Genomic DNA, 189,031 nt, shown 5'->3' with positions numbered 1-189,031 from the left:
GACAGAAGCCACGACAGGCAATCTTGCAGGGGTTCTGGATTACATCGCGCCGCAGGGAAGCCAGCTGAGTCCGGCAATGCTGTTACCGTATGGCACCCAGACTAAAATCCGCGTCAGCCAGTGTGTGGGTGAACGCTATGCAATAGTCAAAGAGCCGGGGCCGCAGGAGACATTGTACCCGTGGAAGAGCGGAGTGGCCGGAAACACAATCCGGCAGATGAAGGAACGGGGAGTGAAGGCAGATGGTTCCCCTGTCACGCCGTTGCTGATGGCGCTGCATGATGCAACAGGGATAACGCATGAGCTGACGGGATGGACGAATGATGTCCTGGCGATGGCGAAGATATTTGGTGAAGAACGCGCTCTGGAGTTCTGCACCCAGAGTCTGATAAACGGAGTTAAGGAGATTGTTAACAAAAGCTCGGAACAGAATGTTGCAGCTCAACTTTCTGTATTACCCCAGGAAACATATATTTCCCCTCCTGCAATGGATTATTCTTATGATATGTATGTCCAGAATGAGAAATCTAGAGGTACAGATTCGAAGGATATACTAACTCGTGAAGAATTCGAAAAGCAGGTAAAAGGAAAACAAAACGAAGTTTATAAAAAAAAGCCAGGTAGCTAATGATTGGTCTAAATATGCCCGAATGATCAATCAGAATAAATGGGAGTCTTTTAATAAATGTTGTGCTGATCTAACACAAAAAATTGATGAACAGCTCGCTAAACTGATTAGTTATCGTTGTGAATGGTTACAGGCTTCTTTATTTATAACAATGCTACAGGATTTTTTCTCTAACGATCCTGTTGATAACGCGTACTATCGTGAAATAGCTGCCTTCGCGATGGCTGGTCTTGGTGAGTCGTCATCAGGTGTAAAATTGCTGGATGACTGGATAGACGCATATACTACGACAAGTGAAACGAATCTTGTCTGGAGAACACATTTTTATAATAATCCAGAGATCATGGCAGATGCGGAGTCATTATTGGCTAGCTTGCGTCAGTGTAGCATAGCGCCGGTTTCTGAAAATGATGTACTCTACTTTTTTGAGAAGAATAGCGCTAAACTTAATAAAATATTTAAAGGCTTTGAAAAAGCAACGAGTGAAATTTCAAAACCACTAGCTGGCAATGTCGTATTCTCGAAAAGAGTGCTGTATCAAATGGACCAGCACATGGCAACCGTAGGGGCCAGGTTTTTTTCCGTATCACGGATTGGACCTGTTCTCAACACCATGAATGACCTCATTGTTCGAACCCTTTTCTCGCTGTCTGCTGGAAAGTCAGAGTTAGAAACCAAAATATTGTTCAGTAAATATTTTGGCTGGGCCACGGAACGCAGGGCTTACATTACCGGCACTGTTTTTTACAGCCCGCAAAGAGCAATTCGGGCTGATCTTCTCCGGGGGGCGGGTAAGAAATATGCCGCACTTGAAAAATCTTATGCAGATTATCTAAGCCAGCCAGCGGGACATTCTGGTTATGCGGTGACCAGCATTAGAATTTTTGTTTTATTTTTCAATGTTGTTGAGTTGTATAACCAACTCGATAATTTTAAAAATGAACCTGCTAACTACGCGAAGGTAGTCAGCGCAATATCGGCAACGGCAAGCGGGATGATTGATATAGCAACCCCTGCAATGGAGGTTGTTCTTAAAGAAAAAAATAGTCTCCACTATATGAAAATGTTTGGCGCAGGATGCTCGCTGATAAGTGCAGGTATTTCTCTGGGGTTAGATATTTCCACATTATTGAACAAAGTTAGTTTACCGAATTCCAGTAAAAAATGGGCATTTACGGGTTTATATTCAATCAAGACACTTAGCGATGTTGCCATTATTGCTAAAGCGGAAGGAAAATTGATGTCGGTGCTGATTGAACGCTTTGGCTGGGATACTGCTAAAGGGGAATTAGTCGTATGGCTGGGGAGGGCAGCTGCGCCTCAATTAACAAAATTAGGCGTCGAATGGGTGGGACTGTTGGCCTCGTGGGAGGTGGCCCTGTTATTGATGGTCGCTGAATATATTTTGACGGAATATTATTCACGTGATGCCTTACAGTCGTGGATTGAGAATAGCTTGTTTGGTGATAATTGCTCGATTGATATCGACAGTTATTCGCCGGAAAAAATCAATATATTTATTGATGAGACCAGAAATTCACTGCAAGAAAGCTTACGTCAATTATCTTCAGGTAAAGAGCAACAACGTGGAAAACCAATAATTTACTGGCCATTTATTATCTATGATGAGCCGGAAGCCCCTGCTGTGGTTTAATTTTGGAGCAACAAAATACTATGACAGAAGATGACGAACTGTTTGCCGATATGCCCAGGGCCTATATCCGGGGTCTGGAGAAGGGTAAAGGGTATGTGAAAGAGAACTTTCTCCGGGAGCGCAGGGAATGGATAAAATTAAGACAAACCATTGCGCACTATGAATCGGACGGCAAGAAGAAGCATAAAAAACGGCTGGCAGAACTGTACCGTGAAGAAAAGCAGCTGGCAAAAGCGCTGGCTGATATGCCGCCGGACCCGGTACTGCCCCCGCCAGCCCCGCTGGTAAAGGTCAGTGGCGTGGTGACAAACTACCACCAGCGCTGCCTGACGCACTATTTTGACAGCAAAGCCTATCCGCAGACGTGGGAATATTTCAGCAGACAGGATGAGAATATGGCGTCTGCCGCGATGGTGCTGGCCTCGATGGGGTCAGCGGCAACAGCACAGGGCATGGTGGCGAGCAATGAAGACAGGGTTCCTGCTGCGGCGTGGTACGTTACGGGCGAAATCAATGGCCGGCAGTTTTCAGGGTGGCTGGGCGCGCCCTATTGCCGGGAAGGTGAGGAAGTGGAACTGATTGCCGCGCCGGTGGGAGAGGAGTACCTGGTATATGCCCTTGTCCGGCCACATGCACGCTCGCTGACCATGCCGCCGTGGTGTTACCAGGGAATACGACGGGCACGAATAGACGCGATGAAAGTCCCCATTTCGGTCGTTATTATTCTGGCTATTCTGCTGCTGATAGTGGGTTTGTATAAAGAAGATTGGATCCTTAGTGAAGGATTGATGCAAGTGATAACGATATTTTTGGTTACGGGGACCTTTCTGTATATCCTGCCCGCAATATGGACGATCTGGCGACGACATCCTTTTCCGAAAGAACAGCTGACGGAAGAGATATTGACTGTTGCTGGCTGGGATAATGTGACCAATATTGACCTTCTGAAACACGACAAGAAAAAGATAAAAGAATTTAAGAAACAAGGACGATCTATTCGATTACTTAAATCAGGATGGTGGTTTTATTACTATTAGACGAATTTTATTTGCGGGTTTAATTTTAAAGCTGATATTTATTGCCAGGTAGGATGTTATTATCTGATCTTTATCTGATTATATAGATGTGTTGGATAATCTTTTGTTTTTTTCAAAGAATTATATCTGAATGGTTATATTTTTATAGTGAGGATTTATGTTTCTAGGCTTAGTCAGACTCAATGATCCATTAAGTAGTGGTGGTAAAGTAATTTCAGTTTCGTCAACGATAATTGTCGATGGTTTAGGTGTCGCATTGCTTGGTGATACTGTTATATGTCCAATTCCATTTCATGGAGTAAATAAGATAATCCAGGGGTCTACAGAGTGGATCTCAGATGGAAAACCAGTAGCTGTGCATAAATGCATGTGTCAATGCGGTTGTTACGTCATCTCAACTCTTCCCTGTAGCGGGATTTGGTAAGTTAAAATGAGTTGGAATATCCCAGGTAAGAAGAAAACACAACCCGTGCCTTCTATAAGGTGGGGGCGTGATAGTGGTGTTTTTATCTTATTGCTAATAACTATTGTTCTGCTATTCACTCTGTTCTATTATATTACTCATAATAGTGATTTTCTTTATTATGCTTTTGCAATATCGCTAAGCGTTTTTTTAATATTCATTATATACTTAGGAATTAGGTTATTTCAACTCGGTGTATCCCTTGAAAAAAATGAAATGATATCAACGGAAAGTTCTAATATTGATTGTGAGTGGTCTGAATGGGCATCTGATTATATAAGTATTGTAGATTACAGCTATCTCTTTCCAGAAGAATCGCAGATACCTCATTTACTTGAAGTCAATGAGTTCAATGCCATTGGAGCCAGGGCGTTACATTTTCCAGAATCGATTAATTCTACTGTTTTATTCCATGAGTTATTGGCTCCCATGAGAGCTAGATTAATTGATATTACTTCTGAAAAAGGTCTAGTTATTAGCTTTATTGTTGGTCAGATGTCAGGGACTTCAGCATGGCAGTCTTTTTTATTGGCCTGGAAACGACTTGGGCTCTCTGATGATATAATTAAAAATAGTGAATTTATCTTGCATGATTATGTATTAAATATTAATGAATGGCTAAGTGTTACAGAGGATAAATTCAGATTAATTATTGTAGGGGAAAAATCAACGGAAATCAAAGATAATCACCATGGAACGGGTGATGGGATGTGTGCTTTTCTTTTTGCTCCGCCGATGTTAGTTAATCAGAATAATATTTTCGAGAAAGCAAGGTTGTATAGGTCTATCTCTACGAATGAAGGTGAACTGCTCAAAGACCTTAACGATCTTATTTTTTATCAGGCCAGGGTTGGGATAATAGACAATTTATTGATAGGCAAACATAGCGATAAAAAAGATGTGGCTAAGGTGGCAGTTCTTCTTAATGAGCATAATAACAACCTTGAGCAATATTATGCAGAGTTATATATCGGCATTCACGGAGAGTTTGATATATGGATGATGTTAATGTTCTCTTTGTTAAATGGACAAAACGTGAGTGCTGTTGATCTAATATTATCGAAATCGGATGAAAGAATTATATTGTCGAGGGTTAAAAAAATTAGAAATCAGGAATAGATATATGAAGAAGTCCACCTTGTTGCTGCTATTTGGTCGGTTATGTATTTTAGTTGTCGTTGGTTTGATATGCTATGTAGTTCTTTTTTACTACGGAGAGTATTTGGGGGTGAGGACCCAATCAACAAGGGTAATAGTCGTTACAACTGTTTTAATAGCACTATGTTATATTTTCAAATTATGGCAGCTGAATGCGCTGAAATCAGTGTTGATATCGTATGTTCCATTGTTAAAATATAAATCAATTGTTTATTCTTTTTTGCCATGGAAATCAGTTGATAAGACAAGTGTTGGGAATAATATAACTACCACATTGGATAGTAATACATTCATTAACTTCCATTCTACACTTAAAGGTAATTATGGTCGCCTCTGGCGCGCCAAAACGCGTATCCTGCTGGTGATGGGAGATGCCTCTCAGGTTGAGCAACTGGTACCTAAACTCACTACTCAGCGCTGGGTTGAAGGGGATGGCGTGGTGTTAATCTGGGGAGGTACGATCACTGAAGCGCCAGATGCCTCGTTGTTTGATGCGATACGCAAGCTGCATCGGCGTCCGCTGGATGGGATTGTATGGGTAACCCCAACTTTTCAGCACCAGGATACACTGGTTCAATCGGCACCTGTTGTCTCTTTAACCGCAGAACAAATAGATAATGCCGCCCGCCATCTTCAGGCTGTTTTTACCACGCTCCGCTGGCGAGTACCGTTATACCTTTGGTCGCTGTATGGCGCTCAATTCGTCCGGGATGACGTAACCTTGCACTCTGCGACGTGTTTGTTCCCTGCAGGATGCACCACGGCTTTATGTCGTTCGCAGTTGACCTCGCTGGCAATGCAGATGGCGGAGCAGGGCACGCAGCAGGTTACGCGCAATATCCGCGATAGCTTCTTACTAAAAATGGCTAACTTGCTGATGCCTAATGCAGAAGCCATCAGCGAATCGTTGTCCACTTTTTTCAGTCCGCATCGGTCTCTGCCGCTGGCGGCGGTCATCTTGAGCCAGTATGCGGAAAGTACCTCATCGCACGTTGCGCATGCCTGGATGCGTGATGATCGCTGGCGTGCGCTGCTTGATTCACTCCCTGCGTTACCTGCTGAACTTAAGGCACAGCGTACAGGCCGTTCAGGGATGCGTGTGTTGGCCGTGTGTACAGCCGGTTTGATGCTGCTATGGGGGGCGGGAATGGTGGTGTCTTTTCTGGCTAATCGCAATCTGATCGGCAAAAGTCTGGACCAGGCGAGCCTGGCAGGCGGTGTGGATAAACCGCTCGCCGAGCGTCTTACGGCGCTGTCTGCTCTGCAGCAAACGCCAGGTCAGCTTCGCTGGCGTCAGCAGAATGGGGTGCCGTGGTACTACCGCTTCGGCTTAAGCCAAAATGATGCTCTGTTGGATGCGCTATGGCCGCGTTATACACGTATCGCTATTCCACTCTTGCGTGATGAAGCCGCCCAACATCTTACTCAGGAATTAACGGCGTTAACCCGACTGGCTCCAGACAGCCCGCAGTTTGCCGCCCGGGCAAAGATCGCCTACAACCAGCTGAAAATGTATCTGATGCTTTCCCGGCCTGAACAGATGGAGGCGTCATTTTTTAGTCAGGCGCTGATGCAAGACTGGCCGGAGCGAGCGGGTATTTCGCGCGCATCATGGCAGGGCGTTGGGCCTGGGCTCTGGCAATTCTGGGGAGAAAACCTTCAGGCGCATCCCGAATGGAAAATAGCAACCGATAAAAATCTTATTAGTCAGGTGCGAGCGCTGTTAATTCGCCAGATGGGGATCCGCAATGGTGAAGCCGCCCTGTATCAGAAAATCATTGAACAGGTATCTCCACATTACACCGATCTTCGTCTGGAAGACATGACCGGCGATAGTCGGGCAGAGCACGTATTTTATACCCGGAATTCGGTTGCTGGTGTGTATACCCGCAAAGCCTGGGAAGAGGAGGTTTTGCCTGCCATAGAGAAAATCGTCAACAACCGTCGGGAAGAAATGGATCAGGTGCTGGGAGATGATACGCATTCTGCAAGCGACCCTCTCTCTCCACAGGCCTTAAAGGCGCGTCTTAGCGAGCGTTACTTCACGGATTTTGCCGACAACTGGCTGGATTTTCTCAACAGTATTCGCTGGAAGCGCACCCAGACGCTAAGTGATGCCATCGATCAACTCACGTTGATTGCAGATATCCGTCAGTCTCCTCTGGTTGCGTTAATGAATACGCTCGCCGTTCAAGGACGCACAGGGCTAACCGGTGAAGCGCTGTCGGACTCACTGGTGAAGTCGGCAAAGGATCTATTTAACACCAAAGAAAATCAAACCATTGACCAGCATGCGCGGGAAGAAGGCCCTATGGCGAGCACCTTCTCGCCAATCCTGGCCTTGATGGATGAACAATCGGCTGGACAGGATATCAGCCATCTGAGTCTGCAAACCTACCTGACCCGGGTAACGCAGGTCAGGCTAAAACTCCAGCAGATTACTAACGCTGCCGATCCGCAAGGCATGAGTCAGGCTCTGGCGCAAACGGTGTTTCAGGGTAAAACCGTCGATCTCACCACCACGCGTGACTATGGCAATCTGGTGGCTGCCAGTCTGGGGCAGGCATGGAGTGGATTTGGTCAAACGATGTTTGTTCAGCCGCTGGAGCAGTCATGGCAGCAGGTGTTGCAGCCAACCGCGGCGGGCCTGAATGCGCAATGGAAAGCGCTGATTGTGAATGACTGGAACAGCGCATTCGGCGGACGTTATCCGTTTCGCGATGTTGGCAGCGAGGCTTCTCTGCCGCTGCTGGCGCAATATCTGCGAAGCGATAATGGGCGAATCCCGCATTTTCTCGATAGTCATTTAAGCGGTGTGCTGCATAAACAAGGAAGTCACTGGGTTGCCGACACGGTGAATGCTCAGGGGCTGGAGTTTAATCCGGCGTTCATTGAGGCGATGGACCAGCTCAGTCAAATTGCGGATGTCGCATTTATTCGTGGAGATGCTGGGATGCGTTTTGAATTGCGTCCTGGAACGGCGCGCGATGTGATGCAGACTGACCTCGTGCTGGATGGACAGAAACTCACCTACGTTAATCAGATGCCAGCGTGGAAAAACGTTGTCTGGCCTGCTGATACTCAAGCGTCAGGGGCAACCCTAAGCTGGGTGAGCACGAATACGGGAACCCGAATCTACTCAGATAATCCTGGTACCTGGGGCTGGATAAGATTGCTTGAGAAAGCGGAGATAACCGATAACGCTGGCGTGAGCAGCGGTTTCAACCTGCGCTGGACTGCACAGGATGGATTGCCGCTGAACTATACCCTGCGAACGGAAGCCGGTGAAGGTCCCCTTGTATTACTCAAACTCCGTGATTTTGAACTACCAGAAGCAATTTTTGTTGTAAGCGACAAGATTTCCTCAGAGGAAGAAGAATGAGCGCTTTGAAACGTCTACTGGCCGCCAGCACGGCTTCGCCAGATGAACAACAGCAACTAATGGAACAGGCGCAAACGCAGACTGCGCTATGGCAAAACTGGTTATTGCCCATTTCAGCAGCCAACCCCGGTGGTGAAGATCCTGGCTATGACGATGATTTTCAGCGCATGCGAGAGGAGGTGAATAAACTTTCTGGCGCACAAACGGATCTCATCATTGAGCTTGCGGAAAAACTATTGATCACCACCTGTAAGGATGTCCGCGTTGTCACTTACTACACATGGGCACGTTTGCATCAGGATGGTGAGCCCGGCCTGGCGGATGGTCTGATTTTGCTGGCTGGCCTGATGCAACAATATGGCGATTCTCTCCATCCTTTAAGAGCCAACAGCCATAAGGCCGCTCTTGAATGGCTGGCAGGCGGGAGGATGCTGGATAGTCTGGCACGTTTTCCCGAAGTTTCACGACCTGACGCGCAACGGATTGCCGGTGCGCTGATGCTGCTGGAGCAGCAGTTTAGCCATCGAGAGGAAAGTATTCGTCCTGGGCTTGGGGGGCTGTATAGCGCGCTGGAGAACCGTCTGGTCCAATCTGGCGGGGCTCAGGCATTGGTGCCGCAAAATATCAGTGCTCAACCCAGTCGGCACAGCGCAGAAACCCCCGTCCTCAAAGGTATTGCCTCTGGCCGTGAGTTGCTGGAACAGGCTCGGGTGTTGGCGAAATACTTAAGCGATCAGCCGGATGGCTGGCTGGCGGCGCATCATTTGATGAAAAGCGTGCGGCTCGATACGGTCAGCCAGCTTCCACCGCCAGATGGCGCCGGACGTACGCGCCTGGTACCGCCCAAGGGTGATTATCGCGCGCAGCTCAAACGTCTGTATTTGCAGCAAAGTTGGACCGAACTGATTGAGTTAACGGACAGCTTATTTGTTGAGGGAGTGAATCATTTCTGGCTGGACGTGCAGTGGTATCTTCATCAGGCATTAACAAGGGCGGGATCGCCATGGGATAAAAATGCCGCGATTATCATCAGCGATCTGAAAATGCTGCTGCATCGGATGCCGGGACTGGAAACGCTGGCTTTTAACGATGGAACCCCTTTTGCTGACGATGTCACCCGTGAGTGGATAGCCCGTGATGTGCTGCAGGAAAGTGGCTGGCAGACTGAAAAAATCGCCGCGGCTAGTGCAGGAGCGGACGACGATATTCTGCTACTTGAAAGCGAAGCTCTGACGCTGGCGGATAGCGAAGGCGTTGAAGCCGCACTCGCCTGGGTTCAGGCACGTCCTGGTATTGTTTCACGTCGACAGCGTTGGTTGCGCCAGCTGTTGATGGCCCGTCTGACGGAACAATGTGGACGCAACGATCTCGCGCTGCATTTGCTTGGTGAATTGAATACCACAGCACACTCTCTCACTCTCAAACAATGGGAGCCTGAGCTGCTGTTTGAAGTTAAAGCTCGACGGCTGAAACTTCTGCGTTTAAAAGCCAACCGCAGTGAAAGCGATAAAGCGCGTCTGGCACCAGAGATGGACTCATTGTTGTCCTGTTTGGTCGCCATCGATCCCGCCAGAGCCGCCGTCTTGTGCGGCTAAAAAAAATAAGCGAACTGTAAAATGGAAGATTTAACTCTGCGTTATTATGACGCGGAAATGCGTTATTTAAGGGAAGCGGCAAAAGAGTTTGCGCAGGCGCATCCGGATCGTGCAGCGATGCTGGATCTGGATAAAGCCGGCATTCCCGATCCCTATGTGGAACGGTTATTTGAAGGTTTTGCATTTTCGATGGGGCGATTGCGCGCCAAAATAGACGATCATCTCCCTGAATTTACCGAAGGGTTGATGAGTCTGCTGTGGCCACATTATTTACGTACCATTCCCTCCTTAAGTATTGTCGAGCTTTTACCTGATATTGATGTGCTGAAAATGAGCGAGCGGATTAACGCGAGGTTTGGCATATTGTCACAGCCCGTTGGCCCTAAAAAAACGGTATGTCAGTATCGTACTACCCAGCCCGTTACGCTTAATCCGCTGTCTGTCGTGGCGGTGAATATTGATGCCGAACCTGATGGGCGCTCGGTCATCCGTATGCGAATAAAGTGCAATCCACAGATGGACTGGTCGCAAACCGATCTGACGCGTCTCAGCCTTTACCTCAGCGGTGACGCTCCGGTAACCCACGCGCTACACCTTGCTCTGACAAAGCGTCTGGCTTCTCTTTATTTGAGACTCCCCAACAGCGTAGAACGTATTCGACTGGAGGGTTTCTTTTCCCCGGGCGGATTTGCTGATGAAGACAGTTTGTGGCCAAAAGGCGATACGGCGTTTGGCGGCTGGCAATTATTGCTTGAGTATTTTACGTTCCGCGAAAAATTTATGTTTGTCCATCTTAATGGTCTGGAAAAAATATCGTTTCCTGAGGGTATAGACTGCTTTGAAATAGAAGCGGTACTGACTCAACAGTGGGATTCTGAGCTTCCTGTGGGGAGTGAAAACATTCGTCTTCATTGTGTTCCGGTTATTAATCTTTTCACTATCGAAGCCGATCCGCTGGTAGTTAATGGACTGGAAAGCGAATATTTGCTGCGTCCGCGAAGGTTGCAGGATGGACATACGGAAATTTATGCAGTCGATGCGGTTTCAGGATCACAGCGAACGCGTAACGCCGTTTATGCCCCTTTCACCAGTTTTCGCCACAAGGGAGGCATGATGCGCCGTAACGCACCCGAGCGTTATTACCATACGCGTGTCAGGCGCGGCGTATCCGGATTGTATGATACATGGCTGATCCTCGGGGGAGATGCCTGGGAGCGGGATCGCCTTGCTGAGTATGAAACCTTGTCTTTGAAAGTGACCGGAACAAACGGTCAGCTACCGCGGCGAGCTTTGCAAAGCACATTGCTCAATCGTTGTGAGCAGATCCTCCAGACACCGCTTGCCGTGCGCAATCTGTCTAAACCGACGCTACCTGCTTACCCTCCCGCTGAGGATCGTTTTCACTGGCGAGTGTTGAGTCACCTGGGATCCAGCTTTCTGAATATGATGGCCAGCGCTGAAGTGCTCAAAGGAACGTTGTCTCTCTATAACTGGCAGGATGATGAACTTAATTATCGTCGTCTGGATGCGATCATGGATGTTCAACAACATGAAATACAGCGCTTTGAAAAAGGATTTCTACTCCGTGGTGTGGACATCGAAGTAACGCTTGATGAAAACGGATTTACAGGCGAAGGCGATATTCATTTGTTTGGTGAAATGCTTAACCGCTTTTTTGCATTGTATGCGGATATACATTTGTTTAATCAGCTTACTTTAATCATACAGCCAGCAGGGAAAAGCTTGCGATGGAAAGAGAATCACAATCAGCGACTACCCGGTTGCTAACGAGCCTTGGTGAAAACCTGCCCCGTACCAATTTTTATCGTTTCTGTCAGTTGCTGGAACAGTGGAATCCGCAAGCGCCAAGTCCTGGAAGTCAACAAAGCCCACGCTTCGATACCATTCGTTTTCGTCCTCATCCGGGGATGGGGTTCCCGGCGGGCGAGCTAAAAAGTGCAGAATATGATCCGCAGCAACCCACACTTCCACCAACCGTTCGGGTTACTTTTATGGGGCTGTATGGCGTGGAATCACCGCTGCCGACAACCTATCAGGATGATATTGCCCAGCGTCAGGAAGGTGCGGACGTTGCCGCTGAGTTTCTGGATATTTTTAACCATCGCTTAATTACGCAGTTTTATCGAATCTGGCGTAAATACAGCTATCCAGCGACCTTTCGCTCAGGTGCGACAGATGAGACTTCACAATATTTGCTGGGGTTGACTGGGCTGGGAATTCAGGGGTGTGCCACACAAACAGATACCCCGGTATCGCGCTTTTTGGCGCTGTTGGGAATAATGAGAATGCCAACGCGTACTGCAGAAGGTATATCCGCGCTGGTTTCTTTATTATCACCAACAACAAATACCACCGTGACCCCTCATGATAAACGCTTAATCCTGCTGGATAAGGCGTTAAAAATGAGTGTGCGGCAACCCGTTAGCCTCCATTCTCGTCCGGTGATGGGACGTAGCATCGTAGATGTTAACAGTCAGGTGCTAATTACGCTTACAACGGACGTTCCTGATGAAGCTCGTGAATGGTTACCGGGTGGCCAGCTTTACCATGATTTTCTCGCGCTGATGCATGTGTATTTAGGTGCCAGAGTGAGTGCGAGACTGCAATTACGCATTCCTCGATCGGCACTTCCGGATGCTCATCTTACCAGTAATAAAAGCGAGCACGCAGTTCAGCTTGGCCGCACGGCTGTGATGCGCCTGGATAACCAGGAAGCTAAGAATCAATTTATAACAATTAAGCTTGGGCTTTGGCAGAGCCTTACTCAACATGTTCAACGGAGGGAAGCCGATGAGACTGGCGATTATCGCTATTAATTTTGCCGTAATAACTGGAATGGTCAGTTTAGTTACCGGGTGTGGTCTGACACAAAAAGTATCTGAAGGTACCGTGTCGTTAACGAAGTCGATTTTTTATAAGGAAATTAAAACCCTGCATTTGGATCTTTCCGCCAGAGAAGCCGCTAATAAAAATGCGCAGGGCATAGCGCTTTCGACGGTCGTGCGTATTTACCAACTCAAAGATCGAAAAGCATTTGACTCGGCTAATTATCAGTCCTTATTTGCGCAAGATAGTACGGTGGTGAAAGCAGATTTATTGGCTCAGAAAGATGTTCAGGTACGACCTGGTGAAAGCGTAACTGTCGATATTCCACTCGAAAACGAAGCGCAGTATGTTGCCGTGGCGGGAATGTTTATTTCTCCCGATCAGTCTGAAGATTCATGGCGCGTGGTCTTACGTCGTGAAGATCTCGATCCTGATAAGGCGCGAGTAATCGAATTAAATACCCAGACTTTGGCACTCATGGCGCAGGAGAGCGAGTAATGATCAAGCAGCCTTCTCTTTATGACATCTTACTGGGTAATTTTTCCGGTGGTTTCCCGTTGCATGCGATCAGCGAAAATACGCAGGTCATCATATCCGTCCTCGATAATATGCAGCGCATTTTGAATACTCGTGCCGGTAGCCTCAAACATTTACCCGATTATGGTCTGCCGGATATGACCAAAATCCTCCAGGGTATGCCAGGAACGGCACATCAGCTTATCAGCACGCTTTCTCAGGTTTTGTTGAAGTATGAACCGCGACTAAAAGGCATTCAGGTAACGATGCTGGAGCAGGAAACGCCGGGGCATTTGCGTTATTCCATTGATGCGGAACTTCATGATCTTGGCATTGTTCGCTATGGCACTGATTTTACCCCTGAGGGGCGGGTTCTTATTCGTCATCTTAAGAAGCAGGGGTGGCTTGAGAAGGGAGTGTACTGACATGGAAAAGAATCGCATCAGCACCGGCGGCGATCCGCGTGCTTTCACGGAGTTTGGGCTGTTACGCGATGAAATCAGCAAGCTGACTCACCCCGCACGCCCGGACGTTGACTGGCAAAAGGTGGAACAGTTAAGCCTGGCGCTGTTTCGTCATAACGGCGTCGAACTGCAAACACTGGGCTGGTATACCGTCGCCAGAGTTCGTAGCTCAGGTTTGGCTGGGCTCGCCGAAAGCGCGGAACTGCTGGAGGCATTACTGACGCATCACTGGAGCACAATATGGCCGCAGCAAACCCATGCGCGAATTGATGTGTTGGCATGGCTGTCAGCTCGTTTACAGCAAGAGTTACGTACACTAACGTTGTCATATGCGGATTTATCGATGGTGTATCGGGTTGAGCAGAGCCTGAAACATGTCTGTGAAGTGCTGCAACGTCTTGAGTTAAAAACGTTAAGTAAACTAGAGGCTGTCGTTACCTGGATGCATAACGCAGCTTTACGCCTGGAGAAGTCTGAAGCGGATTCGGGATCCACCGTTGTGATGATACCGGCTTCAGGTACGAATAATCACGTTGAGACGTCTTTGCCGCAGTTGGTCTTTGTGGTTAATGAGGCTTCGTCGCCCGATCAATCAAGCGCAGCGGAGTTTGCTACTCAAACCGTTCATGGCCCCCGGCGGATGTGGTTGGGATTCGCCATCGGTGTCATGGTTACGGCAGTGGTGAGTACAGGCGTTTTTCTTGGTATCAGCCCCATGTGGGCCGACAGATTTGAACTGGTTCAGCCATTGCCACGAGGGCTGACACCTGAACAATTGTCCACATTGAAACATTCCTCAGATTTGAAGGAGAAGAAACAGGAATTAATCGCCGCAACGCAAGGGCAATTGGACGTTTTACATCGCTTGTCACCTTTGTGGTCAAGAGAATATGCCGCATCATTAGCACAGCAGTTAGTCACCCTGTGGCCGGAAGAATCACAGACTACGGTATTCGCCAGCGGATTACAGAAACAGTTAAACACGGAAGCGTTGCCGGAAAGTGCTCTGCAAAACTGGCATCATGCCCAGCAGGGGCTGGAGGCGTTAACTGCACAGCTAAATTCGCTTGATGAACGCAAAGGTAAATATCTGACGGGTTCGGAGCTGAAATCGGCCATTTTCACTATCCGCCGCCAGCTTGACCAAACGCCGCCGACAGAAGAGTTATTGCGTCAAATCGATGAGGAATTAAAAAAGCAGGGAAGTGTATCACCCGCTTTGTATCAGCAGCTCGATATGCGGATTAATCAGCTGCTTAATCGCTATGCGCTGCTGAAACAAAATGGCATCCGAGGGCGATAGCACTGGAAAATTGCCAACCAAATACCATCAGATAAGTCAGACGGTTATATTAACTTAGTTAATGATCTTCGTTATAAAATCATGCGAAAGAGTCAGCGCTTTCGCTGATTCAGACGGATTGTATGCCTTATTAAAAGGATCGCAAAATCCGTGACGGCTGTTGAATATATGAAACGATACTAGTAAATACTTACTGAGTTTATGCTGAAGAAAGTAAGGGTCATAGGCTTCTTCATATTTCGCCTGGATCACCAGTGTTGGGCTGTTGGGCATGATATCAGTATAATCACGTATACGGCTTCCGTAGAAACTGATGATACCATCGCATTGTGTACTCTCCGAACAAAGCCATGCTAATGTTCCTCCAACACTGAATCCGACGATTATTATTTTTTTATAATGATCACGTATTCTTGTCAGTAAGTCGAAGATCATTGATGTATCGAATCCGCAGAACTTCATGAAATAATCGTATGCCTGACTATGTTGATCGTATGAGAAAGGTTCTTCGCGGTTTAAAAAGTTGGGGCAATATACATCAAGTCCGGAATTGTGCAGCTCTTTACATACTTGCTTGATATGATTATTCAATCCATAAATTTCATGTAAAACTATCACAGCATTTTCATTTTTAGATAATAAAGTAAACATCAACTGTCTCCAATAGCTTTTAACTATCTATTTTAATAATAAAGTTTGTCAAGGGTTATCACCGGGCGTAAATTTTACAACCTCCCTGAAAATCTCGTTACCAAGAATCTCAAGCTGATTCATTACCTCATCACTGGCCTGTTCCATTCTTTTTAACGCCAGGGACATATGCTCATGGTCACCTGAAACCGAATACTCGATAGCAAGAACGCCGGAATTGTGTAGCATCTGATGAGGGGCCTCCAGGTTTTTAAATCCCGTTAAATGAGCGAAGCATCTACCAGTATCTCCGTAATACCATTTCCCCAGTCTGCACTGGCTGTATGATGTCAACGTATCATCTAATTTATTCTCGGTAAGTTTTTTATATAGATCTATCTTCCAGATTACATGATCCATTTTAATTATACTTAGAAACAGTAAGTTTGATATGTAATCAATAATAGACTTCATTGTGGCCGATTTTTCAATCACATTCTTAATTGAAAAAACAACTTCGTTCATATGCTGAGTGATTTTTGTGATTATTGCTAGCTGTGCTTCAATGGAAATATCAACCGTAGAACCATTATTCTGGAGGGTTTCTGTTTGTAAACATATATGGTTAGTGCACGTTTTAACATTTTCAGCCAGTTGTCTAACTTCTTTAGAGATAACGCTAAATCCTCTTCCTGCCTCACCTACACGGGCAGCTTCAATCGCTGAATTTATTGCAATTAAATTTGTATGGTTGGCAATTTTCTGTATATCTTTAATTGCATCATTAATTTCAATCAGTGATAACTTAAGCTGAGTCATTTGTTTTTGAATTTCTGCTGATTCTTTACCTGCCTCATTGATCTCAATAACGAGTGATTCAAGGGAATGCATGGCTTTATTATTTTGTGCGTTTAACTCAGTTATTTTATCTTTTTCTGTGTTTAGTTGCTCATGAGTTAAAATTAACGATGTTCTTATCAGGTTCAGTGTTGATATGCCAGAAGTGAAATGATGGCAGATAATTTTATTGTAATTTTCTGTTTTTTGTTCAGCGACGGAGGGTTCTGCTTCGATGATGCAGGTAGAGGTGTCATAATTATTATTTCTTTTAGCTATCTTTGCGATAATTTTCCTGATCATCTTATCAATCCTTTTTCGATAATAGGTTTTAGAAAGAAATTGTTTTATATGTTTATCTCCCATGTTATAGATTTCGTCAATATATATTTTAGTTAGTGTTGTTTGATATATAATGGTTTCTTGATAATTGCTTGATTGAATTATCTAGCGGAAGTTAGCTTGCATTTTATTGGTTTTTTTGTAAGTGCGCGTGTTATTCTATTCAAATAAAGATTCAGCTTCAATTGAACACTATGGATAATGATATTTTAGTGTATTAAAATATCCATCTATTAGTTTAATATTTTGACTTAACCTAAACATTTCTTTGGTTTAACTTTGCAATCTGGTTATAAAAATGGATTGCATAAATTATGTTTAAATTAAAAAAGTGCAGTATGTGTTCAGATGTACCAACTTATATCGAATACACACATAAAGCCGAGTATGTGATAGCCGCCGGTTAAAATTCAACATTATTAATGTATTTGTAATCATAGTGGTACCCGGACGCGGACTAACGCCGCTGGCCCCGAAGGGGTGAGCCGCTGGCGGCGAATAATCGAACGGAGTTCGATGGAGAGTCCGTTACTCCAAAAGCAAAAAACCCGCCATAGGCGGGTTCTTCTAAATAGTGGTGCCCGGACTCGGAATCGAACCAAGGACACGGGGATTTTCAATCCCCTGCTCTACCGACTGAGCTATCCGGGCAACGAGGCGCATTAAACCCGATTCGCTTCGTTTCGTCAACGAAATTTCTTCAAATCAATGCAGACTGCACAATCTATCACCACATTGCTGCAATTGCACGCATTCTCAGGCAAAAAATGCCGTCCATGCGGCGGAAAGCGGCATTGCCAGCAGCAGGGCGGGCAGCATATTCACAACTGCAAACATCTTGATTCCACAAATACGTAAACCGGTTGCCAACAACAGCAGCCCACCTACGGCGCTGAAATCAGCCATCATAGCTGGCGTCGTCAGGGGCAAAATAAGTGCCGCGCAGGTGGCAAGTGTTAACTGGATTGCCAGCATCGGCACACAAATGGCAGATACCGCGATCCCCAGTGAACAGGCGAAGATGATGGCCGTGAAGAAATCCAAAAACGACTTCGCGATTAAAATATTTGGATCGCCGGTCATCCCTTCATGAATTGCCCCGAAGATCCCGGTACCACTGGCGCAAAATAGCACGATGATGGCCACATAGCTCTGGATGAAGGATTCGTGCGTGGTGTTGGCATCCGACCGGGTGAAAAGCTGCTGCGCTTTGGCAACCGCGGTATTGATCCCTTTTTCCAGATAACAGAACTCGCCAATTAATGCACCGACCAACGTAGCCAGAACCATCACCGGTAGGTTAGCGCATTTGATAACCAGCAAAATGCCAATCCCCAAAGAGCACAGTCCGAATATGGAGGTCATGGAGGCACGAATGCGTTCCGGTAAATGCTGGCTGAGTAGCGCGCCGAGAACACCGCCAAATAAAATGGCGCCAGCATTAATAAAGGGTCCAATTACCACGTTTGCTCCTGCATACCCATTATCGTCTTGATGCTAAAGGCAATTCACTGGGTAAAATATGTTTTCAGATTGCATTATTATGCCGCGATTGACAGACGAAATGCTTGTTTATCTGTGAGGTTCAGGCACCGGATTTTATCTTGCGCCTGAAAGTGAAAGGTGCCATGATTGCGCGAATTTTCTCCTGTCTGAATGGGGCTGCCTGGGATGATATTACTCCCCCTACATCGCCTTCAACATCGCCTTTTTGCGCGACGCTTGCCCCTTCCTGCGACTTACCTTTACGCTCCCACCATGCGGTGAGGGCAGCGCACGCTCACTGCAGGATAACAGTAAAATCAGAGGCTATCTGCTTTTACTGATGTCTGGCGGTCGGGGCTGGTAACCAGTTTGACCTGTCATTTCGTGGGCAAAGCAATGTGGCTTTGTCCGGGACTTTTGATTTTCCCGAAACGGGTTATTGCGCTTATGAAATCAATGAAAATTGCCGCCAGTGGAGAACTGGTTTCTCGTCTGTCCAGCCATCGTCAGGTGGTGTCGCTGGACAGTACTGATTTTACTGACGTTGCGGCAGTCGTCATTACCGTTGCGGATAGTCGCAGCGGGATCCTTGCTTTATTGAAACGCACCGGTTTTCATTTACCCGTGTTTCTGTTCGCAGAGTCGGATGTTGATCTGCCGGCGGGCGTGAATGCGGTCATACGCGGTCAGGCACAGGACTGGCTGGAGCTGGAGTCTGCTGCCTGTCAGTATGAAGAAGATTTACTGCCGCCGTTCTATGACACGTTGACTCAGTATGTCGAGATGGGGAACAGCACATTTGCCTGCCCGGGACATCAACACGGTGAGTTTTTTAAAAAGCATCCGGCTGGACGCCATTTCTACGAGTTCTTTGGCGAGAATCTGTTTCGCGCGGATATGTGCAATGCCGACGTTAAGCTTGGCGATCTGCTGATTCATGAAGGCTCGGCAAAACATGCGCAGAAATTTGCGGCGAAGGTTTTCCACGCGGATAAAACCTACTTTGTGCTGAATGGGACCTCTGCGGCCAATAAAGTGGTAACCAATGCGCTGCTGACGCGCGGCGATCTGGTGCTGTTTGACCGTAACAACCATAAGTCGAACCACCACGGTGCGCTGATCCAGGCGGGTGCAACGCCGGTGTATCTGGAAGCAGCGCGTAATCCGTTTGGTTTTATTGGCGGCATTGACGAACACTGCTTTGATGAGGGGTATCTGCGCCAGCAACTTCGCAAGGTTGCGCCGCAAAAGGCAGAACAACCGCGTCCGTTCCGTTTGGCGATCATTCAACTCGGTACCTATGACGGTACGATCTACAATGCCCGGCAGGTGATCGACAAGATCGGTCACCTGTGCGATTACATCCTGTTTGACTCCGCATGGGTCGGCTACGAACAATTTATCCCGATGATGGCCGATGGGTCACCGCTGCTGCTGGAGCTTGATGCCAACGATCCGGGGATTTTTGTCACCCAGTCGGTACACAAACAGCAGGCTGGATTCTCGCAAACCTCGCAGATCCACAAAAAGGATAACCATATTCGCGGTCAGGCGCGGTTCTGTCCGCATAAGCGTCTGAACAATGCATTTATGCTGCATGCTTCTACCAGTCCGTTTTACCCGCTGTTTGCGGCGCTGGACGTTAACGCCAAAATCCATGAAGGCGAGAGCGGTCGTCGGCTGTGGGCGGAGTGTGTGACGCTGGGCATTGAGGCCCGTAAAGCGATTATTGCCCACTGTAAGATGATTCAGCCGTTTATTCCTCCGGTAGTTGATGGTAAGCCGTGGGAAAGCTATCCGACGCAGGTGATTGCCAGTGAGCGCCGCTTCTTTAGCTTTGAACCGGGTGCTAAATGGCATGGTTTTTCCGGGTATGCGCGCGACCAGTATTTTGTCGACCCTTGCAAACTGCTGTTAACCACTCCGGGAATTGACGCACAAACCGGGCAATATACCGAGTTTGGTATTCCGGCGACGATTCTGGCGCATTACCTGCGTGAAAACGGCATCGTGCCGGAGAAATGCGACCTTAACTCGATTCTGTTCCTGCTGACCCCGGCAGAAAGCGCAGAGAAACTGGCACAACTGGTGGCGATGCTGGCGCAGTTTGAGCAGCATATTGAGGACGATACACCGCTGGCAGATGTGCTGCCCACCATCTTCAACAAGTATCCGGTACGCTATCGGGATTACACGCTGCGTGAGCTGTGCCAGGAGATGCACTCACTGTACGTCAGCTTTGATGTGAAAGATCTGCAAAAAGCGATGTTCCGTCAGGACAGTTTACCTGCCGTGGCGATGAACCCACAGGATGCGAACAGCGCTTTTATCCGCGGTGATGTTGAACTGGTACGTATTAGTGAAGCCGCTGGCCGCATTGCGGCGGAAGGTGCGCTGCCATATCCTCCGGGCGTGCTGTGTGTGGTACCGGGAGAAGTCTGGGGCGGGGCGGTGCAACGTTATTTCCTGGCGCTGGAAGAGGGCGTAAACCTGCTACCAGGCTTCTCGCCGGAGCTGCAAGGTGTTTACAGTGAAACGGATGCAGATGGTATTAAGCGTCTGTATGGGTATGTTGTGAAGTAAGCGCAAAAAAAGCGGGTTACCTTTTGGCAACCCGCTTTTCTCTGCGTAAACGTTAGTGCGCGATAGTCTGGGTTCCTGCTGGAACGCGTACGTGTTTGTATTTAAACAGCGCAACGAAGGCAAAAGCCAGAACCAGCGAGTAACCTGCGAAGATCAGCCACACGGTCTGCCAGTCGGTAATGCCGTTCAGCGTGTAGTATTCAACGACTTTACCGCTCACCAGCCCACCCAGAATACAACCGAAGCCGTTAGTCATCATCAGGAACATACCTTGTGCGCTGGCGCGGATTTCAGGGCGTACTTCTTTCTCCACGAACACGGAACCAGAGATGTTGAAGAAGTCGAAGGCGCAGCCGTAAACAATCATCGACAGAACCAGCAGCACGGTACCGAACGGCGTTGGATCGCCGTAGGCAAACAGGCCGAAGCGCAGCATCCACGCCACAATACTGATAAGCATCACGTTCTTAATACCGTAACGGCTTAAGAAGAACGGGATAGTCAGGATAAACAGCGTCTCGGAAATCTGTGAAATCGACATCATCACCGATGCGTGTTCCACGATAAAGCTACCGGAGAACAGCGGGTTGTTATCGAAGCTGTGCAGGAAGGTGTTACCAAACATATTGGTAATCTGCAGCTCTGCGCCCAGCATCATTGAGAAGATGAAGAAAATCGCCATACGTTTGTTTTTAAACAGCGCGAAAGCATCCAGACCGAGCATTGATGTCCAGCTCTGGTTTTTCTGCTGGTTGGCAACTGGAATATGCGGCAGCGTCAGGGTGAACAGTACCAGTACCAGGGACAATGTCGCACCGATATACAGCTGCATATGGCTCAGTTCAAAGCCGGAGAAGCTCACTGCCCACATCGCCAGAATAAAGCCGATGGTGCCCCAGATACGAATTGGCGGGAAGTCGGTAACGATATCCATCCCGGCAGATTGCAGGCGATAGTAGGAGATGGTGTTGATTAGCCCCAGTGTTGGCATATAGGCCAGGGAGTTAAGCAAGATCACAAAGAACATGGCCCCTGGCGTGGTGACTTCGGCTGCGGCAAACAGCGTTCCAGCACCGACCAGGTGGCAAAGGGCATAAACCCACTTCGCACTGATCCATTTATCGGCCACGATCCCTAACAGTGTTGGCATAAACACGGCGGCGATCCCCAGCGAGCTATACACCGCGCCAATGGATGCACCATCGAATTTAAGGGTGACAAACATATAGGAGCCGAGGGTAGTGAGCCAACTACCCCATAAGCAGAACTGCAGAAACGAGAGAACTTTCAGCTGCAGCTTAAGATTCATGTTAATTTCCTCACACCGTAATGCGGATGAATGTTTTAAAAGGCACATTTGCCGTGGCTATATGATGTGATTCTATCAATGAGAAGCACTCTTTTTTTGTTACCTGTGACAAATATTTGCAAACAATTTCTGATTGCAAAGCAAAAGAGTGATGGAGTTAACATTTTTGGTGCTTCAGGCCCCCGTTTTAGAGGGCTGAAGAGGGATACATTAGTGGCGTCGATATGATTTTTGTGCGGAATTGACCTTGTAAAGGTATCGGCGTGATTCAGCAGAGGGATGTCGGGTGGTCAGCGTTTGATAAACGTCACCTGGAGACATGCTGTTAATGATATTTGCAGCCTGAATTTTATCGTTCGAGAACACGCGTAGCACGCTGCCCGCGCCGCCGTTATACGCGGTGATTACCGCATAGCGACGTGAGGTCGGATTATCGATACCGCCCAAATAGACATTGTTGAGTATTGCCAGATAGGCTGTACCGGTATCAATGTTGCTGGCCGGGTCAAACAGGAAGCTACGGCTCGGCGTGCCTGAGCGCCCTTGCGAGCGGAACACATCTTTCCCTGCGCTGTGCTGTACCACCTGCATCAGTCCCAGCGCATCGGCATGGCTCACCGCATACGGGTTAAATGAGGATTCGGTTTGCATGATAGCCAGAATCAGCGACTCGTCGACGCCATACTTACGTGAAGCCTGACGCACCATACCGACGTATTTATGCGCGCGCTTATCAAGGTGGTTAGGCACCAGGTTGATCGTCACGCTATAGATGATACGCAGGCCATTGCTGCGGCTTTTAAGCCGTGTTTGCAGCAGGTAGTTGGCAAAGTTGGTGGCACGTCCCTCCCAACGAATGGGCTGGCCGGTATTATCGACCACCTGTCCGTACAGGAATGGTTCTTTGGAAATCTTAATGTCGTCGACATCGGAATAGAGGTCGATAGAACCCGGATCATCGCCCATCAGCAATGTCTTGATAATCGCCCGACGCAGGTGTCCGGCGGGATCTGTCCCGGCAATGGTCTCGACGGTTATCGTACCGTCATCAAAGTTGATATGGCTGCGGGTTTGATACTGATCGGTATACTTTACGTAGTCCTTAGGACCCGCAATCAGCACTTCCTTAAATCCCCACAAATTCTCAATATTATGGGCAAATTGCCCCATCAGAATATCAAAACCGTTGGTATCCTTGACCCAGGCTTCGTTATAGGAATCGCCTTTTTTGGTCGAACTGGAACAGGAGATGAGCAACGGCGCAATAACGGCAAGCGCGAGAAATTTTTTCATCATTCCGGGAGTGCGTGTTGTGTTTGTTGTTTGCAAGGACCAGATTAAATCGTAGGCCGGATAAGCGCAGCGCCATCCGGCAACGGTTCTTATGACTCTGGCGTATAGCCTTCAATATGCACATCCTTACCTTCAAACAGGAAGTTAATCATCTCCTGTTCCAGTAACTTACGGTGTTCGACGTTCATCATATTGAGTTTTTTCTCGTTAATCAGCATGGTCTGTTTATGCTGCCATTGCGCCCATGCTTCTTTAGAAATCTCGTTGTAAATGCGTTTTCCCAGATCGCCCGGGTACAGCTGAAAATCCTGGCCTTCTGCTTCGCGTTGCAGGAAAGTGCAAAAAATCGTTCTGCTCATAAAAAATCCTCTCTATCGTCCGGTACGTTAAACGTGTGTACCGGCACGTAATTGCTGTAACAAACGCTCCACGGGAGCCGCCAGTCCGACCGACGGCGGTTGCGCTAAGTTATACCAGAGCGCGTTGCCTTCATCCATGCATGAGCTGAATGAAGACACGGGAAGCCACATAGGCACAATATCTAAGTGGAAATGGCTAAAGGTATGGCGAAATGCATTAAGTTGGGTCAGATTATCTGCGTTAATTTGTCGTTGCGCCAGCCAGTTGCGCAGTCCATTTTCGTCGTCAAACTGCGGAAAACAGTATAAACCACCCCATAAGCCGCTGGGCGGTCGCTGTGCGAGCAGCACTTCGTCATCATGCTGCATCAGTAAAAAATAGCCCGTTCGTTCCGGTAACGTCTGTTTGGGCTTTTTACCGGGATACAGCGCCCAGCTTGCATTGGCGCTCGCCATACAGCCATTTTCCAACGGACACAGGGAACATTTAGGTTTTGAGCGCGTACAGACCATGGCGCCTAAATCCATCATCGCCTGATTAAAACGCTCAACACCCTGGGCCGGCGTAACTTGCTCGCTCAACTCCCACAGCTTCTTTTCGACCTCTTTTTTACCCGGCCAGCCGCTTACAGCATAACAGCGAGCCAGCACGCGTTTGACGTTACCGTCGAGAATCGGAAAATGCTGACCCAGAGAAAGAGAAAGAATCGCGCCTGCGGTTGAACGTCCGACGCCAGGCAGGGCGGCAACCTCCTCAAAGGTTTGCGGAAATATACCGCTATGCAGCGTCACAACCTGCTGCGCGGCTTTATGCAGATTGCGCGCACGGGCGTAATAACCCAGCCCGGTCCACAAATGCAGAACTTCATCCAGCGGCGCATGGGCTAAATCCGTTACCGTTGGGAAGCGCGCCATAAAGCGCTCAAAATAAGGGATAACGGTCGCAACCTGAGTTTGTTGCAGCATGACCTCAGAGAGCCATACTTTGTAAGGCGTCTTGTCAATTTGCCAGGGCAGCGTTTTCCGCCCGTATTTGTCGTACCAGCTCAAAACCTGAGCCGAAAATTGAGACGCTTGCATGATTACCGTTTCATTATTGCCGGGGGCAAGATTGCAGCACAGCGGCAACGGGGTGTAAACCGGAACTTTCCGCTGCTCACTTTCTTCCTTTACTTGCATCCGGCAACTAACTTTGGATAATGCCCGTTTTCAGAACTCAAACACAGCAGACTAAACTTTTATGAAGAACGACGTCATTTCACCGGAATTTGATGAAAACGGCCGCCCTCTGCGCCGGATTCGTAGTTTTGTTCGTCGCCAGGGGCGACTGACGAAAGGGCAGGAACACGCGCTGGAAAACTACTGGCCGGTGATGGGCGTTGAGTTCAGCGAAGAGCCTGTAGATTTTGTAGAACTGTTTGGTCGCGACGCGCCAGTCACGCTGGAAATCGGTTTTGGTATGGGAGCGTCGCTGGTAGCAATGGCGAAAGCGCGTCCGGAACAGAATTTCCTCGGCATTGAGGTTCACTCGCCGGGCGTTGGTGCGTGTCTGGCTTCAGCCCATGAAGAGGGTGTCGAGAACCTGCGCGTCATGTGCCATGATGCCGTTGAAGTCCTGCATAAAATGATTCCTGACAATTCTTTATCTATGGTTCAGCTGTTTTTCCCTGACCCGTGGCATAAAGCACGTCATAATAAACGCCGTATCGTTCAGGTATCGTTTGCTGAGCATATCTTAAGCAAGCTGAAGCTGGGCGGCGTGTTCCATATGGCAACCGACTGGGAAGCGTATGCGGAGCACATGCTTGAAGTAATGTCCTCGATTGACGGGTACAAAAACCAGTCAGAGAGTAACGATTATGTACCGCGCCCGGAATCGCGCCCGGTAACCAAATTTGAACAACGTGGTCATCGTCTTGGCCACGGCGTATGGGACTTAATGTTCGAGAGGGTGAAATAATGGCAAAGAACCGTAGCCGTCGTCTGCGTAAAAAAATGCACATCGACGAATTCCAGGAAATAGGATTTTCGGTTGCATGGCGTTTCCCGGAAGGTACATCTGGAGAGCAGGTCGATCAAATCGTTGATGACTTTATCAATGAAGTTATCGAACGGAACAAGCTGGCTTTTGACGGCAGCGGCTATCTGGCCTGGGAAGGTCTGATCTGTCTGCAGGAAATCGGCAAATGCACCGAAGAACACCAGGCAATCGTGCGTAAGTGGCTGGAAGAGCACAAACTCGAAGAAGTGCGTACCAGCGAACTTTTCGATATTTGGTGGGACTAAGTAGCACAGGGTCGGCAAATGCCGGCCCGATTTGTATTGAGGGAAAGATATGATGCGCAAAACGCTGCTGGCGGCAGTCCTAACGTTCACGGCGATGGCCGCACATGCAGATTACCAGTGCAGCGTCACCCCGCGTGACGATGTGATTTTGAGCCCACAAACGGTGCAGGTGAAGGGTGAAAACGGCGATCTGGTTATTACCCAGGCCGGTGATGTCACCTTTAATGGTAAGCAGTACAACCTAAACGCCGCACAGCGTGAGCAGGCCAAAGATTATCAGGCGGCGTTGCGTAGCAGCCTGCCGTGGATTGACGAAGGTGCCAGAGCGCGCGTAGAGAAAGGTCGCGTGGCGCTGGACAAAATCATCGCCAAAGAGGTCGGTGAAAGCAGCAACATGCGTGGTCGCTTAACCAAGCTGGATGCGCAATTGAAAGCGCAGATGAACCGCATCATTGAGCATCGAACTGATGGCCTGACTTTCCATTATAAGGCGATTGATCAGGTCCGCGCGGACGGACAACAGCTGGTCAATCAGGCGATGGGCGGCATTTTGCAGGACAGCATCAACGAGATGGGGGCGAAAGCCGTGCTCAAAGGCGGTGGTAATCCGCTGCAGGGCGTGCTCGGGAGTCTCGGTGGTTTGCAAACCTCCATTCAGAACGAATGGAAGAATCAGGAACAAGACTTCCAGCAGTTTGGCAAAGATGTTTGTGCCCGCGTCGTGACGCTGGAAAACGATCGTAAAACGCTGGTTAGCACTCTGAAATAATCTTCACCTCTTCTTAACGGCACAGAAACATTCTGTGCCGTTTTATTTTGTATATTTCTGTTTTTTTGATATCCATCTCTAAGAATGGCAATTTGGCGGAGATATAAATCTGGTTAATTGGATCTCGTCACATTATTCATCTGTAGGATAGACATAATGCTGCAAATTCAAGTAACTGGAGAAATAACATGGAGTTTTTCAAGAAGACGGCACTTGCTGCACTGGTTATGGGTTTCAGCGGCGCGGCGCTTGCACTGCCAAACATCACCATTTTAGCGACCGGTGGGACGATTGCCGGCGGCGGTGATTCCGCGACAAAATCTAACTACACGGCAGGCAAAGTTGGCGTAGAAAATCTGGTTGAGGCCGTACCTCAATTGAAAGATATCGCTGTCGTGAAAGGCGAGCAGGTGGTGAATATCGGCTCCCAGGATATGAATGACGAAGTCTGGTTAACGCTGGCGAAAAAGATTAATACCGAGTGTGATAAAACCGACGGCTTCGTGGTAACTCATGGTACGGATACCATGGAAGAAACTGCCTATTTCCTCGACCTGACCGTTAAGTGCAACAAGCCGGTGGTACTGGTCGGCGCAATGCGTCCGTCTACGGGTATGAGCGCTGATGGCCCATTCAACCTGTATAACGCGGTAGTCACTGCCGCAGACAAAGCCTCTGCCAACCGCGGAGTGCTGGTGGTGATGAACGACACCGTTATGGATGGTCGCGACGTGACTAAAACCAACACTACCGACGTTGCTACCTTCAAATCCGTTAACTACGGCCCGTTGGGTTATATCCATAACGGTAAAATCGACTACCAGCGTACGCCTGCGCGTAAGCACACCACGTCTACTCCGTTCGATGTGTCTAAGCTGACTGAACTGCCGAAAGTTGGGATTGTTTACAACTACGCTAACGCCTCCGATCTGCCGGCAAAAGCGCTGGTAGATGCGGGTTACGCCGGGATTGTCAGTGCGGGTGTAGGTAACGGTAACTTGTATAAAACCATTTTCGATACGCTGGCAACCGCCGCGCATAAAGGTACCGTTGTAGTGCGTTCATCCCGTGTACCAACCGGCTTCACCACGCAGGATGCTGAAATTGATGATGCGAAGTATGGATTTGTGGCTTCAGGTTCTCTGAACCCGCAAAAAGCACGTGTTCTGCTGCAGCTTGCGCTGACTCAAACCAAGGATCCTAAGCAGATCCAGGAAATGTTTAATCAGTATTAATCGATGAAGGTGGCTGCGCTTACCGTCCTAACCCTGTAGGCCGGATAAGCGCAGCGCCAGCAGGCAATTTGCCGGATGGCGGCTCAAGGCCTTATCCGGCCTACATTTTTACCGCATCATTCCGCCAGAAACAGCTCCAGCAGCGAATTCAAAAACAGCTTACCGTGTTGGGTAATCTGCCAGTATTCATCGCATTCACTCAGGTAGCCCTGGGCGATAGCCTCATCGATCTGTCGACGAATAACGTCTTCGGTAAGCCCGGTATATTGCGTGAACTCCGCGCGAGGCGCGGCTTCCAGTAGCCGGAAACGGTTCATAAAGAACTCGAACGGCTTATCGGCTTCGGCGACATCACGCTCGCTTTCGAGATAACGCCCTTGCATATACCCACGCGGATGCCGCGTTTTGGTGGTGCGCAGGATGCGTCCGTCAGGGAATGTGATCTTACCGTGTGCGCCGCAGCCAATGCCAAGATAGTCGCCAAAACGCCAGTAGTTAAGGTTGTGCTGACACTGATAACCCGGTTTGGCGTAGGCTGAGGTTTCGTACTGCTGATACCCTGCGGCGGTCAGCAACTGGTGGCCTTGCTCAAAAATATCCCACAGCGCATCATCGTCCGGTAAAACCGGCGGTCGGGAACCGAACAGCGTGTTGGGTTCGATGGTCAACTGATACCAGGAAAGATGCGGCGGGTTGAGCGCGATGGCCTGCTGTAAATCGCCCAGCGCCTCTTCCAGCGTCTGATCCGGTAAACCATGCATCAGGTCGAGGTTAAAGCTGCGTAGCCCCAGACCGCTCGCCAGGTGTGCTGCTCGTTTGGCTTCTTCCGGCCCGTGAATCCGTCCCAGACGTTCGAGTTTGGCGGAGCTAAAGCTCTGTACGCCAATCGAGATACGGTTGACGCCAGCGCGTTGATAATCCACAAAGCGATCGGCTTCCACCGTCCCGGGATTCGCCTCCATCGTGATTTCTGCATCTGCGGCCAGATTCAGCCGTGCTCGCACGCCGTCTAGCAGCGTTTGCATCGCCGGGCCAGAAAGCAGGCTCGGCGTACCTCCACCGATGAAAATCGTCTTTACTTCACGTCCCTGGGCGTGGGCCACCTCAGTATCCAGATCGCTCAGCAGATGCTGCACATAGTCGTCATGAGGGACTTCGCCCTTTAGTGCATGCGAGTTGAAGTCGCAGTACGGGCATTTCTGCACGCACCACGGGATGTGAATATAAAGACTTAGCGGCGGAAGCTTAACCATTACGCAGGGCATCCAGCAACAGCTTCAGCGCCTGTCCGCGGTGAGAAATCGCACTCTTTTCTTCACGGGTCAGTTCGGCGGCGGTTTTCCCTTCAGACGGCACAAAGAAGATCGGGTCGTAGCCAAAACCACCGTTTCCGGCAGGTTCACGGGTAATCACGCCCGGCCAGCTTCCGTGACACACAACAGGCGTTGGATCGTCTGCATGGCGCATATACACCAGCACACAATGGAACTGCGCCTGGCGTTTGTCATCAGGTACATCCTGCAGGGTGTGAAGCAGTTTTTCCAGGTTCTGCTGATCGGTCGCATCTTCGCCGGAATAGCGGGCTGAATAGATACCCGGCGCGCCGCCAAGGGCATTTACTGCCAGACCTGAGTCATCAGCAATGGCCGGTAAGCCAGTAATTTGCGCGGCATGACGCGCCTTCAGAATAGCGTTCTCAATAAACGTCAGTCCGGTCTCTTCTGCAGAATCAACACCCAGATCCGTTTGGGCAACAACATCAAGACCGAAATCACTCAGAAGAGAGGCGAGTTCACGCACTTTACCGGCATTGCCGGTCGCGAGGACAACTTTTTGCATGGGATACCTAATCAGTTAACGCCGCAATTTCGGGCGGGATCTGTTGCGGATGAATGATTTTAACCTGTTTGTGACGTCCAAGCTCGCCCTTCTCAATGACGACCTGGCTTTTTGCCACACGGAACTGTTTGCCGAGAAACTTCACCAGATGGCTATTGGCCTGGCCATCTACGGGTGGGGCGGTAATGGCGACTTTAACTTCGTCGCCATGTAAACCCACAATACTGTCACGGCTGGCTTTAGGCTGAATATAGAGCCGCAAAACCAGACCGTCGTCGCAGGATGTAACGGCACTCATAGCGCCATCCACAGCCCCGGCAGCAGCATGTTGCCTGTCGCCTGTAACACTTCCGCGATGCCCATGTTAATAACATAGAGCAGCAGAACCAGAATCATTGGGGAGAAATCGATCCCGCCCATGCCTGGAAGTATGCGACGGATAGGGCGCAGCAGCGGATCTGCCAGTTGAATCAGCACGTACTCTACAGGACTGCGGCCCTGGCTGACCCAGCTCATAATCGCCATCACAAGCAGCACCCAGAAAATCAGCAATCCGATAGTCTTCAGGACAATCAGTACGGCGGCGATCCAGATGATCGGCTGGAACGTGACCACCTTAAACAGCACGATTGCTTTGATAAAGCTGAGAACGAGCGCAACTAATGCCGATGCGCTGTCAATCGGCCCCATAGGGGGAATAATGCGGCGTAACGGCCCAATGATGGGCTGAGTGATTTTCACTATAAACTGCGAGAACGGGTTGTAAAAATCGCAGCGAGACCATTGCATCCACACGCGCAGTAGCAGCGCCATGGTATACAGCTCAATTACCGTTGAGAGCAGGAAGGTCAACGTATTCATGGTGTTCCTTAGTTTTCCTTATTTTTTAGTGTAATCACGAGCACCAAAAATGGCAGTGCCAATGCGCACCATCGTGCTACCCGCCGCGATGGCGGCATCCATATCATCAGACATTCCCAGTGAGAGTGTGTCGATGCCTGGGTAGCGTGTTTTCAACCCGGCAAATGCTACCGCCATTTGCTGTGCAACTTCAAACTGCCTTACATAATCTGACTCTGGAGCCGGAATTGCCATCAGGCCACGCAGGGTAATGCGCGGCAGTGCGGCGACTTCAGCGGCCAGTGCATCAAGCTCTGCCAGCGGAATGCCTGACTTACTGTTCTCATCGCTGATATTAATTTGAATCAGTACATTGAGCGGCGGCAGTTCCGCCGGGCGCTGTTCGCTCAGACGGGCAGCGATACGCAGACGGTCGATCGTATGGCACCAGTCAAAGTGCTCGGCGACCAGACGACTTTTGTTGGACTGCAGCGGGCCGATAAAGTGCCACTGCAGATCGTTGACGCCTTTTTCCTGGAAGTAGCGGATTTTATCCACCCCTTCCTGCACATAGTTTTCACCGAAGGCTCGCTGCCCTGCGGTAATGGCTTCTTCGATGGCGCTCGCAGGTTTGGTTTTACTGACTGCAAGCAGCGTAACTTCTTCTGAAGACCGCCCGCAACGCGTCGCGGCGGCTGAGATTTTGTCCCGGACATGTGCCAGGTTATGCGCGATATCGTTCATTTTCCGAGGATGTTCATATGAATATGGAAGAAATAGTGGCCCTTAGTGTAAAGCATAACGTGTCGGATCTACACCTGTGCAATGCATGGCCTGCGCGCTGGCGCATACGTGGAAAAGTCGAAATCGCACCATTTACTACGCCTGACGTGGAGAAGCTGCTGATGTGCTGGCTCAGTGAGCAACAACAGGTACAGTGGCGGGAACAGGGGCAGGTAGATTTTGCTATTGCGCTGGCAGGTTCCCGGCGGCTGCGCGCCAGTGCTTTTGCTCATCAACAGGGAACCTCGCTGGCGCTAAGATTGCTCCCGCTTGATTGCCCACGTTTAGACGATCTCCAGACCCCTGACGTCATACCTGAACTGCTGCGCAGTGAAAATGGGTTAATTCTGGTGACAGGCGCTACCGGTAGCGGTAAATCAACGACCCTGGCGGCGATGGTTGAGTACCTTAATCAGCAAGTTGCGGGGCACATTCTGACGCTGGAAGACCCGATTGAATATCGCTACACCAGCCAGCGTTGTCTTATTCAACAACGGGAGGTGGGCGTGCACTGCGCTTCTTTTGCCGCTGGTTTACGCGGCGCGCTGCGTGAAGATCCCGACGTCATTTTGCTGGGCGAGCTACGTGACGTGGAAACCATTCGTCTGGCGTTAACCGCAGCGGAAACTGGGCATCTGGTGCTGGCAACGTTACATACGCGAGGGGCGGCGCAGGCCATCGCGCGGCTGGTGGACACCTTTTCGGCAACAGAGAAAGAGCCGGTGCGTAACCAACTGGCAGACAGTCTGCGGGCGGTACTTTCGCAAAAGCTGGAGGAAGATAAACAGGGAGGGCGCGTGGCGCTATTTGAGCTGCTCGTCAACACGCCAGCCGTGGGCAATTTGATTCGTGAAGGGAAAACGCATCAGCTACCCGGCGTAATTCAAACCGGGCAGCAGACAGGTATGCAGACATTTTCACAAAGTCAGCAGCAGCGTCAGGCGCAGGGGCGGATTTAGTAGCCCTGCTCGAAATAGCTTTCGAGGATGACCACGGCAGAAGCGGAATCCACTTTGCCTTTATTCAACGCCCGATAACCGCCTTGTTCAAACAGGCCAGAGCGGGCTTCGACGGTGCTCAAGCGTTCATCGTGCAGCGTTACGGTTACGCCAAAGCGACCGTGAATACGGTTAGCGAACTTACGTGCGCGCGCGGTAAGAGGCTGTTCGGTGCCATCCATGTTGAGCGGCAGGCCTACGATAATTTCATCCGGCTGCCACTCTTTCAGCAAACGTTCAATCAAACTCCAGTCCGGCGTACCGTCCTGCGCTTTGATGGCGGGCAACGGTCTGGCCGTACCGGTAATGCGCTGACCAACAGCAACACCAATACTTTTCGTACCAAAATCAAAAGAGAGTAATGTTCCGCTCATCAGGCATGTCCCGCCACGCCAGGCATGGTCTGAATATCTATCCCGATAAGCTTCGCCGCATCGCGCCAGCGGTCGGCAATCGGCGTTTTGAATAGGATGTTGAGGTCTGCGGGGGCCGTGAGCCAGGCGTTATCCAGTAGCTCTTGTTCCAGTTGACCTTTTTCCCATGATGAATAACCCAGCGCAACCAGCACTTCGGACGGTTGCTCCTGCGTACCCAGGGTTTCTAGTACATCGCGGGAGGTAGTGATGATGGTGTTATCTGAGATGCGAATACTGGAGGCAAAGCGTGACGGTGGAGTGTGGAGAATAAATCCACGGTCTTCCGCCAGCGGGCCGCCGAGCATCACTGGTTTATCCAGACGAATGGCCGGATCGCGTTCTTCTGGGGTAATCTTCAGCTTTTCCAGAATCCCTTCAATCTGTAAGTTTTCCAGAGGCTTATTGACGATAATCCCCATTGCTCCGTTCTCATTATGTTCACAGATGTACACCACGGAACGGCGGAAAATCGGATCCTGGAGAGCAGGCATGGCAATCAGAAAGTGATGCTGTAAATTCATTGTCAGAGGTTCTGTTTCCTGGTTCAAAAAAGCAACAGAGCCCAGTATGTGGGCAAAGCTCGAAGATGTCACCCTCTGAAGATAGCATTGCCGGATGGCGGCTTCGCCTAATCCGGCCTGCGGGGTGTAATTTCAGGCCGGATAAGACGCGATGGCGTCGCTATCCGGCAACATATTTATTTCTGCAAACGCGCTTCAATGGCATCCATCAGCATACCGGTAATCGAAACCGGGAACTCCGCTTCAATTTCACGAATACAGGTTGGGCTGGTGACGTTAATTTCCGTCAGACGATCGCCAATGATATCCAGACCGACAAAAATCAAACCTTTCGCTTTCAGCGTTGGCCCAATGCGACGTGCAATTTCCCAGTCGCTGTCGGTCAATGGACGCGGCTCACCACGACCACCTGCGGCCAGGTTGCCACGGGTTTCGCCGCCCTGCGGAATACGCGCCAGGCAATAAGGAACGGGTTCGCCATCGACCACCAGGACGCGTTTATCGCCATCTTTAATTGCTGGCAGATAGTTCTGCGCCATGCAGTAGCGGGTACCGTGTTCGGTCAGCGTTTCAGCAATGACGCCAAGGTTCGGATCGCCTTCCTTCACACGGAAAATAGATGCGCCGCCCATGCCGTCCAGCGGTTTGAGAATGATGTCGCTGTGTTTTTGCCAGAAGGCTTTCAGCTGCGCTTTGTTACGCGTGACCAGCGTTTCCGGCGTCAGGTCGGCAAACCAGGCGGTGAACAGCTTTTCGTTGCAGTCGCGCAGGCTCTGCGGTTTGTTGACGATCAGCGTCCCTTTTTCTTCTGCACGTTCCAGAATATAGGTTGCGTAGATGAACTCGGTATCAAACGGCGGATCCTTACGCATCAGAATAACGTCCAGGTCTGCCAGCGGGAGATCCTGCTCGCTCTTGAACTCATACCATTTGTCGTAGTTCTGCTCTACGCTCAGGGTACGCGTATGGGCGCGGGCTTCACCGTTGATCAGATAAAGATCGGCCATCTCCATATAATGAATTTCGTAACCGCGACGTTGCGCTTCCAGCAGCATAGCGAAGCTGGAATCTTTCTTGATGTTGATGCTTGCGATGGGATCCATCACGATGCCGAGCTTGATCATTTTCTTCTCCGTTTATGCCTTAGCCCAGATCGCCAAAACGCACCTGTAGCGCAGTAATGGCGGTGAGCGCAGTTGTCTCAGTACGCAGAACGCGAGGTCCTAACAGAATATCAGTAAACTGATAACGTGCAGTCATGGCAATTTCATCTGCCGATAGCCCGCCTTCAGGGCCAATCAGCAAGCGGATGCGCTCCACCGGCAGCGGCAGCGTATTGATGCTGGCGCTGGCGCGCGGATGCAGGTTCAGTTTCAGACCTTCGTCCTGTTCCGCGCACCATGCTTCCAAATCCATTGCCGGGCGAATTTCAGGCACCCGGTTACGACCGCACTGTTCGCAGGCGGCAATGGCGATTTTCTGCCACTGCTGGAGCTTCTTGTTCAGGCGTTCACTGTCCAGTTTAACGCCGCAGCGCTCAGAAAAAAGTGGCGTAATGAGGCTTACACCCAGTTCGATCGATTTCTGGATAGTGAATTCCATTTTTTCGCCGCGCGACATCACCTGGCCCAGGTGGATATGCAACGGCGACTCACGATCGTCGAGTTCAGCGTTAAGTACCTTCACGTCCACGCTTTTTTTACTGGCGTGGGTGATTTCAGCGTCGAATACCTGATTGCTGCCATCAAACAGCTGTAGCGCCTGGCCAGGTCCCATACGCAGCACGCGACCGATATGGTTGGCTGCATCTTCACACAGTGAAATTTGGCTGCCGGAAGTGATTGGCTCAGGGTGATAAATGCGAGGAATGCGCATAGTTAAACATCCGCGTCATGGCCCTGGGCTGCGAAAGGCCAGGGCATGGTTAAAAATATTGACGCTAGTGTAGGTTAGCTCTTTTGCGCCTGGCAAGCGCGTTGCACATATGGGTTATGGTTCCCCTGTACCTTTGCAATGCGTTCGTCACGCTCACACTCCCAGTCGGTGACCGGATATTGCTTATTCCAGGCGTTAAAAAGCTGAGTTTGCTGGCGGGAGAGCGTTAGATCGTACTGGTCGCGCATGTAAAAATAGGTCCGCGCGATGGCACCACGAGCGCGGGCCGGCGGTTCGGCAACTTTCTCTTTGAAGTCGACCTTCATGGCGCATTGCCCATACTGACCCTCGCCACCGTTCCACTGGCTGTACATGAAGTTAGCGCGATCGCCATTTACCTCACCCACTGCAGGTTGCAGGTTATGCATGTCACTTTCCATCTTGCGGTAGACCGGATCTTTGGCGCAGTTTTTGCGTCCTCCGTCCTGCCAGCATTGGCGCTGATGACCAAATTGCCATGCGGGGACAACGTGCTCCCATTCAATTCGACTGGCGCGGTTTTCATTTTTTCGCACTTTATAGCCGCAGGATTCGAGGTCAACGACCCCTTTTTTGCCTTGCCAGTTAATTTTACAACCGCAGTAGAAATCGCCCGGCGCATCAGCGTTAACCTTGACGCCAGCTGCTTTTGCCTGAGAAAAACTGTTGATGCCTTCGGCTAAAACCGGGCCTGAAAACGCAGCGGCTAACAGGGCCGCAGCAAAAGAAAAATGACGGTACATCACAAACTCCGTGTCAAAACGAGCCCGCAACGTAGCGAAAGTTATTCCAGTATGCAATCAGTTAGATCAGAAAAGTTCCTGATAATTCTGAAGATTATTCTGCAACCAGCGGTTCGCCGCAGTGAACACAGCGATAGGTGGCCTCACCGCGCACAACGCGGTTATGGCGGCGGACGGTCAGTTGGTGCTCCTGACACTTACAGCGGTAAGTAAAGGTCTTGCGCTGCACCGATTGCAGTTCAAACTGATGCGTGCGTCGGGCCGGTACGCCCAGCACGCTTTCCATCATCCATTTCCACTCTTTTCCGTGTGGTGGCACGCGCCCAAAGTGCTTCCACACCAGTAAATGCGCCAGTTCGTGGGGTACCACTTCGTTAATGAACGCGTCGACGTTCTCCATCAGCAGGACGGGATTAAGCCTAATTTCATAGGTTTGTAGCCACGCGGTACCTGCGGCGGTGCCGCGCTGTTGGTAAACCAGTTTTGGCTCCGGGTATTGGCGTTCGAGCTTGAGATTAGCCTGAGCGAGTTTTTCCCGCAGGCTGCGCATAACGGCTTGCTGGATGGCGATAGGGAGACGGGAGGTTTTCATAACGCCAGAGGATAGTGCGACAGGGAAGGGACTGCAAGAGGAAGGCTTCCTCCGCTGGGGAGGAAGCCTTTGGTGATTAGTCGTGTGCGCCAATTTCGCGCAGTTTACGACCCTTCATCAGGTTACGTTCAATGTGTTCTAAAGAGACGTTTTTAGTTTCAGGGATCAGCCACAGAGTCAGGAAGATGAACAGTACGTTCAGGCCACCGTAGACCCAGAAAGTGTTGGCGCTGCCCAGCGAGTTCAGCATCGTCAGGAAAGTTGCGCCGACGATCATATTGGCAATCCAGTTGGTTGCGGTAGAGCAGGTGATGCCGAAATCGCGACCTTTCAGCGGCTGGATTTCAGAGCACAGTACCCAAATCAGCGGACCGGCGCTCATCGCAAAGCCAACGATAAACATCAGCAGCATCAGTACTGCGAAGTATTGTGCGGATGCCGAGTGAATACCCACGTGCATCATTGTTCCCAGCACGCCCATACCAACAGCCATGACGATAAAGCCGAGGATCAGCGTAGGCTTGCGGCCCCAACGGTCAACCAGACCAATGGCGATAAAGGTTGCCAGCACGTTAGTCAGACCGACGATAACAGTCCCCCACATCTGCTCGGTGGTGTTGGTGTAGCCCGCCAGCTCAAAGATTTTCGGTGCGTAATACATGATGACGTTCATCCCGGTGAACTGCTGCATCACCTGTAGCAGAACGCCAAGGAATACCGCGCGACGGAAGTTGCTGTTTTCTTTAAACAGCGCCCAGCCACTCTGCTTTACCTGCAGGCTTTCACGGATTTCATCCAGCTCGCGTTTGGCTTCTGCGCTGGTGTCACGCAGACGCAACAGGACGCGTTCGGCATCAACAAAACGACGTTTAGCTGCAAACCAACGTGGGCTGTCCGGCAGGAAGATAACGCCGACCAGAAGCAGCAGGGCAGGGATGATGATTACACCCAGCATCCAGCGCCATGCGCCGCTGTAGCTAAACGCTGTATCGGAAAGATACGCGCCTAAAATACCGATGGTGATCATCAACTGATACATAGAGATCATGCTGCCACGAATCTTTTCCGGGGCGATTTCAGACAGGTACAGCGGCGCGGTATAAGACGCAACCCCCACAGCCAGGCCGAGTAGTACGCGGGAAACCAGCAGGACTTCAACGTTTGGCGCCGCGGCGGAGAACAGTGAACCCGCAACAAACAAGATCGCGCCGATCATCAGGCTTTTTTTGCGTCCCAGTTTGAAGGAGAGCCAACCGCTGCCGACAGCACCGACAGCCGCACCAAACATCATGGAACTCACCACCCATTCCTGAGTGTGCGGGGTAATTTGAAACTCGTCGGTGATGAACGGTAAAGCACCGGCAATAACACCGATATCCAGGCCAAAAAGTAATCCAGCCAGGGCTGCCAGAAAGCAGACAAAAAATGTCATGGCTTTGTTGGAACGCCCCGTTTTTTTATTGTCAGGCATGATGCCCTCCGGTTGGGTAGCTAGTTTTGTTGATGTTAAGGGTAGGTGAGTACGGGGTAAAAAAATGCGAATCACATCACATTAGTGTAATCGCTTACACTATCATTTACGTGGGCTATTAGTTAATTCATTGAAAGTTAACATTATTTATTGTGATTAAATAATGTCATTCGCCTGGTTTTAAGACAATGATGAAAGGTAATGTAACAGTGATGCAAGTGTGCTGACTAAGAGATGTTAATTCAAGGTAGAGGGAAATATGGTGTGATGTAATCGCTTTCATTTTCATTTAAAACAATAGTGATCAGCGCGGTTTGGCGATGGATGTGGGAGGGGAGATAGGTATAAAAAAAGACCAGCGTGAGGCTGGTCTTCATAAGCGGCGTTAAGTCTGTTTTAAATTACTTCAGACCGGCAGCGTCGCGCAGCAACTGTGCTTTGTCGGTTTTTTCCCATGGGAAATGTTCGCGACCAAAGTGACCGTAAGCGGCGGTTTCTTTGTAAATCGGGTGCAGCAGATCCAGCATCTGAATCAGGCCATACGGGCGCAGATCGAAGAACTCACGCACCAGCAGGGTCAGCTGCTCTGAAGGCACTTTTTCAGTACCGAACGTTTCCACCATGATCGAGGTCGGTTCCGCCACGCCGATTGCGTAGGAAACCTGAATCTCGCAGCGGTCAGCCAGGCCTGCGGCAACGATGTTTTTCGCTACGTAACGGGCTGCATAGGCTGCGGAACGGTCAACTTTAGACGGATCTTTACCAGAGAATGCACCGCCGCCGTGACGCGCCATGCCGCCGTAGGTATCAACGATGATTTTACGACCGGTCAGACCACAGTCGCCCATCGGGCCGCCGATAACGAAACGACCAGTTGGGTTGATGAAGAATTTGGTCGAAGCGGTCAGCCATTCGGTCGGCAGTACCGGCTTGATGATCTCTTCCATAACGGCTTCTTGCAGCGATTTCTGGTCGATATCTTCAGAGTGCTGAGTAGACAGAACAACAGCATCAATACCGACGATTTTGCCGTCGTCATACTGGAAGGTTACCTGGCTTTTTGCATCCGGACGCAGCCAGGATAAGGTGCCGTTTTTACGCACTTCAGCCTGACGCTGCACCAGACGGTGAGCATAGGTAATAGGTGCTGGCATCAGCACGTCGGTTTCGTTGGTTGCATAACCAAACATCAGGCCCTGGTCGCCTGCGCCCTGTTCCAGCGGATCGGCACGGTCAACACCCTGGTTGATGTCCGGAGACTGTTTACCAATCGCGCTCAGTACCGCACAAGAGTTGGCGTCAAAGCCCATGTCGGAATGCACATAGCCAATTTCGCGAACCGTGTTACGGGTGATCTCTTCGATATCAACCCATGCGCTGGTGGTGATCTCACCGCCAACTAAAACCATTCCGGTCTTGACGTAGGTTTCGCAGGCAACGCGTGCTTTCGGATCCTGTTCAAGGATTGCATCCAGCACGGCATCAGAGATTTGGTCAGCGATTTTGTCAGGATGCCCTTCTGATACGGACTCGGACGTAAAAAGGTGTTTTGCCATATTTAATTTCACCTAAGGAGAATTTGGTTAGCTCAAACTGTCGAGTGGAATAGCCATGTGTAGAAGATTCTACCATGAGTCTGCAGATGGCGGACACTGGCAGTCTGAGTGTTAATCGGTATAGATGGATTAACATCTGGACGGCTATTTTAGGACAGTTCTTCGCCTGATTTCCAGCTTTTTTTGATTGAGGTCGCATTGTACTGAAAATGTAACTGGAAATTTTTCCTGACGGTGCTGGCAATGTGCATATTTATCTTTTGCATTTTCGTACTGTTGTCGGTATAAAACGCGGCGCGCGGCTCATATCCGTCATACTTCAAGTTGCATGTGCGTTGGCTCCTCGCTCGCCCCAGTCACTTACTCATGTAAGCTCCCTGGGACTCTCTGCGTTGCCGCCTTCCCACAACTCGAATTATTTAGGATAGACAAAAGCACACGACGTTTTCATCGTGTTGCCACTTCCAGCCGGGTTAACACTTTAGCTTTGGCTTGTGGGTTCGTTCCGTAAGGAGCAACCGTGGAGGTGATACGAGATAATGAACCGTTGTATTCTGCTGAATCTGTCGCACCGTCCTGGTGTACACATGTCCCCCGCAATCTGCATCTCTGCTTTGCATACCTGTCGATGTTATATACACAAAATCATTTATGCTGCGTCGAGGCGGCAAGTGAATGAGTTCCCTGAACGTACGAGTAGTACGTGACTGGGGCGAATGAGCGTAGCCAACAAAGAGGCTGCATGAAGGATGAAGTGTATACCCATCTCGGCGTATCTCAGGACTCAAGAGCCGGTAACGGTCACTAAGAACTGAACAAGGGCGCTCTTGGTAAACAAAAGTTTTCTCGTGGTTTCGCCGAACCGTCAGCATTAAGTTCGGTTACGTGTTTACATTGATATGAAAAAGAAACCGGTCGCACAGTCGGAGCGTCAGCACTATCTGCTGCAAATTCTGCCTGTATTTGGGTTGTTATCGCGTCTTCGGATTGCGATAGTAGTCAACTGTTTTACACTTGTTAATAAAATTTGAGGTTCGCTATGTCTGACGACATTTCTTTGGGTTCGCCTTCGTCAGCAGGCGAACACGGTGTACTACGCTCCATGCAGGAGGTTGCAATGAGTTCCCAGGAAGCCAGCAAGATGCTGCGTACTTACAATATTGCCTGGTGGGGTAATAACTACTATGACGTCAATGAACTGGGTCACATCAGCGTGTGCCCGGATCCGGACGTACCCGAAGCGCGCGTTGACCTTGCTGAGTTGGTGAAAGCCCGTGAAGCGCAGGGCCAGCGTTTGCCTGCATTGTTCTGCTTCCCGCAGATCCTGCAACACCGTCTGCGTTCGATTAACGCCGCGTTTAAACGCGCCCGTGAATCTTACGGTTACAACGGTGACTATTTCCTCGTTTACCCGATCAAGGTCAACCAGCACCGTCGCGTGATTGAATCTCTGATCCACTCCGGCGAACCGCTGGGGCTGGAAGCGGGTTCCAAAGCTGAACTGATGGCCGTTCTGGCCCATGCCGGAATGACCCGTAGCGTGATCGTGTGTAACGGTTATAAAGACCGCGAATATATCCGTCTGGCGCTGATTGGCGAGAAGATGGGCCATAAGGTCTATCTGGTCATCGAGAAGATGTCTGAAATCGCTATTGTGCTGGATGAAGCTGAACGCCTGAATGTTGTTCCGCGTCTGGGCGTGCGTGCGCGTCTGGCGTCGCAGGGTTCCGGCAAGTGGCAGTCCTCCGGCGGTGAAAAATCAAAATTCGGCCTGGCGGCAAACCAGGTGCTGCAGCTGGTAGAGATTCTGCGCGAACGCGGCCGTCTGGACAGCATTCAGTTGCTGCACTTCCATCTCGGCTCACAGATGGCGAACATTCGTGATATCGCCACCGGCGTACGTGAATCGGCGCGTTTCTACGTTGAGCTGCACAAACTTGGCGTCAACATCCAGTGCTTCGACGTGGGCGGTGGTCTGGGCGTGGATTACGAAGGTACCCGTTCGCAGTCTGACTGTTCCGTAAACTACGGTCTGAACGAATACGCCAACAACATCATCTGGGCTATTGGCGACGCCTGTGAAGAACACGGTCTGCCGCATCCGACGGTAATCACCGAATCCGGTCGTGCGGTTACCGCGCACCATACCGTGCTGGTATCTAACATTATCGGCGTTGAGCGTAGCGAAAACACAGAAGCAACGCCTCCGGCTGACGATGCGCCGCGTGCTCTGCAAAGCATGTGGGAAACCTGGCAAGAAATGCATGAACCGGGAACCCGTCGTTCGCTGCGTGAATGGCTGCACGACAGCCAGATGGATCTGCACGATATTCATGTTGGTTACTCTTCAGGCGCCTTTAGCCTGCAAGAGCGCGCGTGGGCTGAGCAGCTTTATCTGAACATGTGCCATGAAGTGCAGAAACAACTCGACCCGAGCAACCGCGCGCACCGTCCGATTATCGACGAGCTGCAGGAGCGTATGGCGGATAAGATTTACGTCAACTTCTCGCTGTTCCAGTCGATGCCGGATGCGTGGGGTATCGATCAGCTGTTCCCGGTAATGCCGCTGGAAGGGTTGAACCAGGTGCCTGAACGCCGTGCGGTGCTGTTGGATATCACCTGCGACTCTGATGGCGCGATCGATCACTACGTTGACGGTGATGGCATTGCGACCACTATGCCGATGCCGGAATACGACCCGGAGAACCCGCCGATGCTGGGCTTCTTTATGGTCGGCGCGTACCAGGAGATCCTCGGCAACATGCACAACCTGTTCGGTGATACCGAAGCGGTTGACGTGTTTGTCTTCCCTGACGGCAGCGTAGAAGTTGAGCTGTCCGACGAAGGGGATACCGTGGCGGATATGCTGCAGTACGTGCAGTTGGATCCGAACACCCTGCTGACGCAGTTCCGTGACCAGGTGAAGAACACCGATCTGGATACCGAGCTGCAGCAACAGTTCCTCGAAGAGTTTGAGGCCGGTCTGTACGGTTATACTTATCTGGAAGATGAGTAACGATAAATGCCCGCTGGCGCTGCGCTTACCGGGCCTACGAAAGTAGGCCGGATAAGGCGAAGCCGCCATCCGGCAGTCGGAATCCGCGGGGGCAGCATTTATGGCTCTCACTTGAATCCGTACAAAATAACGGCGATAATTTGCCGTAAATATGCAGTTACCAAATCAATCCCTTCCTCGTCGGGCTTAACGACGCGGAGGGGATTTTTTTTCATCGATTTTTAAAGAGGTCAGTACATGAGCACCTTAGGTCATCAATACGACAACTCCCTGGTTTCTAACGCCTTTGGTTTTTTACGTCTGCCGATGAACTTCATGCCATACGATAGCGACGCCGACTGGGTGATCACCGGCGTACCGTTTGATATGGCAACGTCTGGCCGCGCGGGCGGTCGTCATGGTCCGGCGGCAATCCGTCAGGTTTCCACTAACCTGGCGTGGGAGCACAACCGCTTCCCGTGGAACTTCGATATGCGCGAACGCCTGAACGTGGTGGACTGTGGCGATCTGGTTTACGCGTTCGGTGATGCCCGTGAAATGAGTGAAAAACTGCAGGCGCATGCTGAGAAGCTGCTTTCTGCCGGTAAGCGCATGCTCTCCTTTGGCGGCGACCACTTCGTCACGCTGCCGCTGCTGCGCGCGCACGCTAAACACTTTGGTAAAATGGCACTGGTGCACTTTGATGCCCACACCGACACCTACGCGAACGGCTGCGAATTCGACCATGGCACCATGTTCTACACGGCCCCGAACGAAGGGCTGATCGATCCGAATCACTCTGTGCAGATTGGTATTCGTACCGAATTCGACAAAGACAACGGCTTTACCGTGTTGGATGCCTGCCAGGTGAACGATCGCAGCGTAGATGACATCATCGCCCAGGTTAAGCAGATTGTCGGTGATATGCCGGTGTATCTGACCTTTGATATCGACTGCCTGGATCCAGCATTTGCGCCGGGTACCGGTACGCCAGTAATTGGCGGTCTGACTTCCGATCGCGCGATCAAGCTGGTACGTGGTCTGAAAGATCTGAACATCGTCGGGATGGACGTTGTTGAAGTGGCTCCGGCCTACGATCAGTCAGAGATCACCGCACTGGCGGCGGCTACGCTGGCTCTGGAAATGCTGTACATTCAGGCGGCGAAGAAAGGCGAATAAGTTGTTTTGCCGGATGGCGCTAACGCTTATCCGGCCTACAGGTAGTTGATGCTTGTAGGCCGGATAAGCGTTAGCGCCATCCGGCACGATTAACGGTTATTTGATCCCGTCTGCGCTCATGCGATCGCGAATATGTTGCGCACGTTCTGCGGATGCCGGGTGATCGTCAAACATTGAGCTTTGACGTCCAGCTTCCAGTTTGGCCAGTTTCTCAAAGCTGGTGGCTAAACCTGCCGGATTGATCCCACGTTTGCGCAACAAATCATACGAGTAATCATCCGCCTCGGATTCCTGACGCTGGGAGAACTGCGAGTTCACCAGTTTCTCGCCAAGATCGCCCAATTGCGACTGCGACAGGCTGCCGACAATACCGCCTGCGGAGGCCGCTGCTGCACGTACGGCGTTGGTACCTAGCGCAACCTGCATACCTTTTTTCACGTGACCCAGCGCGACGTGGCCCATTTCATGGCCGATCACCGCTTCGACTTCGTTGTCAGTCATCATATCCATCAGGCCGCTGTACACACGGATACAGCCGTTTGCCATGGCAAAGGCATTCACATCTTTCGCCATATAGACTTTGTAGTTCACCGGCTGGCCGTTAATGTTATCGCCAAGTGCGGCGGCGATTTTGCCAAGACGCGTTGCGTACTCGCTGCTGGCCGGGGCAATAGTAGCCTTGCTGTCCATATCTTTACAGGCCTGATCGCTCAGCGCTTTTACCTGAGCATCGCTCAGACTGTAGGCCTGAAAAGCCTCCGCGCCAGAAGAAAGCAGTCCGTTGGAGTCCATGTTCTGGCAGCCGGTCAATGCCGCAGCCATGCTCGTAGCAAGCAGTAAAGCGCGAATTTTCATTTTTTCTCTTCCGCACAAAGTCAGGATTATTCTAAAAATTACGTCGTTTGCAGGTGAACCGACGCTCGGCCTAAGTATAAAGAAAAGAACAATACGCGGGCGAGAAGATTGCGCAACTTGCGCGCATGATCCAGAGATTTCTGAAGCGGTAAAAGGATGCTCCATGTACATGACACGCGGCTTGGGTTACATTGTTGGCACTTTTTTCCGGCGTAGCCCAAAACGCGCTGTCGTCAAGTCGTTTAGGGCGTGGCCTTCATTATCCGATCTGGAGTCAAAATGTCCTCACGTAAAGAGCTTGCCAATGCTATTCGTGCGCTGAGCATGGACGCAGTACAGAAAGCCAAATCCGGTCACCCGGGTGCCCCGATGGGTATGGCTGACATTGCCGAAGTCCTGTGGCGTGATTTCCTGAACCACAACCCGACTAACCCGTCCTGGGCTGACCGCGACCGCTTCGTGCTGTCCAACGGTCACGGATCCATGCTGATTTATAGCCTGCTGCACCTCACCGGCTATGATCTGCCGATGTCCGAGCTGCAGAACTTCCGTCAGCTGCACTCCAAAACTCCGGGTCACCCGGAAGTGGGTTACACCGCGGGTGTTGAAACCACTACGGGTCCTTTGGGTCAGGGCATTGCGAATGCAGTGGGTATGGCTATCGCTGAAAAAACGCTGGCGGCGCAGTTTAACCGTCCAGGTCACGACATCGTTGACCACTTCACCTACGCTTTCATGGGTGACGGCTGCATGATGGAAGGTATCTCTCACGAGGTATGTTCCCTGGCTGGTACGCTGAAGCTGGGCAAACTGGTTGCGTTCTACGATGACAACGGCATCTCTATCGATGGCCACGTTGAAGGCTGGTTCACCGATGACACCGCGAAGCGTTTTGAAGCTTACGGCTGGCACGTGGTTCGTGGCGTTGATGGCCACGATGCTGACGCGATTAAGCGCGCAGTTGAAGAAGCACGCGCAGTGACTGACAAACCGTCCCTGCTGATGTGCAAAACCATCATCGGTTTCGGTTCCCCGAACAAAGCGGGTACTCATGACTCTCACGGTGCACCGCTGGGCGATGCAGAAATCGCACTGACCCGTGAACAGCTGGGCTGGAAATACGCGCCGTTCGAAATCCCGTCTGAAATCTACGCGCAGTGGGATGCGAAAGAAGCCGGTCAGGCAAAAGAAGCTGCATGGAACGAGAAGTTCGCTGCTTATGCGAAAGCCTTCCCGCAGGAAGCGGCTGAATTCACCCGTCGTATGAAAGGTGAAATGCCGTCTGACTTCGACGCAAAAGCGAACGAGTTCATTGCTAAGCTGCAGGCTAATCCGGCGAAAATTGCCAGCCGTAAAGCTTCTCAGAATGCGATTGAAGCCTTCGGTCCTCTGCTGCCTGAATTCCTCGGCGGCTCCGCTGACCTGGCACCGTCTAACCTGACGCTGTGGTCTGGTTCGAAAGCAATTAACGAAGATACTGCCGGTAACTACATCCATTACGGTGTGCGCGAATTCGGTATGACCGCTATCGCGAACGGTATCTCCCTGCACGGTGGTTTCCTGCCGTACACCTCCACCTTCCTGATGTTCGTGGAATATGCCCGTAATGCGGTGCGTATGGCTGCGCTGATGAAACAGCGTCAGGTAATGGTCTACACCCACGACTCCATCGGTCTGGGCGAAGACGGCCCGACTCACCAGCCGGTAGAGCAGGTTGCTTCTCTGCGTGTGACCCCGAACATGAGCACATGGCGTCCGTGTGACCAGGTTGAATCCGCCGTTGCGTGGAAATACGGCGTTGAGCGTCAGGACGGCCCGACCGCGCTGATCCTCTCCCGCCAGAACCTGGCACAGCAGGAGCGTACCGAAGAGCAGCTGGCAAACATCGCTCGCGGTGGTTACGTGCTGAAAGACTGCGACGGTCAACCGGAACTGATCTTCATCGCTACCGGTTCTGAAGTTGAGCTGGCTGTGGCTGCGTGGGACAAACTGACTGCCGAAGGCGTGAAGGCGCGCGTGGTTTCCATGCCGTCTACCGACGCGTTCGACAAGCAGGATGCCGCTTACCGCGAATCCGTGCTGCCGAAAGCTGTCTCTGCTCGTGTGGCAATTGAAGCGGGTATCGCCGACTACTGGTTCAAATACGTGGGCCTGAATGGCGCTATCGTCGGTATGACCACCTTCGGTGAGTCTGCTCCGGCAGAGCTGCTGTTTGAAGAGTTCGGCTTCACCGTAGACAACGTTGTCGCGAAAGCAAAAGAACTGCTGTAATTTCGATTACAGGTGAAAACGGGTCGCTCAGGCGGCCCGTTTTTTTTGCTTTTCAGGAACGCGCCGCGCGTTGCGCAATCGCATGGCGCAGTCTGCTATCCAGAGCGCCTGCGGCCATCGTTGAGGAGTTCCGGGACTCGCACCTTGCGCTGGTGATTAGATGTTGGTTAGGGGGCTTTCTGATTTAAATCAGGTTGTGTAACACGACAACGAAATAATTTTGTTACGGTTATTCGTCATTCTGGAATATGGAATAAATTTAGCGTTGAAGGGCGTTGAAATGTGACGCAAGTCAGATAATTGTGTTCTGTTGCTGGACAATCATTCCTTTTATTCCGCGTTTCGCTTATTCTAGCTGAAGCGTTTCAGTCGATTAAATGTTCGACAATTAACCAATTAGTCGCAGTTTGCGACAGGTAAGGTTTCCCTGAGCGATTTGCTGCATTACTCTGTCTGCCACATCGTTTCTGAGAAATCCTTGCAGGAGACCTATGACCGTACGCGTAGCGATTAATGGTTTCGGTCGCATCGGACGCAACGTGGTTCGTGCTTTGTATGAATCCGGGCGTCGGGCGGAAATCACCGTGGTGGCAATCAACGAACTTGCGGATGCTGCAGGCATGGCGCATTTGTTGAAATATGACACCAGCCATGGACGTTTTGCCTGGGATGTTCGTCAGGAACGTGACCAGCTCATCGTTGGCGATGACGCGATCCGCATTCTGCATGAGCGAACACTCGATGCGCTTCCATGGCGCGAACTGGGTGTCGACATCGTGCTGGATTGTACGGGGGTCTTCGGCAATCGCGAACACGGCGAGGCGCATATTGCCGCTGGTGCAAAAAAAGTGCTCTTTTCACATCCTGGTAGTCACGACATCGACGCAACCGTTGTGTATGGCGTTAATCAGGATCAGCTGCGCGCTGAGCACCGGATCGTTTCCAACGCTTCCTGCACCACGAATTGCATAATACCCGTCATTAAATTGCTGGATGATGCTTACGGCATTGAGTCTGGTACCGTCACCACGATCCACTCCGCGATGCACGATCAGCAGGTTATTGATGCTTATCATCCTGACCTGCGTCGCACGCGAGCGGCCAGCCAGTCGATTATTCCGGTTGATACCAAACTGGCGGCGGGCATCACGCGAATTTTCCCGCAGTTTAACGATCGTTTTGAAGCGATAGCGGTGCGTGTACCGACCATAAATGTGACGGCGATCGACTTAAGTGTGACGGTGAAAAAACCAGTAAAAGCCAGTGAAGTCAACCAGTTGCTGCAAAAAGCAGCACAAGGTGCATTTCATGGTATAGTTGACTATACGGAATTACCGTTGGTCTCTGTAGATTTTAACCACGACCCGCACAGCGCCATCGTTGATGGTACGCAAACGCGTGTGAGTGGCGCTCACCTGATCAAAACGCTGGTCTGGTGTGATAATGAATGGGGCTTTGCTAACCGTATGCTCGACACTACGTTAGCGATGGCTGCTATTGGTTTCAGGCTCGACGCTTGAGCGTCGACAAAACTTTATGAATCAACGAGAGGATTCACCATGTCTGTAATTAAGATGACCGATCTGGATCTGGCTGGTAAACGCGTTTTTATCCGTGCGGACCTGAACGTACCAGTTAAAGAAGGGAAAGTAACCAGCGATGCGCGTATCCGTGCTTCACTGCCAACCATCGAGCTGGCCCTGAAACAGGGTGCAAAAGTGATGGTAACTTCCCACCTGGGTCGTCCTACCGAAGGCGAGTACAACGAAGAATTCTCTCTGCTGCCGGTTGTTAACTACCTGAAAGACAAACTGTCTGCTCCGGTTCGCCTGGTAAAAGATTACCTGGACGGCGTTGAAGTCGCTGCCGGTGAACTGGTGGTTCTGGAAAACGTTCGCTTCAACAAAGGCGAGAAGAAAGACGACGAAGCACTGTCCAAAAAATATGCTGCGCTGTGCGACGTATTCGTAATGGACGCTTTCGGTACAGCTCACCGTGCACAGGCTTCTACTCACGGTATCGGTAAATTCGCTGATGTAGCTTGCGCAGGTCCTCTGCTGGCTGCTGAGCTGGATGCACTGGGTAAAGCGCTGAAAGAACCTGCTCGTCCGATGGTTGCTATCGTTGGCGGTTCTAAAGTTTCTACCAAACTGACCGTTCTGGATTCTCTGTCAAAAATCGCTGACCAGCTGATCGTTGGCGGTGGTATCGCAAACACCTTCGTTGCCGCTCAAGGCCACAACGTGGGTAAATCCCTGTACGAAGCTGACCTGGTTGAAGAAGCTAAGCGTCTGCTGACCACTTGCGACATCCCGGTCCCAACCGACGTTCGCGTAGCGACTGAATTCTCTGAAACTGCACCGGCTACTTTGAAGTCCGTTAGCGATGTGAAAGAAGACGAGCAGATCCTGGACATCGGCGACGCTTCTGCACAGCAGCTGGCTGACATCCTGAAGAATGCGAAAACCATTCTGTGGAATGGCCCGGTTGGCGTGTTCGAATTCCCGAACTTCCGCAAAGGTACTGAAATCGTTGCTAACGCTATCGCAGACAGCGAAGCATTCTCTATCGCAGGCGGCGGTGACACCCTGGCAGCAATCGACCTGTTCGGCATTGCTGACAAAATCTCCTACATCTCAACTGGCGGCGGCGCATTCCTCGAATTCGTGGAAGGCAAAGTACTGCCAGCAGTAGCGATGCTCGAAGAGCGCGCTAAAAAGTAAGAATTTAATGGGCAGGGAAACCTGCCCAATTATTAGCGTGCTATAGAGCGCGCGCCCTTTCCAAGGCCGAAGATACAGGACCCGCAACATGTCTAAAATTTTTGATTTCGTAAAACCAGGCGTAATCACTGGTGATGACGTACAGAAAGTTTTCCAGGTAGCTAAAGAAAACAATTTTGCTCTGCCAGCAGTTAACTGCGTTGGTACCGACTCCATCAACGCCGTTCTGGAAACCGCTGCAAAAGTTAAAGCGCCGGTAATCGTACAGTTCTCCAACGGTGGTGCTTCTTTCATCGCGGGTAAAGGCGTGAAGTCCGACGTTCCTCAGGGCGCTGCAATCCTGGGTGCTATCTCTGGCGCGCATCACGTTCACCAGATGGCTGAACACTACGGTGTTCCGGTTATTCTGCACACTGACCACTGCGCGAAGAAACTGCTGCCGTGGATCGACGGTCTGCTGGACGCGGGTGAAAAACACTTCGCAGCAACCGGTAAACCGCTGTTCTCTTCTCACATGATCGACCTGTCTGAAGAGTCTCTGGAAGAGAACATCGAAATCTGCTCCAAATACCTGGCGCGCATGTCCAAAATGGGCATGACCCTGGAAATCGAACTGGGTTGCACCGGTGGCGAAGAAGACGGCGTGGACAACAGCCACATGGACGCTTCCGCACTGTACACCCAGCCGGAAGACGTTGATTACGCATACACCGAGCTGAGCAAAATCAGCCCGCGTTTCACCATCGCCGCTTCCTTCGGTAACGTACACGGCGTTTACAAGCCGGGTAACGTCGTTCTGACCCCGACCATCCTGCGCGACTCTCAGGACTATGTTTCTAAGAAACATAACCTGCCGCACAACAGCCTGAACTTCGTCTTCCACGGCGGTTCCGGTTCTACTGCTCAGGAAATCAAAGACTCCGTAAGCTACGGCGTAGTGAAAATGAACATCGACACCGATACCCAATGGGCTACCTGGGAAGGCGTTCTGAACTACTACAAAGCAAACGAAGCTTACCTGCAGGGCCAGCTGGGCAACCCGAAAGGCGAAGATCAGCCGAACAAGAAATACTACGATCCGCGCGTATGGCTGCGTGCTGGTCAGGCAACCATGATCACCCGTCTGGAACAGGCTTTCAAAGAACTGAACGCGGTTGACGTTCTGTAATTTACGCCGTTCTACGTGACATGAGGCCCGCAAATGCGGGCCTTTTTTATTGCCATTTCAATGTACTGCTGGCTGTCGCTGTAGCCAGATAAGGCGTTGCCGCATCCGGAAAAAGATTACGGTGTTACGCAGGTGCCTTTCTCGCCAGCCAGAATCAGCGGGGCGTCTTTTAACGCGCCGATAAACGCAGTATTACCGGTCTGCTTAGCGAACTGGATAACAGCCGCTGCTTTTGGTCCCATTGCGCCGTCAGGTGAGGCAAAAGGCGACATTTCCTCTGCTGTTACGTGCCGCAATGCGCGTGCCTGCGGAGTTCCCCAATTTTCATAGACTGCATCGGCATCAGTCAGAATCAGCAGGTGATCGGCATTAATGGAGCTGGCCAGTACCGCCGCCGTCAGGTCTTTATCGATCACCGCTTCGGTGCCCTTATACCCGTCATCTTCGGCGACAACCGGAACGCCGCCACCGCCGCAGCAAATCACCGTGTGTCCTACTTCCATTAGCGCATGAATCGCTTGGCTGTCGATAATGTTCTGTGGCGTTGGTGAGGGAACGACCCGACGAATGTATTGTCCATCGGCCTTCATCGTCCAGCCGTAGCGAGCCTCCAGTTCCTCTTGTTGCTCCGGTTGGTAGACTGGGCCGATATACTTGCCTGGCGCAGAAAAGGCCTCATCCTGTGGGTTGACCTCTACACGCGTCATCAGCGTCGTAACGGGAACACTACCAGCGGAATTTGTGAGCGCCTCAGCTATTGCGATGCCAATCATCCCCTGGCTTTCGGCGACCAGAATGTCCAGCGGCCAGGCGGGGGATTCCAGGTATGCTGCATTTTGCAGTGCCAGTAGGCCCACCTGCGGCCCATTCCCGTGAACAATCACCAGTTGGTAATCCCGCGTCAGTGAAGTGACCATTTGGGAAAAAAGCTTAATGTTTCGTTGTTGGTTTTCTGCACTCAGAATTTCACCGCGCTGTAATAACGCATTGCCGCCTAGGGCAATAACCAGTTTCTTTTTCATTATGACCTCAATGTGAATAATATTTCGCGGTAAAAATATCGTGATTGTTTTTTTATAATGTGACTAACCCAACAATACCAGGAACCTAAAAAATCATTGGTTAATGTGCATGGCGCTTATTTAAATTGATTTAATAATGATTGTTAGATTTTTTTTAATAATGCTAGTGTCAATCACTAGGAATTTAAGACAATAGATTTTGTGTGACTTTGTTCAAAAGAAAAGATGATTTTGCCCGATAAGGTAGATTTAGTTTAAACCTCTTTCCTCATCTGTTGGGGAAGCTAATGTTCGGAGACAGTTTATGTCTGAATCATGTGAAGTGACTGAGGTCACAAAGAAAAAAGGAATGCCGGCCTGGTGGGTCACTATTTTTCTGTTCTGGCTAGGATGGATCTTCATGTATGCCGATCGGACAATATTGAACCCGGTGATGGGTGAATTGGAGAAAGAGTTTGGTTTGAGCGGAACGCAATTAGGTATTCTTAATTCTGTTTTCTATTTTTCTTATGCTTTATTACAGGTTCCGGCAGGAATTCTGGGTGATAAAATTGGTAAGAAAAAAGTGCTGGTGCCTGGCTTTATTCTGTTTGGTGTTTTCACTGCGGTAACTGGTTGGGCAAAAAGTTGGTACACGCTGCTATTTGCACGGGTGATAACCGGTGCAGGAGAGGGTACGTACTACGGACCACAATACGGCTTATCCTCTGAGCAAATCCCCAAAAAATACCGCTCATTGGGCAGTGCGATCATCAACAGTGGTATGGCCTTCGGTATTGCGCTGGGGCTGATGGCTTCAAGCTGGCTGGTCTATGAAAAGGGCTTCTCATGGCGCATGCCGTTTTATGCAATGGCTATCCCGTCAGTACTGGTTGGTGTCGCCATTTGGCTATTTGTGAAAGAGAAAAAGCGGGTCGCGGATGCCGATGGTAAACAGGTACAAAAAGGTAAATTTAGCGACCTCCTGAAGAACCGGAATTTAATTCTAACCTATATTATGGTGTTTTGTAGCCTGTTTGGGTTCTTCGTCATTCTTACATGGCTTCCTTATTATCTGCAAAGTGAGCGCGGTATTGCTGGTAGTGAAACCGGGTTTATTTCATCGCTGGTGGCCTGGATTTCAATTCCTGGGGCGCTGTTATTCTCAAGCCTGTCGGACAAATTGGGTAAACGTAAACCGTTAATCCTTTTCCTCGTGCCAGTAGCTATTATTAGTATGCTGTCAATTATTTGGATGCCGAATATGACAGGCGTAGTTATCGCTTTGTGTGTTTACGGTCTGGTAGGCAAATTAGCACTGGATCCGGTTCTCGTCGCGCTGGTGGCTGATAGCGTCGATGAAAATAATTACAGTACTGCTTTTGGTTTATTTAATTTTATCGGCATGAGTTCGTCCATTCTGGCACCGATTATTGCCGGTGCGGCACGCGATATAACCGGTAGTCTGGCATCCAGTTTCTATGTGTCCGCCATACTGTTGGGCATCGGACTAGTGGCAATGTTGTTTTTGAAAGAAAAACGTACTTGAGAGGTAGCGGTAATGATTTATGCCTTTATTAAAAAAGGAAGTTTTCAGGACTCCGTCAGCTTGATGATTATTTCTCGTAAATTAAGTGAGCACCCGGAGGTCGATCAAGTTTCTGTCATGATGGGAACACCAGCGAATAAAGCCATGCTGGATTCCACGGGTTTCTGGCACGACGATTTTGCCGATGCCACGCCAAACGATATTTGTGTTGCGGCACGAACCCATGAAGAGCAACCGGAGATCCTCGGATTAATCCGTGAGCAGTTGGAAAAAGAGCTGAGCGCCATCGCCACCTCGTCAGGTAGTTCGCAACAGCTGTTGAAAGCACGCCGCTGGGAAAGTGCCTGCCAGAAACTGCCGCAGGCTAATTTACTGCTGGTTTCTGTGGCCGGTGAATACGCCGCCTCGGTCGCCAGAGATGGGCTGTTAGCCGGTATGAACGTGATGATGTTTTCCGATAACGTGCCGCTGGAACAAGAAGTGGAACTGAAAATTCTGGCGCGTGAGCGCGGGCTGATCGTGATGGGGCCAGACTGCGGTACTGCGATGATTGCCGGCAGCCCACTGGCTTTTGCCAACGTTTTGCCAGAGGGGGGAATTGGGGTCATTGGCGCATCAGGTACCGGTATTCAGGAAATCACGTCGCAGATAGCTCTACATCAGCAGGGGATAAGCCATGCTATTGGTCTGGGCGGACGTGATCTGAGCGCGGAAGTCGGAGGGATTAGCGCGCTAACCGCGCTTGAAATGTTGGCCGCAGATGAAATAACACAAATCATTGCTTTTGTGTCAAAACCACCATCACCGCAGGTCAGAACCCGCATTATTGCTGCGATGCAGAAGGTCGGTAAACCAGTGGTAGCGCTTTTTCTTGGCAGCAAGCCGGAGCAACGCCGTGAAGGGAACGTCTGGCTGGCGAATTCGCTGTCGGATGCGGCGCAGTTGGCTGTTCTGCTGATGCGAGTGTCGCAGCAGCAGGTGCTTCAGCCGAAGGTCACCGGTAAAGGAATTTATGGTCTCTATGCCGGAGGTACCCTCGCCGCAGAGGCCGCAATGCTGCTCTCTGTAGGGATTGGCGTACCGGTTAGTGAAAGTCATGCCAATGGCGTCATGCTGGAGGCGAACGGGCATCGCATTGTTGACCTTGGCGACGACAGCTACACCCTGGGCAGACCGCACCCGATGATCGACCCAACGACGCGCAGCATTGAAATCGAAAAACTGGCTGCAATTCCTGATGTGGGCGTGCTGCTGCTTGATATCGTATTGGGCTTTGGCGCATGTGCCGACCCGGCAGGTGCTGTAGTTGATGCGGTTGAGCGGGTTCGCGACAACCGCGCCGAACCGCTGGTGACCATCGCGACCCTGACTGGTACGGACGCTGATCCGCAGGGGCGTAGCGATCAAATCGATATTTTGCGAGCAGCAGGCATCTCGGTGGTGGAAACATTGGAAGAGGCTGTTTTGCTCGCCATTAGCCTGACCCATTATCAGGATACTAGCGCCGTGCCTGACCACAATCCCTTGCTGGATGGCATCCACGTGATTAACGCAGGGCTGCGTAGCTTTGCGATAGATCTGCAAAGTAGCGGTACGCCGGTAGCGCATTATCAATGGGCTCCAATTGCCGGCGGTAACACCCATCTTGCCAGTTTACTCAAGCAGTTACATTAATTTCAGAGGTACCGATATGTATTCATCTATTGCACAGGCTAACGACGCTATTATTGAACGTATTAAATCTGCGCGCCCGCACTGGGTTGCCGTTTGTCCGGCCAAAGAGGCCGTTGCCGAACTCTCTTCCGGGCGTAAATTACTGCATGCCGGTCCGCCGATTGTTTGGGCTGATATGACTGGGCCGATGCGTGGTGCCTGTATTGGCGCATTGCTGTTTGAGGGTTGGGCAGTGACGGAAGAAGAGGCCATTCGACTGCTTGAGCAAGGTGAGGTGGAATTTATTCCTTGTCATCATGTGGGCGCAGTAGGGCCTATGGGCGGCATCACCTCCGCGAACATGCCGGTACTGGTTGTACGTGACATGGTGCATGGCAATCAGTCCTGCTGCAACCTGAACGAAGGGATTGGCAAAGTGATGCGCTTTGGCGCTTATGGTGACGATGTACAAACCCGGCTTCGTTGGATGCGCGATACCCTGGCTCCGGTGCTTCAGGAAGCATTATCCGGCATGGAAAACGGCATTGATCTGACAGCAATGATGGCCCAGGCAATCACGATGGGCGATGAGTTCCATCAGCGTAATATTGCTGCATCTTCTCTGTTGCTGCGCACGTTGTCGCCGGTTATTGCGGGACTGGATCGTCCGAAGGCGGAAATCATTGAGGTGCTGCAATTCCTGAGCGTAACCGATCAGTTCTTCCTCAACCTGGCGATGGCATACAGCAAAGCGGTTATGGATGCAGCTGCAGTGATTAAAGCCGGATCGGTGGTGACAGCAATGACCCGCAACGGTCGTGAGTTCGGAATTCGCGTCAGCGGTACAGGCGATCGTTGGTTCACCGCACCAGTGAACACGCCACAGGGACTCTTCTTTACGGGTTATAGCCAGACTGATGCTAATCCGGATATCGGTGACAGCGCGATAACCGAAACGTTGGGCATTGGCGGCGCTGCAATGATTGCCGCACCGGGTGTGACGCGTTTTGTTGGTGCGGGTGGTATGGGCGCGGCGCTGGAAACCTCTGAAGAGATGGCAGAAATTTATCTTGCGAATAACCCGCTATTCCAAATCCCATCATGGGATTTCAAGGGGGCGTGTCTGGGGCTTGATATCCGCCGTGTAGTAGAAACAGGGATTACGCCATTGATTAATACCGGTATTGCCCACCGTGAAGCAGGGATTGGTCAGGTTGGGGCTGGAACAGTACGTGCACCGCTGCTGTGCTTTGAAAAAGCGCTGGAGGCGCTGGCGGAAGAGCACCACATTACCGCATGATAAGGTGCCGGATGGTGACGAAATGCGTCTTATCCGGCCTGCAGGTGAATGCATTTTGTAGGCCGGATAAGGCGAGGCCTTCATCCGGCAAATCGGAGTATACCGATGATGATCATCAACGCGCTGGCTTGTGCCGGACTTGATCGACTTCCGGATGGTGAATGGACATTGCACAGTCGTTTCTCGCAAGCGATTAACTTTTGTCATCCTGAGGGTGGGCTGCTTACGCTATTTCGGTATGGTAAGGGTATGGGGCCAGCGGGAGTGTTGTTGAATACTAAGCAATTCTCCAGCTTTGCTCACATTTCTCGTATCTTCAAGCAAGGAAACATTTTGCGAGTGCAGAACATGATGGTTTGCTCTCGTCGAATTCTCGAACTACAACTGCAAGCTAACGCTTTGATCCCCGTAGATCTCTCATGTTATTCGCATCAAACCGGCTTATGCGGTGCGTTGAATCAACCGCCAGAAACTATGCCATATTATCAGGAAATCCTGGCGCAACTTGAATGCTGGCGCTTGGGCTCAGTGCCTGACTGGCGATGGCTTATTGGCCGGGGACCTGGATTAACACCCAGCGGCGATGATGTGCTGACGGGGATGATGGCAGTGTTGCATACCGGGGGGATTTTTACGCAACAGCCTTCTTTTTTACCCCCAGCGGATCAACTTGCGCAACTCACAACTTCGGTAAGCTGCAGTTATCTCAATAGTGCCAGAATTGGCTATTTCGCGACGCCAGTATTGAAGATTATGCGCAGCTTATCATTGGGACGAGATCCGCATTTTGCCGTGCGTAGATTGCTCGCTGTTGGACACACTTCTGGGGCGGATATCATGCTGGGCATAGCGATAGCACAGCGATGGTCACAAGCGGGCTATTCAAGGGGAAGGCATGCTCGATCAGGAAACAATACGTACATTTATTCGGGTCGCTGAGACGGGAAGTTTTTCCCGAGCAGCCTGCTCATTACACAAAACGCCAGCGGCGATCAGCTATCGTATTAAAACGCTGGAAGAGCAGGTTGGGACGCAGATATTTTTGCGCACCACGAGAACCGTTAGCCTGACGCTTGCCGGGCAACATCTGCTGGAGCACTGCCGACAGTGGCTTAATTGGTTAGATGTTATGCCAGATGAACTTCAACAAATTAACGCGGGTGTTGAACGGCAGGTGAACATTGTTATCAATAACTTGCTCTATCAACCGCAAACCGCGGCGGACCTACTGACCTGGCTGCATCAGCAGTTTCCTTTTACTCGTTTTCAAATTTCTCGTCAGGTTTACATGGGAGTATGGGATTCGCTGCTGTATGACGACTTTCAATTGGCAATAGGCGTAACCGGATCTGAATCGCTATCCAATAACATCTCCTTGCTCCCGCTGGGAGAAATTAACTGGAAATTTGTGGTGGCACAGAGTCACCCCCTAGCCAGCCATCCTGGATCAGCGTTATCTGACGATATGCTGCGTCGCTATCCGGCGATAAATATCGAAGATACCTCACGTACTCTTACCCGACGCGTTGCTTGGTTGCTCAGTGGGCAAAAAGAGATCAAGGTTCCTGATCTCAGCACCAAACTTGCCTGCCATTTGAGCGGTCTCGGCGTGGGTTTTTTACCTGAACGGTTATGTCGTCCATATGTTGAGTCTGGGGCATTAGTGGTTCTTGACGTTATGAATCCGCGCCAGCCTTCACCTCTTTCTATTGCCTGGAAGAATGCGGGAAGCGGTAAAGTGGTCAACGAAATTGCGGATGTGTTTAAACGGAAGAATCCTCTGGTTAGTGGCTTTCTTCGAATGGTGGATCACCCTACTGAGTATTGATTTTTTCTATATATAATGTTGGGTCATGTTGAAAAATGGAATATTCGATCGTTTTTGTTTACCTTTAAAAGGTCGTTTTCGTGAGAGTGATCTCATTTGCTATATATTTAATATGACCAAGGAATATTGAATGGAAGATTTGAATGTTGTCGACAGCATAAATGGTGCGGGCACCTGGCTGGTCCGCAATCAGGAGCTGCTGTTAAGCTATGCCGTCAACATCGTTGCGGCCATCGCCATTGTCATTATCGGTATGATTGTGGCGCGCATCGTATCAAACACCGTTAACCGCCTGATGGTGGCACGTAAAATTGATGCAACCGTTGCTGACTTCCTCTCCGCACTGGTGCGCTACGGTATTATCGCGTTCACGCTGATTGCCGCTCTGGGCCGCGTTGGGGTACAAACCGCTTCTGTGATTGCCGTTCTTGGTGCTGCAGGTTTAGCCGTTGGTCTGGCACTACAAGGTTCACTGTCCAACCTCGCCGCCGGCGTACTGTTGGTGATGTTCCGTCCGTTCCGCGCGGGTGAGTATGTAGACCTCGGCGGCGTAGCGGGAACCGTGCTTAACGTGCAGATTTTCTCCACCACTATGCGTACCGTAGACGGTAAGATTGTGGTGATCCCAAACGGTAAAATCATTGCCGGGAACATCATTAACTTCTCTCGTGAGCCAGTTCGTCGTAACGAATTTATCATCGGCGTGGCTTACGACTCCGATATCGATCAGGTGAAAAAAATCCTCACCGATATCATTCAGTCTGACGAGCGTATCCTTAAAGATCGTGAAATGACGGTGCGCCTGAATGAACTGGGTGCTTCCTCGATTAATTTCGTCGTACGCGTCTGGAGCAACAGCAGCGATCTGCAAAGCGTCTACTGGGACGTACTGGAACGTATTAAACGCGAGTTTGACGCCAACGGTATCAGCTTCCCGTACCCGCAGATGGATGTGAACTTCAAGCGTGTGAAAGAGCGCGCGGCAGAGTAATTGCGTGCCCGGTGGCGCTTTCGCTTACCGGGCCGACAAAAGCTGTAGGCCGGACAAGGCGTCAGCCGTTGTCCGGCATTTTCCCTCCGGTATTAATTCCTCTTATCCCTGATTAAAATTATCCATTTCCGCTAATGTTTTCCCCGCGCTATAGTCTGCTCCTAAGAGAAACAGTTCGGGATGATTAACGTGTTATCGTATTATTTTCAAGGGCTTGCACTAGGTGCAGCTATGATACTTCCGCTCGGTCCGCAAAACGCCTTCGTGATGAATCAGGGGATCCGTCGCCAGTATCACATCATGATTGCTTTACTCTGCGCTATCAGCGATTTAGTGCTGATTTGCGCGGGGATCTTTGGCGGTAGCGCCTTGCTGATGCAGTCGCTGTGGCTAATGGCGCTGGTCACCTGGGGTGGGGTGGCGTTTTTACTCTGGTACGGTTTCGGGGCGTTAAAAACGGCGATGAGCAGTAACCTGGAACTGGCCAGCGCCGAGGTGATGAAGCAGGGCCGCTGGAAAATCATCGCTACCATGCTGGCGGTGACTTGGCTCAACCCTCATGTTTACCTGGATACCTTTGTGGTGCTGGGGAGTCTGGGAGGGCAACTGGACGTTGAGCCGAAGCGCTGGTTTGCGCTGGGTACCGTCAGCGCTTCGTTTCTGTGGTTCTTCGGCCTGGCATTGCTGGCGGCCTGGCTGGCTCCGCGTCTGCGCACTGCTAAAGCACAGCGCATCATCAATACCCTGGTAGGATTGGTGATGTGGTTTATCGCTTTTCAGTTGGCAAAAGAAGGTGTTGCGCACGTTCATGCGTTGTTCAACTAAGTGTTGTCTGATGGACAACGCAGCGAGATCGGCTAAGCTTGCCTGCATGTGCCCTGAGTTTCGGGGTGATTAATGAAACATGGAGGAACGACCGTGAAGTTCAAAATAATGGCCCTGGCGGCATTAGTCGGATTCAGCGCACTATCGGTACAGGCAAATGAGCTGCCAAATGGACCGCACATCGTGACTTCCGGAACGGCAAGCGTGGATGCGACACCAGACATCGCTACTCTGGCGATTGAAGTGAACGTTGCTGCAAAGGATGCGGCTTCAGCGAAGAAGCAGGCCGATGAGCGCGTGGCGCAATATCTGTCCTTCCTTGAACAGAACCAGATAGCGAAGAAAGATATTAGCGCTGCAAACCTGCGCACCCAGCCGGACTACGACTACCAGAATGGTAAAAGCGTCCTTAAAGGCTATCGTGCGGTACGTACCGTTGAGGTCACGCTGCGTCAGCTGGACAAACTCAACGCGCTGCTCGATGGTGCACTGAAGGCCGGTCTGAATGAGATCCGTTCGGTATCGCTTGGCGTTGCCCAGCCAGATACTTACAAAGACAAAGCACGTAAAGCGGCAATTGATGATGCTATTCATCAGGCTGAGCAGTTGGCTGCGGGCTTTAACAGCAAACTGGGGCCCGTATACAGCGTGCGCTACCACGTTTCCAATTATCAACCGAGCCCGATGGTACGGATGATGAAAGCAGACGCGGCGCCTGCGACATCCGCTCAGGAAACCTACGAACAGCCGGTTATTCAGTTTGACGATCAGGTTGATGTGGTCTTCCAGATAGAGCCGACGGCGGGACAACCAGCAGCAACGCCAGCTAAAACCCAGTAATCATTGCAGACCCGGCTTTCCAGCCGGGTTTTTTCTGTGAGCAACTGTAAAAATGAGACCCCACATCCAGTCTTTTTTTTCGCCGTAATGAGGATAGGCCATAGCGATTTTTAAGGGGACGCTATGGATATTTTTATCTCGAAAAAGATGCGTAATTTCATTCTGCTGGCGCAAACCAATAACATCGCCAGAGCGGCAGAAAAAATACATATGACCGCATCGCCTTTCGGTAAAAGCATTGCCGCACTGGAAGATCAAATCGGCTATACGCTGTTTACCCGCAAAGATAACAACATCAGCCTGAATAAAGCCGGACAAGAGCTGTATCAGAAGCTGTTTCCCGTTTATCAGCGCCTCTCTGCCATCGATAACGAAATCCATAACGCCTCTCGCCGCTCGCGGGAAATCGTCATCGGTATCGACAATACCTACCCAACGATTATTTTTGACCAGTTGATTAGCCTTGGTGACAAGTATGACGGTGTGACAGCTCAGGCCGTTGAATTCAGCGAGAATGGGGTGATTGATAACCTGTTCGATCGCAAACTGGATTTTATTATCTCGCCGCAACACGTTTCTCCCCGCGTACAGGAACTGGAGAATCTGGCGATTAGCGAGCTGCCTCCTCTGCGTCTGGGTTTTCTCGTTTCCCGGCGCTACGAAGAAAAACAGCCACAGGATCTGCTGCGCGAGCTGCCATGGCTGCAAATGCGCTTCCAGAATCGCGCCAACTTTGAGGCGATGCTGGATGCATACATGCGGCCCTGCGGGATCAACCCGACGATTATCTACCGTCCGTACAGCTTTATGGCCAAAATTAGCGCCGTGGAGCGCGGACAGTTTTTGACGGTGATCCCTCATTTCGCCTGGCGGCTGGTGAACCCGTCGACGCTAAAGTATTTCGATGCACCCGGAAGTCCCATGTATATGCAGGAGTTTCTCTATTCGCTGAAAAATCATCGCTATACCGCCACCATGCTCGAGCATATTGCTGAGGATCGTGACGGTAGCGCAAATTAACCGAGCATCGATCCTGTTTCGAGAAGGTTGCGATGCAGATCGAACGCATGGCTGAGATCGTGATGGATATGTCCGCCGGGCGCTTTCTCCAGATAGCGGTGCAGGTAATCCCGGTAAAGAGGGTGTGCACAGTTATCGATAATCGTGTGCGCCCGCTGCATTGGAGATAACCCACGCAGATCGGCAATCCCTTGTTCGGTCACGATCACTTTAACGCTATGTTCGCTGTGGTCGACATGGCTGCACATCGGCACGATGGTGGAGATTTTCCCGCCTTTGGCAATCGACGGTGCCATAAAGATAGACAGGTAGGCGTTGCGCTCGAAATCCCCGCTGCCGCCAATGCCGTTCATCAGGTTCACCCCCGCAACGTGCGTGGAATTGGCATGGCCGTAGATATCAAACTCCAGACCGACGTTGAGCGCAATAACCCCCAGCCGTCGAATGATTTCCGGGTTATTGGAGATCTCCTGCGGACGCAGCACTATCCGGCTGGCGAAGAAGTCCATGTTGTCGTAAATCTTTTGTAGCGACGGGGCTGATATGGTCAGGCTGGAGGCGCTGGCTCCGGTTATCTTGCCCGTTTCCAGCAGATGCACCACCGATTCTTGCAACACCTCCGAATACATCATAAAAGGCGGAATATCCGGGCTTTCCCCCAGTCGCGCCATCACCGCGTTGTTGATATTGCCCACGCCGCTTTGTAAGGGCAGAAATTCCGCTGGAATGCGTTTGTGCGCCATTTCTGCCAGCAGGAAAGTGACTACGTTATCGGCAATTTGCTGGCTGACCGGATTGGTTTTATCCACCGCATTTCCGGCATCGGGCAGCTCGGTATCCACCACCGCAACCACTTTCTTCGGGTCTATCTGTACGCACTGGCTGCCCACGCGATCCATGGTATGAAATATGGGTACGCTGTTACGCCGCGGCGGCGCACCGGGTATTACGATGTCGGCAAACTCCGCCACGCGTGGATTATGGTAATGATTTAGCTCGATAATCACCTTTTTCGCCCGCAGCAGCCAGGTGGGTGCATTGCCAATACCGCTGGAAAGCCAAATCCGGCCATCTGGCGCGATGGCGGAGGCTTCAATGACGGCAACATCGATCTCACCAAAAAAGCCGTAATTAACCATTTGCGCCACTTCGCTCAAATGGAGATCGACAAACCTCACCTGGCCCTGATTAATTTTCTCGCGCAGGCCCGATGACGTTTGATAAGGCGCACGCCAGGAAACGGCATCCGCCGCGGATAGTACATCATCAGCGGCGGCACCAATTGATGCTCCGGTCAGCAGGCGGATCTGAAAAGGCTGTCCGTTTTGATGCTGTTCGCAGGCGCGTTGGGCAATTGCGGTGGGTAACGCTTTTGGCGAACCCGCGGGGGTAAAGCCGCTAAACGCCACCATATCATCGTGCTGGATAATTTCTGCCGCCTGTTCGGCGCTCATCCGTTTCATGGCCGTCTCCTTCCTCGGACGTGATTAATGGCCAACAAAGTTTGGTTTACGTTTTTCCATAAACGCGTTCATCCCTTCCTGATAATCCTCGCTGTCGTACACCGCGCGGCGCATGCCCTGAATACGCTCGAATTCGTCTGAGTTCATGGTGTGTGCTTCACCCAGCACGCGCAGTTCTTCTTTGATGACGGCGATGGCCAGCGGCGCTTTTTCCGAGATGTGGTGTGCCATTTGCAGAGTGAAATCTTCCAGTTCTTCGACGGGCACGACATGGTTAAGGATCCCGACCGCCATGGCGCGTTGAGCGGTAATAGGCGAAGCGGTAAAAATCAGCTCTTTAACGATGTGAAAACCAGCGTCGCGGGTCAGGTTGTGGATGCCCACCAGGTTATACGGTACGCCAAGGTTGACCGGGGTCATTGAGAAGGTGGACGTTTCAGCGGCGATGATGAGATCGGAACTCATGATCATTTCAAACGCGCCGCCCCAGACGCTGCCTTCGACCATGGAGATCACCGGTTTCGGATATTTTTGGATCATACGGGTGATCTGACGCAGCGGATCGTCATAGGAGAGCGGATCGCGACGTCCGGTCGGGAGTTCATGAATATCATGCCCGGCAGAGAACACTTTGGCCCCGCTCGGGGCGCGCAGAATGATGCAGCGAATGTCCGCACGATTGAGATCGCTCAGCGCCTGCATCAGATCGTCAATAAACACTTTACTCAGGGCATTGAGCTTGCGGGCGTAATTGAACTCAATAACCGCGACTTTCTGGATGATGACCACGTTGACGTATTGATAAGGCATAATGTTCTCTTTATTGAAAGTAATGATGCTGGATAAATTCGCTGATGTGCCGCAGGCCGGTGCGCGGCGAAAGATCATTGTTTTTGACGGCCTGTAGCGTCTGCTGGAAATAGCGGTCGAAATCAGTGCGGGCAAACAACAGATGCAGGGCTTCTTCTTCAGCCTGCTGGTGTAACCAGTCCACCGCCTGTTGCTGGCGAACTTTTTCCAGTCGACCGCTGGCGGTCAGGCACGTTTTAAAATCGGTTATCGCCTGCCAGACCTCCTCAATGCCGCGTTTTTCCAGGGCGCTACAGGTTAATACTCGCGGCTGCCATTCGTCATATTTGCGGCGCAGAATATGCAGGGCGGATTCGTACATATGGCGGGCGATGGCCACGCTGGTATGGTTATCACCGTCGTCCTTATTGATGACGACCAGATCCGCCATTTCCATCAGGCCTTTTTTGATGCCCTGTAAATCGTCGCCACCGCCAGCGATTTGCAGTGAGATAAAGCAATCCACCATGCCTGCGACTTCGGTTTCTGACTGCCCTACGCCGACGGTTTCTACAATCACCACGTCAAAGCCAGCCGCTTCGCACAGCAATATTAATTCGCGGGCGCGCTGGCTGGCACCGCCTAGATGACCGCTGGAAGGGACCGGGCGAATAAACGCAGATTCGGCGCGGGCCAGCTCCGTCATGCGGGTTTTATCGCCAAGAATGCTGCCGCCGCTGACCGGGCTGCTGGGATCGACGGCGATCACCGCTACCCGTAATCCGTGGCGGATAAGCAGCATGCCGAATGCTTCCAGGAAAGTGCTTTTGCCCGCGCCCGGCGTACCGGTGATCCCTAAGCGCAGGGCGTTACCGGTGAACGGCATAATCGCGTCCAGCAATTGCGTACTCAGCGGCTGGTGGCGCGGGTGGTTGCTTTCGACCAGCGTCATTGCCTGGGCGAGCGTAGCCCGTTCACCGAGTCGCAAGCGGCGGACAGTATCCTCAAGCGTGGCGGCGTTAATCATGATGCTGACTGATACGGGTTAACACATCGTGGACGCTGTCGAGCATTGGTGTGCCGGGGCCATAAATGGCTGCCACGCCATGTTCGTGCAGGAAAGCGTAATCCTGCGGCGGAATAACACCTCCTGCTACCACGCAGATATCTTCACGCCCCCATTTTTTGAGTGCGGTAACCAGTTCCGGGATCAGCGTTTTATGGCCGGCGGCCAGCGATGAGGCACCAATCACATGCACATCGTTTTCTACCGCCAGGCGGGCGATCTCTTCCGGTGTGGAGAACATCGGGCTGAGATCGACATCAAAGCCGAGATCGGAGTAGGCGCTGGCGATCACCTTCGCGCCGCGATCGTGGCCGTCCTGACCCATCTTGGCGATCAGAATACGCGGGCGGCGGCCATTTTCCGCGAGGAACTGTTCGGTTTGCGCAACGATGGCATCGAACTCATCGGCGGATTTATCTGACTGATGATAGCTTTGCGCAATCACTCCGGTGACACACTGGCTGGGAACCAGATAGCGATCAAAAGCGACTTCCAGCGCGTCGGAGATTTCACCGAGCGTGGCGCGAACGCGAGCGGCGTTGATGGCGGCGGCCAGCAGGTTTTCATTATGCTGTGCGGCGTGGGTCAGCGCGGATAGCGCGGCCTTGACGGCATCGTTGTCGCGGGTGGTGCGGATATGTTTCAGCGAGGCAATCTGCTCGTTGCGCACCTTCACGTTGTCGATCTCCAGTACCGACGTTTCATCTTCTTTATCCAGCTTGTACTTGTTGACGCCGACGATGACGCGTTTACCCTGGTCGATCAGCGACTGTTCGCGCGCGGAAGCTTCTTCGATCATCCGTTTAGGGAGCCCGGCTTCAATCGCTTTCGCCATGCCGCCTGCCTCATCAATCTGTTTGATGATCGTGCGTGCCTGCTTCACGATTTGATCGGTGAGTGACTCGACGTAATACGATCCGGCCAGCGGATCAACGGTGCGGCAGATCTCTGATTCTTCCTGAATGATGATTTGCGTATTACGCGCAATACGGGCGGAGAAATCGGTGGGCAGACCGAGCGCTTCATCAAAGGCGTTGGTATGCAGCGACTGGGTGCCGCCAAGCGTAGCGCCGAGTGCTTCAATAGTGGTTCGTACCACGTTGTTATATGGATCCTGCTCGGTCAGGCTCCAGCCAGACGTCTGGCAGTGGGTACGCAGAGCGAGAGACTTCGGGTTGGTCGCGCCAAAACTGCTGACCGCTTCGCTCCACAGATACCGCGCCGCGCGCAGCATGGCGACGTTCATAAACAGATCCATGCCAATGCCGAAGAAGAACGACAGGCGCGGGGCGAAGTCATCAATTTTCAGTCCGGCGGAGAGTGCGGCTTTGATGTATTCAATGCCGTCTGCCAGCGTAAACGCTACCTGCTGCACGCAGTTCGCTCCGGCTTCACCCATGTGATAGCCGCTGATACTGATGGTGTTAAAGCGCGGCATGTTGCCGGAGCACCAGGCGATGATGTCGGCGATAATGCGCATGGACGGTTTTGGTGGATAAATGTAGGTGTTGCGGCACAGGTACTCTTTCAGAATATCGTTCTGAATGGTCCCGGTGAGTTGTTCCGGCGCTACGCCTTGTTCTTCTGCCGCGACGATATAAAACGCCAGCACTGGCAGCACCGCGCCGTTCATGGTCATCGATACCGACATCTTATCCAGCGGGATCTGGTCGAACAGTACCTTCATATCTTCGACGGTATCGATCGCCACGCCCGCTTTGCCGACGTCACCTGATACGCGCGGGTTGTCAGAGTCATAGCCACGATGGGTGGCAAGGTCAAAGGCGACGGAAAGCCCTTTTTGCCCGGCTGCGAGGTTACGGCGGTAGAAGGCGTTGGACTCTTTGGCGGTAGAGAAACCGGCGTACTGACGAATGGTCCACGGCTGCGCGGTATACATGGTGGCGCGCGGGCCACGCACGTAAGGCGGCAGGCCGGGCAGGGTGCCCGTGACTTCCAGATTATCAAGGTCCGCTTCGGTATACAGCGGCTTGATAGCAATCCCTTCCCCCGTCTGTCTTTCCAGCGAGTCGACGGTTTTTTCCCGTCGACTGAGTTCTTTATTGGCGAGTGTTTTCCACTCCTGCACGTTTGCCATTTTTTGCTCCGTATTACGCAATAAGTTGAATCTTTGCGAATACGGTGTGCTTTTTCATTTGGCTTGTCGCCAGCAAAAAATAGCCAACAAGGCGTCGTTTTTTGCCGCGTGGTGTGCTTTATTTTGTGATGTATTTCAAAGACGTGGCGGGAATAGCATGAAAAGAGGGTAAAGGCTTATAGGCCGGATAAGACGTTACGCCCCCATCCGGCACTTAAGGTTATGAACGGTTTAATCCTGACGCAGTACGTTATGACCGTACGCAAGCAGCGCATCAGTGACGTTACGCATCATGCGGCTTTCTGGGGCAAAACGGTGCCAGTACAGCATCCGGCGCTGGAACAGGCCCGGCGTTAAGTCGATAAGCTCGCCGCTTGCCAGTTCTTTCTCAATCTGCAAGTGGGGGATCATGCAGCAGGTCGTTCCCTGACGCGCCAATTGAACAAAGGCTTCAGACGAGTTAACGATATGGCACGGCACGCTGCCCGGAGGCAGGTCGAAGTTTTGTTGCAGGAACGCCTGGTGCATATCATCAAGATGGTCAAACGCTACCGCTGGGGCTTTCAGCAGGGCAGCGCGGGTGACGCCGTTAGGGAAATAACGCTCGGCGAAAGGTTTAGAACCAACAAACAGGTAGTCCAGCGCCCCGAGTTTATCCACCAGGCAGCTTGGCAGCGCCTGATGTTGAATACTCACCGCACCAACCACTTCACCACGACGCAGACGTTCCTGCGTGCGGGTTTCATCCTCAACCTGCAGGTTCAGCCGAATCGGCGAATTTGCCAGTACCGGGGCCAGCGCCGGAAGTAACCAGGTCGCCAGACTGTCGGCGTTCACCGCCAGCGAGAGCAGCAGCGGCGTCGAACCGGTTTGTTCATCTCCCAGCCACTCGTCTTCCAGCAGTTCAACCTGACGCAAAAGCGCCAGTAGTTTCTGCCCCTGTTCGGTTGGGCGAGGCGGTACGGTACGCACCAGCAGCGGTTGTCCGAACATATTCTCAAGCTGTTTTATGCGCTGTGAAACTGCGGATTGTGTGATGCACAGCTTTTGCGCTGCACGCTCAAATCCTCGTTCACGAATAACCGCATCCAGTGCTTGTAGTGTTCTGTAGTCCGGACGTTTCATTGCTTTGACGCACTCCTGAAATTTTTGTTAGTCCTGCACTATGACACAATTTTTGATTGGTTACAGACCCTTTAACGCATGCTTCAGCATATCGGGTATCAATGCCAGCGCATTTTTTTCCGCGAGTGTTCGACCCGGGGTTGTTTTATCTACCCCTTCAGCGGGCAAAATATGGATATTGGTAATACCCAGCAAATTCAGCACTGATTGTAGATAGCTTTCCTGATGATCTAACGCCAGATGCTCAATATCTGAATAAATGCCGCCGCGTGTGGACACAATGAACGTCGGTTTGTCGGTCAGTAATCCAACTGCGCCTGTAGACGTGAAACGAAATGTCAGGCCAGCCTGGCAAACCTGATCTATCCAGCTTTTTAGGCCAGAGGAAACTGAGTGGTTGATCATCGGTGCGCCAATCACCAGGACATCACAGTCGTTCAACTCCTTAATCGAGTTTTTGATATCTGTCACTTCGCGCTGCGTTTGCGCATTCGGTGATATTAATTTCCCCGTAAGTGCTAAAAAAGTCTCTTCACGTAAATGGGGAGGCGGCATGCATCCTAGATCGCGGCTAATCACATTGGCTTTGGGGAAGCGTTGGCAGATAGCTGTTGTCAGCGCCTGGCTCAGTTTTCGTGAACTTGAGCTATGGATCATCGGGCTACTATCGATATGAAGAATATTCATTTTGTTCATCTCATTAAAAGCGTGAGATCAGTTTAACTGTTGTTTTAATGGTGATTAAATAGATGATATTGAACTTCATTGTTGTGATAAAAGAACAATTATGATCGACTGGAATGACTATTGGTATTTTGCATTGATTGCGCAAGAGGGCAGCTATAGTCGGGCGGCTGTGCGTGCGGGGGTGTCTAAGTCGGTGCTCAGCAGACGAATATCAGCATTAGAGGAGCGACTGGGCGTACGTCTTATCCAGCGAACAACCCGACGTTTGGCGCTGACGACTGTTGGGGAGCAATTTGCGCAGGAATGTCAGACGCTGGTCATTCAAAGTGAGCGGGCGCGGGCGGTGGTACAGGCGGTACAGGAATATCCGCAGGGGACATTGCGGATTAGCGCTCCGGTATTTATGGCGGAAACCTGGCTGGGTGAGTTTATTAGTGAATTTATTGCGCGTTGGCCGCAGACAATTTTGCAGCTTATTGCCGTTAATCGATCGGTAGATATGATTGCTGAAGGTATTGATATTGCATTGTCAGCCAGTTCTGAATCGCTACCTGATTCTTCGTTGCACTATAAAAAACTTGATACACAGTTCGATATTCTGGTCGCCAGCCCTCAATGGATTGCCCAATTTCCTAATTTAAAAAGCATCAGCGATCTGGAAGGGGTTCCGGCAATGGTGAGGCATGGTGGAGATCGGGCGCATCAGTGGCATTTAACTAATGACCGCCAGGAGATAATGCTGACGGTTTCTCCGCGTCTGCATTCTAATAATTTACGCGTTCTGTTGCAGGCGGCGACAGGAGGAAATGGCGTAGCATTGTTACCACTTTCTGCCTGTAAGGAGGAATTGAAGGCGGGGGCATTGGTGCAGCTTTTTCCTGAATGGCGTAGCCTGCCAAAGCAGATTTATGTGCTATTTCCTGGAAGCAGAGGAATGCCCGCCATTGCGCGCTATTTCATCGATGAGTTAACAACACGGCTTGCTGACAGGGGTTAATTACCGTTTTTTGTATATAATACGCCTGAATTCACACCACAGGCGAAACGATCATGACGCAGGATGAACTGAAAAAAGCAGTAGGATGGGCGGCACTTCAGTATGTACAGCCCGGCACCATTGTGGGCGTAGGTACAGGTTCAACAGCCGCACACTTTATTGATGCGCTGGGCACAATGAAAGGCCAGATTGAAGGTGCGGTATCCAGTTCGGACGCCTCGACCGAAAAACTCAAAAGTCTTGGCATCCACGTGTTCGATCTTAACGAAGTTGATAGTCTCGGCGTATACGTTGACGGCGCGGATGAAATTAACGGCCACATGCAGATGATCAAGGGCGGCGGCGCAGCGTTGACCCGTGAAAAAATCATTGCTTCCGTGGCGAAGAAATTTATCTGCATTGCCGACGCATCCAAAGAAGTGGATATTCTCGGTAACTTCCCGCTGCCGGTTGAAGTGATCCCAATGGCGCGCAGCGCTGTGGCTCGCCAGTTGGTGAAGCTGGGCGGTCGTCCTGAATACCGTCAGGGCGTAGTGACGGACAATGGCAACGTGATCCTTGATGTACACGGTCTGGAGATCCTCGACGCCATCGCGATGGAAAACGCCATCAATGCGATTCCGGGCGTGGTAACCGTCGGTCTGTTTGCTAACCGTGGTGCGGATGTCGCGCTGATCGGTACGCCAGACGGCGTGAAAACTATCGTAAAATGATCTGACGGGAGTGTCTTCTCCCGTTAAAAAAAATTTGGCAGGGCAAATTTGGTGACTTGTGTCACGTTTATAATATTGTCCTGCCGATCTCTCCAAAGAAAAAGTTATCGCCAGTATTTTCCTCTGACATTTCTCTCTGAATGACATTTCTTCAGCATGGCGACGCAAACGTTCATATTGCCGCAATATTTTTTTTTGATATGTTGAAGAGACGGATGAAAATCCCACACACAACACATCAGTTTGAACAAAAAAAGACAGGGTCGGGGAAATGGCAAAGGTATCACTGGAGAAAGATAAGATTAAATTTCTGCTGGTTGAAGGCGTGCATCAAAAAGCGCTCGAAAGCCTTCGTGCAGCAGGTTATACCAACATCGAGTTTCACAAAGGCGCTCTGGACACTGAACAACTGAAAGAGTCCATCCGTGATGCCCACTTCATTGGCCTGCGATCCCGTACCCATCTGACTGAAGATGTGATTGACGCCGCAGAGAAACTGGTCGCGATTGGCTGTTTCTGTATCGGCACCAACCAGGTTGATCTCAGCGCTGCAGCAAAGCGCGGGATCCCCGTGTTTAACGCACCATTCTCTAACACGCGTTCCGTTGCAGAACTGGTGATTGGCGAACTGCTGCTACTGCTACGCGGCGTACCCGAAGCGAACGCCAAAGCACACCGCGGCGTGTGGAATAAACTGGCTACCGGCTCGTTTGAAGCACGTGGCAAAAAACTGGGGATCATCGGCTACGGCCACATTGGTACTCAACTGGGTATTCTGGCTGAATCGCTGGGGATGCATGTTTATTTCTATGATATTGAAAATAAACTCCCGCTCGGCAACGCCACGCAGGTGCAGCATCTTTCCGACCTGCTCAATATGAGCGACGTGGTGAGTCTGCACGTACCTGAAAATGCCTCCACTAAAAACCTGATGGGTGCGCGTGAGATTTCGCTGATGAAACCGGGCGCGCTGCTAATTAACGCCGCACGCGGTACGGTTGTTGATATTCCTGCGCTGTGCGACGCGTTAGCGAGCAAGCACCTGGCAGGGGCAGCAATCGACGTATTCCCAACCGAGCCGGCAAGCAACAGCGATCCTTTCACTTCGCCGCTGTGTGATTTCGACAACGTGATCCTGACGCCGCACATTGGTGGTTCAACGCTGGAAGCACAGGAAAACATCGGTCTGGAAGTGGCTGGGAAACTGACCAAGTATTCCGACAACGGCTCTACGCTGTCTGCAGTTAACTTCCCGGAAGTTTCGCTGCCGCTGCACGGCGGTCGTCGTCTGATGCACATTCACGAAAACCGTCCGGGCGTACTGACTGCGCTGAACCAGATTTTTGCCGAGCAGGGCGTCAACATTGCCGCACAGTATCTGCAGACTTCCGCACAGGTAGGTTATGTGGTTATCGATATTGAAGCGGATGAAGATGTGGCAGAGAAAGCGCTGCTGGCGATGAAAGCCCTTCCGGGAACCATTCGCGCTCGTCTGCTGTACTGATTTCCTCTACATGGGCAGGCGGTTGACCTGCCCATTATTTCCTCTGATTTCCCGGCCTCAAAATCTCTTCCTGTAACGCATACATCCTATTTTCGAGCCTTGCCGCAATTGGTAACTAAAGGATGTGCTGCGTGTTGTACAGCAATAAAAGGAATTTACGCCAGGAGCGCAGCATAGCGCTGGAACGGGAAAGTCCCTGGCGAAGCAGGGGCTCTAAAAAGGAAAGGGACGATGATGAGATACGTCATCATGCTGCTGATCCTGTTAATTATCGCTTGGCCACTCCCAAATTTTGGACGGCGTCACCACCGCAGGCAGCGGGATATCCCATTCTTCGACAGGCAGCTTTTCCACTCGCTGACAATCGTGCGCGTAGCCTACGGGCTGGATCTTATGCTGCTGCCAGTTTTGTAGCGTTCGATCGTAAAATCCACCGCCCATACCCAGGCGCTGTCCGTCTTCATCAAACGCCACTAACGGCGTAATCAGTACATCCAGCTGTGAGAGCGGCAATACGTCACGGACATCAAGCCGTGGTTCCTGGATCTTTAAACGATTGGTTACCAGGTCGCTGTGCGGATGATAGTGCAGGAACAGCAGGTTGCCAGGGCTGAAGGGATGAAGAACCGGAAGATAGACGCGCTTGCCCGCTTGCCACAGCTGATCTATTAGCGGCTGGGTATCGAGTTCGCCATCGAACGAGAGGAATACCGCCACCGTATGAGCGAGTACAACAGGGGGAAAGCTGAGCATTCGGATCGCGGCTTGCTGACCGTATTGTCGTTGCTGTTCGGAGGTAAGCGCACGACGACGCTGCCGAATCAGTTGACGGATTTCTTGTCGGGATAAAGGGAGTTCAGAAAGTAATGTCATGGCTGTTGCCAGGTAGAAGGGAATCTCCGAGATGCCGCCGCAGGCTGTAACCCTTGAACCCTTGGTTCAAGGTGAATGCGTCGTCACAGTTTTAAGGCTTCTCGGACGGGCCGAGCATGCTCACCAACCGTGGAGCGCCACATTCTTGTGGTATGAAATATCGGCTCAGGGGACTGGCCCGCTTGCAAACATCTCAGAGAAATTTTGTCTTCACGGTCACTCTACCACAGTAAACCGAAAAGTGTTATTCAAAGTTTTGGCCCGTTTTTTCGGTTATGCGACCCTGATCAAGCAACGCCTGTTCGATGGTCTGTTGTAGCATCCGAATACGTTGTTCCATGCTCGCCGCGTACTCACGCGTCTTCGCTTTTTCCTGAGTTAATTCATAGCTGATGTTCAACGCGGCGATGAAAACCAACTGCTCAGTATTTGTGACTCTAGTGCGAACTTTCAGATCTTGCAATCGCTGATTGAGATCGTCCGCGGCCTGATTCAACGCATCCCTTTGTTCAGGCGGGCAATTCACTCGCAGTGAACGGCCAAATATTTGGATATCGACGGGTTGTGCAGACATGCCACCTTCCTGCTGATTGACTGCGCTGCCTTCGTCTCCAGACCGTGGGTCCGCGAAGGGGCGACACTATAGCTACCCTGGTATCAAGATACAAGCCCTTTTCTGGTCCACCAGGGTCCAAAGTGGTAGCATACCATGAATATTCCTCCCTTTGATGACGAATGCTTATGTCTATACAGAACGAAATGCCTGGTTACAACGAAGTTAGCCAGTTTTTGAACCAACAAGGGGCTGGATTAACCCCGGCCGAAATGCACGGCTTGATAAGCGGAATGATTTGCGGCGGAAACAACGACAGCTCATGGCAGCCGCTGCTGCATGACCTGACGAACGAAGGTCTGGCCTTTGGTCACGAGCTGGCTCAGGCGCTGCTGAAAATGCACTCTGCCACCAGTGATGCCCTCGAAGACGACGGCTTCCTTTTTCAGCTTTATCTGCCTGAAGGGGATGACGTCAGCGTGTTCGATCGCGCCGATGCGCTGGCGGGATGGGTAAACCACTTTTTACTGGGCCTTGGCGTCACGCAGCCGAAGCTCGACAAAGTGACCGGCGAAACCGGGGAAGCGATTGACGACCTGCGCAATATCGCTCAGTTGGGATATGACGAAGACGAAGATCAGGAAGAGCTGGAAATGTCGCTCGAAGAGATCATCGAATACGTGCGCGTAGCCGCCTTGCTGTGCCATGACACGTTTACGCGTCAGCAGCCGACCGCGCCGGAAGTCCGTAAACCGACTCTGCACTAAGAACGAAACGCAAAGGAGAGTGTGATGAGCGAGATATCTCAGCAAGAATTCCAGCGTCGTCGCCAGGCTTTACTGGCACAAATGCAGCCCGGCAGCGCCGCGCTGATTTTTGCCGCACCGGAAGCGACGCGTAGCGCGGACAGTGAATACCCCTACCGCCAAAGCAGTGATTTCTGGTACTTCACCGGTTTTAACGAGCCTGAAGCCGTGCTGGTGCTGATCAAAAGTGATGACACTCATAACCACAGCGTTTTGTTCAATCGGGTTCGCGATCTGACGGCGGAAATCTGGTTTGGCCGCCGTCTGGGCCAGGATGCTGCCCCGGCAAAACTTGGCGTTGACCGGGCGCTGGCCTTCAGTGAAATCAACCAACAGCTGTATTTGCTGCTCAATGGTCTGGACGCGGTATACCACGCTCAGGGCGAGTATGCCTGGGCCGACGAAATTGTATGCACGGCGCTGGATAAACTGCGCAAAGGCTCCAGACAAAATCTGCACGCGCCTGCCGCGATTATCGACTGGCGTCCAATGGTGCATGAGATGCGCCTGTTCAAATCACCGGAAGAAATTGCGGTCATGCGTCGTGCCGGAGAAATCACCGCGCTGGCGCATACCCGTGCGATGGAAAAATGCCGTCCGGGGATGTTTGAATACCAGTTAGAAGGGGAGATTCACCACGAATTTACCCGTCATGGCGCGCGTTATCCGTCCTATAACACGATTGTCGGCAGCGGTGAAAACGGCTGTATCCTGCATTACACCGAAAATGAAAGTGAAATGCGCGATGGCGATCTGGTGCTGATCGACGCTGGCTGTGAATATAAAGGCTATGCGGGCGACATTACGCGTACCTTTCCGGTGAACGGTAAATTTACCCCAGCACAGCGTGAAATCTACGATATCGTGCTGGAATCCTTAGAGACCAGCCTGCGTCTGTATCGTCCCGGAACGTCCATTCAGGAAGTCACTGGCGAAGTGGTGCGCATCATGATTATGGGCCTGGTGAAACTCGGTATTCTGCACGGTGATGTCGATCAGTTGATTACTGAAAATGCGCATCGCCCATTCTTTATGCATGGTCTAAGCCACTGGCTTGGGCTGGATGTGCACGACGTCGGCGTTTATGGTCAGGACCGCTCACGTATTCTTGAGCCGGGTATGGTACTCACCGTCGAGCCGGGACTGTATATCGCGCCGGACGCCGATGTACCGCCGGCTTATCGTGGTATCGGCATTCGTATTGAGGATGACATCCTCATCACCGAGGACGGCAATGAAAACCTGACCGCCAGCGTAGTGAAGAAAGCCGATGACATTGAAGCCTTAATGGCTGCGGCGCGACTGCAATGAGCGTAATTATCGTCGGTGGTGGTATGGTTGGCGCGACGCTGGCGCTGGCCATTTCTCAGCTCAGCCATGGGACTCTGCCGGTTCATCTGATAGAAGCGAGCGAACCTGAAACTGACCGCCATCCTGGGTTTGATGCCCGGGCGATCGCGCTGGCGGCAGGTACCTGCCAACAGTTGGCGCGAATTGGCGTATGGCAGGCGATTGCCGATTGCGCAACGGCCATTAAAACGGTTCACGTCAGCGATCGCGGCCATGCCGGATTTGTGACGCTGGATGCGCAGGAATACCGTATTTCGGCTCTGGGCCAGGTGGTAGAACTGCACGACGTCGGGCTGCGTCTGTTTGCGCTGCTGCGCAAAGCGCCGGGCGTCACATTGCACTGCCCCGACCGCGTAGCCAGCGTGTCGCGCACGCAGGAGCGCGTTGAAGTAACGCTGGAAAATGGTGAGATGATTTCCGGTCGCCTGCTGGTGGCTGCTGACGGCACGCGTTCCACACTGGCGACTGCCTGCGGTGTTGACTGGCTGCAACAGCCTTATGAGCAACTGGCGGTGATTGCCAACGTCACGACCTCGGTCCCGCACGACGGGCGAGCGTTTGAACGCTTCACGCAATATGGCCCGCTGGCAATGCTGCCGATGTCTGACGGTCGCTGCTCGCTGGTGTGGTGCCATCCACTGGAGCAGCGTGATGAGATCTTGGCCTGGTCCGACGAACAGTTTTGCCGTGAACTGCAAACCGCGTTTGGCTGGCGACTGGGACGTATTACCCAGGCTGGTAAACGCAGCGCTTATCCGCTTTCGTTAACTACGGCGCTGAAAGCGATTACCCATCGTACCGTGCTGGTTGGGAACGCAGCCCAGACGCTGCATCCTATTGCCGGACAAGGTTTTAACCTTGGTCTGCGTGACGTAATGAGCCTGGCTGAGACGTTGACGCAGGCGCAAAACAACGCGGAAGATATCGGTGATTATGCGGTGCTGGCACGCTATCAGCAGCGTCGCGAGCGCGATCGTGATACGACGATTGGTGTGACCAACAATTTAGTGTATTTGTTTGCTAATCGCTGGGCTCCGCTGGTTGTTGGGCGCAACGTCGGGCTGATGGCGATGGAATTATTCACCCCTGCGCGCGATGCGCTGGCGGAGCGGACCCTGGGTTGGGTTGCACGATAAATATGACCTGTAGGCCGGATAAGGCAACGCCGACATCCGGCAAGGGTCCCCGCAAAAATGTCTGATGGCGCTGCGCTTATCAGGCCTACGGATTACAGGTTTCGAGGTATAAACAGTGCAAAGTGTTGATGTAGCAATTGTTGGTGGCGGCATGGTGGGACTGGCGGTTGCCTGCGGCCTGCAGGGCAGTGGGTTGCGCGTTGCTGTATTAGAACAACATGTTCCGCAGCCATTGGCGGCGGATGCACCTCCTCAGCTTCGAGTATCGGCAATTAATGCAGCCAGCGAAAAACTGCTTACCCGTCTTGGCGTCTGGTCCGACATTGTTGCCCGTCGCGCTTGCTGCTACCACGGCATGGAAGTCTGGGACAAAGACAGCTTTGGACGCATTGCGTTTGATGACCAGAGCATGGGCTACAGCCATTTGGGCCACATCGTTGAAAACTCAGAAATCCATTATGCACTGTGGCAAAAGGCACAGCGTTCACCTGATATTACGCTGATGGCACCCGCTGAATTACAGCAGGTGGCCTGGGGCGAGAACGAGGCATTTCTGAGCCTGAAAGATGGCACAATGTTGACGGCGCGTCTGGTCGTCGGTGCTGATGGTGCTAACTCCTGGCTGCGCAACAAAGCAGATATTCCGCTCACCTTCTGGGATTATCGTCATCATGCGCTGGTGGCGACTATCCGTACGCAGGAAGCACACGGTGCGGTTGCGCGTCAGGCGTTCCACGGCGAGGGTATTCTGGCATTCCTGCCGCTCAGAGATCCACACCTGTGTTCTATCGTCTGGTCGCTCTCGCCGCAGGAAGCAGAACGTATGCAGCAGGCAAGCGTTGAAGAGTTTAATCAGGCGCTGAATATCGCCTTTGATAACCGTCTGGGACTGTGCAGCCTTGAAAGCGAACGTCAGGCGTTTCCGCTGACGGGACGCTATGCCCGCCAGTTCGCGGCCCATCGTCTGGCGCTGGTTGGGGATGCGGCGCATACCATCCACCCGTTGGCGGGTCAGGGGGTTAACCTTGGCTTTATGGATGCGGCGGAGCTGATCGATGAACTTAAGCGGCTACAGCGTCAGGGTAAAGATATTGGTCAGTATCTCTATTTACGCCGCTACGAACGCAGCCGTAAGCACAGCGCGGCGCTGATGCTGGCGGGGATGCAGGGTTTCCGTGAACTGTTTGCAGGCGAGAATCCGGCGAAAAAACTGCTACGCGATATTGGGCTGAAATTGGCCGATACCCTCCCGGGCGTAAAACCACAACTCATCCGCCAGGCGATGGGACTGAATGATCTTCCTGAGTGGTTACGTTAGTGTCCGTAAGGACAATCTTAAGAATTTGAGACCCGTCACACTTTCCTCTCCCGGCCTGCGCGCCGGGGTGCTTCTCTCATTTGAAATAATCTAATTCCACGCCTTTTTTCGCATTAGTTTTTCTAATATTACGTTTTTTTCATAACGCCATTTTTGACATTTTTTCCACATTTAATGTGGGTTAGTGCTGTAAGTTTGCGCTTATCTTTGTTTGTTATTCTGATTAATTACTATATGCATGGAGTTTTATTCTGTTGACGATCTGGCTGTTTTTCGCCATAAGCTAATGTGATGGTTAATTTTGACTTATGGTTTAGCGTCTATTTCGGTGGTAAGTTCAGGACAAAGAGAACGTTTGCGTCGTAGCCCCAGGAGCGGCTGCGGTGCTGGGTTTCGTGGCGAAAATTTCACCGCGAAAGAGTTGGTAGCCCCGCTTATTCAACGAGGAAAAGATGGCTCAACAGACTCCTTTGTACGAACAACACACGCTATGTGGCGCGCGCATGGTCGATTTCCATGGCTGGATGATGCCACTGCATTACGGTTCTCAGCTCGATGAACACCATGCTGTTCGCACCGATGCCGGTATGTTTGATGTGTCGCATATGACCATCGTCGACCTGCGCGGTAGCCGCACCCGGGAGTTCTTGCGTTATCTGTTGGCAAACGACGTCGCGAAGCTAACGAAGACGGGTAAAGCCCTCTACTCCGGGATGCTCAACGCTTCGGGCGGCGTGATAGATGACCTGATTGTCTACTACTTCACTGAAGATTTCTTCCGCCTCGTTGTAAACTCCGCCACCCGCGAAAAAGACCTCTCCTGGATTACCCAACACGCTGAACCTTACGCCATCGACATCACCGTTCGTGACGACCTGTCGCTAATTGCGGTGCAGGGTCCAAATGCGCAGGAAAAAGCAGCTACGTTGTTTACTGACGAGCAGCGTCATGCGGTTGAAGGCATGAAGCCGTTTTTCGGCGTTCAGGCGGGTGATTTGTTTATTGCAACCACCGGTTATACCGGCGAAGCAGGTTATGAAATTGCCATGCCGAATGAAAAAGCAGCAGATTTCTGGCGTGCGCTGGTACAGGCTGGTGTCAAACCTTGTGGTCTCGGCGCGCGCGACACCCTGCGTCTGGAAGCGGGTATGAACCTGTACGGCCAGGAGATGGACGAAGGTATTTCTCCGCTCGCGGCCAACATGGGCTGGACCATCGCGTGGGAACCGGCTGACCGCGACTTTATTGGTCGTGAAGCGCTGGAAATGCAGCGTGAGAAAGGCCACGAACAGCTGGTCGGACTGGTGATGACCGAGAAGGGCGTGCTGCGTAATGAACTGCCGGTACGTTTCACCGATGCTTCTGGCAACCAGCACGAAGGCATTATCACCAGTGGCACATTCTCCCCAACCCTGGGTTACAGCATCGCGTTGGCGCGTGTCCCTGCGGGTATCGGTGAGACCGCGATCGTACAGATCCGTAACCGTGAAATGCCGGTAAAAGTGACTAAACCTGTTTTTGTGCGTAACGGCAAAGCCGTCGCGTAATTCATCCTTTTTTGGAGATTGATTGATGAGCAACGTACCTGCAGAACTGAAATACAGCAAAGAACACGAATGGCTGCGCAAAGAAGCTGACGGCTCTTACACCGTGGGCATCACAGAACACGCTCAGGAGTTGTTAGGTGACATGGTTTTCGTTGACCTGCCAGAAGTTGGCGCCACCGTCAGCGCGGGCGATGATTGCGCCGTTGCGGAGTCCGTAAAAGCGGCATCCGATATCTATGCGCCAGTAGGCGGTGAGATTGTTGCGGTTAACGATGCGCTCAGCGACTCCCCGGAACTGGTCAACAGCGAACCGTATGCAGGCGGCTGGATTTTCAAAATCAAAGCCAGCGATGAAAGCGAAATTGAATCGCTGCTGGATGCGACCGCATACGAAGCATTGTTAGAAGACGAATAAATACGCTTCATTCTTCACGTTGCAGGTGTGTTGGCTTCCTCGCTCACCCCAGTCACTTACTTATGTAAGCTCCTGGGGATGCGCTGCGTCGCCGCGTTACTCGGCCCTTGGCCTCGCCCCTACGGGGCCAGCGCAAGCGCTGTTCAAACTGGCGTAGCCAGTTTGTCCTGCAACGCGAATTATTTTGCGTATTCAGGTAAGTAGAGACACCTACGATTCACTGCACGTTTCAGGAACCATCGCCCATGACACAGACGTTAAGCCAGCTTGAAAACAGCGGCGCTTTCATTGAACGCCACATCGGACCGGACGCCGCGCAGCAGCAAGAGATGCTGAATGCGGTTGGCGCCGAGTCGTTAAACGCGCTGATCGGCCAGATTGTGCCGAAAGACATTCAGCTCGCAACCCCGCCACAGGTGGGCGAGGCGGCGACCGAATACGCTGCGCTGGCTGAATTAAAAGCCATCGCCGGGCGTAACAAGCGCTTCACGTCCTACATTGGCATGGGCTACACCGCCGTGCAGTTGCCGCCGGTTATTCTGCGTAACATGCTGGAAAACCCAGGTTGGTACACCGCATATACGCCGTATCAGCCGGAAGTCTCTCAGGGGCGTCTGGAAGCTCTGCTGAACTTCCAACAGGTCACACTGGACCTGACGGGGCTGGATATGGCTTCCGCTTCTCTGCTGGATGAAGCCACTGCGGCGGCTGAAGCCATGGCGATGGCCAAACGCGTCAGCAAACTGAAAAATGCCAACCGTTTCTTTGTGGCGGCTGATGTTCATCCGCAAACGCTGGACGTGGTTCGCACCCGTGCAGAAACCTTTGGTTTTGACGTCATTGTTGATGATGCGGCGAAAGCGCTGGATCACCAGGATGTGTTTGGCGTGCTGTTGCAGCAGGTTGGCACCACCGGTGAAGTGCACGACTACAGCAAACTAATTGCTGAGCTGAAATCCCGTAAAGTTGTGGTTAGCGTTGCGGCCGACTTTATGGCGCTGGTACTGCTGACTGCTCCGGGCAAACAGGGCGCGGATATCGTTTTCGGCTCTGCGCAACGCTTCGGTGTACCGATGGGTTATGGTGGCCCACACGCGGCATTCTTCGCCGCTAAAGACGAATTCAAACGCTCCATGCCAGGCCGTATTATCGGCGTATCGAAAGATGCGGCGGGCAATACCGCACTGCGCATGGCGATGCAGACTCGCGAACAGCATATCCGCCGCGAGAAAGCGAACTCCAACATTTGTACCTCACAGGTTCTGCTGGCCAACATCGCCAGTTTGTATGCCGTTTATCATGGTCCGGTTGGCCTGAAACGTATCGCTAATCGCATCCATCGCCTGACTGATATTCTGGCGGCCGGTCTGCAGCAGAAAGGACTGAAGCTGCGTCATGCGCACTACTTCGACACTCTGTGTGTTGAAGTGACCGACAAAGCGGCTGTTCTGGCACGTGCTGAAGCGGCAGAAATCAACCTGCGTAGCGATATCCATAACGCGGTAGGTATTACGCTCGATGAAACCACCACCCGTGAAAACGTGGTGCAGTTGTTTAATGTTCTGCTGGGCGACAGTCACGGCCTGAATATCGATACGCTGGATAAAGACGTGGCGCTCGACAGCCGTTCCATTCAGGACAGCATGCTGCGTGACGATGCGATCCTCAGCCATCCGGTGTTTAATCGCTATCACAGCGAAACCGAGATGATGCGCTACATGCACTCGCTGGAGCGCAAAGATCTGGCACTGAACCAGGCGATGATCCCGCTGGGTTCTTGCACCATGAAGCTGAACGCCGCCGCCGAGATGATCCCTATCACCTGGCCGGAATTCGCTGAACTTCACCCGTTCTGCCCGCCAGAGCAGGCAGAAGGTTATCACCAGATGATCGGCCAGCTTTCCGAGTGGCTGGTAAAACTGACCGGTTATGACGCTGTCTGCATGCAGCCGAACTCCGGCGCACAGGGCGAGTATGCGGGTCTGCTGGCGATTCGTCACTATCACGAAAGCCGTAACGAAGGCCATCGCGATATCTGTCTGATCCCGGCTTCTGCCCACGGTACCAACCCGGCATCCGCACAGATGGCGGGGATGCAGGTTGTGGTTGTCGCTTGTGATAAGAACGGCAACATCGACCTGGACGATCTGCGAGCAAAAGCAGAACAACATGCTGCGAACCTCTCATGCATCATGGTGACCTATCCGTCTACTCACGGCGTGTATGAAGAAACGATCCGTGAAGTGTGCGACGTTGTACACCAGTTTGGCGGCCAGGTTTACCTTGATGGCGCGAACATGAACGCTCAGGTTGGGATCACCACGCCGGGCTTTATCGGCGCAGATGTCTCGCACCTCAACCTGCATAAAACATTCTGCATTCCGCACGGCGGCGGCGGCCCGGGTATGGGACCGATTGGCGTCAAATCACATCTGGCGCCGTTCGTACCGGGTCACAGCGTAGTGCAGATTGAAGGAATGCTCACCCGTCAGGGCGCAGTTTCTGCGGCGCCGTTCGGTAGCGCATCTATTCTGCCAATCAGCTGGATGTACATCCGTATGATGGGCGCAGAAGGTCTGAAGCAGGCAAGCCAGGTGGCGATCCTTAACGCTAACTATATTGCCAGCCGTCTGAAAGATGCTTATCCGGTACTGTATACCGGTCGCGATGGTCGCGTGGCGCATGAATGTATTCTCGACATTCGCCCACTGAAAGAAGAGACCGGCATCAGCGAACTGGATATTGCCAAGCGCCTGATCGATTACGGTTTCCATGCGCCGACCATGTCATTCCCGGTCGCGGGTACCCTGATGGTTGAACCGACTGAGTCTGAAAGCAAAGTGGAACTGGATCGCTTTATTAATGCGATGCTGGCAATCCGCGCTGAGATCGATCGCGTGAAAGCCGGTGAATGGTCACTGGAAGATAACCCGCTGGTTAACTCACCGCACACGCAAAACGAGCTGGTCGCGGAGTGGAATCACGGTTATAGCCGCGAAATCGCCGTCTTCCCGGCAGGTGTGGCGAACAAATACTGGCCAACCGTGAAACGCCTTGATGACGTTTACGGTGACCGTAACCTGTTCTGCTCCTGCGTGCCGATGAGCGAATATCAGTAACTTTTCCGCGCAGTAAAGCTTTTGTAGGCCGGGTAAGGCGAAGTCGCCTCCCGGCTTTTTCATATCTGGAGGTATCCATGGGAATCGCACTGGTTACTGGTGGCAGTCGCGGCATCGGGCGGGCAACCGCGCTGCAGTTAGCGCAAGAGGGTTACACGGTCGCGGTTAACTTTCATCACAATATCCGTGCGGCAACGGAGGTGGTGAATACCATTGCCGCTGCCGGGGGAAAGGCATTTGCTCTACGGGCTGATATCAGTGATGAAAGCCAGGTTATGGCGATGTTTGAATCCATTGACCGCGAAGGTGAACCACTGTCTGCGTTAGTGAATAATGCCGGGATTTTGTTTGAACAAAGCACGGTAGAAAGCCTAACTGCCGATCGAATTAACCGTGTGCTGGCGACCAATGTTACCGGCTATTTTCTGTGTTGTCGGGAAGCGGTTAAGCGCATGTCGTTTAAGCACGGAGGGCAAGGCGGGGCGATTGTGAATGTCTCTTCGGCGGCATCGCGGCTTGGTGCGCCATTCGAATATGTTGATTACGCGGCCTCAAAAGGCGCTGTAGACACGCTCACCACCGGCCTTGCGTTGGAGGTTGCGGCGCAAGGGATCCGCGTAAACTGCGTGCGACCTGGTCTTATCTACACTGAAATGCACGCATCCGGCGGCGAGCCGGGAAGGGTCGATCGCGTGAAATCGATGTTGCCTATGCAGCGCGGCGGACAGCCGGAGGAGGTCGCGCAGGCGATTACCTGGCTGCTGAGCGAGAAGGCGTCCTACGTAACGGGAAGCTTTCTGGAACTGGCTGGCGGGAAGTAGGATTTAATCGCCGGATGGCGCTACGCTTATCCGGCCTACGGGAATTTAATCTGTAGGCTGGATAAGGCGTTTAAGCCGCCATCCGGCAAAAAATCAAAGTTTCTCGCCGTTGCTGGCGATTACCTCTTTGTACCAGTTAAAACTTTTCTTGCGCGAGCGCGACATATCGCCGGTGCCGTCGTCGTGTTTGTTCACGTAGATAAAGCCGTAGCGTTTGCTGTACTGACCGGTGGTGAACGAAACGCAGTCGATGCACCCCCACGGCGTGTAGCCCATCAGATCTACGCCATCATAAGTTACCGCTTTCATCATCTCTTCAACGTGGGCGCGCAGATAGTCGATGCGATAGTCGTCGTTGATGCTGCCGTCTTCTTCCACTTTGTCGTAGGCACCAAATCCGTTTTCAACGATAAACAGCGGCTTCTGATAGCGCTCGTACAGTTCGCATAAGGCGTAACGCAGGCCGACCGGATCAATCTGCCAGCCCCAGTCGGAGGCTTTTACGTGTGGGTTCGGTACGCTGCCCTCAAAACCAGAAATGGCATCGCCGCTGCCGCCTTCCGCTTTTACTGCGTTGGTCATGTAGTAACTGAATCCGAGATAGTCACAAGTGCCTTCACGCAGGATTTGCTCATCGCCGGCTTCCATTCGGATGTTGAATTCGCGGCGTTCCCACTCGTTTAGTACATAGCTTGGGTAGTAGCCGCGCAGTTGAACGTCGGTGAAAACGTAGCGCTCACGCATCGATTCCTGCGCGAACATTACATCTTCAGGCTTACAGGAGAACGGGTACAGTGGCACCATCGCCAGCATGCAGCCGACTTTCATTTCCGGGTTGATGCGGCGTGCGGCTTTCACTGCCAGAGCACTGGCCACGAACTGGTGATGCAGCACCTGGTACATGGTTTCTTCTGGGTTTTCATGCTCGGTATACACCACGCCGGAGCAGCAATAACCAAACAGCGGTGCGCGCCAGTTGCGCTGGTTGTTGATCTCATTAAAGGTCATCCAGTATTTGACCTTGTGCTTGTAGCGCTCAAAAACGACTTCAGCAAATCGGACAAAGAAATCGACGACTTTACGATTTGTCCAGCTACCGTACTGTTGAACCAGGTGCAGCGGCATTTCAAAGTGGGAAAGGGTGATGACCGGTTCGATGTTGTACTTCAGCAGTTCATCGAACATGTCGTCGTAGAACTTTAGCCCTTCTTCATTCGGCTGGGTTTCGTCCCCTTTGGGGAAGATACGGGTCCAGGCGATTGAGGTACGGAAGCATTTGAAGCCCATCTCGGCAAACAGCTTGATGTCTTCTTTGTAATGACCGTAAAAATCGACAGCTTCATGGTTGGGGTAGTACTTACCGGGCTCAACTTCCTGAGTGATTTCTCGCGGAACGCCGTGTGCCCCTCCGGTCAGTACGTCGCAAATGCTGGGGCCTTTGCCACCTTTGTTCCAGCCGCCTTCAACCTGGTGCGCCGCAACCGCGCCGCCCCATAAAAAATCTTTTGGTAAGGTAAGTTTTTTCATCTGCGCTCAGTCTCAAATTAATACAATCTGATTTTGAGTCTAACAAAGGAAAGATAAATGTCACGATATAACAAAATAGCGCTAATGTGATTTGTTACATCCAAAAAACAGATTGTTTTTTTACGCTATTCTTTTCGCCAACTTGCGGCCGAGTGATTCCAGAATATAAATAACAGGGATCTGCGTGGTTATATCGTATACCCCGGCAATGCGCGTCTGTGGAACGTGCCAGGAGAGATTAAAGTCAGCCAATTTGGCCAGACGCGAATGTTCATGACTGGTGACAGACAGGACCTTACAGTTATGCAGGCTGAACTGGCTGGCAAAGCGCAGGATCTCTTCTGTTTCACCGGAAACGGAAAGCACGATCGCCAGCGCGTTTCTGGCCATATCATTCGTTACTGGGAAATAAGGGTCATCAATGTGATTACTGAATTTTCCGACGTTTGAGAAAAAACGTGCACCATATTTTGCTAAGGCTCCGGATGTTCCCGCTCCAACGAATATAATACGCTCAGAAGATAATATAATATCAACAGCCCGATCGAGCAGATTATCGAACTCATCGTTATTAACGCCTTTAAAGAAGCTGATAATTTCGCTGGCACCGAAATTAGCCTGTTGCGGTTCATTCTGCTCTAAATATAATTTGAAGCGCACGCGAAATTCTGAGTAACCTTCACACTTAAGCTTGCGGCAAAAGCGCAGTACGGTGGTAGTGGAAACACCCACGGCATCGGCCAGTTCGCGAATGGTCATGTACATGACTTTGTCACGGTTTTTGATGACATAGTTATAGACCAGCATCTCAAGATTGTTGAGACTGGCGATGGCAGCGTGGGAGAACATACTCACAATGGCAAAACTCACTCATCAGACTTCATCTACAGGGAATAATAACATGCAGCCAAATGACATCACTTTTTTTCAGCGTTTCCAGGATGACATACTGGCCGGACGCAAGACCATCACCATTCGTGACGAGTCCGAATCACACTTTAAAGCCGGGGACATTTTACGGGTTGGGCGCTTCGAAGATGACGGTTACTTCTGCACGATTGAGGTTGTTGCCACCTCAACCGTCACGCTGGATACGCTGACGGATAAACATGCCCAGCAGGAAAACATGACGCTTGAAGAACTTAAACATGTGATTGCCGAGATTTACCCGAATCAGACGCAATTTTATGTGATTGATTTTAAATGTCTTTGATTTTAATGGTACGCATGTTAGCTGAAATTTAAAAACTAACACCATGATTTTTATTGATAAATATTTATCTGGTAATTATTTTAGCTAACAGGTGTTCACTGGAACCATTCTCAGTTACGCTAGAGGAGCAATCACGATAGTGTTCGTTTCTCGGGAGTAAGTTATGGTTCAGAAGCCATTAATCGCGCAGGGATATTCGCTGGCAGAGGAAATAGCCAACAGCATCAGTCACGGTATCGGGCTGGTGTTTGGGATTGTCGGACTGGTGTTATTGCTGGTCCAGGCAGTGGATACCAATGCCAGCGCTATGGCGATCACCAGCTATAGCCTGTACGGCGGCAGCATGATCCTGCTGTTCCTCGCCTCAACTTTGTATCACGCGATCCCCCATCAGAGAGCGAAAGTCTGGCTGAAAAAATTCGACCACTGTGCGATTTATCTGCTGATTGCCGGGACCTATACGCCATTTCTGCTGGTGGGGCTTGATTCGCCGCTGGCACGTGGGCTGATGATTGTTATCTGGAGCCTGGCGCTGATCGGTATTTTATTCAAACTAACCATTGCGCACCGGTTTAAGGTTCTGTCACTGGTAACCTACCTGACGATGGGCTGGCTTTCGCTGATTGTTGTGTATCAACTGGCGGTTAAGTTGGCGGCGGGAGGCGTGACGTTGCTGGCTGTTGGCGGTGTGGTGTATTCGCTGGGCGTAATTTTCTACGTCTGTAAGCGTATTCCTTACAACCATGCGATCTGGCACGGCTTTGTGCTGGGCGGCAGCGTTTGCCACTTCCTGGCGATCTATCTGTATGTGGGATAACACGCATAGATTCAGTGTAATCCCTGGGGCGGCGTAAACGCCTCGCCCGGGCTGTATTTTGTAGACCGGACAAGGCAACGCCGCAATCCGGCGACTTGTGCCGAATTGCGAGATGGCGCTGCGCTTATCAGGCCTACTAATTACTCTTCTTCTAACGAATATGGCAGCGGTACGATATGCAGCGTTTTTGCGTCGTCACGAACGCGGAACACGCTGTCGGCCTCCATGTCGTTATTCATCACAACCTGCACCAGTACCTGACCATCGGCCAGTTGTACTGCGGCAAGTACGGTACCGGTACGACGCCAGTTCTCGCCCATTTTTAATTCAAGGTCTTCGCCAGCTTCCGGTACTCGACCGGCGGCGCCCGCTAAAGTCCACATGGCGCGTTTATTGGCTCCACGGAATTTTGCACGAGCAACCATTTCCTGACCGGTGTAGCAGCCTTTTTTAAAGCTGATCCCGCCCAGAGCCTGCAGATTGGTAGCCTGTGGAATAAACTGTGCACTGTTGGCTGTATCAATAACGGGGATACCCGCTTCGATATCCAGCGCCAGCCACTGCTGGCTGTTATTTAACTCAGCTTCGCCACGCAGCTTTTCAACCAAGGTTTCTGCTGTGGTGGCATCAACGATCAGCAGAAAACGTTCGGCAGGGTGTTCGAACCACAATACCGTGGAGGCACCTTCGGTAATGACCTGCTTATCACTGTTCGGTAATTCGCTAAAGAGATTGGCCAGCGCCGCGCGTGCCTGGAATCCCGCTACGCCCAGCAGGACGCGCTCGTCGTCTGGGGCGATCACCACCTTCGAGAAGACCGCGTATTTTTTCAGTTCGGTAAGCTGCGCATCGCGCAGGCTACGGCGCTCAAGCCATGCAAAACCGTCGCCGTGGCGGAACAGGCGCAGGTTGCTCCACATTTTACCTTTGGCATCACAATGAGCTGCAAGAACGTGCTGATGCTCGGCCATCTGGCTGACATCCGCCGTGACCTGACCCTGAATATACTTCTCACTGTCGACACCGGTGATGGTGGCGAGCGCCCAGTCATCGAGCGTCATTAGCGTCAGAGGTAAACGCGTTGACGCAAAAGGCTGGCGAGGAGGAAAAGATGTAAAAGCCATAATAATGTCCTGATTTGCTTAACGCTGTGATAATGACTAATGGTAAAAGAGCTATGGCCCATTGCAAGCGGTTTAAACAGGCTATTTGTGCCATATATTGCGCTTTGCGAGGAGACATCCAAAAATGGTGAATCCTTTGGCTTAATAAGGTTTTATTTAGCGAGCGAGCTTCAGTTTACTGATATTCCCGTAAAAGAGCGGGAAAAACACGTTACAATAGCGGGATACTTCGTTTTCGCGAGACAGGGAGAAGAACATGGATATTAACAACAAAGCACGTATTCATTGGGCATGCCGCCGCGGTATGCGCGAGCTGGACATCTCGATCATGCCGTTTTTCGAACATGAATATGACAGCTTAAGTGACGAAGAAAAACGTATCTTTATCCGTCTGCTAGAATGTGATGATCCAGATTTATTTAACTGGTTGATGAATCATGGGAAACCAGCTGATGCAGAGCTGGAGCAGATGGTGCGACTTATCCAGACACGGAATCGGGAACGTGGTCCAGTGGCAATCTGATTTACGCGTATCATGGCGCGCGCAGTGGCTTTCACTGCTAATTCATGGACTGGTCGCGGTGTTTATTTTATTGATGCCCTGGCCATTGAGCTACACCCCATTATGGCTGGTTTTGCTCTCTCTGGTGGTGTTCGATAGCGTTCGCAGTCAGCGTCGAATCAACGCCTGTCAGGGTGAGATTCGGCTGTTGATGGATGGCCGTCTGCGCTGGCAAGGGCAAGAGTGGTCTATCGTTAGCGCCCCCTGGATGGTTAAAACTGGCATGATGCTGCGTTTGCGTTCTGATGCCGGAAAACGTCAACATTTGTGGCTGGCAGCAGACAGTATGGATGATGCAGAGTGGCGGGATTTACGGCGGTTGATGCTGCAAAAGGCGAAGCAAGGGTAACGCATGACACATGCCTTATGGCGTGCAGCTTGAAGGCCTACAGTTAGGTGCATCATACAGGCCGGATAAGGCATTTACACCGTCATCCGGCAAACCGGTTATCAGGACCAGTGCTCGGCCATTTCCCCAAGAATTTGCTCGCACCAGGCCTGAATGCGTTCATCGCTGAGATCGTACTGGTTCGTCTCATCCAGCGCCAGGCCAACAAACAGTTGTCCATCAGCAATGACGGGTTTATCGCTGGTGAATTCGTAGCCTTCGGTGGGCCAGTAGCCGACAAACTTTACACCTTTGGTGATCAGTTTATCGTGCAGCATACCCAGCGCATCCAGGAACCATTCGCCGTATCCCAACTGATCGCCCATACCGTAAAGCGCGACAATCTTGCCTTCCAGGTTGAGGTCGTCCAGTTGCTCCCAGACCGCTTCCCAGTCCTCCTGAATTTCACCGAAATCCCAGGTTGGAATACCCAAAATGAGCACGTCATACTGCTCCATTAGAGTCGGGGAATCGTCTTTGAGGTTGTGTAGTGTCACCAGTTCGGGACCCAGGATATCGCGGATTTTCTCTGCTGCCATTTCGGTGTAGCAGGTGCTGGAACCGTAAAAAAGACCCATGTTCATGACGTAAACATCTCAATTCTGCTGTAGCGTTGCGGGTAGTGTAACAGAATCGCCGCATTCTCGGCACAATGAGGCATAATGCATCAAAAATGAGAGTGGAATAAGGGGCGCGAGTGGAACAGGATCTGGCGCGCATCGAGCAGTTTCTTGATGCCCTGTGGCTGGAACGAAATCTGGCGGAAAACACATTAAGTGCGTATCGTCGCGATTTGACCATGCTTGTGGAATGGTTACATCACCGCGGCGCTTCGCTTGCGACCGCGCAAAGTGATGATCTGCAAGCCCTGCTGGCTGAGCGGATGGATGGGGGTTATAAAGCCACCAGTTCCGCACGTTTGCTCAGTGCGACGCGACGTTTTTTTCAGCATCTGTATCGCGAAAAATATCGCGAAGATGACCCCAGCGCCTCGCTTGCATCACCTAAACTTCCGCAGCGCCTGCCTAAAGATCTCAGCGAAGCGCAGGTTGAGCGGCTGCTACAAGCGCCGCTTATTGAGCAACCGCTGGAGCTACGCGACAAAGCCATGCTGGAAGTGCTGTATGCAACGGGCCTGCGCGTGTCTGAACTGGTAGGGCTGACGATGAGTGACGTCAGCCTGCGTCAGGGCGTGGTACGGGTGATTGGTAAAGGTAACAAAGAGCGCCTTGTTCCGTTGGGTGAGGAGGCAGTGTACTGGCTGGAGACATACCTGGAGCATGGGCGTCCATGGTTGCTCAACGGCGTATCGATTGATGTGCTGTTTCCCAGTCAGCGGGCGCAACAGATGACCCGTCAGACCTTTTGGCATCGTATCAAACACTATGCTGTGTTGGCGGGAATCGACAGCGAAAAGCTGTCACCGCATGTCCTGCGGCACGCGTTTGCCACGCATCTGCTCAACCATGGCGCAGACCTGCGCGTGGTGCAGATGCTACTGGGGCATAGCGATCTCTCGACAACGCAAATTTATACTCATGTCGCAACGGAGCGCTTGCGGCAACTACATCAACAGCATCACCCGCGAGCGTGAGTGCTGACAGGATAGGATAGGCTATGAAAAAACGTTTTATGATGTTCACCCTGCTGGCGACGGCGTTTTCCGGCATGGTACATGCAGACGACGCGGCAATTCGCCAGTCATTAACAAAGCTGGGTGTGCAGAGCACCGAGATTCAACCAGCTCCGGTTGCGGGCATGAAAACCGTACTGACCAATAGCGGCGTGCTGTACGTTACCGAAGATGGTAAACATATTATTCAGGGACCGATGTACGACGTGAGCGGCGCAAGTCCGGTAAATGTCACCAACCAGTTGCTAATGAAGCATCTGAACGCGCTGGAAAAAGAGATGATCATCTACAAAGCGCCGCAGGAAAAACACGTCATTACCGTTTTCACCGACATCACTTGTGGTTACTGCCACAAGCTGCATGAAGAGATGAAAGATTACAATGCGTTGGGGATCACCGTACGTTATCTTGCCTTCCCACGTCAGGGGCTGGACAGCCAGGCTGAGCAGGACATGAAGTCTATCTGGTGTGCGAAGGACAAAAACAAAGCCTTTGACGACGCGATGACTGGCAAGGACGTAAAACCGGCGACCTGTGATGTGGATATCGCTAACCACTATGCGCTGGGCGTACAGTTTGGCGTCAGCGGTACACCGGCGATTGTGCTGAGCAATGGCTATGTCGTACCTGGTTATCAGGGCCCGAAAGAGATGAAAGAATTCCTCGACGCACATGCAAAACAGACCAGCGGTAAATAATTCGCGTGAAACAACAGATACAACTTCGTCGGCGTGAAGCCGACGAGACCGTCGAGCTACCTGCAGACTTGCCGCCACTGCTGCGCCGTTTATACGCCAGTCGCGGCGTGCGTAGCGCGCAGGAACTTGAGCGTAGCGTGAAAGGAATGCTGCCGTGGCAGCATTTAAACGGTGTCGAAAAGGCGGTTGAGATCCTCTACAACGCCTTTCGTGCGGGAACTCGCATCATCGTTGTCGGCGATTTCGATGCTGACGGCGCGACCAGCACGGCACTAAGCATCCTGGCGATGCGCGCGTTGGGCTGCAGTAACGTTGACTACCTGGTGCCCAATCGTTTTGAAGACGGCTATGGCTTAAGCCCGGAAGTCGTTGATCAGGCCCATGCCCGGGGCGCGCAGCTGATTGTCACAGTAGACAACGGCATCTCGTCTCACGCGGGTGTCGAACATGCCAGAACGTTGGGGATTCCGGTCGTTGTGACCGATCACCACCTGCCAGGGGATACGCTGCCGGGTGCTGAAGCGATCATCAATCCTAACCTGCACGACTGTGAGTTTCCGTCGAAATCGCTGGCAGGCGTTGGTGTAGCCTTCTATCTGATGCTGGCGCTGCGTACTTTCCTGCGTGATAAAGGCTGGTTTGATGAACGAGGCATTGCTCCACCGAACCTGGCGGATTTGCTCGATCTGGTTGCACTTGGCACGGTGGCTGACGTGGTTCCGCTGGATGCCAACAACCGCATTCTGACGTGGCAAGGCTTAAGCCGTATCCGCGCCGGAAAGTGTCGCCCTGGTATTAAAGCGCTGCTGGAGATTTCCAATCGCGACCCCCTCAAATTGGCTGCCAGTGATTTAGGTTTTGCCCTGGGACCAAGGTTGAATGCGGCGGGGCGTCTGGACGATATGTCCGTTGGCGTAGCGCTGTTGCTGTGCGACAACATTGGTGAAGCGCGCGTGCTGGCCAATGAGCTGGACGCACTCAACCAGACGCGCAAAGAGATCGAGCAGGGTATGCAGGCCGAAGCACTGACCCTGTGTGAAAAGCTGGAGCGCAGTAGCGATACGCTACCGGGCGGTCTGGCGATGTATCATCCCGAGTGGCACCAGGGCGTGGTGGGGATTCTGGCATCGCGTATTAAAGAGCGCTTCCATCGCCCGGTGATAGCGTTTGCCCCGGCAGGTGACGGTACGCTAAAAGGCTCCGGACGTTCGATTCAGGGGCTGCACATGCGCGATGCGCTGGAGCGCCTGGACACCCTTCATCCGGGCATGATCCTCAAGTTTGGCGGTCACGCCATGGCGGCGGGGTTATCGCTTGAAGAGGCGCAGTTTGAGCGTTTCCAGCAGCGTTTTGGCGAACTGGTAACCGAGTGGCTGGATCCCGCCTTACTGCAAGGTGAAGTGGTGTCGGATGGCCCACTGAGCGCAGCGGAGATGACCATGGAGGTCGCACAAATGCTGCGCGATGCCGGACCGTGGGGGCAAATGTTCCCGGAACCGCTGTTTGACGGGCATTTCCGTTTGCTGCAGCAGCGTCTGGTCGGTGAGCGTCATCTGAAGGTAATGGTCGAGCCTGTAGGCGGTGGTCCACTGCTGGACGGCATTGCGTTTAACGTCGATACCACCTGCTGGCCGGACAACGGCGTGCGCGAAGTTCAACTTGCCTACAAACTGGATATTAATGAGTTTCGCGGCAACCGTAGTTTGCAGATTATAATCGACAATATCTGGCCACTTTAGCGTCACTAATCGCTATAAAAAAGGGCGTGGATTAGTTACAATCCCGCTCTTATCACCGCATTTTGACTAGTCCAATAAAAGAAATCAGACAATGTTTGAAATTAATCCGGTAAATAACCGCATTCAGGACCTCACGGAGCGCTCTGACGTTCTTAGGGGGTATCTTTGACTATGATGCCAAGAAAGAGCGTCTGGAAGAAGTAAACGCCGAGCTGGAACAGCCGGACGTATGGAACGAACCCGAACGCGCGCAGGCGCTGGGTAAAGAGCGTTCTTCTCTTGAGGCCATCGTCGATACGCTCGATCAGATGAGTCAGGGCCTGGAAGATGTCTCCGGCCTGCTGGAGCTGGCTGTAGAAGCCGACGACGAAGAAACCTTTAACGAAGCCGTAGCAGAACTCGATACGCTGGAAGATAAGCTGGCCCAGCTGGAATTCCGTCGTATGTTCTCCGGTGAATATGACAGCGCAGATTGCTATCTCGATATTCAGGCTGGTTCTGGCGGTACAGAAGCGCAGGACTGGGCAAGCATGCTGATGCGTATGTATCTGCGTTGGGCTGAAGCGCGCGGCTTTAAGACTGAAATTATTGAAGAATCTGAAGGTGAAGTGGCGGGTATTAAATCCGTGACCATCAGAATTGCTGGCGAATATGCATACGGTTGGCTGCGTACTGAAACCGGCGTACACCGTCTGGTTCGTAAGAGTCCGTTTGACTCCGGCGGACGTCGCCATACGTCGTTCAGTTCTGCGTTTGTTTATCCGGAAGTTGATGATGATATTGATATCGATATCAACCCGGCGGACCTGCGTATTGACGTTTACCGTGCCTCCGGTGCGGGTGGTCAGCACGTTAACCGTACGGAATCTGCGGTGCGTATTACCCACATCCCGACAGGGATTGTGACGCAGTGTCAGAACGACCGTTCCCAGCACAAGAACAAAGACCAGGCCATGAAGCAGATGAAAGCGAAGCTTTATGAACTGGAAATGCAGAAGAAGAATGCCGAGAAACAGGCGATGGAAGACACCAAGTCAGATATCGGCTGGGGTAGCCAGATTCGTTCTTATGTCCTTGATGACTCCCGCATCAAAGATCTGCGTACCGGGGTTGAAACCCGTAACACGCAGGCGGTGCTGGATGGCAGCCTGGATCAATTTATCGAAGCAAGTTTGAAAGCAGGGTTATGAGGAACCAACATGTCTGAACAACACGTACAGGGCGCTGACGCGGTAGCCGACCTTAACAATGAACTGAAAACGCGCCGTGAGAAGCTGGCGAGCCTGCGTGAGCAGGGGATCCCGTTCCCGAACGATTTCCGTCGCGATCATACCTCAGACCAACTGCATGCTGACTTCGACGCAAAAGAAAACGAAGAGCTGGAAGCGCTGAACATTGAGGTATCCGTTGCTGGCCGTATGATGACCCGTCGTATTATGGGTAAAGCATCATTCGTTACGCTGCAGGACGTTGGCGGCCGTATTCAGCTGTACGTAGCTCGCGACGACCTGCCGGAAGGCGTCTACAACGAGCAGTTCAAGAAATGGGATCTGGGCGATATCCTCGGCGCGAAAGGTAAGTTGTTCAAGACCAAGACCGGTGAGTTGTCTATCCACTGCACCGAACTGCGTCTGCTGACCAAAGCGCTGCGTCCGCTGCCGGACAAATTCCACGGTCTGCAGGATCAGGAAGCGCGCTATCGTCAACGTTACCTGGATCTCATCTCTAACGATGAATCCCGCAATACCTTTAAAGTGCGTTCACAGATTATGGCTGGCATCCGTCAGTTCATGGTTGCTCGTGGTTTTATGGAAGTAGAAACCCCGATGATGCAGGTGATCCCAGGCGGTGCGGCAGCGCGTCCGTTTATCACTCATCATAACGCGCTGGATCTGGACATGTACCTGCGTATCGCGCCGGAACTGTACCTCAAGCGTCTGGTGGTTGGCGGCTTCGAACGCGTATTCGAAATTAACCGTAACTTCCGTAACGAAGGCATCTCTGTTCGCCATAACCCAGAGTTCACCATGATGGAACTCTACATGGCTTATGCGGATTACAAAGATCTGATCGAACTGACCGAATCACTGTTCCGTACGCTGGCGCAGAACGTTCTGGGAACGACTGAAGTGCCTTACGGTGAAGAAGTCTTCGACTTCGGTAAGCCGTTCGAAAAACTGACCATGCGTGAAGCGATTCAGAAATACCGTCCGGAAACCAACATGGCCGATCTGGATAACTTCGACTCTGCAAAAGCGATTGCTGAATCTATCGGCATCAAAGTTGAGAAGAGCTGGGGTCTGGGTCGTATCGTGACCGAGATCTTTGAAGAAGTTGCTGAAGCGCACCTGATTCAACCGACCTTCATTACCGAGTACCCGGCAGAAGTTTCTCCGCTGGCGCGTCGTAATGACGAAAACCCGGAAATCACCGATCGCTTCGAATTCTTCATCGGCGGACGTGAAATCGGTAACGGTTTCAGCGAGCTGAACGATGCAGAAGATCAGGCTCAGCGTTTCCAGGATCAGGTTAACGCCAAAGATGCGGGTGATGACGAAGCAATGTTCTACGACGAAGACTACGTTACCGCTCTGGAACACGGTCTGCCGCCGACTGCGGGTTTGGGCATTGGTATTGACCGTATGGTTATGCTGTTCACCAACAGCCACACCATCCGCGACGTGATCCTGTTCCCGGCGATGCGCCCGGTTAAGTAAGATGTAAAATGCCGGATGGCGGCTGACGCCTTATCCGGCCTACGATTCGTTATGTAGGCCAGACAAGCGTATCGCCATCAGGCAATTATTTGTTGGCAGTAATTCCGCAACAGCGCACGCGCTTCTTTGTCTGCAACCTGCATTACCATCCACGGGCTAAAAGCCCACGGCGCCGCGTCAATCCCGCTTAAGACATCCTCAAGATTGCTCCACTGGCAATCCATCACTTCATCTGGGTTTAGCTGTAGCTCACTGACGATATGTGCGGCATAAACCGGGCATACTTCGTTTTCCACAATTCCACTTGGGTCCGTGGCGCGATAACGAAAGTCAGCGTATACGGGGCTGAGTGCGTCAATGTCTGCACCCAGTTCGAAGCGAGCCCGGCGGACAATAGCGGCTTCGTTGGTTTCACCCAACTGCGGGTGACCGCAGACAGAGTTGGTCCAGACGCCTGGCCAGGCTTTTTTGTGCAGCGAGCGGCGGGTGACCAGCAGTTGGCCCTGCTCGTTAAATATCCAGCACGAGAAAGCGGAATGAAGGGGTGTTGTGGCGGTATGCGCCGCATACTTTTCCAGCGTTCCGCAGGGTTGGTCCTGCTCATTCAATAAAATGACATGTTCCTGTCGCATAGCGTCCACCATCAATCTTAAGCACCCATATTATATGCTTAATTAAGTCAGATTAATTAACAGAGGGTGTGAAATGCCAGAGCAGACGGTTCGTTGCGCGATATGATTTGGCATCCGGTTTCTGGCTGCTATGATAAAGCGTCTGAAAATGTTGCGAGGTATTGTTTTGAGTGCAGGACGCCTGAAGAAAAATGGCCTGGGTATCGTGATGTTGCTGTGTGTCGGTCTGCTGTTAGCAGGGTGTTCCGGGAGCAAATCGTCTGATACAGGAAGTTATTCCGGCTCCGTGTATACCGTGAAGCGGGGAGATACGCTATACCGTATTTCGCGCGCTACCGGGACCAGCGTGAAAGAGATTGCCCGCCTGAATAATATTTCACCGCCCTATACCATTGAAGTTGGGCAAAAGCTGAAGGTCAGCGGCGGCGCGAAAACCAGTTCTGGATCTGGCAAAACAACCAAGAAATCCTCAACCAAAACGGCGGCGGTCAGACCATCTTCTTCTGTGCCGCAGTCGTCCTGGCCGCCAGTAGGGCAACGTTGCTGGCAGTGGCCTGCCAGCGGTAAGGTGATCCTGCCTTATTCAACCGCGGACGGCGGCAATAAGGGCATTGATATCTCTGCTGCGCGCGGCACACCGATTTATGCCGCCGGCGCCGGGAAGGTGGTTTACGTCGGTAATCAGCTGCGGGGCTATGGTAATCTCATCATGATTAAGCACAGTGAGGACTACATCACTGCGTATGCGCATAATGACACCATGCTGGTGAACAACGGTCAAAACGTGAAGGCCGGTCAGAAGATCGCGACGATGGGCAGCTCGGATGCGACTACGGTGCGCCTGCATTTCCAAATCCGCTACCGGGCGACGGCTATCGATCCGCTGCGTTATTTGCCGCCACAGGGGAGTAAGCCAAAATGCTGACGGTGAATTAATCGCCAGTCAGTCGGTTAGTCCCTTGCCAAGAAGAGCGTAAGGTTTATAATCCCTTACGCACTTCAATGCGGGCGTAGTTCAATGGTAGAACGAGAGCTTCCCAAGCTCTATACGAGGGTTCGATTCCCTTCGCCCGCTCCAAAACTCTCTCCCTGTAGTTATTCTTTATAAATGTTAAATAGCGACACCGGAATCCGGTGGCAGCGTGCTGTTACCTTCACCCAGATTACGTTGTAGCAATACCGTGTCGAGCCATAGCCCATGTTTGAAGCCAATGTTATTCAGTGTGCCGATTTCCGTAAATCCGGCTTGTTGATGGACTTTTAACGATCCCTGATTATTGCTGTCGCCGACGATGGCAATCAGTTGCCGATAGCCCTGCGCTTCAGCCCAGCTAATCACATGACGCAGTAATGCTTTTCCTACACCCTGACGCTGAGCCGTTGGAGCAATATAAATCGAATCCTCAAGGGTATAGCGGTAGGCATAGCGCTCGCGGTAGCGGGTGAGGTAGCAATACCCGATGACCTTATCTTCCTGCAGAGCGACGACCCACGGCAGCCCGAGGCTGCGGATTTTTTCCAGACGAGCAAGCATCTCGTGTGCATCTGGCGGGTCGGATTCAAAGCTGCCGGTACCGTGAAGAACATGATGAGCATAGATATCGCGTATGGCGGGGATGTGCTTTTCTTCTGCGTTAACGATTTTCATTGACCAGCTCCCATTGGCGTCTTTGCCCAGATTACCTGAAAGACTGAGGGGAAGGTAAGTGCAAAAAGTTATGCTTCTATCAGTTGCTTGCAATGCAAATAGGCTTGCATATTGTAAGGTGAAATAATTGCTTGTGGTTGATGTTGTCAATAATACGCAAGGTTGGTAAATACATTAACGCGTAGAGTAATACACAATTATTCGTGCACATCTTCGAACGTGTATCCAAATACCAATTATGGTAGGTTTCGAAAATTGATGAATAAAGTTGTTTTATTTCAATGTGTTGTTGCTGTATCTAATTCCTCCTGCGCCTGTACCTTTATTTTCATTTCATTGGCCCTGTTTGAACCCCAAAAATTAAGTTATATTTTGTTGTTAGCAGAGAGCCTATTATCAGATTTTTCTCTATTCCCCTCTCAAAATAGTTACCATGCAAACAGTTGCGCGGTGTAGCTATGCTGACCAGCAATAGTAAGCATCGTCACATGATGTCACCGGGCAAACTTTGTTTAAATCCAGAATTCAATCCCAAGAGTATTAGGATTATTTAGTCTAAAATACTTTTTTGCCTAAGACTTTTCTTATTACGTAGCCACGAACTACATGGAGTGATAAAATTCCCGAGTTTATGCCTCCTGTCCAACGATTAGAGGGCGCGGTGAGGGTAGTCAATAAGACGAAAGAATTAATTGCTTCATAACCCTATTACGAAATAAGCGGCAGTGCATCTTACATGGTCGACAATCGTCAAGGATTTACCTTAACTTATTGAAAACGCTTATTTTTACTCTGATGTAAGATATAAGGGCAGATATGTTCAGTATGCGTCGACATGCCAACTTCATTAAACGTTTTAAGTCTGTAAGCTGTTTATTTACAGCAAGCATTCTTTTCCCTATGCAAATCTCTGCTGCGGTATCAGATTATGATGCTTTGGTTATTGAGGCGCGGGGGGGGAATAGTGCGCCGCTATTGCGCTACCTTGAGGATCAGGGAAAGAAAAGTGCGCTAACGCCAAATCAGGTTGCCGACTGGCTGCAAGTTTCTGGTTGGGTTGAGAACAACGATAAAACAACAATTGAAATCTGGCAGCGGTATCGTGGGCAGATGGATGTGCCTGCGCGGGGCAAAGTCGCCGCAGCACGTGCGTATCGTAACCAGAAAAACTGGAATGATTCATTGGCGGTGTGGGAAAGCGTTTTACAGGAAGAACCTGATAACGTGGATGTACGCACCGGCTGGATAATGACGTTGGCGGATGCGCGCTACAATCAGCAAGCCCTTACTGAAGCGAATAAATGGGCGCAGGCTCATCCGGGCGCAGATTCCGACGCACTGCTTGCCTACGTATATCATTCTCAGGGGAAAAACTGGGATGCACTGTTGGTTGCCAGCCAGGCGGATGACGTCGATCCAGGCAACAAAAATGCAAAATCCACGCTGCTGTCTGCGCTGTCGGCGAACCGTGTTTCCGGACCCGCTTTAAATATGTCGGAGGTCGTTCCCACGGCTGATCCGGTGAAGCGCCGCCTTGAGCTTGATGCGGCAGCTGAAATGGTCCGATCCTCTTATACGTCCGCACGTAATGAAGAAGAACGTTTTATCGTAGCGGATAAAGCGCTGGCCCGTTATGACCAGTTGCTGGCGGCCTGGAAAGATGAGTCGTCTGCGCAGAATGATGTCCGCCGGGCGAGAATTGACCGTATGGGTGCCCTGTTGGTGCGTAAGCGTACTGCCGAAGTAATCGAGGAATATGAGTCCCTTTCTGCGAGCGGCGAAGTACCAAACTATGCAAAACGCTGGGTGGCATCAGCATGGTTAAGCGAACGTCAGCCGGAAAAAACCGAAGCGATGCTGGCGAGCATCTACTACCCGAATGGACCTATCCCGGTCACGCCGCTCAGTCCTGAGGATCAACAAGATCTGTTCTACGCGCACATTGATAATGAAAACTTCGATGCTGCGAAAAAACAAGTCGATGATCTGATCAAAGAGAGTCCGTATCTGCGGCGTATCTATGGCTCGCCAACGCCGCAGCCTAACGATAACTGGCTGCTCGGACAGTCGCTGCTGACGCAATATCATATCGCTGCTAATGAACTGCCGGAGGCGGAAAAGCTTGCAGAGCATCTGGCACGAACTGGCTCCGGTAACCAGGGACTGCGCATTTCCTATGCCTCTGTGCTTGAAGCGCGTGGATTGCCGCATGCGGCGGAGAAAGAGCTTAAGCTGGCGGAAGTAATTGAGCCAAGCAACCTGGAGTTGGAGCGCCAGCAGGCTTACGTTGCGCTGGATCTCCAGGAATGGAAGCAGGCCGATGAACTGACGGATGACGTTATTGCCCGTAGTCCGGATGATGAAGCGACGCTGCGCCTCGCGCGTATTCGCGATGTCCACAAAATGTCGGAAGTGCGCATTAGCGGTACGCAGGGGATCTCGTCCGATAGCCCGGTCAGCGGTAAGAATGACTTTAACATCAACACGGCTATTTACAGTCCGCCGATTAATGACAACTGGCGACTGTTTACCGGATTCAACTTCGCTACCGGTGAATTTGAGGAAGGGAAGGGCATCAGCCGCGATCTGGCGGCGGGTGCAGAATGGACTTCCCGTGATTACTGGGCGGAAATGGAAGTGTCTGGCCGAAATTATGGCGATGGTCAGAAGATTGGTGGGCGTCTATCCGGCTGGCATGACTTCAATGACAACTGGCGCGTTGGTGGTTCGGCTGAGCGCCTCTCTCGCAACACCCCGTTGCGCGCGCTGCGTAGTGGTGTGTATGCCAACGGCGGCGATATGTTCGTTCGCTGGTATCAAAACGAACGACGTGAATATCAACTGTCGTTTGCCGCATCACATTTCTCGGACGGTAACGATCGCATCGAATACGGAGTCAGCGGAAAAGAGCGCATGTGGACCACGCCTCGCTTCACGCTGGACTTTACGCCGGGCATTGGCGGGAGCACCAACACCAAAGAAAATGTTCCGTATTACAACCCGAAGAGTGATTTTTCGGTTGTCCCTGGCCTGAGCGCAGAGCAGGTTCTTTACCGCCACTATGATACCGTCTGGACGCAGCAAGGTCTGGCAGGCGTAGGTGGCTACTGGCAGCAAGGTGAAGATGCAGGCGCTATCGTCCAGGTGGGATACGGACAACGGCTTAAATGGAACAACGTCGTAGATGGCGGGGTGATGCTGATTTGGGATAAACGCCCCTATGACGGTAAACGTGAGCGGAATATCTCCCTCGCTTTCGATTTAAATGTCAGGTTTTAAGGATTGTTCATGCTGAAAAGATGCCTGTGGCTTAGCGCATTAATCGCTGGCTGGTTGATGATTACCGCGTGCAGCAGCGCGCACAATACAACGCCTCGCTATGTTCCTCCCGGGGAGAGAACACCGCTGACGGCGGATCATCAGTGGCCGAAAAATAGTTTCCTGGTGCTGGGTTATCACGATGTTGAAGATGGTGCTGCCGATCAGCGTTACCTCTCTGTACGTACCAGCGCGTTGAGCGACCAAATGGCCTGGCTGCGTGATAATGGCTATCAGCCGATCAGCGTGCAGCAAATTCTGGACGCCCATGACGGTAAAATTGTACTGCCGGAAAAAGCGGTATTACTCACCTTTGACGACGGGTATAGCAGTTTTTATACCCGCGTCTGGCCATTGCTGAAAGCCTACAACTGGCCTGCGCTCTGGGCGCCAGTAGGCAGTTGGGTCGATGCGCCAGCCAACAAAAAAGTCGATTTTGGCGGCTTAATGACCGCGCGCGACAAATTCGCCACATGGAAGATGGTCGAAGAAATGGGCAAGTCGCCGTTGGTGGAAGTCGGTGCGCACACCTGGAACTCGCACTTTGGCGCTGAGGCCAACCCGCAGGGGAGTAAAGAGCCTGCTGTAGCGAACCGCCTGTATGATAAGAAAACCGGCACTTATGAAACGGACGAACAGTACACGCGACGTATAAACACGGATATCTCTCTGATCACTAACAAGATCAAAGCGGTGACCGGGAAATCGCCGCGCGCGTGGGTATGGCCTTACGGCGCAGCCAACGGCACGACGCTAAACCTGGCCAAAGAGCATGGCTATAAGATGGCCTTTACGCTTAATGAAGGGTTGGCGAATGCCGCGTTTCTGGATGATATTCCGCGCGTGCTGATCTCTGATAACCCATCCCTTAAGCGTTTTGCCAGTCAGGTCGCTCAGGTCCGTGAACCACAGACGATGCGCGTGATGCATGTCGATCTGGATTATGTGTATGACAAAGACCCTGCTCAGCAGAAGCGAAACATCGATAAGCTGATCCAGCGTGTTTATGACATGCGCATTTCTCATGTTTTCCTGCAGGCGTACGCCGATCCGCAGGGCGACGGGAATATTCGCGAGGTCTATTTCCCCAACCGCTGGCTGCCGATGCGTGCCGATCTCTTTAACTATATCTCCTGGCAATTACAAACGCGGGCAGGGGTGACGGTGTATGCCTGGATGCCGGTTCTGGCTTTCGATCTCGACGCGTCGATTCCACGCGTAACTGCATGGGATCCGAAAACGGGACGTACTGCAATCAATCACGAGAACTATGTTCGTCTCTCTCCCTGGGACAGCGAAGCGCGTAAACGCATCACTGAAATCTATGAAGACCTGGCGAAGCACGCCAGCTTCAAAGGTATTTTGTTCCATGACGATGCTTTCCTGACGGACTTTGAAGATGCGTCGCCGGAGGCGTTAGCTGCCTACCGTGCAGCAGGGCTTCCGGGCAGTATCGAGCAAATACGTAATAATCCTCAGGCGTTTGAGCGCTGGACTCGCCTGAAAAGTAAGATGCTGATCGACTTCACCAAACAACTGACCCGGTCGGTGCGTAATATTCGCGGTCCACAGGTGCAAACTGCGCGCAATATTTACGCCATGCCGGTACTGGAGCCTGAAAGCGAAGCCTGGTTTGCACAAAACCTGAATGATTTCCTCAATACCTATGACTGGACGGCGCCGATGGCGATGCCATTCATGGAACAGATCCCGGCCAATGATGCCAACGCATGGCTTGACCGACTGGTGAATGCCGTTGCACAAACCCCTGGGGCGCTGGATAAAACCGTGTTTGAACTGCAGGCACGAGACTGGCGTAAATCCGGGGATCAGGCTGAAATCAGCGGAAAACAAATAGCCGAATGGATGCGCCAGCTGAAATTAAGCGGTGCAGGTAACTACGGCTATTATCCGGATGATTTCATCAGCGACAAACCTGAGATGTCAGAGATTCGCTCGACGTTCTCCTCATACTGGTATCCGCAAAAATGACCGATCGCATTATTGCTTTCCTGATACTTTGCCTGATGTTCAGCCTGCCGTTTGGGGTGGCTGTCATCTTTACAGGTGAAGTGATGTTGAACTTCGTCTTCTTCTGGCCTTTGTTCATGTCTGGCTTATGGATAAGCGGCGGGGTCTATTTCTGGTTTTACCGTGAACGTCACTGGAAATGGGGAGATGACACGCCACCACCGACATTGCAGGGGAATCCACTGGTTTCCATTCTGATCCCCTGTTTTAACGAAGGGATCAACGCGCGTGAAACCATTGAGGCCGCGCTGGCACAGCGATATAAGAATATCGAAGTGATTGCCATCAACGATGGTTCAACGGATGACACCCACGACGTGCTGGAACAACTGGCAGTGGAATACCCCAGCCTGCGGGTGATTCATCTGGCTGAAAACCAGGGTAAAGCGCTGGCGCTCAAGACCGGTGCAGCCGCGGCGCGCAGCGATTATCTGGTGTGTATTGATGGCGATGCGTTACTGGAGCGCGATGCCGTCGCTTATATGGTGGCTCCGCTGATCCAGTTCCCACGCGTTGGTGCAGTGACGGGGAACCCGCGTATTCGAACCCGCTCTACGTTAATCGGTCGTGTGCAGGTCGGTGAGTTCACTTCCATTATCGGCTTGATTAAGCGCACTCAGCGAGTCTATGGGCAGATCTTTAGTGTCTCAGGTGTGGTTGCGGCGTTTCGTCGTCGCGCGCTGGCCGAGGTCGGTTACTGGAGCCCGGACATGATCACCGAAGATATCGATATCAGTTGGAAGCTGCAATTGCGCCACTGGTCGGTATTCTTTGAGCCGCGCGCACTGTGCTGGATCTTAATGCCTGAAACGTTAAGAGGGCTGTGGAAGCAGCGTCTGCGCTGGGCCCAGGGTGGTGCGGAGGTGTTTATCGTTAACATGCGTCGCCTGTGGTCGTGGGAGTTCCGCCGCATGTGGCCGCTGTTTCTTGAGTTCTGTTTTTCTACCGCATGGGCATTTGCTTATGCGATCAGTATTGTGCTGTTCCTGTTAGGGCTGATGATCCCGATGCCGGACTCGCTGTATGTACAACATCTGTTCCCACCGGCCTTTACCGGGCTTATCCTCGGTGTGGTGTGCTTGCTGCAGTTTGCGGTGAGCCTGATGATTGAACGACGCTATGAAAAAAATATTGGCGCTTCGTTGTTCTGGATTATCTGGTTCCCGGTGGTGTACTGGATGCTAAGCCTGTTCACCACTCTGGTGTCATTCCCGAAAGTGATGCTCAAACGCAAACGCGGCAGAGCGCGTTGGGTGAGCCCTGACCGTGGTATTGGGAGGATCGAATCATGAACCAGCCACTGATCTTCACGGAGCGGCGTCTGCTGCCGCGCATCATCGATGTGTTGTTGACGGCCATCGCATGGGTTGGATTTATCTATTTGATCTATAAAGGGCTGATCACAGCCCTGGCGCATTCACCGTATATGGGTGTGCGGCCCTTTTTCACCACGCTGGATACGGTCACGTTTTATATCCTTGTTGCCCTGGTCAACGGCCTGGTGCTGATTGGCTGGGCGAAGTACAACCAGTTTCGTTTTCGGGTGGAACGCCGCAGTCGCAGACCCGGGCTTGAGGATCATGAGCTGGCAGAAAGTTTGCGTATTACCCGGGAGCTGGTTACGGAACTGAACAAGGCGAGGGTGTTGACGGTCCACCATCATGAGAATGGCGAAATCAGTCATATCGATGTGGACAGGGATATTGCCGATAACCGCCTCCCGCCGCCGACGCCTGCGATGCTGGAGTATTTGCCACCAGAGCCGCAGCCGTCGATACAGAAAAAGCCTGAATGATATTTCTGCTTTCAGCCGCTTCCTTCAGCCTCGCATAGGTCTATGATTAGACCCAGACAATAAAAAATGCGAGGCAATGTCGTGGATAAGGAACTACTGGATGCAGGTTACCGGGCCTATACCGGCGAGAAGATTGACGTCTACTTCAACACGGCGATATGTCAGCATTCGGGCAATTGCGTGCGGGGAAGCGCGAAGCTGTTTAACCTGAAACGTAAACCGTGGATCATCCCGGACGAAGTAGATGTCGAAACGGTCATCAAGGTCATCGATACCTGTCCGAGCGGTGCGCTGAAATATCGCCAGAAATAAGTGAGGGAACCATGGAAATTCTTGCAGGCCACAACAAGTTTTATGTCAATGATGCTGAGGGCAACCAGGTTGCCGAGATTGTCTTCGTGCCGACGGGCGAGCATCTGAGCATCATTGAACATACCGATGTCGATCCCAGCCTGAAAGGTCAGGGCGTCGGCAAACTGCTGGTGGCTAAAGTGGTAGAGAAGATGCGCGCCGAAAACCGCAAAGTTATTCCGCTGTGCCCGTTTGCCAAACATGAATTTGATAAAACCCGCGAGTACGACGATATCCGCGCCTGATTATCTTATGTGCACCGGAAGGTAAAACAGCCATCCGGTGCATCACGCCCGATGCAGCAAATCCTGATAAATCCCCGTCAGTATCCCTTGTGGGCCAAACTCCTTTTTAATCCACTGAGTGACTCGACCGGTTGCCGAATGCTGGGTTGCCAACAGCATTCGTGAATCCTGACGCGGGTTGTGGATCTGTCGTGTCACCAGCAACGACTTTTCCATCGCCTCGCGCACCATATAGTCTGGCAGAAAACCGATACCCTCCCCCAGGATCTGGCACTGGCACTTGGTATTAAAATCGGGAACCAGAATCGACTCTTGTCCGTGTAACAGCCAGCCGACCTTTTTGTTGATGGTGTGTGCGGTGTCTTCCACCATGATGTTCGGGTACAGACGCAGCTGGCTCTCAGAAATGGGTTCAGGCATAAACGCCAGCGGATGATCCGGGGCAATCGCAAACGACCAACGGATCGCGCCGATCTCGGTGTAATCAATTCCGCCGCCGTCCAGTAACGTATCGGGCGCGCCAATGGCAATATTGGCGAGGTTGTTGATGATCGAATCCCAGACGCCGTTATACACCTCGGTGGTGACGGTTATCTGGCAGGTTGGAAACTGTTTCTTCAGTACTTGCAGCAGCCGCGCCGTATGTTGAGGGGTATACAGCAGCTGGTTAATGCAGATGCGTACCCGGGCTTCAATTCCCTGAGCGATGGTATCAATGCTGCGCTTGATGGCGTGGAAATCATTGAGCAGGTCGGTCGCCTTGCGAAACAGGTAGCGCCCGGACTCGGTCAGCTCAATGCTACGAGTACTGCGGGTAAACAGCACCACGTCGAGACCCATTTCCATGCGCTTAATGGTGTAACTAATTGCCGATGTGGTTAAGCCAAGCTCCTCCGCCGCCTTGCTGAAACTGCTATAGCGAGCAGCCATCGTAAATGCCAGTAGGTTTTCCTCGGTAAATATTGAATTCATCTTTCTCCCCTCCGGCGACAATGCGCATCTGCAACACGATGATTGTTGAATGTATTTGTAATCCTTATACAGAGCAATCAGTTTTGAACAGAATTTAACACTAGTTTTACATTTGATTTGAAGGCAATCACACTTCTGTATTTTAATTGCAGGCCGCTATCCGTGCAGCATACCGCCTGATTTCCCGGACTACTGATTAATGGCTAAAAGGGCCCCAGCTATAAGGGAAAGATTGCACTACAGCACGTTTTGTTCTCATTGTTAAAATTGATTCAATAATCGATGCGCTAACGATGAATGAAATTTAAGCGGATGTTATTCTCTGCACTCTGTTGCTATTCTCAGGTTATTGGATATTTAAAAAGTCTAAAAAACTGCAGGAGAGCGATTATGTCAGAGAAAGAACTCATTACTGAATTTCTGCTGGCGGCAGAACAAGGCAATGCCGATGGATTAAAATCCTGCCTGGCAAAAAATGTGGATATTAATGCCACTAACCGCCAGGGGCGTACTGCCATTATTATTGCCAGCCTGAATAAACATTATGACTGTGTTTCTTTATTGATTGCAGAGGGTGCCGATATTAATAAACAAGATCAAACTTGTTTTAACCCCTTCCTGATTAGCTGCCTGACGAATGATTTAACGCTGTTGCGTACGGTATTACCGGCTAACCCCGACCTCAATTGCCTGAGCCGTTTTGGCGGTGTCGGTATTACGCCAGCCAGCGAAAAAGGCCATGTCGAGATCGTGCGTGAGCTGCTGCTGCGTACCGATATCAATGTCAACCATACTAATTTTGTTGGCTGGACGCCGCTCCTGGAAGCCATTGTGCTGAATGACGGCGGTGCGAAGCAGCAGGAGATCGTTAAGCTGTTGCTCGACCATGGCGCAAACCCGCACATGACGGATAAATACGGTAAAACCCCGCTGGAACTGGCGCGAGAGAAAGGGCACCACGAAATTGCCGAGCTGCTGATTGCGGCCGGAGCCTGACACAGGAGCGCCATTATCGCTACGCCATCACGGCGATGCGTACGGGCGCTAACCGCAGACAGCGCGTTTCTCACTTTCCGGGGAACGGGACGGGTTGAACAGGTTTTTTCCCACGCGGTAAACCTGTTGATACCCGAACAGCAGCGGCTGCTGACGTTACTGAGTGAAGATTGTGATAACGCACCTAACAGCTGTCGGGTGGCGCTGACGCATTGTGAAGACCTGTTTCACCCCGGTGAGCTGGTCAGTTTTAGCGGGTCGGGAATAGTTGTTGGCAATGATAAATGGATAGAAACCGCCGGTTGCCTGCTGTGGCGAATACCACGGTGGACATCTGATGCAGCAAGCCTTGCCGCAGTCGGCTGGCAGCATTGGGAAGAGGTTATCCGCCAACAGCTAAGAAGCGACGACACATTATTTCTGTACCAGGGTGACAATCTGTTTTATCAGGAAATCACCCGTCAATTACTCAACCGCCGACAAACATTACTGACGGCGTTGCGTACAGGAGAAAATATCACTACGGCGGTCAGCCATTTAATTGGTCTGGGGATGGGGCTGACGCCCTCATCGGATGATTATTTAGTAGGCTTAAGCACCATTTTATTTATTCCAGGACATCCGCTGAGGAAATATCGAGACGATTTTTTAGCAGCATTACAATGTGCCGGAAATAATACAACGCTACTCAGCAAAATAACGCTAGAGGAAGCATTTAACCAGCGTTATCGGGAAAACGTCGGACGGCTGCTGAACCAATTTATTACTGAGCAACAACCCGTTTCTACGCAATATATTACTGACATTAAAAATATCGGCTCAAGTTCTGGCTGCGACATGCTGTATGGCATGGCGGATGCCTGCGCCCTGAGCCACAGGTCCGGAGGGAATTATGTCAATCAGGATAGTTGTTAAAAAGAACACGTATTTTGATTCTGTCTCACTGATGTCTATCTCCACGCGCGCAAATAAGCTCGATGGCGTTGAGCAGGCGTTTGTGGCTATGGCGACAGAGATGAATAAGGGCGTGCTGAAGAATCTCGGCCTGCTGACGCCTGAGCTGGAAGAGGCGAAAAGTGGCGATCTGATGATTGTCATTAAAGGCGCGAGCGACGAAGCAAACGCGCAAACGCTGGTGGCTATCGATGAACTGTTTACGCATAAAGAGCAGGGTGGTCAGCACGAAGCGCGCTATGCCACGCTTGCCAGCGCGAAGAAGCATGTTCCTGACAGCAATCTGGCGGTGATCTCGGTCAACGGCCTGTTTGCCGCGCGTGAAGCGCGTCAGGCGCTGCAAAATAACCTCAATGTGATGCTGTTCTCTGACAACGTCTCTCTTGAGGACGAGCTGGCGCTTAAGCAGCTGGCGCATGAAAAAGGGCTGTTGATGATGGGACCAGATTGCGGAACCGCCATCATTAACGGCGCGGCGCTGTGTTTTGGCAATGCGGTGCGTCGCGGCAACATCGGAATTATTGGTGCCTCCGGTACCGGTAGCCAGGAACTGAGCGTACGCATTCACGAGTTTGGCGGCGGGATTTCCCAGCTGATTGGCACCGGTGGACGCGATCTGAGCGAAAAGATTGGCGGCCTGATGATGCTTGACGCGATTGGCATGCTGGAGGCCGATCCGCAAACTGAGATCATCGCACTGATTTCCAAACCCCCTGCGCCAGCGGTGGCGCGCAAGGTGCTGGAACGTGCGCGCGCCTGTCATAAGCCCGTGGTGGTGTGTTTCCTTGGACGTGAAGCCGCGTCTGCGGATGAAAAAGGCCTGCAGTTTGCCCGCGGCACTAAAGAGGCGGCGTTGAAAGCGGTACTGCTGACCGGTGTGAAAAAAGAGAGTCTGGATCTGCATCCGCTCAACTGGCCGCTGATTGAAGAGGTTCGCGCCCGTCTGACCCCGCAACAAAAGTATATCCGTGGCTTGTTCTGCGGTGGCACGTTGTGCGATGAGGCGATGTTTGCTGCCATGGAAAAACATGCCGAAGTTTACAGCAACATTCATCCGGATCCGGCGTTCCGCCTGAAAGATCTCAACCGCAGCGTGGCGCATACCTTCCTCGATTTCGGTGATGACGATTTTACCAACGGCAAACCGCACCCGATGATCGATCCCACCAACCGCATTAGTCGTCTGTTGCAGGAAGCGCGCGATCCTGAAGTTGGCGTGATCGTGATGGACTTCGTCCTTGGATTTGGATCGCATGAAGATCCGGTTGGCGTAATGCTCGATGCGATCGTTGAAGCCAAAGCGATCGCCGCCGCAGACGGTCGTCCGCTTGAGATCCTCGGCTATGTGCTCGGAACCGATCTTGATACGCCGTCGCTGGAAAAACAGTGTCAGATGCTGACCGACGCCGGGGTTATCTGGGCGAGCAGTAGCACCAACACCGGATTGCTGGCGCGTGAATTTATCTGTAAAGGGGAGGAAGCCTGATGAGCCAGACACTGTTTAACCAGCCGCTGAATGTGATTAACGTCGGTATCGCAATGTTCAGCGATGACCTGAAAAAGCAGAACGTACCGGTGACCCAGCTCGACTGGACGCCGCCGGGCCAGGGCAACATGCAGGTGGTAGCGGCACTGGACGACATTGCTGATTCACCGCTGGCAGACAAAATCGTGGCCGCTAACCAGCAAGCGCTGGAACGCATTATCCAGTCACATCCGGTGCTGATTGGCTATGACCAGGCGATCAACGTCGTGCCGGGTATGACCCGTAACACCATCCTGCACGCCGGACCGCCAATCCGCTGGGAAAAAATGTGTGGCGCAATGAAGGGGGCGGTAACCGGGGCGCTGGTATTTGAAGGGCTGGCGAAAGATCTGGATGAAGCCGCCGAACTGGCCGCTTCGGGTGAAATCATCTTCTCTCCGTGCCACGAGCATGACTGTGTCGGCTCGATGGCGGGCGTGACGTCCGCATCGATGTTTATGCACATCGTCGAGAACAAAACCTATGGCAACCGCGCATATACCAATATGAGCGAGCAGATGGCGAAGATCCTGCGTATGGGCGCGAACGATCAGAGCGTTATCGATCGTCTGAACTGGATGCGCGATGTGCTGGGACCGATGCTGCGCGACGCCATGAAACTGGCGGGTGAAATCGACCTGCGCCTGATGCTGGCGCAGGCGCTGCACATGGGCGATGAGTGCCATAACCGCAACAACGCCGGGACGGCGCTGCTGATTCAGGCGCTGACGCCGTGGATTATTCAGACCGGCTATCCGGTTGAGCAGCAGCGTGAGGTGTTTGAGTTCGTTCTCAGTAGTGATTACTTCTCCGGACCGACCTGGATGGCGATGTGTAAAGCCGCCATGGACGCTGCGCACGGCATTGAATACAGCACCGTGGTGACGACGATGGCGCGTAACGGCGTTGAGTTCGGCCTGCGCATCAGCGGCTTGCCGGGTCAGTGGTTTACCGGTCCGGCGCAGCAGGTGATTGGCCCGATGTTTGCGGGCTACAAGCCGGAAGATTCCGGCCGTGATATTGGCGACAGCGCGATTACCGAAACCTACGGCATTGGCGGTTTCGCTATGGCGACGGCGCCGGCCATTGTGGCACTGGTGGGCGGTACGGTCGAAGAGGCCGTTGATTTCTCTCGCCAGATGCGAGAAATCACTCTCGGCGAAAACCCCAACGTCACCATTCCACTGCTTGGTTTTATGGGCGTACCAACTGCTATCGATATTACGCGCGTAGGCAGCACTGGCATTCTGCCGGTGATCAACACCGCCATTGCGCATAAAGATGCGGGGATCGGCATGATCGGCGCCGGAATCGTTCACCCGCCGTTCGCCTGTTTTGAAAAGGCGATCCTCAACTGGCGCGACCGCTACTGCCAATAACAATAACCGGGGCTAACGCGGTTAGCCCCACAGTAGCGAAGCGAAAAACGTTGCTTACCTGCAGGGCTGGGCGATCTCCGCGATCGCAAACGATGCTTAACCTGTTAAGGATATTCCATGAACAGCATAAAACTAGAATGGAAACGTGGTGACTGGGCGGCCTACTTTGGGCTGATGACCAACAACCTGACTAACCTGCTGACAATGATGGGGCTGCTCATTTTTGTCGTCGGGATCCCTACCGAAATTGTCTATGGTCGCATTGCGCCTGCCTTTGGTCTGGCGGTGCTGGTGGCCAGCGTCTGCTACGCCTGGTTTGGTCTGCAGATGGCAAAGCACACCGGGCGTAAAGACGTGACGGCGCTGCCGTCCGGACCGAGCGCACCGTCAATCTTTACCGTAACTTTTCTGGTGCTGATGCCGGTTTATCAGCAAACCAAAGATGCCAACTTCGCGATCCAGATAGCCCTGGTGTGGTGCTTTGTCGAAGCGTTGATCCTGGTCGGCGGCTCCTTCCTGGGCGAGACCATCCGCAAGATGATCCCGCGTACGGTACTGCTTTCTTGCTTGTCCGGCCTGGGGTTGTTGCTGCTGGCGATGAACCCGATGCTGCAGGCATTTGAAGCGCCGACGGTTTCTTTCATCGTCTTGTTGCTGATCTTCATTAACTGGTTCGGTAAGAAGCCGATTTTTGCTCGTATTCCTACCGGTTTGCTGTTGCTGATTGCCGGTACGGCCCTGGCGTGGATCTCCGGTTTACAAAGCCCGGAGGCCATTAAAGCGTCGATGTCTTCCTTTGGCTTCAACCCACCGGAAATTCATGTCGACAGCTTCCTGCAAGGTTTGCCGCACGCGCTGCCGTATCTGGCTTCTGCGGTTCCTCTGGGTCTGGCGAACTACATTTTTGACCTTGAGAACATTGAAAGTGCGCACGCGGCTGGCGATGAGTACAACACCCGTAAGGTCATGATGGCGAACGGTTTTGCCTCCATGCTCGGCTGCATGCTGGGTAACCCGTTCCCGGTGACAGTGTATGTCGGGCATGCGGGCTGGAAAGCGATGGGTGCCAGCATCGGTTATACCCTCGCTTCAGGCATCACCATGTTCCTGGTGCCGCTGTTTGGGCTGGGGGCGTTTATGCTCGCCATTATTCCGATGACCGCGATAGTGCCGATTCTGGTGTTTATCGGCGTGGTGACCGCCAACCAGGTGGTGCGAGAAACGCCCAAAGTCGAGGTTCCCGTCATCTTCATCTGTCTGTTCCCGTGGATCGCCAACTGGGCGTTGACCATCGTCAACAGCGTAATGGGCGCCGCCGGAACATCCGCGGGGAAACTGGGTAGCGACTTGCTGCACAGCAAAGGTGTCTATTACGACGGCCTGGTGCATCTGGGAAGCGGCGCGCCGCTGGCCAGCATGCTGTGGGGCTGCGTCGCTATCTTCGCCATTATGAATAAGCCGCTGCGCGGGGCGATTGCCGCAGCCTTTGGCGCGCTGTTATCGCTGTTTGGCGTGATTCACTCCCCGGCGGTTGGCTTTGCGGAAGGCAGCTCGATGATGTTTGTTGTGGCCTACCTGATGATGAGCGGCATGTTTGTCCTCAAGCATGTTCTTGATAGCCGTGAAGCGGTGACTGCGCCTGAGCAGGAACCGACGAAAACGACCTGAATCGCCTGCAAGCGGAAGATAACACTATGAAAGAACTTGTGGTCGTTGCCATTGGCGGCAACAGCATTATCAAAGATAACGCCAGCCAGTCGATTGAACACCAGGCTGAAGCGGTGAAAGCGGTAGCGGATACGGTGCTGGAGATGCTGGCATCGGACTACAACATTGTGCTGACGCACGGTAACGGGCCACAGGTGGGGCTGGATCTGCGGCGTGCGGAAATCGCGCACGAGCGTGAAGGGTTGCCACTCACCCCGCTGGCAAACTGCGTTGCCGATACGCAGGGCGGTATTGGTTATCTGATCCAACAGGCGCTGAATAACCGTCTGGCGCGGCGCGGTGAGCAAAAGGCAGTTACGGTGGTCACGCAGGTGGAGGTCGACAAAAATGATCCGGGCTTCGCTAATCCGACCAAGCCCATTGGGGCGTTCTTTAGCGAAGCGCAGCGTGATGAACTGCAGCGGGTCAATCCGGGCTGGCGCTTTGTTGAGGATTCGGGGCGCGGCTACCGTCGGGTAGTCGCCTCTCCACAACCGAAGCGCATTGTCGAGGCGGAGGCGATCAAAACGCTGACCCAGCAAGGCTTTGTGGTGATTGGCGCGGGCGGCGGCGGGATCCCGGTGGTGCGTAGCGATCAAGGGGATTACCAGAGCGTGGACGCGGTGATTGATAAAGATCTCTCCACGGCGCTACTGGCGCAGGAGATCCGCGCTGACATTCTGGTGATCACCACTGGCGTCGAGCAGGTCTGTATTCATTTTGGCAAACCCAACCAGCAGGCGCTGGATACGGTGGATGTCACAACGATGACCCGTTACATGCAGGAGGGACATTTCCCGCCTGGCAGCATGTTACCCAAGATCGTTGCCAGTCTGGCGTTCCTGGAGCGTGGCGGTAAACGAGTGATCATCACCACGCCGGAATGCCTGCCTGCAGCACTGCGCGGTGAAACGGGCACCCATATTGTCCATTCCTGAGAGGAGACGTGAATGAAGGAAAGTAACAGCCGCCGTGAATTTTTAAGCCAGAGCGGAAAAATGATGACCGCTGCCGCGCTGTTTGGCGCGGTCGCTCCGGTCGCGTATGCTGCTAACCCTGTCGGGAACACCTGCGGGTCGAAGAGCACAATGACGATTAATGATAAGCACTATTACCTGGATAACGTCCTGCTGGAAGCGGGTTTTGATTACGAAAACTCGGTGGTGGTGCACACCCGCACCGCGCTGCAAACCGTTGAAATCCAAGACGGAAAAATCGTTGCGCTGCGCGAGAATAAGCAGCATCCGGATGCGACGCTGCCGCACTACGATGCGGGTGGAAAGCTGATGCTGCCCGCCATGCGCGACATGCACATTCATCTGGATAAAACCTTTTACGGCGGTCCCTGGCGTTCGCTGAACCGTCCGGCTGGCACCACTATTCAGGATATGATCCGCCTGGAACAAAAGCTGCTGCCTGAACTCCAGCCTTATACGCAGGAGCGCGCGGAAAAGCTGATCGATCTGCTGCAATCAAAAGGCACCTCGATCGCCCGCAGCCACTGCAACATAGAACCGGTTTCCGGGCTGAAAAACCTCGAAAACCTGCAGGCGGTGCTGGCGCGTCGTCAACCGGGTTTTGCCTGTGAAATCGTGGCATTTCCGCAGCATGGCCTGCTGTTATCAAAATCTGAACCGCTGATGCGTGAAGCGATGCAGGCGGGGGCGCATTACGTCGGCGGTCTGGATCCAACCAGCGTCGACGGGGCGATGGAAAAATCCCTCAACACCATGTTCCAGATTGCGTTGGACTACGATAAAGGCGTGGATATCCACCTGCATGAAACCAGTCCGGCAGGCGTGGCGGCAGTGAATTACATGGTGGAAACGGTGGAGAAAACGCCGCAGTTGAAGGGCAAACTGACCATCAGCCACGCGTTTGCGCTGGCGACGCTGAACGAACAGCAGGTGGATGCGCTGGCGAGCCGCATGGCGGCGCAGCAGATTACCATTGCTTCGACGGTGCCGATCGGTACCTTGCACATGCCGCTCAAGCCGCTGCGAGACAAAGGCGTGGAAGTGATTACCGGAACCGACAGCGTGATTGACCATTGGTCGCCGTACGGACTGGGCGACATGCTGGAGAAGGCGAATCTGTACGCGCAGCTCTATATTCGCCCTAACGAACTGAACCTGTCGCGGGCGTTGTTCCTTGCTACCGGTGATGTGCTGCCGCTTAACGATAAAGGCGAGCGCGTCTGGCCGAAAGCGCAGGATGAAGCCAGCTTTGTGCTGGTGGATGCCTCCTGTTCGGCGGAAGCCGTCGCGCGAATTTCCCCACGCACCGCGACCTTCCATAAAGGGCAACTGGTGTGGGGGAATGTCGTCGAAAGCTAGCCTGGTTTTACGCGCAGCGGCAATTGCTGCTGCGCTCTCTTAGTGTTAACCGACGATCCCCATATAGCCGTGGATCCCCATATACAACCCCACCATCGCAATGAGCACACTGGAAAAATAGGGGGCTTTGCGTGCCAGCGTGTTAAATCCACTCCAGCGTTTGGCCGCCTGCTGCACGCTGATTGCCGCTCCCACGCCGACCGTTACCAGCGTCAGCGCCAGCCCGAGGCTAAAGCACAGCACCATGGTGGCGCCCAACGTGAAGGCTTTGAGCTGGATGCAAATTAGTAGCACCGTAATGGCTGCGGGGCACGGGATCAGCCCGCCGGTCAGGCCAAACAGCAAAATTTGCCCGTTGGTGACCTCTTTGCCCGCAAAGCGGCGCTGAATATCGGTGGCATGCGCCTGTTCGTGGGCATCCTGATACTCTTTCGAGCCTTCGGTGAGTCCTGCCAGTGCGGCATGGTCGTGATTATGCTCGTGCTCGTGGTCGTGATGCGTCTGGGCCAGCCAGTTCTGCTCTCCCTGCCAGGTTCGCCAGAACATCCAGAATGCGGTCCCGAGAATAATTATCGCCGAGACAAATTGCAGCCAGGGCTCAACGGCCTGGGCGGTAAACGCTTTGCTGATATACATGCCACCGAGCGCAATCAACCAAACTACGGCGGTATGCGATAGCGTTGCTGCCAACCCCAGCATCACCGCCTGTTTGATGGTCCCCTTAATAGCAATAATAAAGGCCGCCATCATCGTCTTGGAATGCCCCGGCTCCAGGCCGTGTAACACACCCAATAGAATCGCACTGGGAATGAAAAACCAGGCGTTGCCTTGCTGAAGAAGCGTCGAAAACTCACCCATGAGAATGATTCTTAGTTGGTTAATTTTGCTTGATTCTACTCCCCCCCAGTATCAAATACTACCCCCCAGTAGAATGTCGATGGTATTGTCCCTACAGCCAGACGTTAAAAAGGTAAAGTTATGTCACATACGATCCGCGACAAACAAAAGCTGAAAGCCCGAACCAGCAAGATTCAGGGGCAAGTAGCGGCGTTGAAAACCATGCTGGATGAACCGCATGAATGCGCGGCGGTATTGCAGCAAATAGCGGCGATCCGCGGGGCGGTAAATGGATTAATGCGTGAAGTGATTAAAGGTCATCTGACCGAGCACATTGTGCATCAGGGCGATGAAATTAAGCGCGAAGAAGATTTGGATGTGGTTCTGAAGGTACTGGATTCGTACATCAAATAAGCCAGTTTAACGGCTCATCCACCACCTACTGGAATGAGCCGTTAAACAACACGTTCTAGCCAAAAAACATCACAGATACGCACAGCAGACCGACAATCAGAGTGATCAGATTACCCACTGAACGGTACGGCTTCAGCGCCGGGATCAAATAGGTAGACAATGTCGGCATGATAAACAGAATCATGGCAATCAGCGGGCCGCTTATCGCGTAAATCATTGAAATGGCATTAGGATTAATGCAGCAGATGATAAACGTGATAGCCGAGACCAGCATGATGGACAGAGCGCGATTAAAGGCCCGGCTTTTCTTCACGCCCACCTGATGCAACGATGTTTTTACTACCTCTGTTGCCCCTTCAATCACGCCAAAGTAGGTGCCGAGGAACGATTTTGACATTGCGACGACGGCAACGATGATCCCGGAAATCGACAGCCATGCCGGCGCGTTTGGCATCATCGACAGCGCGGACAGAATGGTCACGCCTTCATTTTTCGCGTCTTCGATATAGTTTGTCGGAATCGAAAGCAAACAGCTGAAGACGAAAAACAGTACGCTCAGGCAGATGATGACGTAGGCTACCTTCATGATTTTTTTGCATTTACCCATGGCCTGCTCGCCGTATTTCTCTCGTCTGTCGATGGCGAACGTAGAGATAATTGGCGTATGGCTAAAAGCGAAAACCATCACGGGAATAGATATCCAAACCTGATGAAGCGTGTGCTGATCGAAAGACATCTGGCCGGTGAGTAGCGTTGGCTGCCAGCTTCCGGTCAGGTAAAGCGAAAGGAACAAAAAGTACGCGATGAGCGGGAACACCAAAAAGCCCATGACCCGAATGGTGGCTTGTCGGCCCATCAGAAAAATCAGGTTCAGCACCAGCACCACGCCAAAACTGACCAGCATGCGGATCCGCAGATCGATAGCGATATGTTTTGCCAGCTGTTCAGTGAGTGAATTGGTTATCGCTACGGCGTAGATCAGCACCACCACAAAGAAGGCAATAAAATAGAGGGTGGTGATCAGGCTGCCAATCTTCTTGCCGTAGTAGTGCGTAACCGCGCCAGTGATCCCTTCACCAGCCGACGTTTTTGAGGACAGGATAAACTGGCACAGCGCCTTGTGCGGCCAGTAAGTTAAAGGCCAGGCGACGAGAGCGGTGATAAACAGTACCACCGCGCCTGCAGAACCCAGCTGTATGGGGAGGAATAGGGTCCCTGCGCCGACGGCAGTCCCATATAGTGCGAAGCTCCAGAGAGTCTCTTCTTTTGACCAAAATTTCGACATTATTTGAACGTATCAACTATAAAATAAACAAAAAGAAGCGCAATTTACCACAAATGGCAGGGGCTGGGGGAGGTGTGAACAAGCGGGCGAGTGAATGGGACAATAGCCGGAACCGAGAAGATTCCGACTATTATTTTAATTATCAGGCAGTAACGCGCTGCTGGCGGCGCTTCATAACGCGCTCGCGTAATGTGTCATAAGCCCAGTTATAGAACATGGTGTACGGCAGGAAGAACAGGAAGAAACCTATTTCCAGTGTGAATGCCTGAAGCAGACTAACGTTCAGCACATACGCCACGATGCTCACCCCGATCACAATAAAACCGCTCTCGAAGCCTAAGGCGTGAAATGCTCGCACTTTCGCCGTACGTTTTACCAGGTGCGACGGCCACAGGCGATCAAACAGGGCGTTATAAATGATATTCCAGATCATCGCCGTGGTGGCGAGAAGAATGGTCAGTCCGCCCATTTCCAGTACCGAACGCTGCATCAACCATGCGGTGGTTGGTGCGAGGATCGCGGTGGCAATGCCTTCAAAGCAGACGGCATGAAAAATACGCTCCACTAACGAGCGACGTTGGACTGTATCGTGTTGCATAACCTAAAACCTTCATTGATGCCCGGATAACGGAATGGTGGCAATTTTATCGTTTTATATGATATCTAAAAGATAGTATCCATCGATAAAGTAGATAGTTCATGCGTTATTCTCCTGAAGCATTAACGGCATTTGTGGAGACCGTTTCCTGCGGTTCATTTTCTGCGGCGGCCCGGCGGCTGCGCAAAAGCCAGTCCACTATCAGTACGGCCATTGCGCATCTGGAAGCCGATCTTGGTTTTGCGCTGTTTGACCGCTCATCCCGCCAGCCGACGCTGACCGAAGAAGGTAAGCGGGTGCTGGGCTATGTGCAGGCAATTTTGACGGCCAGCGAACGCCTGGATGAAGCGGCGATCTCGCTGTCGGGTGAAACGGAAGCGCGTCTGACCTTCGTGCTTTCGGACACGCTGCATCCAGATGTGCTGGAAGAGTTGATGGTGCAGTTTGATCGCAAGTTTCCCCATACCGAGTTTGAATGCCTGATTGGCGAAGATGAGGACGTGATCGATCTGCTACAAAAAGGACGTGCGCAGGTGGGATTGATCGAAGCGCGTGAGGATTACCCGACCGACATGGGCGTTACGCGTCTGCCGATGCAAACCTGGATGGGATTATACGTGGCGGCATCGCATCCGCTCGCGGCTCAAGAAAAACTGCAGTGGGAGCAGCTACACACCTGGCGCGAGCTGCGTTTGAATACCTATCTGGAAAGCGGTACCAACGTGGCGCGCGGCCCTGTCTGGTCGGCTCCTAACTACCTGTTATTGCTAAGTATGGCGGTGCAGGGATTCGGCTGGTGTGCGCTCCCCTGTGCGCTGGTAGAAGAGTTTGCGGCAGAAAAACCGCTGGTGCAATTAAAGATGCCTGGTTGGCCAAAGGCTATCTCTATCGATCTGTTGTGGAATAAGAAATCACCGCCTGGCGTGGCAGGAAGCTGGCTGCGCGACCATTTACAGCAGAGTGGCGTTCAGATGACCAATAAGTGATATGAATTTCCTTTGTGATAAAAATCACCGTTTTTAAACAACCTTGATAACTCTTTTTAACAATCATCTACTATTGCGGTGTTATTTTGCGCTGAGGTAGTGATGAAAGAGGTTGTGATCGTCGGGGCATTAAGGACACCGATTGGCTGCTTCCAGGGGACGCTGGCGCGCCACTCTGCCGTTGAGTTAGGCAGCATGGTGGTCAAGGCGTTACTGGAACGCACGGGCGTGGACGTTCACGCTGTGGATGAAGTGATCCTCGGACAGGTGCTTACCGCAGGTGCCGGGCAGAACCCGGCGCGTCAGTCAGCCATCAATGGTGGGCTACCCAATACCGTTTCCGCCATCACCATTAACGATGTCTGTGGCTCGGGCCTGAAAGCGCTGCATCTGGCGACCCAGGCTATCCAGTGTGGCGAAGCCGACATTGTGATTGCGGGTGGGCAGGAGAATATGAGCCGTGCACCGCATGTCCTTACCGATAGCCGCACCGGCGCACAGCTGGGTAACAGCCAGCTGGTCGACAGCCTGGTACATGACGGTCTGTGGGATGCCTTCAACGATTATCACATGGGTGTTACCGCGGAAAACCTGGCGCGAGAATACGGCATCAGCCGCGAATTGCAGGATGCCTACGCGCTGCACTCGCAGCACAAAGCGCGGATGGCAATTGATGCCGGACGCTTTAAAGATGAAATCGTGCCGGTGGTAACACAGCGTAATGGGCAATCGTTCGTGGTGGATACCGACGAACAACCGCGCACCGATGCCAGCGCCGAAGGGCTGGCGCGTCTGGATCCTACCTTTGACCGGCTCGGTTCGGTCACCGCTGGTAACGCGTCATCCATCAACGACGGCGCCGCCGCCGTGATGATGATGAGCGAGGCCAAGGCGCAAGAGCTGAACCTACCGGTACTCGCCCGTATTCGCGCCTTTGCCAGCGTCGGGGTAGATCCCGCGCTCATGGGGATTGCGCCAGTGTATGCAACACGTCGCTGCCTTGAGCGTGTGGGCTGGCAACTGGCTGATGTTGATCTTATCGAAGCTAATGAGGCCTTCGCCGCGCAGGCATTATCCGTTGGGAAAATGCTGGAGTGGGACGAACGGCGGGTGAATGTGAACGGCGGGGCTATTGCGCTCGGCCATCCGATTGGCGCATCTGGCTGTCGTATTCTGGTTTCGCTGGTACATGAAATGGTGAAACGCCGGGCGCATAAGGGCCTGGCAACGCTGTGTATTGGTGGTGGTCAGGGGGTGGCGCTCGCTATTGAACGAGACTAATTTTCCTTCGATTTCTCTGCTTAAACGCCTTTCCTGATGACTTTCTCCTGCATCTATAAAAAAGCCCTCCAGCAGGAGGGCAAGGCCAGTTACAGAAACATACACTCTAAACCCTGCCAACATATCAAAACGTTGTTTCATTTCATGTGATTGATAGCGCACTTTGTTAGAAAAGGTGTGTGAATGACGTATGAGCCTGGCTGTGTTTTCAATATCTTATCCCTGCTACTAATGATCTACTCTTTTGTGTTTTTATCTATCTAATTGTTTTAAATAATTTTATTGAAACCATTTTTGCGATTTATTTGCGCTAGCGTGATCGCACTTACACTTTTGATAATAAGATCCGGAAAAAGTGAAACATCGTTTTAGTTATAATTGAAAACACATTCAGGGAGGGATATCATGAGCGCATAAGATAAAACGGAACAGCGTTTTGCTATTCGTTTAAGCATTCACGGTCAATTTATCACTGGAGGTAAATGTGGACGTAAGACAAAGCATCCATAGTGCGCATGCGAAAACCCTGGACACTCAGGGGCTGCGTAATGAGTTTTTGGTCGAAGAAGTGTTTGTCGCAGATGAATACACCATGGTCTACAGCCACATCGACCGCATCATTGTTGGCGGCATTATGCCAGTGGCCAAAACCGTCTCTGTGGGTGGCGAAGTCGGCAAACAGCTGGGCGTAACCTATTTCCTCGAACGTCGTGAGCTGGGCGTGATCAACATCGGCGGCCCGGGCACGATTACCGTTGACGGCCAGTGCTATGAAATTGGTCATCGCGACGCGCTGTACGTCGGAAAAGGGGCAAAAGAAGTGGTATTCGCCAGTATTGATGCGGCGAAACCGGCGAAGTTTTACTACAACTGCGCGCCGGCACACACCACTTACCCAACTAAGAAAGTCACGCCTGCCGACGTTGCGCCAGTGACATTGGGCGATAACATCACCAGCAACCGTCGCACCATCAACAAATACTTTGTGCCAGATGTTCTGGAGACCTGCCAGTTGAGCATGGGTCTGACTGAACTGGCACCGGGTAACCTGTGGAACACCATGCCGTGTCATACCCATGAACGTCGTATGGAAGTCTATTTCTACTTCAATATGGAAGAAGATACCTGCGTCTTCCACATGATGGGTCAGCCTCAGGAAACGCGTCATATTGTGATGCACAACGAGCAGGCGGTGATTTCGCCAAGCTGGTCTATTCACTCCGGCGTCGGCACAAAAGCTTATACGTTCATTTGGGGCATGGTCGGCGAAAACCAGGTCTTTGATGATATGGACCATGTTGCAGTCAAAGATCTGCGCTAGTTGCGGGCGACAGCCGTGCCTGCTGCGGCGGGCATTATAAAAATTAAGGATTTACAATGATTTTGAATGCATTCTCTCTTGAAGGTAAAGTCGCTGTTGTGACCGGTTGTGACACAGGTTTGGGTCAGGGTATGGCGCTGGGTCTGGCTGAAGCGGGCTGCGATATCGTCGGTATCAACATTGTTGAACCGACAGAAACCATCGAACGCGTGACCGCACTGGGCCGTCGTTTTTTAAGCCTGACCGCCGATCTGCGTCAAATCGACGGTATTCCGGCGCTGCTGGAGCGCGCAGTGGCAGAATTCGGCCATATCGATATTCTGGTCAACAACGCGGGTCTTATCCGTCGTGACGATGCGATCGACTTCAGCGAAAAAGACTGGGACGACGTGATGAACCTGAACATTAAGAGCGTGTTCTTTATGTCTCAGGCCGCGGCGAAACACTTTATTGCTCAGGGTAACGGCGGCAAAATTATCAACATCGCCTCTATGCTTTCCTTCCAGGGCGGGATCCGCGTGCCGTCTTACACCGCGTCTAAAAGCGGCGTAATGGGTGTTACCCGTCTGATGGCGAACGAGTGGGCAAAACATAACATTAACGTCAACGCGATTGCACCGGGTTACATGGCGACGAACAATACTCAACAGCTGCGTGCTGATGAGCAACGTAGCACAGAAATCCTCGATCGTATCCCGGCGGGTCGTTGGGGGCTGCCGAGCGACCTGATGGGGCCAGTCGTGTTCCTGGCGTCCAGCGCATCTGACTATATCAACGGCTATACCGTTGCGGTAGACGGTGGCTGGCTGGCACGTTAATTCGCTTTCCAGAACCGTTAAACCCTGCCATCTGGCGGGGTTTTTTTTTACTTTTAATCATTAAAATCCATATTGTGGTTATAAATTATTCCATATTAAATTTCATATCTATAAGTTTATTGTTTTTAATATTCTTTAATATCAATGAATTAAATTTAATTGAGTGATTATTGGTAAATTTTAAAATTGGAATATCCATCACATAACCATGTGGTGTAGCTATTTAATCCATGTTTTTGCCGTTTCCCGCCTGACGCTTCCTGCAAGGGATCCCTTACTTTCAATGGCATGGTTACTCTGTATCTGGCAGGAAAAAATGGTCTCAATAAATAATGATGCTGCTTTAGCGCCGCGCCCAGTGCGCGATACGCGACGTATGAATATGTTTGTCTCTATCTCTGCGGCCGTCGCAGGGTTGTTATTCGGCCTGGATATTGGCGTGATTGCCGGCGCGTTGCCTTTCATCACCGATCACTTTGTGTTGACCAGCCGTCTGCAGGAATGGGTGGTAAGCAGCATGATGCTGGGTGCGGCAATTGGCGCGCTGTTTAACGGTTGGCTGTCATTCCGCCTGGGGCGCAAATACAGCCTGATGGCGGGCGCGATCCTTTTCGTCGTCGGATCTCTGGGCTCGGCGTTTGCCTCCAGCGTAGAAATGCTCATTTTTGCCCGCGTGGTGCTGGGCGTTGCGGTGGGGATCGCGTCTTACACCGCACCGCTCTATCTCTCCGAAATGGCCAGCGAAAACGTGCGTGGCAAGATGATCAGTATGTATCAGCTGATGGTGACGCTGGGCATCGTTCTGGCTTTTTTGTCCGATACCGCGTTCAGCTACAGCGGTAACTGGCGCGCTATGCTGGGCGTGCTGGCGCTTCCGGCTGTATTGCTGATTGTTCTGGTTGTTTTCTTGCCCAACAGCCCGCGCTGGCTGGCGGAAAAAGGTCGCCACATCGAAGCTGAAGAAGTACTGCGCATGCTGCGTGATACCTCAGAAAAGGCCCGCGATGAGCTGAACGAAATCCGTGAAAGCCTGAAGCTGAAGCAGGGCGGTTGGGCGCTGTTTAAAATTAACCGTAACGTGCGTCGCGCGGTTTTTCTTGGGATGTTGCTGCAGGCGATGCAACAGTTCACCGGGATGAACATCATCATGTACTACGCGCCGCGCATTTTTAAAATGGCGGGTTTTACCACCACAGAGCAGCAGATGATTGCCACGCTGGTGGTTGGCTTAACGTTTATGTTCGCCACCTTTATTGCCGTCTTCACGGTCGACAAAGCAGGACGTAAACCGGCGCTGAAAATTGGTTTCAGCGTAATGGCCATCGGGACACTGGTGCTTGGTTATTGTCTGATGCAGTTTGATAACGGCACGGCTTCCAGTGGACTATCCTGGCTGTCAGTTGGCATGACGATGATGTGTATTGCAGGCTATGCGATGAGCGCCGCGCCGGTAGTGTGGATCCTGTGTTCGGAAATTCAGCCGCTGAAATGCCGTGATTTTGGTATTACCTGTTCCACCACCACCAACTGGGTGTCGAACATGATCATTGGCGCAACGTTCCTGACGCTGCTCGACAGCATTGGCGCCGCCGGTACGTTCTGGCTTTATACCGCGCTGAACGTTGTGTTTATCGGTATTACGTTCTGGCTGATTCCAGAAACCAAAAACGTCACGCTGGAGCATATCGAACGTAAGCTGATGGCAGGCGAGAAGTTAAGAGATATTGGGGTGTAAGTGAGCATGAAAGCCCGATAGAACAATCAATTATCGGGCTTTTACTGCTGTTGATTTCAAGATGGAGCCACCTGTCTGGTGAGGAGGTCCCTGGCAGACAGGCCTGTTATCTTTAGTATAATTTCCTGACTAATACCATTCGCCAACATCATTTGGGCAATGCGTAGCGCTTCTTTTTGTTTGGCTTCCTGTTGCAATACTTCCGCGATAGTCATCAGACTTTCCTTTTGCTGTGGTACCCGATGAGCAACCTCACGGATAAATTTATCAACGTGAGGCGTATTTCCAAACTGCATCATGTAATTAAATAGCGTTTTGAGCTGGCTGTCATTAGCGTATCCTGTAGCCAGCAACGAGGCCAGGCGTTCCACCAACCCCATTAAATCACGTTTACGGATATGTTTTTGCATCAATTCCAGCAAGGCTATACGGCGATGCTGCATAATTTCGTCATCGGGAATAACGGTGATATCTACCAGCGGAAACGTTGCTGAGTAAAGCTGCCGTGCCAACGTGGGATTGTCAAACTCATCCAGCCAGCAGAGAGAAAAAGGATAGGGGCTGAGAACACCATGATAAAACAGCATCGGTATCACCAGAGGTAATGTTTTATGCCCAGCATCCAGATGGCGTTGCATTGCAGACATGGCATAACGCATCAGGCGAAATGCCATATGAGCATCTGGCGAACTCTGGTGCTCAATAACAACATAGATATACCCATCACCTTCATTTGTTTTTAATGACCACAGCACATCGGAGTAGCAGGCTCGCAAGCTATCTTCAATAAAACTGTTTGATTCCAGTTTTAGTGTTTGCAGGTCGCATAACTCCCGTAAGGTTGCTGGAAGATAGATATCCAGAAAATCTCTTGCGGTATCGGGATGGTACAAGAACTGTTTAAAGACTGCGTCATGTGGGGTGGATGTTGTCATTTTTGTCATGGCGATCCGTCACCGTTAATTAAGATAACGTGACTGTAATCGCCCACATGGCGAGGCGCATCGAGTAATTAACGCTTATGCGAACAAGTATCGAAGGAAAATACCCCAGCTTGTAACTTATTCATTTTTAGGGAACTGAGTACGCATTTTAGCGTATTCTCAACCCATTGAATTGCAAGGTTTGAGAACAGATACCTTACCCGTGCAGAAAATCTTCGCGAATTGGGGTAAAGGTATCCAGCAGCGTTCCCTGTTTTAAGCAGACGCAGCCATGCATAATGTTGGGCTGTTTATACAGGGTATCGCCCGCCCTAACGATATGTTTCTCTTCGCCGATGGTAAATTCAAACTCACCGGACAACACGTAAGTCAGCTGTTCGTGCGGATGATTGTGCATCGGGCCGATTGCGCCTTGCTCGAAGTTCACCTCAACCGCCATCATGTTACCGTCGTGAGCAAAAATGCGCCGGGTAACGCCATTGCCCAGATCGTCAAGCGTGGTCTCTTTATGAAAAATAAACATCCGGCCTTCCTGTAATTAATTAAAACAATGTTTCATTAAACCTATATCAGAAAATTAAAAAAAGAAATGCACGCCAACAGATGTGGAAAGTTGATCACATCTTTGGTTCACTGGATAGACAACAACGAGTCAGGGGAAATGATGAAAACGATCGGTCTGTTAGGCGGTATGAGCTGGGAATCTACCATTCCTTATTATCGACTCATTAATGAAGGCGTAAAACAGCGTCTGGGCGGTCTGCATTCTGCGCAGATTCTGTTGCACAGCGTGGATTTTCACGAGATTGAAGCCTGTCAGTCAAGCGGTGACTGGCAGCGAGCCGGTGAGATCCTCGCACAGGCCGCCGCAGGGCTACAGCGAGCCGGAGCGCAAGGGATTGTACTGTGTACCAACACCATGCACAAAGTTGCTGAGGCGATTGAAAGCGCCTGTGATGTGCCGTTTCTGCATATTGCCGACGCGACGGGGCGGGCGATACAAAAGCAGCAGATGAACAACGTGGCGCTTCTGGGTACGCGCTACACCATGGAGCAGGATTTTTACCGTGGGCGTTTACAGACTGAATTCGGCATTAGCACGCTTATTCCTGAAGCTGATGATCGGCAGAAAATAAACCAGATTATTTTCGACGAGCTGTGCCTCGGTGAGTTCAGCGAGGCTTCCCGCGATTATTACCTGGGCGTTATCGATCAGTTGGCGAAACAGGGCGCGCAAGGGGTGATCTTTGGCTGTACCGAGATTGGTTTGCTGGTTCCCACTGAACTAAGCCCACTACCGGTTTTCGACACCGCGGCAATCCATGCGCAAGATGCGGTGGCGTTTATGCTTTCGGCTGAGGGTGTAAAATAGCCTCCAGCGGGTCAATAAGCCTCGGTAGATGGGCCTGCAGATGCGCCGTAAAAGCATCCACAAGCGCTGAAGCGGGGCGATGAAGTGGGTGAATCAGGCTGACCGTAAACGGTACTGAAATACTGAAGCGGCGGATAACGACTCCGCTGCTGGCGTAATCCAGCGCGGTCAGTGGGTTCACCACCGAGATCCCAACGCCCGCCCGCACCATTGCACAAATTGAAGCGGCGCTATGGGTTTCAATCACCATGCGACGCTTCACCTGGTGCTCATTAAACAGGGTATCCAGTAGCTGACGGTAACTGTCGGTCCGTGACAGGCTGATGTAGTTTTCTCCCTGAAAATCCTGCGGCGTTAACACCGCTTTCTTAGTCAGCGGATGCCCCTGCGGCAGCACGCACACTTCATCCAGCGCCAGCAATTCGGTGCGTTTCGTTCCGGCAGGCGTATGCAGCGTTTCCGTTAACCCCAGATCGTGGCGCTGCGCCGATAGCCACTCTTCCAGCAGCGGTGACTCCTGCGGCACTATCTGAATATTGACCTGTGGATAGCGTGCGAGGAATGGCTGCAGCAGCGGCGGTAAAAAGGACTGTGAGAATACCGGCAGGCAAACAATCGACAATTCGCCCTGGCGAAACTCGCGCAGGCTTTCGGCGGCGCTCACAATTCTGTCCAGGCCGTACCACGAACGTTGCACCTCTTCAAACAGACGTAACCCTTGCACGGTGGGGTGCAGTCGGCCACGTGTGCGTTCAAACAGCGTTAATCCCAGTACTTTCTCGAATCGGGCCAGTTCCCGACTGACGGTGGGCTGCGAGGTATGTAGCATGCGCGCGGCTTCCGTCAGATTACCTGCCGTCATGATGGCGTGAAAAATTTCGATGTGTCGCAGGTTAACGGCGGGCATGGGCAATCCTCGAATGAATTAATCCATATCATTTTTGCATAGACTCACGATAAAACGATATTTTTTATTCTTTTCGGGCTGTGGCGTAATCATAAAAAAGCCAATACCGGAGCACACCATGCCACGCCCACTCAATAGCACAGATACTGACCTGACCGCCGACAACCTGCTGCGCCTGCCTGCCGAATTCGGCTGCCCGGTGTGGGTTTATGATGCGCAGATTATCCGCGCGCAGATTGCCAAACTGAGTCAGTTTGACGTGGTGCGTTTCGCCCAGAAGGCGTGTTCGAATATTCATATTTTGCGCCTGATGCGCGAGCAGGGTGTGAAGGTAGATTCCGTCTCGCTTGGCGAAATTGAACGTGCGCTGGCGGCAGGTTTTGTGCCGGGTAAAGATGAAATCGTCTTTACCGCCGATATGATTGATGAAGCAACGCTCGCGCGGGTGCATGAATTGCGCATTCCGGTAAATGCCGGGTCGGTGGATATGCTGGAGCAACTGGGCCAGGTCTCGCCGGGCCATCGTGTGTGGCTACGCGTAAACCCTGGTTTTGGGCATGGGCACAGTCAGAAAACCAATACCGGCGGCGAAAACAGCAAGCACGGGATCTGGTATAGCGATCTTCCCGCGGCGTTGGAGGTGATTCAGCGCTATAAGCTGAAGCTGGTGGGGATTCATATGCATATCGGTTCCGGTGTGGACTACGCGCATCTGGAGCAGGTGTGCGGTGCGATGGTGCGCCAGGTGGTTGAATTTGGACAGGATCTGGAGGCGATCTCCGCGGGTGGTGGTTTATCAATCCCATATCGCGAAGGCGAAGAGGCGATCGATACCGATCACTACTTTGGATTGTGGAACGCTGCGCGTGAGCAGATTGCTAAACACCTGGGTCACCCGGTCGCACTTGAAATAGAGCCTGGTCGTTTTCTGGTCGCGGAAGCTGGCGTGTTAGTGGCGCAGGTGCGTAGCGTAAAAGAGATGGGCAGCCGTCACTTTGTGCTGATCGATGCGGGCTTCAACGATCTGATGCGCCCGGCGATGTACGGCAGCTATCACCATATCTCCGCGCTGGCGGGGGATGGTCGCTCTCTGGAACAAACCCCGCAACGGGAAACCGTAGTGGCCGGGCCGCTGTGCGAATCTGGTGACGTGTTTACCCAGCAGGAAGGCGGAAATGTGGAAACCCGTCTGTTGCCTGCGGTGGTGCCGGGCGATTATCTGGTGCTGCATGATACCGGGGCGTACGGCGCGTCAATGTCGTCAAACTACAATAGCCGCCCGCTGCTGCCGGAGGTTTTGTTTGATAACGGGGTGGCACGACTGATTCGCCGTCGCCAGACCATTGATGAGCTGCTGGCGCTGGAACTTATCTGAGGGAATGCCCGATAGTGCTGCGCTTATCGGGCCTATGGGGATGTAGGCCGGATAAGGCGCTTGCGCCGCCATCCGGCACGTTATTTGTAATACGGCCCCGTCGTCACCGAGTCACGTAATACCAGTTTGCCGGTAAACGGTGGGATTGGCTCGACGCTTTCGCCGTTGGCCAGCCGGATAGCCTGGTCGATTGCCGTGGTTATCATGGTATCAATCGGTAGATAAACGGTAGACAGCCCCGGCTCCAGCCATTTGGCGCTGGGCGCATCATCAAAACCAAACAGTGAGACGTCCGTTGGGATCCTCAGCCCGGCCTGATGTAACGCTTTTGATGCGCCTAATGCCATGTCATCGTTACAGGCGAACAGGGCGCTAAATTTCACCCCTTCTTCCAGCAGTTCACGGCAGGCTTCATAGCCTCGCGTCATCGTGGAGTCGCCGTATTTGACCTTGTTGGAATCCCAGGGAATACCGTTTTTTTCCAGCGCCTTACGATACCCCATCAGGCGAGATTTACCGGTAGGCGTATGGCCTGGCACAGTGATACAAGCAATATCGCTATGGCCCTGGGAGATCAGATAATTGACCGCCTGATAGGCTGCGTCTTCCTGTTCAAAGAAAATTGCGCGATCGCGGGCCTGGCTGACATCACGGTTGATGACCAGCAAGGGCATAGCAATGCTGGTCATCAACGACATAATCGCCTTTTCACTCATATAGCGGGTATAGAGAATAATGGCGTCGCACTGTCTGTCCGCCAGCATTTGCACGGCTTCCTGCTCACGCTCTGGTGTGTCGTGTCCGTCAGTGACGATCAACTGCTTGCCGTGAGATTCCGTCTGGCGTGAAGCCTGTTGCAGCAGGCGGCCAAAGTAAAAACCATCAAATGTGGAAACCACCAGACCAATGCTGTTGCTGGTGCGGTTTGCCAAAGAACGCGCTAAAAAATTAGGCCGATAATCAAGTGCCTGCATGGCCTTAAACACTTTCTGGCGCGTGCTCTCTTTTACCTGACCCGTGCCATTCAGTACGCGCGAAACGGTCGCTTTTGAGACGCCTGCGTGTCGTGAAACGTCCAACATCGTAGTCATAACGCTATCCTGGTTAATCGTTTGACGATGAATTCCCCGGCTCTGTCAGCGTCGAAACGGAATGGCGACGCACCAGAGTTGGGTTAAAAACGTGGGTAATTTCAGGCACGGGGCGCTTCTCCGCCAGCGCGAGCGCCAGTTCGGCAGCCTGGGTTGCCATCGTCACGATCGGGTAGCGCACCGTGGTCAGACGCGGGCGCACGTAGCGGGAAACCAGCACATCATCAAAACCAATCAGCGAGATTTCACCCGGTACATCAATGCCGTTATCATTTAATACGCCCATGGCACCAGCCGCCATTGAGTCGTTGTAACAGGCTACCGCAGTGAAGTTTTTGCCACGGCCAAGTAACTCGGTCATGGCCTGTTCACCGCCGCTTTCATCCGGTTCACCAAACGTTACCAGGCGATCGCTGACCGGTATATTGCTCTCTGCCAGCGCGTCGTAATAGCCTTGCAGACGATCTTCCGCATCTGAAATCGTGTGATTGGAGCACAGATAGCCAATGCGTGTATGGCCCTGCTGAATGAGGTGTCGGGTCGCGAGCCATGCGCCGAAACGGTCATCAAGGGCAACGCAGCGTTGTTCGAATCCTGGCAAAATTCGGTTAATTAATACCATGCCGGGGATTTGCTTCATTAGTGATGCCAGCTCAGCATCCGGGATAATTTTTGCGTGGACAACAAGGGCTGCGCAGCGGTGGCGAATGAGCTGTTCAATCGCCTGTCGTTCCTTCTGTTCGTTATGGTAGCCGTTACCAATCAGTAAAAAATTACCGGTGTTATAGGCCACCTGCTCGACAGCTTTAACCATTGCCCCAAAAAATGGATCGGACACATCACCTACCACCAGACCGATGGTTTCAGTGGATTGTTGTGCCAGCGCACGCGCATTGGCGTTGGGGTGGTAGCTGAGTGATTCCATTGCACTTGTTACGGCCAGGCGCGATGCTTCGCTGGCTTTAGGGGAATCATTAATCACTCGAGAAACGGTGGCGACTGATACACCAGCTAGTCGGGCTACATCCTTTATGGTCGCCATGATAGTACCTGTTGTGGGTAAACGCTTACATTCCGTCAGTGTTACGGAAAATGGCTGGCTGTTCAAGCAGATTGCCCGTCATAACGTCGCAAATGTGAGCGCACACGAGCGAAGTAAGACAGAAAATAGAAAATGCTAATTTTTGCTTACACTTTGCGATGTGCTGTTGCGATTGTTCGCTGGTGAGGGAACTGAGCAGATTGCTAGAGTTGAGATCCCAGAGGTATTGATAGGTGAAATCAACTTTCGGGTTGATCACTAGAATTACACCAGCCTGCGCAGATGCGCAGGTTTTTTTTTACCTTCAGCCTATCTGTAACAGTAACCGATAATTTACACAACTCGTTGCATTTGGGTTCATTCCTTTGCGTTTTCGCACTGGCGTATCTGGCTGCTGACGACCACAATCAAGATCCCAGAGGTATTGATTGGTGAGATTATTCGGTACGCACTTCGTACCTGTCTCTTGCACCAACCTGCGCGGATGCGCAGGTTTTTTTTCGGATTGTATTTACCAGTTACCTGTCGCGCCCATTCCCCAACTCGTATACTCTCCCACCATTGATGTTTATATAATTAATGGCACAGGGAGTTGAGATGCTATTTGGCTTTTTTCGTAATCTGTTTCGCGTGCTTTTCCGCATTCGCGTCACGGGCGATGTCAGCGCGCTACAGGGAGAACGCGTTCTAATCACTCCCAACCATGTCTCATTTATAGACGGCATTTTGTTGGCGCTATTTTTACCGATTCGTCCCGTCTTCGCTGTTTACACCTCGATCAGCCAGCAATGGTATATGCGCTGGCTAACTCCGCTGATTGATTTCGTACCGTTAGATCCAACCAAACCGATGTCGATTAAACATCTGGTTCGTCTGGTCGAACAGGGCCGTCCGGTGGTTATTTTCCCGGAAGGACGTATTTCGACCACTGGTTCGTTGATGAAAATTTATGACGGCGCGGGGTTTGTTGCCGCTAAGTCGGGGGCGACGGTCGTTCCTGTCCGCATTGAGGGCGCAGAGCTTTCCCATTTTAGCCGCCTGAAAGGTTTGGTTAAACAGCGATTCTTCCCGCGCATCCGCTTACACATCCTACCGCCGACTCAACTGCCGATGCCGGAAGCACCGCGTGCTCGCGATCGCCGCAAAATTGCCGGAGAGATGCTGCATCAAATTATGATGGAAGCACGCATGGCGGTTCGTCCGCGTGAAACGCTATACGAGTCGCTGCTGGCGGCGAAATACCGTTTTGGCGCGGGCAAAAACTGCATTGAAGATGTCAACTTTACCCCTGACAGCTACCGCAAACTGCTGACAAAGACGCTCTTTGTGGCCCGTATTCTGGAAAAATACAGCGTCGAAGGTGAAAAAATCGGCCTGATGCTGCCAAACGCGGGGATCAGCGCAGCGGTCATTTTTGGCGCCATTGCGCGTCGACGCATTCCGGCCATGATGAACTACACCGCGGGCGTGAAAGGATTAACCAGCGCCATTACTGCGTCTGAAATTAAAACGATCTTCACTTCCCGACAGTTTCTCGATAAAGGCAAACTTTGGCATTTACCGGAACAGCTCACCCAGGTGCGCTGGGTTTATCTGGAAGACTTAAAAGCTGATGTGACCTTTAGCGATAAGCTGTGGATTTTCTCACATCTGCTGGCACCGCATCTGGCGCAGGTGAAGCAGCAGCCGGAAGACGCTGCGGTGATCCTCTTTACTTCCGGTTCAGAAGGCCATCCGAAAGGTGTGGTTCACAGCCATAAAAGCATTCTGGCGAACGTTGAGCAGATCAAAACGATTGCCGATTTCACCGCCGATGACCGTTTTATGTCGGCGCTGCCGCTGTTCCACTCCTTTGGCCTGACGGTGGGATTATTCACGCCGCTACTGACTGGCGCAGAAGTGTTTCTTTATCCCAGCCCGCTGCATTACCGCATTGTTCCAGAGCTGGTATACGACCGGAACTGCACCGTGTTGTTTGGTACCTCAACGTTCCTCGGCAACTACGCGCGTTTCGCGCATCCGTACGATTTCCACCGCCTGCGCTATGTGGTGGCGGGAGCGGAAAAACTACAGGACACCACAAAACAGCTGTGGCAGGAGAAATTTGGCCTGCGCGTTCTTGAAGGCTATGGGGTGACGGAATGTGCGCCGGTTGTGTCGATTAACGTACCAATGGCGGCAAAATCGGGAACAGTAGGGCGCATCTTGCCTGGTATGGATGCCCGACTGTTGGCCGTTCCGGGAATTGAGGACGGTGGGCGTTTACAGCTGAAAGGCCCTAATATTATGAGCGGCTATTTGCGCGTTGAAAAACCTGGCGTGCTGGAAGTGCCGACGGCAGAGAATGCGCAAGGTGAGATTGAGCGCGGCTGGTATGACACCGGAGACATCGTGCGCTTTGATGAAAACGGCTTCGTACAGATTCAGGGGCGCGCCAAGCGTTTTGCTAAAATTGCCGGAGAGATGGTGTCGCTGGAAATGGTTGAGCAACTGGCGCTGGCGGTATCAGCAGACAAAATGCACGCTACGGCGATTAAGAGTGACGCCAGCAAAGGTGAGGCGCTGGTGCTGTTCACCACCGATAGCGAACTCACGCGTGAAAAACTACAGCAGTATGCGCGGGCGCACGGCGTACCTGAACTCGCCGTACCGCGTGATATTCGCCACCTGAAGCAACTCCCCTTACTCGGCAGCGGTAAGCCGGATTTTGTTACGCTGAAAAGCTGGGTCGATGAGCCGGAAAAACATCATGAGTGAGTCAGTGCACACTAACACTTCAATCTGGTCCAAAGGGATGATGTCCGTTATCGCCGCGCAGTTTTTGTCAGCGTTTGGCGATAACGCGTTGCTGTTTGCTACGCTGGCGTTGCTGAAGGAGCAATTTTATCCGGACTGGAGCCAGCCAATCCTGCAAATGGTGTTTGTGGGCGCTTACATTCTGTTTGCACCCTTTGTTGGACAGGTGGCGGATAGCTTTGCCAAAGGCCGAGTGATGATGTTCGCGAACGCTCTGAAACTGCTGGGTGCGGCGAGTATTTGCTTCGGCATTAATCCGTTTCTCGGGTATACGCTGGTGGGGATCGGCGCGGCGGCGTATTCGCCGGCCAAGTATGGCATTCTCGGTGAACTGACTACCGGCGACAAACTGGTGAAGGCCAACGGCCTGATGGAAGCTTCCACCATTGCCGCGATTTTGCTCGGATCTGTCGCCGGCGGCGTTCTGGCCGACTGGCACGTGATTGCCGCGCTTTCTGCCTGTGCACTGGCCTATGCTGGCGCGGTGGTGGCTAACCTGTATATCCCGAAACTGGCCGCGGCTCGCCCAGGCCAGTCCTGGCATCTGGGAAAAATGACTCGCAGTTTCTTCTGTGCCGCCTCCTCGCTGTGGCGCAACGGTGAAACACGCTTCTCGTTGGTGGGAACCAGCCTTTTTTGGGGCGCGGGCGTCACGCTGCGTTTTCTGCTGGTGCTGTGGGTTCCGGTGGCGCTCGGCATCACCGATAACGCCACGCCGACCTACCTCAATGCCATGGTAGCAATCGGGATTGTGGTCGGTGCGGGTGCGGCCGCGAAGCTGGTAACGCTGGAAACCGTGTCGCGCTGTATGCCTGCGGGGATCCTGATTGGTGTTGTGGTGCTGATTTTCTCTCTTCAACATTCGCTGCTTCCGGCCTATGCGTTGCTGATGCTTATCGGCGTGTCGGGTGGCTTCTTTGTGGTGCCGCTGAATGCGTTGCTGCAGGAACGGGGTAAGAAAAGTGTCGGCGCAGGTAATGCGATAGCGGTACAAAACCTGGGTGAAAACAGCGCGATGCTGTTGATGCTGGGGATTTACTCACTGGCGGTGCTGGTGGGGATCTCGGCGGTAGCGATTGGTATTGGATTTGGTGCACTGTTTGCGCTGGCGATTGCGGCGCTGTGGATTTGGCAGCGCCGCCATTAGTCTGTTAAATGCTGTTGTCGTATCAGGCCTACAGGGAACGCTGTCTGTAGGCCTGATAATCGCAGCGCCATCAGGCGCTAACTGTTACGGTGCAGGATAGGTATACACCTGATGCACCGCTTCAATCTCTGCCAGTACTTCTTCGCTCAACTCCAGATGCAGACTTTCAACGTTGGTTTTTAGCTGCTCCATCGTCGTGGCGCCCAGCAAAGTGCTGGCGACAAACGGCTGACGACGCACGAATGCCAGCGCCATTTGCGCGGGATCCAGATTATGGCGTTTCGCGATATCCACATAGGCCGCAACGGCTTTCTGCGTCTGCTCGCCGCTGTAGCGCGTGAAACGGCTAAACAACGTATTGCGTGCACCGGCAGGTTTCGCGCCGTTCAGGTATTTACCGGTTAACGTACCGAAGCCCAGGCAAGAGTAGGCCAGCAGCTCAACGCCTTCATACTGGCTCACTTCAGCCAGTCCAACCTCAAAGCTGCGGTTCAGCAGGCTATAGGGGTTCTGGATGGTGGCGATGCGCGGCAGATCGTGTTTGTCTGCCAGGTGCAGATAGCGCATCACGCCAAACGCAGTTTCATTGGATACGCCGATATAGCGAATTTTCCCGGCGCGCTGAAACTCTGCCAGCGCGTCCAGCGTATCGAGAAGGGAAACGACCGGCGCGGAGTCTGTCCAGCTGTAGCCTAACTTACCAAAACAGTTGGTCGGGCGCTGCGGCCAGTGAACCTGATACAGATCCAGATAATCAGTTTGCAGTCTTTTCAGGCTGTCGTGCAGCGCTTCACGGATATTTTTACGATCCAGCGCCTGATTCGGGCGGATACCGCTGTCATTGTTGCGTGATGGACCGCTGACCTTAGAAGCAACGATCAGCTTTTCGCGGCTGCCGTGTTTGGCGAGCCAGTTACCTACGTAGGTTTCGGTGAGCCCCTGGGTTTCAGGACGCGGCGGTACCGGATACATCTCGGCAACGTCGATCAAATTAATGCCCTGTGCTACGGCATAATCGAGCTGTGCATGTGCGTCGGCTTCGCTGTTTTGTTCACCAAACGTCATTGTGCCCAGCCCCAGTGTACTGACTTCCAGCGAGCTGTGGGGTATACGGTGATATTGCATAGCCGTTTCCTTTTTATAATCACGACATAAGGATTATAAAAATGGCTGAGGGAAGCGAAAAAGGGAAGTAAAATTGTTAAGGCCAGCGCGCTGCTGACCTCAACCATCAGCGTTCAATGATTTGAGACACATCATCGCGGTTAATCTGCATCGCATTGCCTTGCTGGTCGTGATAGCTCACCAGACCGGTATCATCGTCAATTTCTGGTTTTCCATCGGTCAGGATCATTCGACCATCTTTTGTCGCCATTACATAATCGCTGCTGCATCCGGAAACGGCAAAAGCCAGTCCTACGGCGGAAATCAAAACTGCCCATTTTTTCATCTGCTTATCCTCACATGGCCTGCATCTGACAATAGTTTAGTAATAACGCGAAGTTGTGCAGGGTAAAAGCAGTAAAATCTTAAACTGTGAGAAGGGGGAGGTGTGGCTGGCATTCGCTCCCCTTGCGGGGAGCGATGGATTTCATCAGAGCGGATTTTTTTTATTACGCCACAGGTTCAGGGTCTCTACCGCGATAGAGAAGAACATAGCGAAATAGATATATCCTTTCGGAACGTGGACGTCGAAACTTTCCAGAATCAGCGTAAAACCGACCAGAATCAGAAACGAGAGCGCCAGCATTTTTACCGAAGGGTGGCGATCGACAAACTCACCAATCGGGCGAGCAGCGAACATCATCACGCCTACGGCAATCACTACTGCCGCCATCATGATAAACAGATGATCGGACAAACCAACCGCAGTAATCACGGAATCCAGGCTGAAGATAATGTCTAACAACATGATCTGCACAATCGCGCCCAGGAAAGAAGAAACACGGGTTTTTAACCCCTCTTCCTCACCTTCAATGGATTCGTGGATCTCTTTACTGGCTTTCCAGATCAGGAACAATCCCCCCAGCAGAAGGATCAGGTCGCGTGCTGATATCGCCTCGCCAAACAACTCGAATAGCGGGTTTGTCAGCCGCGTTACCCAGGCGATAGAAGCCAGCAGTGCCAGACGCATGATCATCGCCGCCGCCAGCCCAATACGTCGGGCATGATTGCGTTGCGCTGTCGGGAGTTTGGCTACAACCAGAGAAAGGAAAATAATATTGTCGATCCCAAGAACGATCTCCAGCAGCGTCAGCGTACCGAGCGCAAGCCAGGCGTTAGGATCGGTTATCCATGCAAATAACATCGAACAAAGTCCTGCCAAAAAAAAGAAGCGGTAATTATAGGCCCGTAACGCGGCGGGTGAAAGGCCGGACGGTGCCTATTGCGCCAGGAACAAGAAATGTCGCTCAAGCAATGCGCGGGTGAAGTTCTTTTTCAGGTAAAAGCCACGTGGCAGGGTCAGGATGGGCTCGCCGTTGGCGCCAATGGCCTCGGTAAGCGCGCGGGCGTTGGCGGCTTTAGGACGCAGTTGCAGTACTTCCCCATGGCGAGCGGTGATCCGTTCGACGTGGCCTAACACAATCATGTCCATTAACTCTTCCCAGTCCAGACGCAATTGCCGGTCTTCTTCTTCATTCGGGCTCCACAGCAGGGGAGAGCCGACGCGGCGCTCAGCCAGCGGGATGCTGCGTTCACCTTCTACCGGGATCCACAGAACACGTTTGAGTTTGTGCCGTACATGGCTGGTTTCCCAGGTGACGCCAGTATTACCGGTTAACGGTGCCACGCACACAAAGGTGGTTTCCAGCGGTCTGCCAAGACTGTCCACAGGGATCGTTTTCAGCTCCACGCCCAGCGCCGCAAAATCCTGCTCTGGTTTACTGCCCGCGCTGGCACCGAGCCAGATTTCCAGTAGTACGCCAATCCAGCCTTTATCGCGCTTAAGATCCTTCGGCGTAACGATTCCTGCCATTGCCGCTAATTCTCCTAACGCGTAGCCCGAAAGCTGCCGTGCCTGGCTCAGCAACTGGGCTTCAGATTCAGGGGGAGAAAGCAACGGACGGAGTTCTGGCATCGGGTTAACCCTTAGGTGAAAAAATGAGCAATGATTTTATACCGTGTGGACAGAGTTTATCTTTTTCCACATGCTTTATTCAATTATATGATTTATATTGGTTTTTAGATTCACGTTCGCAGAGTTGCGCAACAGCGAAGCGGGTTTTCCAATTCTGGTCACTGACAATGAACAGGATCTTACACCATGTTATCCACAGAAAGATGGGATAACTGTGAAAAACCCCCACTACTGTTTCAATTTACAGCCTTGACGTGCGACGAAAATCGAGTTTTCACACAAATTGTGCCTAACTTATTGGCATAATCTGTGGATAAAACCAACGCTGGTCGATCTTTCATCAGCGTGAAGATCGTATGCGTGATGTACATCACGTTTCAGTGTGTTTATCTGCGTGGAACGGTTTTAACTTTATGAATGTATAAGACTATTTTTGATATGTGACGAATGTCTTATTCGGACTGTTCTGGGTTTTCCCATAGTAATTCCGTACTTCTTCACAACTATATCCACAGAAAAGGTGAATAAAATCGCCTTGCTTGCCCTTCTTCTGTTTATAACTCGGCCTTTAACTGTGAGTTATTCAATTGTTATTAGAATATCGCACCCTTAACAGAGTGGTTTACCGCCCCTCAGGAGTGTGAAACAATCGTTTGTATATAAGGTTTATGTTGAGGTAGTCCGGTGATTGATGACGATGGCTACCGCCCGAATGTAGGGATAGTAATTTGTAACCGCCAGGGGCAGGTCATGTGGGCCCGGCGATTTGGTCAGCACTCCTGGCAATTCCCACAAGGTGGGATCAACGCAGGAGAGACAGCAGAGCAGGCGATGTACCGGGAACTCTTTGAAGAAGTGGGTCTCAGTCGTAAAGATGTGCGGATCCTTGCTTCTACTCGTAACTGGTTGCGTTACAAGTTACCGAAACGTTTGGTGCGTTGGGACACGAAGCCGGTTTGTATCGGCCAGAAACAAAAATGGTTTCTTCTGCAATTGGTCAGCAGCGATGCTGAAATCAATATGCAAACCAGCAGTACACCTGAGTTCGACGGCTGGCGCTGGGTGAGTTACTGGTATCCGGTTCGACAGGTGGTGTCATTTAAACGCGATGTCTATCGCAGGGTGATGAAAGAATTCGCAAGTGTTGTCATGGCGCTTCAGGAGAGCACTCCTAAGCCGCAAAGCGCACCTGCGTACAGACGTAAAAGAGGTTAAGCTACGCAAATTATGCTCACCCGCCTGCGCGAAATAGTCGAAAAGGTGGCCAGTGCTCCGCGTCTGAATGAAGCGCTGAATATACTGGTTACCGACATCTGTCTTGCGATGGATACTGAGGTCTGTTCGGTTTATCTGGCCGATCACGATCGACGTTGTTATTACCTCATGGCGACCCGGGGACTGAAAAAACCGCGTGGTCGCACTGTCGCACTCGCGTTTGATGAAGGTATCGTTGGCCTGGTTGGCAGGCTGGCGGAACCTATCAACCTTGCCGATGCGCAAAAACATCCCAGCTTTAAATACATTCCTTCGGTAAAAGAAGAGCGTTTTCGTGCATTCTTAGGCGTACCGATCATTCAGCGTCGCCAGCTTTTAGGCGTGCTGGTGGTGCAGCAACGTGAATTGCGTCAGTACGATGAAAGTGAAGAGTCTTTTCTTGTCACGCTCGCCACGCAAATGGCGGCCATACTTTCGCAGTCGCAGCTAAACGCGCTGTTCGGTCAATACCGTCAAACGCGCATCCGTGCGCTGCCTGCCGCGCCCGGTGTGGCAATAGCCGAAGGCTGGCAGGATGCGACGCTGCCGCTGATGGAGCAGGTCTACCAGGCTTCAACGCTGGATCCTGTGCTTGAACGCGAGCGATTGACCGGAGCGCTGGAAGAGGCGGCGAACGAATTCCGCCGCTACAGCAAGCGTTTTACCGCTGGGGCGCAGAAAGAAACGGCGGCGATCTTTGATCTTTACTCGCACTTGCTTTCCGATACCCGTCTGCGCCGCGAACTGTTTGCGGAAGTGGATAACGGTTCGGTGGCCGAGTGGGCGGTTAAAACGATCATCGAAAAGTTTGCCGAACAGTTCGCCGCGCTGAGCGATAACTACCTCAAAGAGCGGGCCGGAGATTTACGCGCGCTCGGCCAGCGTCTGCTGTTCCACCTTGACGACTCTATCCAGGGGCCGAATGCCTGGCCGGAACGTTTCGTGCTGGTGGCGGATGAACTTTCGGCGACCACGCTAGCGGAGCTTCCTCAGGACCGGTTAGTCGGCGTAGTTGTCCGGGACGGCGCAGCCAACTCTCATGCGGCAATTATGGTTCGTGCGCTGGGTATCCCTACCGTTATGGGGGCCGATATCCAGCCGTCGGTGCTGCATCGCCGTACGCTGGTGGTGGACGGTTATCGTGGTGAACTGCTGGTCGATCCGGAACCGGTATTGATCCAGGAATACCAGCGTCTTATCAGTGAAGAAATTGAGCTGAGCCGCCTGGCGGAAGACGACGTCAACCAACCAGCACAGTTGAAAAGCGGCGAGCGCGTGAAGGTGATGCTCAATGCGGGTCTCAGCCCGGAACATGAAGAAAAACTGGGTAGCAGGATCGACGGTATTGGCCTGTATCGCACTGAAATTCCGTTTATGCTGCAAAGCGGTTTTCCTTCGGAAGAAGAACAGGTTGCGCAGTATCAGGGTATGCTGCAAATGTTTAACGACAAGCCGGTGACTCTGCGTACGCTGGATGTCGGTGCCGACAAACAACTGCCCTACATGCCGATCAGTGAAGAGAACCCATGCCTTGGCTGGCGAGGGATCCGCATAACGCTCGATCAGCCGGAGATCTTTTTGATCCAGGTCCGCGCTATGCTGCGTGCGAATGCGGCAACTGGCAACCTCAGCATTTTGCTGCCGATGGTAACCAGCATCGATGAAGTGGACGAAGCGCGACGTTTGATTGAACGCGCCGGACGCGAAGTGGAAGAGATGATCGGTTACGCGATCCCGAAACCGCGCATAGGCATCATGCTGGAAGTTCCGTCGATGGTGTTCATGCTGCCGCATCTGACAAACCGGATAGACTTTATCTCGGTCGGAACCAACGACCTTACCCAGTACATACTGGCCGTCGATCGTAACAACACACGGGTAGCCAGCATTTATGACAGTCTGCATCCGGGGATGTTACGTGCGCTGGCGATGATTGCGCAGGAAGCCGAAAGAAGCGGTATCGATTTGCGCTTATGCGGTGAAATGGCGGGCGACCCGATGTGCGTAGCCATTCTGATCGGTCTCGGCTTCCGCCATTTGTCTATGAACGGTCGTTCCGTGGCACGCGTTAAATATCTGCTGCGCCATATCGATTTTGATGAGGCGCAAACGCTGGCGCAGCGCAGCCTGGAAGCGCAGATGGCGGCAGAAGTACGCCATCAGGTAGCGGCCTTTATGGAGCGCCGCGGCATGGGTGGTTTGATTCGCGGGGGATTGTAGGGCTGATAAGCGTAGCGCCATCAGGCATTACGGGGGATAGAGATTACCTATACAGATCTTTTACATCTTCCCGGCATCCGCTTCTAACCCCTTGTGCTATCATTCGCACCTTTGGAGCGCCTGCATTATGCAGGCGCGCTTATCAATTGCTGTCTGACTTCAGCGAAATAACAAGAACTTGTGGTGACAGATGACCAGTAGCTATCTGCATTTTCCGGATTTCGATCCGGTCATTTTCTCAATCGGACCCGTCGCGCTTCACTGGTACGGCTTGATGTATTTGGTGGGGTTTATTTTCGCGATGTGGCTGGCGACGCGCCGCGCGAATCGTCCGGGTAGTGGCTGGACCAAAAATGAAGTAGAAAACTTACTGTATGCGGGCTTCCTCGGGGTTTTCCTCGGAGGGCGTATTGGTTACGTACTGTTCTATAACTTCCCGTTATTCCTCGATAATCCCTTGTATCTGTTCCGCGTCTGGGACGGCGGGATGTCGTTCCACGGTGGACTTATCGGTGTGATCCTGGTGATGATTATCTTCGCCAAACGCACCAAGCGTTCGTTCTTCCAGGTTTCTGATTTCATTGCCCCGCTGATTCCGTTTGGCCTGGGTGCAGGACGTCTGGGCAACTTTATCAATGGTGAGCTGTGGGGACGCGTTGACCCGAACTTCAAGTACGCCATGCTGTTCCCGGGCTCCCGTACCGAAGATATTTTACTGCTGCAAACTAACCCGCAATGGCAGTCTATTTTTGATACCTACGGCTCGCTGCCACGCCACGCTTCACAGCTTTATGAGATGGCGCTGGAAGGCGTTGTGCTGTTTATCATTCTGAACCTGTACATTCGCAAACCGCGCCCGATGGGTTCGGTATCCGGTCTGTTCCTGATTGGCTATGGTGCGTTTCGTATTATCGTTGAATTCTTCCGCCAGCCGGATGCGCAGTTTACCGGCACCTGGGTACAGTACATCAGCATGGGGCAGATCCTCTCTATCCCGATGATTGTCGCAGGCATTATTATGATGGTTTGGGCGTACCGCCGCAGCCCACAGCAACACGTTTCCTGAGGAACCATGAAACAGTATTTAGAACTGATGCAAAAAGTGCTGGATGAAGGCACACAGAAAAACGACCGTACCGGAACCGGAACGCTTTCCATTTTTGGTCATCAGATGCGTTTTAATCTGCAGGAAGGGTTCCCGCTGGTTACGACTAAACGCTGCCATTTACGCTCGATCATTCATGAGCTGCTGTGGTTCTTGCAGGGCGATACTAACGTTGCCTACCTGCATGAAAACAACGTCTCAATCTGGGACGAATGGGCGGATGAAAACGGTAATTTAGGCCCGGTTTATGGCAAACAATGGCGCGCGTGGCCTACGCCAGACGGTCGCCATATTGACCAGATCACCACCGTGCTAAACCAGCTGAAAAATGACCCTGACTCTCGCCGCATCATCGTTTCTGCATGGAACGTCGGTGAGCTGGATAAAATGGCGCTGGCACCTTGCCATGCGTTCTTCCAGTTCTACGTGGCGGATGGCAAGCTCTCCTGCCAGCTGTATCAACGTTCGTGCGATGTGTTCCTCGGCCTGCCGTTTAATATTGCCAGCTACGCTTTGCTGGTACACATGATGGCGCAGCAGTGCGATCTGGAAGTGGGTGATTTTGTCTGGACCGGCGGTGACACGCACCTGTACAGCAATCATATGGATCAAACGCATCTGCAGCTTAGCCGTGAACCTCGCGCGTTGCCGAAACTGGTTATCAAACGTAAGCCTGAATCAATCTTTGACTATCGCTTCGAAGACTTCGAAATTGAAGGCTACGATCCGCACCCGGGTATTAAAGCGCCGGTCGCTATCTAACCTGTTTCATGCTGTCACAACCGACGCCCATGTGCGTCGGTTTTTTTTGTCTCAAATCGCGTTCTTCGGCGTGGATTCCTGAATTATTGCAACAGCCTGTAACGCACTAAATATTCCCCGTAGCTCGCCGTAGAAACCGAATTTCCCGCTCGTTATTCATTTTCCTCACGCCATACTGGCGACATGAAAAAACAACAAGGTTACACGCTTCTCGAAACCCTGATTGCGATGCTGATCGTCGCGGCGCTTGGCGCATTGGGGTTGTACGGTTGGCAGCGCTGGCAGCAACAACAGCGGCTGTGGCAGACCGCCTGCCAGGTGCGGGACTACCTGCTGCAACTGCGTGAAGATGCTAACTGGCGTAACCGCGATCACGTGATAAGCGTGATTCGGGATGGCGCATCATGGTGCTTTGTCAGCTCTGCAGCTTCGCAAACCTCGTGTCGACCCGTTTCGTCTTTGGTTTTTACACCGCCCTGGGACGGCGTTGAAATGGCTGAGATAACACCTTCACTGGCTTTTTTTGGACTGCGCAATACGGCATGGGCCGGACATATACGCCTGAAAAATACGGCAGGGGAATGGCGTGTGGTGGTGTCTGGCTGGGGGCGAATCAGGCTTTGCGAGCGCGACGAGGCCAGATTATGTCAGTAAACGAACGGGGATTTTCACTGCTGGAGGTGCTCATTGCTATGGCGATTAGCAGTATTTTACTGCTTAGCTCAGCACGATTTTTACCGGCGCTACAGCGAGAGATTCTGCATAACACGCGCCAGCTAGTACTGGAAGATGAGCTCTGGCAGCGGGTCTACACCGTGGCGAAGCATCTTCAGCGGGCAGGGTATTGCCGGGGAAACTGTGTCGGAGAGGGACTGGTGATATCGGCGAAGGGCGACTGTGTCATTGCACGCTGGGATGCCAACAGCAACGGCGTTTGGGAGGGGAACCCCGCGAAAGAGGCTGATGCTATCGGGTTTCGTTTACAGGACAAGGTGCTGGAGACTCTGCGGGGAGCAACAGGCTGCGATGGAAAAGGGTGGGAGAAAATGACCGATCCGGCCACGATGCAGATTGAGGCATTCCAGGTTGAACGGCTGAATTTCAGCGGATATTCCCCGCTTCTTACGCTGCGTTTGCGTGGAGTGAGCAATGACGAACCACAAAAAGTTGTTGAAGCGGTCTACAGCGTTACGGGATTCAACCTGTGAACCGTGAGCGAGGCGTATCTTCTCTGGCAATGGTCCTGTTGCTGCTGGTGCTCGGAAGTCTGCTGCTGCAAGGCGTTAGCAGACAGGAGGCTAGTTTTGCTGCGCGAGTGGTCACACAAAGTCAGGCGCTGCAGCGTCAGGCGGTAGTGCAATCCGCGATGGAATGGGGGCGTATGCAGCCCTGGCGTTTACAACCTACCGTACAGTGTCGGCGTGATCCCACGCAGGATGCCGCGGTTTGCCTGCGCCTGCTTACCAATAATGTCGTGCTGCTTATTGCCCACTATGAAGGGGTATCGTTATGGCGCCAGGGGACGGTTAGTGATGGCAACATAGAATTCTCGGCGCATGGCTGGAGCGATTTTTGTCCGCTAAAGGAGCAGACGTTATGCCAGATCCCCTGAACAGACAACGTGGCTTTAGTCTGCCGGAAGTGATGCTGGCAATGGTACTGATGGTAATGATTGTGACCGCGTTGTCGGGATACCAGCGGGCGTTGATGAACAGCTTTATCATCAGAAACCAGTATCAGCAACTCTGGCGCTATGCCTGGCAGCAAACCCAGCTGTACCCGTTTTCATCACCTGTGAACTGGCAGGTTAACCGAATGCAGACAACGAGAGCGGGATGTGTCAGCATCAACGTTATAATTTCTTCACCCCTCGGCAGGCAGGGTCAGATGACGCGTCTGCATTGCCCGAATCGTCAGTAGTCAGGAGTCGCTATGTTAAGGGTCTACCACTCCAACCGTCTGGATGTGCTGGAAGCGTTAATGGAATTTATCGTTGAGCGCGAGCGGCTGGACGACCCCTTTGAGCCTGAGATGATCCTGGTTCAAAGTACCGGTATGGCGCAGTGGCTACAAATGACTCTTGCACAGAAGTTTAGTATTGCCGCCAATATCGATTTTCCGCTGCCAGCGAGTTTTATCTGGGATATGTTTGTGCGCGTGCTGCCGGATATCCCGAAAGAGAGTGCGTTCAGCAAACAGAGCATGAGCTGGAAGTTGATGACGCTGTTGCCGCAATTGCTGGATGGTGATGACTTCACATTGCTGCGCCACTATCTGACGGACGACACCGATAAACGTAAGCTTTTTCAGCTTTCCTCGCGCGCGGCTGACCTTTTCGACCAGTATTTAGTCTACCGCCCTGACTGGTTGACCCAGTGGGAAGCGGGGCGGCTGGTTGAGGGACTCGGCGAGTCTCAGGCCTGGCAGGCACCGTTGTGGAAAGCTCTGGTGGAATACACCGCGGAATTGGGCCAGCCGCGCTGGCATCGTGCCAATTTATATCAACGATTTATTCAGACGTTGGAAAACGCGTCCGAGTGTCCGCAGGGACTGCCTTCTCGCGTCTTTATTTGTGGGATTTCTGCGCTGCCGCCGGTTTATTTGCAGGCATTGCAGGCGCTGGGTAAGCACATTGATATTCATCTGCTGTTTACCAACCCTTGTCGCTACTACTGGGGGGATATTAAAGATCCTGCCTGGCTGGCGAAGCTGATGGCGCGTCAGCGTCGGCACAGCTTTGAAGAACGCCACCTGCCGCTGTTTCGTGATAACCAGAAAGCCGAAGGATTATTTAACAGCGATGGCGAACAGGATGTGGGCAACCCGATGCTGGCCTCGTGGGGCAAGCTGGGGCGTGATTACATTTATCTGCTTTCGGAGCTGGAAAATAGTCAGGAACTGGATGCGTTTGTCGATATTACGCCTGACAACCTTTTGCATAATATTCAATCAGATATTCTGGAGCTTGAAAGTCATGCTGTGGCGGGCGTTACGCTGGAAGAATATTCCCGTAGTGACAATAAACGCCGGCTTGAGCTGAACGACACCAGCGTGACTTTCCATGTCTGCCATAGCCCGCAGCGCGAGGTGGAAATTCTTCATGACCGCCTGTTGGCCATGCTGGAAGCGGACCCAACGCTGACGCCGCGCGATATTATCGTGATGGTGGCGGACATCGACAGCTACAGCCCATTCATTCAGTCGGTCTTTGGCAGTGCGCCAGCCGAGCGTTACTTACCTTATGCGATTTCCGACCGTCGTGCGCGCCAGTCTCATCCCGTCTTACAGGCTTTTATTAGTCTGCTGTCTCTACCGGATAGCCGTTTTGTCTCCGAGGATGTCCTGGCGTTACTGGATGTCCCCGTGCTGGCGGCGCGTTTCAACATTGATGAAGAAGGGCTGCGCTATCTTCGCTTATGGGTCAATGAATCCGGGATTCGTTGGGGAATTGACGACGATAATGTGCGTGAACTGGAACTTCCGCCAACAGGTCAGCATACCTGGCAATTTGGTTTAACGCGTATGCTGCTCGGCTACGCGATGGAAAGCGCGCAGGGCGAGTGGCAATCGGTGTTGCCTTACGATGAGTCCAGCGGTTTGATTGCCGAACTGGTAGGGCATCTGGCTTCGTTGCTGATGCAGCTTAATCTCTGGCGTAGAGGGTTAGCGCAGGAACGTCCGTTGGAAGAGTGGCTACCCGTTTGTCGGGAAATGCTTAATGATTTTTTCCTGCCGGACGCGGACACCGAAGCGGCGATGACGCTGATCGAACAGCAGTGGCAGGCTATTATCACTGAAGGTTTAGGGGCCGAGTACGGCGATGCTATACCGCTCTCTCTGTTACGTGATGAGCTGGCCCAGCGCCTTGACCAGGAACGCATCAGCCAGCGCTTCCTGGCGGGTCCCGTTAACATTTGTACGCTGATGCCGATGCGCTCCATTCCGTTCAAAGTGGTGTGCCTGCTGGGTATGAACGATGGGGTTTATCCACGACAGCTTGCGCCGCTAGGCTTTGATTTAATGAGCCAAAAACCGATGCGGGGCGATCGCAGTCGTCGCGATGATGACCGCTATCTGTTCCTCGAAGCATTAATTTCGGCACAGCAGACGCTCTACATCAGCTACATTGGCCGATCTATTCAGGATAACAGCGAGCGCTTCCCGTCGGTGCTGGTCCAGGAACTGATGGACTACATTGGGCAAAGCCACTACCTGCCGGGCGATGAATCGTTGACCTGCGATCAAAGCGAGGCAAGGGTAAAAGCGCACATAACCCGTTTGCATACCCGTATGCCCTTTGATGCACAAAACTATTTGCCGGGTGAACAGCAAAGCTATGCCCGGGAATGGCTGCCTGCGGCGAGTCTGTCAGGAAAAGCGCACACGGATTTTGTGCAGCCTCTTCCTTTTGAAATGCCAGAAACGCTAACGCTGGAAACGCTGCAGCGATTTTGGGCACATCCGGTACGCGCCTTTTTCCAGATGCGTTTGAGGGTCAACTTCCGCTCTGAAGAGAGCGAGATCCCGGATACGGAACCTTTCACTCTTGAAGGGTTAACCCGCTACCAGCTTAATCAGCAATTGCTTAATACGCTGGTTGAAGAGAACGATGCTGAACGACTGTTCCGCCGTTTTCGTGCGGCGGGCGCGCTACCCTATGGGCCGTTTGGCGAAATTCTGTGGGATACGCAGCGTCAGGAGATGCAGTCGCTGGCTGAACGCATTATCGCCTGTCGTCAGCCCTGTCAGAGCATGGAAATCGATCTTAACTGTAACGGCGTGCAAATCACCGGTTGGCTGCCGCAGGTGCAAGAGGACGGTTTGTTGCGCTGGCGCCCATCTTTGATAAGCATTGCGCAGGGTGTGCAACTTTGGCTGGAACATCTTGTCTATTGTGCCAGCGGCGGTATGGGAGAGAGCAGGTTGTTCCTGCGTAAAGACGGGGAATGGCGTTTTCCGCCGCTGGATGCAGAACAGGCGTTGCTGTACCTGTCGCAACTCATTGAGGGGTATCGGGAAGGCATGTCGTCACCGTTGCTGGTATTGCCCGAAAGCGGCGGTGCATGGATAAAAACCTGTTATGACGCCGCAAATGATGCCATGTTAGATGACGATGCAACGTTGCAAAAAGCGCGCAGTAAGTTTCTGCAAGCCTATGAAGGCAACATGATGGTACGTGGCGAAGGTGATGATATCTGGTATCAGCGTCTTTGGCGTCAACTGGATACTGATACGCTTGAGGCTATTGTTTTACAGTCTCAGCGCTACCTGTTACCGATTTTTCGCTTTAATCAGTCATGATGATTGTATAAAAATTGCGCAATTCGATGGCTTCCACTATGATGCGCATTCTGTCACGGACTGATTCTTACAAAGAGAAGATGCTGGCTCGTTCAGCACATAGTCTTGCCCTGTTCAGATCATGTATTTATGCGTGGTTTGTAGTGAGCAGGTGAATACGTTAATGATGAGGTTTGTGAATGCCCCGCAGCACCTGGTTCAGCGCATTACTGTTGTTCGTCGCCCTTTGGGTTCCCGTAAGTCAGGCAGATACCGGTTGGCAGCCTTTAGCTGAAACCATCCGTAAAAGTGATAAAGACACCCGTCAGTATCAGGCTGTGCGCCTTGATAACGGCATGGTTGTGCTGCTGGTATCCGATCCTCAGGCCGTGAAATCCCTTTCTGCACTGGTAGTCCCTGTGGGCTCGCTGGAAGATCCGGACGATCATCAGGGGCTGGCGCACTATCTGGAACACATGTGTCTGATGGGGTCGAAAAAATACCCACAGCCGGACAGCCTGGCTGAATTCCTGAAAATGCACGGCGGTAGCCACAATGCCAGCACTGCGCCTTATCGTACGGCCTTCTATCTTGAAGTCGAAAACGACGCGCTGGTGGGGGCGGTGGATCGCCTGGCGGATGCTATTGCCGATCCATTACTGGATAAAAAATATGCCGACCGCGAGCGTAACGCGGTTAACTCCGAGCTGACGCTGGCGCGTACCCGAGACGGGATGCGTATGGCGCAGGTGAGCGCTGAGACTATCAACCCGGCGCACCCTGGCTCGCGTTTTTCTGGCGGGAATCTTGAGACATTAAGCGACAAACCGGGCAACCCGGTGCTGCAGGCATTACAAAAATTTCATGAAAAGTACTACTCTGCGAACCTGATGAAGGCGGTGGTTTATAGCAATAAACCGCTGCCTGAGCTGGCGCGGATAGCGGCTGACACCTTTGGGCGCGTACCGAACAGAAATATCGCAAAGCCTGAGATTACCGTACCGGTCGTCACTGACGCACAAAAGGGCATCATCATCCACTATGTTCCGGCAATGCCGCGTAAAGTATTGCGTGTCGAGTTTCGTATTGATAACAACAGCGCGCAGTTCCGCAGTAAAACCGATGAACTGGTGACCTACCTGATTGGCAATCGTAGCCCGGGCACGTTGTCTGACTGGCTGCAAAAGCAGGGTCTGGTTGAAGGTATTCGTGCGGACTCCGATCCGGTGGTCAACGGGAACAGTGGCGTGTTAGCCATTTCCGCGACGTTAACCGACAAGGGGCTGGCGAACCGCGATGAAGTTGTCGCGGCAATCTTTAGCTACCTCAATTTGTTACGCGAGAAAGGCGTCGATAAACGCTATTTTGACGAGCTGGCTCACGTGCTGGATCTCGATTTCCGTTATCCCTCCATCACCCGTGATATGGACTACGTGGAATGGCTGGCTGATACCATGATCCGCGTTCCTGTCGAACATACGCTGGACGCAGTGAATATTGCCGACCAGTACGATGCGAAAGCCGTTGAGCAACGTCTGGCAATGATGACGCCGCAGAATGCGCGTATCTGGTATATCAGCGCGAAAGAGCCGCATAATAAAACCGCTTATTTTGTCGATGCGCCTTACCAGGTGGATAAAATAAGCGATAAAATCTTTGCCGACTGGCAGCAAAAAGCGCAGGGCATTGCGCTGTCGTTACCGGAGTTGAACCCCTATATTCCGGATGATTTCACGCTGATTAAAACGGATAAAAAATACGCTCACCCGGAGCTGATTGTTGATGAGCCGGATTTACGCGTGGTGTATGCCCCGAGCCAGTATTTTGCCAGTGAGCCGAAGGCTGACGTCAGCGTGATCCTGCGTAACCCGAAAGCCATGGACAGCGCCCGCAACCAGGTCTTATTCGCTCTTAACGATTACCTGGCGGGGATTGCGCTCGATCAGTTAAGTAACCAGGCATCGGTAGGTGGAATTGGTTTCTCTACCAACGCTAACAATGGCTTGATGCTTAACGCTAACGGTTACACCCAACGTCTGCCGCAGCTTTTTCAGGCGCTGCTGAGCGGCTATTTCAGCTACACCTCAACGGATGAACAACTGGAACAGGCGAAATCCTGGTATGCCCAGATGATGGATTCCGCAGAGAAGGGGAAGGCCTACGATCAGGCGATTATGCCGGTGCAGATGCTTTCTCAGGTGCCGTACTTCTCACGTGATGAGCGTCGTCAGCTGCTGCCTTCCATCACCCTGAAAGAGGTGATGACCTACCGCGACGCCTTAAAAACCGGTGCGCGACCTGAATTCCTGGTCATTGGCAATATGAGCGAAGCTCAGACGACGAGCATGGCGCGGGATATCCAAAAACAGCTTGGTGCGAACGGGTCACAATGGTGTCGCAACAAAGATGTGGTTGTGGACAAGAAGCAGTCCGTCATCTTTGAAAAAGCAGGCAGCAGTACGGATTCAGCGCTGGCGGCGGTATTTGTGCCAACCGGATACGATGAATACGCCAGTTCAGCCTACAGCGCTATGTTAGGTCAGATTGTTCAGCCGTGGTTCTACAATCAGCTGCGTACTGAAGAACAGTTAGGCTACGCCGTATTTGCTTTCCCGATGAGCGTTGGCCGTCAGTGGGGAATGGGGTTCCTGCTGCAAAGCAGTGATAAGCAGCCGTCTTACCTCTGGGAGCGTTATAAAGCGTTCTTCCCGACGGCGGAAGCGAAGCTGCGGGCGATGAAACCTGAAGAGTTCGCGCAAATTCAGCAGGCGATTATTGCGCAAATGCTGCAGGCGCCGCAAACGCTGGGGGCAGAAGCCTCACAGTTAAGCAAAGATTTTGATCGCGGCAATATGCGCTTCGATTCACGTGATAAAATAGTGGCTCAGATTAAACTGCTGACGCCGCAAAAACTTGCCGACTTCTTCCATCAGGCGGTGGTTGAGCCGCAAGGCATGGCGATATTGTCACAGGTTTCCGGTAGTCAGAATGGGAAAGCAGAATATGTGCACCCGGAAGGCTGGAAAGTGTGGCAGACCGTCAGCGCGTTGCAGCAAACCTTACCCCTGATGAGTGATAAGAATGAATGATGCCGCTGAGTCCCTTGATCCACTGCGCTTGCCCCTGACGGGCGAGCGTCTGATTGAAGCCTCTGCGGGCACCGGTAAAACCTTTACCATCGCCGCCCTGTATTTACGTTTACTGCTTGGACTGGGCGGCTCTGCCGCCTTTCCTCGTCCTCTGACCGTCGAAGAACTGCTGGTGGTCACCTTCACCGAGGCGGCTACCGAAGAGTTGCGCGGTCGAATTCGTAGCAATATTCATGAACTGCGAATTGCCTGCCTGCGCGAAACCACCGACAACCCGCTATATGCCCGTTTGTTAGATGAAATTGCCGATAAAAAACAGGCCGCTCAGTGGCTGCTATTGGCTGAAAGGCAGATGGATGAAGCGGCGGTGTTTACCATCCACGGCTTTTGTCAGCGTATGCTCAGTCTCAACGCCTTTGAGTCAGGCATGCTGTTCGAACAGCAGCTGATAGAAGATGAATCGCTGCTGCGCTATCAGGCCTGCGCTGATTTCTGGCGTCGGCACTGCTACCCGCTGCCCCGCGACATTGCGCAGGTGGTTTTTGAAACGTGGAAAGGACCGCAGGCGCTGCTGAGAGATATCGATCGCTATCTGCAGGGGGAAGCGCCGGTTATCAAGGCCCCACCGTCTGATGACGAAACGCTGGCCTCCCGGCATGAACAAATTCTCGCACGCATTAACCAGATCAAGCAGCAATGGCGTGATTCTGTTGATGAGCTGGATGGCCTGATGGAAGCCTCCGGAATTGATCGGCGCAAATTTAATCGCGGTAATCAGGGTAAGTGGATCGAAAAGATCAGCGCCTGGGCGCAGGAAGAAACCCAAAGTTATCAGCTTCCTGACGCTCTGGAGAAATTCTCACAGCGTTTTCTGGAAGAGCGAACCAAAGCGGGCGGGATAACTCCTCAGCACCCACTGTTTGTCGCTATTGATGAACTGCTTAGCGAACCGTTAACTCTCCGCGATCTGGTGATCACCCGGGCGCTGGCGGAGATCCGTGCGGCAGTTGCCGAGGAAAAACGTCGCCGCGGCGAGCTGGGTTTTGACGATATGCTCAGCCGTCTGGATGCCGCATTGCGCAGTGAAAGCGGCGATGCGCTGGCGACGGCTATTCGTACCCGTTTTCCGGTCGCCATGATTGATGAATTCCAGGATACCGATCCGCAGCAGTACCGTATTTTTCGTCGGATCTGGCAGCATCAGCCGGATACCGCACTGCTGCTGATTGGCGATCCGAAACAGGCGATTTACGCGTTTCGCGGCGCGGATATCTTCACCTATATGAAGGCGCGCAGCGAAGTCAGCGCACACTATACGCTCGATACCAACTGGCGTTCGGCCCCCGGCATGGTCAATAGCGTGAATACGCTTTTCAGCCAGATGGACGACGCCTTTATGTTCCGCGAGATTCCCTTCAGTCCAGTGAAATCCGCAGAAAAAAACCAGCCGTTACGGTTTGTTTTGCACGGTGAAACGCAGCCAGCTATGAGTATGTGGCTGATGGAAGGAGAAAGTTGCGGCGTAGGCGATTATCAGAGCTACATGGCGCAGGTGTGCGCCACGCAAATTCGCGACTGGCTTAAGGCCGGGCATTCTGGCGCTGCGCAACTGGTCAGTGGTAAAACGTCCAGTCCGGTACGCGCGTCGGACATTAGCGTATTGGTTCGTAGCCGCCAGGAGGCGGCGCTGGTCCGTGATGCACTGACGCAACTGGCCATTCCCTCTGTCTACCTCTCCAACCGTGACAGCGTATTTGAAACGCTGGAAGCACAGGAGTTGCTGTGGGTGCTGCAGGCGGTGATGACGCCGGAGCGTGAGAACACGCTGCGTAGCGCGCTGGCGACCTCAATGATGGGGTTGAATGCGCGGGATCTTGAAGCGTTAAATAACGACGAAAATGCCTGGGATGCGGTGGTCGAAGAGTTCGACGGTTATCGTCAGATCTGGCATAAACGCGGCGTGATGCCGATGCTGCGTGCGCTGATGACAGCTCGCCAGATTGCGGAGAACCTGCTGGCGACGGCGGGAGGCGAACGTCGACTGACCGACATTTTACATATCAGCGAACTGTTGCAGGAAGCGGGCTCGCAGCTGGAAAGCGAGCATGCGCTGGTGCGCTGGTTGTCCCAGCATATTCTTGAACCCGACAGCAACGCGTCCAGCCAGCAGCTCAGGCTGGAAAGCGACAAGCATCTGGTCAAAATCGTCACTATCCATAAATCGAAAGGGCTGGAATATCCGCTGGTCTGGCTGCCGTTTATCACCAATTTCCGCGTCCAGGATCAGGCTTTCTATCACGATCGCAGCTCTTTTGAAGCGGTGCTGGATCTCAGCGATGCCGAGGAGAGCGTTGAGCTTGCCGAAGCAGAGCGTCTGGCGGAAGACCTGCGTTTGCTGTATGTCGCGCTAACCCGTTCGGTATGGCACTGCAGCCTTGGCGTTGCGCCGTTGGTACGACGTCGGGGCGATAAAAAAGGGGATACCGATGTGCATCAGAGCGCCCTTGGTCGCCTGTTGCAAAAAGGCGAGCCGATGGATGCCGTGGGTCTGCGTAGCGCGATTGAAGCGCTTTGCAGCAACGATATTGCTTGCCAGACTCCCGCACAGCCTGACGGTGAACCCTGGCAGGTTGCGCAGGCTGTTAGCAGCGAACTGAGTGCGAAAATACTGCAGCGTAAGCCCGGCGATAGCTGGCGCGTGACCAGTTATTCCGGTCTGCAACAGCGTGGACAGGGTATCGCGCAGGATCTGATCCCTCGACTGGATATCGATGCCGCAGGCGTCGGTGAGGTTATTGAAGAATCAGGACTTACACCGCATCAGTTCCCGCGTGGCGCTTCGCCGGGTACGTTCTTGCATAGCCTGTTTGAAGATCTCGATTTTACTAAATCGGTGGATCCGCGCTGGGTCGAGGAGCAACTGGCGTTGGGTGGTTATGACGCGCACTGGACGCCGGTTTTGACCGAATGGCTGGACGCCATTTTGCGAGCACCTCTCAACGAGACGGGCGTGAGTTTGAGCCAGCTTTCCGCGCGTGAAAAACAGGTGGAGATGGAGTTTTATCTGCCGATTTCGCAGCCGTTGATGGCCAACCAACTTGATGCGTTAATTCGCCAATACGATCCGCTCTCGGCGGGGTGCCCTGCGTTGGACTTTATGCAGGTGCGCGGCATGCTGAAAGGCTTTATTGACCTGGTATTCCGCCACCAGGGACGTTATTACCTGCTCGATTACAAATCGAACTGGCTGGGTGAAGACAGCTCAGCCTATACGCAGCAGGCGATGGCCTCTGCCATGCAGGCGCATCGCTATGACCTTCAATACCAACTTTATACCCTGGCGCTGCATCGCTACTTACGCCATCGCATTGCTGATTATGATTATGAACGCCATTTTGGCGGCGTTATCTATCTCTTCCTGCGCGGCGTTGACAGTGAAAATCCGCAGCAGGGAATTTACGCGACCCGACCTGACGGAGAGTTGATTGCGTTGATGGACGAGATGTTTGCCGGTGCGGTGCAGGAGACGATGTTATGACAATCCAGAAACGATTTCTGGAGGCTGTTGAGCAAAAACAACTCCGGCCTCTGGATGCCCAGTTCGCGCTGGCGGTTGCCGGAAGTGACAACCCAGCCGTTGCGCTGGCAGCGGCGTTGCTCAGTCGTGAAGCGGGAGAAGGGCACGTCTGCTTACCGCTTTCACGGTTATCCCTGAGTGAAGACGCGCACCCTCTGTTAAGCGCCTGGCTTGCTGAAGCGGGCGAGCCTGAAGACTGGGCGGAATGTCTGTTGGCTTCCAGTGCGGTAAGTCGTGGCGAGCAACCTACGCCGCTGGTGCTGTACGGCGATCGCCTGTATCTGAACCGGATGTGGCATAACGAACGTACGGTAGCTCGCTTTTTTAGTGAAGTGAACCACGCCATTGAAGTGGATGAACAACGGCTGACCCACACGCTGGCATCGCTGTTCCCATCCTCTGAAGGGGTTAACTGGCAAAAAGTGGCCGCTGCTGTCGCGCTGACCCGCCGGATATCGGTGATCTCCGGCGGACCGGGGACGGGAAAAACGACAACGGTCGCAAGGCTGCTGGCGGCGTTGATTCAAATGGCAGACGGTGAGCGCTGCCGTATTCGTCTGGCTGCGCCAACGGGAAAAGCGGCTGCGCGCCTGACCGCCTCATTGGGAGCGGCGCTACGAGAGCTACCGCTAACCGACGAGCAAAAGAAACGCATCCCCGATGACGCCAGTACACTGCATCGATTATTAGGCGCTCAGCCTGGCAGTCAGCGTCTGCGTCACCACGCGGGAAACCCGCTGCATCTGGATGTGCTGGTGGTGGATGAAGCCTCGATGATCGATTTGCCTATGATGTCGCGCCTTATTGATGCGCTGCCGCCGCACGGACGGGTGATTTTTCTGGGCGATCGCGACCAGCTCGCTTCCGTCGAAGCGGGGGCGGTGCTGGGGGATATCTGTGCTTTCGTCGGTGACGGGTTTACCCCGGAACGCGCCCGCCAGCTCAGTCGCCTGACCGGAAGCGCTATTCCTGCCGGTTCGGGAAATCAGGCGGCTGCTCTGCGCGACAGTCTGTGCCTGCTGCAAAAGAGCTACCGTTTCGGCAGCGATTCCGGAATCGGCCAGTTGGCCGCTGCGATTAATTGCGGCGATAAATCTGCGATAAAAACGATTTTCCAGCAGGGATTTAGCGACATCGAAAAACGCACGCTACACAGCAGCGAGGATTACGCCGCGATGCTGGATGAGGCGCTGGCGGGTTATGGGCATTACCTGGATTTGCTGCGCGAGGGCGCAGAGCCGGGAGCTGTCATTCAGGCCTTCAATGAGTATCAACTGCTATGCGCCCTGCGGGAAGGTCCGTTTGGCGTTAGTGGTTTGAATGAACGCATTGAGCAGGTGATGGCGCAAAAACGTAAAATACATCGTTCGACGCATAGCCGCTGGTATGAGGGAAGGCCGGTGATGATCGCGCGCAATGACAGTTCGCTGGGATTATTTAACGGTGATATCGGCATTGCCCTCGACCGTGGACAGGGCCTGAGGGTGTGGTTTGCGCTGCCGGATGGTTCTATCAAATCAGTGCAGCCCAGCCGCTTGCCTGAACATGAAACCACCTGGGCGATGACGGTGCACAAATCGCAGGGATCTGAGTTTGACCACGCGGCGTTGATTTTACCCAGCCAGCATTCACCCGTGGTTACCCGCGAGCTGGTCTATACGGCCGTTACCCGCGCGCGTCGTCGTCTGTCGCTGTACGCCGATGAGCGGATATTGAGCCGCGCCATTGCCACCCGCACCGAACGTCGCAGCGGACTGTCAGCATTATTTAATGACGGCATGATATAGATGTAGGCCGGATAAGGCAGTTATGCCGCATCCGGCAACCACTCCTATGCCAAATCCGCCATCAGTACTTTTGACCGCCGCTGATAGTTATACATCTCTTTCTTGCTTTCCGGCAGCAGGTCGATATCCACCGGCGTGAAGCCGCGCTCCTGGAACCAGTGGATGCTGCGTGTGGTTAACACAAACAGCTTGCTCAACCCCATTTGCCGGGCCTGCGCGGCGATCCGTTCCAGCAACACTTCCCCGCGCGACGAGCTACGGTAGTCCGGATGCACTGCTACGCACGCCATTTCGCCAATTCTCTCTTCCGGGAAAGGGTACAGAGCGGCACAGGCGATGGTCAGGTTATCACGTTGAATAATCGTGAATTTGTCGATCTCCATTTCCAACTGCTCGCGCGAGCGGCGGACCAGAATACCTTGCTGTTCCAGCGGGCGGATAAGCTCCAGAATCCCGCCGATATCGTTAATGGTAGCGCGACGGATCTGCTCGGCGCTTTCCATCACGATCTGCGTACCGATCCCGTCGCGGGAGAACAGTTCTTGCAGCAATGCACCATCTTCCTGATAGCTGATCAGATGGCAGCGGCGTACGCCACTGCGACAGGCTTTCACTGCTCCGCGCAGGAAGCGCACCGTGCCGGAGCTGTAATCGCCTTTCTCTTCCTGCAACTCAACGCGAGCCTGAGCTTCGTTAGGAAACAGCTCGGAAATAATATCGCCGTCATCGTTGGTGACACCCTGAGACGAGCAGAAGCCGATCATTTTCTCTGCCTTTAGTTTGATAGCCAACTGCGTGGCGACCTCTTCTGACGTCAGATTAAAGCTCTCACCGGTGACGGAAACGGCGACCGGGCCCATCAGCACAATCGCGCCGCTATCTAACTGGCGGTGAATGGCATCTTCATCGATGCGACGAATACGTCCGCTATGGCAGTAATCTACGCCGTCATCAACGCCCAGCGGCTGGGAGATAATAAAATTGCCACTGACCACATTGATGTGTGCACCCTGCAATGGCGTATTATTCAGGCTCATCGACAAGCGGGCGGTAATATCAAGCTGAAGTAATCCCGCAGCCTGTTTGACCAGCTCCAGCGTTTTAGCGTCGGTAACGCGCGTATTTTTGTGGTACACCGGCTCATGATGATGCGCCGCAAGATTGGCATCAATCTGCGGTCGTGCGCCATAGACCACAACCAGGCGGATGCCGAGGCTATGAAGAAGACCAATGTCATTGACGATACTGGAAAAGTTTTCATGCTCGATGGCTTCGCCGCCCAGCATAATGACAAACGTTTTTCCCCGATGGGTATTGATATAGGGAACAGAATGGCGGAATCCCTGTACCAGTTCGGTTCTACGCTCCTTCACCACGGCACACCCTCATTGCATGATTATTCGTAATTTGTGTATTTTTATTCTGTTTTTGCGCTATGCGCAAGCGTAATTTTTACCCATGCCGAAGATTTTTCTCAGTAATGCCGTGAATATAAAAAGAATGTTTACCCTTTTATTGATGACAGATTATGCGTCATTCGCTAAAGTTTCCGGTCAATTCGGACGTTTTACGTATTACCTCTAAAAAGATTTCTTTTGCTCGGGAGAAGCATGTCGGGATCCAATTCAGCAATCAGTCGCCGCCGTTTATTGAAAGGTGCGGGTGCTATGTGGCTTTTGAGCGTCAGCCAGGTGGGTCTGGCGGCCGTGAGTCAGGTCGTTGCCGTACGTATCTGGCCTGCGTCCAGCTACACTCGCGTCACGGTAGAATCTAACCGTCTGCTGAAATACAAACAGTTTGCCCTGAGTAATCCTGAGCGTGTGGTTGTGGATATTGAAGACGTTAATTTGAACTCGGTGCTCAAGGGCATTGGGACGCAGATTCGTCCTGACGATCCGTATATTAAGTCTGCGCGCGTTGGCCAGTTTGATCCAAAGACCGTGCGGATGGTGTTCGAGCTGAAACAGAATGTGAAGCCGCAACTTTTCGCGCTGGCTCCGGTGGCAGGCTTTAAAGAACGTCTGGTGATGGATCTCTATCCCGCGAATGCCCAGGACGTTCAGGACCCGCTGCTGGCATTGCTGGAAGATTACAACAAGGGCGATCTGGATAAACAGGTGCCACCTGCACAAAGCGGCCCACAGCCGGGTAAAGCGGGGCGCGATCGTCCCATTGTCATTATGCTGGATCCGGGCCACGGCGGAGAAGACTCCGGTGCGGTGGGGAAATACAAGACGCGTGAAAAAGATGTGGTACTGCAGATTGCCCGCCGCCTGCGAGCCCTCATAGAGAAAGAGGGCAACATGAAGGTCTTTATGACACGAAATGAAGATATCTTCATTCCGCTTAAAGTCCGCGTGGCGAAAGCGCAGAAGCAGCGTGCTGACCTGTTTGTCTCTATTCACGCCGATGCCTTTACCAGTCGACAACCCAGCGGTTCGTCGGTGTTTGCGCTCTCGACCAAAGGCGCGACCAGTACCGCCGCGAAATATCTGGCGCAGACCCAGAACGCCTCGGATCTCATTGGTGGCGTCAGTAAGAGCGGTGACCGCTACGTCGACCACACCATGTTCGATATGGTGCAGTCGCTGACCATCGCCGACAGCCTGAAGTTTGGTAAAGCGGTATTGAGTAAGCTTGGTAAAATCAACAATCTGCATAAGAACCAGGTTGAACAGGCCGGGTTTGCGGTACTAAAAGCGCCGGATATCCCGTCCATTCTGGTCGAAACGGCATTTATCAGTAACGTTGAGGAAGAGCGCAAACTCAAAACGGCGACCTTCCAGCAGGAAGTTGCAGAGTCGATTCTGGCAGGGATTAAAGCCTACTTTGCCGATGGGGCAACGCTGGCGAGAAGGGGATAACAAAAAAGCGCTGAAAAGCGCTTTTTTTACGGACTGCAGATACAAAAAAAACACCCGTCAGGGTGTTCATAATATTGGTTGCGGGGGCCGGATTTGAACCGACGACCTTCGGGTTATGAGCCCGACGAGCTACCAGGCTGCTCCACCCCGCGTCCGTCTTTTTGCTTCGTTGCAAAAATTTCACATCAGATTTTAATTGGTTGCGGGGGCCGGATTTGAACCGACGACCTTCGGGTTATGAGCCCGACGAGCTACCAGGCTGCTCCACCCCGCGTCCGTCATTACTCTTCCATCGAGTAACGTTACTGCTTCTGATTTTAATTGGTTGCGGGGGCCAGATTTGAACTGACGACCTTCGGGTTATGAGCCCGACGAGCTACCAGGCTGCTCCACCCCGCGTCCGTGGATGCGCACTATACTCTGCTCGCATTTTCATGCAACCCTTTTTTCACCTTGATCACGTTTTTAGGGTGAAAATGAACAAAAACAACGCATTCTGGATTATTTTTTGCTCAAAATTTGCGTTCGGGTATGTATACGCATTTCATTAGGTACGGGGGTTTGTTATCTTCGTCTCGCATTCAGGCAATATAAGACGAGAACAATGAAAGGACGTTGGGCAAAATATCTTCTGGCGGGAGCAGTAGTCGCGATGCTCGCCGCGTGTTCCTCAAAACCCACCGATCGTGGGCAGCAGTATAAAGACGGGAAATTTACCCAGCCTTTCTCACTGGTGAACCAGCCTGATGCGGTTGGCGCACCAATTAATGCCGGTGATTTCGCCGAGCAGGTTAATCAGATTCGCAGCGCTTCGCCACGTTTGTACGGTAACCAGAGCAACGTCTACAACGCTATCCAGCAATGGTTACGGGCGGGCGGTGATACGCGCAGCATGCGCCAGTTTGGTATTGATGCCTGGCAAATGGAAGGGGCGGACAACTACGGTAACGTCCAGTTTACCGGCTACTACACACCGGTTATCCAGGCGCGCCATACGCGCCAGGGCGAGTTTCAGTATCCTATCTATCGCATGCCGCCAAAACGTGGGCGCTTACCATCTCGTGCCGAGATCTACGCGGGCGCGCTAAGCGACAATTATATTCTGGCATACAGCAACTCCCTGATGGATAACTTCATTATGGATGTTCAGGGCAGTGGTTACATCGATTTTGGCGATGGCAGCCCGCTCAACTTCTTTAGCTATTCTGGGAAAAACGGCCACGCCTATCGCAGTATCGGTAAAGTGCTTATCGACCGTGGCGAAGTGAAAAAAGAAGATATGTCGATGCAGGCTATCCGCCATTGGGGTGAAACGCACAGCGAAGCCGAAGTGCGTGAGCTGCTGGAGCAGAACCCATCGTTTGTCTTCTTTAAACCGCAATCTTTTGCTCCGGTAAAAGGGGCCAGCGCGGTGCCGCTGATTGGCCGCGCATCCGTAGCTTCTGACCGCAGTATCATTCCTGCGGGCACAACGTTACTGGCGGAAGTCCCGTTACTGGACAATAACGGTAAGTTTACCGGCCAGTACGAACTGCGTCTGATGGTGGCGTTAGATGTGGGTGGGGCTATTAAAGGGCAACACTTCGATATCTATCAGGGCATTGGCGCTGACGCCGGACACCGTGCCGGGTGGTATAATCACTACGGTCGCGTATGGGTACTAAAAACAGCGCCGGGTGCGGGTAACGTGTTCAGCGGTTAATTGCCGGATGGCGCTATCGCTTGTCAAGCCTGCATTATTGAGTAGGCCTGATAAGGCGTAGCCGACATCAGGCAGTCAGACTGCTCGGTATTAATGAATTTGAGGTTCTATGTCTGTGGTTATTAGCGATGCCTGGCGCCAACGTTTTGGCGGTACGGCACGTCTGTATGGCGAAAATGCGTTGCAGTTGTTTGCTCAATCGCACGTTTGCGTGGTCGGGATTGGCGGAGTAGGGTCATGGGCGGCGGAAGCGCTGGCGCGAACCGGCATTGGCGCCATCACGCTTATCGATATGGATGATGTGTGCGTCACCAATACAAACCGCCAGATCCATGCGCTGCGTGATAACGTCGGCCAGGCAAAAGCTGAAGTGATGGCGGAGCGTATCCGACAGATTAACCCGGAGTGTCGGGTGAATGTGGTCGATGATTTTGTTACGCCAGATAACGTTGCTGAATATATGAATGCGGGATTTACGTATGTTATCGATGCGATTGATAGCGTGCGTCCAAAAGCGGCACTCATCGCGTATTGTCGGCGTAACAAAATTCCGCTGGTGACCACCGGTGGTGCGGGCGGACAGATCGATCCTACGCAAATTCAGGTCGTTGATTTGGCAAAAACCATCCAGGATCCGCTGGCGGCCAAGCTACGTGAGCGGCTGAAAAGCGATTTTGGCGTGGTGAAAAACAGCAAAGGCAAGCTGGGCGTGGACTGCGTGTTCTCGACCGAAGCGCTGGTTTACCCGCAGGCGGATGGCTCGGTATGTGCGATGAAAGCGACGGCGGAAGGGCCGAAGCGTATGGATTGTGCGTCCGGATTTGGTGCGGCCACTATGGTGACTGCCACCTTTGGCTTTGTTGCCGTCTCCCATGCGCTGAAGAAGATGATGGCGAAAGCGGCGCGTCAGGCCTGATTGTGTCGGATGGCGCTATGCTTATCCGACCTACGGTTCGTGCAGTATTGTAGGCCGGATAAGACGCATCAGCGCCGTCATCCGGCTTTCTGAGCAGCCTCAAGAATAGCTTCGTTAAGAGCATGCAGGCCCTGGCTACGCGAGGCGCTGAGCTGCGCGCGTAAACCCAGTTCGTCAAATAACGCCATCGGCGAACGCGCCAGTAACTCGGCTGCCGTTTTACCTTCGACCGCGGTGAGTAATACCGCCAACAGCCCGCGTACTATTCGACCTTCGCTGTCACCGAAGAAATGCAGAGTGCCATTCTCATGAAAAGTATGCCCCAGCCAGACGCGGTTTTCGCAGCCCGAAATTTCTTTGGCCTGCGCCTTTAGCACATCCGGGAGCGCCGGCAACTGCTTACCCAGCAGAATCAGCTGGCGATATTTATCTTCCCACTGAGTAAGCGGGAGAAAGGTATTGCGTAACGTCTCTTCGGTTACGGTTGTGCCAAACGGGTGTCCGGCGAACAGAGGGCTTGTCATTAATCCACCAATATTTCCAGCGCGCGGTCGACGGCTGCGACCAACGCATCCACATCGCTTTGCGTATTATAAGGGGCAAATGAGGCGCGTAGTGTTCCGGATACGCCCAGTTCCGCCAGCAGCGGTTGTGCGCAGTGTTGTCCCGCGCGTAGCGCAATGCCATATTCGGCCAGCAGAGTGACCATATCGCTGTGATGAACACCCGCGAAATCAAAGGCTAACAGACTGGAGTCCTGGCAGCGGAAGGAACGAAAGCCAGGGCGTTTCGCCAGGGCATCTTCTGCCAGCGTCGCCAGACCCCGGCTCCAGTTTTCGGCCTGCGCAACGTCGACTTCCGCCAGCCATTCGAGCGCCGCGCTTAGCCCGATAACGCCAGCAACGTTAGGCGTACCGGCTTCCAGCTTCCATGGTGCGGGCTGGGTGGTGAAACCGTCAAAACTGACTTCGCTAATCATCTTACCGCCCCCAAGCCAGGGAGACATTGCTTCCAGCAGTTCCGGTTTACCGTACAGCACGCCAATGCCGGTGGGGCCATACAGCTTATGGCCAGAGAACGCATAGAAATCAATATCCAACTGCTGTACATCGGCAGGGTAATGCACAATTCCCTGGGCGCCATCAACCATCACCACCATGCCAGCCGTATGGGCGAGCGTAATAGCGCGGGCCAGATCCGGGCAGCCACCGGTGACGTTCGACATCTGCCCGAGCGCCAGAATGCGGCTGCGCGGGGTAATGAGTTGTGTGAGGCGCTCAACGTCTGGCAATAAATGGGGGTTGAGTGGGAGTTTGACGACCTTAGCCCCCGTTTGCTCCGCCACCATCAGCCAGGGAACGAGGTTGGCGTGATGTTCCGCTGCGCTAACGATAATCTCATCACCCGGTTGAAGGCGTGGACGTGCATAGCTTTGGGCAACCATGTTGATCGCTTCCGTTGTGCCGCGAGTCCAGACGATGGTTTTGTCATCCGACGCATTAATCAGGTGTGCGACTTTTTCCCGCGCGGCTTCATAGCGAGCGGTCAGGCGCTGGGCTTCGGCAAACTGGCTGCGGTGGACGTTTCCGGCGCTCAGGCTATAAAACTGGTGGGTAGCCTCGATCACCGCCTGCGGCTTCAGTGCTGTAGCAGCGCTGTCGAGATAGACGCCAGCATCGTTGAGTGCGGGAAATTGTGCGCGAAACTGCGCAGGGTTAAAAGCGTTCATGGTATTCCTCAGTTCAGTAAACCGATCGTGGCGCAAAAAGGGCATTGATACAAGGGTTGTGCTAACCATCGGAATACTCTGGATATCCTGGCAAAGCCCGCTCAGTGTCTTATGCTAAATAGCGTTAGGCGAACAATTTTGCCTGTTACGGAGTATGTTTTTAATAGCATAAATCGCTTTAAGGAGAAGAAGATGAAAAAGACTGCCGCCATAATTTCTGCCTGTATGCTGACTTTTGCCCTGAGCGCCTGTTCTGGTTCGAATTACGTGATGCACACCAATGATGGTCGATCAATCGTAGCTGATGGTAAGCCACAGACCGATAATGAGACGGGGATGATTTCGTATAAAGACGCTAATGGCAACAAACAGCAGATTAACCGTACTGACGTGAAAGAGATGGTAGAACTGGAGAAATAATAGCCGGTCGGCCATCGACAAAACGTGGACAAAAAAAAGCACCGCAATTTGGCGGTGCTACATTAATCACTATGGACAGACAGGGTAAATGTACAGGAAGTGAAAAAGGGTAGCTTTGCTACCATGGTCTGAATCGCAGACCAATTGCAAACACAACAACACAACATCACAACCGTAAGCCAAAAGCCCACCAGAACACGCATTCCGATAAAACTTTTCGTTCCGGCTTCAGGAAGTGCCGCCACTATAGGTATTTGCTGGTAGAACCTCAACGGACAATTTATAATGGCTCAGATAAAAAAAACTAATAGGTTACAGCCTGTTAGCTAATTGTTAAATTCATTTAACATCAAAGCCTAAAAGTCATGTCAAAACGATTACCACCCTTAAATGCGTTGCGTGTTTTTGATGCTGCAGCGCGTCATTTGAGCTTTACTCGCGCAGCAGAAGAGCTTTTTGTGACGCAGGCCGCAGTAAGTCACCAAATCAAGTCACTTGAGGATTTTTTGGGGCTAAAACTGTTTCGTCGACGCAATCGATCTTTGCTGTTAACGGAAGAAGGTCAAAGCTACTTTCTCGACATTAAAGAGATTTTTTCGCAATTAACTGATGCGACGCGTAAACTTCAGGCACGCAGTGCAAAAGGTGCGCTTACCGTTAGTTTATTGCCCAGTTTTGCGATCCAATGGCTGGTGCCCAGACTCTCTAGCTTTAACTCAGCTTATCCGGGAATCGATGTCAGGATCCAGGCGGTGGACCGTCAGGAAGACAAACTGGCTGATGATGTTGATGTGGCGATTTTCTACGGACGCGGCAACTGGCCGGGTCTGCGCGTGGAAAAATTGTACGCAGAATATTTATTGCCGGTCTGCTCTCCGCTGTTGCTTACCGGTGATAAACCGCTAAAGACACCGGACGACCTGGCAAAACACACTTTATTGCACGATGCTTCACGACGAGACTGGCAAGCCTATACGCGCCAGCTTGGCCTGAATCATATCAACGTACAGCAAGGACCTATCTTCAGCCATAGCGCCATGGTGCTACAGGCTGCAATCCATGGACAGGGGATCGCACTGGCTAACAACGTCATGGCGCAGTCCGAAATTGAAGCCGGACGCCTGGTCTGTCCGTTTAACGATGTTCTGGTCAGCAAAAACGCATTTTATCTGGTTTGTCATGACAGTCAGGCAGAACTGGGTAAAATAGCCGCCTTCCGTCAGTGGATTCTGGCGAAAGCGGCCACGGAACAAGAAAAATTCCGCTTTCGTTATGAACAATAATTTACGTAGGGTATTCAAATGACCAGCCGTTTTATGCTGATTTTTGCCGCCGTAAGTGGCTTTATCTTTGTGGCGTTGGGCGCCTTTGGGGCACATGTTCTGAGTAAAACCCTCGGTGTTGTTGAAATGGGGTGGATCCAGACCGGCCTTGAGTATCAGGCGTTTCATACGCTGGCTATCTTTGGCCTGGCCGTCGCGATGCAACGGCGCATTAGTATTTGGTTTTACTGGAGTAGCGTGTTTCTGGCATTAGGTACAGTGCTGTTTAGCGGCAGCCTGTATTGTCTCGCGCTCTCTCATTTACGCCTGTGGGCGTTTGTTACCCCTGTCGGCGGCTTCAGCTTCCTCGTAGGCTGGGCGCTGATGTTAGTGGGCGCTATTCGATTGAAACGTAAGGGCGTTAGCCATGAATAAGGTTGTATTGTTGTGTCGCCCAGGTTTTGAAAAAGAGTGCGCCGCAGAGATTACGGATAAAGCAGGACGCCGGGAAATCTTCGGTTTTGCCCGCGTGAAAGACAATGCGGGTTACGTCATCTTCGAATGCTATCAGCAGGATGATGCTGAAAAGTTAGTGAAAGAGTTGCCGTTTAGTTCGCTGATTTTTGCCCGTCAAATGTTTGTGGTGGGCGAGCTGCTGCAATACTTACCGCCGGAAGATCGCATTACGCCGATCGTTGGCATGTTGCAGGGCGTGGTGGAAAAGGGTGGCGATCTACGAGTAGAAGTTGCCGACACCAATGAAAGCAAAGAGCTGGTTAAATTTTGCCGTAAATTTACCGTACCGTTGCGTGCAGCGCTGCGCGAAGCGGGCGTACTGGCAAAATATGAAACGCCAAAGCGTCCGGTGGTTCACGTCTTCTTTATCGCCCCTGGCTGTTGTTATACCGGCTATTCCTGGCCTGACAATAACTCACCGTTTTACATGGGGATTCCGCGTCTGAAGTTTCCAGCCGATGCGCCGAGCCGTTCAACGCTCAAGCTGGAAGAAGCGCTGCACGTGTTTATCCCTGCCGATGAATGGGATGAGCGTCTGGCGAACGGAATGTATGCGGTGGATTTAGGGGCCTGCCCGGGCGGATGGACCTATCAGCTGGTTAAACGCAACATGTGGGTTTACTCCGTGGATAACGGTCCGATGGCGCAAAGCCTGATGGATACCGGACAGGTCACCTGGCTGCGCGAAGACGGATTTAAGTACCGTCCGAATCGCAACAATATTTCGTGGATGGTCTGCGATATGGTGGAGAAGCCGGCGAAGGTTGCCGCGCTGATGGCACAATGGCTGGTCAACGGCTGGTGTCGTGAGACGATCTTCAACCTCAAGCTGCCGATGAAAAAACGCTACGAAGAGGTATCGCAGAACCTGGCTTACATTCAGACTCAGCTTGATGAACACGGCGTAAACGCCCAGATTCAGGCGCGTCAGTTGTATCATGACCGTGAAGAAGTAACTGTTCACGTGCGTCGTCTGTGGGCTGCCGTCGGTGGTCGTCGCGACGAGCGATAAGGCTACAATCCAGGCCGGATGGCGGCGTAATCGCCCTATTCAGCCTGGATTGCTTCAATCAGCTGTGTATCTGAAACAATATGCGTCACATCATCCAGATGCCCAATTCTGGCCTCTCCCGAACGATTAAATTTACTTTTATCGATCAGCAATAAAGATTGCGATGCTCGCTTAAGCAGAATGGATTTGAAGTCTGCGTTGGTTGCATTTGAGTCCCAGAGCGCGCCGTCGCTGTCGATCCCTTCGCAGGAAAAAATAAACAGGTCAATCTCGAGTGGTTTTAGCTGCGAGATAAGCGAGGGATTAACGTAGCAACCGTATTTGCGCTCGAGGCGACCGCCAGAGCTGATAAGCTGAATGTGTTCACGTTTAGCCAATTCCTGGCAGATGGGCTGGCTGTTGGTAAAAACGTGAATGTTGATGTCCGGTAACTGTCGCGCCAGATACCAGCAGGTAGAGCTGGCGTCTAAGGCAATCACCATACCTTCTTCAATCCATGCCAACGCTTCCCTGGCGATATCCGCTTTGTGTGCATAGTGGCTTTTGAGTCGAATATGAAATGGGTCACCGCTGTCCTGATTTTCCCGGTGAATAACTTTGGCCCGACCGTGGTTGCGTAATACTTTTCCCTGGGCCTGTAACTCGCTGAGATCGCGGCGGATGGTCTCTTTGCTGACGTTAAGCTGCAAAGCCAGGGCTTCGGTTGTCAGGCTTTTGTGGTTAGTAAGCAGATCTACGATTGCCTGCTGGCGCGCCGCTTTCATGTTCTGATCCTCATCTTATGATGAATGCCCGTACCTGACGGGCATTCTGACCAGAGATTACGGCGTTACCCCTTTTTTTAAAAGAATATTCCCGTACTTTGCCCGCTCTCCTGTGATAACGATCGCAAACGCCTTTTGTGCTCGCTCGTAAAAGGCGTAGCGGTCAATACGCGTGATATCGGGGCATGGGGTTTGCAATGAAAGCGCCTGACGATAGCGAGTCTCAACGTCAGGATCGAGAGTGTCGCCTTCAACCGCGGCCATCATCACCAGCGGTGGGGCGTAGCTGTCCAGTTCAAATAGCGGAATAAGCGCCCGCAGCAGATCGCTGACCAGCAGACCGTCAGCGCGGATTACCTGCGGTCCCATGCTGTTGGCCGGGAAGTGGGCATCGGAAAAGATAATCTCATCGCCGTGTCCCATTTCGGCCAGCACTTTAAGTAAGTCGGGGGAAATTAAGGGAGATATCGTTTTAAGCATGTTACTCGACTCCTGTGAGTTCGGATTCGGTTTGCGGATAGAAGTAACGGTACTGATAGCGCACCTGTTCGCGTGCCTGCTGCGGGGAGGTAAATTCCCCGATGCCTGACCAGGCAAACATTGCCGCACCCGCCACGGTGGTTTCGGCATCATCCAGCACTTTGACAGGGATCCCGAGCACGTTTGCTTTGATTTGGTTCCACAAGATGTTGCGGCTGCCCCCGCCAACTAATAGCAGTTCAGTGGCCTGGAAATGGCCGATTTTTTCCAGCGTTTGCAGATTCCGCTGCAGCTGTTCTGTCAGTCCTTCCAGCGCGGCGCGATAAAAGTGCCCACGAGTCGTATTGAGGGTAACCCCTTGCCAGCCCGCATTCTGACAGGCCAGCAGGTCGCAGTGCATCTTCACCCCTTCGGCACCAGCGGGAATATCCCGAGCTTCATCAATCAACGTTTGCCAGGGCGTGTCGGCGGTCCATAAAAGCTTACGAACCCATTCAAGCACGCCGGAAGCCAGCCACTGCATACCGGGATTGTTAAGCCCTGGCTGGCTATCCAGCTCACAGGTGGAGCCCGCATAATGGCTGAGCAGGGAGGTATTTACCTGCGCACTGCGCACCATCAGAATTTCCCATGTGCCGGAAGAGAGTACCGGTTCATCCTGTTGGGCTCCTGCGCCAAATAGCGCAAATTGTGTGTCGTGTCCGGCAGAGATGACCGGAATACCCTCTGGAAGTCCGAGCTGGCTGGCGGCCTCGCGTTGCAGTACTCCAATTTGTTCGCCTGCTTCAACCAGGCGCGGAAACAGGCGACGCGGTATGCCTGTTGCCTGCAAAATGTCCTGGCTGAAATCACGTTGCTGGATATCCAGCATCTGGCTGGTTCCCGCCATGGTGATGTCAGTTGTGAACTCGCCGGTTAAACGTTGGTTGATAAGCGACGAGATAAACAGCCAGGCGTGCGCCTGTTCCAGTAATTGCGGGTGGTTCTCTTTCAGCCACACCAGTTTGTACAGCGTATTGAAGCTAAACGCGCCAACGCCGGAGATTTCCTGCAGTTGCTGCGGTGACATGTAGTGATGGATATTCTCCATTACCGCTGCGGTACGTGGGCATTTCCAGCTGATCACCGGATACAGTTGTTTGCCGTTCTTATCTACTAATGCGCCGTCCACGCCGAAGGTGGTGACGGCGATCCCGCGAATTTGGCAGGTGGCCAGTTGTGAGGAAAGCCGCTGACAGCAGTCGGCAAAGCGTTGCAGAATGGCCTCCAGCGACCATTGGTGCCAGGCACTGTTTTCTGCGGCGATGTCACTGGCATTCGGGGTCGCTGCGCGGGCGACAATCTTTCCCTGTCGGTCAACGGCAATGGCCCGAACGTTGGTCGCGCCACAGTCGAGAACCAGAATAACCTCTTGTTTCATAATTGCTCCTGGGAGATTACCTGTTGCCGGATGGCGGCTTCGCCTTATCCGGCCTACAAAACCGTGTGCTTCGTAGGCCGCGCCGCCATCAGGCAATCGCTCGATGTTTAACGCTTATACAGCGGACCGTAGTTCTGGCAAGCGCGGTAATCCTGACCTTCCGTATCCATACCGTGGGCGGCCCAGGAGGAAGGACGATAAATTTTCTCGTCTTCCACGTTGTGCATGCACACCGGGATACGCAGCATGGCGGCCAGAGTGATGAAGTCCGCACCTACGTGACCAATCGTCAGCACCCCGTGGTTAGCGCCCCAGTTAGCCATGACGGAATAGACATCGCTGAACGGGCCTTTACCGGTTAAACGCGGGGCAAACCAGGTGGTCGGCCATGTGGAGTTGGTACGTGCATCAAGCTGGTCGTGCATATCTTTCGGCAATTCCACGCTCCAGCCTTCCGCGATTTGCAGCACCGGTCCCAACCCTTTGATGATGTTGATACGGCTCATGGTGAACGGCACACCGCCTTCAGTCAGGAAGCGAGATGAGTAACCGCCCCCGCGGAAGTATTCGTGAATAGCCGGGCACCATTCGGTTGCCGCCAGGCATTCATCCGCCTCTTTCTGCGAGATTTCCCAGTGCGGTTTCATGGTCGGTTTACCTTCGCTGTCGCGCTGTTTGCAGGAACCGTCCAGTGCCGCAGAACCGGAGTTAATCAGGTGAATGATGCCGTGCTCAGCAAGGCCGGTCAGTGGTTTCCCCGTGACGCGTTCAACCGCCTCTGGCGACCAGTAGGTGCGCACATCGGCAAAGACCTGAGCCGTGCCGGTGAGTTGATGGCCGAACAGCATCGCCACGCCGTTCAGGCTGTCGTTTTCGGTCGCGACAACGAACGGTTCACGAACGCCATTCCAGTCAAAGGAGCTGTTGAGCAACGCTTCGGCGGTATCGCCATTTGGGTATTGATCGGTCCAGTGACGCTGGCCCTGGAAGCCTGCGGCGATCGCGTTATAGCCCAGGGATTCTTCGACCAGACCTTTGTCTGCCAGCTTTTTGTTACCCTGCATCATGTCGCGAATGCACATGGCCATCAGCAGGCTTTCTTTCAGCACTGCGCGGCTTTGTTCTGCGTTACGCTTATATTGCTGCGCGTTCTGATCTTCGCCGTAGCGGAAGTTTTTGTCCGCCCACGCCAGCGCCATTTCCAGCTCGGTTTCATCATAGATTTTCTGGTCAATGCGACGACGCAGCTCGGTCATATCAACTGCCTGCACCTTCATACCCAGCCAGGATTCAAAGAAGTTATGGTCGACGATAGAACCGGCGATGCCCATTGATACACCGCCGACAGACAGGTAGCTTTTACCTTTCATACTGGCGACCGCTAAGCCTGCACGGGCAAAGCGCAGCAGTTTCTCTTCAACATCGGCAGGGATAGATGTGTCGTCTGCATCCTGTACGTCATGACCATAGATGGAGAAGGCAGGAAGTCCTTTTTGGCTGTGAGCTGCCAGCGCGGCGGCCAGGTAAACCGCCCCCGGACGTTCCGTGCCGTTGAAGCCCCAGATCGCTTTCGGGCGCATCGGATCCATGTCGATGGTTTCACTGCCGTAGCACCAACATGGGGTAACGGTAATCGTCACGCCAACGTTCTGGCTGCTGAATTTTTCTTCACAGGCCGCGGATTCCGCCATGCCGGCGATACAGGTATCGGCAATCACACATTCGATTTGTGCGCCGCAGGCATGACGAAGTTTTTCAGTGATAAGCGCTGCGGTAGCTTTAGCCATATTCATGGTTTGCTCTTCGAGCGACTCACGTACACCCATACGACGTCCGTCAATAACCGGGCGAATACCAATTTTTGGTAAGCTGATTTTTTTCATCACAGATTCCTCACGTTATTCGGATAAATATTCAGTTGGCTGCCGTTTGTGAACGGAAGCGGGCAAAAATAAAGATGATGGCGAAGCAAAGCGCCGGGACCAGTTCAGCTGTCGGGATATTGCCAGCGGCATCGCTGACAAAGCCCATCACCGGGGTCACAATGCCGCCGCCAATGATGGTCATGACGATAAAAGACGAGCCGTATTTGGTGTCTTGTCCCAGATTTTTGATCCCCAGAGAAAAAATGGTTGGGTACTGAATCGACATAAATGCACTGCACAACGTCAGGGCCAGCAGGCCGATCTGACCACCGGTGAAGGCGGAAATCAGGCACAGGATCATGGCAAGCAGGGCATATGCGGCCAGTACTTTATGTGGCGCAAAGCGACTGATAAGCCAGGTGCCGGAGAAACGACCGATAAAGAAGCACACCATGGTGCCGGTCAGGTAGTTGGCGGCGAAACCTGGCGTCATGCCTGGGATCTCTTCGATTGCGTAGCGAATCAGGTAGCTCCAGCAGGCAGTTTGTGCACCGACGTAGCAGAACTGCGCCAGTACCGCCCAACGCCAGTGGCGAATGCGCACCAGGCGGGAAAGGGACGCGGAGAATGAACTCTGAGCGTTGTCACTGTGGTCGTCACTTTGCAGGGTCGGAAACTTGGTAAACATGATCAGCAGGGCGACCAGCAAAACGACCGCGACGATGATCATATAAGGGGTTTGAACCGATAACACCAGGCTGTGCTTGTAGGCGCTTAGCTGTTCTGGCGCCATCTTATCGAGTACTTCTTGAGATTGATGTGGCACATTAGACAAAATAAGACTTTGCCCAAAAACAACCGCAATAATGGCACCGAATGAGTTAAAAGTTTGCGCGAGATTTAATCGGAAGTGACCACCGCTTTCCGGGCCCAGTACGGTTACAAAAGGGTTGGCAGCCGTTTCCAGACAACCTAAGCCCGCCGCAATAATAAACAGGCCAATCAGGAATAAGGTGTAATTCATTACCTCAGCCGCTGGCCAGAATAATGCTGCACCGATAGCATATAAGAATAATCCGGTAATAATGCCTGCTTTATAACTTAGTTTTTTCATCAGGATCCCAGCTGGGATTGGAATGACGAAATAACCAAAATAAAAAGCAGATTGAATCAGACCAGCCTGAAAGTTTGTTAATGTAAAAGCTTGCTGAAATTGTGGTAATAAAATGTCATTAAGATTATTGGCAACGGCCCAAAGAAAAAACAGTGAACAGAGTAACGCGAAGGGAATGACATAATTTTTTGTCTGCCCCCGCTCTACCGCATGAAAACTTTGTGCTTGTATTGATGTGTTTCCCATAGCATCCTCATCAGTTCATAAGCATGTTCAACAGCTTAAGAGTACGATTGGTGATTTTTACCAACCTGCTAATCCAGGTGAGTTCCAGTAATCTGCCAGATAAAATTGGCCTTCATGAATGAACTCATGAATTCATTTTCAAATAAAAACCGGCCATTAATATGATGGTGGTCACATTTGTGCTCAGGGCGTGGGTTTATGTGATTATCATCACTTTAATTTCTTTAAAATAATGACCGTTTGAGAAAAATAAATTAAAAAGCCACAGAGATAATGCCCGAATTAATTAGTTAAGTGGAAAACGGGCAATGGTAACAATTTATTCGCAAATGACCGTTTTACAATGGTTTTATTAAGAACGGACATTTTGCAATTGCAATATTATGCCTGCATGTTTTTATTCAGCGTTATTAGTTGATGAACATCACAAAATCCAGTGCTAAAAATTCCCTTCTCTTTATTCAGCATGATGATAGTTAGCAAATACCCGCTTAAATCAACAGAGCGTCGAGGTATTAGCAATGTTCTGTTGTCGCATTTTGACTCACTGAGAGAGGTAAGTAATGGAACGAAATACGCTGGCACGGCAGATTATCAATACCTGCCTGGAAATGACCCGTCTGGGGTTGAATCAGGGGACTGCGGGTAATGTAAGTGTGCGTTACCAGGACGGGATGTTAATTACCCCGACGGGTATTCCCTATGACAAACTCACCGAATCCCACATTGTGTACATCAATGCTGAGGGGCAGCACGAAGAAGGGAAATTACCTTCCAGCGAGTGGCGGTTCCATATGGCCGCTTATCAGACGCGTCCCGATGCTCAGGCGGTGGTTCATAATCATGCCGTGCATTGTACTGCTGTTTCTATTCTCAATCGGCCAATCCCGGCAATCCATTACATGATTGCGGCGGCTGGCGGTAACTCAATTCCCTGTGCGCCATATGCGACGTTTGGCACGCGTGAGCTTTCCGAGCACGTTGCAGTCGCGCTGAAAAACCGAAAAGCAACGCTGTTGCAGCATCATGGGCTGATCGCTTGCGAAGAAAATCTGGAAAAAGCCCTGTGGTTAGCGCATGAAGTGGAAGTGCTGGCGCAGCTTTATCTCAGCACGCTGGCGATTACCGATCCGGTTCCGGTACTGGACGATGAGGCTATCGCTATTGTGCTGGAAAAATTCAAAACATATGGATTGCGTATTGAAGAATAGGAGATAAAACGATGGCGAACAGAATGATTCTGAACGAAACGGCATGGTTTGGTCGGGGAGCTGTTGGCGCATTAACCGATGAAGTTATTCGTCGCGGGTATCGCAAGGCGTTGATTGTGACCGATAAAAATCTGGTGCAGTGCGGCGTTGTTGAGAAGGTGACTTCCCGAATGGATGCTGCAGGTCTGGCATGGGAAATCTATTCAGGCGTTATTCCTAATCCAACCATTGCGGTAGTGCAGGAAGGATTGAGTGTCTTTCAGCAAAGTGGCGCAGACTATCTGATAGCCATTGGCGGAGGCTCCCCGCAGGATACCTGTAAAGCGATTGGCATTATCAACAATAACCCGGAGTTTGCGGATGTACGCAGCCTTGAAGGGTTATCGCCGACACGCTTCCCGAGCGTGCCGGTTATGGCTATCCCAACCACCGCGGGAACAGCGGCGGAAGTGACCATTAACTACGTGATCACTGACGAAGAGAATCGGCGTAAGTTTGTTTGTGTCGATCCACATGATATCCCACAGGTGGCGTTCATCGATGCAGACATGATGGACGGCATGCCTGCTGCATTAAAAGCGGCTACTGGCGTAGATGCACTGACTCATGCCATTGAAGGTTACATCACTCGGGCGGCGTGGGCGCTTACCGATGCGCTGCACATTAAAGCCATTGAAATTATTGCCGGGTCATTACGCGGTTCTGTTGCGGGCGACAGCCAGGCGGGTGAAGCGATGGCCCTGGGCCAGTACGTTGCCGGGATGGGTTTCTCCAACGTAGGTCTGGGATTAGTGCATGGCATGGCACACCCGTTAGGCGCGTTCTACAACACGCCGCACGGCGTCGCGAATGCCATTTTACTGCCGCACGTGATGCACTATAACGCCGAATTCACCGGGGAAAAATTCCGTGATATCGCCCGGGTAATGGGGGTTAAGGTTGAAGGACTGACGCTGGCAGAAGCACGCAAAGCGGCGGTGGATGCCGTCTTCGCCCTTAATCGCGATGTAGGGATCCCACTGCATTTACGCGATGTGGGCGTCCGTAAAGAAGATATTCCTGCGCTGGCACAAGCCGCATTTGACGATGTTTGTACCGGGGGAAATCCGCGTGAAGCGAGCCTTGGGGATATCGTTGAGCTGTACCATACCGCCTGGTAATCACCTGGCGTTTATCTGGCCTACAGGGTTGTACGATAAGTAGGCCGGATAAGCGCAGCGCCATCCGGAAATAAGACTACCGTGCCAGCCGTAGCTGCTGTAAGTTTCCGTCGATATGTAAGTCCGTTTGCAGCCGCGCGATATCGCGGCACAAAAACGCCATCTCCCGATGTTCTTCGAGTTTCTTACGCCATTTCTCCGGTACGTCATCCAGGTGTTCATACAGCGCTTCTAGCGTTGGAAACTGCGCCAGCAGTTGTGTGGCGCTTTTAGGACCAATACCGGCAACCCCCGGTATTTTAGAACTGCTGATCCCGGCCAGTCCCCAGTAATCAGGCAGCTGTTGCGGCAGTACGCCGAACTCTTTCTCGATAAACGGCGCATCCAGCCAGCGTTTCTGGAAATAATCGCGAATACGCAGCGTTGGGGAGAGTAGCTGACAGTAGCCCTTATCGGTTGAGACGATAGTCGCCTGATGCCCTGCCTGGCTCACTTTCACCGCCAGAGTGGCGGCTAAATCATCGGCTTCATTCCCGCTGGAGACCCAGCAGCAGACACCGCGCTGTTCAAAAGCAGCGCGTAAGGCGGGCATTTCTTGGTATAAATCGTCAGGCATCGGCGGGCGACCTGCTTTGTAGTCAGGCAACCGTTGGTGACGCCAGCCGCTGTTGCGCGCTTCGTCATCAAATACCGCCACGGCGTGCGTGGGCTGACTGTGCACAATTAGCTGATCGAGCGCGTGCTGGCACGTCTCCACGCAGGGGGAGCCCTGTACGGCGTGAATACGGCGAATGAGATTCAGTGCATCAACAATGAGCAGGTGGACGGCCACGGTGTTCTCCCTAACAAATCAGTCTGTAGGGTAACATTCACGACGAGTGGAGGCGAGCATGCGAAATAGCGCTATTCGTAGGCCTGATAAGTGAAGCGCCATCAGGCAATAAAAGCCGGATGCGGCGAGCGCCTTATCCGGCCTACAGATACGAAAATGTGCTGAGAATTAATCGCAGGTGACAATCTTCATCGCCAGACCACCACGAGAGGTTTCGCGGTATTTGGCGTTCATGTCTTTACCGGTTTCGTACATGGTCTCGATAACTTTATCGAGGCACACGCGCGGTTCACTGGTACGGCGTAACGCCATACGTGCAGCGTTCACCGCTTTAACCGAAGCAATGGCGTTACGCTCAATGCACGGTACCTGAACCTGGCCAGCAACCGGATCGCAGGTCAGACCCAGGTTGTGTTCCATACCGATTTCTGCCGCGATGCACACCTGCATTGGGCTACCGCCCAGCAGTTCCGCCAGACCAGCCGCTGCCATGGAGCAGGCGACGCCAACTTCACCCTGACAGCCGACTTCGGCACCAGAGATAGAGGCGTTCATCTTGTATAGCGAACCAATAGCACTCGCGACCAGCATGTAGCGCGCCAGTGAGTTAGCGTTCACTTCACGGATAAACTTGTCGTAATACGCCAGTACGGCAGGAACAATCCCGCATGCACCGTTGGTTGGTGCAGTCACCACGCGTCCACCGGCTGCGTTTTCTTCGTTCACGGCCAGCGCGAACATGTTGATCCAGTCAACAACCGCCATCGGGTCGGTGGTGGTTTTGTCGCTGCTGACCAGCATACGACGCAGCGCAGCAGCACGACGCGGAACGCGCAGTTTGCCCGGCAATACGCCTTCGGTGGTGATACCGCGCTCAATCCCGCTACGCATCACTTCCCAGACGTTAGCAAAGTGCTGTTCCAGCTCTTCTTTGCTGTGCAGCGCCAGTTCGTTTTGCATCATCAGACCGGAAAGTGACAGACCGGTTTCCTGGCAATGACGTTGCAAATCAGCTGCGGATTTATACGGATATGGCACGTTTACCGGAGAGTTGTTCGGTAAACCAAAATGTTCTTCATCAACGATGAACCCACCGCCAATGGAATAGTAAGTCTGGCTGTAAATGGCTTTTTCGCCCGCCAGTGCGGTAATTCGCATCCCGTTTTCGTGGAGGGACAGATTGTCCGCATGGAAATTCATGCACTTGTCGACCGGGAACTCGACCTCATGTTGACCGTCTGCCAGCAGCAAACGCCCATGAGTATTCACATCCTGGATAAAGGACGGGATGGCATCAATGTCTACGGTATCCGGCAGATTACCCGCCAGGCCCATAATAATCGCGATGTCGGTATGGTGACCTTTTCCCGTCAAAGACAAAGAGCCATAGACATCAACCACTACGCGGGTTACGTCAGTGAGAATTCCGCGTGCAATCAGGTCATCCGTGAATTGTTTGCCTGCTTTCATCGGGCCAACAGTGTGGGAGCTGGAAGGGCCAATGCCGATTTTGAAAATATCGAATACGCTAATCATGAGGCGTCCATTGTGTATCGAGATGCGCCGCCCCGAAGAGCGGCGCAGGGGAATTAACTGAACAGAGAGTAGAAAATAGCGGAGATAGCGATCAGGCCCATAATCACAACGAAGACGTTGCTGATATGGCCGCTGTACTTACGCATTGCCGGTACTTTCTGAATGGCATACATCGGCATCAGGAACAGAATCATCGCGATGATTGGGCCACCCAGGGTCTCAATCATGCCGAGGATGCTTGGGTTCAGCGTCGCCACAATCCAGGTGGTTACCAGCATGAACAGCGCAGTGATTTTGTTCAGTTTATTGATTTCGATGGATTTGCCTTTGCCGCGCAGAGACTTAATCACCATACCATTGAAGCCTTCACGTGCGCCCAGGTAGTGGCCCAGGAAGGATTTGGTGATAGCGATAATCGCGATGATCGGTGCCATCCAGGCAATAATCGGCGCGTTAAAGTGGTTCGCCAGGTAAGACAGAATCGAGATGTTCTGCTCTTTCGCTGCTGCCAGGTCTGCCGGAGTCAGGCTGAATACGCAGCTGAAGACGAAGAACATAACGGTCAGTACCATCATGATGTGAGCGAATGCCAGAATCTTGGAGCATTTTTTCTCTGCTTCATCACCGTACTCTTCACGCTTCGCCACGGCGAAGGAGGAGATGATCGGGGAGTGGTTGAAGGAGAACACCATTACCGGAATTGCCAGCCACAGGGTCAACAACAGGCCGTTGCCGGTGGTTGCCGCAGAGTCAAAAGACAGGGTTTCCAGAATCGCACCGCTCCACTGAGGGATCAGGTACAGCGCCAGCAGCATCAGAGCCGCAACGAACGGGAATACCAGGATGCTCATCGCTTTAACGATCATCTGCTCACCGAAGCGCACGATGGTCATCATGCCGACAATCAGGATCAGAGACAGGATTGCGCGCGGCGGCGGCGTAATCGCCAGCTGGTGGGTCAGGAAGCTTTCAACCGTGTTGGTGATTGCTACGCTGTAAACCAACAGAATCGGGTAGATAGCGAAGAAGTAGAGCAGGGTAATCAGTTTACCCGCGCCAACGCCAAAGTGTTCTTCTACAACTTCGGTGATGTCTTCACCCGGATTTTTACCGGACAGCACAAAGCGAGTCAGACCGCGGTGTGCAAAGAAGGTCATTGGGAAGGCAAGGATTGCCATGATGATCAGCGGGATCAGACCGCCTACGCCTGCGTTAATCGGCAGGAACAATACACCCGCCCCAATCGCCGTGCCGTAAAGGCCCAGCATCCACATGGTGTCTGTCTTGCGCCATGCGCTGCGGGTCTGGCCCGTAACGATAGTGCTGGTTTGAGTGTTTTCCATCTATTTCTCCTGGAGGAAGCTTAAAAAGTCGGGTTTTGGGTCAATCCAATGAGAAAGTACCCGACTGTAAATCGAAATTCGTTGAGCGATTTTTATATAATTTTTCGCCGTAATAATTTTCGGGCGGAAAGATACATTTTAGTAATGAATGTATCAGTGATCGGGATCCCAAATGCAATAATCCACCTTTTATGTGGATAAATTTGGGCCATTAATCTGTTAAAAAATAGTCAAAGCGAATTTACGGGCGCGAAGGCTAACATTAACGACATATCTCATGAAAGCGAAGGCGCGAAGATAGGCGTGTTCAGCTGTAAAAACTGTTGTTTTTAGATGATTTCGGCGACTAATAATAATTTACTAAGATAAATCACGGTTGGTTTCTCAAGGTAATCGTTTGCGTGGCGCGCTGTTTTTAATGAATCATCACTGGTATTTATATGATTGTCAGAGCTATGTGACTGGTATCACTAAAAAAAGCCGGGAGGCAAATGCGCCAAACCCGGCTTTGATATGGACAAAACTGTCACCGCAATAGCATTTGCTGGCGGCTGTTGGAGGTTAGGCGCAGATCTCGTAGCAAGGGATATACGCAGAGCCTGGTAACTTCATACGATGTTGTGCAACAAAGCCCTGCAGGAGATCGTCCATGCGGCGCATCATTTCACGATCACCGTGGATTTTGTACGGGCCAAACTCTTCAATAGCGCGGATGCCAACTTCTTTCACGTTACCTGCCACAATACCGGAGAATGCACGACGTAAATCGGCCGCCAATACTTCAACGGGTTGATCCGGGTACAGCTTCAGGTTGGCCATGTTTTCATGGGACGGTTCGAACGGCATCTGCAGATCGGGCGCGATACGAATCGACCAGTTAAAGCTGTAAGCATCTCCTGTGTCGCGACGGTTTTCTTTCACCAGCGGCATCGCTTTTTTCATCAGACGCGCCACTTCTGCCGCATCGTCAATGATAATGCGATAGTGGCGACGCGCATCTTCCCCCAGCGTGTGCACGATAAATTCGTCCAGCACGCGGAAGTAATCCGCACTCTCTTTTGGTCCGGTCAGGATCAGCGGCAGCACTTGATCTTTGTTTGCCGGATTCATCAGAATCCCGAGCAGATACAGCAGTTCTTCTGCTGTCCCCACGCCGCCCGGGAAGATGATAATACCGTGGGCAATACGCACGAACGCTTCCAGACGTTTTTCAATGTCCGGCATGATGATCAGTTCGTTGACCAGCGGGTTAGGCGGTTCAGCGGCGATGATTGACGGTTCGGTCATGCCAATAAAGCGGCTGTCTTTGTATCGCTGCTGGGCGTGGCCGACCGCAGCGCCTTTCATTGGCGCTTCCATGGCTCCTGGGCCGCAGCCGGTGCAGATGTTCAGCTCACGCAGGCCCAGTTGAGTGCCGACGCGACGGGCATACAGGTACTCATTTTCGTTAATTGAGTGACCGCCCCAGCAGACAACCATGTTCGGTGCTTCACCGACATGTAGCGCCCGGGCATTTCGCAGAATTGAGAATACGAGGTTGGTAATATGCACCGAGCTTTCGAGAGCCAGATGCTGAAAACGACCAGCGTTATGAATCTGGCCATTGACGAACAGAATGTCGCGCAGCACGGCAAACAGGTTAGCCTGTAGCGCACGGATAATGCGTCCGTCAACAAACGCATCTTCAGGTGGGTTGATCAGTTCCAGCTTCACGCCCCGTTCGCGGCGCAGTACGTTAATATCGAAACTTTCAAAGCGTGACAGCAGTTCTTTGCTGTTGTCGGTCAAACTGCCGGAGTTCAGAACGGCAAGCGAACAGTTACGAAACAGTTGATACAGGTCGCTGCTGGCCGTGCGTTTAAGCATATCGACTTCCAGCTGCGACAACATGTCCATTGAGCCAAGCGGGCTAATATGTGTAATCAAGTAAACTCCTTATGGGACGCAACACGTCATTCCCTATTGATTACAATAGCCCTGGCTTATGACCTTTCACAACCTTGCGCGCGGAATCCGGCACGCAAAATTGAGAAAAAAGATTACTGACGTACCAGGCGACCCGTTGCCGGAGTGAAATCGGTGTTGGTGCGCCATGGGTTAATGTCCAGACCACCACGTCGCGTGTAGCGTGCGTAGACGCTCAGTTTCTCCGGCTGACAGAAACGCAGAATGTCATTGAAAATGCGCTCCACGCACTGCTCGTGAAATTCATTATGGTGGCGGAAGGAGACCAGATAACGCAGCAGCTTCTCCCTGTCGATTTTCCGTCCGCGATACTGAATTTGTATGGAGCCCCAGTCGGGCTGATGAGTAATCAGACAGTTGGATTTCAGTAGATGGCTGACCAGTGTCTCTTCCACTGCCTTTTCACCGCTCACGGCATTTTCCAGATACGCAGTGCTGAACTGGTAGTTGTCGATGACGATATCCTGATTGTCGATACAGGTCCCATTAAAGTGAGCTATCGGCTGCCCTTCCAGTTCGTCAAGGCGGTACAGCGCTACGCTGACATCGCCCTGAGCGCAGGCGCGAAGATCGTTTTCCAGTGTCTGGCGTACCGCATCCCAGGAATCAAAACGCGTCTGGTTAAAACTGTTCAGGTAAAGCTTAAAGCTTTTTGATTCAATCAGATTTACGCTGGTGTAATCCAGTTCCACGTGACCGACCGCGACCTGCGGTAAGCCGTTGGCATTCAGCCACGACAGTTCATACAGCGTCCAGATATCCGCACCGTGAAAAGGCAGGTTATCGGCCTTTAAATCCAGCGGGTCGCGATTCAGGCTGCGCGGAACGCCCTGCAACAGACTTGCATCGTAATTGTCTCGGTAATCCGTTGATTTACCGAGAGTCAGGCAGTTAAGCGCCTGATGATTTTCATAAGAGGACATGTTTCACCGTCATAAACCAGATACACTATGCGACAAGTGTATCCTGGCTTTTGTAAAGAGAGAAATCAGTGGACGAATTGACAGCGCAGGCGTTGAAAGCCTTTACGACGCGTTATTGCGACGCATGGCATGAAAAAAACAACAGTTGGCCGCTCAGCGAAGAGCCTTATGGCGTACCTTCTCCGTGCATCATTTCTTCCACAGACGATGCCGTATTTTGGCAGCCTCAACCTTTTGTCGGCGAAAATAACCTCAATGCGGTTGAACGGGCCTTTGATATTGTGGTACAACCCGCTGTTCACGCTTTTTACACCACCCAGTTTGCTGGCGATATGCACGCGCAGTTTGCGGATGAAAAGCTGACGCTGCTGCAAACCTGGAGTGAAGATGACTTCAGGCGCGTTCAGGAAAACCTGATTGGTCATCTGGTTACGCAAAAGCGACTTAAGCTTTCGCCTACGCTTTTTATTGCCACACAAGATAATGAGCTTGACGTCATTTCGGTGTGCAATCTGTCCGGTGAAGTGTGCAAAGAAACGCTGGGCACCCGTAAACGAACGGTGCTGGCGGCCTCACTTGCGGAATTCCTCACTCAACTTAAGCCAGTTCTGTAATCCAGTTTGCCCTGAATCTTGTGAGAGATCTCTTACAAGCCCTGTAGGACATTGCCAGGTGATAAGTAAAGACTTAATGAATTGATAAAATAATAATTTATTATTATTCAACTGGTTAGTGTTTTATTGTCAACTTTCATACGAAAATAATCGTAAGAGTAAGCCTGTAAGCATCTTGTAAGACAAAGCGAAACAGGCGATTCTATATCTGTCGACAAGGAGTCGCACAACGAAGAGAACATCAGGATGATGGCTCTTCGCCAGGACACACCAGGACGGTGTTGCAAGGACAGGCTTCAGGACGAAGCAAAGAGGAAGACGCTGGATGCGTTAAAGGACACCTCCAGGATGGAGAATGAGAGCCGGTCAGGATGTTCGGCGGGTCTGGATGGCCAGGATACTTCAGGATGAAGTTTTCACATCGGGGTGATGTGAGCAGGATGCAAAAGTTCAGGATGAACACGGTCGCAAGACCACAGGAAAAGTTGTCACGGATGAGCAGGGAGCACTAAAAGTAGCTGGAATGCTGCGAAACGAACCGGGAGCACTGTTTTTACAGTGCTCCCTTTTTTTATTTCCCTCCACTAGTGCTATTCTTCGCGCCAGATTTTTTCATCATTGAGGTTAATTTCATGACGACTCATGACCGTGTGCGCCAGCAGTTGCACGCACTTGAAGCGCTACTGCGTGAACATCATCACTGGCGGATGGATGAGCCAGCAGAGCATCTGTTTACCAGTACGCAGCCTTTTTGTATGGATACCATGGAGCCCGTCGAGTGGCTGCAGTGGGTGTTGATTCCCCGCATGCATACGTTGATTGATAACGCGCAGCCGCTTCCGCAGGCATTTGCCGTCGCTCCGTATTATGAAATGGCGCTGGCAGCCGATCACCCGCAACGCGACATTCTCCTGGCGGCGTTGCAGGAGCTGGATGCGCTGTTTACAAGTGATAACGCCTGATGCTGGAAATTCTTTATCAGGACGAATGGCTGGTCGCCGTCAATAAACCTTCGGGCTGGTTGGTTCACCGCAGTTGGCTCGACCGGGATGAGAAAGTGGTGGTGATGCAAACGGTGCGCGACCAAATTGGTCAGCACGTATTTACCGCCCATCGACTCGACAGGCCAACCTCCGGCGTGCTGCTGATGGGACTGTCCAGCGAAGCCGGACGTTTGTTGTCCCAGCAGTTTGAACATCATCAAATTCAGAAACGCTATCATGCGATTGTGCGTGGCTGGCTGATGGATGATGCCGTGCTGGATTACCCGCTGGTCGAAGAGCTGGATAAGATTGCCGATAAGTTTGCCCGCGATGATAAAGGCCCGCAGCCTGCTGTCACCCATTATCGTGGCCTGGCAACGGTAGAAATGCCGGTAGCGACCGGGCGTTATCCAACTACCCGTTACGGGCTGGTGGAGCTGGACCCTAAAACCGGTCGCAAGCACCAGCTCAGACGCCATCTGGCGCACTTGCGCCATCCGATTATCGGCGACAGTAAGCATGGTGATTTGCGGCAAAATCGCAGCGCCGCAGAGCATTTTGGTTGTCAGCGATTGATGCTGCATGCCAGCCAGCTTGCGCTGACCCATCCTTTCACCGGCGAACCGCTGGTTATTCGCGCCGGGCTGGATGACGTCTGGATGCAGGCGCTATCACAGTTTAGCTGGCGTGGACTTCTCCCTGAGAATGAAAGGGTTGAGTTCAGCGGGCTGTCAGGTCAGGATGAGCAGATAGATTCTTAAGTCCCAGGAGATTACGGTTATGGCGGAAATTGGAATTTTTGTCGGCACGATGTACGGAAACGCGCTGCTGGTTGCCGAAGAGGCCGAAGCTATTTTGACGGCGCAGGGTCATAAAGCTACGGTGTTCGAAGATCCGGAGCTTAGCGACTGGCAGGCATATCAGGATAAATATGTGCTGGTAGTGACCTCAACGACCGGGCAGGGCGATCTGCCGGACAGCATCGTGCCGCTGTTTCAAGGGATTAAAGATAATCTCGGTTTCCAGCCAAATCTGCATTACGGTGTTATTGCGCTGGGCGACAGTAGCTACGTTAATTTCTGCAATGGCGGCAAACAGTTCGATGCTTTGTTGCAGGAACAAAGCGCCCACCGGGTAGGGGAAATGCTGCTGATTGATGCCAGCGAGCATCCTGAACCGGAAAGTGAATCCAATCCCTGGGTAGAAAACTGGGGAACTTTGCTTAAATAATCTCTCGCCCGGCGGCGATTTGCTTGCACGGGCCTGTAACAAATGATGGACATGGAGAGACCAATCTGATTATCAATAAGGAAAATTTTCTTTAATTTATCTGTATTATAAATACAATCGCATAGTTTTATTTCTAACCCGAATTTATACAAATTAAATTCGGGTTTTTTATTATTTATGATAGCAAAAGTACAAACAAGTAACCCAGTTATCATGCTTTAATAAAAACAGGCTTAAAAAACTGGGTTTTGTGAATGAATTAATGAGATGAATAAATGAGATAAAATGATAATAACGGAAATTATTAAACTAAGGAGGGGAACTTGTTTACTTTGTATAACACTCGGGATTTTAGCCAAAGTGCCAGATTAGAGGACTTTGAAAAAATAGTGTCACCTAAAGAAGGTCTTAGGCTAGCAAGGGTATATTATGAACTTGATAATAAAAATCAGCGCTCAGCTATAGTTGGTCTACCACAGAGGAAATGGAATGTAAACCAATATTCTTCCGTTGCGTATGAAAGCCCCACCAATGGTAGATCTAATCCCATTTATGATGAGATACAACACAAATTATACGTGGGCTGGATAATAGCGATTGATTGTGGTGAGCATTGGTCCTGGGACAGAAATCCTTTTTATTTTGATGAGGACGGAGAGTTAGTTTATGAACCATTTATGCCCGATGTATTCGACAGCATCTTCGAAGAGAGCGTAAGGAGAGCTTATCAGGAAACTCTCGACAGAGAACAGGGGAGAAAAACCAGGCCTACTCGAAAGATTGAGTATGGCGCACCAGGTTATATTGCACCCACACTAAAACCTCTTACCGTAGTACCAGGGCCTTCATGTCCGGTTGAAGAGGATAAACCGCCCCGCGAACCTGTAGATGCGGGATTTTGTGTACTGCCCTATGAGGCCACACCGTCATCTTTCGAATCCAGGTTTTTTATTAATCCTCCGGATGGTACACGTGAGTTATACCACAAGCTCAATCCAGATATAAAAAAACAACCGGGTTCAATTCTGCTTGTAGTTGATCCTGAAATGCAAGATCAGCAACAGATTGAAACATTGCAAAAAGCGCGTGATAGAATTGATAAAGCGCTTGCACCATTAACACTGCCAGAAGCCCGAGTGTTACACGAAAACAGAGCTTCCGTAGATATTTTTTCTTCACAATTATACAGCGATGCTTTAGGACAAAGCGGGGATATCCTGGGTTATATAAAGGATGCCGGTGGGGGGTATTATGAAGAAATAAATAAAACACTCAATGAAATACAGGAGCTTTATAAGAAAACATATAGTGGTAATTCTTGTCGTATTTCTGGAGAGGAGTTTTTTGGTCAAGGAGAACGGCTATTTAAAAAATTAGACGGTATTTTGAATAAATTCTCAAAAGAACAGCTAAATTTAAAACAATATGAAGATATAAAGCAGGTATTAGGTTTATCAACCAAATCGATTATGCATAAGTGGGATCAAACAGGAGTAAAAGATATTGAGGGGTATGCAAGCTATATAGAAACATCAGCGAAACTGATAAAAATAATGAGAACAACAGGCTATATAGGTGTTGGTCTTGATTTTGCGAGTTATACCACTAACGTTTATGAGGCTTGCGCAAAAGGACGTGAAAGCGAATGTAGAAAGGCAGCGATAACGGAGTACAGTAAATTCGGCCTCAAACAAACAGCAAGTTTTGCTGGCGGAGCTGCCGGGGGAATTATGGGGAGAGCCGCTTGTACATGGGTTCTGGGATTGATTACATCAGAAGCTGGAGGTATTGGCGCAAGTGTATGTCTGGTAAGTGGCATTGCTTCAAGTATTGCAGGAAGTAAATATTCGGAAAAAGTGGGTGAGAAACTAGGTGATAGGTTTGGTGGATTAGTGAATGACGATCTTGATAATCCAGAATTTAAACGATATGACCCAGATTCATTTAATGAAGCAGCAGGTGTCTTAATATATGAAAAAGTTTTTAACAGATAATCTAGATGTCATTAATATGAGCCTTGGCATAATGCTGGTTATTATAACGTTGATCTTAATACTTATGTCTTATGTAATAAATGATGAGAAGTATA

General features: G+C 52.1%; 166 protein-coding genes, 5 tRNA genes, 1 other RNA gene and 2 pseudogenes. 107 read left to right on the top strand and 67 right to left on the bottom strand.

The features are described from left to right. From BZK41_RS27565 to BZK41_RS15225, 12 genes and pseudogenes are all read left to right on the top strand, one after another. Positions 1–628 (top strand): annotated as a pseudogene (locus BZK41_RS27565) (hypothetical protein); the annotation flags it as partial. Between the two features lie 22 nt (positions 629–650). Further along, the gene (locus tag BZK41_RS15275; protein ID WP_253193767.1) at positions 651–2,282 is read left to right on the top strand and encodes a T6SS effector BTH_I2691 family protein; all 1,632 of its coding nucleotides are present in this window, start codon (positions 651–653) and stop codon (positions 2,280–2,282) included. A 20-nt stretch (positions 2,283–2,302) separates the two neighbouring features. Beyond that, entirely contained in the window at positions 2,303–3,319 is a 1,017-nt protein-coding gene (locus tag BZK41_RS15270; RefSeq protein ID WP_079938688.1) for a putative type VI secretion system effector, read from the top strand. A 157-nt stretch (positions 3,320–3,476) separates the two neighbouring features. Further along, a complete protein-coding gene (locus BZK41_RS15265) occupies positions 3,477–3,743 on the top strand; it encodes a PAAR domain-containing protein (protein ID WP_079938687.1) in 267 nt (88 codons plus the stop codon). 6 nt (positions 3,744–3,749) lie between these two features. Then, positions 3,750–4,901, top strand: coding sequence for a hypothetical protein (locus BZK41_RS15260; RefSeq protein ID WP_079938686.1), 1,152 nt, complete (start codon positions 3,750–3,752; stop codon positions 4,899–4,901). A 313-nt stretch (positions 4,902–5,214) separates the two neighbouring features. Further along, positions 5,215–8,322: an ImcF-related family protein gene (locus tag BZK41_RS15255; RefSeq protein ID WP_253193766.1), complete on the top strand. Its 3,108-nt coding sequence runs from the start codon at positions 5,215–5,217 to the stop codon at positions 8,320–8,322. Then, entirely contained in the window at positions 8,319–9,917 is a 1,599-nt protein-coding gene (gene tssA / locus BZK41_RS15250) for a type VI secretion system protein TssA (protein WP_079938684.1), read from the top strand. The genes BZK41_RS15255 and tssA overlap by 4 nt, the downstream gene beginning before the upstream one ends. A gap of 21 nt (positions 9,918–9,938) precedes the next feature. Then, the gene (gene tssF / locus BZK41_RS15245; protein ID WP_079938683.1) at positions 9,939–11,705 is read left to right on the top strand and encodes a type VI secretion system baseplate subunit TssF; all 1,767 of its coding nucleotides are present in this window, start codon (positions 9,939–9,941) and stop codon (positions 11,703–11,705) included. Next, positions 11,666–12,754, top strand: a complete 1,089-nt coding sequence (tssG, locus tag BZK41_RS15240; RefSeq protein ID WP_079938682.1) for a type VI secretion system baseplate subunit TssG — start codon at positions 11,666–11,668, stop codon at positions 12,752–12,754. Before tssF ends, tssG begins: the two co-directional genes overlap by 40 nt. Beyond that, entirely contained in the window at positions 12,729–13,262 is a 534-nt protein-coding gene (gene tssJ, locus BZK41_RS15235; protein ID WP_079938681.1) for a type VI secretion system lipoprotein TssJ, read from the top strand. The genes tssG and tssJ overlap by 26 nt, the downstream gene beginning before the upstream one ends. Then, positions 13,262–13,705: a type VI secretion system baseplate subunit TssE gene (gene tssE, locus BZK41_RS15230; protein WP_079938680.1), complete on the top strand. Its 444-nt coding sequence runs from the start codon at positions 13,262–13,264 to the stop codon at positions 13,703–13,705. Before tssJ ends, tssE begins: the two co-directional genes overlap by 1 nt. Before the next feature lies 1 nt (position 13,706). Then, a complete protein-coding gene (locus BZK41_RS15225) occupies positions 13,707–15,047 on the top strand; it encodes a VasL domain-containing protein (RefSeq protein ID WP_079938679.1) in 1,341 nt (446 codons plus the stop codon). A gap of 54 nt (positions 15,048–15,101) precedes the next feature. Here BZK41_RS15225 and BZK41_RS15220 read toward each other — a convergent pair whose 3' ends face one another. The 4 genes from BZK41_RS15220 to BZK41_RS15205 form a co-directional block, all read right to left on the bottom strand. Beyond that, positions 15,102–15,698 (bottom strand): dienelactone hydrolase family protein, encoded by a 597-nt coding sequence (locus BZK41_RS15220; protein WP_079938678.1) that lies wholly within the window; start codon positions 15,696–15,698, stop codon positions 15,102–15,104. Between the two features lie 48 nt (positions 15,699–15,746). Continuing rightward, positions 15,747–16,880 carry a methyl-accepting chemotaxis protein gene (locus BZK41_RS15215; RefSeq protein ID WP_253193765.1) on the bottom strand — a complete coding sequence of 378 codons (1,134 nt, stop codon included), beginning with the start codon at positions 16,878–16,880 and terminating at the stop codon, positions 15,747–15,749. A gap of 551 nt (positions 16,881–17,431) precedes the next feature. Next, positions 17,432–17,507 (bottom strand) — tRNA-Phe (locus tag BZK41_RS15210). A gap of 105 nt (positions 17,508–17,612) precedes the next feature. Next, positions 17,613–18,320, bottom strand: coding sequence for a DUF554 domain-containing protein (locus tag BZK41_RS15205; RefSeq protein WP_003825390.1), 708 nt, complete (start codon positions 18,318–18,320; stop codon positions 17,613–17,615). A gap of 468 nt (positions 18,321–18,788) precedes the next feature. Here BZK41_RS15205 and BZK41_RS15200 point away from each other — a divergent pair, with 468 nt between their 5' ends. Then, a complete protein-coding gene (locus tag BZK41_RS15200; RefSeq protein ID WP_079938693.1) occupies positions 18,789–20,924 on the top strand; it encodes an ornithine decarboxylase in 2,136 nt (711 codons plus the stop codon). A gap of 52 nt (positions 20,925–20,976) precedes the next feature. On the opposite strand, the gene BZK41_RS15195 is transcribed toward BZK41_RS15200, so the two are convergent. From BZK41_RS15195 to mutY, 4 genes are all read right to left on the bottom strand, one after another. Further along, positions 20,977–22,233, bottom strand: a complete 1,257-nt coding sequence (locus BZK41_RS15195) for a nucleoside permease (RefSeq protein ID WP_079938676.1) — start codon at positions 22,231–22,233, stop codon at positions 20,977–20,979. A gap of 210 nt (positions 22,234–22,443) precedes the next feature. Next, positions 22,444–23,529 (bottom strand): membrane-bound lytic murein transglycosylase MltC, encoded by a 1,086-nt coding sequence (gene mltC / locus BZK41_RS15190; RefSeq protein ID WP_139762614.1) that lies wholly within the window; start codon positions 23,527–23,529, stop codon positions 22,444–22,446. 86 nt (positions 23,530–23,615) lie between these two features. Continuing rightward, complete coding sequence (locus BZK41_RS15185; RefSeq protein WP_003027126.1) at positions 23,616–23,885, bottom strand: oxidative damage protection protein; 270 nt, start codon at positions 23,883–23,885, stop codon at positions 23,616–23,618. Positions 23,886–23,912: 27 nt separating this feature from the next. Beyond that, the gene (mutY, locus tag BZK41_RS15180; protein WP_139762613.1) at positions 23,913–24,965 is read right to left on the bottom strand and encodes an A/G-specific adenine glycosylase; all 1,053 of its coding nucleotides are present in this window, start codon (positions 24,963–24,965) and stop codon (positions 23,913–23,915) included. Positions 24,966–25,125: 160 nt separating this feature from the next. Here mutY and trmB point away from each other — a divergent pair, with 160 nt between their 5' ends. The 4 genes from trmB (at position 25,126) to ansB (ending at position 28,175) form a co-directional block, all read left to right on the top strand. After that, positions 25,126–25,845: a tRNA (guanosine(46)-N7)-methyltransferase TrmB gene (gene trmB, locus BZK41_RS15175; protein WP_079938673.1), complete on the top strand. Its 720-nt coding sequence runs from the start codon at positions 25,126–25,128 to the stop codon at positions 25,843–25,845. Beyond that, entirely contained in the window at positions 25,845–26,171 is a 327-nt protein-coding gene (locus tag BZK41_RS15170; RefSeq protein ID WP_079938672.1) for a YggL family protein, read from the top strand. The genes trmB and BZK41_RS15170 overlap by 1 nt, the downstream gene beginning before the upstream one ends. A 49-nt stretch (positions 26,172–26,220) precedes the next feature. Then, positions 26,221–26,940, top strand: a complete 720-nt coding sequence (locus BZK41_RS15165; RefSeq protein ID WP_079938671.1) for a DUF2884 domain-containing protein — start codon at positions 26,221–26,223, stop codon at positions 26,938–26,940. A 188-nt stretch (positions 26,941–27,128) separates the two neighbouring features. Next, positions 27,129–28,175 carry an L-asparaginase 2 gene (ansB, locus tag BZK41_RS15160; RefSeq protein WP_079938670.1) on the top strand — a complete coding sequence of 349 codons (1,047 nt, stop codon included), beginning with the start codon at positions 27,129–27,131 and terminating at the stop codon, positions 28,173–28,175. Positions 28,176–28,291: 116 nt separating this feature from the next. On the opposite strand, the gene hemW is transcribed toward ansB, so the two are convergent. The 5 genes from hemW to BZK41_RS15135 are packed head-to-tail and all read right to left on the bottom strand — an operon-like array spanning position 28,292 to position 31,598. Beyond that, the gene (gene hemW, locus BZK41_RS15155) at positions 28,292–29,428 is read right to left on the bottom strand and encodes a radical SAM family heme chaperone HemW (RefSeq protein WP_079938669.1); all 1,137 of its coding nucleotides are present in this window, start codon (positions 29,426–29,428) and stop codon (positions 28,292–28,294) included. Beyond that, complete coding sequence (locus BZK41_RS15150) at positions 29,421–30,014, bottom strand: XTP/dITP diphosphatase (RefSeq protein WP_079938668.1); 594 nt, start codon at positions 30,012–30,014, stop codon at positions 29,421–29,423. Before BZK41_RS15150 ends, hemW begins: the two co-directional genes overlap by 8 nt. A 7-nt stretch (positions 30,015–30,021) precedes the next feature. Further along, entirely contained in the window at positions 30,022–30,312 is a 291-nt protein-coding gene (gene yggU / locus BZK41_RS15145) for a DUF167 family protein YggU (protein ID WP_049015279.1), read from the bottom strand. Beyond that, complete coding sequence (locus BZK41_RS15140; RefSeq protein WP_003825417.1) at positions 30,309–30,875, bottom strand: YggT family protein; 567 nt, start codon at positions 30,873–30,875, stop codon at positions 30,309–30,311. Before BZK41_RS15140 ends, yggU begins: the two co-directional genes overlap by 4 nt. Positions 30,876–30,893: 18 nt before the next feature. Then, positions 30,894–31,598, bottom strand: coding sequence for a YggS family pyridoxal phosphate-dependent enzyme (locus tag BZK41_RS15135; RefSeq protein ID WP_057067562.1), 705 nt, complete (start codon positions 31,596–31,598; stop codon positions 30,894–30,896). A gap of 17 nt (positions 31,599–31,615) precedes the next feature. Between BZK41_RS15135 and BZK41_RS15130 the strand changes: the two genes are divergently transcribed. Beyond that, on the top strand, positions 31,616–32,596 hold the full coding sequence (locus tag BZK41_RS15130; RefSeq protein WP_079938667.1) for a type IV pilus twitching motility protein PilT: 981 nt from the start codon (positions 31,616–31,618) through the stop codon (positions 32,594–32,596). Here the strand turns inward: BZK41_RS15130 and ruvX are convergent. From ruvX to metK, 8 genes are all read right to left on the bottom strand, one after another. Beyond that, positions 32,593–33,009, bottom strand: a complete 417-nt coding sequence (ruvX, locus tag BZK41_RS15125; RefSeq protein ID WP_008785771.1) for a Holliday junction resolvase RuvX — start codon at positions 33,007–33,009, stop codon at positions 32,593–32,595. The genes BZK41_RS15130 and ruvX overlap by 4 nt on opposite strands. Then, positions 33,009–33,572 carry a YqgE/AlgH family protein gene (locus BZK41_RS15120; protein WP_003027086.1) on the bottom strand — a complete coding sequence of 188 codons (564 nt, stop codon included), beginning with the start codon at positions 33,570–33,572 and terminating at the stop codon, positions 33,009–33,011. Before BZK41_RS15120 ends, ruvX begins: the two co-directional genes overlap by 1 nt. A gap of 176 nt (positions 33,573–33,748) precedes the next feature. Beyond that, the gene (gshB, locus tag BZK41_RS15115; RefSeq protein WP_003027083.1) at positions 33,749–34,696 is read right to left on the bottom strand and encodes a glutathione synthase; all 948 of its coding nucleotides are present in this window, start codon (positions 34,694–34,696) and stop codon (positions 33,749–33,751) included. A 19-nt stretch (positions 34,697–34,715) separates the two neighbouring features. Further along, positions 34,716–35,447 carry a 16S rRNA (uracil(1498)-N(3))-methyltransferase gene (rsmE, locus tag BZK41_RS15110; protein WP_008785768.1) on the bottom strand — a complete coding sequence of 244 codons (732 nt, stop codon included), beginning with the start codon at positions 35,445–35,447 and terminating at the stop codon, positions 34,716–34,718. A 74-nt stretch (positions 35,448–35,521) separates the two neighbouring features. After that, positions 35,522–36,229 carry a deoxyribonuclease I gene (gene endA, locus BZK41_RS15105; protein WP_008785767.1) on the bottom strand — a complete coding sequence of 236 codons (708 nt, stop codon included), beginning with the start codon at positions 36,227–36,229 and terminating at the stop codon, positions 35,522–35,524. Positions 36,230–36,323: 94 nt separating this feature from the next. Beyond that, positions 36,324–36,821 carry a SprT family zinc-dependent metalloprotease gene (locus BZK41_RS15100; RefSeq protein ID WP_003825440.1) on the bottom strand — a complete coding sequence of 166 codons (498 nt, stop codon included), beginning with the start codon at positions 36,819–36,821 and terminating at the stop codon, positions 36,324–36,326. A 76-nt stretch (positions 36,822–36,897) separates the two neighbouring features. Continuing rightward, entirely contained in the window at positions 36,898–38,292 is a 1,395-nt protein-coding gene (galP, locus tag BZK41_RS15095; protein WP_008785766.1) for a galactose/proton symporter, read from the bottom strand. A 401-nt stretch (positions 38,293–38,693) separates the two neighbouring features. Then, positions 38,694–39,848: a methionine adenosyltransferase gene (metK, locus tag BZK41_RS15090; protein WP_020996311.1), complete on the bottom strand. Its 1,155-nt coding sequence runs from the start codon at positions 39,846–39,848 to the stop codon at positions 38,694–38,696. A gap of 539 nt (positions 39,849–40,387) precedes the next feature. On the opposite strand from metK, the pseudogene BZK41_RS27705 reads away from it, so the two are divergent. From BZK41_RS27705 to speB, 4 genes and pseudogenes are all read left to right on the top strand, one after another. Further along, positions 40,388–40,489: pseudogene (locus tag BZK41_RS27705) on the top strand (hypothetical protein); the annotation flags it as partial. 258 nt (positions 40,490–40,747) lie between these two features. Continuing rightward, positions 40,748–40,879 carry an acid stress response protein YqgB gene (gene yqgB / locus BZK41_RS15080; RefSeq protein WP_003027062.1) on the top strand — a complete coding sequence of 44 codons (132 nt, stop codon included), beginning with the start codon at positions 40,748–40,750 and terminating at the stop codon, positions 40,877–40,879. A gap of 8 nt (positions 40,880–40,887) precedes the next feature. After that, the gene (gene speA / locus BZK41_RS15075) at positions 40,888–42,864 is read left to right on the top strand and encodes a biosynthetic arginine decarboxylase (RefSeq protein WP_079938666.1); all 1,977 of its coding nucleotides are present in this window, start codon (positions 40,888–40,890) and stop codon (positions 42,862–42,864) included. Positions 42,865–43,101: 237 nt separating this feature from the next. After that, a complete protein-coding gene (gene speB / locus BZK41_RS15065; protein WP_003027056.1) occupies positions 43,102–44,022 on the top strand; it encodes an agmatinase in 921 nt (306 codons plus the stop codon). Between the two features lie 96 nt (positions 44,023–44,118). Here speB and BZK41_RS15060 read toward each other — a convergent pair whose 3' ends face one another. Continuing rightward, positions 44,119–44,877, bottom strand: a complete 759-nt coding sequence (locus BZK41_RS15060) for a M48 family metallopeptidase (RefSeq protein WP_003825452.1) — start codon at positions 44,875–44,877, stop codon at positions 44,119–44,121. 279 nt (positions 44,878–45,156) lie between these two features. On the opposite strand from BZK41_RS15060, the gene tkt reads away from it, so the two are divergent. The 4 genes from tkt (at position 45,157) to fbaA (ending at position 51,039) form a co-directional block, all read left to right on the top strand. Then, positions 45,157–47,148, top strand: a complete 1,992-nt coding sequence (tkt, locus tag BZK41_RS15055) for a transketolase (RefSeq protein ID WP_079938664.1) — start codon at positions 45,157–45,159, stop codon at positions 47,146–47,148. Positions 47,149–47,639: 491 nt separating this feature from the next. After that, positions 47,640–48,668 carry an erythrose-4-phosphate dehydrogenase gene (gene epd / locus BZK41_RS15050; RefSeq protein ID WP_008785759.1) on the top strand — a complete coding sequence of 343 codons (1,029 nt, stop codon included), beginning with the start codon at positions 47,640–47,642 and terminating at the stop codon, positions 48,666–48,668. Positions 48,669–48,707: 39 nt separating this feature from the next. Then, complete coding sequence (gene pgk / locus BZK41_RS15045; RefSeq protein ID WP_079938663.1) at positions 48,708–49,871, top strand: phosphoglycerate kinase; 1,164 nt, start codon at positions 48,708–48,710, stop codon at positions 49,869–49,871. An 88-nt stretch (positions 49,872–49,959) separates the two neighbouring features. Then, positions 49,960–51,039 (top strand): class II fructose-bisphosphate aldolase, encoded by a 1,080-nt coding sequence (fbaA, locus tag BZK41_RS15040; RefSeq protein WP_003027029.1) that lies wholly within the window; start codon positions 49,960–49,962, stop codon positions 51,037–51,039. A 116-nt stretch (positions 51,040–51,155) separates the two neighbouring features. On the opposite strand, the gene BZK41_RS15035 is transcribed toward fbaA, so the two are convergent. After that, positions 51,156–52,061, bottom strand: coding sequence for a carbamate kinase (locus BZK41_RS15035; protein ID WP_079938662.1), 906 nt, complete (start codon positions 52,059–52,061; stop codon positions 51,156–51,158). A 304-nt stretch (positions 52,062–52,365) separates the two neighbouring features. Between BZK41_RS15035 and BZK41_RS15030 the strand changes: the two genes are divergently transcribed. The 9 genes from BZK41_RS15030 (at position 52,366) to BZK41_RS14990 (ending at position 62,046) form a co-directional block, all read left to right on the top strand. Beyond that, positions 52,366–53,589: an MFS transporter gene (locus tag BZK41_RS15030; protein ID WP_079938661.1), complete on the top strand. Its 1,224-nt coding sequence runs from the start codon at positions 52,366–52,368 to the stop codon at positions 53,587–53,589. Between the two features lie 12 nt (positions 53,590–53,601). After that, positions 53,602–55,263: an acyl-CoA synthetase FdrA gene (locus tag BZK41_RS15025; RefSeq protein ID WP_079938660.1), complete on the top strand. Its 1,662-nt coding sequence runs from the start codon at positions 53,602–53,604 to the stop codon at positions 55,261–55,263. Between the two features lie 16 nt (positions 55,264–55,279). Beyond that, entirely contained in the window at positions 55,280–56,542 is a 1,263-nt protein-coding gene (locus tag BZK41_RS15020; RefSeq protein ID WP_079938659.1) for a DUF1116 domain-containing protein, read from the top strand. A 105-nt stretch (positions 56,543–56,647) separates the two neighbouring features. Continuing rightward, on the top strand, positions 56,648–57,481 hold the full coding sequence (locus tag BZK41_RS15015; RefSeq protein WP_079938658.1) for a DUF2877 domain-containing protein: 834 nt from the start codon (positions 56,648–56,650) through the stop codon (positions 57,479–57,481). Further along, entirely contained in the window at positions 57,438–58,370 is a 933-nt protein-coding gene (allS, locus tag BZK41_RS15010) for an HTH-type transcriptional activator AllS (protein WP_079938657.1), read from the top strand. The genes BZK41_RS15015 and allS overlap by 44 nt, the downstream gene beginning before the upstream one ends. Before the next feature lie 130 nt (positions 58,371–58,500). Beyond that, positions 58,501–59,361, top strand: a complete 861-nt coding sequence (locus tag BZK41_RS15005) for a small-conductance mechanosensitive channel MscS (RefSeq protein ID WP_079938656.1) — start codon at positions 58,501–58,503, stop codon at positions 59,359–59,361. 189 nt (positions 59,362–59,550) lie between these two features. Continuing rightward, complete coding sequence (argO, locus tag BZK41_RS15000; RefSeq protein WP_079938692.1) at positions 59,551–60,186, top strand: arginine exporter ArgO; 636 nt, start codon at positions 59,551–59,553, stop codon at positions 60,184–60,186. A 93-nt stretch (positions 60,187–60,279) separates the two neighbouring features. After that, a complete protein-coding gene (locus tag BZK41_RS14995) occupies positions 60,280–61,026 on the top strand; it encodes an oxidative stress defense protein (RefSeq protein ID WP_003825465.1) in 747 nt (248 codons plus the stop codon). Positions 61,027–61,149: 123 nt separating this feature from the next. Beyond that, entirely contained in the window at positions 61,150–62,046 is an 897-nt protein-coding gene (locus tag BZK41_RS14990) for a LysR family transcriptional regulator (protein WP_079938655.1), read from the top strand. Here the strand turns inward: BZK41_RS14990 and BZK41_RS14985 are convergent. The 6 genes from BZK41_RS14985 to BZK41_RS14955 form a co-directional block, all read right to left on the bottom strand. Further along, positions 62,043–63,509: an acetyl-CoA hydrolase/transferase family protein gene (locus BZK41_RS14985; protein ID WP_079938654.1), complete on the bottom strand. Its 1,467-nt coding sequence runs from the start codon at positions 63,507–63,509 to the stop codon at positions 62,043–62,045. The two genes, BZK41_RS14990 and BZK41_RS14985, sit on opposite strands and share 4 nt — an antisense overlap. A 24-nt stretch (positions 63,510–63,533) precedes the next feature. After that, the gene (gene scpB, locus BZK41_RS14980) at positions 63,534–64,319 is read right to left on the bottom strand and encodes a methylmalonyl-CoA decarboxylase (protein ID WP_079938652.1); all 786 of its coding nucleotides are present in this window, start codon (positions 64,317–64,319) and stop codon (positions 63,534–63,536) included. Between the two features lie 10 nt (positions 64,320–64,329). Then, a complete protein-coding gene (meaB, locus tag BZK41_RS14975; protein ID WP_079938651.1) occupies positions 64,330–65,325 on the bottom strand; it encodes a methylmalonyl Co-A mutase-associated GTPase MeaB in 996 nt (331 codons plus the stop codon). Then, complete coding sequence (gene scpA / locus BZK41_RS14970) at positions 65,318–67,462, bottom strand: methylmalonyl-CoA mutase (RefSeq protein WP_079938649.1); 2,145 nt, start codon at positions 67,460–67,462, stop codon at positions 65,318–65,320. Before scpA ends, meaB begins: the two co-directional genes overlap by 8 nt. A gap of 231 nt (positions 67,463–67,693) precedes the next feature. Next, positions 67,694–68,587, bottom strand: a complete 894-nt coding sequence (gene argP, locus BZK41_RS14960; RefSeq protein ID WP_079938647.1) for a DNA-binding transcriptional regulator ArgP — start codon at positions 68,585–68,587, stop codon at positions 67,694–67,696. A 60-nt stretch (positions 68,588–68,647) separates the two neighbouring features. Further along, positions 68,648–69,274 (bottom strand): NAD(P)H-dependent oxidoreductase, encoded by a 627-nt coding sequence (locus tag BZK41_RS14955; RefSeq protein WP_079938646.1) that lies wholly within the window; start codon positions 69,272–69,274, stop codon positions 68,648–68,650. Positions 69,275–69,374: 100 nt separating this feature from the next. Here BZK41_RS14955 and BZK41_RS14950 point away from each other — a divergent pair, with 100 nt between their 5' ends. The 3 genes from BZK41_RS14950 (at position 69,375) to serA (ending at position 72,488) form a co-directional block, all read left to right on the top strand. Further along, on the top strand, positions 69,375–70,271 hold the full coding sequence (locus tag BZK41_RS14950) for a LysR substrate-binding domain-containing protein (protein WP_079938645.1): 897 nt from the start codon (positions 69,375–69,377) through the stop codon (positions 70,269–70,271). A gap of 53 nt (positions 70,272–70,324) precedes the next feature. After that, positions 70,325–70,984 (top strand): ribose-5-phosphate isomerase RpiA, encoded by a 660-nt coding sequence (gene rpiA, locus BZK41_RS14945; RefSeq protein WP_003825479.1) that lies wholly within the window; start codon positions 70,325–70,327, stop codon positions 70,982–70,984. A 271-nt stretch (positions 70,985–71,255) separates the two neighbouring features. Further along, positions 71,256–72,488, top strand: coding sequence for a phosphoglycerate dehydrogenase (gene serA, locus BZK41_RS14940; RefSeq protein WP_079938643.1), 1,233 nt, complete (start codon positions 71,256–71,258; stop codon positions 72,486–72,488). Positions 72,489–72,752: 264 nt separating this feature from the next. Here serA and BZK41_RS14935 read toward each other — a convergent pair whose 3' ends face one another. The 3 genes from BZK41_RS14935 to zapA form a co-directional block, all read right to left on the bottom strand. Further along, positions 72,753–73,361: a 5-formyltetrahydrofolate cyclo-ligase gene (locus BZK41_RS14935; RefSeq protein WP_079938641.1), complete on the bottom strand. Its 609-nt coding sequence runs from the start codon at positions 73,359–73,361 to the stop codon at positions 72,753–72,755. A gap of 19 nt (positions 73,362–73,380) precedes the next feature. Next, positions 73,381–73,564, bottom strand: a non-coding RNA gene (gene ssrS / locus BZK41_RS14930) — 6S RNA. Between the two features lie 41 nt (positions 73,565–73,605). Beyond that, on the bottom strand, positions 73,606–73,935 hold the full coding sequence (gene zapA, locus BZK41_RS14925; RefSeq protein WP_003026980.1) for a cell division protein ZapA: 330 nt from the start codon (positions 73,933–73,935) through the stop codon (positions 73,606–73,608). Between the two features lie 167 nt (positions 73,936–74,102). Here zapA and BZK41_RS14915 point away from each other — a divergent pair, with 167 nt between their 5' ends. The 8 genes from BZK41_RS14915 to BZK41_RS14880 all read left to right on the top strand — a co-directional run bounded on the left by BZK41_RS14915 (position 74,103) and on the right by BZK41_RS14880 (position 84,426). Continuing rightward, positions 74,103–74,681 (top strand): YecA family protein, encoded by a 579-nt coding sequence (locus BZK41_RS14915; protein ID WP_003026978.1) that lies wholly within the window; start codon positions 74,103–74,105, stop codon positions 74,679–74,681. Positions 74,682–74,705: 24 nt separating this feature from the next. Continuing rightward, positions 74,706–76,031 carry a Xaa-Pro aminopeptidase gene (pepP, locus tag BZK41_RS14910; RefSeq protein WP_079938640.1) on the top strand — a complete coding sequence of 442 codons (1,326 nt, stop codon included), beginning with the start codon at positions 74,706–74,708 and terminating at the stop codon, positions 76,029–76,031. Next, the gene (ubiH, locus tag BZK41_RS14905) at positions 76,028–77,206 is read left to right on the top strand and encodes a 2-octaprenyl-6-methoxyphenyl hydroxylase (RefSeq protein ID WP_079938639.1); all 1,179 of its coding nucleotides are present in this window, start codon (positions 76,028–76,030) and stop codon (positions 77,204–77,206) included. Before pepP ends, ubiH begins: the two co-directional genes overlap by 4 nt. A 115-nt stretch (positions 77,207–77,321) precedes the next feature. Further along, the gene (gene ubiI, locus BZK41_RS14900) at positions 77,322–78,524 is read left to right on the top strand and encodes an FAD-dependent 2-octaprenylphenol hydroxylase (protein WP_079938638.1); all 1,203 of its coding nucleotides are present in this window, start codon (positions 77,322–77,324) and stop codon (positions 78,522–78,524) included. 452 nt (positions 78,525–78,976) lie between these two features. After that, complete coding sequence (gene gcvT, locus BZK41_RS14895) at positions 78,977–80,071, top strand: glycine cleavage system aminomethyltransferase GcvT (protein WP_003825494.1); 1,095 nt, start codon at positions 78,977–78,979, stop codon at positions 80,069–80,071. 25 nt (positions 80,072–80,096) lie between these two features. Beyond that, entirely contained in the window at positions 80,097–80,486 is a 390-nt protein-coding gene (gene gcvH, locus BZK41_RS14890) for a glycine cleavage system protein GcvH (RefSeq protein WP_003026965.1), read from the top strand. 245 nt (positions 80,487–80,731) lie between these two features. Further along, positions 80,732–83,605, top strand: a complete 2,874-nt coding sequence (gene gcvP / locus BZK41_RS14885; protein WP_079938637.1) for an aminomethyl-transferring glycine dehydrogenase — start codon at positions 80,732–80,734, stop codon at positions 83,603–83,605. 77 nt (positions 83,606–83,682) lie between these two features. Continuing rightward, positions 83,683–84,426 (top strand): SDR family oxidoreductase, encoded by a 744-nt coding sequence (locus tag BZK41_RS14880; RefSeq protein WP_079938635.1) that lies wholly within the window; start codon positions 83,683–83,685, stop codon positions 84,424–84,426. 93 nt (positions 84,427–84,519) lie between these two features. Here BZK41_RS14880 and bglA read toward each other — a convergent pair whose 3' ends face one another. Next, positions 84,520–85,953: a 6-phospho-beta-glucosidase BglA gene (bglA, locus tag BZK41_RS14875; protein ID WP_079938634.1), complete on the bottom strand. Its 1,434-nt coding sequence runs from the start codon at positions 85,951–85,953 to the stop codon at positions 84,520–84,522. Positions 85,954–86,073: 120 nt separating this feature from the next. Continuing rightward, complete coding sequence (locus BZK41_RS14870) at positions 86,074–86,802, bottom strand: MurR/RpiR family transcriptional regulator (RefSeq protein ID WP_079938691.1); 729 nt, start codon at positions 86,800–86,802, stop codon at positions 86,074–86,076. Positions 86,803–86,854: 52 nt separating this feature from the next. On the opposite strand from BZK41_RS14870, the gene yqfB reads away from it, so the two are divergent. Both yqfB and BZK41_RS14860 read left to right on the top strand, forming a co-directional pair. Beyond that, on the top strand, positions 86,855–87,166 hold the full coding sequence (yqfB, locus tag BZK41_RS14865; RefSeq protein WP_079938632.1) for a N(4)-acetylcytidine aminohydrolase: 312 nt from the start codon (positions 86,855–86,857) through the stop codon (positions 87,164–87,166). Between the two features lie 163 nt (positions 87,167–87,329). Next, the gene (locus BZK41_RS14860) at positions 87,330–87,983 is read left to right on the top strand and encodes a hemolysin III family protein (RefSeq protein WP_003825509.1); all 654 of its coding nucleotides are present in this window, start codon (positions 87,330–87,332) and stop codon (positions 87,981–87,983) included. 140 nt (positions 87,984–88,123) lie between these two features. Here the strand turns inward: BZK41_RS14860 and ygfZ are convergent, their stop codons facing one another. Beyond that, positions 88,124–89,107, bottom strand: a complete 984-nt coding sequence (gene ygfZ, locus BZK41_RS14855) for a tRNA-modifying protein YgfZ (protein ID WP_079938631.1) — start codon at positions 89,105–89,107, stop codon at positions 88,124–88,126. 256 nt (positions 89,108–89,363) lie between these two features. Between ygfZ and sdhE the strand changes: the two genes are divergently transcribed. Both sdhE and BZK41_RS14840 read left to right on the top strand, forming a co-directional pair. Continuing rightward, positions 89,364–89,630 carry an FAD assembly factor SdhE gene (gene sdhE / locus BZK41_RS14845; RefSeq protein ID WP_003026938.1) on the top strand — a complete coding sequence of 89 codons (267 nt, stop codon included), beginning with the start codon at positions 89,364–89,366 and terminating at the stop codon, positions 89,628–89,630. Beyond that, positions 89,611–90,018: a protein YgfX gene (locus BZK41_RS14840; protein WP_003825515.1), complete on the top strand. Its 408-nt coding sequence runs from the start codon at positions 89,611–89,613 to the stop codon at positions 90,016–90,018. Before sdhE ends, BZK41_RS14840 begins: the two co-directional genes overlap by 20 nt. Before the next feature lie 101 nt (positions 90,019–90,119). Here the strand turns inward: BZK41_RS14840 and fldB are convergent, their stop codons facing one another. Continuing rightward, positions 90,120–90,641 (bottom strand): flavodoxin FldB, encoded by a 522-nt coding sequence (gene fldB / locus BZK41_RS14835; RefSeq protein ID WP_003026933.1) that lies wholly within the window; start codon positions 90,639–90,641, stop codon positions 90,120–90,122. A gap of 113 nt (positions 90,642–90,754) precedes the next feature. Between fldB and xerD the strand changes: the two genes are divergently transcribed. The 5 genes from xerD to lysS all read left to right on the top strand — a co-directional run bounded on the left by xerD (position 90,755) and on the right by lysS (position 96,844). Continuing rightward, complete coding sequence (gene xerD, locus BZK41_RS14830; protein WP_003825519.1) at positions 90,755–91,651, top strand: site-specific tyrosine recombinase XerD; 897 nt, start codon at positions 90,755–90,757, stop codon at positions 91,649–91,651. Between the two features lie 23 nt (positions 91,652–91,674). Then, positions 91,675–92,388 carry a bifunctional protein-disulfide isomerase/oxidoreductase DsbC gene (dsbC, locus tag BZK41_RS14825; protein WP_079938630.1) on the top strand — a complete coding sequence of 238 codons (714 nt, stop codon included), beginning with the start codon at positions 91,675–91,677 and terminating at the stop codon, positions 92,386–92,388. Between the two features lie 5 nt (positions 92,389–92,393). After that, positions 92,394–94,127 carry a single-stranded-DNA-specific exonuclease RecJ gene (gene recJ, locus BZK41_RS14820; protein WP_079938629.1) on the top strand — a complete coding sequence of 578 codons (1,734 nt, stop codon included), beginning with the start codon at positions 92,394–92,396 and terminating at the stop codon, positions 94,125–94,127. Positions 94,128–94,218: 91 nt separating this feature from the next. Further along, positions 94,219–95,317, top strand: a protein-coding gene (gene prfB / locus BZK41_RS14815; RefSeq protein WP_096878465.1) for a peptide chain release factor 2 whose coding sequence is annotated in 2 segments (ribosomal slippage) — positions 94,219–94,293 and positions 94,295–95,317 — 1,098 coding nt in all. Because the reading frame shifts where the segments join, the coding sequence is not laid out codon by codon here. A gap of 9 nt (positions 95,318–95,326) precedes the next feature. Continuing rightward, a complete protein-coding gene (gene lysS / locus BZK41_RS14810) occupies positions 95,327–96,844 on the top strand; it encodes a lysine--tRNA ligase (protein ID WP_003026911.1) in 1,518 nt (505 codons plus the stop codon). A 77-nt stretch (positions 96,845–96,921) separates the two neighbouring features. Here lysS and idi read toward each other — a convergent pair whose 3' ends face one another. Continuing rightward, a complete protein-coding gene (gene idi / locus BZK41_RS14805) occupies positions 96,922–97,476 on the bottom strand; it encodes an isopentenyl-diphosphate Delta-isomerase (protein ID WP_079938628.1) in 555 nt (184 codons plus the stop codon). A gap of 166 nt (positions 97,477–97,642) precedes the next feature. Between idi and actS the strand changes: the two genes are divergently transcribed. Continuing rightward, positions 97,643–98,401, top strand: a complete 759-nt coding sequence (gene actS, locus BZK41_RS14800) for an amidase activator ActS (RefSeq protein WP_003026902.1) — start codon at positions 97,643–97,645, stop codon at positions 98,399–98,401. Between the two features lie 79 nt (positions 98,402–98,480). After that, positions 98,481–98,554, top strand: a tRNA-Gly gene (locus BZK41_RS14795). A 33-nt stretch (positions 98,555–98,587) separates the two neighbouring features. On the opposite strand, the gene BZK41_RS14790 is transcribed toward BZK41_RS14795, so the two are convergent. Next, a complete protein-coding gene (locus tag BZK41_RS14790; protein WP_079938627.1) occupies positions 98,588–99,124 on the bottom strand; it encodes a GNAT family N-acetyltransferase in 537 nt (178 codons plus the stop codon). Positions 99,125–99,940: 816 nt separating this feature from the next. Here BZK41_RS14790 and pgaA point away from each other — a divergent pair. The 6 genes from pgaA (at position 99,941) to BZK41_RS14760 (ending at position 106,864) form a co-directional block, all read left to right on the top strand. Then, entirely contained in the window at positions 99,941–102,403 is a 2,463-nt protein-coding gene (pgaA, locus tag BZK41_RS14785) for a poly-beta-1,6 N-acetyl-D-glucosamine export porin PgaA (RefSeq protein WP_079938626.1), read from the top strand. A 9-nt stretch (positions 102,404–102,412) separates the two neighbouring features. Further along, positions 102,413–104,434: a poly-beta-1,6-N-acetyl-D-glucosamine N-deacetylase PgaB gene (pgaB, locus tag BZK41_RS14780; RefSeq protein ID WP_079938625.1), complete on the top strand. Its 2,022-nt coding sequence runs from the start codon at positions 102,413–102,415 to the stop codon at positions 104,432–104,434. Then, positions 104,431–105,765, top strand: a complete 1,335-nt coding sequence (gene pgaC, locus BZK41_RS14775) for a poly-beta-1,6-N-acetyl-D-glucosamine synthase (RefSeq protein ID WP_048236716.1) — start codon at positions 104,431–104,433, stop codon at positions 105,763–105,765. Before pgaB ends, pgaC begins: the two co-directional genes overlap by 4 nt. Next, positions 105,762–106,268: a poly-beta-1,6-N-acetyl-D-glucosamine biosynthesis protein PgaD gene (gene pgaD, locus BZK41_RS14770; protein WP_003825542.1), complete on the top strand. Its 507-nt coding sequence runs from the start codon at positions 105,762–105,764 to the stop codon at positions 106,266–106,268. The genes pgaC and pgaD overlap by 4 nt, the downstream gene beginning before the upstream one ends. An 81-nt stretch (positions 106,269–106,349) precedes the next feature. After that, a complete protein-coding gene (gene yjdI / locus BZK41_RS14765) occupies positions 106,350–106,580 on the top strand; it encodes a 4Fe-4S mono-cluster protein YjdI (protein ID WP_003033864.1) in 231 nt (76 codons plus the stop codon). Positions 106,581–106,591: 11 nt separating this feature from the next. Then, positions 106,592–106,864, top strand: a complete 273-nt coding sequence (locus tag BZK41_RS14760) for a GNAT family N-acetyltransferase (RefSeq protein WP_016157396.1) — start codon at positions 106,592–106,594, stop codon at positions 106,862–106,864. A 42-nt stretch (positions 106,865–106,906) separates the two neighbouring features. On the opposite strand, the gene BZK41_RS14755 is transcribed toward BZK41_RS14760, so the two are convergent. Then, positions 106,907–107,836, bottom strand: a complete 930-nt coding sequence (locus BZK41_RS14755) for a LysR substrate-binding domain-containing protein (protein ID WP_003825551.1) — start codon at positions 107,834–107,836, stop codon at positions 106,907–106,909. A 390-nt stretch (positions 107,837–108,226) separates the two neighbouring features. Here BZK41_RS14755 and BZK41_RS14750 point away from each other — a divergent pair, with 390 nt between their 5' ends. From BZK41_RS14750 to BZK41_RS14720, 7 genes are all read left to right on the top strand, one after another. Next, on the top strand, positions 108,227–108,832 hold the full coding sequence (locus tag BZK41_RS14750; protein ID WP_079938624.1) for an ankyrin repeat domain-containing protein: 606 nt from the start codon (positions 108,227–108,229) through the stop codon (positions 108,830–108,832). Between the two features lie 126 nt (positions 108,833–108,958). Beyond that, on the top strand, positions 108,959–109,747 hold the full coding sequence (locus BZK41_RS14745) for a DUF2877 domain-containing protein (protein WP_139762612.1): 789 nt from the start codon (positions 108,959–108,961) through the stop codon (positions 109,745–109,747). Next, positions 109,725–111,272: an acyl-CoA synthetase FdrA gene (fdrA, locus tag BZK41_RS14740; RefSeq protein WP_079938622.1), complete on the top strand. Its 1,548-nt coding sequence runs from the start codon at positions 109,725–109,727 to the stop codon at positions 111,270–111,272. Before BZK41_RS14745 ends, fdrA begins: the two co-directional genes overlap by 23 nt. Beyond that, entirely contained in the window at positions 111,272–112,690 is a 1,419-nt protein-coding gene (locus tag BZK41_RS14735) for a DUF1116 domain-containing protein (protein ID WP_079938621.1), read from the top strand. The genes fdrA and BZK41_RS14735 overlap by 1 nt, the downstream gene beginning before the upstream one ends. Positions 112,691–112,807: 117 nt before the next feature. Then, positions 112,808–114,358 carry a hypothetical protein gene (locus BZK41_RS14730; protein ID WP_003840986.1) on the top strand — a complete coding sequence of 517 codons (1,551 nt, stop codon included), beginning with the start codon at positions 112,808–112,810 and terminating at the stop codon, positions 114,356–114,358. A gap of 26 nt (positions 114,359–114,384) precedes the next feature. Then, on the top strand, positions 114,385–115,335 hold the full coding sequence (locus tag BZK41_RS14725; RefSeq protein WP_079938620.1) for a carbamate kinase family protein: 951 nt from the start codon (positions 114,385–114,387) through the stop codon (positions 115,333–115,335). Positions 115,336–115,347: 12 nt separating this feature from the next. Further along, positions 115,348–116,733 carry an amidohydrolase family protein gene (locus BZK41_RS14720; protein WP_079938619.1) on the top strand — a complete coding sequence of 462 codons (1,386 nt, stop codon included), beginning with the start codon at positions 115,348–115,350 and terminating at the stop codon, positions 116,731–116,733. A gap of 45 nt (positions 116,734–116,778) precedes the next feature. On the opposite strand, the gene BZK41_RS14715 is transcribed toward BZK41_RS14720, so the two are convergent. After that, on the bottom strand, positions 116,779–117,591 hold the full coding sequence (locus BZK41_RS14715; protein WP_079938618.1) for a nickel/cobalt efflux protein RcnA: 813 nt from the start codon (positions 117,589–117,591) through the stop codon (positions 116,779–116,781). 120 nt (positions 117,592–117,711) lie between these two features. Here BZK41_RS14715 and rcnR point away from each other — a divergent pair, with 120 nt between their 5' ends. After that, positions 117,712–117,984: a Ni(II)/Co(II)-binding transcriptional repressor RcnR gene (gene rcnR, locus BZK41_RS14710; RefSeq protein WP_003825567.1), complete on the top strand. Its 273-nt coding sequence runs from the start codon at positions 117,712–117,714 to the stop codon at positions 117,982–117,984. 55 nt (positions 117,985–118,039) lie between these two features. Here the strand turns inward: rcnR and BZK41_RS14705 are convergent, their stop codons facing one another. Both BZK41_RS14705 and BZK41_RS14700 read right to left on the bottom strand, forming a co-directional pair. After that, positions 118,040–119,269 carry an amino acid permease gene (locus tag BZK41_RS14705; RefSeq protein ID WP_079938617.1) on the bottom strand — a complete coding sequence of 410 codons (1,230 nt, stop codon included), beginning with the start codon at positions 119,267–119,269 and terminating at the stop codon, positions 118,040–118,042. A gap of 142 nt (positions 119,270–119,411) precedes the next feature. Then, positions 119,412–119,867 (bottom strand): multidrug/biocide efflux PACE transporter, encoded by a 456-nt coding sequence (locus BZK41_RS14700; protein ID WP_079938616.1) that lies wholly within the window; start codon positions 119,865–119,867, stop codon positions 119,412–119,414. Between the two features lie 101 nt (positions 119,868–119,968). Here BZK41_RS14700 and BZK41_RS14695 point away from each other — a divergent pair, with 101 nt between their 5' ends. The 5 genes from BZK41_RS14695 to araE all read left to right on the top strand — a co-directional run bounded on the left by BZK41_RS14695 (position 119,969) and on the right by araE (position 126,008). Continuing rightward, positions 119,969–120,853 carry a LysR family transcriptional regulator gene (locus BZK41_RS14695; protein ID WP_008785722.1) on the top strand — a complete coding sequence of 295 codons (885 nt, stop codon included), beginning with the start codon at positions 119,969–119,971 and terminating at the stop codon, positions 120,851–120,853. A gap of 102 nt (positions 120,854–120,955) precedes the next feature. Further along, positions 120,956–122,134 (top strand): acetyl-CoA C-acetyltransferase, encoded by a 1,179-nt coding sequence (locus tag BZK41_RS14690; RefSeq protein ID WP_032944867.1) that lies wholly within the window; start codon positions 120,956–120,958, stop codon positions 122,132–122,134. 484 nt (positions 122,135–122,618) lie between these two features. Continuing rightward, a complete protein-coding gene (gene kduI / locus BZK41_RS14685) occupies positions 122,619–123,455 on the top strand; it encodes a 5-dehydro-4-deoxy-D-glucuronate isomerase (protein ID WP_079938615.1) in 837 nt (278 codons plus the stop codon). 56 nt (positions 123,456–123,511) lie between these two features. After that, positions 123,512–124,273, top strand: a complete 762-nt coding sequence (gene kduD, locus BZK41_RS14680; RefSeq protein WP_079938614.1) for a 2-dehydro-3-deoxy-D-gluconate 5-dehydrogenase KduD — start codon at positions 123,512–123,514, stop codon at positions 124,271–124,273. Between the two features lie 316 nt (positions 124,274–124,589). Next, the gene (araE, locus tag BZK41_RS14675; protein WP_079938690.1) at positions 124,590–126,008 is read left to right on the top strand and encodes an arabinose-proton symporter AraE; all 1,419 of its coding nucleotides are present in this window, start codon (positions 124,590–124,592) and stop codon (positions 126,006–126,008) included. 56 nt (positions 126,009–126,064) lie between these two features. On the opposite strand, the gene BZK41_RS14670 is transcribed toward araE, so the two are convergent. Both BZK41_RS14670 and BZK41_RS14665 read right to left on the bottom strand, forming a co-directional pair. Beyond that, positions 126,065–126,952 carry an Rpn family recombination-promoting nuclease/putative transposase gene (locus tag BZK41_RS14670; RefSeq protein WP_079938613.1) on the bottom strand — a complete coding sequence of 296 codons (888 nt, stop codon included), beginning with the start codon at positions 126,950–126,952 and terminating at the stop codon, positions 126,065–126,067. A 196-nt stretch (positions 126,953–127,148) separates the two neighbouring features. After that, positions 127,149–127,475 carry a cupin domain-containing protein gene (locus tag BZK41_RS14665; protein WP_079938612.1) on the bottom strand — a complete coding sequence of 109 codons (327 nt, stop codon included), beginning with the start codon at positions 127,473–127,475 and terminating at the stop codon, positions 127,149–127,151. 141 nt (positions 127,476–127,616) lie between these two features. Here BZK41_RS14665 and BZK41_RS14660 point away from each other — a divergent pair, with 141 nt between their 5' ends. Then, positions 127,617–128,324: an aspartate/glutamate racemase gene (locus BZK41_RS14660; RefSeq protein ID WP_079938611.1), complete on the top strand. Its 708-nt coding sequence runs from the start codon at positions 127,617–127,619 to the stop codon at positions 128,322–128,324. Here BZK41_RS14660 and BZK41_RS14655 read toward each other — a convergent pair. After that, positions 128,296–129,231, bottom strand: coding sequence for a LysR family transcriptional regulator (locus BZK41_RS14655; protein WP_008785717.1), 936 nt, complete (start codon positions 129,229–129,231; stop codon positions 128,296–128,298). The genes BZK41_RS14660 and BZK41_RS14655 overlap by 29 nt on opposite strands. 118 nt (positions 129,232–129,349) lie before the next feature. On the opposite strand from BZK41_RS14655, the gene lysA reads away from it, so the two are divergent. Beyond that, complete coding sequence (gene lysA, locus BZK41_RS14650; RefSeq protein WP_079938610.1) at positions 129,350–130,606, top strand: diaminopimelate decarboxylase; 1,257 nt, start codon at positions 129,350–129,352, stop codon at positions 130,604–130,606. A gap of 80 nt (positions 130,607–130,686) precedes the next feature. Here the strand turns inward: lysA and BZK41_RS14645 are convergent, their stop codons facing one another. Then, the gene (locus BZK41_RS14645; protein WP_079938609.1) at positions 130,687–131,697 is read right to left on the bottom strand and encodes a LacI family DNA-binding transcriptional regulator; all 1,011 of its coding nucleotides are present in this window, start codon (positions 131,695–131,697) and stop codon (positions 130,687–130,689) included. Between the two features lie 13 nt (positions 131,698–131,710). After that, entirely contained in the window at positions 131,711–132,739 is a 1,029-nt protein-coding gene (galR, locus tag BZK41_RS14640) for an HTH-type transcriptional regulator GalR (protein ID WP_003033945.1), read from the bottom strand. A gap of 597 nt (positions 132,740–133,336) precedes the next feature. Between galR and aas the strand changes: the two genes are divergently transcribed. After that, a complete protein-coding gene (aas, locus tag BZK41_RS14630; RefSeq protein WP_079938607.1) occupies positions 133,337–135,496 on the top strand; it encodes a bifunctional acyl-ACP--phospholipid O-acyltransferase/long-chain-fatty-acid--ACP ligase in 2,160 nt (719 codons plus the stop codon). After that, a complete protein-coding gene (gene lplT / locus BZK41_RS14625; protein WP_079938606.1) occupies positions 135,489–136,682 on the top strand; it encodes a lysophospholipid transporter LplT in 1,194 nt (397 codons plus the stop codon). Before aas ends, lplT begins: the two co-directional genes overlap by 8 nt. Positions 136,683–136,766: 84 nt before the next feature. Here the strand turns inward: lplT and BZK41_RS14620 are convergent, their stop codons facing one another. The 4 genes from BZK41_RS14620 to mutH form a co-directional block, all read right to left on the bottom strand. Next, positions 136,767–137,807, bottom strand: coding sequence for an NADP(H)-dependent aldo-keto reductase (locus tag BZK41_RS14620; protein ID WP_003033954.1), 1,041 nt, complete (start codon positions 137,805–137,807; stop codon positions 136,767–136,769). Positions 137,808–137,913: 106 nt separating this feature from the next. Next, positions 137,914–138,132: a lipoprotein YgdR gene (gene ygdR / locus BZK41_RS14615; RefSeq protein WP_000758660.1), complete on the bottom strand. Its 219-nt coding sequence runs from the start codon at positions 138,130–138,132 to the stop codon at positions 137,914–137,916. A 144-nt stretch (positions 138,133–138,276) separates the two neighbouring features. Then, complete coding sequence (locus BZK41_RS14610; protein ID WP_003033961.1) at positions 138,277–138,990, bottom strand: TerC family protein; 714 nt, start codon at positions 138,988–138,990, stop codon at positions 138,277–138,279. A gap of 75 nt (positions 138,991–139,065) precedes the next feature. After that, on the bottom strand, positions 139,066–139,761 hold the full coding sequence (gene mutH / locus BZK41_RS14605) for a DNA mismatch repair endonuclease MutH (protein WP_079938605.1): 696 nt from the start codon (positions 139,759–139,761) through the stop codon (positions 139,066–139,068). Positions 139,762–139,947: 186 nt separating this feature from the next. On the opposite strand from mutH, the gene BZK41_RS27700 reads away from it, so the two are divergent. The 13 genes from BZK41_RS27700 (at position 139,948) to recD (ending at position 158,835) form a co-directional block, all read left to right on the top strand. Next, a complete protein-coding gene (locus tag BZK41_RS27700) occupies positions 139,948–140,067 on the top strand; it encodes a hypothetical protein (RefSeq protein WP_275051712.1) in 120 nt (39 codons plus the stop codon). Between the two features lie 378 nt (positions 140,068–140,445). After that, on the top strand, positions 140,446–140,976 hold the full coding sequence (gene rppH, locus BZK41_RS14595; protein WP_003825602.1) for an RNA pyrophosphohydrolase: 531 nt from the start codon (positions 140,446–140,448) through the stop codon (positions 140,974–140,976). A 12-nt stretch (positions 140,977–140,988) separates the two neighbouring features. Beyond that, a complete protein-coding gene (gene ptsP, locus BZK41_RS14590) occupies positions 140,989–143,235 on the top strand; it encodes a phosphoenolpyruvate--protein phosphotransferase (RefSeq protein WP_079938604.1) in 2,247 nt (748 codons plus the stop codon). Positions 143,236–143,425: 190 nt separating this feature from the next. Continuing rightward, complete coding sequence (lgt, locus tag BZK41_RS14585) at positions 143,426–144,301, top strand: prolipoprotein diacylglyceryl transferase (protein WP_003825606.1); 876 nt, start codon at positions 143,426–143,428, stop codon at positions 144,299–144,301. A gap of 6 nt (positions 144,302–144,307) precedes the next feature. Continuing rightward, entirely contained in the window at positions 144,308–145,102 is a 795-nt protein-coding gene (gene thyA / locus BZK41_RS14580) for a thymidylate synthase (RefSeq protein WP_003033990.1), read from the top strand. A 183-nt stretch (positions 145,103–145,285) separates the two neighbouring features. Next, positions 145,286–145,756 (top strand): prepilin peptidase-dependent protein, encoded by a 471-nt coding sequence (locus BZK41_RS14575; protein ID WP_079938603.1) that lies wholly within the window; start codon positions 145,286–145,288, stop codon positions 145,754–145,756. Next, positions 145,747–146,310, top strand: coding sequence for a prepilin peptidase-dependent protein (locus BZK41_RS14570; RefSeq protein WP_079938602.1), 564 nt, complete (start codon positions 145,747–145,749; stop codon positions 146,308–146,310). Before BZK41_RS14575 ends, BZK41_RS14570 begins: the two co-directional genes overlap by 10 nt. Further along, positions 146,307–146,714, top strand: a complete 408-nt coding sequence (locus tag BZK41_RS14565) for a DUF2509 family protein (protein WP_079938601.1) — start codon at positions 146,307–146,309, stop codon at positions 146,712–146,714. Before BZK41_RS14570 ends, BZK41_RS14565 begins: the two co-directional genes overlap by 4 nt. Continuing rightward, a complete protein-coding gene (locus BZK41_RS14560; RefSeq protein WP_079938600.1) occupies positions 146,699–147,022 on the top strand; it encodes a prepilin-type N-terminal cleavage/methylation domain-containing protein in 324 nt (107 codons plus the stop codon). Before BZK41_RS14565 ends, BZK41_RS14560 begins: the two co-directional genes overlap by 16 nt. A gap of 12 nt (positions 147,023–147,034) precedes the next feature. Then, the gene (gene recC / locus BZK41_RS14555; RefSeq protein ID WP_079938599.1) at positions 147,035–150,403 is read left to right on the top strand and encodes an exodeoxyribonuclease V subunit gamma; all 3,369 of its coding nucleotides are present in this window, start codon (positions 147,035–147,037) and stop codon (positions 150,401–150,403) included. A gap of 179 nt (positions 150,404–150,582) precedes the next feature. Then, a complete protein-coding gene (gene ptrA / locus BZK41_RS14550) occupies positions 150,583–153,471 on the top strand; it encodes a pitrilysin (RefSeq protein WP_079938598.1) in 2,889 nt (962 codons plus the stop codon). Then, positions 153,464–157,009 (top strand): exodeoxyribonuclease V subunit beta, encoded by a 3,546-nt coding sequence (gene recB / locus BZK41_RS14545; RefSeq protein ID WP_079938597.1) that lies wholly within the window; start codon positions 153,464–153,466, stop codon positions 157,007–157,009. Before ptrA ends, recB begins: the two co-directional genes overlap by 8 nt. Next, positions 157,006–158,835 carry an exodeoxyribonuclease V subunit alpha gene (gene recD, locus BZK41_RS14540; RefSeq protein WP_079938596.1) on the top strand — a complete coding sequence of 610 codons (1,830 nt, stop codon included), beginning with the start codon at positions 157,006–157,008 and terminating at the stop codon, positions 158,833–158,835. Before recB ends, recD begins: the two co-directional genes overlap by 4 nt. Before the next feature lie 44 nt (positions 158,836–158,879). On the opposite strand, the gene argA is transcribed toward recD, so the two are convergent. Then, positions 158,880–160,211, bottom strand: a complete 1,332-nt coding sequence (gene argA, locus BZK41_RS14535) for an amino-acid N-acetyltransferase (RefSeq protein ID WP_003034012.1) — start codon at positions 160,209–160,211, stop codon at positions 158,880–158,882. Between the two features lie 234 nt (positions 160,212–160,445). Here argA and amiC point away from each other — a divergent pair, with 234 nt between their 5' ends. Then, a complete protein-coding gene (amiC, locus tag BZK41_RS14530; RefSeq protein ID WP_048215635.1) occupies positions 160,446–161,699 on the top strand; it encodes an N-acetylmuramoyl-L-alanine amidase AmiC in 1,254 nt (417 codons plus the stop codon). A 75-nt stretch (positions 161,700–161,774) separates the two neighbouring features. On the opposite strand, the gene BZK41_RS14525 is transcribed toward amiC, so the two are convergent. From BZK41_RS14525 to BZK41_RS14515, 3 genes are all read right to left on the bottom strand, one after another. Then, positions 161,775–161,851 (bottom strand) — tRNA-Met (locus BZK41_RS14525). Between the two features lie 45 nt (positions 161,852–161,896). Then, positions 161,897–161,973, bottom strand: a tRNA-Met gene (locus BZK41_RS14520). Between the two features lie 48 nt (positions 161,974–162,021). Further along, positions 162,022–162,098, bottom strand: a tRNA-Met gene (locus BZK41_RS14515). A 205-nt stretch (positions 162,099–162,303) separates the two neighbouring features. On the opposite strand from BZK41_RS14515, the gene mltA reads away from it, so the two are divergent. Together mltA and tcdA are read left to right on the top strand one after the other, a co-directional pair. Beyond that, a complete protein-coding gene (gene mltA, locus BZK41_RS14510) occupies positions 162,304–163,401 on the top strand; it encodes a murein transglycosylase A (RefSeq protein WP_003034021.1) in 1,098 nt (365 codons plus the stop codon). A 109-nt stretch (positions 163,402–163,510) separates the two neighbouring features. Next, positions 163,511–164,317, top strand: a complete 807-nt coding sequence (tcdA, locus tag BZK41_RS14505) for a tRNA cyclic N6-threonylcarbamoyladenosine(37) synthase TcdA (protein WP_079938595.1) — start codon at positions 163,511–163,513, stop codon at positions 164,315–164,317. A gap of 77 nt (positions 164,318–164,394) precedes the next feature. On the opposite strand, the gene csdE is transcribed toward tcdA, so the two are convergent. Next, the gene (gene csdE, locus BZK41_RS14500) at positions 164,395–164,841 is read right to left on the bottom strand and encodes a cysteine desulfurase sulfur acceptor subunit CsdE (protein WP_079938594.1); all 447 of its coding nucleotides are present in this window, start codon (positions 164,839–164,841) and stop codon (positions 164,395–164,397) included. Continuing rightward, positions 164,841–166,046 (bottom strand): cysteine desulfurase CsdA, encoded by a 1,206-nt coding sequence (gene csdA / locus BZK41_RS14495; RefSeq protein WP_079938593.1) that lies wholly within the window; start codon positions 166,044–166,046, stop codon positions 164,841–164,843. Before csdA ends, csdE begins: the two co-directional genes overlap by 1 nt. Before the next feature lie 192 nt (positions 166,047–166,238). On the opposite strand from csdA, the gene BZK41_RS14490 reads away from it, so the two are divergent. From BZK41_RS14490 to rlmM, 4 genes are all read left to right on the top strand, one after another. Further along, positions 166,239–166,466 (top strand): YgdI/YgdR family lipoprotein, encoded by a 228-nt coding sequence (locus tag BZK41_RS14490; RefSeq protein WP_079938592.1) that lies wholly within the window; start codon positions 166,239–166,241, stop codon positions 166,464–166,466. A gap of 365 nt (positions 166,467–166,831) precedes the next feature. After that, positions 166,832–167,749 (top strand): glycine cleavage system transcriptional regulator GcvA, encoded by a 918-nt coding sequence (gene gcvA, locus BZK41_RS14485; protein ID WP_003034035.1) that lies wholly within the window; start codon positions 166,832–166,834, stop codon positions 167,747–167,749. 18 nt (positions 167,750–167,767) lie between these two features. Continuing rightward, positions 167,768–168,163 carry a DUF423 domain-containing protein gene (locus BZK41_RS14480; protein WP_003034037.1) on the top strand — a complete coding sequence of 132 codons (396 nt, stop codon included), beginning with the start codon at positions 167,768–167,770 and terminating at the stop codon, positions 168,161–168,163. Continuing rightward, complete coding sequence (gene rlmM / locus BZK41_RS14475; RefSeq protein WP_063940941.1) at positions 168,156–169,256, top strand: 23S rRNA (cytidine(2498)-2'-O)-methyltransferase RlmM; 1,101 nt, start codon at positions 168,156–168,158, stop codon at positions 169,254–169,256. The genes BZK41_RS14480 and rlmM overlap by 8 nt, the downstream gene beginning before the upstream one ends. Before the next feature lie 35 nt (positions 169,257–169,291). On the opposite strand, the gene fucR is transcribed toward rlmM, so the two are convergent. The 5 genes from fucR to fucP form a co-directional block, all read right to left on the bottom strand. Then, the gene (fucR, locus tag BZK41_RS14470; protein WP_079938591.1) at positions 169,292–170,020 is read right to left on the bottom strand and encodes an L-fucose operon activator; all 729 of its coding nucleotides are present in this window, start codon (positions 170,018–170,020) and stop codon (positions 169,292–169,294) included. A gap of 57 nt (positions 170,021–170,077) precedes the next feature. Further along, positions 170,078–170,500, bottom strand: coding sequence for an L-fucose mutarotase (gene fucU, locus BZK41_RS14465; protein ID WP_008785698.1), 423 nt, complete (start codon positions 170,498–170,500; stop codon positions 170,078–170,080). A 1-nt stretch (position 170,501) separates the two neighbouring features. Continuing rightward, positions 170,502–171,920, bottom strand: a complete 1,419-nt coding sequence (gene fucK, locus BZK41_RS14460) for an L-fuculokinase (RefSeq protein WP_079938590.1) — start codon at positions 171,918–171,920, stop codon at positions 170,502–170,504. 107 nt (positions 171,921–172,027) lie between these two features. Continuing rightward, positions 172,028–173,803, bottom strand: coding sequence for an L-fucose isomerase (fucI, locus tag BZK41_RS14455; RefSeq protein WP_003825648.1), 1,776 nt, complete (start codon positions 173,801–173,803; stop codon positions 172,028–172,030). Positions 173,804–173,834: 31 nt separating this feature from the next. Then, positions 173,835–175,145, bottom strand: coding sequence for an L-fucose:H+ symporter permease (gene fucP, locus BZK41_RS14450; RefSeq protein ID WP_079938589.1), 1,311 nt, complete (start codon positions 175,143–175,145; stop codon positions 173,835–173,837). Between the two features lie 563 nt (positions 175,146–175,708). Here fucP and fucA point away from each other — a divergent pair. After that, complete coding sequence (gene fucA / locus BZK41_RS14440; protein ID WP_003825656.1) at positions 175,709–176,356, top strand: L-fuculose-phosphate aldolase; 648 nt, start codon at positions 175,709–175,711, stop codon at positions 176,354–176,356. 11 nt (positions 176,357–176,367) lie between these two features. Next, complete coding sequence (gene fucO / locus BZK41_RS14435; protein WP_079938588.1) at positions 176,368–177,516, top strand: lactaldehyde reductase; 1,149 nt, start codon at positions 176,368–176,370, stop codon at positions 177,514–177,516. A gap of 76 nt (positions 177,517–177,592) precedes the next feature. Here fucO and xni read toward each other — a convergent pair whose 3' ends face one another. From xni to queF, 5 genes are all read right to left on the bottom strand, one after another. Next, a complete protein-coding gene (xni, locus tag BZK41_RS14430) occupies positions 177,593–178,348 on the bottom strand; it encodes a flap endonuclease Xni (protein ID WP_079938587.1) in 756 nt (251 codons plus the stop codon). A gap of 168 nt (positions 178,349–178,516) precedes the next feature. After that, on the bottom strand, positions 178,517–179,884 hold the full coding sequence (locus tag BZK41_RS14420) for an L-serine ammonia-lyase (RefSeq protein ID WP_003034070.1): 1,368 nt from the start codon (positions 179,882–179,884) through the stop codon (positions 178,517–178,519). A gap of 53 nt (positions 179,885–179,937) precedes the next feature. Further along, a complete protein-coding gene (locus tag BZK41_RS14415; RefSeq protein ID WP_079938586.1) occupies positions 179,938–181,227 on the bottom strand; it encodes an HAAAP family serine/threonine permease in 1,290 nt (429 codons plus the stop codon). A 561-nt stretch (positions 181,228–181,788) separates the two neighbouring features. Continuing rightward, positions 181,789–183,153: a nucleotide 5'-monophosphate nucleosidase PpnN gene (gene ppnN / locus BZK41_RS14410; protein WP_079938585.1), complete on the bottom strand. Its 1,365-nt coding sequence runs from the start codon at positions 183,151–183,153 to the stop codon at positions 181,789–181,791. A 113-nt stretch (positions 183,154–183,266) separates the two neighbouring features. Next, positions 183,267–184,115, bottom strand: a complete 849-nt coding sequence (gene queF, locus BZK41_RS14405; protein WP_079938584.1) for an NADPH-dependent 7-cyano-7-deazaguanine reductase QueF — start codon at positions 184,113–184,115, stop codon at positions 183,267–183,269. Between the two features lie 68 nt (positions 184,116–184,183). Here queF and syd point away from each other — a divergent pair, with 68 nt between their 5' ends. From syd to BZK41_RS27560, 5 genes are all read left to right on the top strand, one after another. Continuing rightward, a complete protein-coding gene (gene syd, locus BZK41_RS14400; protein ID WP_079938583.1) occupies positions 184,184–184,729 on the top strand; it encodes a SecY-interacting protein in 546 nt (181 codons plus the stop codon). Between the two features lie 632 nt (positions 184,730–185,361). Beyond that, the gene (locus tag BZK41_RS14395; protein ID WP_003825670.1) at positions 185,362–185,691 is read left to right on the top strand and encodes a YqcC family protein; all 330 of its coding nucleotides are present in this window, start codon (positions 185,362–185,364) and stop codon (positions 185,689–185,691) included. Next, a complete protein-coding gene (gene truC, locus BZK41_RS14390; RefSeq protein ID WP_079938582.1) occupies positions 185,691–186,473 on the top strand; it encodes a tRNA pseudouridine(65) synthase TruC in 783 nt (260 codons plus the stop codon). Before BZK41_RS14395 ends, truC begins: the two co-directional genes overlap by 1 nt. Before the next feature lie 19 nt (positions 186,474–186,492). After that, positions 186,493–186,942 carry a flavodoxin gene (locus BZK41_RS14385; protein WP_008785690.1) on the top strand — a complete coding sequence of 150 codons (450 nt, stop codon included), beginning with the start codon at positions 186,493–186,495 and terminating at the stop codon, positions 186,940–186,942. 323 nt (positions 186,943–187,265) lie between these two features. After that, a complete protein-coding gene (locus BZK41_RS27560; RefSeq protein ID WP_253193764.1) occupies positions 187,266–188,936 on the top strand; it encodes a hypothetical protein in 1,671 nt (556 codons plus the stop codon). Positions 188,937–189,031: the final 95 nt, after the last annotated feature.

This window comes from Citrobacter sp. A316, assembly GCF_002042945.1.
Lineage (GTDB): Bacteria > Pseudomonadota > Gammaproteobacteria > Enterobacterales > Enterobacteriaceae > Citrobacter > Citrobacter portucalensis.
Note: the sequence above shows the minus strand (reverse complement) of the source record. Positions and strands in the feature narration are given on the sequence as shown.

Bases quoted from the DNA above. Each gene is read 5' to 3' on its own strand.
- BZK41_RS15275 (WP_253193767.1), top strand. From the start codon at position 651: ATGATCAATCAGAATAAATGGGAGTCTTTTAATAAATGTTGTGCTGAT.
- BZK41_RS15270 (WP_079938688.1), top strand. From the start codon at position 2,303: ATGACAGAAGATGACGAACTGTTTGCCGATATGCCCAGGGCCTATATC.
- BZK41_RS15265 (WP_079938687.1), top strand. From the start codon at position 3,477: ATGTTTCTAGGCTTAGTCAGACTCAATGATCCATTAAGTAGTGGTGGT.
- BZK41_RS15260 (WP_079938686.1), top strand. From the start codon at position 3,750: ATGAGTTGGAATATCCCAGGTAAGAAGAAAACACAACCCGTGCCTTCT.
- tssA (WP_079938684.1), top strand. From the start codon at position 8,319: ATGAGCGCTTTGAAACGTCTACTGGCCGCCAGCACGGCTTCGCCAGAT.
- tssF (WP_079938683.1), top strand. From the start codon at position 9,939: ATGGAAGATTTAACTCTGCGTTATTATGACGCGGAAATGCGTTATTTA.
- tssG (WP_079938682.1), top strand. From the start codon at position 11,666: ATGGAAAGAGAATCACAATCAGCGACTACCCGGTTGCTAACGAGCCTT.
- tssJ (WP_079938681.1), top strand. From the start codon at position 12,729: ATGAGACTGGCGATTATCGCTATTAATTTTGCCGTAATAACTGGAATG.
- tssE (WP_079938680.1), top strand. From the start codon at position 13,262: ATGATCAAGCAGCCTTCTCTTTATGACATCTTACTGGGTAATTTTTCC.
- BZK41_RS15225 (WP_079938679.1), top strand. From the start codon at position 13,707: ATGGAAAAGAATCGCATCAGCACCGGCGGCGATCCGCGTGCTTTCACG.
- BZK41_RS15220 (WP_079938678.1), bottom strand. From the start codon at position 15,698: ATGTTTACTTTATTATCTAAAAATGAAAATGCTGTGATAGTTTTACAT.
- BZK41_RS15215 (WP_253193765.1), bottom strand. From the start codon at position 16,880: ATGGGAGATAAACATATAAAACAATTTCTTTCTAAAACCTATTATCGA.
- BZK41_RS15200 (WP_079938693.1), top strand. From the start codon at position 18,789: ATGAAATCAATGAAAATTGCCGCCAGTGGAGAACTGGTTTCTCGTCTG.
- BZK41_RS15195 (WP_079938676.1), bottom strand. From the start codon at position 22,233: ATGAATCTTAAGCTGCAGCTGAAAGTTCTCTCGTTTCTGCAGTTCTGC.
- mltC (WP_139762614.1), bottom strand. From the start codon at position 23,529: ATGATGAAAAAATTTCTCGCGCTTGCCGTTATTGCGCCGTTGCTCATC.
- BZK41_RS15185 (WP_003027126.1), bottom strand. From the start codon at position 23,885: ATGAGCAGAACGATTTTTTGCACTTTCCTGCAACGCGAAGCAGAAGGC.
- mutY (WP_139762613.1), bottom strand. From the start codon at position 24,965: ATGCAAGCGTCTCAATTTTCGGCTCAGGTTTTGAGCTGGTACGACAAA.
- trmB (WP_079938673.1), top strand. From the start codon at position 25,126: ATGAAGAACGACGTCATTTCACCGGAATTTGATGAAAACGGCCGCCCT.
- BZK41_RS15170 (WP_079938672.1), top strand. From the start codon at position 25,845: ATGGCAAAGAACCGTAGCCGTCGTCTGCGTAAAAAAATGCACATCGAC.
- BZK41_RS15165 (WP_079938671.1), top strand. From the start codon at position 26,221: ATGATGCGCAAAACGCTGCTGGCGGCAGTCCTAACGTTCACGGCGATG.
- ansB (WP_079938670.1), top strand. From the start codon at position 27,129: ATGGAGTTTTTCAAGAAGACGGCACTTGCTGCACTGGTTATGGGTTTC.
- hemW (WP_079938669.1), bottom strand. From the start codon at position 29,428: ATGGTTAAGCTTCCGCCGCTAAGTCTTTATATTCACATCCCGTGGTGC.
- BZK41_RS15150 (WP_079938668.1), bottom strand. From the start codon at position 30,014: ATGCAAAAAGTTGTCCTCGCGACCGGCAATGCCGGTAAAGTGCGTGAA.
- yggU (WP_049015279.1), bottom strand. From the start codon at position 30,312: ATGAGTGCCGTTACATCCTGCGACGACGGTCTGGTTTTGCGGCTCTAT.
- BZK41_RS15140 (WP_003825417.1), bottom strand. From the start codon at position 30,875: ATGAATACGTTGACCTTCCTGCTCTCAACGGTAATTGAGCTGTATACC.
- BZK41_RS15135 (WP_057067562.1), bottom strand. From the start codon at position 31,598: ATGAACGATATCGCGCATAACCTGGCACATGTCCGGGACAAAATCTCA.
- BZK41_RS15130 (WP_079938667.1), top strand. From the start codon at position 31,616: ATGAATATGGAAGAAATAGTGGCCCTTAGTGTAAAGCATAACGTGTCG.
- ruvX (WP_008785771.1), bottom strand. From the start codon at position 33,009: ATGAGCGGAACATTACTCTCTTTTGATTTTGGTACGAAAAGTATTGGT.
- BZK41_RS15120 (WP_003027086.1), bottom strand. From the start codon at position 33,572: ATGAATTTACAGCATCACTTTCTGATTGCCATGCCTGCTCTCCAGGAT.
- gshB (WP_003027083.1), bottom strand. From the start codon at position 34,696: ATGATCAAGCTCGGCATCGTGATGGATCCCATCGCAAGCATCAACATC.
- rsmE (WP_008785768.1), bottom strand. From the start codon at position 35,447: ATGCGCATTCCTCGCATTTATCACCCTGAGCCAATCACTTCCGGCAGC.
- endA (WP_008785767.1), bottom strand. From the start codon at position 36,229: ATGTACCGTCATTTTTCTTTTGCTGCGGCCCTGTTAGCCGCTGCGTTT.
- BZK41_RS15100 (WP_003825440.1), bottom strand. From the start codon at position 36,821: ATGAAAACCTCCCGTCTCCCTATCGCCATCCAGCAAGCCGTTATGCGC.
- galP (WP_008785766.1), bottom strand. From the start codon at position 38,292: ATGCCTGACAATAAAAAAACGGGGCGTTCCAACAAAGCCATGACATTT.
- metK (WP_020996311.1), bottom strand. From the start codon at position 39,848: ATGGCAAAACACCTTTTTACGTCCGAGTCCGTATCAGAAGGGCATCCT.
- yqgB (WP_003027062.1), top strand. From the start codon at position 40,748: ATGAAAAAGAAACCGGTCGCACAGTCGGAGCGTCAGCACTATCTGCTG.
- speA (WP_079938666.1), top strand. From the start codon at position 40,888: ATGTCTGACGACATTTCTTTGGGTTCGCCTTCGTCAGCAGGCGAACAC.
- speB (WP_003027056.1), top strand. From the start codon at position 43,102: ATGAGCACCTTAGGTCATCAATACGACAACTCCCTGGTTTCTAACGCC.
- BZK41_RS15060 (WP_003825452.1), bottom strand. From the start codon at position 44,877: ATGAAAATTCGCGCTTTACTGCTTGCTACGAGCATGGCTGCGGCATTG.
- tkt (WP_079938664.1), top strand. From the start codon at position 45,157: ATGTCCTCACGTAAAGAGCTTGCCAATGCTATTCGTGCGCTGAGCATG.
- epd (WP_008785759.1), top strand. From the start codon at position 47,640: ATGACCGTACGCGTAGCGATTAATGGTTTCGGTCGCATCGGACGCAAC.
- pgk (WP_079938663.1), top strand. From the start codon at position 48,708: ATGTCTGTAATTAAGATGACCGATCTGGATCTGGCTGGTAAACGCGTT.
- fbaA (WP_003027029.1), top strand. From the start codon at position 49,960: ATGTCTAAAATTTTTGATTTCGTAAAACCAGGCGTAATCACTGGTGAT.
- BZK41_RS15035 (WP_079938662.1), bottom strand. From the start codon at position 52,061: ATGAAAAAGAAACTGGTTATTGCCCTAGGCGGCAATGCGTTATTACAG.
- BZK41_RS15030 (WP_079938661.1), top strand. From the start codon at position 52,366: ATGTCTGAATCATGTGAAGTGACTGAGGTCACAAAGAAAAAAGGAATG.
- BZK41_RS15025 (WP_079938660.1), top strand. From the start codon at position 53,602: ATGATTTATGCCTTTATTAAAAAAGGAAGTTTTCAGGACTCCGTCAGC.
- BZK41_RS15020 (WP_079938659.1), top strand. From the start codon at position 55,280: ATGTATTCATCTATTGCACAGGCTAACGACGCTATTATTGAACGTATT.
- BZK41_RS15015 (WP_079938658.1), top strand. From the start codon at position 56,648: ATGATGATCATCAACGCGCTGGCTTGTGCCGGACTTGATCGACTTCCG.
- allS (WP_079938657.1), top strand. From the start codon at position 57,438: ATGCTCGATCAGGAAACAATACGTACATTTATTCGGGTCGCTGAGACG.
- BZK41_RS15005 (WP_079938656.1), top strand. From the start codon at position 58,501: ATGGAAGATTTGAATGTTGTCGACAGCATAAATGGTGCGGGCACCTGG.
- BZK41_RS14990 (WP_079938655.1), top strand. From the start codon at position 61,150: ATGGATATTTTTATCTCGAAAAAGATGCGTAATTTCATTCTGCTGGCG.
- BZK41_RS14985 (WP_079938654.1), bottom strand. From the start codon at position 63,509: ATGAAACGGATGAGCGCCGAACAGGCGGCAGAAATTATCCAGCACGAT.
- scpB (WP_079938652.1), bottom strand. From the start codon at position 64,319: ATGCCTTATCAATACGTCAACGTGGTCATCATCCAGAAAGTCGCGGTT.
- meaB (WP_079938651.1), bottom strand. From the start codon at position 65,325: ATGATTAACGCCGCCACGCTTGAGGATACTGTCCGCCGCTTGCGACTC.
- scpA (WP_079938649.1), bottom strand. From the start codon at position 67,462: ATGGCAAACGTGCAGGAGTGGAAAACACTCGCCAATAAAGAACTCAGT.
- argP (WP_079938647.1), bottom strand. From the start codon at position 68,587: ATGAAACGTCCGGACTACAGAACACTACAAGCACTGGATGCGGTTATT.
- BZK41_RS14955 (WP_079938646.1), bottom strand. From the start codon at position 69,274: ATGAATATTCTTCATATCGATAGTAGCCCGATGATCCATAGCTCAAGT.
- BZK41_RS14950 (WP_079938645.1), top strand. From the start codon at position 69,375: ATGATCGACTGGAATGACTATTGGTATTTTGCATTGATTGCGCAAGAG.
- rpiA (WP_003825479.1), top strand. From the start codon at position 70,325: ATGACGCAGGATGAACTGAAAAAAGCAGTAGGATGGGCGGCACTTCAG.
- serA (WP_079938643.1), top strand. From the start codon at position 71,256: ATGGCAAAGGTATCACTGGAGAAAGATAAGATTAAATTTCTGCTGGTT.
- BZK41_RS14935 (WP_079938641.1), bottom strand. From the start codon at position 73,361: ATGACATTACTTTCTGAACTCCCTTTATCCCGACAAGAAATCCGTCAA.
- zapA (WP_003026980.1), bottom strand. From the start codon at position 73,935: ATGTCTGCACAACCCGTCGATATCCAAATATTTGGCCGTTCACTGCGA.
- BZK41_RS14915 (WP_003026978.1), top strand. From the start codon at position 74,103: ATGTCTATACAGAACGAAATGCCTGGTTACAACGAAGTTAGCCAGTTT.
- pepP (WP_079938640.1), top strand. From the start codon at position 74,706: ATGAGCGAGATATCTCAGCAAGAATTCCAGCGTCGTCGCCAGGCTTTA.
- ubiH (WP_079938639.1), top strand. From the start codon at position 76,028: ATGAGCGTAATTATCGTCGGTGGTGGTATGGTTGGCGCGACGCTGGCG.
- gcvT (WP_003825494.1), top strand. From the start codon at position 78,977: ATGGCTCAACAGACTCCTTTGTACGAACAACACACGCTATGTGGCGCG.
- gcvH (WP_003026965.1), top strand. From the start codon at position 80,097: ATGAGCAACGTACCTGCAGAACTGAAATACAGCAAAGAACACGAATGG.
- gcvP (WP_079938637.1), top strand. From the start codon at position 80,732: ATGACACAGACGTTAAGCCAGCTTGAAAACAGCGGCGCTTTCATTGAA.
- BZK41_RS14880 (WP_079938635.1), top strand. From the start codon at position 83,683: ATGGGAATCGCACTGGTTACTGGTGGCAGTCGCGGCATCGGGCGGGCA.
- bglA (WP_079938634.1), bottom strand. From the start codon at position 85,953: ATGAAAAAACTTACCTTACCAAAAGATTTTTTATGGGGCGGCGCGGTT.
- BZK41_RS14870 (WP_079938691.1), bottom strand. From the start codon at position 86,802: ATGTTCTCCCACGCTGCCATCGCCAGTCTCAACAATCTTGAGATGCTG.
- yqfB (WP_079938632.1), top strand. From the start codon at position 86,855: ATGCAGCCAAATGACATCACTTTTTTTCAGCGTTTCCAGGATGACATA.
- BZK41_RS14860 (WP_003825509.1), top strand. From the start codon at position 87,330: ATGGTTCAGAAGCCATTAATCGCGCAGGGATATTCGCTGGCAGAGGAA.
- ygfZ (WP_079938631.1), bottom strand. From the start codon at position 89,107: ATGGCTTTTACATCTTTTCCTCCTCGCCAGCCTTTTGCGTCAACGCGT.
- sdhE (WP_003026938.1), top strand. From the start codon at position 89,364: ATGGATATTAACAACAAAGCACGTATTCATTGGGCATGCCGCCGCGGT.
- fldB (WP_003026933.1), bottom strand. From the start codon at position 90,641: ATGAACATGGGTCTTTTTTACGGTTCCAGCACCTGCTACACCGAAATG.
- dsbC (WP_079938630.1), top strand. From the start codon at position 91,675: ATGAAAAAACGTTTTATGATGTTCACCCTGCTGGCGACGGCGTTTTCC.
- lysS (WP_003026911.1), top strand. From the start codon at position 95,327: ATGTCTGAACAACACGTACAGGGCGCTGACGCGGTAGCCGACCTTAAC.
- idi (WP_079938628.1), bottom strand. From the start codon at position 97,476: ATGCGACAGGAACATGTCATTTTATTGAATGAGCAGGACCAACCCTGC.
- BZK41_RS14790 (WP_079938627.1), bottom strand. From the start codon at position 99,124: ATGAAAATCGTTAACGCAGAAGAAAAGCACATCCCCGCCATACGCGAT.
- pgaA (WP_079938626.1), top strand. From the start codon at position 99,941: ATGTTCAGTATGCGTCGACATGCCAACTTCATTAAACGTTTTAAGTCT.
- pgaB (WP_079938625.1), top strand. From the start codon at position 102,413: ATGCTGAAAAGATGCCTGTGGCTTAGCGCATTAATCGCTGGCTGGTTG.
- pgaC (WP_048236716.1), top strand. From the start codon at position 104,431: ATGACCGATCGCATTATTGCTTTCCTGATACTTTGCCTGATGTTCAGC.
- pgaD (WP_003825542.1), top strand. From the start codon at position 105,762: ATGAACCAGCCACTGATCTTCACGGAGCGGCGTCTGCTGCCGCGCATC.
- BZK41_RS14760 (WP_016157396.1), top strand. From the start codon at position 106,592: ATGGAAATTCTTGCAGGCCACAACAAGTTTTATGTCAATGATGCTGAG.
- BZK41_RS14755 (WP_003825551.1), bottom strand. From the start codon at position 107,836: ATGAATTCAATATTTACCGAGGAAAACCTACTGGCATTTACGATGGCT.
- BZK41_RS14750 (WP_079938624.1), top strand. From the start codon at position 108,227: ATGTCAGAGAAAGAACTCATTACTGAATTTCTGCTGGCGGCAGAACAA.
- fdrA (WP_079938622.1), top strand. From the start codon at position 109,725: ATGTCAATCAGGATAGTTGTTAAAAAGAACACGTATTTTGATTCTGTC.
- BZK41_RS14735 (WP_079938621.1), top strand. From the start codon at position 111,272: ATGAGCCAGACACTGTTTAACCAGCCGCTGAATGTGATTAACGTCGGT.
- BZK41_RS14730 (WP_003840986.1), top strand. From the start codon at position 112,808: ATGAACAGCATAAAACTAGAATGGAAACGTGGTGACTGGGCGGCCTAC.
- BZK41_RS14725 (WP_079938620.1), top strand. From the start codon at position 114,385: ATGAAAGAACTTGTGGTCGTTGCCATTGGCGGCAACAGCATTATCAAA.
- BZK41_RS14720 (WP_079938619.1), top strand. From the start codon at position 115,348: ATGAAGGAAAGTAACAGCCGCCGTGAATTTTTAAGCCAGAGCGGAAAA.
- BZK41_RS14715 (WP_079938618.1), bottom strand. From the start codon at position 117,591: ATGGGTGAGTTTTCGACGCTTCTTCAGCAAGGCAACGCCTGGTTTTTC.
- rcnR (WP_003825567.1), top strand. From the start codon at position 117,712: ATGTCACATACGATCCGCGACAAACAAAAGCTGAAAGCCCGAACCAGC.
- BZK41_RS14705 (WP_079938617.1), bottom strand. From the start codon at position 119,269: ATGTCGAAATTTTGGTCAAAAGAAGAGACTCTCTGGAGCTTCGCACTA.
- BZK41_RS14700 (WP_079938616.1), bottom strand. From the start codon at position 119,867: ATGCAACACGATACAGTCCAACGTCGCTCGTTAGTGGAGCGTATTTTT.
- BZK41_RS14695 (WP_008785722.1), top strand. From the start codon at position 119,969: ATGCGTTATTCTCCTGAAGCATTAACGGCATTTGTGGAGACCGTTTCC.
- BZK41_RS14690 (WP_032944867.1), top strand. From the start codon at position 120,956: ATGAAAGAGGTTGTGATCGTCGGGGCATTAAGGACACCGATTGGCTGC.
- kduD (WP_079938614.1), top strand. From the start codon at position 123,512: ATGATTTTGAATGCATTCTCTCTTGAAGGTAAAGTCGCTGTTGTGACC.
- araE (WP_079938690.1), top strand. From the start codon at position 124,590: ATGGTCTCAATAAATAATGATGCTGCTTTAGCGCCGCGCCCAGTGCGC.
- BZK41_RS14670 (WP_079938613.1), bottom strand. From the start codon at position 126,952: ATGACAAAAATGACAACATCCACCCCACATGACGCAGTCTTTAAACAG.
- BZK41_RS14665 (WP_079938612.1), bottom strand. From the start codon at position 127,475: ATGTTTATTTTTCATAAAGAGACCACGCTTGACGATCTGGGCAATGGC.
- BZK41_RS14660 (WP_079938611.1), top strand. From the start codon at position 127,617: ATGAAAACGATCGGTCTGTTAGGCGGTATGAGCTGGGAATCTACCATT.
- BZK41_RS14655 (WP_008785717.1), bottom strand. From the start codon at position 129,231: ATGCCCGCCGTTAACCTGCGACACATCGAAATTTTTCACGCCATCATG.
- lysA (WP_079938610.1), top strand. From the start codon at position 129,350: ATGCCACGCCCACTCAATAGCACAGATACTGACCTGACCGCCGACAAC.
- BZK41_RS14645 (WP_079938609.1), bottom strand. From the start codon at position 131,697: ATGACTACGATGTTGGACGTTTCACGACACGCAGGCGTCTCAAAAGCG.
- galR (WP_003033945.1), bottom strand. From the start codon at position 132,739: ATGGCGACCATAAAGGATGTAGCCCGACTAGCTGGTGTATCAGTCGCC.
- aas (WP_079938607.1), top strand. From the start codon at position 133,337: ATGCTATTTGGCTTTTTTCGTAATCTGTTTCGCGTGCTTTTCCGCATT.
- lplT (WP_079938606.1), top strand. From the start codon at position 135,489: ATGAGTGAGTCAGTGCACACTAACACTTCAATCTGGTCCAAAGGGATG.
- BZK41_RS14620 (WP_003033954.1), bottom strand. From the start codon at position 137,807: ATGCAATATCACCGTATACCCCACAGCTCGCTGGAAGTCAGTACACTG.
- ygdR (WP_000758660.1), bottom strand. From the start codon at position 138,132: ATGAAAAAATGGGCAGTTTTGATTTCCGCCGTAGGACTGGCTTTTGCC.
- BZK41_RS14610 (WP_003033961.1), bottom strand. From the start codon at position 138,990: ATGTTATTTGCATGGATAACCGATCCTAACGCCTGGCTTGCGCTCGGT.
- mutH (WP_079938605.1), bottom strand. From the start codon at position 139,761: ATGCCAGAACTCCGTCCGTTGCTTTCTCCCCCTGAATCTGAAGCCCAG.
- BZK41_RS27700 (WP_275051712.1), top strand. From the start codon at position 139,948: ATGTTATCCACAGAAAGATGGGATAACTGTGAAAAACCCCCACTACTG.
- ptsP (WP_079938604.1), top strand. From the start codon at position 140,989: ATGCTCACCCGCCTGCGCGAAATAGTCGAAAAGGTGGCCAGTGCTCCG.
- lgt (WP_003825606.1), top strand. From the start codon at position 143,426: ATGACCAGTAGCTATCTGCATTTTCCGGATTTCGATCCGGTCATTTTC.
- thyA (WP_003033990.1), top strand. From the start codon at position 144,308: ATGAAACAGTATTTAGAACTGATGCAAAAAGTGCTGGATGAAGGCACA.
- BZK41_RS14575 (WP_079938603.1), top strand. From the start codon at position 145,286: ATGAAAAAACAACAAGGTTACACGCTTCTCGAAACCCTGATTGCGATG.
- BZK41_RS14570 (WP_079938602.1), top strand. From the start codon at position 145,747: ATGTCAGTAAACGAACGGGGATTTTCACTGCTGGAGGTGCTCATTGCT.
- BZK41_RS14560 (WP_079938600.1), top strand. From the start codon at position 146,699: ATGCCAGATCCCCTGAACAGACAACGTGGCTTTAGTCTGCCGGAAGTG.
- recC (WP_079938599.1), top strand. From the start codon at position 147,035: ATGTTAAGGGTCTACCACTCCAACCGTCTGGATGTGCTGGAAGCGTTA.
- ptrA (WP_079938598.1), top strand. From the start codon at position 150,583: ATGCCCCGCAGCACCTGGTTCAGCGCATTACTGTTGTTCGTCGCCCTT.
- recB (WP_079938597.1), top strand. From the start codon at position 153,464: ATGAATGATGCCGCTGAGTCCCTTGATCCACTGCGCTTGCCCCTGACG.
- recD (WP_079938596.1), top strand. From the start codon at position 157,006: ATGACAATCCAGAAACGATTTCTGGAGGCTGTTGAGCAAAAACAACTC.
- amiC (WP_048215635.1), top strand. From the start codon at position 160,446: ATGTCGGGATCCAATTCAGCAATCAGTCGCCGCCGTTTATTGAAAGGT.
- mltA (WP_003034021.1), top strand. From the start codon at position 162,304: ATGAAAGGACGTTGGGCAAAATATCTTCTGGCGGGAGCAGTAGTCGCG.
- tcdA (WP_079938595.1), top strand. From the start codon at position 163,511: ATGTCTGTGGTTATTAGCGATGCCTGGCGCCAACGTTTTGGCGGTACG.
- csdE (WP_079938594.1), bottom strand. From the start codon at position 164,841: ATGACAAGCCCTCTGTTCGCCGGACACCCGTTTGGCACAACCGTAACC.
- csdA (WP_079938593.1), bottom strand. From the start codon at position 166,046: ATGAACGCTTTTAACCCTGCGCAGTTTCGCGCACAATTTCCCGCACTC.
- BZK41_RS14490 (WP_079938592.1), top strand. From the start codon at position 166,239: ATGAAAAAGACTGCCGCCATAATTTCTGCCTGTATGCTGACTTTTGCC.
- gcvA (WP_003034035.1), top strand. From the start codon at position 166,832: ATGTCAAAACGATTACCACCCTTAAATGCGTTGCGTGTTTTTGATGCT.
- BZK41_RS14480 (WP_003034037.1), top strand. From the start codon at position 167,768: ATGACCAGCCGTTTTATGCTGATTTTTGCCGCCGTAAGTGGCTTTATC.
- rlmM (WP_063940941.1), top strand. From the start codon at position 168,156: ATGAATAAGGTTGTATTGTTGTGTCGCCCAGGTTTTGAAAAAGAGTGC.
- fucR (WP_079938591.1), bottom strand. From the start codon at position 170,020: ATGAAAGCGGCGCGCCAGCAGGCAATCGTAGATCTGCTTACTAACCAC.
- fucU (WP_008785698.1), bottom strand. From the start codon at position 170,500: ATGCTTAAAACGATATCTCCCTTAATTTCCCCCGACTTACTTAAAGTG.
- fucK (WP_079938590.1), bottom strand. From the start codon at position 171,920: ATGAAACAAGAGGTTATTCTGGTTCTCGACTGTGGCGCGACCAACGTT.
- fucI (WP_003825648.1), bottom strand. From the start codon at position 173,803: ATGAAAAAAATCAGCTTACCAAAAATTGGTATTCGCCCGGTTATTGAC.
- fucP (WP_079938589.1), bottom strand. From the start codon at position 175,145: ATGGGAAACACATCAATACAAGCACAAAGTTTTCATGCGGTAGAGCGG.
- fucA (WP_003825656.1), top strand. From the start codon at position 175,709: ATGGAACGAAATACGCTGGCACGGCAGATTATCAATACCTGCCTGGAA.
- fucO (WP_079938588.1), top strand. From the start codon at position 176,368: ATGGCGAACAGAATGATTCTGAACGAAACGGCATGGTTTGGTCGGGGA.
- BZK41_RS14420 (WP_003034070.1), bottom strand. From the start codon at position 179,884: ATGATTAGCGTATTCGATATTTTCAAAATCGGCATTGGCCCTTCCAGC.
- BZK41_RS14415 (WP_079938586.1), bottom strand. From the start codon at position 181,227: ATGGAAAACACTCAAACCAGCACTATCGTTACGGGCCAGACCCGCAGC.
- queF (WP_079938584.1), bottom strand. From the start codon at position 184,115: ATGTCCTCTTATGAAAATCATCAGGCGCTTAACTGCCTGACTCTCGGT.
- BZK41_RS14395 (WP_003825670.1), top strand. From the start codon at position 185,362: ATGACGACTCATGACCGTGTGCGCCAGCAGTTGCACGCACTTGAAGCG.
- truC (WP_079938582.1), top strand. From the start codon at position 185,691: ATGCTGGAAATTCTTTATCAGGACGAATGGCTGGTCGCCGTCAATAAA.
- BZK41_RS14385 (WP_008785690.1), top strand. From the start codon at position 186,493: ATGGCGGAAATTGGAATTTTTGTCGGCACGATGTACGGAAACGCGCTG.